The organism is Paenibacillus sonchi (assembly GCF_016772475.1).
GTDB classification, from domain to species: Bacteria; Bacillota; Bacilli; order Paenibacillales; family Paenibacillaceae; genus Paenibacillus_AQ; species Paenibacillus_AQ sonchi.
This window is the reverse complement of record NZ_CP068595.1, coordinates 1497858-1728543: the sequence shown is the minus strand read 5'-3', so window position 1 is coordinate 1728543 and position 230686 is coordinate 1497858. Positions and strand designations below refer to the sequence as shown.

Annotated in this window: 213 protein-coding genes, 13 pseudogenes and 2 riboswitches (2 of these 228 only partly in view); of the genes and pseudogenes, 148 read left to right on the top strand and 78 right to left on the bottom strand. The window is 52.5% G+C overall.

Going from position 1 to position 230686, the window contains the following annotated elements; all coding sequences use genetic code 11:
- A protein-coding gene (locus JI735_RS07965; RefSeq protein WP_039832245.1) for a sugar phosphate isomerase/epimerase family protein crosses the window boundary here: on the top strand, window positions 1–181 show its end. The gene continues 713 nt to the left of window position 1, outside the view; 181 of the gene's 894 nt are visible here — the last part of the coding sequence; the start codon falls outside the window, past its left edge; its stop codon occupies window positions 179–181.
- Between the two features lie 162 nt (window positions 182–343).
- A complete protein-coding gene (locus tag JI735_RS07960; RefSeq protein WP_039832246.1) occupies window positions 344–817 on the top strand; it encodes a MarR family transcriptional regulator in 474 nt (157 codons plus the stop codon).
- Window positions 818–822: 5 nt separating this feature from the next.
- On the opposite strand, the pseudogene JI735_RS07955 reads toward JI735_RS07960, so the two are convergent.
- Window positions 823–915, bottom strand: a pseudogene (locus tag JI735_RS07955) (winged helix-turn-helix transcriptional regulator); the annotation flags it as partial.
- Window positions 916–1090: 175 nt separating this feature from the next.
- Between JI735_RS07955 and JI735_RS07950 the strand changes: the two are divergent.
- From JI735_RS07950 to JI735_RS07880, 15 genes are all read left to right on the top strand, one after another.
- The gene (locus tag JI735_RS07950) at window positions 1091–2320 is read left to right on the top strand and encodes an MFS transporter (protein ID WP_039832247.1); all 1230 of its coding nucleotides are present in this window, start codon (window positions 1091–1093) and stop codon (window positions 2318–2320) included.
- Between the two features lie 126 nt (window positions 2321–2446).
- Window positions 2447–3187, top strand: coding sequence for a GntR family transcriptional regulator (locus JI735_RS07945; protein WP_020434363.1), 741 nt, complete (start codon window positions 2447–2449; stop codon window positions 3185–3187).
- 267 nt (window positions 3188–3454) lie between these two features.
- The gene (locus JI735_RS07940; RefSeq protein WP_202677299.1) at window positions 3455–4096 is read left to right on the top strand and encodes a PfkB family carbohydrate kinase; all 642 of its coding nucleotides are present in this window, start codon (window positions 3455–3457) and stop codon (window positions 4094–4096) included.
- Entirely contained in the window at window positions 3985–4233 is a 249-nt protein-coding gene (locus JI735_RS37725; RefSeq protein ID WP_202677298.1) for a PfkB family carbohydrate kinase, read from the top strand. The genes JI735_RS07940 and JI735_RS37725 overlap by 112 nt, the downstream gene beginning before the upstream one ends.
- Before the next feature lie 31 nt (window positions 4234–4264).
- A complete protein-coding gene (locus JI735_RS07930; protein WP_039832250.1) occupies window positions 4265–5125 on the top strand; it encodes an amidohydrolase family protein in 861 nt (286 codons plus the stop codon).
- On the top strand, window positions 5119–5547 hold the full coding sequence (locus JI735_RS07925; RefSeq protein WP_039832251.1) for a secondary thiamine-phosphate synthase enzyme YjbQ: 429 nt from the start codon (window positions 5119–5121) through the stop codon (window positions 5545–5547). The genes JI735_RS07930 and JI735_RS07925 overlap by 7 nt, the downstream gene beginning before the upstream one ends.
- A gap of 141 nt (window positions 5548–5688) precedes the next feature.
- A complete protein-coding gene (locus JI735_RS07920) occupies window positions 5689–6606 on the top strand; it encodes a transporter substrate-binding domain-containing protein (RefSeq protein ID WP_051051319.1) in 918 nt (305 codons plus the stop codon).
- A gap of 21 nt (window positions 6607–6627) precedes the next feature.
- Complete coding sequence (locus tag JI735_RS07915; protein ID WP_039832252.1) at window positions 6628–7368, top strand: amino acid ABC transporter ATP-binding protein; 741 nt, start codon at window positions 6628–6630, stop codon at window positions 7366–7368.
- Between the two features lie 8 nt (window positions 7369–7376).
- Window positions 7377–8114 carry an amino acid ABC transporter permease gene (locus JI735_RS07910; RefSeq protein WP_209439912.1) on the top strand — a complete coding sequence of 246 codons (738 nt, stop codon included), beginning with the start codon at window positions 7377–7379 and terminating at the stop codon, window positions 8112–8114.
- On the top strand, window positions 8065–8718 hold the full coding sequence (locus JI735_RS07905) for an amino acid ABC transporter permease (protein ID WP_039791507.1): 654 nt from the start codon (window positions 8065–8067) through the stop codon (window positions 8716–8718). The genes JI735_RS07910 and JI735_RS07905 overlap by 50 nt, the downstream gene beginning before the upstream one ends.
- A 52-nt stretch (window positions 8719–8770) precedes the next feature.
- A complete protein-coding gene (locus tag JI735_RS07900; protein WP_202677297.1) occupies window positions 8771–9547 on the top strand; it encodes an MFS transporter in 777 nt (258 codons plus the stop codon).
- Window positions 9481–9972, top strand: a complete 492-nt coding sequence (locus tag JI735_RS36840) for an MFS transporter (RefSeq protein WP_202677625.1) — start codon at window positions 9481–9483, stop codon at window positions 9970–9972. The genes JI735_RS07900 and JI735_RS36840 overlap by 67 nt, the downstream gene beginning before the upstream one ends.
- A complete protein-coding gene (locus JI735_RS07890; protein WP_039832254.1) occupies window positions 9969–11156 on the top strand; it encodes an NAD(P)-dependent malic enzyme in 1188 nt (395 codons plus the stop codon). Before JI735_RS36840 ends, JI735_RS07890 begins: the two co-directional genes overlap by 4 nt.
- Before the next feature lie 22 nt (window positions 11157–11178).
- Window positions 11179–12591: an aspartate ammonia-lyase gene (gene aspA / locus JI735_RS07885; RefSeq protein ID WP_411830069.1), complete on the top strand. Its 1413-nt coding sequence runs from the start codon at window positions 11179–11181 to the stop codon at window positions 12589–12591.
- Window positions 12592–12688: 97 nt separating this feature from the next.
- Window positions 12689–13693 (top strand): SIS domain-containing protein, encoded by a 1005-nt coding sequence (locus tag JI735_RS07880; protein ID WP_039832255.1) that lies wholly within the window; start codon window positions 12689–12691, stop codon window positions 13691–13693.
- A gap of 232 nt (window positions 13694–13925) precedes the next feature.
- Here the strand turns inward: JI735_RS07880 and JI735_RS07875 are convergent, their stop codons facing one another.
- Window positions 13926–16322, bottom strand: coding sequence for a putative bifunctional diguanylate cyclase/phosphodiesterase (locus tag JI735_RS07875; protein ID WP_039832257.1), 2397 nt, complete (start codon window positions 16320–16322; stop codon window positions 13926–13928).
- Window positions 16323–16737: 415 nt separating this feature from the next.
- Between JI735_RS07875 and JI735_RS07870 the strand changes: the two genes are divergently transcribed.
- A complete protein-coding gene (locus JI735_RS07870) occupies window positions 16738–17922 on the top strand; it encodes an ATP-binding protein (RefSeq protein ID WP_267919273.1) in 1185 nt (394 codons plus the stop codon).
- A gap of 87 nt (window positions 17923–18009) precedes the next feature.
- Window positions 18010–18402, top strand: coding sequence for a tetratricopeptide repeat protein (locus JI735_RS07865; protein ID WP_020434378.1), 393 nt, complete (start codon window positions 18010–18012; stop codon window positions 18400–18402).
- A gap of 186 nt (window positions 18403–18588) precedes the next feature.
- Here the strand turns inward: JI735_RS07865 and JI735_RS07860 are convergent, their stop codons facing one another.
- Both JI735_RS07860 and JI735_RS07855 read right to left on the bottom strand, forming a co-directional pair.
- Window positions 18589–19797: an MFS transporter gene (locus tag JI735_RS07860; protein WP_039832259.1), complete on the bottom strand. Its 1209-nt coding sequence runs from the start codon at window positions 19795–19797 to the stop codon at window positions 18589–18591.
- Window positions 19798–19810: 13 nt separating this feature from the next.
- On the bottom strand, window positions 19811–20992 hold the full coding sequence (locus JI735_RS07855; RefSeq protein ID WP_202677624.1) for a serine hydrolase domain-containing protein: 1182 nt from the start codon (window positions 20990–20992) through the stop codon (window positions 19811–19813).
- 178 nt (window positions 20993–21170) lie between these two features.
- Here JI735_RS07855 and JI735_RS07850 point away from each other — a divergent pair, with 178 nt between their 5' ends.
- The 3 genes from JI735_RS07850 (at window position 21171) to JI735_RS07845 (ending at window position 23502) form a co-directional block, all read left to right on the top strand.
- Window positions 21171–21626, top strand: a complete 456-nt coding sequence (locus JI735_RS07850; protein ID WP_039832130.1) for an Lrp/AsnC family transcriptional regulator — start codon at window positions 21171–21173, stop codon at window positions 21624–21626.
- A gap of 158 nt (window positions 21627–21784) precedes the next feature.
- On the top strand, window positions 21785–22294 hold the full coding sequence (locus JI735_RS35445) for a hypothetical protein (RefSeq protein ID WP_233476309.1): 510 nt from the start codon (window positions 21785–21787) through the stop codon (window positions 22292–22294).
- Window positions 22267–23502, top strand: a complete 1236-nt coding sequence (locus tag JI735_RS07845) for an Imm51 family immunity protein (protein ID WP_233476308.1) — start codon at window positions 22267–22269, stop codon at window positions 23500–23502. The genes JI735_RS35445 and JI735_RS07845 overlap by 28 nt, the downstream gene beginning before the upstream one ends.
- Window positions 23503–23568: 66 nt before the next feature.
- On the opposite strand, the gene JI735_RS07840 is transcribed toward JI735_RS07845, so the two are convergent.
- A complete protein-coding gene (locus JI735_RS07840; RefSeq protein ID WP_039832132.1) occupies window positions 23569–24915 on the bottom strand; it encodes a DUF2252 domain-containing protein in 1347 nt (448 codons plus the stop codon).
- Between the two features lie 163 nt (window positions 24916–25078).
- Window positions 25079–25561 (bottom strand): class I SAM-dependent methyltransferase, encoded by a 483-nt coding sequence (locus JI735_RS07835; RefSeq protein ID WP_233476307.1) that lies wholly within the window; start codon window positions 25559–25561, stop codon window positions 25079–25081.
- A 312-nt stretch (window positions 25562–25873) separates the two neighbouring features.
- Here JI735_RS07835 and JI735_RS07830 point away from each other — a divergent pair, with 312 nt between their 5' ends.
- The 3 genes from JI735_RS07830 to JI735_RS07820 all read left to right on the top strand — a co-directional run bounded on the left by JI735_RS07830 (window position 25874) and on the right by JI735_RS07820 (window position 27542).
- The gene (locus JI735_RS07830; RefSeq protein WP_039832147.1) at window positions 25874–26197 is read left to right on the top strand and encodes an ArsR/SmtB family transcription factor; all 324 of its coding nucleotides are present in this window, start codon (window positions 25874–25876) and stop codon (window positions 26195–26197) included.
- Between the two features lie 31 nt (window positions 26198–26228).
- The gene (locus JI735_RS07825) at window positions 26229–26735 is read left to right on the top strand and encodes an SRPBCC domain-containing protein (RefSeq protein WP_039832134.1); all 507 of its coding nucleotides are present in this window, start codon (window positions 26229–26231) and stop codon (window positions 26733–26735) included.
- A gap of 96 nt (window positions 26736–26831) precedes the next feature.
- Window positions 26832–27542 (top strand): DUF421 domain-containing protein, encoded by a 711-nt coding sequence (locus tag JI735_RS07820; RefSeq protein WP_039832135.1) that lies wholly within the window; start codon window positions 26832–26834, stop codon window positions 27540–27542.
- 135 nt (window positions 27543–27677) lie between these two features.
- Here the strand turns inward: JI735_RS07820 and JI735_RS07815 are convergent.
- A pseudogene (locus JI735_RS07815) lies at window positions 27678–28387 on the bottom strand (SDR family NAD(P)-dependent oxidoreductase).
- 90 nt (window positions 28388–28477) lie between these two features.
- Between JI735_RS07815 and JI735_RS07810 the strand changes: the two are divergent.
- Window positions 28478–28846, top strand: coding sequence for a MerR family transcriptional regulator (locus tag JI735_RS07810; protein WP_233185254.1), 369 nt, complete (start codon window positions 28478–28480; stop codon window positions 28844–28846).
- A gap of 248 nt (window positions 28847–29094) precedes the next feature.
- Here JI735_RS07810 and JI735_RS07805 read toward each other — a convergent pair whose 3' ends face one another.
- Entirely contained in the window at window positions 29095–31002 is a 1908-nt protein-coding gene (locus JI735_RS07805; protein WP_039832138.1) for a BglG family transcription antiterminator, read from the bottom strand.
- Between the two features lie 138 nt (window positions 31003–31140).
- On the opposite strand from JI735_RS07805, the gene JI735_RS07800 reads away from it, so the two are divergent.
- From JI735_RS07800 to ptsP, 7 genes and pseudogenes are all read left to right on the top strand, one after another.
- Window positions 31141–31467: a PTS sugar transporter subunit IIB gene (locus JI735_RS07800; RefSeq protein WP_039832139.1), complete on the top strand. Its 327-nt coding sequence runs from the start codon at window positions 31141–31143 to the stop codon at window positions 31465–31467.
- Window positions 31468–31482: 15 nt separating this feature from the next.
- Window positions 31483–32712, top strand: coding sequence for a PTS sugar transporter subunit IIC (locus JI735_RS07795; protein WP_039832140.1), 1230 nt, complete (start codon window positions 31483–31485; stop codon window positions 32710–32712).
- Between the two features lie 20 nt (window positions 32713–32732).
- Entirely contained in the window at window positions 32733–33080 is a 348-nt protein-coding gene (locus JI735_RS07790) for a PTS lactose/cellobiose transporter subunit IIA (protein WP_039832141.1), read from the top strand.
- A gap of 28 nt (window positions 33081–33108) precedes the next feature.
- A pseudogene (locus JI735_RS07785) lies at window positions 33109–34547 on the top strand (glycoside hydrolase family 1 protein).
- Window positions 34544–35185 (top strand): YczE/YyaS/YitT family protein, encoded by a 642-nt coding sequence (locus tag JI735_RS07780; protein ID WP_039832143.1) that lies wholly within the window; start codon window positions 34544–34546, stop codon window positions 35183–35185. Before JI735_RS07785 ends, JI735_RS07780 begins: the two are co-directional and overlap by 4 nt.
- Window positions 35186–35223: 38 nt before the next feature.
- Window positions 35224–35505: a phosphocarrier protein HPr gene (locus JI735_RS07775; protein ID WP_039832144.1), complete on the top strand. Its 282-nt coding sequence runs from the start codon at window positions 35224–35226 to the stop codon at window positions 35503–35505.
- Entirely contained in the window at window positions 35490–37217 is a 1728-nt protein-coding gene (gene ptsP / locus JI735_RS07770) for a phosphoenolpyruvate--protein phosphotransferase (protein WP_202677294.1), read from the top strand. The genes JI735_RS07775 and ptsP overlap by 16 nt, the downstream gene beginning before the upstream one ends.
- 223 nt (window positions 37218–37440) lie before the next feature.
- Here ptsP and JI735_RS07765 read toward each other — a convergent pair whose 3' ends face one another.
- On the bottom strand, window positions 37441–37668 hold the full coding sequence (locus JI735_RS07765) for a hypothetical protein (protein WP_202677292.1): 228 nt from the start codon (window positions 37666–37668) through the stop codon (window positions 37441–37443).
- A 240-nt stretch (window positions 37669–37908) separates the two neighbouring features.
- On the opposite strand from JI735_RS07765, the gene JI735_RS07760 reads away from it, so the two are divergent.
- The 3 genes from JI735_RS07760 (at window position 37909) to JI735_RS07750 (ending at window position 39512) form a co-directional block, all read left to right on the top strand.
- Window positions 37909–38184 (top strand): hypothetical protein, encoded by a 276-nt coding sequence (locus tag JI735_RS07760; RefSeq protein ID WP_157771328.1) that lies wholly within the window; start codon window positions 37909–37911, stop codon window positions 38182–38184.
- A 64-nt stretch (window positions 38185–38248) separates the two neighbouring features.
- Window positions 38249–39139 (top strand): chymotrypsin family serine protease, encoded by an 891-nt coding sequence (locus JI735_RS07755; RefSeq protein ID WP_202677290.1) that lies wholly within the window; start codon window positions 38249–38251, stop codon window positions 39137–39139.
- 25 nt (window positions 39140–39164) lie between these two features.
- Complete coding sequence (locus JI735_RS07750; protein WP_039834610.1) at window positions 39165–39512, top strand: DUF3221 domain-containing protein; 348 nt, start codon at window positions 39165–39167, stop codon at window positions 39510–39512.
- Between the two features lie 84 nt (window positions 39513–39596).
- On the opposite strand, the gene JI735_RS07745 is transcribed toward JI735_RS07750, so the two are convergent.
- Both JI735_RS07745 and JI735_RS07740 read right to left on the bottom strand, forming a co-directional pair.
- Window positions 39597–39950 (bottom strand): helix-turn-helix domain-containing protein, encoded by a 354-nt coding sequence (locus tag JI735_RS07745; protein ID WP_039834609.1) that lies wholly within the window; start codon window positions 39948–39950, stop codon window positions 39597–39599.
- Window positions 39951–40036: 86 nt separating this feature from the next.
- Entirely contained in the window at window positions 40037–40387 is a 351-nt protein-coding gene (locus JI735_RS07740) for a helix-turn-helix domain-containing protein (RefSeq protein WP_202677289.1), read from the bottom strand.
- A gap of 165 nt (window positions 40388–40552) precedes the next feature.
- Between JI735_RS07740 and JI735_RS07735 the strand changes: the two genes are divergently transcribed.
- The gene (locus JI735_RS07735) at window positions 40553–41170 is read left to right on the top strand and encodes a DNA-binding protein (RefSeq protein WP_202677287.1); all 618 of its coding nucleotides are present in this window, start codon (window positions 40553–40555) and stop codon (window positions 41168–41170) included.
- A gap of 154 nt (window positions 41171–41324) precedes the next feature.
- Here the strand turns inward: JI735_RS07735 and JI735_RS07730 are convergent, their stop codons facing one another.
- Both JI735_RS07730 and JI735_RS07725 read right to left on the bottom strand, forming a co-directional pair.
- Complete coding sequence (locus JI735_RS07730) at window positions 41325–41915, bottom strand: chloramphenicol phosphotransferase CPT family protein (protein ID WP_039832958.1); 591 nt, start codon at window positions 41913–41915, stop codon at window positions 41325–41327.
- A 132-nt stretch (window positions 41916–42047) separates the two neighbouring features.
- A complete protein-coding gene (locus JI735_RS07725; protein WP_051051483.1) occupies window positions 42048–42317 on the bottom strand; it encodes a hypothetical protein in 270 nt (89 codons plus the stop codon).
- A gap of 85 nt (window positions 42318–42402) precedes the next feature.
- Here JI735_RS07725 and JI735_RS07720 point away from each other — a divergent pair, with 85 nt between their 5' ends.
- Window positions 42403–42774: a RidA family protein gene (locus JI735_RS07720; protein WP_039832957.1), complete on the top strand. Its 372-nt coding sequence runs from the start codon at window positions 42403–42405 to the stop codon at window positions 42772–42774.
- 120 nt (window positions 42775–42894) lie between these two features.
- Here the strand turns inward: JI735_RS07720 and JI735_RS07715 are convergent, their stop codons facing one another.
- Together JI735_RS07715 and JI735_RS07710 are read right to left on the bottom strand one after the other, a co-directional pair.
- Complete coding sequence (locus tag JI735_RS07715) at window positions 42895–44028, bottom strand: SMP-30/gluconolactonase/LRE family protein (protein ID WP_039832956.1); 1134 nt, start codon at window positions 44026–44028, stop codon at window positions 42895–42897.
- A gap of 12 nt (window positions 44029–44040) precedes the next feature.
- Window positions 44041–44825 (bottom strand): annotated as a pseudogene (locus tag JI735_RS07710) (SDR family NAD(P)-dependent oxidoreductase).
- Between the two features lie 256 nt (window positions 44826–45081).
- On the opposite strand from JI735_RS07710, the gene JI735_RS07705 reads away from it, so the two are divergent.
- Together JI735_RS07705 and JI735_RS07700 are read left to right on the top strand one after the other, a co-directional pair.
- Window positions 45082–45756: a TetR/AcrR family transcriptional regulator gene (locus tag JI735_RS07705; RefSeq protein ID WP_202677286.1), complete on the top strand. Its 675-nt coding sequence runs from the start codon at window positions 45082–45084 to the stop codon at window positions 45754–45756.
- 171 nt (window positions 45757–45927) lie between these two features.
- On the top strand, window positions 45928–46665 hold the full coding sequence (locus JI735_RS07700; RefSeq protein WP_039832954.1) for a nucleotidyltransferase family protein: 738 nt from the start codon (window positions 45928–45930) through the stop codon (window positions 46663–46665).
- Between the two features lie 242 nt (window positions 46666–46907).
- Here JI735_RS07700 and JI735_RS07695 read toward each other — a convergent pair whose 3' ends face one another.
- The 5 genes from JI735_RS07695 to JI735_RS07675 form a co-directional block, all read right to left on the bottom strand.
- Window positions 46908–47555, bottom strand: coding sequence for a Vat family streptogramin A O-acetyltransferase (locus JI735_RS07695; RefSeq protein ID WP_202677284.1), 648 nt, complete (start codon window positions 47553–47555; stop codon window positions 46908–46910).
- A gap of 128 nt (window positions 47556–47683) precedes the next feature.
- Complete coding sequence (gene tlp / locus JI735_RS07690) at window positions 47684–47908, bottom strand: small acid-soluble spore protein Tlp (protein ID WP_039833443.1); 225 nt, start codon at window positions 47906–47908, stop codon at window positions 47684–47686.
- Window positions 47909–48039: 131 nt separating this feature from the next.
- Window positions 48040–51171 carry a sulfite reductase subunit alpha gene (locus JI735_RS07685; protein ID WP_202677282.1) on the bottom strand — a complete coding sequence of 1044 codons (3132 nt, stop codon included), beginning with the start codon at window positions 51169–51171 and terminating at the stop codon, window positions 48040–48042.
- Window positions 51102–52271 (bottom strand): molybdopterin-dependent oxidoreductase, encoded by a 1170-nt coding sequence (locus tag JI735_RS07680; protein ID WP_202677280.1) that lies wholly within the window; start codon window positions 52269–52271, stop codon window positions 51102–51104. The genes JI735_RS07685 and JI735_RS07680 overlap by 70 nt, the downstream gene beginning before the upstream one ends.
- A 40-nt stretch (window positions 52272–52311) precedes the next feature.
- Window positions 52312–53544 carry a nitrate/nitrite transporter gene (locus tag JI735_RS07675; protein WP_020434413.1) on the bottom strand — a complete coding sequence of 411 codons (1233 nt, stop codon included), beginning with the start codon at window positions 53542–53544 and terminating at the stop codon, window positions 52312–52314.
- Between the two features lie 476 nt (window positions 53545–54020).
- Between JI735_RS07675 and JI735_RS07670 the strand changes: the two are divergent.
- Window positions 54021–54766 (top strand): annotated as a pseudogene (locus JI735_RS07670) (ABC transporter ATP-binding protein).
- Entirely contained in the window at window positions 54763–56727 is a 1965-nt protein-coding gene (locus JI735_RS07665) for an ABC transporter permease (RefSeq protein WP_039833449.1), read from the top strand. Before JI735_RS07670 ends, JI735_RS07665 begins: the two are co-directional and overlap by 4 nt.
- A gap of 46 nt (window positions 56728–56773) precedes the next feature.
- Here the strand turns inward: JI735_RS07665 and JI735_RS07660 are convergent, their stop codons facing one another.
- The 4 genes from JI735_RS07660 to JI735_RS07645 form a co-directional block, all read right to left on the bottom strand.
- Entirely contained in the window at window positions 56774–57757 is a 984-nt protein-coding gene (locus JI735_RS07660) for a sensor histidine kinase (RefSeq protein ID WP_039833450.1), read from the bottom strand.
- A complete protein-coding gene (locus JI735_RS07655; RefSeq protein WP_039833451.1) occupies window positions 57754–58425 on the bottom strand; it encodes a response regulator transcription factor in 672 nt (223 codons plus the stop codon). The genes JI735_RS07660 and JI735_RS07655 overlap by 4 nt, the downstream gene beginning before the upstream one ends.
- A 71-nt stretch (window positions 58426–58496) precedes the next feature.
- Complete coding sequence (locus JI735_RS07650; protein ID WP_039833453.1) at window positions 58497–59762, bottom strand: sensor histidine kinase; 1266 nt, start codon at window positions 59760–59762, stop codon at window positions 58497–58499.
- Window positions 59762–60439 carry a response regulator transcription factor gene (locus JI735_RS07645; RefSeq protein WP_039833455.1) on the bottom strand — a complete coding sequence of 226 codons (678 nt, stop codon included), beginning with the start codon at window positions 60437–60439 and terminating at the stop codon, window positions 59762–59764. The genes JI735_RS07650 and JI735_RS07645 overlap by 1 nt, the downstream gene beginning before the upstream one ends.
- 324 nt (window positions 60440–60763) lie before the next feature.
- Between JI735_RS07645 and JI735_RS07640 the strand changes: the two genes are divergently transcribed.
- The 5 genes from JI735_RS07640 (at window position 60764) to JI735_RS07620 (ending at window position 65651) form a co-directional block, all read left to right on the top strand.
- Window positions 60764–61507 carry a polyphosphate polymerase domain-containing protein gene (locus JI735_RS07640; RefSeq protein WP_039833456.1) on the top strand — a complete coding sequence of 248 codons (744 nt, stop codon included), beginning with the start codon at window positions 60764–60766 and terminating at the stop codon, window positions 61505–61507.
- Entirely contained in the window at window positions 61500–62183 is a 684-nt protein-coding gene (locus JI735_RS07635; RefSeq protein WP_039833458.1) for a DUF4956 domain-containing protein, read from the top strand. The genes JI735_RS07640 and JI735_RS07635 overlap by 8 nt, the downstream gene beginning before the upstream one ends.
- Before the next feature lie 20 nt (window positions 62184–62203).
- Window positions 62204–64396 carry a carbohydrate-binding domain-containing protein gene (locus JI735_RS07630; protein ID WP_202677278.1) on the top strand — a complete coding sequence of 731 codons (2193 nt, stop codon included), beginning with the start codon at window positions 62204–62206 and terminating at the stop codon, window positions 64394–64396.
- Between the two features lie 101 nt (window positions 64397–64497).
- Entirely contained in the window at window positions 64498–64812 is a 315-nt protein-coding gene (locus JI735_RS07625) for a helix-turn-helix domain-containing protein (RefSeq protein WP_039832618.1), read from the top strand.
- The gene (locus JI735_RS07620; protein ID WP_233181315.1) at window positions 64734–65651 is read left to right on the top strand and encodes an IS3 family transposase; all 918 of its coding nucleotides are present in this window, start codon (window positions 64734–64736) and stop codon (window positions 65649–65651) included. Before JI735_RS07625 ends, JI735_RS07620 begins: the two co-directional genes overlap by 79 nt.
- A gap of 61 nt (window positions 65652–65712) precedes the next feature.
- Here the strand turns inward: JI735_RS07620 and JI735_RS07615 are convergent, their stop codons facing one another.
- Window positions 65713–66627, bottom strand: a complete 915-nt coding sequence (locus tag JI735_RS07615) for a phosphatidate cytidylyltransferase (protein ID WP_039834734.1) — start codon at window positions 66625–66627, stop codon at window positions 65713–65715.
- A 115-nt stretch (window positions 66628–66742) separates the two neighbouring features.
- Between JI735_RS07615 and JI735_RS07610 the strand changes: the two genes are divergently transcribed.
- Complete coding sequence (locus JI735_RS07610; protein ID WP_039834733.1) at window positions 66743–67285, top strand: hypothetical protein; 543 nt, start codon at window positions 66743–66745, stop codon at window positions 67283–67285.
- A 16-nt stretch (window positions 67286–67301) separates the two neighbouring features.
- Here the strand turns inward: JI735_RS07610 and JI735_RS07605 are convergent, their stop codons facing one another.
- The 5 genes and pseudogenes from JI735_RS07605 to JI735_RS07590 form a co-directional block, all read right to left on the bottom strand.
- Window positions 67302–68105, bottom strand: coding sequence for an AAC(3) family N-acetyltransferase (locus tag JI735_RS07605; protein ID WP_233476306.1), 804 nt, complete (start codon window positions 68103–68105; stop codon window positions 67302–67304).
- A gap of 183 nt (window positions 68106–68288) precedes the next feature.
- Window positions 68289–68591 (bottom strand): diacylglycerol/lipid kinase family protein, encoded by a 303-nt coding sequence (locus tag JI735_RS37215; RefSeq protein ID WP_325175585.1) that lies wholly within the window; start codon window positions 68589–68591, stop codon window positions 68289–68291.
- Window positions 68588–69178, bottom strand: coding sequence for a diacylglycerol/lipid kinase family protein (locus JI735_RS07600; protein WP_325175584.1), 591 nt, complete (start codon window positions 69176–69178; stop codon window positions 68588–68590). The genes JI735_RS37215 and JI735_RS07600 overlap by 4 nt, the downstream gene beginning before the upstream one ends.
- Window positions 69179–69259: 81 nt before the next feature.
- Window positions 69260–70881 (bottom strand): annotated as a pseudogene (locus JI735_RS07595) (histidine kinase N-terminal 7TM domain-containing diguanylate cyclase).
- A gap of 244 nt (window positions 70882–71125) precedes the next feature.
- Complete coding sequence (locus JI735_RS07590; protein WP_202677277.1) at window positions 71126–71983, bottom strand: alpha/beta fold hydrolase; 858 nt, start codon at window positions 71981–71983, stop codon at window positions 71126–71128.
- Between the two features lie 224 nt (window positions 71984–72207).
- Here JI735_RS07590 and JI735_RS07585 point away from each other — a divergent pair, with 224 nt between their 5' ends.
- Together JI735_RS07585 and JI735_RS07580 are read left to right on the top strand one after the other, a co-directional pair.
- Entirely contained in the window at window positions 72208–72966 is a 759-nt protein-coding gene (locus tag JI735_RS07585; RefSeq protein WP_039834727.1) for a TioE family transcriptional regulator, read from the top strand.
- Window positions 72967–73088: 122 nt separating this feature from the next.
- On the top strand, window positions 73089–74303 hold the full coding sequence (locus JI735_RS07580) for a chromate transporter (RefSeq protein WP_039834726.1): 1215 nt from the start codon (window positions 73089–73091) through the stop codon (window positions 74301–74303).
- 7 nt (window positions 74304–74310) lie between these two features.
- Here the strand turns inward: JI735_RS07580 and JI735_RS07575 are convergent, their stop codons facing one another.
- The gene (locus JI735_RS07575; protein WP_039834725.1) at window positions 74311–74529 is read right to left on the bottom strand and encodes a hypothetical protein; all 219 of its coding nucleotides are present in this window, start codon (window positions 74527–74529) and stop codon (window positions 74311–74313) included.
- 159 nt (window positions 74530–74688) lie between these two features.
- On the opposite strand from JI735_RS07575, the gene JI735_RS07570 reads away from it, so the two are divergent.
- Both JI735_RS07570 and JI735_RS07565 read left to right on the top strand, forming a co-directional pair.
- Window positions 74689–75030: a zinc ribbon domain-containing protein YjdM gene (locus JI735_RS07570; protein ID WP_039834724.1), complete on the top strand. Its 342-nt coding sequence runs from the start codon at window positions 74689–74691 to the stop codon at window positions 75028–75030.
- Window positions 75027–75227, top strand: a pseudogene (locus tag JI735_RS07565) (MFS transporter); the annotation flags it as partial. The gene JI735_RS07570 and the pseudogene JI735_RS07565, both read left to right, overlap by 4 nt.
- A gap of 167 nt (window positions 75228–75394) precedes the next feature.
- On the opposite strand, the gene JI735_RS37210 reads toward JI735_RS07565, so the two are convergent.
- Together JI735_RS37210 and JI735_RS07560 are read right to left on the bottom strand one after the other, a co-directional pair.
- Entirely contained in the window at window positions 75395–75523 is a 129-nt protein-coding gene (locus JI735_RS37210; protein WP_325175583.1) for a hypothetical protein, read from the bottom strand.
- Window positions 75523–75825 carry a MarR family winged helix-turn-helix transcriptional regulator gene (locus tag JI735_RS07560; protein WP_325175582.1) on the bottom strand — a complete coding sequence of 101 codons (303 nt, stop codon included), beginning with the start codon at window positions 75823–75825 and terminating at the stop codon, window positions 75523–75525. Before JI735_RS07560 ends, JI735_RS37210 begins: the two co-directional genes overlap by 1 nt.
- A gap of 119 nt (window positions 75826–75944) precedes the next feature.
- On the opposite strand from JI735_RS07560, the gene JI735_RS07555 reads away from it, so the two are divergent.
- The gene (locus tag JI735_RS07555) at window positions 75945–76529 is read left to right on the top strand and encodes an NAD(P)H-dependent oxidoreductase (RefSeq protein ID WP_039834722.1); all 585 of its coding nucleotides are present in this window, start codon (window positions 75945–75947) and stop codon (window positions 76527–76529) included.
- On the opposite strand, the gene nudC is transcribed toward JI735_RS07555, so the two are convergent.
- Window positions 76522–77367 carry an NAD(+) diphosphatase gene (nudC, locus tag JI735_RS07550; protein WP_039834721.1) on the bottom strand — a complete coding sequence of 282 codons (846 nt, stop codon included), beginning with the start codon at window positions 77365–77367 and terminating at the stop codon, window positions 76522–76524. The genes JI735_RS07555 and nudC overlap by 8 nt on opposite strands.
- 268 nt (window positions 77368–77635) lie before the next feature.
- Here nudC and JI735_RS07545 point away from each other — a divergent pair, with 268 nt between their 5' ends.
- Window positions 77636–78493 carry an SDR family oxidoreductase gene (locus JI735_RS07545; RefSeq protein ID WP_202677271.1) on the top strand — a complete coding sequence of 286 codons (858 nt, stop codon included), beginning with the start codon at window positions 77636–77638 and terminating at the stop codon, window positions 78491–78493.
- A 198-nt stretch (window positions 78494–78691) separates the two neighbouring features.
- Window positions 78692–78934, top strand: coding sequence for a hypothetical protein (locus JI735_RS07540; protein WP_202677269.1), 243 nt, complete (start codon window positions 78692–78694; stop codon window positions 78932–78934).
- A 362-nt stretch (window positions 78935–79296) separates the two neighbouring features.
- Here the strand turns inward: JI735_RS07540 and JI735_RS07535 are convergent, their stop codons facing one another.
- On the bottom strand, window positions 79297–80403 hold the full coding sequence (locus JI735_RS07535) for a UvrB/UvrC motif-containing protein (RefSeq protein WP_039834715.1): 1107 nt from the start codon (window positions 80401–80403) through the stop codon (window positions 79297–79299).
- A 157-nt stretch (window positions 80404–80560) separates the two neighbouring features.
- Here JI735_RS07535 and JI735_RS07530 point away from each other — a divergent pair, with 157 nt between their 5' ends.
- The 6 genes and pseudogenes from JI735_RS07530 to JI735_RS07505 all read left to right on the top strand — a co-directional run bounded on the left by JI735_RS07530 (window position 80561) and on the right by JI735_RS07505 (window position 87862).
- On the top strand, window positions 80561–81382 hold the full coding sequence (locus JI735_RS07530) for a MerR family transcriptional regulator (RefSeq protein ID WP_039834714.1): 822 nt from the start codon (window positions 80561–80563) through the stop codon (window positions 81380–81382).
- Between the two features lie 105 nt (window positions 81383–81487).
- Entirely contained in the window at window positions 81488–83479 is a 1992-nt protein-coding gene (locus JI735_RS07525; RefSeq protein WP_039834713.1) for an FAD-binding protein, read from the top strand.
- Window positions 83480–83672: 193 nt separating this feature from the next.
- Complete coding sequence (locus JI735_RS07520) at window positions 83673–84380, top strand: DUF6033 family protein (protein WP_039834712.1); 708 nt, start codon at window positions 83673–83675, stop codon at window positions 84378–84380.
- An 80-nt stretch (window positions 84381–84460) separates the two neighbouring features.
- Window positions 84461–85881, top strand: a pseudogene (locus tag JI735_RS07515) (hypothetical protein).
- Between the two features lie 64 nt (window positions 85882–85945).
- Window positions 85946–86359, top strand: coding sequence for a hypothetical protein (locus tag JI735_RS07510; RefSeq protein ID WP_233476305.1), 414 nt, complete (start codon window positions 85946–85948; stop codon window positions 86357–86359).
- Between the two features lie 666 nt (window positions 86360–87025).
- Window positions 87026–87862 (top strand): EcsC family protein, encoded by an 837-nt coding sequence (locus tag JI735_RS07505; RefSeq protein WP_039834710.1) that lies wholly within the window; start codon window positions 87026–87028, stop codon window positions 87860–87862.
- Window positions 87863–87924: 62 nt separating this feature from the next.
- Here the strand turns inward: JI735_RS07505 and JI735_RS07500 are convergent, their stop codons facing one another.
- A complete protein-coding gene (locus JI735_RS07500) occupies window positions 87925–88248 on the bottom strand; it encodes a putative quinol monooxygenase (protein ID WP_039834709.1) in 324 nt (107 codons plus the stop codon).
- Window positions 88249–88370: 122 nt separating this feature from the next.
- Between JI735_RS07500 and JI735_RS07495 the strand changes: the two genes are divergently transcribed.
- The 10 genes from JI735_RS07495 (at window position 88371) to JI735_RS07450 (ending at window position 99174) form a co-directional block, all read left to right on the top strand.
- Window positions 88371–89111, top strand: a complete 741-nt coding sequence (locus tag JI735_RS07495; protein ID WP_039834708.1) for a Bax inhibitor-1/YccA family protein — start codon at window positions 88371–88373, stop codon at window positions 89109–89111.
- A gap of 257 nt (window positions 89112–89368) precedes the next feature.
- The gene (locus JI735_RS07490) at window positions 89369–89917 is read left to right on the top strand and encodes a TetR/AcrR family transcriptional regulator (RefSeq protein WP_039834707.1); all 549 of its coding nucleotides are present in this window, start codon (window positions 89369–89371) and stop codon (window positions 89915–89917) included.
- 245 nt (window positions 89918–90162) lie between these two features.
- On the top strand, window positions 90163–91146 hold the full coding sequence (locus JI735_RS07485) for an NAD-dependent epimerase/dehydratase family protein (RefSeq protein ID WP_085979270.1): 984 nt from the start codon (window positions 90163–90165) through the stop codon (window positions 91144–91146).
- Window positions 91147–91210: 64 nt separating this feature from the next.
- Window positions 91211–91567 carry a nucleotide excision repair endonuclease gene (locus tag JI735_RS07480; RefSeq protein WP_020425977.1) on the top strand — a complete coding sequence of 119 codons (357 nt, stop codon included), beginning with the start codon at window positions 91211–91213 and terminating at the stop codon, window positions 91565–91567.
- 205 nt (window positions 91568–91772) lie between these two features.
- Window positions 91773–94136, top strand: a complete 2364-nt coding sequence (locus JI735_RS07475) for a PEP/pyruvate-binding domain-containing protein (protein ID WP_233476304.1) — start codon at window positions 91773–91775, stop codon at window positions 94134–94136.
- A gap of 11 nt (window positions 94137–94147) precedes the next feature.
- Window positions 94148–94738: an acyl-CoA-like ligand-binding transcription factor gene (locus JI735_RS07470; RefSeq protein WP_325175614.1), complete on the top strand. Its 591-nt coding sequence runs from the start codon at window positions 94148–94150 to the stop codon at window positions 94736–94738.
- Between the two features lie 239 nt (window positions 94739–94977).
- On the top strand, window positions 94978–95643 hold the full coding sequence (locus tag JI735_RS07465) for a hypothetical protein (protein ID WP_233476303.1): 666 nt from the start codon (window positions 94978–94980) through the stop codon (window positions 95641–95643).
- 5 nt (window positions 95644–95648) lie between these two features.
- Window positions 95649–97031 carry a polysaccharide deacetylase family protein gene (locus tag JI735_RS07460; RefSeq protein ID WP_039834703.1) on the top strand — a complete coding sequence of 461 codons (1383 nt, stop codon included), beginning with the start codon at window positions 95649–95651 and terminating at the stop codon, window positions 97029–97031.
- A gap of 303 nt (window positions 97032–97334) precedes the next feature.
- Window positions 97335–98429: a dual-specificity RNA methyltransferase RlmN gene (rlmN, locus tag JI735_RS07455; RefSeq protein WP_039834702.1), complete on the top strand. Its 1095-nt coding sequence runs from the start codon at window positions 97335–97337 to the stop codon at window positions 98427–98429.
- Window positions 98430–98886: 457 nt separating this feature from the next.
- Window positions 98887–99174 (top strand): DUF6509 family protein, encoded by a 288-nt coding sequence (locus JI735_RS07450; protein ID WP_039834701.1) that lies wholly within the window; start codon window positions 98887–98889, stop codon window positions 99172–99174.
- A gap of 153 nt (window positions 99175–99327) precedes the next feature.
- Here the strand turns inward: JI735_RS07450 and JI735_RS07445 are convergent, their stop codons facing one another.
- From JI735_RS07445 to JI735_RS07435, 3 genes are all read right to left on the bottom strand, one after another.
- Window positions 99328–100077, bottom strand: coding sequence for an esterase family protein (locus tag JI735_RS07445; RefSeq protein WP_039834700.1), 750 nt, complete (start codon window positions 100075–100077; stop codon window positions 99328–99330).
- Between the two features lie 13 nt (window positions 100078–100090).
- A complete protein-coding gene (locus tag JI735_RS07440; protein WP_039834699.1) occupies window positions 100091–101260 on the bottom strand; it encodes an ATP-grasp domain-containing protein in 1170 nt (389 codons plus the stop codon).
- Window positions 101261–101324: 64 nt separating this feature from the next.
- Window positions 101325–101870, bottom strand: a complete 546-nt coding sequence (locus tag JI735_RS07435) for a MarR family winged helix-turn-helix transcriptional regulator (protein ID WP_233476302.1) — start codon at window positions 101868–101870, stop codon at window positions 101325–101327.
- Between the two features lie 162 nt (window positions 101871–102032).
- Between JI735_RS07435 and JI735_RS07430 the strand changes: the two genes are divergently transcribed.
- Window positions 102033–103514, top strand: coding sequence for an MDR family MFS transporter (locus JI735_RS07430; RefSeq protein WP_039834698.1), 1482 nt, complete (start codon window positions 102033–102035; stop codon window positions 103512–103514).
- A gap of 151 nt (window positions 103515–103665) precedes the next feature.
- Here JI735_RS07430 and JI735_RS07425 read toward each other — a convergent pair whose 3' ends face one another.
- Window positions 103666–105096, bottom strand: a complete 1431-nt coding sequence (locus JI735_RS07425) for an FAD-dependent oxidoreductase (protein WP_411830114.1) — start codon at window positions 105094–105096, stop codon at window positions 103666–103668.
- 211 nt (window positions 105097–105307) lie between these two features.
- On the opposite strand from JI735_RS07425, the gene greA reads away from it, so the two are divergent.
- Window positions 105308–105787: a transcription elongation factor GreA gene (gene greA, locus JI735_RS07420; protein ID WP_039834696.1), complete on the top strand. Its 480-nt coding sequence runs from the start codon at window positions 105308–105310 to the stop codon at window positions 105785–105787.
- 114 nt (window positions 105788–105901) lie between these two features.
- Here the strand turns inward: greA and JI735_RS07415 are convergent, their stop codons facing one another.
- Together JI735_RS07415 and JI735_RS07410 are read right to left on the bottom strand one after the other, a co-directional pair.
- Window positions 105902–106621, bottom strand: coding sequence for an SDR family oxidoreductase (locus JI735_RS07415; protein WP_039834695.1), 720 nt, complete (start codon window positions 106619–106621; stop codon window positions 105902–105904).
- Window positions 106622–106777: 156 nt separating this feature from the next.
- Complete coding sequence (locus JI735_RS07410) at window positions 106778–107116, bottom strand: winged helix-turn-helix transcriptional regulator (protein ID WP_039834694.1); 339 nt, start codon at window positions 107114–107116, stop codon at window positions 106778–106780.
- Between the two features lie 176 nt (window positions 107117–107292).
- Here JI735_RS07410 and JI735_RS07405 point away from each other — a divergent pair, with 176 nt between their 5' ends.
- The gene (locus tag JI735_RS07405) at window positions 107293–108222 is read left to right on the top strand and encodes an AEC family transporter (RefSeq protein ID WP_039834693.1); all 930 of its coding nucleotides are present in this window, start codon (window positions 107293–107295) and stop codon (window positions 108220–108222) included.
- Window positions 108223–108640: 418 nt separating this feature from the next.
- On the opposite strand, the gene JI735_RS07400 is transcribed toward JI735_RS07405, so the two are convergent.
- The 3 genes from JI735_RS07400 to JI735_RS07390 form a co-directional block, all read right to left on the bottom strand.
- Window positions 108641–109915 (bottom strand): IS4 family transposase, encoded by a 1275-nt coding sequence (locus tag JI735_RS07400; RefSeq protein ID WP_202677267.1) that lies wholly within the window; start codon window positions 109913–109915, stop codon window positions 108641–108643.
- Window positions 109916–110382: 467 nt separating this feature from the next.
- Window positions 110383–111225 carry an aldo/keto reductase gene (locus tag JI735_RS07395; RefSeq protein WP_039835174.1) on the bottom strand — a complete coding sequence of 281 codons (843 nt, stop codon included), beginning with the start codon at window positions 111223–111225 and terminating at the stop codon, window positions 110383–110385.
- 164 nt (window positions 111226–111389) lie between these two features.
- Complete coding sequence (locus JI735_RS07390; RefSeq protein WP_202677266.1) at window positions 111390–112595, bottom strand: MFS transporter; 1206 nt, start codon at window positions 112593–112595, stop codon at window positions 111390–111392.
- 139 nt (window positions 112596–112734) lie between these two features.
- Between JI735_RS07390 and JI735_RS07385 the strand changes: the two genes are divergently transcribed.
- Complete coding sequence (locus tag JI735_RS07385; RefSeq protein ID WP_039833441.1) at window positions 112735–113094, top strand: winged helix-turn-helix transcriptional regulator; 360 nt, start codon at window positions 112735–112737, stop codon at window positions 113092–113094.
- 85 nt (window positions 113095–113179) lie between these two features.
- Window positions 113180–113863: an S-layer homology domain-containing protein gene (locus JI735_RS07380; RefSeq protein ID WP_039833440.1), complete on the top strand. Its 684-nt coding sequence runs from the start codon at window positions 113180–113182 to the stop codon at window positions 113861–113863.
- A gap of 112 nt (window positions 113864–113975) precedes the next feature.
- Here JI735_RS07380 and JI735_RS07375 read toward each other — a convergent pair whose 3' ends face one another.
- From JI735_RS07375 to JI735_RS07365, 3 genes are all read right to left on the bottom strand, one after another.
- A complete protein-coding gene (locus JI735_RS07375; RefSeq protein ID WP_039833439.1) occupies window positions 113976–115151 on the bottom strand; it encodes an ATP-binding response regulator in 1176 nt (391 codons plus the stop codon).
- A gap of 51 nt (window positions 115152–115202) precedes the next feature.
- Window positions 115203–118523: a response regulator gene (locus JI735_RS07370; RefSeq protein ID WP_202677265.1), complete on the bottom strand. Its 3321-nt coding sequence runs from the start codon at window positions 118521–118523 to the stop codon at window positions 115203–115205.
- A 160-nt stretch (window positions 118524–118683) separates the two neighbouring features.
- A complete protein-coding gene (locus JI735_RS07365; RefSeq protein ID WP_202677263.1) occupies window positions 118684–119238 on the bottom strand; it encodes a hypothetical protein in 555 nt (184 codons plus the stop codon).
- A gap of 225 nt (window positions 119239–119463) precedes the next feature.
- Window positions 119464–119567: riboswitch (purine riboswitch) on the top strand.
- A gap of 595 nt (window positions 119568–120162) precedes the next feature.
- On the opposite strand from JI735_RS07365, the pseudogene JI735_RS07360 reads away from it, so the two are divergent.
- The 21 genes and pseudogenes from JI735_RS07360 (at window position 120163) to JI735_RS07260 (ending at window position 142638) form a co-directional block, all read left to right on the top strand.
- Window positions 120163–120776, top strand: a pseudogene (locus JI735_RS07360) (xanthine phosphoribosyltransferase).
- Entirely contained in the window at window positions 120770–122074 is a 1305-nt protein-coding gene (locus tag JI735_RS07355; RefSeq protein WP_202677260.1) for a nucleobase:cation symporter-2 family protein, read from the top strand. Before JI735_RS07360 ends, JI735_RS07355 begins: the two are co-directional and overlap by 7 nt.
- 133 nt (window positions 122075–122207) lie before the next feature.
- On the top strand, window positions 122208–124178 hold the full coding sequence (locus JI735_RS07350) for a sensor histidine kinase (RefSeq protein ID WP_202677259.1): 1971 nt from the start codon (window positions 122208–122210) through the stop codon (window positions 124176–124178).
- A gap of 71 nt (window positions 124179–124249) precedes the next feature.
- Window positions 124250–125290 (top strand): response regulator, encoded by a 1041-nt coding sequence (locus JI735_RS07345; protein WP_233476301.1) that lies wholly within the window; start codon window positions 124250–124252, stop codon window positions 125288–125290.
- A gap of 23 nt (window positions 125291–125313) precedes the next feature.
- Window positions 125314–126438 (top strand): response regulator, encoded by a 1125-nt coding sequence (locus tag JI735_RS07340; RefSeq protein ID WP_039837398.1) that lies wholly within the window; start codon window positions 125314–125316, stop codon window positions 126436–126438.
- Window positions 126439–126662: 224 nt separating this feature from the next.
- Window positions 126663–126869: a hypothetical protein gene (locus JI735_RS07335; RefSeq protein WP_039786996.1), complete on the top strand. Its 207-nt coding sequence runs from the start codon at window positions 126663–126665 to the stop codon at window positions 126867–126869.
- A gap of 23 nt (window positions 126870–126892) precedes the next feature.
- Window positions 126893–127621, top strand: coding sequence for a hypothetical protein (locus JI735_RS07330; protein ID WP_039837397.1), 729 nt, complete (start codon window positions 126893–126895; stop codon window positions 127619–127621).
- The gene (locus tag JI735_RS07325) at window positions 127618–128841 is read left to right on the top strand and encodes a glutathionylspermidine synthase family protein (protein ID WP_039837396.1); all 1224 of its coding nucleotides are present in this window, start codon (window positions 127618–127620) and stop codon (window positions 128839–128841) included. The genes JI735_RS07330 and JI735_RS07325 overlap by 4 nt, the downstream gene beginning before the upstream one ends.
- A 43-nt stretch (window positions 128842–128884) precedes the next feature.
- Entirely contained in the window at window positions 128885–129484 is a 600-nt protein-coding gene (locus JI735_RS07320) for a signal peptide protein (protein ID WP_408638047.1), read from the top strand.
- The gene (locus JI735_RS07315; protein WP_020427415.1) at window positions 129481–129873 is read left to right on the top strand and encodes a DUF350 domain-containing protein; all 393 of its coding nucleotides are present in this window, start codon (window positions 129481–129483) and stop codon (window positions 129871–129873) included. Before JI735_RS07320 ends, JI735_RS07315 begins: the two co-directional genes overlap by 4 nt.
- A 4-nt stretch (window positions 129874–129877) precedes the next feature.
- Window positions 129878–130891, top strand: coding sequence for a potassium channel family protein (locus tag JI735_RS07310; RefSeq protein WP_039837394.1), 1014 nt, complete (start codon window positions 129878–129880; stop codon window positions 130889–130891).
- Between the two features lie 545 nt (window positions 130892–131436).
- The gene (locus JI735_RS07305) at window positions 131437–132588 is read left to right on the top strand and encodes a hypothetical protein (RefSeq protein ID WP_039837393.1); all 1152 of its coding nucleotides are present in this window, start codon (window positions 131437–131439) and stop codon (window positions 132586–132588) included.
- 25 nt (window positions 132589–132613) lie between these two features.
- Window positions 132614–134150: pseudogene (gene wsfD / locus JI735_RS38115) on the top strand (glycan biosynthesis hexose transferase WsfD).
- Window positions 134147–135712 carry a hypothetical protein gene (locus JI735_RS07295; protein WP_202677255.1) on the top strand — a complete coding sequence of 522 codons (1566 nt, stop codon included), beginning with the start codon at window positions 134147–134149 and terminating at the stop codon, window positions 135710–135712. Before wsfD ends, JI735_RS07295 begins: the two are co-directional and overlap by 4 nt.
- Window positions 135713–135737: 25 nt before the next feature.
- On the top strand, window positions 135738–136988 hold the full coding sequence (locus tag JI735_RS07290; protein WP_039837388.1) for a glycosyltransferase family 2 protein: 1251 nt from the start codon (window positions 135738–135740) through the stop codon (window positions 136986–136988).
- Between the two features lie 43 nt (window positions 136989–137031).
- Window positions 137032–139131: a cellulose biosynthesis cyclic di-GMP-binding regulatory protein BcsB gene (locus JI735_RS07285; protein WP_039837387.1), complete on the top strand. Its 2100-nt coding sequence runs from the start codon at window positions 137032–137034 to the stop codon at window positions 139129–139131.
- Window positions 139121–139975 carry a diguanylate cyclase domain-containing protein gene (locus tag JI735_RS07280; RefSeq protein WP_039837386.1) on the top strand — a complete coding sequence of 285 codons (855 nt, stop codon included), beginning with the start codon at window positions 139121–139123 and terminating at the stop codon, window positions 139973–139975. The genes JI735_RS07285 and JI735_RS07280 overlap by 11 nt, the downstream gene beginning before the upstream one ends.
- A 135-nt stretch (window positions 139976–140110) precedes the next feature.
- Window positions 140111–140434, top strand: a complete 324-nt coding sequence (locus JI735_RS07275; protein ID WP_202677254.1) for a hypothetical protein — start codon at window positions 140111–140113, stop codon at window positions 140432–140434.
- Window positions 140435–140571: 137 nt separating this feature from the next.
- Entirely contained in the window at window positions 140572–141360 is a 789-nt protein-coding gene (locus JI735_RS07270; protein WP_202677253.1) for an SDR family oxidoreductase, read from the top strand.
- Window positions 141360–142256 (top strand): GNAT family N-acetyltransferase, encoded by an 897-nt coding sequence (locus tag JI735_RS07265; RefSeq protein ID WP_202677252.1) that lies wholly within the window; start codon window positions 141360–141362, stop codon window positions 142254–142256. The genes JI735_RS07270 and JI735_RS07265 overlap by 1 nt, the downstream gene beginning before the upstream one ends.
- Before the next feature lie 133 nt (window positions 142257–142389).
- Window positions 142390–142638 (top strand): type B 50S ribosomal protein L31, encoded by a 249-nt coding sequence (locus JI735_RS07260; RefSeq protein WP_020425948.1) that lies wholly within the window; start codon window positions 142390–142392, stop codon window positions 142636–142638.
- A 631-nt stretch (window positions 142639–143269) separates the two neighbouring features.
- Here JI735_RS07260 and JI735_RS07255 read toward each other — a convergent pair.
- Window positions 143270–144106 (bottom strand): copper amine oxidase N-terminal domain-containing protein, encoded by an 837-nt coding sequence (locus JI735_RS07255; protein ID WP_202677251.1) that lies wholly within the window; start codon window positions 144104–144106, stop codon window positions 143270–143272.
- Between the two features lie 145 nt (window positions 144107–144251).
- Here JI735_RS07255 and JI735_RS07250 point away from each other — a divergent pair, with 145 nt between their 5' ends.
- The 7 genes from JI735_RS07250 to JI735_RS07220 all read left to right on the top strand — a co-directional run bounded on the left by JI735_RS07250 (window position 144252) and on the right by JI735_RS07220 (window position 151295).
- Complete coding sequence (locus JI735_RS07250) at window positions 144252–144965, top strand: HAD family hydrolase (protein ID WP_039837375.1); 714 nt, start codon at window positions 144252–144254, stop codon at window positions 144963–144965.
- Window positions 144966–145062: 97 nt separating this feature from the next.
- Window positions 145063–146166, top strand: a complete 1104-nt coding sequence (locus JI735_RS07245; RefSeq protein WP_202677249.1) for an MBL fold metallo-hydrolase — start codon at window positions 145063–145065, stop codon at window positions 146164–146166.
- A gap of 104 nt (window positions 146167–146270) precedes the next feature.
- Window positions 146271–146549, top strand: a complete 279-nt coding sequence (locus tag JI735_RS07240) for a hypothetical protein (protein WP_039837365.1) — start codon at window positions 146271–146273, stop codon at window positions 146547–146549.
- Between the two features lie 257 nt (window positions 146550–146806).
- Window positions 146807–147007: a cold-shock protein gene (locus JI735_RS07235; protein ID WP_039837363.1), complete on the top strand. Its 201-nt coding sequence runs from the start codon at window positions 146807–146809 to the stop codon at window positions 147005–147007.
- A gap of 347 nt (window positions 147008–147354) precedes the next feature.
- Complete coding sequence (locus JI735_RS07230) at window positions 147355–149085, top strand: cache domain-containing sensor histidine kinase (RefSeq protein WP_233476452.1); 1731 nt, start codon at window positions 147355–147357, stop codon at window positions 149083–149085.
- Window positions 149045–149842, top strand: coding sequence for a response regulator transcription factor (locus JI735_RS07225; protein ID WP_039837360.1), 798 nt, complete (start codon window positions 149045–149047; stop codon window positions 149840–149842). The genes JI735_RS07230 and JI735_RS07225 overlap by 41 nt, the downstream gene beginning before the upstream one ends.
- A 115-nt stretch (window positions 149843–149957) precedes the next feature.
- On the top strand, window positions 149958–151295 hold the full coding sequence (locus tag JI735_RS07220; RefSeq protein WP_039837358.1) for an extracellular solute-binding protein: 1338 nt from the start codon (window positions 149958–149960) through the stop codon (window positions 151293–151295).
- 210 nt (window positions 151296–151505) lie between these two features.
- Here JI735_RS07220 and JI735_RS07215 read toward each other — a convergent pair whose 3' ends face one another.
- Window positions 151506–152891, bottom strand: a complete 1386-nt coding sequence (locus tag JI735_RS07215; RefSeq protein WP_039837357.1) for an MATE family efflux transporter — start codon at window positions 152889–152891, stop codon at window positions 151506–151508.
- 271 nt (window positions 152892–153162) lie between these two features.
- Here JI735_RS07215 and hxlA point away from each other — a divergent pair, with 271 nt between their 5' ends.
- Both hxlA and hxlB read left to right on the top strand, forming a co-directional pair.
- Window positions 153163–153795, top strand: a complete 633-nt coding sequence (gene hxlA, locus JI735_RS07210) for a 3-hexulose-6-phosphate synthase (RefSeq protein ID WP_020425935.1) — start codon at window positions 153163–153165, stop codon at window positions 153793–153795.
- Between the two features lie 7 nt (window positions 153796–153802).
- Complete coding sequence (hxlB, locus tag JI735_RS07205) at window positions 153803–154360, top strand: 6-phospho-3-hexuloisomerase (protein ID WP_202677248.1); 558 nt, start codon at window positions 153803–153805, stop codon at window positions 154358–154360.
- 90 nt (window positions 154361–154450) lie between these two features.
- Here hxlB and JI735_RS07200 read toward each other — a convergent pair whose 3' ends face one another.
- Window positions 154451–154771: a cupin domain-containing protein gene (locus tag JI735_RS07200; protein ID WP_039837352.1), complete on the bottom strand. Its 321-nt coding sequence runs from the start codon at window positions 154769–154771 to the stop codon at window positions 154451–154453.
- 201 nt (window positions 154772–154972) lie between these two features.
- On the opposite strand from JI735_RS07200, the gene JI735_RS07195 reads away from it, so the two are divergent.
- The 3 genes from JI735_RS07195 (at window position 154973) to JI735_RS07185 (ending at window position 156191) form a co-directional block, all read left to right on the top strand.
- Window positions 154973–155152, top strand: coding sequence for a hypothetical protein (locus JI735_RS07195; protein WP_083886843.1), 180 nt, complete (start codon window positions 154973–154975; stop codon window positions 155150–155152).
- Window positions 155136–155510: a winged helix-turn-helix transcriptional regulator gene (locus tag JI735_RS07190; RefSeq protein ID WP_039837351.1), complete on the top strand. Its 375-nt coding sequence runs from the start codon at window positions 155136–155138 to the stop codon at window positions 155508–155510. Before JI735_RS07195 ends, JI735_RS07190 begins: the two co-directional genes overlap by 17 nt.
- Window positions 155511–155759: 249 nt before the next feature.
- Window positions 155760–156191 (top strand): winged helix-turn-helix transcriptional regulator, encoded by a 432-nt coding sequence (locus JI735_RS07185; RefSeq protein WP_083886842.1) that lies wholly within the window; start codon window positions 155760–155762, stop codon window positions 156189–156191.
- Between the two features lie 68 nt (window positions 156192–156259).
- Here the strand turns inward: JI735_RS07185 and pepT are convergent, their stop codons facing one another.
- The 4 genes from pepT to JI735_RS07165 all read right to left on the bottom strand — a co-directional run bounded on the left by pepT (window position 156260) and on the right by JI735_RS07165 (window position 161507).
- The gene (gene pepT, locus JI735_RS07180) at window positions 156260–157492 is read right to left on the bottom strand and encodes a peptidase T (RefSeq protein WP_039837350.1); all 1233 of its coding nucleotides are present in this window, start codon (window positions 157490–157492) and stop codon (window positions 156260–156262) included.
- 97 nt (window positions 157493–157589) lie between these two features.
- Window positions 157590–158255: a sortase gene (locus tag JI735_RS07175; protein WP_051052060.1), complete on the bottom strand. Its 666-nt coding sequence runs from the start codon at window positions 158253–158255 to the stop codon at window positions 157590–157592.
- Window positions 158256–158286: 31 nt separating this feature from the next.
- Window positions 158287–159324 carry a hypothetical protein gene (locus tag JI735_RS07170; protein ID WP_202677247.1) on the bottom strand — a complete coding sequence of 346 codons (1038 nt, stop codon included), beginning with the start codon at window positions 159322–159324 and terminating at the stop codon, window positions 158287–158289.
- A 1169-nt stretch (window positions 159325–160493) separates the two neighbouring features.
- Entirely contained in the window at window positions 160494–161507 is a 1014-nt protein-coding gene (locus tag JI735_RS07165) for an LLM class flavin-dependent oxidoreductase (protein ID WP_202677246.1), read from the bottom strand.
- Between the two features lie 462 nt (window positions 161508–161969).
- Between JI735_RS07165 and JI735_RS35425 the strand changes: the two genes are divergently transcribed.
- Both JI735_RS35425 and JI735_RS07160 read left to right on the top strand, forming a co-directional pair.
- On the top strand, window positions 161970–162248 hold the full coding sequence (locus tag JI735_RS35425; RefSeq protein WP_233476297.1) for a LacI family DNA-binding transcriptional regulator: 279 nt from the start codon (window positions 161970–161972) through the stop codon (window positions 162246–162248).
- Complete coding sequence (locus JI735_RS07160) at window positions 162212–162973, top strand: substrate-binding domain-containing protein (protein WP_233476296.1); 762 nt, start codon at window positions 162212–162214, stop codon at window positions 162971–162973. Before JI735_RS35425 ends, JI735_RS07160 begins: the two co-directional genes overlap by 37 nt.
- Here the strand turns inward: JI735_RS07160 and JI735_RS35420 are convergent.
- Complete coding sequence (locus JI735_RS35420) at window positions 162959–163201, bottom strand: hypothetical protein (RefSeq protein WP_233476295.1); 243 nt, start codon at window positions 163199–163201, stop codon at window positions 162959–162961. The two genes, JI735_RS07160 and JI735_RS35420, sit on opposite strands and share 15 nt — an antisense overlap.
- A 45-nt stretch (window positions 163202–163246) precedes the next feature.
- Between JI735_RS35420 and JI735_RS07155 the strand changes: the two genes are divergently transcribed.
- From JI735_RS07155 to pgmB, 5 genes are all read left to right on the top strand, one after another.
- Window positions 163247–164674 (top strand): ABC transporter substrate-binding protein, encoded by a 1428-nt coding sequence (locus tag JI735_RS07155; RefSeq protein ID WP_202677245.1) that lies wholly within the window; start codon window positions 163247–163249, stop codon window positions 164672–164674.
- A gap of 271 nt (window positions 164675–164945) precedes the next feature.
- Entirely contained in the window at window positions 164946–166061 is a 1116-nt protein-coding gene (locus tag JI735_RS07150) for a carbohydrate ABC transporter permease (protein ID WP_233185153.1), read from the top strand.
- On the top strand, window positions 166062–167153 hold the full coding sequence (locus JI735_RS07145) for a carbohydrate ABC transporter permease (protein WP_020425922.1): 1092 nt from the start codon (window positions 166062–166064) through the stop codon (window positions 167151–167153).
- A gap of 120 nt (window positions 167154–167273) precedes the next feature.
- On the top strand, window positions 167274–168254 hold the full coding sequence (locus tag JI735_RS35415) for a glycoside hydrolase family 65 protein (protein WP_233476294.1): 981 nt from the start codon (window positions 167274–167276) through the stop codon (window positions 168252–168254).
- A gap of 80 nt (window positions 168255–168334) precedes the next feature.
- Window positions 168335–170281: a beta-phosphoglucomutase gene (gene pgmB / locus JI735_RS35410; protein WP_233476293.1), complete on the top strand. Its 1947-nt coding sequence runs from the start codon at window positions 168335–168337 to the stop codon at window positions 170279–170281.
- Window positions 170282–170409: 128 nt separating this feature from the next.
- Here pgmB and JI735_RS07135 read toward each other — a convergent pair whose 3' ends face one another.
- A complete protein-coding gene (locus tag JI735_RS07135; RefSeq protein ID WP_039833464.1) occupies window positions 170410–170874 on the bottom strand; it encodes a DinB family protein in 465 nt (154 codons plus the stop codon).
- Window positions 170875–171384: 510 nt separating this feature from the next.
- Window positions 171385–172362 carry a LacI family DNA-binding transcriptional regulator gene (locus tag JI735_RS07130; protein WP_039833465.1) on the bottom strand — a complete coding sequence of 326 codons (978 nt, stop codon included), beginning with the start codon at window positions 172360–172362 and terminating at the stop codon, window positions 171385–171387.
- Window positions 172363–172673: 311 nt separating this feature from the next.
- Here JI735_RS07130 and JI735_RS07125 point away from each other — a divergent pair, with 311 nt between their 5' ends.
- Both JI735_RS07125 and JI735_RS07120 read left to right on the top strand, forming a co-directional pair.
- Entirely contained in the window at window positions 172674–174167 is a 1494-nt protein-coding gene (locus tag JI735_RS07125; protein WP_233476292.1) for an ABC transporter substrate binding protein, read from the top strand.
- Entirely contained in the window at window positions 174164–175612 is a 1449-nt protein-coding gene (locus tag JI735_RS07120; protein WP_233476291.1) for a putative bifunctional diguanylate cyclase/phosphodiesterase, read from the top strand. The genes JI735_RS07125 and JI735_RS07120 overlap by 4 nt, the downstream gene beginning before the upstream one ends.
- A 315-nt stretch (window positions 175613–175927) precedes the next feature.
- On the opposite strand, the gene JI735_RS07110 is transcribed toward JI735_RS07120, so the two are convergent.
- Genes JI735_RS07110 through JI735_RS07100 form a run of 3 tightly spaced genes read right to left on the bottom strand, consistent with a single transcriptional unit; the run spans window position 175928 to window position 178508 of the window.
- Window positions 175928–176311, bottom strand: coding sequence for a RidA family protein (locus JI735_RS07110; protein WP_083886431.1), 384 nt, complete (start codon window positions 176309–176311; stop codon window positions 175928–175930).
- 52 nt (window positions 176312–176363) lie between these two features.
- Window positions 176364–177755 (bottom strand): aldehyde dehydrogenase, encoded by a 1392-nt coding sequence (locus JI735_RS07105; protein ID WP_202677237.1) that lies wholly within the window; start codon window positions 177753–177755, stop codon window positions 176364–176366.
- 45 nt (window positions 177756–177800) lie between these two features.
- Window positions 177801–178508, bottom strand: a complete 708-nt coding sequence (locus tag JI735_RS07100) for a Crp/Fnr family transcriptional regulator (RefSeq protein ID WP_039833472.1) — start codon at window positions 178506–178508, stop codon at window positions 177801–177803.
- A gap of 143 nt (window positions 178509–178651) precedes the next feature.
- Here JI735_RS07100 and hcp point away from each other — a divergent pair, with 143 nt between their 5' ends.
- The 4 genes from hcp (at window position 178652) to JI735_RS07080 (ending at window position 183808) form a co-directional block, all read left to right on the top strand.
- Window positions 178652–180304: a hydroxylamine reductase gene (hcp, locus tag JI735_RS07095; protein WP_083886433.1), complete on the top strand. Its 1653-nt coding sequence runs from the start codon at window positions 178652–178654 to the stop codon at window positions 180302–180304.
- 305 nt (window positions 180305–180609) lie between these two features.
- Window positions 180610–181269 carry a response regulator transcription factor gene (locus tag JI735_RS07090; RefSeq protein ID WP_039833473.1) on the top strand — a complete coding sequence of 220 codons (660 nt, stop codon included), beginning with the start codon at window positions 180610–180612 and terminating at the stop codon, window positions 181267–181269.
- Between the two features lie 3 nt (window positions 181270–181272).
- Window positions 181273–182628 (top strand): sensor histidine kinase, encoded by a 1356-nt coding sequence (locus JI735_RS07085; protein ID WP_039833474.1) that lies wholly within the window; start codon window positions 181273–181275, stop codon window positions 182626–182628.
- 61 nt (window positions 182629–182689) lie between these two features.
- Window positions 182690–183808 (top strand): hypothetical protein, encoded by a 1119-nt coding sequence (locus JI735_RS07080; protein ID WP_039833475.1) that lies wholly within the window; start codon window positions 182690–182692, stop codon window positions 183806–183808.
- Between the two features lie 83 nt (window positions 183809–183891).
- On the opposite strand, the gene JI735_RS07075 is transcribed toward JI735_RS07080, so the two are convergent.
- Both JI735_RS07075 and JI735_RS07070 read right to left on the bottom strand, forming a co-directional pair.
- Entirely contained in the window at window positions 183892–184866 is a 975-nt protein-coding gene (locus JI735_RS07075; protein WP_202677236.1) for an aldo/keto reductase, read from the bottom strand.
- Window positions 184867–184901: 35 nt separating this feature from the next.
- Entirely contained in the window at window positions 184902–185897 is a 996-nt protein-coding gene (locus JI735_RS07070) for a LysR family transcriptional regulator (RefSeq protein WP_325175581.1), read from the bottom strand.
- A gap of 11 nt (window positions 185898–185908) precedes the next feature.
- Between JI735_RS07070 and JI735_RS07065 the strand changes: the two genes are divergently transcribed.
- Complete coding sequence (locus tag JI735_RS07065) at window positions 185909–186793, top strand: DMT family transporter (protein WP_039833481.1); 885 nt, start codon at window positions 185909–185911, stop codon at window positions 186791–186793.
- A 14-nt stretch (window positions 186794–186807) separates the two neighbouring features.
- The gene (locus tag JI735_RS07060) at window positions 186808–187410 is read left to right on the top strand and encodes a flavin reductase family protein (RefSeq protein ID WP_039833482.1); all 603 of its coding nucleotides are present in this window, start codon (window positions 186808–186810) and stop codon (window positions 187408–187410) included.
- 99 nt (window positions 187411–187509) lie between these two features.
- Here JI735_RS07060 and JI735_RS07055 read toward each other — a convergent pair whose 3' ends face one another.
- From JI735_RS07055 to JI735_RS07040, 4 genes are all read right to left on the bottom strand, one after another.
- Window positions 187510–187992: a hypothetical protein gene (locus tag JI735_RS07055; RefSeq protein ID WP_202677235.1), complete on the bottom strand. Its 483-nt coding sequence runs from the start codon at window positions 187990–187992 to the stop codon at window positions 187510–187512.
- A complete protein-coding gene (locus tag JI735_RS37205) occupies window positions 187989–188426 on the bottom strand; it encodes a hypothetical protein (protein ID WP_325175580.1) in 438 nt (145 codons plus the stop codon). Before JI735_RS37205 ends, JI735_RS07055 begins: the two co-directional genes overlap by 4 nt.
- 86 nt (window positions 188427–188512) lie before the next feature.
- The gene (locus tag JI735_RS37200) at window positions 188513–189424 is read right to left on the bottom strand and encodes a flagellar assembly protein A (protein ID WP_202677234.1); all 912 of its coding nucleotides are present in this window, start codon (window positions 189422–189424) and stop codon (window positions 188513–188515) included.
- Between the two features lie 74 nt (window positions 189425–189498).
- Window positions 189499–189589, bottom strand: a riboswitch (cyclic di-GMP riboswitch).
- A 372-nt stretch (window positions 189590–189961) separates the two neighbouring features.
- Window positions 189962–191062 carry an FUSC family protein gene (locus JI735_RS07040; RefSeq protein WP_051051545.1) on the bottom strand — a complete coding sequence of 367 codons (1101 nt, stop codon included), beginning with the start codon at window positions 191060–191062 and terminating at the stop codon, window positions 189962–189964.
- Window positions 191063–191356: 294 nt separating this feature from the next.
- Between JI735_RS07040 and JI735_RS07035 the strand changes: the two genes are divergently transcribed.
- From JI735_RS07035 to JI735_RS35400, 5 genes and pseudogenes are all read left to right on the top strand, one after another.
- Window positions 191357–192481, top strand: a complete 1125-nt coding sequence (locus JI735_RS07035) for an ABC transporter ATP-binding protein (protein WP_020429985.1) — start codon at window positions 191357–191359, stop codon at window positions 192479–192481.
- Complete coding sequence (locus JI735_RS07030; protein ID WP_202677232.1) at window positions 192471–193277, top strand: ABC transporter permease; 807 nt, start codon at window positions 192471–192473, stop codon at window positions 193275–193277. The genes JI735_RS07035 and JI735_RS07030 overlap by 11 nt, the downstream gene beginning before the upstream one ends.
- Window positions 193274–194101: an ABC transporter permease gene (locus tag JI735_RS07025; protein ID WP_020429981.1), complete on the top strand. Its 828-nt coding sequence runs from the start codon at window positions 193274–193276 to the stop codon at window positions 194099–194101. The genes JI735_RS07030 and JI735_RS07025 overlap by 4 nt, the downstream gene beginning before the upstream one ends.
- A pseudogene (locus JI735_RS07020) lies at window positions 194098–195169 on the top strand (ABC transporter substrate-binding protein). Before JI735_RS07025 ends, JI735_RS07020 begins: the two are co-directional and overlap by 4 nt.
- A gap of 623 nt (window positions 195170–195792) precedes the next feature.
- Window positions 195793–195963, top strand: a complete 171-nt coding sequence (locus JI735_RS35400) for a hypothetical protein (protein ID WP_233476290.1) — start codon at window positions 195793–195795, stop codon at window positions 195961–195963.
- A gap of 220 nt (window positions 195964–196183) precedes the next feature.
- Here JI735_RS35400 and JI735_RS07015 read toward each other — a convergent pair whose 3' ends face one another.
- From JI735_RS07015 to JI735_RS07000, 4 genes are all read right to left on the bottom strand, one after another.
- On the bottom strand, window positions 196184–196855 hold the full coding sequence (locus tag JI735_RS07015; protein ID WP_020429977.1) for a MarR family transcriptional regulator: 672 nt from the start codon (window positions 196853–196855) through the stop codon (window positions 196184–196186).
- 213 nt (window positions 196856–197068) lie between these two features.
- Window positions 197069–197893 (bottom strand): class I SAM-dependent methyltransferase, encoded by an 825-nt coding sequence (locus JI735_RS07010; protein WP_039833488.1) that lies wholly within the window; start codon window positions 197891–197893, stop codon window positions 197069–197071.
- A gap of 324 nt (window positions 197894–198217) precedes the next feature.
- The gene (locus JI735_RS07005; protein ID WP_202677620.1) at window positions 198218–199057 is read right to left on the bottom strand and encodes a 1,4-dihydroxy-6-naphtoate synthase; all 840 of its coding nucleotides are present in this window, start codon (window positions 199055–199057) and stop codon (window positions 198218–198220) included.
- Window positions 199058–199069: 12 nt separating this feature from the next.
- Window positions 199070–199771 carry a futalosine hydrolase gene (locus JI735_RS07000; protein WP_233476289.1) on the bottom strand — a complete coding sequence of 234 codons (702 nt, stop codon included), beginning with the start codon at window positions 199769–199771 and terminating at the stop codon, window positions 199070–199072.
- A 618-nt stretch (window positions 199772–200389) separates the two neighbouring features.
- Here JI735_RS07000 and JI735_RS06995 point away from each other — a divergent pair.
- The 7 genes and pseudogenes from JI735_RS06995 to mprF all read left to right on the top strand — a co-directional run bounded on the left by JI735_RS06995 (window position 200390) and on the right by mprF (window position 209398).
- Window positions 200390–200860 carry a MarR family winged helix-turn-helix transcriptional regulator gene (locus JI735_RS06995; protein WP_020433161.1) on the top strand — a complete coding sequence of 157 codons (471 nt, stop codon included), beginning with the start codon at window positions 200390–200392 and terminating at the stop codon, window positions 200858–200860.
- Window positions 200861–201043: 183 nt separating this feature from the next.
- Window positions 201044–201445 (top strand): DoxX family protein, encoded by a 402-nt coding sequence (locus JI735_RS06990; RefSeq protein ID WP_039838759.1) that lies wholly within the window; start codon window positions 201044–201046, stop codon window positions 201443–201445.
- Window positions 201446–201586: 141 nt separating this feature from the next.
- Window positions 201587–202537, top strand: coding sequence for a ring-cleaving dioxygenase (locus tag JI735_RS06985; protein ID WP_020433164.1), 951 nt, complete (start codon window positions 201587–201589; stop codon window positions 202535–202537).
- Window positions 202534–203148 carry an alpha/beta hydrolase gene (locus tag JI735_RS06980; RefSeq protein WP_039838760.1) on the top strand — a complete coding sequence of 205 codons (615 nt, stop codon included), beginning with the start codon at window positions 202534–202536 and terminating at the stop codon, window positions 203146–203148. Before JI735_RS06985 ends, JI735_RS06980 begins: the two co-directional genes overlap by 4 nt.
- Before the next feature lie 219 nt (window positions 203149–203367).
- A complete protein-coding gene (locus JI735_RS06975; protein WP_039838761.1) occupies window positions 203368–204597 on the top strand; it encodes a multidrug effflux MFS transporter in 1230 nt (409 codons plus the stop codon).
- Window positions 204598–204761: 164 nt separating this feature from the next.
- A complete protein-coding gene (locus JI735_RS06970) occupies window positions 204762–205025 on the top strand; it encodes a hypothetical protein (RefSeq protein WP_233476288.1) in 264 nt (87 codons plus the stop codon).
- 1713 nt (window positions 205026–206738) lie between these two features.
- Window positions 206739–209398: pseudogene (gene mprF / locus JI735_RS06965) on the top strand (bifunctional lysylphosphatidylglycerol flippase/synthetase MprF).
- A gap of 70 nt (window positions 209399–209468) precedes the next feature.
- Here mprF and JI735_RS06960 read toward each other — a convergent pair.
- Window positions 209469–211169 (bottom strand): ATP-binding cassette domain-containing protein, encoded by a 1701-nt coding sequence (locus JI735_RS06960; RefSeq protein ID WP_202677230.1) that lies wholly within the window; start codon window positions 211167–211169, stop codon window positions 209469–209471.
- On the bottom strand, window positions 211166–211978 hold the full coding sequence (locus tag JI735_RS06955) for an ATP-binding cassette domain-containing protein (protein WP_039838766.1): 813 nt from the start codon (window positions 211976–211978) through the stop codon (window positions 211166–211168). The genes JI735_RS06960 and JI735_RS06955 overlap by 4 nt, the downstream gene beginning before the upstream one ends.
- 124 nt (window positions 211979–212102) lie before the next feature.
- On the opposite strand from JI735_RS06955, the gene JI735_RS06950 reads away from it, so the two are divergent.
- A complete protein-coding gene (locus tag JI735_RS06950) occupies window positions 212103–212711 on the top strand; it encodes a biotin transporter BioY (protein ID WP_039838767.1) in 609 nt (202 codons plus the stop codon).
- A 144-nt stretch (window positions 212712–212855) separates the two neighbouring features.
- Here the strand turns inward: JI735_RS06950 and JI735_RS06945 are convergent, their stop codons facing one another.
- Window positions 212856–214391, bottom strand: coding sequence for an alpha-amylase (locus JI735_RS06945; RefSeq protein ID WP_202677229.1), 1536 nt, complete (start codon window positions 214389–214391; stop codon window positions 212856–212858).
- 107 nt (window positions 214392–214498) lie between these two features.
- Window positions 214499–215341: a DUF72 domain-containing protein gene (locus tag JI735_RS06940; RefSeq protein WP_039838769.1), complete on the bottom strand. Its 843-nt coding sequence runs from the start codon at window positions 215339–215341 to the stop codon at window positions 214499–214501.
- Window positions 215342–215500: 159 nt separating this feature from the next.
- Between JI735_RS06940 and JI735_RS06935 the strand changes: the two genes are divergently transcribed.
- Window positions 215501–216355, top strand: a complete 855-nt coding sequence (locus tag JI735_RS06935; RefSeq protein WP_083886935.1) for an MBL fold metallo-hydrolase — start codon at window positions 215501–215503, stop codon at window positions 216353–216355.
- On the top strand, window positions 216352–216492 hold the full coding sequence (locus JI735_RS06930) for a hypothetical protein (protein WP_202677228.1): 141 nt from the start codon (window positions 216352–216354) through the stop codon (window positions 216490–216492). Before JI735_RS06935 ends, JI735_RS06930 begins: the two co-directional genes overlap by 4 nt.
- On the opposite strand, the gene JI735_RS06925 is transcribed toward JI735_RS06930, so the two are convergent.
- Window positions 216479–218071, bottom strand: a complete 1593-nt coding sequence (locus JI735_RS06925) for a histidine kinase N-terminal 7TM domain-containing diguanylate cyclase (protein WP_039838770.1) — start codon at window positions 218069–218071, stop codon at window positions 216479–216481. The two genes, JI735_RS06930 and JI735_RS06925, sit on opposite strands and share 14 nt — an antisense overlap.
- Before the next feature lie 400 nt (window positions 218072–218471).
- On the opposite strand from JI735_RS06925, the gene JI735_RS06920 reads away from it, so the two are divergent.
- Genes JI735_RS06920 through JI735_RS06910 form a run of 3 tightly spaced genes read left to right on the top strand, consistent with a single transcriptional unit; the run spans window position 218472 to window position 220911 of the window.
- Window positions 218472–219254: an ABC transporter ATP-binding protein gene (locus JI735_RS06920; RefSeq protein ID WP_202677226.1), complete on the top strand. Its 783-nt coding sequence runs from the start codon at window positions 218472–218474 to the stop codon at window positions 219252–219254.
- A gap of 2 nt (window positions 219255–219256) precedes the next feature.
- On the top strand, window positions 219257–220066 hold the full coding sequence (locus tag JI735_RS06915) for an ABC transporter permease (protein ID WP_039838774.1): 810 nt from the start codon (window positions 219257–219259) through the stop codon (window positions 220064–220066).
- A complete protein-coding gene (locus JI735_RS06910) occupies window positions 220066–220911 on the top strand; it encodes an ABC transporter permease (protein WP_233476287.1) in 846 nt (281 codons plus the stop codon). Before JI735_RS06915 ends, JI735_RS06910 begins: the two co-directional genes overlap by 1 nt.
- Here JI735_RS06910 and JI735_RS36835 read toward each other — a convergent pair.
- Window positions 220904–221035 carry a hypothetical protein gene (locus JI735_RS36835; protein ID WP_267919184.1) on the bottom strand — a complete coding sequence of 44 codons (132 nt, stop codon included), beginning with the start codon at window positions 221033–221035 and terminating at the stop codon, window positions 220904–220906. The two genes, JI735_RS06910 and JI735_RS36835, sit on opposite strands and share 8 nt — an antisense overlap.
- 74 nt (window positions 221036–221109) lie before the next feature.
- On the opposite strand from JI735_RS36835, the gene JI735_RS06905 reads away from it, so the two are divergent.
- The 3 genes from JI735_RS06905 (at window position 221110) to JI735_RS06895 (ending at window position 225169) form a co-directional block, all read left to right on the top strand.
- Window positions 221110–222207 carry an ABC transporter substrate-binding protein gene (locus JI735_RS06905; RefSeq protein WP_202677224.1) on the top strand — a complete coding sequence of 366 codons (1098 nt, stop codon included), beginning with the start codon at window positions 221110–221112 and terminating at the stop codon, window positions 222205–222207.
- A 100-nt stretch (window positions 222208–222307) separates the two neighbouring features.
- On the top strand, window positions 222308–223771 hold the full coding sequence (locus JI735_RS06900) for a CoA-acylating methylmalonate-semialdehyde dehydrogenase (protein WP_039838778.1): 1464 nt from the start codon (window positions 222308–222310) through the stop codon (window positions 223769–223771).
- A gap of 30 nt (window positions 223772–223801) precedes the next feature.
- Window positions 223802–225169: an aspartate aminotransferase family protein gene (locus JI735_RS06895; protein WP_039838779.1), complete on the top strand. Its 1368-nt coding sequence runs from the start codon at window positions 223802–223804 to the stop codon at window positions 225167–225169.
- Here the strand turns inward: JI735_RS06895 and JI735_RS06890 are convergent.
- Window positions 225135–226823: a PucR family transcriptional regulator gene (locus JI735_RS06890; protein ID WP_039838780.1), complete on the bottom strand. Its 1689-nt coding sequence runs from the start codon at window positions 226821–226823 to the stop codon at window positions 225135–225137. The genes JI735_RS06895 and JI735_RS06890 overlap by 35 nt on opposite strands.
- A gap of 330 nt (window positions 226824–227153) precedes the next feature.
- Between JI735_RS06890 and JI735_RS06885 the strand changes: the two genes are divergently transcribed.
- The 3 genes and pseudogenes from JI735_RS06885 to hydA form a co-directional block, all read left to right on the top strand.
- Entirely contained in the window at window positions 227154–228548 is a 1395-nt protein-coding gene (locus JI735_RS06885; RefSeq protein WP_202677222.1) for an NAD(P)-dependent oxidoreductase, read from the top strand.
- Window positions 228549–228670: 122 nt separating this feature from the next.
- Window positions 228671–229960, top strand: a complete 1290-nt coding sequence (gene preA / locus JI735_RS06880; protein WP_202677221.1) for an NAD-dependent dihydropyrimidine dehydrogenase subunit PreA — start codon at window positions 228671–228673, stop codon at window positions 229958–229960.
- A 2-nt stretch (window positions 229961–229962) separates the two neighbouring features.
- A pseudogene (gene hydA, locus JI735_RS06875) lies at window positions 229963–230686 on the top strand (dihydropyrimidinase) (it continues 703 nt past the right edge of the window).

The following is a 230686-nucleotide window of genomic DNA, read 5'->3' as shown; positions in this document are numbered from 1 at the left end:
GACCGGCCAGGCATTCCGCGAGGTTCCGCTGGGGACAGGGAGTGTGGATTGGAACGGCTATCTTCAGGCGCTGAACGATATCGGCTACAAAGGGTACCTGACGATTGAACGCGAAGTCGGCAGCAACCCGGAGGCGGACATCCGGTTAGCCGTTGAATTCCTGAAAGGGTTCCGGGCATAGCGGAGCAATTATAAATTTATTCCAAACGGCTAAGCTGTCGATGAAAGACGGCATAGCCGTTTTGCCCGTTTGGGGGAAGTAACCGTAATATAGCGGTGCATTCCATTTTACAAACAGTTATTATATTATTGTTAATGCACCAACGGGCAGGGAGGACAGGCCATGAACAAAGAAGAACAGGTCAAAATGGAATTCAGGGACTTATTTAACAAGATGGCTTGGCTGAATAAGACGAAGATGGAAGTCAGTCTTAAGGGGTATAAGCCTTCTGAAATACATTGCATCGAATCCATTGGAAGAAATGTAGACTCGAACGTGACAAAACTTGCCGAGTCTTTGTATATGACTAGAGGTGCCATCAGTAAAATCACTAAGAAGCTCGTAGAAAAAGGCTTGATCGAAAGCTACCAGAAGCCGGATAACAAAAAAGAAATCTATTTTAGGCTTACTGGGCAAGGGGAAGTTATTAACAAAATCCATGAGGACCTGCACAAAGAGTTTCAAGAGCGGGATAAAGCCGTATTTGAGCATGTAACCGAGGAGCAATTTGACAGTATGCTTAGCTTCATGGAAAAGTATAGCAGGCATTTGGATGCAGAAATAAAGAAACAGGGTATCGGTATTAAGTCGGAATAAATTTGCGTTAACTCATACTCCACTTTAGGTGGGATCTCATTATAAACCTTTCGTGTAACGATCTCATCCTTTTCCAGGCCTCTGAGCTGAAAGTTCAGTCATCTCTTAATCCTCTATTAAAAAATACATATTAAAACCACAGGCAGCCGGCGTCGATTGAGCGCAGGCTGCATTTTTATTGCCGTTATTTTGTTGACAAGGAAACAAAGTTGTAATACGATAATTTTGTTTCCGAGGAAAATAAAATGATGGCTTTTGTGGGGGAGGATTCAAATGTTCAAATTTAGATCACACAAGGAACAGAGCACGGATCAAACCATAGATAAACATGCTTTAATATTCGGTCTTATCTCTGTGTTTCTTTGCGGTATAGGCTTCAGTATTATTACACCTGTCGTGCCATTCTTAGTGCAGCCTTATATAAGCAATCCGGGAGAACAAGCTATAGTGGTTACGCTGCTGACCTCTGTTTATGCAGTCTGCGTGTTTTTTGCGGCTCCTGTGCTTGGTGCTTTGAGCGACAAATATGGCCGTCGTCCATTGCTCCTGATATGCCTTTTGGGTTCTGCAGCCGGGTACTTCGTTTTTGGCGTAGGCGGAGCCCTGTGGGTACTATTTGCCGGGCGTATAATAGAAGGTGTTACAGGCGGGAGCATAAGCACGATCTTCGCATATTTTGCAGACATCATTCCTGCAGAACAGAGAACCAAGTACTTTGGCTGGGTGAGTGCGGTTGTAGGTGCAGGTACGGTCATTGGCCCGACTCTAGGCGGATTACTTGCCAGGTTTGGTTATGCTGTACCTATGTATTTTGGAGCAATAATCACTTTATTGAATGTTGTTTATGGATTCTTTTTTATGCCTGAGAGCCTTGACAAGAATCATAGACTGAAAGAGATTGCCTTGGTAAGACTGAATCCATTCACACAGCTTGCAAACATACTTTCCATAAAAAGCTTACAAAGGCTGCTTGTCTCTGCGTTCTTACTGTGGATACCGGGCGGATCTTTACAGGCGGTTTTTTCACAATTTACAATGGATACTTTCAACTGGAAGCCTGCACTAATCGGGCTTATGTTTTCAATCATGGGCTTCCAGGACATCCTTTCACAAGGGCTCATAATGCCAAAGCTTTTGAAAAAACTTAGTGATCAACAGATAGCGATGCTTGGGATGGTTTCGGAGATGATTGGCTACAGTCTTATTGCGCTGTCCGCGTTGTTCTCCTTCTACCCCCTTCTTATCGCTGGAATGTTTATATTTGGTTTTGGGGATTCGGTCTTTGGGCCATCATTCAACGGGATGCTCTCCAAGTCTGCCGATTCCAGTGAACAAGGAAGGATTCAAGGAGGCAGCCAGTCTATTCAGGCTTTGGCAAGAATGCTCGGGCCTATTCTTGGAGGCCAAATCTATGTGTCACTTGGCCATGCCGCACCCGCTGTTATGGGGATGATCCTTATAGGAGCGGCTCTACCCGTTTTATACAAGAGAACGCTGCCCTGACATTAGATGTCTGGGCTTTTTTATGATGTATCTCTTTTTTTGACATAATACAACCTATAATATATTATACTTTGAGAGGTCTATGTATTATAACGGAGGGGGAATCCCCTGAATGGGAGTGTAGGAATGAAGTTGAATAATTTGAGTCAAAAACCGCTGTACTTTCAGCTTAAACAGATATTGAAAGAAGACGTAGAACGTGGAGTATATAAGGCAGGCCAGCAGCTGCCGCCGGAAGCGGAATTATGCGAGATGTACGGTGTAAGCCGGATTACCGCCAGAAGAGCGATTACGGACCTGGTAGAAGAAGGGATTCTGCATCGGCAGCAGGGAAAAGGAACATACGTTAAAGAGGCAAAGGTTATGCGTGAGCTGATATCGGTGGGAGGGTTCTCTGAGCTTACCACAGCATCGGGGAAAACACCAAGCTCGCAGATTTTATTCAACAAGGTTATTCAGGCAGACGAGAAGCTGGCCAAAACCTTCAATATTGCACCCCATGATCCCATACTTAATGTCCACCGGCTGCTCTTCATTGATAATGAGCCTTTTATTATCGAGACCTCCTATTACCCCCTTAATCTGCTCCCGGATCTGGAGAAGCATATTGGAGAGAGTGCATCTACCTACAGTATTCTTAAGAAGCGATACAACGTGGAATTGTGCCGGTCCCAAAAAACACTTGAGGTCGTAGCTGCTTCAGAGTACGATGCGGACCTGTTCCGGTGTGACCGGGGAACCCCGCTGTTTGCCATTGAAAAAGCAAGCTTTGATAAGACGGATCGGCTGATTCATTTATCGAATTCCTTATACATGACCAACAAAGTGATTTTTACGATAGATACCAAAAAAAGCGGAACTTTCTAATCGTTCATCGGATGCGGGAGGAAAGGGAATAAATTACTCTTAGAAACATGTATTATGTAAATTTACATTACATAATACATGTTTTTTTGTTTAAATTTTTATCAATTTCCCGTGTTATGTCATGAAACATAACTCATGAAAACGCTATCCAAAAAATATAAGATTGACTTAACACTATTGATAATGGTATATAATATAATATTACAACATATAATAAGTTGCTCATCTTCCTGAACACTGAATGCTATCTCAAGAAGGAGGGGGAAAATGCGGGTTGCGGGTGTTGGCTTCAATTGTATGGACATTTACGACAATTTGCAGAGGTATTATCCGACCGGAAACAGCGTGGACTTCATAATTCACATGAGCCGGTTCGGGATTCAGAGTTCCATGATAAGTGCCGTGGGTACGGACAAGCATGGGGAACTGATGATAGAGGTCCTGCGCAGAGAGAATGTGGATGTCTCCCATCTTCATGTGGAGGAAGGAGATACTGCGATTTTCAAAATGGACCTCAATGGAAATGACAGAGTGCACAAGGAAAAGCTTGCGGGGGTTATGGAGAATTTTGCGCTTACGGATGATGATATCGCCTTTGTGCTTGAACATGGGATGATTCACACCAATTTGTCCGGAAATATTATTGAGTGGCTCCCCCGGTTCCGCGCCAGCGGCGTCCTTGTAGTATTCGACTTTACTACCAAAGTCAACTCTATTCCAGAACCCATTCTGCCGGATGTGGATTATGCCTTCTTCTCCTACGATCAGGACGATACCCGGATTCTGGAATATATGAAATGGGCGCAGGCTCTGGGACCCCGGGTTGTGGTAGTCACTCTGGGGAGAAAGGGAGCATTGCGTATGACGGGCAGTCCTTTTTCCGGGAGGGCATCCTTAAGGTTCCTGTAGTGAACACGGTGGGGGCGGGGGATTCCTTCTGTGCAGGCTTTATGTACGGGGTTATCCAGGGCAGGTCCATCCCGGATTCATTGCGTATAGGAGCTGAAACAGCTGCTGCCGTGGTTGCCAAATTCGAGCCTTATTGAGAAAAAAACTATTGAAAGGCGGTGCCTTAGGATGATTATTGATGTGCATACCCATCCTATTTTTTACAAAGATATTTGTGAAGACCCTGAGCAGTTGAAGTTCCGCAAGGAGCAGTTCGGCATTTACAAGCAGTCTCCCTATTCCATTGAATCGGTCAAGATTGAGATGGACTATATGAATGTTGATAAATCGGTACTGCTGCCCGAGGATCTGACCACACAAAGCGGCGGCTGTATCGTGACTAACGAAGAGATCGCCAAGCTTGTGAGTCTGGAGCCCGACCGGTTCATCGGCTTCGCGAGTGTTGATCCCTACCGCAAGGATGCTGCGGATGTACTCGACTATGCTTTTAAAGAGCTGGGGCTGAAAGGACTCAAGCTTCATCCATCGAAGCAGAGATTCTATCCTTACGACAAGCTGCTGAAGCCCATCTATGAGAAATGTCTGGAGTACGATAAACCCATTATGTTCCATGCCGGAATGACCTGGCAGCCTGATGCTCCAGCCAAGTACTCCCACCCGCTTCATTTTGAGGAGGTTGCCATGGCTTACCCCGGGCTGCGGATGTGTCTGGCACACTTCGGGTGGCCGTGGATTCATGAGACGGTAATGCTGCTGCTGAAATACCCCAATGTCTATACAGATACTTCACTGCTGCACATGGATAACGCAAAGGATTTCTACGAGCAGGTATTTACACGGAATATGGGTCCGCTATGGATTGAACGAAACCTGAAGTATCAGGTAATGTTCGGTACCAACAGTCCAAGGTTCAGGGCCAAACGCCTGCTGCCTGCCCTGAAGGGCCTGAGCTTCCGCCCATCCACACTGGAGAATATTCTGAGCGGCAACGCAATGCGATTTATCGGAGGGAGTGAGCAGAGATGGTGAATACCAAATGTATTGTGCTTCAGACCAGATCAGAATTCCAGATGATTAAAATTACAGAGGAAATCAGGCAATTTGTCGCTGGCTCGGGTATCAAAAATGGCTTGGCCGCTGTGATTACAGCGCATACGACAACCGGCATTATGGTCAATGAAGGCCTTGAATGTGTGGAAACAGACATTGAGGAGACCCTGGAAAGGCTGATTCCCAAGGATGCGCCCTATGCCCATGCCCACTTTCTTCCCAGCTATGGGGCAACCGGCAGCAACTCCCCTTCCCATCTAAAATCTATGCTGTCCGGCAATAGCTGCCTGTTCGTCGTCCAGGATGGAATCATGGTTACCGGGGATGCACAAGATGTATATTTTGTGGAGTTCGATGGCCCCAAGAGCAGAAAAGTCTACATTCAGGTTATGGGCGAGTAAATCCCGGAGTTTCCGCTGGAATACGTTCTGATTCCATGGCTGGGATGCGCTTACATGACAATGCAGCGTCCGGGGATGGACCGTCTGGCATTTATGCGTTGATTGCAGTACACACAATTCTAGTGAAGTGAGGGATTTGAGATGAAAAAAGCGGTAGGCAACAAGGCAGCAATCACATTGTTAATGGTTCTGGTATGTATACTTGCTCTGGCAGGCTGCGGCAATAATGCAGCGTCCAACACGGGGAGTGCGACCAATGCAGCCCCGGGAGCTTCCTCTGAACCTACGGCTTCTTCCACGGCTCCTGCCACATCAGATTCCCTTGCTCTCCCTGAGGCTGTAAAGGAAAGAGGAAAGCTGGTTGTGGGTGTTAAAGTAGACTATCCGCCGCTTGGATACCTTGATGAGAATGGGAATAATGCCGGTTATGAAATTGGCGTTGTGCGTAAAATGGCTGAATATGCCTTCGGTGATCCTAATGCCGTAGAGTTTATCCCGGTCAATGCCACTAACCGCATTCCGTATCTTACCTCCAAGAAAATAGACTTTATTGCAGCTACACTGGGAGTAACTGAAGAGCGGAAAAAGCAGCTTGATTTCACGACCACATTCTTTGACGGCGGCGCCGTTACAGTTGTTCCCCAGAACAGCGGGATTACCTCTATCCCTGATCTCGCCGGAAAGAAGGTCATAGTAATCAAAGGGTCCACAGGCTCCACCTACCTTGAAGAAAATGTGCCGACTGCGGAGCAGATGAAGATTGAGAGCAACGCGGATGCCTTCCGGGCGCTGAAGGATGGACGGGCCGATGCCATGTTCCATGACGCCGTGCTGATGTCTGAGTTCATTAAGACTTCACCGGAATATAAAATCGTGGGTGAACAGGTGGCCTTTGCCCCCATGGCGATGGGTGCACGCAAGAATGAACCGGAAATGCTGAATTTCCTTAATGGCTCCCTCGAAAAGATGAGACAGGAGGATTACTTCAAGGTATTGATTGAAGAGTATTTGCCAAAAGCAGGCGATCTTGATCCAATGGAAATGATCCCGCGTCCATAAGGGAATTTAGGAGGCTATAAGATGGAGACGAACAAACCCAAATTGACGATCCGCAATCTGCACAAACGGTTCGGGGAGCTTCAGATTCTCCGGGGGGTCAATTTTGAAGTATATTCCCAGGAGGTCATAGTTATTATAGGTCCCAGCGGATCAGGAAAAAGCACGCTGCTCCGCTGCATCAACGGCTTGGAAGGAATTAACGACGGGCAGATCTTTATCGATGAGGCTGCGATCGAGTATACCCCTGCTTCCCTTCAAAAGGTCCGCCAACGGATCGGGATGGTCTTTCAGAGCTACAATCTCTTTCCTCATCTTACCGTCATGGAGAATTTGCTGCTCGCTCCATTAAAGGTGCAGAATAAAACCAAAGCGGAAGTGCTGCCCCGCGCCGAGGAACTGCTGAAGCAGGTAGGCATGTCTGATAAAGCGGACAGCTACCCTTCGCAATTATCGGGAGGACAGCAGCAGCGCGTAGCCATTGCCCGCTCCCTGGTGATGAATCCGGAAGTCATCCTCTTTGACGAGGTTACTTCGGCACTGGACCCTGAGAGGGTCCGGGATGTGCTGGATGTAATGAAGGCGTTGGCGCATACCGGAACTACAATGATCATCGTTACACATGAGATGGGCTTTGGCCGCGATGTGGGTGACCGGATTATCTTCATGGATCAGGGTGTAATCGTGGAACAGGGTCCGCCTGAGCAAATATTCGGCAATCCCCAGGAAGAGCGGACCCGGCAATTTCTGCGCAATGTGATGTAAAAGGGAGGGTGAGTAGGTTGAGCTTTGACTTCGGCTATATCATTCAAACGCTGCCCGTGCTTATGGTAGGCCTTAAAATGACGGTGTTTATCAGCGTGCTGGCTATCCTGTTCTCACTCCTGATTGGCCTCAGCGGGGCTGCAGCCAGAACACTCAAGGTGCCGGTAGTATCCCGGATTGTAGCTGTTTATGTAGATATTATCCGGAACACCCCTCTTCTGGTACATGTATTCTTTGTTTATTTTGGCCTCCCCATAATAGGAATTAAGCTGGATGCAGTGACTGTGGGCATTGTGACCCTTTCTCTGTGGGGCGGAGCCTTTGCGGTCGAGAACTTTCGTGGAGGCACAGACGCCGTATCGAAATCCTTGATTGAATCCGGTGAGTCCCTCGGGCTCAGCAGATGGCAGGTGGTGCGGCATATCATCGTCCCTCTGGGGTTCCGGATCAGCTTTCCGGCCTTCTCCAATACAGCGGTTTCCGTGATCAAGAACTCGGCTTATATGACAGGGATTGGTGTCGTCGAGCTGACCTTTGTGGCGGTGGACCGCATGGCCTATGATTTCAAAACCTATGAAATGCTGCTTGCGATTGCAGTCATTTATTTAGCGCTGATCTGGGGAGCCTCCTATCTGTTCAGCAGGATCGAAAGAAGACTGGATTTCAACAAAAAGACGGTGAAGGGAGGAAAGGGCCGTGGAGGTTTTGTTGAAAAACTCGCACTTTCTTTTAGAAGGGGTAATTAACACGCTGCTTCTAAGCATTAGCTGCCTGTGTATTGCGCTGATCATCGGGATTGGTGTGGGCGTGCTCCAAATGGCAAAGAACAGACTCGTCTCGTCGATTGCCAGAGGCTACGCCGAACTCTTTCGGGGATTGCCTATCGTCATAACCTTATTCATTGTCTTCTTTATGCTCCCGGAGGCGGGGATATATGTCAATAGCTATATTTCAGCAATGATCGCACTCAGTGTCTGGAGCAGCTCCAACATATCCGTAGCTGTGCGCGGAGCGATTCAGTCGATTCCTCCTACGCAGTTCGAAGCGGCTCATTCCCTTGGTCTGAGCTCTGTGCAGACGATGCGGTATGTTATCCTGCCGCAGGCATTCCGCCGGATGCTCCCGTCGATTATCGGGCTTTTGTCCAATCTGGTGCAGTCCACTACCCTGTCGGTTTTGATAGGAAATCTGGATTTTCTCAAGTCTGCCCAGCTCGTGATTGAGCGGGTAGAGATCATGCAGGGAGGTTCCATCGCTTTTCAGATCTATGTGCTGGTGCTGTTGGTCTATTTTGTTATCTGTTACCCCTTGTCCATGTGGGCTAAACGTTTGGAGCGTTCGTACCGCTAACGGCTAAACACTAGGCAATTGGAACCTTAACCTGCTGCAGCCGGAGGGGCTTATGAAGATTAGCTACCGGAAATATTCCCTGCATGTCTATAATTATTTTTTCTACATTGCTTACGCTTCTTATCTGCCGTTCATCAGCTACTGGTTTGCGGAGGATGGATTATCGACACAGCAGATCGGACTCATCTTCTCTATTGGTCCTTTGGTCGGATTTTTGGTCCAGCCGCTCTGGGGCATGCTCATTGATTATTACGGCATGGCTAAATGGCTGCTGCTCATCAGCACAGGAATTACCCCTTGGGTCGTTGTAACCTACCGGTTTGCAGGGCATCATTTCTGGCTGCATCTCGTGATATCCGTTGTGCTGGCAGTCTTCTCTTCCGCTACTTTACCGGTGATTGATGCCGTTACTGTGCGCCATGCCAAACATAACTCGCTTAGCTATGGAGCCATTCGTGTGGTGGGTTCGATCAGCTTCGGCCTGGCTGTGGCCGTATTCGGCCAGATGTATGAGCATTTCGGAATATCCACTGTGTTTGCTGCCTATATCCTCACCATGACCTTAGTCTGTCTGCTAACCTTCTCCATCCCGGGAGACAGAAAGGGGCGCCCGAAACCGGAGATGGCGGGAAAAGGGGCGCCGCGAAGCGGGATGACCGCCGGAATGATCACCTTATTAAAGGAACCGAAATTTGTATGGTTTCTCATTCCTGTATTTTTGGCAGCGATCGGGCCGCAAATGAATAATGCCTTTTACTCCGTATATATCAGCCATTTTGGGGAGAGGCTTCGGCGAAAATCGGCCTGCTCTATACTGCTGCATCTCTGACAGAGATTCCGGTCTTTTTATTCTCAGGTTATATCATCAGGAAATTCGGCTATGTCAAAATACTGACGGCTGTTTCACTGGCGGGTGCGCTCCGATGGTATGTGCTTTCGCTGGAGCCGTCATTTGAAATTCTTATGGCTAACCAGATGCTGTCAGGACTTACCTATGCCCTGTTTCTGTCGGCAGGTGTGAACTATGCCTATGACAACAGTTCGGATAGGGCGAAGACAACAGCGCATTCCCTGTTCGTTGTTGTCTATACAAATGTTGCAGGAATTGTAGCCAGCAATATAGGCGGATGGGTCGTTGAACGTGGAGGCTATTCTCTTTTGTTCCAGGGGGCTGCTGTCATGAGCCTGCTTGGAGCAGCGGGCTTCGCCTCGCTCGGAAGAGTGAAGAGACGTGAGGGGAGACTAAAGGTATGATCGACATTACCGACCGGATTTTTTTGGCTCATCAGGGTGGTAAAATACACACCCGGCCCAATCTGCCGATCCTCAACCATGATGATCTGGCCCGAATATATACTCCCGGGGTAGCTCAGGTATGCACCGCGATTCATGAAGACCCGGAACAGGTATATGCACTGACGGTCAAACGGAATATGGTTGCCGTCGTGACGGATGGAACCGCTGTGCTGGGACTTGGCAATATTGGCCCTTATGCTGCTGCTCCGGTCATGGAAGGAAAGGCTGTGCTGTTCAAACAGCTGGCTGGAATCAATGCCTTTCCGATCTGCCTCGATACCACGGATACCGAGGAAATTATACGTACGGTAAAAGCGATTGCGCCTATCTTCGGCGGCATTAATCTGGAGGATATCAGCTCGCCGCGGTGCTTTGAGATTGAACGCCGTCTGGAGGAGGAGCTGGATATTCCGGTGTTCCATGATGACCAGCATGGAACAGCTATTGTAGTCTTGGCAGGTTTGATCAATGCGTTGAAGGTTACCGGCAAACAAATAGATCATGTCCGTATTGTTGTTAATGGCGTTGGAGCGGCAGGGGTATCCATTTGCAGGATGCTGCTTGCAGCGGGTGCCCGGCATCTCGTTCCTGTCGATCAGGAGGGAGCGCTTATAAGAGGCGGGAATTATACTCATCCCAAGTGGCAATGGCTCGCCGGGCAGTCCGGGGTCGAGGATCAGCCCGGTACGCTGCAGGAGGTGATTGCCGGTGCGGATGTTTTTATCGGCGTCTCCCGCGGCGGCATTCTGCAGCCGCAGGATGTGCAGCGCATGGCCCCCTTGCCTATCGTGTTCGCTATGGCAAATCCCGAACCGGAGATATCGCCTGAGCTTGCTCTGCCATACGCCCGGGTATATGCTACCGGGCGGAGTGATTATCCCAATCAGATCAACAACGTGCTGGCTTTTCCGGGCATCTTCAAGGGGGCGCTGGAATGCAGGGCGCAGCGTATCAACGATCAGATGAAGCTGGCAGCCGCCCAGGCGATCGCTGCGGTGGTTAGGGATACCGAACTGAACGCAGCGTATATTATTCCCAGCCTGTTCAACGATCAGGTCGTTATTAAGGTAAGGCAAGCTGTAATTGAGGCAGCGGTATCAAGCGGCATTGCAAAGATTATCCCGCCAGGCTTTGAAATATAAGGGATGAAGGGGGCTCTCCGCTTTGTTGAACAAACTTGTCAGGGTTGAGCATGATTTTCTCGGTGAAATGGAAGTTCCCGCCGATGCTTATTATGGAATTCAAACGCTGAGGGCCATCGAGAATTTTCCGATCACCGGCTACTCTATTCATGAACGCTTAATCACCTCCATGGCCATGGTCAAGAAGGCTGCAGCCCTTGCCAATATGGATATCCATCGCCTGCCCTCACGGATAGGGCATGTTATCGTGCAGGCTGCGGATGAGATAATCGCCGGGGAATGGAGTGAGCAGTTTAAGGTAGATCCCATACAGGGCGGGGCGGGCACATCGATCAACATGAATGCTAATGAGGTGATTGCGAACCGTGCGATTGAGCTGCTCGGAGGAGTGAAGGGCGATTACACCATGATCAGTCCTAATTCACATGTAAATATGTCGCAGTCTACCAACGACAGCTTTCCCACGGCTACTCATATTGCCGTCCTCTATTTGATCGATGAACTGCTGGTGACCATGGCAGGCCTGCACGGCGCCTTTGTCCGGAAGGCTGAAGAGTTTGATGGCATTATCAAGATGGGCCGGACCCATCTTCAGGATGCGGTTCCCATCCGGCTTGGACAGGAGTTTGCCGCCTATGCCAGAATGCTGGGAAGGGATCTGGTACGGATCAGGCAGACCAAGTTCCATTTGTATGAAATCAACATGGGGGCCACTGCCGTAGGTACCGGATTAAATGCTGACCCCCGTTATATAAGCAAGGTTGTAGAGTTGCTGGCTGATATCAGCGGTTATCCGTTAGAGAACGCAGCACATCTGCCCGATGCCACCCAGAATACGGATGCCTATACGGAGGTTTCTGCTGCGCTCAAGATCGCTATGATCAATATGTCCAAAGCAGCCAACGATTTGCGGCTTATGGCTTCGGGGCCACGGGCGGGTCTGGGGGAAATTAAGCTTCCTGCCCGGCAGCCGGGCTCTTCCATCATGCCGGGCAAGGTGAACCCGGTAATGTGTGAGGTTGTGAATCAGGTGGCCTTTCAAGTTATGGGCAATGACCATACGATTTGTATGGCCTCGGAAGCAGGGCAGCTTGAATTAAATGTAATGGAGCCTGTGCTTGTATTTAATTTGCTCCAGTCTCTAAGCATTATGAACCGTGCGTTAGGTGTTTTTCAGCAGCACTGCATCGATGGAATTACAGTGAATAAAGAGAGATGCGAAAGCTATGTCAAGCAAAGCGTAGGGGTGATTACTGCGTTGAATCCTTATTTGGGCTATGAAGAAGCGGCAAGGATTGCGCATGAAGCGATTCAGACAGGAGAGTCTGTCCGTTCACTTTGCCTGCGGTATAACCTGCTGAAAGAGGAAGAGCTGGACCGTATTCTCAACCCCTACCGCATGACAGAGCCCGGCATCGCAGGTTCGGTAACTTAGAATAACCTGCAAAGGCAGGTTGACTTCACTCGATTGTAATGTTATATATTATAACATAACAACATATAACGAATATAATAATGGAGGTAATCATGCAATGAGTACTGTAGACAGATTAACTAAAGCGCAATTCCAAGTGGAAAGGATTCTGGAGGCTTTTAAGCAGAAAAGCATTAATAACGTCTTTTATGTGGCCTGCGGCGGATCGTCTGCCCTAATGTATCCAAGCAAATATTTTATTGACCGTGAATCCAGTAACATTACAGCAGAAATCTATAGCTCCAATGAGTTCATTTACCGCAATCCTAAGTCACTTGGAGCGGACTCGCTGGTCATCCTTTGCTCTCATAAAGGAAAGACGCCGGAGACTACGGACGCTGCACATTTTGCTAAATCCAAGGGAGCTCTTGTAGTTTCACTGATGTATGTAGACACCGCTCCGCTGGCTGATGAATCGGATTTCATTGTTAATTACAGCTGGGCGCCTCCGGGGGAGCTTGATCCACTTCCCGAGATCATGAACTATTCCATTTTGTACCGTCTTACCATGGGGCTTTTATATGTGCAGGAGGGAAATGAACTGTACTTGAAGCTTCTAAGCAGCTTGGAGAACATGGATACGGTGCTGGAAAAAGCCAAGGTACAGTATCTTGCTCCAGCCAAGGCGTTCGCCGCCGAATATAAAGATGAGAAAATAATGTATACCATGGCTAGCGGATCAAACTACGGGATTGCGTATTCCTTTGCAATTTGCATCCTGATGGAAATGCAGTGGATTCACTCACATGCGATTCATGCCGGGGAATTCTTTCATGGCCCGTTTGAAATCCTGGACAAAAATGTTCCATTCATATTATTGATGGGCCTTGATGAAACACGTCCGATGGAAGAGCGGGCCTTGAAGTTCCTGAAGGAACACGGGGAAAAAATGCTGGTGATCGATGCTGAGCAATTTGATTTGACCGGCATAGAGGAAGAAGTGAAGGGTTATATCGCCCCACTGGTGATGAACCTTGTATTGCGTGTATACGCGGTTGAGCTTGCCAAGGCTACCGGGCATCCGCTGGAAGAAAGACGTTATATGTTCAAGGTTCCTTATTAAGTCGGATAGATAACAAACTTCTTTTATGAACATAGGATTTCCGTAAAATCCCCCTCCTGTTCGCGAAGAAAGAGGCTGTCCCATATGCCATGAAATGGCTGCTTGGGACAGCCTCTTATTTAAATGTAACCTAGTGACTCCCCAACCCGATCTTCACAGCTCTCAGCATCTCCCAAAAACAATTCGTTCCTCCAGGCGCTCAGTCTCTTACCCGGAAAGCATGAGAGTAATTCTATAAATATATGCTTGTGATCTCATCCGCGCTTACCGGCTTACTATAATAGAAGCCCTGGGCATTGTAGCACTGAATTTCCTTGAGCAGCGCAACCTGCTCTTCCGTCTCCACGCCTTCGGCGACGATGGTCAGCCCAAGCTGCTTGGCCATCGAGATAATCATCTCGGCAATAGCCCGGCTGTCGGTGTCTGTAGTGATTTTGCGGACAAAGGACCGGTCAATCTTCAGGCAGCCGATAGGAAGACTCTGCAAATAGCTGAGTGAGCTGTAGCCTGTCCCAAAATCGTCCATCGATACGGAAATCCCGGCTCTCCGGAGATCATTCAGGATGCTGATCACATGGTCTTCGTTGTGCATCATTGCACTCTCTGTAATCTCCAGCTCCAGCAGCTGGGTGTCAAAATCCAGCTCATGGATTGTACTCATAATCGATTGAAAAATATCCGGTTTCATCAGATGAATCTGCGAGACATTCACGGCCACGGGAACGACCTGGCGGCCCTCCTGCTCCCAGGTTTTTACCTGGGCACAGGCCGTGCGGAGCACCCACTGCTCCAGCGGAATAATGAATCCCGATTTCTCCGCCAGCGGAATGAACTCCAGGGGAGGAATCATGCCCAGAAGGGGATGCTGCCAGCGCACCAGCGCTTCAAGACCAACGATTTCACCGCTGCGGATATCGATTTTAGGCTGGTAGAACAGCCTGATCTGGTCATTGTCCAGCGACTGCTCCAGATCATTCTCCAGAATAATCCGCTCCAGACTGGTCTGGTCGCGTTCCGCATCGTAGAACTGGTACTGGGAGCTGCCGTTCTCCTTAGCGCTGTACATCGCGGTATCGGCGTGTTTCACCAGCGAGTCGGCATCCAGCCCGTCCTCCGGAAAGCGGGCGATTCCTACCGAAGCAGACAGCTTGACCGAGTGGTTGCCCACTTCAAAGGGATGGGCGAACTCTTCCACGATGCTGGCAGCGAGGGATTCCGTCTCTGCCCCTGAGCGCAAGTGGGGCACCAGCACTGTGAATTCGTCCCCGCCCATCCGTGCGATGCTGCAGGAGGAAGGGAGGCAGCGCTTCAGCTTGCTGGCCGCCTGCTGGATGACCTTGTCGCCGAAGGAATGGCCAAATAGATCATTGATCCGCTTGAAGCGGTCCAGGTCAATGAAGAACAGTGTGAACGGGTAAGCGGGAACGCCGGTATGCTCCGTATGTTCAAGCAGCAGATTGTGGAAGGAGCGGCGGTTTGCAAGCCCGGTCAGCTCATCAGAATAGGCGAGATGGCGGATGGTTTCCTGGTCCTTTTTATTCTTGGTAATATCTTTAATGATGCTGTAGATGCCTACCGGCACAGCTTCAACCACAATCGGCAGCGAGGTGAGCCAGAAGGTCAGCATACCGCCGGCGGGATTTCTCAGCTCCAGCTCGATGGTGCTGGATTGGCCGCGGAGAACATGCCGGTAATGATGCTGGGCCAGCGCATGGTATTCCCCCTCAAAAAGATCCGAGAAATGCCTTCCGACCAGCTCCTGACCGAGCTGCCGGGCAAGCAGCTCGGCCTGGCGGTTCAGCCCGGTGACGATCCCCTGGGCATCGAATGCCAGCACACTGTCCGGGTTGTACTCAAACAGCGACATATAGTGCTGCTCTGTCTCTATGATTCTGCGGTTCTGGCGCTCCTGCCGGGTGTCTCTGTAGGCATCCGGAATGATGTACAGGCCGCTGCAAATAAACAGCGTCAAGATGTAGGGAGTCAGATGCAGATAACTTCCCGGAGCGGGGTTCCCGACCGGAAGCACCGAGAAGGCGCAGAGCAGTGGAATTAACAGCAGGCCTGCTGCACAGAGCACAATGCCGGGAACCGTAGCCTTGGAATGAAGATGATACTCGCGGTTGCGGTTCGAGATCACCAGGACACGAAGGATGGCCAGGCACAGGCTGAGCGCGGAAGCTGCCGTCATAAGGACGGGTGCGGGCTTCCAGACCACATAGTCACGGAACAGAAAAATGATATTCAGGTAATCGAACACCAGAATGATGCCGGCAATGCCCAGGCTGATGCTGAAGCGGCGGCTTGTATAGCTGCGGGGCATACTGGAATACCAGATGCCGAAGTAAGTGGCAGCCCAGCAGCCGGCCATGGTGAACAGGAGATGCAGGATGTAATATTCCCGAGCCAGGGGCAGGTTAATAGATAAAGGGATCAGAATATGGGAAGCGCTGAAGGTGGCGGTTCCCAGCAGTATCATCTTCGTCCGGGTGAAGCAGACCAGCAGGCCTTGGGCATGAGTGCGGAAGGGAACCGTTCCGAAGACAATGAGAGTGCAGGCCGCCAGGCTTGCCAGCAGTGCCAGAGCCAGCTGCAGCCAGTTCATATGCAGGAGTTCTAAGTATAACATCGGTGTACCTCTTTCATTATGTAGATATAATATAAAAGTTAAATTATGTAGGCCTTTTTTCATAGGACATTTATCGTAATTAAACCATAAAGGGAGCAATTAAACTGCTTTTATGACGGAAATACGAAAAAACAATGGCATATGGCCTCCAATTAACGTTAGCGGTGTTTTACAGGCCATGGAGTGTGCATATGCGTACCCAATAAAATCCGGGGCGTCGAAGCCGGAAAGATAAACAGCTTTAAAAAAATTGTCCAACTTTTGGTTTTTTCTGTATATAATCGAAGTGCAGAGCAGAAAAATTCCGATAAAATAGTTATAGGGAGTTGTCTGGCAAGACAAACTGAGAGGAAGTTAGCCATTGTTTGAAACCTTACTTTTAAATTTCCTGTTCTTGTTGTTTCCGGTCTTAATCGTGGTGATTTTCTTTGAGAATAGAGCATATCCGTACAACAACAGGCTTCTGGTCTTCATGTCCGCAATAACGATGGTTTTATGCATTGCCAAGCCGATTAAGCTGGAAATGGGATTTATTTATGATCTCAGATATATTCCGTTTATTCTCGTGGCTCTGTTTGGCGGATACTGGAATGTGCTTCCATTATACTTGATCATGAACATTTACCGGTTCTACCTGGGGGGAGCGGGGACCTTCCCTTCCTTCCTGTTTTCAACGGCGGTGCTGCTGCTGGTCCCATATCTCAGCAAACGCTTCATCAAGCTGTCTTCCAAACGCCGCATCCTGTGGGCAGTGGTCATCGCTGCGTTAACCATGGGACTGTACCTGATTAATCTGGGATTGATCACGGACAAATTGGATCAGCAGTTCTGGATACTTACTGTCTATGCCTTGTTGACGCATGGTGCCGTTATGAGCATTATTATGATTCTCATCGAGCAGATCATTACCAATATTAAAAACCGTGACCGGATTCTGCAGTCTGAACGCCTCAATGTGGTCAGTGAGCTGGCAGCCAGCGTGTCGCATGAAATCAGGAATCCGCTTACGGTAACCAGCGGTTTCCTGCAGCTGCTGAATAAATCGAATACGATTACACCGGAAGAAAAGGGCTATGTCGAATTATCCTTGCTGGAATTGAACCGTGCGGAGAAGATCGTCAGTGACTATCTCTCTTTTGCCAAGCCGCAATCCGATAATATGGTGTGTTCCAATATGAAGGCTGAAGCCGAGTATACCAAGAACATCATCATGCCTTACGCAACCATTCATAAAGTGGATGTCCAGTTCAATTTCAACAACACCCTGAATAAATGTTATGACAAAAACCAGATTCAGCAATGCCTCATCAATCTTTACAAGAACGGGATCGAAGCGATGAGGGAAAAGGACGGGGGCACGCTCTCCATTGATATTTCGGAGAAAAAGCAAAACATCGTCATCAGTATTCAGGATACCGGTATCGGGATGACCAAGGAAGAAATCTCACGTCTCGGCAAGCCGTATTATTCCACCAAAGAAGAAGGGACAGGCCTCGGCATGCTGATGGCGTACAGCGCTATCAATAAGGTCAAAGGGATTATAGAAGTGGAAAGTGAAAAAGGGAAGGGCACAACCTTCCTGATCACCATCCCTACTTAAGCGTTCTGTGGCAGACACCCGTCCAATAATGGTAAAGTATTTCTTAAGCAGAGAATTTTTCAGGAATCCAACCGGGAGGCATAAGCAATGAGAGAAGAACTTATCGCACAATTGAATAAGTGGCATGAGGAGGACAAATATCAGGAAATCGTAGACCGGATCAAAGAAACGCCGACGATATTGATTGATGATGAGCTGGCTACCCATTTGGGGAGAGCACTGAACAATCTCGGGCGGTACAAGTCGGCACTGAAGTGGTTCATGAAGACTGCGGACAAGGGTAAAAAGGACCCGCTGTGGCATTTCCGTGTGGGATACGCCCATTATTATCTGGATGAGCTGCAGGATGCGATCCGGGAATTTGAAATTGCGCACAAGCTGGACCCCGAAGATGAAGATACCATTCAGTTTCTGGAATGGAGCCGCAAGGAGGCTGCTGAAGCCCCGGCAGATAAGGAATCTGACGAGGAAGAGGAATAGGAATAGCGGCGGTACATCCTTAATGAGTTAGGAGAACGAGGTTTTAGACTATACTGTTCGGAGCCCGGGCAGCAGTTTAGAGCCTTTTTACTTTTCCTGGATTAGACCAGTATTTCCTAAGCATGAAACGGGCAGCCCCCATCTGAGGTTCAGATGGGGGCTTTTTGTCCGGAAGAGGTGGAAATGCTACAGCCTTTTTGCAGGGAATCCATGTGCTCTGCTTCGCCAAGCGATTAGAAGTGCAAAACTCAGCAGAATGAACAGCACCCAGGGAAAGGAGTGGACTCCCGTTGTTTCAAGAAGAATACCACCGATCACACCACCGCCACCGATCGCCAGGTTCCATGCCGTCACCAGCATCGACTGAGCCACATCCGAACTCCCGCGGCCGGCTATAGCAATGGCTGTCTGCAGCAGAGTCGCGGCTCCCCCGAAGGTCAGCCCCCAGACTGCAGCCACCAGATAGATCACGCCAGGCTGGTTGCTGACTATGCCAAGCAGGACGGATGCCAAGGCAAACGCAGCCAGGCTGACCAGAACCAGCGGCCGCAGATGGCGGTCGATCCATACACCGATCAACCAAATGCCAAGAAGCGCTGTAATCCCGAAAATAAGCAGCACCAAGTCCACACGCCCGGTAAACCCCGTCTGGGTAAGATAAGGTGCAATATAGGTATACAGGATGTTATGTGCCAGTACCCACGCCAGCACGACTAACAGTACCGGGCGAACTCCCGGGGTAGTGAAGACCTTGTGCAAAGGGAGCCGCTTGTCGGCATCTTCTCCCGGATAGTCCGGCAGCTTCCAAAGCACCCAGACGGCCAGCAGCAGCGCGGACAGCGACAAGATTCCGAAGACACTGCGCCAGCCGGCAAGGTCGCCGAAAAAGGTGCCGGCAGGAACACCGAACGCCAGAGCAAGAGGTGTTCCTACCATTGCAACGGCCATAGCGCGTCCCTTCAGCGGCTCCGGCACCATGCGCCGGGCATAGCCTGCGGACATTCCCCATAGGACACCGGCAGATACGCCCGCGAAGAAGCGCGCTGCCAGCGTCAGCGAATAGTTAGAAGAAAATGTGGTAACGGTGTTGAAGACGAGAAAGCCAAGGATACACAGCAGCAGCAGAGGTTTCCGCCGCCAACCGCGCGTCGCGGCGGTTAATGGGATGGCTGCTGACAGTGAGCCAAGCGCGTATAGGCTAACAAGCTGGCCCGCCATCGCCTCCGTCACTCCAAGCCCATGAGTGAGCTGGAGCAATAAACCGGCGGGGACTGTTTCGGTAAGAATACAGATGAAGCCAGTCATAGCAAGGGCGAGCAAGCTCCCCCAAGGGAGCCGCCCGAAGGCTGGAGTGCCGGGGACTGGCGGGTAGGCGGAAGCTGTGGTGCTGCTCATTTTGTACACCTCTCTAATGATAGTATTTATTGCTCAATCTGCCGTAGACGGCGTTGCAAAGGTCAATGGTAAACGGGCCTGACATCCCCTCCAATGCGGTGTTGGTGAAGGCTGCCACGCTTAGCCGCTGCTCCGGATCGACGAACCACGAATGCCCATAGGTGCCCCCCATGCGCCATGTGCCAGGCGATTCCGCAGTGTCTGCTGCAACAGGGTCTTTCAGCACCGTAATCCCCAGGCCAAAACCTCGTCCTGGCCAGAAGGGCATGTGCAGATCCCCAATCTGATTGGTGGTCATTTCGCGGACCAGAGGTTCCGGCAGCAGAGGCGCTCCTCCCTCGCGCAAGGTTTCCAGCAGCTTCAGAAAGTCTCCGGTACTGCCGACCATACCGGCTCCCCCGGAATGATAGGCGGCAGGGTCGAGCGCCCGTCCAGGGGAAAGCCGGAAGCCTGCTGTACCCTCCATAAATGCAAGGCTGTCCGGATTGTGCAAAGGCCGCAGACCCGGAACGTCATCAGCGTAAGCGGTGGCCAGCCGCTGCGGGTCCACTGCAAGGAAGCCGGTGTCCTTCATGCCGAGTGGACGGGTCACGAGTGCATCTATGGCTTCGCTGAGCGTGGTCCCGGTAACCCTTGCGATCACAGCCCCCAGCACATCTGTTGCGATAGAATATCTCCACTGGGTGCCTGGCGTATAGAGCAGCGGGGCTGAGGCGATCCGCCGCAGGTTCTCATCCAGCGTGATGCCGGTCTGGTCCATGCCATCGGATACCCCGGCCTGCTCATAGGAGCAGCCCTCTTCCTGAAAGAAACGGTAGGTCAGACCAGCGGTATGCGTCATTAAGTGACGGATCGTGATTACTGCGCGCTCGCCGTTCTTCAGACGTGGTTGAAACTCGGGCAGCCAGCGGTCCACCCGGTCATCAAGCTGCAAGCGGCCTTGGGCCACTAGCACCAGAGCAGCTGTAGAGGTAATGGGTTTGGAAACCGATGCGAGCCGGAATAAGGCATCCTCCCGCATGGGCTGGTTCAGTTCGCGGTTGGCAAAGCCGGCGGCCCGGCTATATATGAGCTCCCCATCTACCGCCACCTTGATGACAGCTCCAGCCAGGCGCTTGTCGGTAAGCGTCTGGTCAATTACTTTATCAATGCGTTCCGGGAGGCGGTCTGGGTTAATCGTGTTCGAATACAATATACTCAACAGTGATCATCCTTTCGTTATAGTTAAAGCAGTAATTGCTTTACTATTGTAAGTATATTATATAAAATTAGTTAACAGCCTTACATAAGGTACTAAAGCTATAACTGCCGTTCGGAGGTTAAAAACAAGGCGGTTTGCACAAAGTCCCTTAAAATTAAAGGAGTTGAATGGGATGGACCATACGGATAAGCAGATTCTGTTTCATCTTCAGAGCCAAGCGAGAATATCTATGACGGAACTCGGGAAATGTGTGGGCCTATCACAACCGGCAGTGACGGAAAGGGTTAGACGTATGGAGGAAAACGGGGTGATCAGCGGGTATCGTACCATAATCTCACCTGAAAAGATTGGAAAACATGCGGCTGCCTATATGCTGTTCCACTCCAGAGAATGTACCGCCTTCATGGATTTCTGCCGCTCCTCTCCGGAGGTCGTTGAATGTTACCGGATCAGTGGAGAGCACAACTACCTGTTAAAAGTAATGGCCGATTCCACACAAGCCTTGGAGCAGTTCGGCAATGAATGCGATAAATACGGGAACTATACCATTCTAATTGTGATGTCATCGCCCATTGATCATAAATATCTTATTCCTTCGCTGGAAGGAGCAAGCACAAACCTGCTCTAGTAGAAAACAAAGGGTATGCTTCCGAAGCCAACTTGTACGAAGGGAGTACAGGAAGCAGGCGCTTTACAAAGCAATGGGCGGACCTGACCGAATGGAAATGTTTAACTCCTCCCTTTAAAGGGGAATAAAGAATAAATGCTTAAGGAGGTACATACATAGTGGAAGAAAATTTGCTGGAGCAGTTGGCGCGGTGGCATGAAGAAGATGAATTTGCCAAAATCGTAGAAGCCATTACGGACATTCCCGAACCGGACAGGGATTATGTGCTCATTGGCCATCTCGGCAGGGCGCTGAACAATCTGGACCGCTACAACGAAGCGCTGGAACAGCTGCTGGGCATTGCGGAGCAAGGGAGGCAGGACCCCATCTGGCACTACCGGGTGGGGTATGCCTATTACTATCTGAAGCAATACGATCAGGCCGTCCGCGAATTTGAGCTTGCCGATGAGCTGGAGCCTGGAGATGAGGCGGTTCTTCAGCTGCTTGACTGGAGCCGCCGGGCGGCCGGGCGGGAGGCGCGGGAACAGCAGCGTTTTGCGGCTGCGCAGTCCAGCGGTGGAGGACGTTCCGGCGGTGGGCGCTTTGATCCCGGGAGTTCGTTGACTTCTGGGAGGATAGCGACTATGCGCTGGAGTCGTATGTGTCCGAGCCGCCCACGGACGAGCTGATTGCCTCTGTGGAGCAGGAGCTGGGGTATAAGCTGCCGGCTTTTTATATTGAGATGATGAAGCAGCATAACGGGGGCGTTCCCCGTGACACCTGTTTCCCTACGGAGGAAGGCACCTCTTGGGCCGAAGACCATGTGGCCATTACAGGCATTATGGGTATTGGACGGGAGAAGACCTATTCGCTGTGCGGAGATTTAGGCAGCCGGTTCATGATTGAAGAATGGGGATATCCCGATATTGGCGTGGTGTTCGGGGACTGCCCGTCCGCAGGACATGATGTGATTATGCTGGATTACCGGGCCTGCGGCAGGGAAGGGGAACCGGCAGTGATCCACGTGGATCAGGAAGCCGATTACGAGATCACCTTTCTCGCCAAAGACTTCGAGAGCTTTGTACGCGGGCTGGTGAACGAAGAGGTCTTCGATACGTCCGAGGAGGACAAGGCGGACGATCTGCGAAAGGTAGCTCATGGGGCCTTCTCTCCCCTGCTTGCGGAGCTGTGCGGCAAAGTCACGGAGATAGAGAACATCGAGGGCATAATCCGCAAGATCTGTACGGCTATTGTTGAAGAAAAAGGGCATTTTTCTCTCCATGCTGATGAGCGGTCTACGTTGATGTACGATGTGCAGTTCTGGCTATACACCAAAGCTTACCCGGATACGAACCGTGGAGAATACCTGGAGGCCTATTCCAAAATGATCGCGTTCGGCGGCGAATTCGGAACTGGCGGCTATGCGCCGGCGTTCATTTCCGATTGGCTGGATGACCGCATCCGGTCGGGAATGATCGTAGAACGGGGTGGCGCGCTTGCCTTCACGGACGAGGCCAAAGAGGAACTGCTGCACAAGCTGAAGAACGTTGCCGTGCCCGCTGCCGGAAATGTTGCCCCGTTCATCCTGGTGGAGCAGGAGAATGGCGGAATGTCCGTCATTCTGAATGTGGGCACCTACTTGGCCGATCTGTTCGAGTCCCGGGCAGAAGAAGGCTTCGAAGGCAACGGCTACGACTGGGCCTCCCTGGCGGCCGTATATCTGGAAGAGCAAATGCCGGAGCTGGCAGAGACCGTTCATTTTGACCCGGAAGCCGATATGTTCTGCGCATACTCCGGCAATAGGGAAGCTATCCTTAAATTTGCCGCCGGGTTCAAAAAAGCCTGCGAAGATGAGTCCCTGATCCGGGACCTGTTCTCCCGCGCTGAGCTGGACTGATAATTCCCCTGTGGCCGGGCTTTGGCCGCCTATTATCTGTCTTCTTCGACTGAAACAGTGCCGTCCTTATGCAAGGACGGCACTGCCATTTCTGCTTACCCATTCCGTGAACACAACAAAATCCTTCTCCACCTGATCGGCATACCCATAAGCCCACCGGGAGAGATAACGGGCAAAAGCATCCGGGTCCTGTCCCATGGCCTTGGCGATTTCCTCCTCGCTATGATAAGGAAGAATCCCCTGGTCTACATCTATATCGGCCCGGGCATGCATTTTGGCGGTCAGGCAGCCCATCCCCTCAAGTACCCGGTTCATATCCTCTGGACTGGAGATGTCTTTCAGCTTCAGTCTTTTTTTATAAGGCGAACGTTCTCTCACATAAAAATGTCTTCCCTCCAGCGTAAGAAAACCCAGATATGGATCGGCCTTGTGGTGCATGGCCTGCTGTGTCGCTGTAACACGCTTCCCCTGATGTCCAAAATACTGCCAGAAGGATTCGGAATAGGGCATGAAATAAGCCGGCACCGGCACCCGGACCTCTTTTACCTCAAGAACTGTATCGTCTGTATCCTCTTGCTCCTGTCCACCCTCAATGAGGATGTAATAGCGGTCCAGCCCAATGGAGGCGGTTCCTGAGCCATGCTTGACGGCAATGTCCTTCATCCGGTAGTGATTCTCGTCCTGGCTGCGGGAAGTGATGGTCTGTATATAGAATGCCCAGGCGCTCTCCAGAAGGGACTGTTCGGCCTGCCCCGGGACGGCCAGCTCGGAATTTTCCAGAAACACCCGGCCAGTCTGCATTTGAGCCGTAACCTTCTCCAGAAAATGTGCCTGTCTGCGTTTCTCCAGCTTGCGGAGGAGCTTTTTCACCGGACCTTTGGCCCTTCCCTCATCCATCACATAAGTGGCGGGGTTGTCCTTGCCCTGCGCGAACCGGCGGATCTGTCTGGCATAGGCCTGTACGAAGCGCTCAATACAGCTTAGCTGTTCAGCTTCACCGTAACCGAGCTGTCTGCCCACCAGAGCGATACTGCCCGCCATGCGCAGAAGATCGTAGAGATAAGAACCCACATAGCCCTCATCGAAATCATTGACATCATAGACGATCTCCCCGTCACTGCTGCGGATCGCGCCGAAGTTCTCGAAGTGCAAATCTCCCTGAATCCAGGTAGGCCGGTCCTCTGCGGTGTGGTACGGGAAATACTGGCGGGTTGTATCGAAATAGAATAAGTACGCACTGCCCCGGTAAAAGGAAAAAGCGTTCTGCGACATTTTCAAATATTTCTCCGCCCGTTTCTCCGGGCTGAGCCCCATAATGCTGCCGTCGAATTCATCGAAGATAGAGATCAGCAGATCCTTGCGCAGTTTGGTGCGGGTGCGGATGACGCCTTCGGTAATGGACTTGTCGATCATGTGAAGCCTCCTATGCCGTGATGGAATAAAGATGGGATAAGAATAAAATCATGGCGTTTGTTTTATTTTTAAAATGAATACACATACAACTTGGTTTGCAGCGTATCTCTGCAGGTGACTGTGCGGACCGGCTGCATATCCGGCAGGGCGAAAAAAACACTGATTACCACCGCCCCGGGGGAAGCTCCTGCCTGAACTTAACTGCCAGCCGCTCCATCGCGCGGGGGAACAAATAGCAGATGACCATATCGGCATCGGCGTACGAGCCGCGGTAGATATTGCCCCGGATGAAACGGAGCCGGCCTTGAAGCGGTTCCCCGCTGTTCCTTGTATGTGGGAGCCGCGCTGCAATCAGCGCTAGCAGCTGCGAGCCCCACAAGGGGAGGCTTGAATTCTCAATGCCGGTTAATCTTTTGCCCGGACAATGCCGGATAATATCCAGCCCCAATGTGCCCCAGCCGGACCCCGCTTCGACAATCGTGCCATAGCCGGGCACCCGGTTCACCTCTCCGGCAACCGCCAGCCTTGCAGCCTTCGAGGCGGGCATCGGGGAGATCCCGTTCCTCCAGGTGTCTACGACGATCCACATCACAGACAGGAGTACGGCAAGTGCCAGAAGCCAGGTAATGATTTGGAGGATGAGCATGTAATCCGTTCCTCTCTTTACACTCTATGAACAGAATTTCAATGTTTCTGTTATTATAAATCCCCTGCGGCTGCATCACCAGCATAAGTGTTCTCAGCAAACTCTAACCTTCCTGCAAAGTCTTTCTGTTACATGGAAACCCCGCAGCAGAGTGTTGCCGGCTAGTATAGTGGAATTAGTATACTTAAATGGTGCGACTTTCAACTGGATAAGTAATTTTTAAATATTCCTTGACAGGAATATTCCTATTGGGGTATATTACTGGTGTACCCAAACAATAATCTAATGCTTCACTAAAGGAACATCAGAATGATGGACACAATGACATTTAGCGCGTTAGCCGAACCCACCCGCTTGCGGATGGTGGAAGTGCTGAAGAACGGACCTCTGAGTGTAGGCGAGATTGCCGAACAACTTGGGCTCCGCCAGCCCCAGGCTTCGAAGCATCTGCGCGTCCTGCTGGAGGCCGGACTGGTTGAGGTAGAGGCAGCCGCTAACCGGCGGAATTACAGGCTGCGGACGGAGCCGCTGCAGGCACTGGATGCATGGCTTGAAGCCTACCGGAAAATGTGGAATGAACGTTTCGACAATCTGGATGAGTACCTGCGGTACCTGCAATCCAAAGACACGGAATAACAATGAACGTTACTTACAGGAGGGAATTGAAATGTCCAAAATGATTTCCAGAGTAGAAGGCCTTGAGCTGGTTCTTGAACGTGTATTCGATGCACCCCGCGAGCTTGTATTCAAAGTATTCTCCGAGGCGGAGCATTTGAAGCAGTGGTGGGGCCCGCGCGGCTGGATTGTTCCCGTTTGCACCGTAGATTTTCGTCCGGGCGGCATTTGGCATTACTGTATGAAGTGTGTCGACGAGAAGCAGGGGGACTTCTTCGGAATGGAGTCCTGGGGCAAAGGGGTCTACCATGAAATTGTTGACGGGGAGAAAGTCGTCTACACCGATTACTTCTCGGATGCGGAAGGCAATGAAGCCGAAGGCATGCCGTCCACACTGGTTACGATGCTCTTCGAAGAATATGACGGGAAAACAAAGCTGGTAAGCCGTTCGAAATATGACTCGGCTGAAGCGCTCAAGACGGTACTGGATATGGGTATGGAGCAAGGCATTACCGAAACCTGGGACCGCCTCGAAGAACATTTACAGTCGATTAAATAGGCAAGAGCAACTCGAAATGAATTTCCTCCCGGGGATTCCCCGGCTCCCGTTTCTTTTGAACCCGTTTGGAAATAATGGTGGGGAGGAGGCGGGAAAATGAACTATGCAGAGATTCTCATGAGAACCATTCTATCGGTGGGCCTGCTGTTGCTGATTCCCAGAATACTAGGCAAGCAGACCCTTTCCAATATGACGTCCAACGATTTCGTGATCAGTATTACGCTTGGCTCCCTGGCGGCAAATCTGGCGTTCAATGTCAGTCTGAAATTCACCTATCTTGTCCTGTCCATTGTTGTTATAACGGCTACCTCGTTCCTGCTCTCCTTCATTGCCCTCAAAAGCCGCCGCCTGCGCAGCTGGATTTCCGGTTCTCCCACGGTCCTGATCGAGGAAGGCAAAATCATGGAAGCCAACATGCGGAAGATCCGCTATACCATGGATTCGCTGGACCAGGCGCTGAGGAAGAAGGAGATTTTTAATATTGAAGAGGTTGATTATGCCGTGCTTGAGGATAACGGACAGGTTTCTGTTCTCAAGAAGGAAGCGTACCAGTCCGTCACGAAGCAGGATCTGGGGCTGGTGCTGAAACCGCAGGTTTTTCCCGTGGAGCTGATTATGGACGGCAAGCTGGTGGAGGACAATCTCAAGCAGCACGGCCTGACCCGGGAGTGGCTGGAGAAGGAGCTGGACAAGAAGCAGAAGGGGAAGACGCTGGCAGATGTATTCTATGCGGTAAAAGGCACGCAGCAGCAGCTCGTGTTCGATTTCTACGAGGACGGGCTGCAGCAGCCGCTGGATCGGGAGTAGCCATGGGAGCGTTAAGCGGAAACCGGAATAAGTCTTGCAGCTGGCGCAGCAATACAAACCGGGGAAGCACAGGCTTCCCCGGTTTTTTGGCAGCCCTGTAATGTAGATGCAGGAGCCGGTTGCGGCGGTTCTGTTTTACCACGCGTAAACCCCGTTAATATCCAAAAACTCCCCGTTGTGGCGTTTACCATCCGTAGCGTAGCCCACAATAATCGCTGCCCCGGCTTCTTTGGATTTTCCGCCTTCAGCATTGCCGTTTAAGTCAGTCTTCGTAAACCCCGGAGTTACGGCGAATACCTGAGCTTTGCTGTTTTTTAATTCTATGGCCATGGCTACCGTCATCGCATTGTTTGCCGTTTTGGAGGAATTGTAGTCGAACGCATTCAGCGCGTGTTCCGCATTGTGCATAAAGTGCAGTGACGCCATATCGGTGGAGACGTTCACAATCGTTCCTTCATTTTCTGTAATTAAAGGGAGAAGACGCTGATTCAAGCGGAAGGTTCCGAAGAAGTTCACTTCAAAGGCCTCCCGCAAATGCTCTTCCTGAGTATTGCTGAACGAGCTGGAGAAAGCGCCCGGCATACCTGCATTGTTAATTAAAAGTGTTAACCCGGGGTAGTTGTTCCGGAGGGTACCCGCTGCCTGTTCAATACTCTCCAGACTTGTCATGTCAATCTGCAGGAACTCCACATCCAATCCTTGGCTGGTTAATTCAGCAACTGCTGCTTCCCCCGTTCGATGCTGCGTGCGCCAAGCAATACTTTCCAGCCCGCTTCACCAAGCTGTCTGGCGATTTCGAATCCAATCCCTTTATTCGCACCCGTTACCAAAGCAATTTTTGTCATGGTTATCCTTCTTTCTGCGGAATAGTATCTATCTACAATTCGTAGCTTACTATGCTACACTAAGTGTAGGTCAACACTAAATGTCAGGAAGTGATCATCATTTTTACGATAGGACAAGTCGCCGCAAAAGTAGGGCTCAACATAGGGGCAATCCGTTTTTATGAGAGAAAGGGTCTGCTCGATCCGGTTGTCCGCAACGAACAGAACAATCGGCTGTATACCGATGACGAGATTAATTGGCTGATTTTTCTTAGGTGTCTGCGTGAAACCGGAATGAGTGTTGAGGAGATTAAGAAGTACTACGACATGGTCAAAGCCGGAACATCCACCTTGCCGGAGAGAATCAAGCTCATCCAGGACCAGAAACAAGCCCTGCTGGACGATATAGACAAGAAAAAGGCCCAACTCGTCCACTTGGAGCACAAGCTTGAGCGCTATTATCGCGGGGAGAATTATTAAAAGCTCGGACTGGGCTAAAGCCAGCATTCAATTGCACTTTCTGCAACAGATGATCCTTAAATCAGCGGGAAAATGGAATCTGTTGCACTCTGTACAGCAGAATCGGGCGAAAAAGTCGCTTTTGGCTCCAAATCAAGAAATCTACTGCACGAACTGCAGCAGAATGCGATTCGCCGCAAGAATCTTAGCTTTCTATTGTACAAAGTGCAATCACACAGAAAGTGAATCCAATTCCTATATAGATAGATTTATTCCCAGCAAGCGGTTAATTTATTGATAAAATCATCGAAGCTATGAATAGAAGATAACAGATTAACATTTTTATCATCCGTTAATATGGTCGCAAAAGCATCGAAGACATCGCGGAATATTTTTCGATCCTCTCCGCTTACGGTGAGTAATAATACAATTTTCACGGTAGAAGTATCCCATTGAATTCCATTTGGATTCAAATAAATGAACATACCTGTTTTGCGGGAGTCCATTTTTATCGCATGAGGAATAGCAACGTGTCCGAACGCAGTAGATGACATGGCTTCCCGTTCCATAATTTTGCAAAAGAAATCATCGTCCGTATAACCGTCTTGATTCATAATTTGACATATAAAACGTAAAACGCCTTCTTTATCAGACAGTTTTGTGGAGTTGCAAAAATGTCTTTCGTCTAAGAAAGATTTGATATTGATCTTAAATTGATTTTTCTTTTTCTGTTCTTTTAATTCAAATATTTTGTCCGATACTTTTTCCCGGTCGCTTTCGATAAAAAATGGGGTAATCACGACATAGGGCACTTCCGGAATCTTATGCAATTGGGTGGAAGAAATAATAAAATCACTTGTTGCATGATTCAAATCGCTCTCATCCGTTACAATCGAATGAATCGAAATATCATCGCCAAAATACTGCTGTAATTTATTGATGATCTGCACATTCATATTGTAGTAAAGCGGAAACAGCACTGTGCACGAGATTTTTACGTTCGATTGCCGTTGCAATTCAATGGCATACCCCAGGTGAAAAGCTAAATAAGCAATTTCATCATCGCTAATGATATAACCGGTTCGTTCTTTAATCACATGTGAAGCATGAACAGCGCAATCATAAATGAGCGGGCATTCTCTTTTGATCGTGTTCGTTAATGGATTTTTCGTTGAATGATGATTTTTTAATCTCATTAAAAGGTTTTTTACATGTAGTGTAAAACGAGTAATAAAATCAGAATCGGCGATACTGATATAGTAATACTTATCCAGGTCAACGGCTATTTCACTTACCAAATCAATACAATCTTTACCGGCAATGTTTTCCAGGTCGCTTACTTCAATTTGCGTAAAGTTAACATTAGTTCCGTTACTCGAAATTAAGAGAGCCAAATCCGTTATTTCTTCTTCTGAATATTGGATATGAAAATAGGATTCTAATTTAGAGGCTATTCCTTTAGCTATTAAATATGCGGTGTTGTCTATATTGTAATTCAAGGTTTTATTTAAAAACTGAAAATCATGCTTCATTCTATCTAAGGCAATGGTGATGTGGATAATCACATTGGTTAGATAAAAATCATTGGTAAAAAAGTGATGGGCAGAAAAGGTTTCAACCACGACTTTCCGAATGTAATCGATATCTAGCTCTTTATAAAATCCTTTGATTTTATCAATGTCAATAAAACTTCCGTTGGCCTCTTCGTACAAGATACTGCTCATTAGCTTGCGCTTGTCTTTTTCTTTTCCTTGCAACCCAATATAATCCTTGATCAACTGCAATTCCAAGTTATTTTTGGCAAGTTTTTCTTTGATAAGTTTTAAATCAAGTCTAAGCGTCGAATCGCTGATAAAAAGTGCGTCGCTTAAATCATAGATAAGAATGGGCTCATTAGTGTGTACCAGCTTTTTCAGAATATAAGCGATTCTTTCAGATTGGGTTTGAGGAATTGCTTTTTTTTCGTTTGTTAGAAATGTATTTATTTTATCAGTATCGACTTTATATCCTCTATTGGAAGATATGATTAATCCTTGATGAATATTATTGATCTCACTTATATAAGATTTGACGGTACGTTTAGAAACGCCGTATTTATCTGCTAAATCTTGTGATGAAAGCCATTCATTATGATATGTGCTTAAATATTTAATTAAATCAATATACTGCGTTTTCATGAATTATTCCTCCCTTAAAATGTTGCACCATAGTAGTGTAGTTTTTTATTTGAGACCGTTTTAGGGTTTGTATTATAGTTTGGTTGTAACAAAGATAGCGCTGTCAAATCATTATAAATAAAGGCTAGGAGGATTACCATGGGAAATATAAAAGAAACGTTAAACGTGTTGTTAGTTTGCGGATCCGGAGCAAGTTCCGGTTTTATGGCTGCCAATCTTCGCAAGGCCGCTAAAAAGAGAAACCTGAATATGGAGATCAAGGCCAGAGGGGAAGCGGAAATCGAAAATTACATCGATGATATCGATGCTTTATTGGTCGGCCCCCACTTGGCGTATATTATGGATGACATCGAGGAACTTACCAAAGATACCGATGTCAAAGTGCTCTTAATGAAGCCCTCTTACTATTCCACGTTGGATGGGGAAGCAGCCTTGGATGATTTGCTGAGTGAATTGAACAGCTAAAAGGGGATAAGAACAATGAATAAATTAATGGAATGGCTGAAAAACGACTTTTCTCCGAAGATGAATAAAGTCAATAACAATGTATGGATCATTACGCTCAAGGATTCGGTCATGCAACTATTGCCTTTCATTCTTCTGGGATCGGTATTTTGCCTGCTCACCATCCCCGGCGATGTCTATCAGATCAAAAATTACCCCAATTTTTGGGTTCTGTTTGGATGGACGATGGGAATGCTTTCGCTGTTGATTTCCTTCCTGATTCCGTTTAATTTGATGGAGAAAAAGAAGTTAAGAAAGCAGCGCTTTATCGCTGGATGCACCAGTTTGATTGTATTTCTGATGATCATTACTCCTCAGGTTGTCAAAGACGGTGCAGTCGGTTTTTCGCATAGTTCATTGGGAAGCGGAGGCATGTTCGTTGCCATCATCGCCGCTCTTTTCACCGGATATATTATGAGTCTGTTCGGAAAATTCTCATTTTTCAAAGAGGATTCCGTCATCCCGGACTTTGTCAGAGCCTGGTTTGATTCCATGCTCCCCATCGGAATCACTTTGGTTACAGCCTGGCTGTTGGTCGATATCGTTCATATTGATATATACAACATCATTTTAAATATCTTTATGCCGTTGGCCAATGTGGTGGAGACGCCTTGGGGATTCATGCTGATTATATTTATTTACTGTTTCCTATATTCGATGGGAATATCCAGTTGGGTGTTAACCCCGGTCACCAAACCGATTTTTCTGGCAGCCATCACAGCAAATGCAACCATGGGGGCGCATAATCTCGTAACGTCTGAAACCATTTTTTCCGCATATTTGTTTGTAGGCGGTGTGGGCTGTACGTTGCCCCTGGTTATTATGCATGCGTTCTCTAAAAGCACCAAGCTAAAAGCGCTGGGCCGGGCAAGCTTTATACCCTCCATCTTTAATATCAACGAGCCTTTGGTATTCGGTTCGATCGTATGGAACCCCTTATTGATGCTGCCGATGTGGATTTTAGGGATCATCTTGCCAGCGCTCGTTTGGATAGGGACGAAAGTCATTCCTTTCGGCTCCACCCCGAAAGTGATCTTCGATCTGTGGTATGTTCCTTTTCCGATCTCCACGTGGATTACGACAGGGACTGTCACAGGTATTATTTTGATGCTTATCTGCGTCGCGGTAGCTACACTGATTTGGTATCCATTTTTCAAAACCTATGAAAAACAAGAACTTGAAAAAGAATTGCCGCAAGCTAATTAATCTATTAAGGAGACTTTATTATGACTTCTGAAGAAGTGGCTCAAGATGCGATGCAAATCATTTTGCACGCAGGGGAAGCAAGAAAGCATTGTACGGATGCGCTTAAAGATATTGAAAAAAGCGACTTTGCCGGGGCTAAGGAGAAGATGAAATTAGCCAACGCGGAAATTGTCATCGCTCATCGCGTGCAAACGAATTGCATCCAAAAAGAAACCGAAGGAGCAAAAGGTGAGTACTCCGTTTTATTTGCCCATGCGCAAGACACGTTAATGACAATTTATAGTGAAATTAATATTGCCAAGCGGTTAATTGATATTTTCGAGAGCGTTAATCACAGACTGACCCAACTGGAAATGATCAATAAATAATCAATAAATAATGAAAGGAAGTAATAAAATGAAGACCATTCCAACAGGATTCCCCTCTGATTTTTTATGGGGGGAGCCGTTGCCGCCAATCAACTCGAAGGTGCTTACAATGTGGACGGAAAAGGCTTAAGCGTAGCAGATATTAATGAATATTTGGATGGCATTCCTTTAGATAAGAAGTCGAATTTGGAGCTGACTACGGACTATATTAAAGAAGCCATTAAAAGCGAAGGCCGGATTTTCCCGAAACGTTGGGGAATTGATTTCTATCACACCTATAAAGAAGACTTGAAAATGTTAGGGGAACTGGGACTCAAAACCTTCCGCACCTCGATTAACTGGACAAGAATTTTTCCGAATGGCGACGAAGCTCAGCCTAATGAAGCAGGCTTGAAATTTTATGATGACCTGATCGACGAGATTATAGCGAACGGCATGGAGCCGATGCTCACCCTGTCCCATTATGAAATGCCGCTTCATTTAACAACGGCTTATAAAGGGTGGTACTCCAGAGAGTTGATAGATTTATTTGTCCGCTTCGGCCAAGTGGTTTTTGACCGGTATCATAAAAAAGTGAAATATTGGATTATTGTTAATCAAATCAATTTGATTGATCATGAATCCTTCAACCACCTGGGCATTGCGGAGGATGTGGTGGAGGATTTGGCCTCCGCCAAATACCAAGCCTTGCATCATGAGTTTGTTGCCTGCGGCCTGATCACGAAATATGCCAAAAGTCTGGATCCAAATTTGCAAATCGGGATGATGCTGTGTGGGGGACCGGCTTATCCGGCTACCTGCCGGCCGGAAGACATCTTTGCCACCGTGCGCAGAAATCAAATGGAGTACTTTTTCTCCGATATTCTGCTTCGCGGATATTATCCGGGTTATGCTTTCCGTTATTTCGCCGACAATAACATCACTGTCGAATTTGCAGAGGGCGATGAAGAGGCACTGAAAAATACGGCGGACTTTATGTCCTTCTCCTACTACTATACCCGCATTTACGATGCGGAAAGCATGAAAAACAAAACGGGACCTTACCGCAATACCGAGCTTCCGGCCAACCCTTGGGGATGGACGATTGATCCGATCGGTCTGCGCACTTTTCTCAACCTGTTTTATGACCGGTATCAGTGCCCTATTTATATCACGGAAAACGGGATCGGTTACCATGACACCTTGGAAGAAGACGGTTCCATCCATGATCCCTACCGGGTTGACTATTACCGGGCCCATATTGAGCAAATGAAAGAGGCCATTAAAGACGGGGTGGATTTAAGAGGTTATTATGCTTGGGGCCCAATTGATATTATTAGCTGTTCTTCCTCGGAAATGAGCAAACGCTACGGATTTATTTACGTCGACCAGGATGATCACGGCAACGGTAGTAAAAAGCGTCTCAAAAAAGACAGTTTTTCTTGGATGCAAAAAGTGATCGCTTCCAATGGAGAAAACTTAGATTGAGGTTGCGCAAATTCCCGGCCCTAAGGAAATTTGGCGGACGATTGCTGGTTGTGGTCGTCGCCACGGCGTTAAGCGCTCTAGCCGTTAATTTATTTATCGAGTGCAATATAGGGTCCGATACCTTAACGGTTTTGTTGGATGGATTGCATAAAAGTCTCGGAGTTAGTGTCGGTCTTGCAAGCTTTTGCATAAGCATTGTTTTTCTGGCTGCGGGTCTATTGCTGAATCGAAAATCGATCGGTTTTTCATCCGTCATGTATTCCTTTTTGGTCGGGCCCTTGATTAACTGGATTCATCCGTTTATTGCCAATATGGAGCTGACGGATTTATCGCTATTCACAAAAATAGTCATTGTCATCCTGGCTAACTTTTGTTTCTCCATCACTTATGTATTGTTGATGAATTTTGGCAACGGCATGTATGCCATAGACGCTGTTTTGCGATATATGGAGTCAAAATTCGGATTGAGGTATGCTTTCGGCAGAATCGGCGCAGATGCCGTCTTTTTAAGCAGTGGATTCTTGTTCGGCGGGATCGTGGGGATCGGAACGGTGATCGCCTTTGCGTTAACGGGGCCGGGAACTGTACTGCTCGGAAAAATGCTATTTAAATTTAGAAGAATATATAAGTTGAGTTAAAAAAGTGATGAGTTGTATAGAAAGAGGAGACGGAAACTATGGTGAAAAAAACATTTACTGTAATTGATGAGTTGGGAATACACACGCGTCCGGCGTCAATCTTAGTTCAAGCTGCAAGCAAATATAATACGGAGATGAACATCGAATATAACGGCCGGACCGTTAACCTGAAATCGATTGTGGGCGTGATGTCTTTGGGGGTTCCGCAAGGAGCTCAAATTCAAATTGCTGCGGCTGGTTCCGATGCGGATGAGGCGATCCAAGGGATTGAAGAAGCTTTGAAAAAGGAAGGGCTCGGCGAACCATGCGAAATCATTTGAAAGGAATCGGTGCCTCAGCCGGTATAGCGATCGCCAAAGCATACCGTCTGGAGGAGCCGGAACTTCAAATCGTAAAGAAGAATGTCAATGATAAGGAAGCTGAGAAACAGCGATTAAAGCAAGCAATCATCCAGTCAAAAACAGAACTTGAAAAAATTATAGAACACGTAAACCGTGAGCTGGGTGCTGATAAAGCGGAAATTCTCATTGCTCAGTTATTGGTTTTAAATGACCCGGAACTATTAAATCCGGTTGTCGATAATATTAGTACCGAAGGAGTAAATGCTGAATTTGCATTGAAAGAATCGGCTGATAAGTTTGTTTCAATGTTGGAATCCATGGAAAACGAATATATGAGGGAACGCGCAAAAGACATCCGTGATGTAACGAAACGTGTGACCGCGCATTTACTAGGGGTCCAAATTCCCGATCCCAGCTTGATTTCCGAAGAAGTCGTTATCATCGCCGTGGACTTAACCCCTTCAGATACTGCGCAGCTAAACCGCCGATATGTGAAAGGCTTTACGACAGACATCGGGGGCCGCACTTCCCATTCGGCGATCATGGCCCGCTCCATGGAAATCCCCGCTGTCGTAGGTACAAAACAAGCTGTTTCAATGATTGAAAACGGGATGATGGTCATTGTTGACGGTTTGGAAGGTGAAGTCATCATTGACCCGTCATTAGAAGTCATTGCTCTATATGAAACGAAAAAAGTAAAATACGAAGCGCAGAGAGCACAGTGGGCGAATGTAGTTCATGAGCCGACGGTGACTAAAGATGGCGTGCATGTCGAACTGGCCGCAAACATCGGTACACCGGCTGATGTTAAAGGGGTGCTGGACAATGGCGGAGAAGCGGTAGGGCTGTATCGTACGGAGTTCCTTTACATGGGCAGAGACCGGCTTCCGACAGAGGAAGAGCAATTTAATGCTTATAAAACCGTGCTTGAAAAAATGGACGGAAAGCCGGTTGTTGTCCGTACGCTGGACATCGGTGGAGATAAAGAGCTGCACTACTTAAATCTGCCGAAAGAAATGAACCCGTTTTTAGGCTTTAGAGCGATTCGTTTATGCCTGGAGGAACAGGATATTTTCCGTACACAATTACGTGCATTATTACGTGCTGGCAGCTATGGAAACCTGAAAATCATGTTCCCTATGATTGCAACAGTTTCTGAATTCAGGGAAGCCAAAGCCATTCTTATGGAAGAAAAAGAAAAGCTTGCTGCCAGTGGCGTAAAAGCAGCGGATAACATTGAAATCGGCATGATGGTTGAAATTCCGTCTACAGCTGTAATGGCGGATCAATTTGCCAAAGAGGTTGACTTCTTTAGCATTGGAACCAATGATTTGATCCAATATACCATGGCTGCCGATCGTATGAATGAACGTGTATCCTATTTGTATCAACCCTATAATCCAGCGATTTTACGGCTGGTTTCAATGGTCATTGATGCGGCGCATAAAGAAGGAAAGTGGGTTGGGATGTGTGGAGAAATGGCAGGCGACCCGATTGCCATTCCTCTCCTGGTTAGTTTAGGGCTTGATGAGTTCTCCATGAGTGCAACCTCAATCCTTCCGGCACGTGCACAAATCAAAGAGCTGACAAATGAACATGCAACAAGCGTTAAAGAGGCCGTTCTATCTATGAAAACTTCAGAAGAAGTTATTGAGTATGTAAAAAAGACCTTCTATATCCATCAGGTGTAGCCGGATTCGATAGCCTTTTTCCAACTAGTGCTGGCGAAGAAGCAGTTGAGCAGTGCTAGTTGGAAAAAGGGAACTTATTTCTCCCCAAAATCAACAATTGTGAGATTTAAGTGGAAAAAGGAAACTTAATTGGGTCATATTACCTCATCAGGAGCGAAATGAGCTGAATTAGTGTACCGTTTTCCACTTATCCTTCGGAGAACAGGGCGCTCGAGCAAATTAGTTAACCTTTTTCCACTTGGACAGTTCTTTTTACAATTCCAGACATATCCATAGCAGCAATCACTTCCCGATTGATTTCAGTGATTACTGCTATTTCCTCTGTACTCCTATCACTTATTAAGGTCATATGCTCATCTAACGCCTTACGGCAGTCGGTTTCATCCTCAAAACGAAAAATTTCTACAGCCGGAATTTGGAAGGCGGTTATTATTTTCTCCAGAGTCTTCATATTGTGCCTCGCTCTACCCCAACTATGAATATAACGAAGAGATGCTTCTTGCTTTTCTTAGTCTACCTGCGGTAATAGCACTCAAACTTGTACTCCAATTGAATGAGAAGCCTAAGAAAGTCTCAAAATATTTCAAATTTTTAGATTTTTTGTATTGCGATTACTTTGTAAAAATAGTAAAATTTTAACAAGTAGTCGTACTTTGCCTACAATATATTTTAAATGAGGTGGCTTATGAGATTGAAAAGAAGAGTTATTTTGATGTTGACTGCTACTATGTTATTTTTGTGCTGTGGAAGTGTAAGTGCATCATCTGAATATGAATCTTATGGTTATACGAAAGAAGAATTGTCTTTTAGACAGCAATTCGGATTGAATGCAGATATCAACAAGGTAGATTCAAAAGAACACAATGTAATGGTTGAATCTAAGTTTGGAGTCAGGTTGACAAAATTAGAGGAAGAGCTGCTTATTCAACGGATCAATCATCAGGCTCAAAAACTCCCCCTTAGTTAAAGATTATCTGGATAAAAATATAAGAGATGGGCTTGTTTTTATTGATCAAAAATCTGGAGGGATTGTGAATATCGGCATTAAAAACATTGAAAATAGGGACCAATACGAATCTGAATTAAAAAAAATATATGGTGACTCCAGTTTAATAAATGTTTTTGTTACAAAATATTCTGAAAAAGATTTGAACGATCTTAATGAAAAATTGATTTCTTTGATAAATACTGATTTTAACGGAGTTACAATTACAGATACGTTAGTGGATTTAACAGAACAAAAGGTACAGGTGGGCGTGAAGGATTTTAATGAAACAAAAAGGAAAGCATTAGAAGAGGCCTTTGCTCCCGACATATTGTCTATAAGGAAGTCTGCTGTTGTTTCGGATGATGTTGACAGAAATTCAACTTATAATCCTCTCCAAGCAGGAACTAAGATAGTGAATAATAATCAAGGTAGTTATTGTTCCATCGGATTTTTGACTACATCAAACTTTATTGTCACCGCTGGCCATTGTGGAACTGCCGGGAACAATTTCAGTCAAGGCACTAATAATGTTGGTGCGATGGGTGCGAGAGTCTATCAAGGAAGTGTTGATGCTGCAATGATAGGAACAACAAGTTTGTCCTATTCTAATGATCTCTATACATCTACCAGTAGAGGAGGATATTTTGATACTGTTCAGGCAAACGACTTTACAGGAAATATGGTTTGTATGTCTGGGGCTTCATCAGCCACTAATCCAGTATCGTGTGGTGTAATATTGAGTAGATCTGTATCATATAGTATTGATAATCTAAGGTCGGCTAGCTACACGTCTGCACCAGGAGACAGTGGTGCACCAACTTATTATAGTACTGTACTAATGGGAGTTAATAAAGGTCGCCACAATGGGAACGCTGTATATTCGTATATCCAAAACGTATTGAATGCTTTACCAGTGCAACCAACTTTAAATTAATCCCGTAAAATCAAAGGAGAAATCCATGGTTCATAAAAATAGTACCTTTAAGAGGACTCCTATTTTAATTTTTATTTGTTTGTTCTTATTCACTTCATGTAATAAGGATGTTGAAATAGTTATTGGAACCGTACACACAATAGATGTAGAGAATAAAAGGATACTGGTGATACCTCACTTAAAAGAACAAGACCTGAACAAGAATTACAAAGAAATTCTTAATTCTAGTGAATACTCTCAGGCCATTTGGGTAAATAAAGTTTCACCTTCTAATTATAAACAAGGTGATGAAATTGAAATATCCTATACAGTAAGTGATGATTCATTTCCAGCACAAGTAACCGCCAATAAAATCACTGAAATTAAAAATTGATTCCAAAGAATAAAATCTAGTATGTGGGAGCGTCGTTTCCAAAAGAAGCGGCGCTTTTTGGTGTGAAGTAGATCAGTAGACTTTTTAATGTTTGTTTTCTTCCCATTCCATAACGGTCTTCAAAACATTCAAAGCCATATTTTGATCCTCCACCGAACGTTCAACAAGCAGTTCTACAATTTGTCCAAGAGCGTCTTGTCTCTCCAATGGCCCTATGTATCTGAATAACTCTTCTAACGATATGTCTAACCCTCCAACCACTTTCTCTAATGTCTCAAGGGTAAGGTTCTTTTCTCCGCGTTCAACTTGCCCCACATAATTCGTATGTAAACCTGACCGTTCTGCAAGCTGCTCTTGCGAAAGGTTCATTTCTTTACGTAATCTTCGAATGCGTTCTCCGATTCTTTTTACAAGCTCTGACTTGTGTTCATCTGGCATCTTGGCTCACCTCATGAGAGCAAAAAAGACTAAAACGAAATAATGTTTTGGCTTCTATCTGTTTCTTCTTCGGTGTTAAATTCATTTTATTCAGTATTCTTGTCTCCAGACATATCTATAGCAGCAATCACTTCCCGATTGATTTTAGTGATTGCTGCTATTTCCTCTGTACTCCTATCACTGATTAAAGTCATATGCTCATCTAACGCCCTGCGGCGGTCAGTTTCATCCTCAAAACGAAAAATTTCTACAGCCGGAACTTGGAAGGCGGCAATTATTTTCTCCAGAGTCTCCAAAGAAATGTTACGGTCTCCTCGTTCAACTCCACCTATGTAACTGTAATGAAGCGATGCTGCTTCGGCTAGTTGTTCTTGTGTCCATCCTTTTGCTTTTCTTAGCTCGCGTATCCGATTTCCTACACTTTCTGGTAAATTCATGATATCACCTCCACTTAAGGTTAGAAGAGGTGCGCTAACCATTACAGATCATCAAGTAAAAACTAATTCCTCAATTAATTGTACTTAAAAGTACTATTTATATTGACCAAATATATATTCGGCTATACAATTAACTGAAAATGGATAAAAAAGGAGGCCTCACCCGTGCGCCCTTCCATTCTGAAATCACTCAAGCCGGATATGGCTAGGGACTCCATATACCGCTATGCCGAGCTTGGATGGATGGAGGACTTGGGGGAGGAAGGGGAGGAAATCGCCGAGGAGTTCAGATATTTGGCCCGTGCCAACCTGTATATTGTGGAGATTCTGTCCGGCAAAACGGAACTGCTGGAGCAGTATGCCCTTTTCTTGCAGGATAATCCCGAGGAGCTGTTGCCGGGGCTTGGGACTATATTGCAGGCTGCAGTACAGTATGGTCTTAATGTGGATAATCTGCTGGATACGTTCGCGGAGCAGAGTGCCGGATTTGGGGACTATGAGGATGCAGGCAATCTCTCGCATTATTTCAGCTATTGTTATCACTTTGCGTTATATCATAAGCGGGCAGGCAGATTGCAGGAGGCGCTGGAATGGACGATACAATCTTTAAGACTGGCCCATCAGTCCAGGCATGACGGGAATTTCAAGCGCTGTCTGGCGTTGTTCGAATCGCTGCGTGAAGGAGTGATCGAAGAGCAGGCTCGGCGATATCATGAGGTGCTGACGGGGTGTCTGGGACAGGTTGTTTTGAAGCTCCCGGAACTGCATCATGCGGGTGTATAGGTCAAGTTGTTTTCTTTTTCAGCAAAAGAAAGATAATGCCGCCCCAAATAAAACCACTTATAATGCCCGCCAATACAGATTTGAGAATGCTGAGTGTAATACCCGGGCAATAGCCCCAATACATAAATATGTTGTTATCTGATGGATTCGCCTTCTATGAAACGTTAATCTCTCTTTTACTTAATTTCTTAAATGCAGAGTAATCCTGATCGGACTTAATAAAACTTAATATTTTTTCGGCGCATTCTGTTGGACTCAACTCTCCAGTATTTACTTCAAGGTCATATTCAGTAAAGGAATATATTTTGTCGTACTGGGAATTTGCTAGTCCAATCTCACGGTCTCCTCTGATTTGCTCTCTTCTTGTGAGTTCTTCTTTCGAGCATAATACGCCTACAAACAATGTAGGATGATCAAAAAATAGATCAAGGAAATCATTAAACCGCTTGTCATTGTCGATTACGGTATCGACGATGACATTCAAACCCATTTCTGAAAACAATTTAATTGTTGCATAGTACACTGAGATTATGGGATCAAAAAGTATTTGTCCGACATCTTTCACTTCTCTTGTAGGTTCAATATCCGGGTATTTATTATCAATAAAATCATTGTAATTACCAAAAAAATCATCTATGGATAAATGATGAAAAGGAATCTCTTTCTGATTTTTCAGTTCCATAGAAATACTAGTCTTTCCTGAACTTGAAGTTCCGTTCAACAACACAATAAGTCCTTGCTTCAAACGAATCACCCTCACATATAAGACTTGCGTATCATTCAGACAACGTTATATTCACAAAGTTCATTAAATTATTCAAATGATACAATATTCGACTGCCGTTGAGTTTCCAATTTATTGAACTAGCATTCCTTGTTAACGTAGTGCGGCATGCCTTTTTTTATAATACTCGATAATTGAAGCATGTGGAATTTCGCCTACCTCTCCTACCAAAGTACGAAAAGCCATGCCGTGTCCAGTAATGATCACCTTTTGAAATTCGAGATATTTGTCAATTACCTTCTCCATAAGGTTCTTCAGTAGTTCTTTAGTTTCCCAAAGCTTGTTTATCCCAGGAGGATAGACTCCATGATTAGCATCATAATCGTCCCCCAGTTCTTTAAGCCTCTCGTACAATATTACCATAATTCCCCTCCCGAACCACGACACACAGTTGTCCGATTTCCCCTCTTATAATGAACCTATCTTAAAGGATAAGGGGACGAGAGGTATGGATGGAATCGTTAGACATGATGTGAATGAGGAGTATGCGTATTCCGGATTTGTGGAGGCGGGGGATTTTGTGTTTCTCAGCTTCTGTGTAGGCAATGTGGGGGGAACGGTGGAGGAGCAGGTGGAAGGTGCTCTGGATGATATGAGTAGCCGCTTGCAGCAGGTGGGGCTGGGGCTTGCGGATGTGGTGAAGCTGGATATTTTGCTGCGGGATGTGTGGGATATTCCGGTGATGGAGGCGGTGTTCAAGCGCAGATTCCAGGGCAGGTATCCGGCGCGGAAAACCATTTCCACGGAGTTCGCACATGTCGGCGGGCCGGATGGGCTGAAGGTGCAGATGGATGGAGTGGCGTATCGTCCACGCGCTTAGCGTTTGGAGGTAGGAAAAAATGCACCCAATATGAACAGCAGCTCCTCCTGTACGGAGTGAGCTGCTGTTTGGGATGCCTTAAAGTGGCAGTGGGGTGGAAGAATATAACATTAACACACCTTACGGATTTATAAGCACCCGATGAACGCCTTGGCTTCCTCCCGGTGCGGTTCCAAGATATAAATATCCTCCCTGGCTTACGGCAGTAGTGATGCCATACAATGTTCCTTCAGGATCATGCCAGCTGCTCACAAGTTCCCCTTCGGGTCCATATTCCGCGACCAGTCCATGCTTCACCGGCGCACTGGCTCCATTTAACAAGGATTGTGGGACTTTGGACATTGTAGCCGCTAACCAGGGATGGCTATGCATGTAGTCGGCAAAAGGCAAACGGGTTGTGAATACCCCTACCCAGAAATGTCCCTGCGCATCACGTGTGATGTTGTCCGGGAATCCAGCAATATTGTCTGCAAAAATATCCGAGGTGCCCTGCTTGGCCCCCTTCAGCCAGTATCGGGTCAACTGATAATGATACGATTCGGCCACGAGCACGAAGTCTTCTTCAGCAGACAAGGCTACCCCATTGGCAAAATATAAGTCCCGAAGTAAAACGGTCGTCTGCTTGGTCTGCGGATCATATTTCAGCAATCGTCCATGCGGTTTGTTCTCGGCAATTTCCTTGAACATGACCTTGCCATAGTTAGAGGTATCAGAGAAATAGATCGATCCGTCTTGCGCGATGTCTAGCTCGTTCGCCAGGTAGATGGGCCCTCCCTCTACTTCTGTGGTTAGTACTTGAATATTTCCCTCCGGGTCAATCGACAGCAGCCCTTTTTGAATATCTGTCACAATGAGATTCCCCGCCGCGTCGAATTTCAGTCCGTTAGGTGTTCCATGGGTATCGGCGAACACTTCAGCTGGCTGCGCTTTACCTGCCGTGTCAAAGGCTACTCTGTAAATTTTGCCGTCGGAGTCCCCCGTATACAGTCGTCCTTTGGTATCAAAAGTAATGAATTCCGGGAACTTGGCGCGGTCTGTAACCAGCTCAGCCGAGCTGAGCTTGCTGTTTTCTTTCCAGGGTCCCTCTTTCTCAAAGGAAGGGGCGGCAGGTGCAGACCATAACGCTGGATCTACCGGAGCAGGTATCAGCAGAAAAACAGCGATTCCCAGCACAATTACCCCGAGCAGGGCCAAGCTCCATCTGCCGGCTTTTTGACGTGTTGAACGTTTGCGTTGCTTTGGTTCTGTGGACATTATAAATCCTCCTTATTTTTTGCGGGGGCTTAGCATGCCCTGGGCCAGCCGCAAACTTTGTCTGCGGGTGATGAAACGGGAAATCTGGGCACCCAGATAATTCCGGAGTCCCGGAACAACATACTGTTTCCCTTTTTTCATAGCGCGCAGTGTAACTTCCACTACACGTTCCGGCGTATCCTTCGCACCGACAGAGGCGTCCTCTGTGCCAACAACGTTGAAGAAATTCGTCTCCGTCGACCCTGGGCACAAGGCAAAAAATTGAACGCCACGGTCACGATTCTCCCACCAAAGGGCATCGGTAAAGGACAAGACAAAAGCTTTGGTCGCCCCATAGACGGCCATATAAGGCAGCGGCTGAAAGCCTGCGGTAGACGAAACATTGATAACAGCGCCAGCGCCTCGATGGAGCATCCCGGAAGAAATAAATGAGTCATATCCACTACAGCGGCGACGTTGAGCATCACTTCTTCATGCTGGCGCTCGCCGGAGATTTGCTCGAACAGACCATGGGTGGCAAAACCTGCATTGTTAACCAACAGATCAATGTTCAGGTTGAGCTGCTGGTACTTCTGATACAGCTCTCCGGCAGCGCCTTCGATGGATAGATCCTGGGGAATCACCTGGCACTGAATTCCATAGCTTCGGGTCAATTCTGCTGCAAGCGTATCAAGTTTGCGTTTGGATCTGGCTACAAGCACCAAATGGCTGCCTTCCTTTGCCAATTGTCTTGCGAACTGTTCGCCGATTCCCGAAGAGGCCCCAGTGATTAGCGACCATTTCCCTTTAATATTCATGAATTTCGCCCCTTGTTACGATGTTTTATTTTAGGAACGTTGTTACCAGGTGTCAAAAAAAGATAGTGAAGCTTGTGAACATAAATTCATATCCGGTAACACTGTTTCCTATGTGAATCATAGTAACCAAAAAGGATCACATGTGTCAAATCTTTTTTTTAAAACTTATGGATCAATTGACAACCCTCCTGCAAATGGTTAGAATGCCTGATAGAAGCTCAGTAACCTTGTTTCTTGTCAATAACAAGATAACCGAATGAAGGTGATCCTTATCAGTAACGAAGACAAGCCTTCACCATCCACGGTGCGGGTATTAAAAACATATCAGGAAGCCCGTCTGCAAAATACGGAAAACCTCCGTAAGCTTGTAGTTGATGCGGCCGCAGCCATTCTGCAGGAAGAGGGGCCAGAGGCCGTCACTGTGCGCAGAGTATCGCAAAAGATGGGCTGCTCTACCAAAATCATTTACAGTTTGTTCGTCAATAAAGAAGGTCTGGCCCAGCAGCTGTATCTGGAGGGCTGCAAATTGCTGGCCCAGCGTTTTGAAGAAGTATCGCCGTCCTCTAACCTCTTGCAGCATTTGCTGGATTTGGGCGAAGCCTTCTGGCAGTTCGGGCAGGAATATACCAGCTACTACAAGCTGATGTTTGGAGGGGCTTTTGCCGAGTTCAAGCCGGATGCGGAGAGTATGCAAGGGACGATGACAGCCATGAGCCGCTTGTTGATTCTAATCAGCACCGCCCAGCAGCAGGGACAGATTTCGGACAAGGAAGAGACTCAGACCATCGTGAGCACCATATGGGCTTCGCTGCACGGCGTAATCCACCTGTATATGGGCGGGTTCCTTGGCGATGCCGATGCGGCCCATGCTGTATATAAGCAAACAATGGCTTTGCTGTCCCGATCCTTGTTTGCAGTATCCAAGCCATAGCGGATTGCTCCTGACAGCCCATCCCTTCAAGGGATAGGCTGTTCGAGTCGTTCCGGCACAAGCGCAATCAGCTTATCGCAAAGGCGGTTTTATCAGCAGCAGCAGCAGGCTTGGCTGGCCGTCTCCGGTGGTATATAGTAGAGGGACAATTTGCAGAGGAGCGAACTGGGGATGATTGCCTTAATCTTGGCTGCGGGGTATGCGACCCGTCTCTATCCATTAACGAAAGATACGCCGAAGCCGCTGCTGCCGGTTCAAGGAAGCCGTACCATTCTGGATTTGCTGCTGGACCGTCTGGAGGTGCTGGATGAGATTACGGAGGTTCTCATTGTGACCAATGACCGGTTCTTCCGGGCTTTTGAGCAGTGGAGTCAGAAGTACAGAGGGACAAAGCCGATTCGTATTCTGAACGACGGCACCACTTCACCAGAGGGGCGGTTAGGGGCGATTGGCGATATCCAGTTTGCTATCGGGCGGGAGCAGATACAGGATGATCTGCTGGTTCTGGCGGGCGACAATGTGCTGGGATTTGGCCTTGAGGAATATTTGAGTTATTTTCACAAGGTGGACAAGGATTGTATTCTGGTCCGGACGGTGGACGATATCCGGGAGCTGCGCAGTGTCGGGGTGGCTGAGCTGGATGCCGAGATGCGGGTCCTTTCTTTGGAAGAAAAGCCGCAGGCGCCCCGGACGAATATTGGTGTATTCGCACTCTACATCTATAAACGGTCCACGCTGACGCTATTCTCCCGTTATCTGGCCGAAGGAGGCAACCCGGACGCGCCGAGTTATTTTCCCGAGTGGCTGCATTCCCGCCAAGAGGTCCGGGCCTACTATACGGATGGTGCTATTGATGATGTCGGCACCCCTGAGGCGTATGCGGAGATGCGGGCTAGGCTGGGGGGATAGAGTGATAAAACTAAGAGCGGTTCATCCTGTAGGGGATGGACCGCTTTTTTGAAATATAAGAATTTCTATGCTTCACGCTATAAATTATCCTTCTATTTCTCGCTGAAACGGGTACCGTCCTAATAAGGACGGCGTAGCCGTTTCTACTTGCCTGGGTATGACGTAATGTATGCATAAATTCTAGCGTAGAAAGCGTCGCTAAGAGCCATTGCCAAGGTGCACCGGGAAGCCCCGGCAAGACTTCAGCAGCCACCTGTGAGACCCTTAATCCGCTCCAGATCATTGCTGCACAGCACATCAAGATTGGCCGTGATCTTCTCCTTGCTCCAGTCCCACCATTTCAGCTCCAGCAGCAGGGCGATGAGTTCATCGTCGAAGCGTTTTCTAAGCATGCGTGCCGGATTGCCGCCGGCAATATGATAAGGAGGAACATCCTTGGTTACGGTGGAATTGGCCGCGATGATGGCTCCGTCACCAATGGTTACACCAGGCATAATGGTGGCGTTCTGGCCGATCCACACATCGTTGCCGACGACGGTATCGCCCTTGTAGGGCAGGTCCGCCAGCTCCGGCGTGGCTTTCTCCCAGCCGCCGCCCATAATGTTGAAGGGATAGGTCGTTACTGAGCCCATCCGGTGATTGGCGCCGTTCATGATGAACTCGGTGCCGCGGGCGATGGCGCAGAATTTGCCGATAATTAGCTGATCCCCGATGAATTCATAATGGTGGGTGACACGGCTTTCAAAAGAGACAGATTCGTCTGGATCGTCATAGTAGGAGTAATCTCCGGCGATGATATTGGGGCGGGTGACGGTATTTTTGATGAACCGGACTTGCTTAATATTGGGGTTTGGATGAACTGCGTTTGGATCGGGTCCTGTAGAATGCATAAGCACACACCTTTCCTGGATATCGGATGCGTTAGTCCGCATATGCCTTCATTATAACCCAAGCCAAACGGCGGTTCAGCCCGGAATAACCGGGTGAACCGCCGTTTGGCTGAACTGCCGTTCTTTAACTACTCCTGGGAATGCGCGGCTTCGTCCTTAACTTCCTCGCGGAAGCCTTTAATGCTTTCTTTACGGCGTTCGTTTTTTGCTTCGATTTGTTCACGTTCTTTGCTGCTGATCTCAGAAGAGAATTCGTTTAAATAGTCTTCAGCTTCATGCAGGTTCTGCATGGTGTGCTGAATGCTCTGTTGTAAATGCTCAACGTTATCCGCCCGATTATCCGGTTTTGCCATTTGGGGATCGCCTCCTGTGATTAACGCGCCCGCAAGGACGCTAATCTGTAGGGTGATCGTTGCCGGAAGATTTTATGCATCGATGTGCTTCATCGCTGAACCCTGGCAGATCCATGCCCGCCATTGCTGCTTCAATAGACATCCCGCGCATACCGCTTGGTTAATGACATTTCTTTTACATAATCATTGGCCTCATCCGCAGTCATGCCGCCATGCTGCCGGATCACTGTCTTCAGTGCGGCATCCACTTCTTTGGCCATTTGCCGGGCGTCTCCGCACACATAGAAATGGGCGCCTTCCTGAAGCCAGGCCCAGATTTCTGCCCCATGCTCAAGGATACGGTGCTGTACATAGATTTTCTCCGCCTGATCCCGGGAAAAGGCGGTATTCAGCCGCTGCAGGAAGCCTTCCTCCCGCAACGCCTCAAGCTCCCCGCGGAAATAAAAATCACTGTCCTCCCGCTGTTCGCCGAAGATCAGCCAGTTTTTGCCCTTGGCACCGGATGCTTTGCGCTCCTGCAAGAAGCCGCGGAACGGGGCGATGCCTGTGCCCGGTCCAACCATAATCATCGGGGCATCGGGGTTAGCCGGTGGCCGGAAATGGGCATTCCTTTGAATGAAAATTGGAATCTCTGTATCCTCTGTAGCGAGGTCCGCGAGGAACGTGGAGCATACTCCTTTGCGGGCGTTGCCGTTATTCTCGTAACGTACAGTAGACACTGTAATATGAACCTCGTCCGGATGGGCTTTCGGACTGGACGAAATGGAATACAGGCGGGGCTGCAAAGGCTTGAGCTGTTCCAGAAACTCCTGAGCGCTGAGGGTAACCGGAAATTCCTGCAGAACATCAATGAGCTGGCGCCCCCAGAGCCACTGCTTCAGTTCCGCCTGGTTTTCGCTTTGAAGGAGCTTGATGAGCTGCCTGTTCTGTGTCCGGTCCCGGATGAACCGGAGCATCTCCGGAGTAATGCGGGCAATCTCAAAATGACGGTGCAGCGCTTCGTTGACCGGCAGTTCTCCCCGGTCTGCAACCATTACCGGAGCAGAAGGCTCAATGCCCAAGGTGTGCAGCAGATCATCAACCAAGCCGGGACAATTGACGGGCCATACCCCGAGCGCATCACCTGCTTCGAACTGCACGCCTGCGGACTTCAGGTCGAAGGCGTAGTGGCGGGTTTCTTTTTCAGATCCGGCCTTATTCAGATGCTGTTTGAACAGGAGCCGTGACGGGACCGGGTGATTCCGGTGATATCCGCGTTGCTCCGGGTTCGGGGAAGCCGGGCCGGGTGCAGCAATGGAAGCGGAAGAGATGCCGCTTGCTGCGGCTAGTCCAGAAGGCTCCGGGCTGCCTGCGAACCCGCGAAGCAGTTCCGAGATATCCTTCGTCCATGCATCCGCCTGTGCCTGATAGTCCGTATCGCAATGGGCACAATCCAGCAGCCGCGACGCGCCAAGCTCCTCCAGCCGGGTATCCAGATTCTTTCCAAAGCCGCAAAAGAGATCATAGTTAGAATCCCCGAAAGCGAGCACGGCGTACCGCAGGTCCTTCAGCAGAGAAGGATTCTCTGCCTTGAGCGACTGGTAAAAGCTTTCTCCGTTGTCCGGAGGATCTCCGGCTCCGAAGGTGCTGGCGATGAACAGCGCAAACCGGGTTTTCGCCAGATCGCTTACAGAATATTGATTCATATTTACCAGCCGTATGTCGTAACCGGCCTGTTGCAATTTTTTCGCGCAGTCAATGGCTGCACCTTCGGCATTTCCGGTCTGCGAGGCCCAGAGGATGGTTACGGGAAGCTTGCCTGCTGCCTCAGCATCTTCGGAGGCTGCCCCTGAAGAGACTGGCCCCGGAGGCATTACCTGCCGGGAATGGGGTTCCGCTCCGGGAAGCGGAGTGCGGGAGAACATTCCCGCCAGCAGACCGTCCACAAAGTAGCGGGTGGATGGCTCAAACGGTGCGGTGGCCGGCAGAACCGGAATGCCGGAGGCTGACCGGCCAGCCTCGGTGCGCAGGCTCGTGATGAAACCGGATAGATAAGCCTGTTCCCGGCTATCCAGGGTCATGGCTGTAGGGGCTTCAAGGCCAAACATGCCCGCAAGCGCATCAAGCTGCTTCATGGTTACGGTCTCCTTCAGATGGGCGTTCTCAGCGGCGGCTGGCGGTGCGGGCTGATTCTGGCCCATATCCGGTGCTTGCGGCTCCCCGGACGGCTGGCCCGCAGCCTTGACCAGCGACACGGAACAAAATTTCAGCTCAGGCTGTAAGGACAGGGGATCGACGGCATCATTCGTGACGTCATTGACGGCCAGCTGGGCACCAAAGACATCATTCCAGTGGAAGGGGGCGAAGCAGTTGCCCGGGCGCACGCGGTCGGAAAGGACAGCCGGAAGCACCGCCTGCCCCCGCCGCGAACGAAGCTCTACCGGCTGGCGGTCTTTAATTCCAAGCACCTCAGCATCTTCCGGGTGGATCTCCACAAATGGCCCCGGGTTCAGCTTATTAAGCTTGGGAACCTTGCCGGTCTTGGTCAATGTATGCCATTGATGCTGCAAGCGGCCGGAATTCAGCACGAAGGGATAGTCGCTGTCCGGCATCTCCGCAGGCGGCATATACGGGCGTGCCCAGAATACAGCTTTTCCGCTGTCTGTCGGGAATACGATATCTGGAACGCTGCCATCAACAGGCTCATTAAAGGCAGTGCCGCCCTTACGGTTCAAATAACGAATCGGGTTCCGGTCATTCGGCTGGTCCGGTGCAGAGGGCCACTGCACAGGCGTTTCCCGCAGCCGTGCATACGTGGCTCCGCGAAGGTCGTAGCCGGTCTTCGGATTCCAGGCCTGCTGGATTTCGGCATACACCTCTGCCGAAGATTGGTAGGCGAATGCCTCGGCATAGCCCATTTCAGCGGCTACCCGGGCAATCAGCTGCCAGTCGGGCATGGCCTCTCCGGGCGGCTCGACGGCTTGCTGCATCAGGGTCAGATTGCGCTCGGAGTTGATCATCACGCCTTCGCCTTCGGCCCACAGGGCCCCGGGCAGCAGGATATCCGCATAGCGGTTAGTCTCGGTGTCGAGGAAGCTGTCCTGCGTAATAACCAGTTCAGCCGCCTCAAGGGCAGCGATGACCTTCTTGCGGTTGGGAACCGTAGCCACCGGATTGGTACAGATGATCCAGCAGGCTTTGATCCTGCCTGCAATCATGCTCTCGAACATGGAAATGGTGCCGCCGCTGGCATCCGTCCGAAGGGTGCCTTGGGGATTTCCCACAGCTTCTCTATGAAGCTGCGGTCGGCCTCAGACACCAGGGAGCGCTGCCCGGGCAGGCCCGGCCCCATGTAGCCCATCTCACGCCCGCCCATGGCATTGGGCTGGCCGGTGAGCGAGAAGGGGCCGCTCCCCGGGCGGCAGATCGCGCCTGTGGCGAGATGCAGGTTGCAGATGGCATTCGTGTGCCAGGTGCCGTGAATGCTCTGGTTAAGACCCATGGTCCAGCAGGACATCCACTCCGGCGCCCCGCCAATCCACCCGGCCGCCTGGCGGATATCGGCTTCCGGGATGCCGGTAATTTCGGACACTCTATCCGGCGGATAGTCCTCCAGGAATGCCTCCATACTCTCAAAGCCGGAGGTGAACCGGGCGATAAAGGCCGGGTCTGTGTGTCCGTTCTTAACAAGCAGATGCAGCAGTCCATTCAGCAGGGCAAGATCCGTTCCGGGCCTGATCTGCATGAACAGGTCTGCTTTGTCCGCGGTTGCTGTCCGCCGGGGGTCCACGACAATCAGCTTGGCTCCCGCCTTCACCCGGTCCATCATCCGCAGGAACAGAATCGGATGACAATCGGCCATATTGGCGCCGATAACGAAGAATAAATCCGTCTTATCCATATCCTGATAAGAACCCGGTGGCCCGTCTGCCCCCAGGGAGAGCTTATATCCGTTGCCGGCGCCCGCCATGCATAATCGTGAATTAGACTCAATATTCGGGGTGCGGATGAAGCCCTTGGCCAGCTTGTTGATCAGATACTGGGCCTCCAACGACATTTGACCTGACACATACACGGACAGGGCATCCGGGCCGTGTTCCTCCAGAATGGCCCGCAGCCGCTGCGCGGTATCACGGATAGCTTCATCTATTTTCACTCGTTCAGGCCCGGCTCCGCGATCCTGGCGTTTGTAGGCATATTCCATCCGGCCCGATTCCGTGAGTGCGGCTGCCGCCGTGCTGCCTTTGGTGCACAGCCTGCCGAAATTGGCCGGATGCTCCTTATCTCCGGTGATGCTGACTACGCGGTTACCCGACACTTCGAGTATGATCCCGCAGCCAACGCCGCAATAAGGACAGACGCTTTTCACTTTGCCCGTTGTCATGTGAGTTCACTTCCCTCGAAGGTTCTCTGGATAAGTAATGCTAGAAATTGACCCCGGATTCCGCCTTCGCCCAGGATTTTTTCCACGAACGGGTTACAGCATAGAAAATCAGGGTTGTCAGAAGCACGATAGAGCCGACCACCAGAAATCCGGTAACCTGTGAGCCGGTGGATTGCTTCAGCGGACCGAGAACGTAAGTCGGCAGCAGATATCCGCCAAGACCTCCGGCTGCGCCGACAATGCCGGTAATGACTCCGATTTCGCTGGAGAAGCGCTGGGGGATGATCTGGAAGACCGAACCGTTGCCCATTCCGAGGCAGGCCATCATCACGCTGGTATAGAGCAGCATCACGAGGAAGGAACTAGGCATCGACGCAATGGCGAACGCACATACAGAAACTACAGCATACAAAACAAGCAGGAGACGCATGCCGCCAATCCGGTCCGCAATCCAGCCGCCTAAAGGCCGGAAGAAGCTGCCTGCGATAACTGTGATGGTGACCAGGTAGCCTACCTGGACTTTGGTCAGGCCCCCGGAATGTACGCCGTCGCCGTACACATCATAGAAGAAGATGCTCGCATAGTTGGCGAACCCGACAAACCCGCCGAAGGTAATGGCGTAGAACATCGAGAACCACCAGGTATCGGCATGCTTGAAGACGCTGAGATAGCTTTTAAGCGGCTTGGGTGCCGGGGCATTCGGGGCGTCTTTAGCCAATAGGGCAAAAACAATCATAACGAGGACCAGGGGAATCAGCGCGATCCCGAACACGCTATGCCATCCATAAGCCTGGGCGATCTGCGGCCCGAAAAAGGTCGCCAGCGCAGTTCCGCTGTTCCCGGCTCCGGCAATGCCCATTGCGAGTCCCTGATATTGCGGCGGGTACCAGCGGCTGGCGAGGGAGAGGGAGACGGCAAAGCTCGCCCCTGCAAAACCGAGTAGAAATCCGATCATATGCATCTGCAGCAGGCTGGTTCCGCCCAGCCAGCCCCACAGGAGGGGGATAATGGTGAGGAACATTCCGAGCAGGCCTGCTTTTTTACTGCCAATCCGGTCGGCCAGGATGCCCATCGGGATGCGGAAGATCGAACCGCCGAGGATGGGGATGGCGACCATGGCCGCTTTTTGGGTATCCGATAATCCGAAATCCTTGGTGATATAGAGCGACAGGGCTCCACACAGCACCCAAATCATAAAGCTTACATCAAAATACAAAAAAGCTGACAATAAACTCGGGGCGTGACCCGCCTTGCGAAAACCTTTTGCTTCCATCGCTGACATCCTCCTTTGAATAACCCCAAGTAAATGAACCGGCAAAAAAGGGCCGACTGACAGAACCCGCACATCTGCGGATTAAGTTCATCGGCCCCATTGCCATTGCAGCCACACTATCGTGACTGACTGTATAATTATTGGAAGTAAAACTCCGGTACAGCAGATTATCTGTCCACAGCATTGTGGGAATGATCTGTTGTCACCTTCAGGGACACATTGTTGTGTCGTTGAAATCTTATAATGTCAATATAATTAGCTCGATAGGAAATGTCAACAACTATAACATAAAAATTTAAAATTATTAATTTTAATTCTTTATTTAGGCGTTTTAAGCGTTTTCATGTAATGTAATATTACATTTAACCATATCCGGTCTGCTGAGTGACAAAAACGTCACCCAAATTCATCCTGCTTCTATGGTTGCAAGTCCAAACCGCGGCTAAGATAAGTATCAGGAAGGGGAGGAACCAAAAATGCAAACTGTGATTCAGACTCAAAATTTATCGAAAAGTTATGGGACGACAGCGGTACTTAAGAATATTGACCTGATGATCCAATCGGGAGAATTTACAGCGGTTATGGGACCCTCGGGCTCCGGGAAATCGACGCTGATGAACGTACTGTCTACCATTGACCGGTTTACGGGCGGCGAGGTTTGGCTGGAGGGGAAATCCCTGCTGGAGCTCAAAAAAAATCACTGCGGCAATTTCGGCAGGAGCGCATGGGATTTATTTTTCAGGATTATAATCTCCTGGATACGCTGACGGCCAAAGAGAATATTCTGTTGCCGCTCTCACTTCGCAAAGTGAAGGTGGAAGAAATGGAAGACCTGCTGCTGCCGATTGTGCGGGCGCTGAATATTGAAGAGATTCTTCATAAATATCCAAGCGAGCTGTCAGGGGGACAGAAGCAGCGGGTAGCTTCGGCGCGGGCCATCATTACCAATCCGTCTATTGTTTTTGCCGATGAGCCGACGGGGGCACTGGATTCCCGGTCCGCGACCCAAATGCTGGAGCAGCTTGCAGAGCTGAACGGGACGTTCGGGACAACGATTATGATGGTCACTCATGATCCCTATGCGGCCAGCTATTGTAAAAGGGTTATTTTTCTGCGTGACGGAGGAATTGTTAATGAGATTTACGCAGGAGACCAGACCCAAAAAGCGTTCTACGACCGCATTCTGGAAACCCAAAGCCTGATGGGGGGCAAGCTGCGATGAGTCTGCTGGAGCTTACGGTCCGAAATGTGAAGCGCAACTTCCGCCTATATTCCATCTATCTGTTCTCGATGATTGCCGGCGTCATCATTCAATTTACGTTCACATCCCTGATGTACAACAAAGATATTATGGATGCGCTCCAGAACCGGGCCAATTTCCAGACCGGTGTGGGCATCGCTTCACTTGTTGTGTTCTTATTTATCATTTTCTTTATCCTGTATGCCAATTCGTTCTTCATGAAGCAGCGCAAAAAAGAGTTCGGCATGTACCTGCTTTACGGCCTGAACGAACGGCAAATTACGCGGATGGTATTTTATGAAACCCTGATTATGAGCGCCATTTCTCTATTCACGGGAATATTGATCGGGGGACTGCTGTCCAAGCTGTTTGGGATGCTGCTGATGGATTTAATGCATTACGACCAGGTTATTTCCCTGTCATTCCCTATGCCGTCGATTGCTGCAACGATCGGTGTCTTCTTATTGCTCGCTATGATTATAAGTGTACAGAGTTACATCATGCTGAACCGGGTGCAGCTTACGGAGTTGTTTCATGCGAAGCAAAAGATGGAAAAACCCGTCCGCGTGTCTTCGGCCTGGGCTATGATTGCTGTACTTCTGCTGGGCATGGCCTTTGCTCTGATCAGCAGCGGAAAAGGTTCGGTGTTCTGGCAGGACTACGCGACGGTGAGTATGATTGCCGTGACCGTTGGCATTATTGCGGGCACCTTTCTGTTCTTTCGTCAATTTGCCGGCTGGCTGCTCCAGGCGGTAAGCCGCCGGAAAAAATACTATGAGGGCAATACGATGCTGTGGACCTCTTCCCTGCGGTTTCAGATTAGAGGCAACACGTTGAACTTAACCTTTATTTCATTGTTCAGTGCGGCGATTATGCTGCTGCTGAGCTTCATGACGATTAACTATAAGGTGCAGTTCGAAGCGGTGGGGAGAAACCTGCCTAATGATATAGCGTTTGAATCACTGGCCTCTTCAACCAACAACCGGATCGACAGCCTGATCCGCAGCTCCGGCCACGAGGTCCGGTACCACCTGACGCAAGAGGCGATAGTGGCTGAGCCGGTATCGGATATGGGGCCGGCTTTTGAGAATCCCGAGTACTATACTCCATACCTGCTGCTTGTATCCGAGCAAACCTATAACGGGCTGATGCAGGAACGGGACCCCAAGCAGAGCCTGGATCTGCAAGGTGAGGAAGCGGTGACCCTCGCCCAGGGATCGGACTTCGCGCAATCCTATGCCGCAAACCGCCAGCCGGAATTTAAGGTGAAGACAGATGGGGAAACCGCTTTTCGGATTATTGAGAAGAAGGACTATGCCTATCTTGGCTGGTCTTCAGATCCGGTGAGATCTATGGTCATTAAACCTGCGGTGCTCGTAATCTCCGACGAGGCTTACCGGAGCCTGCGGGAGCATGCGGACAAGAAGTCTTTTGAAATCTACGGTATTGCGGATGCCGGCCGGGCCGAAGAACTCTCGAAGCAGGTCCATGCCATCGTCACGGAGACGCCGGGTGCCTATTACTCCTCGTTTGCAGACGTGTACTCCAAGCAAATTGAAGGCTCGGCGCTTATGCTGTTCTCCAGCGGCTTTTTGGCCCTGATTGCGATCTTTGCGCTTGCCAGTGTAATTTATTTCAAGCAATTGCGTGAGGCTACAGACGAACGGCTGCAATATACCATTCTGCGCAAAATGGGCGTGGATGACCGGCAGATGAAAAGCGTGATCCGCAAGCAGCTGCTGTTTGTCTTTTTGCCGCCGCTGGTGCTTGGGGTGTGCCACAGCTGGTTTATTATCAAGTATTACATCCTGGATTCTGTGCAGGGCTTTACTGGACTTTCGGCAACCGTGTGGGGCATCATGGGGGTGTATTTCCTGATTTACGTACTGTTCTACGCTTCTTCCACGAATGTGTATTATAAAATTGTTAATGAAAACCCGTAACGCTCTATTCAAGCGATTCTCCGGTGATTGGAGGATCGCTATTCCCTTACCGCAGCATTTTCAAATAAGGATCATGGTTTTTCGGAAAGTGGATGGTGAATTCGCTGAAGCTGCCTGCTTCGGATTCGCAGGAAATGTAGTGCCCCAGTTTTTTGGACAGCTCCTGGGCCAAATACAAGCCCATGCCGGTCGATTTGGCATAGGTACGGCCGTTGGTGCCGGTGAATCCGCGGTTGAACACCCGCGGCAGATCCTTGCGGTCAATGCCGATGCCGTTATCACGCACAATAAGCAGTTTCTCATGCGGTGTAACCTGTGTCGTGAACGATATCTCTCCTTGATCCCCGGTATATTTCAGGCTGTTCGTGACCAGCTGGTTGATAATGAAGGACAGCCATTTGGAGTCGCTTTGCACCGTTGTGGCTTGTACATCGAGCCGGATTTTGATTTTTTTGGAGATGAACGTCTTGGAGTGGGCTTTGACGGCCTCTTTGACCAGCAGCTCCAAATTGCAGTTAACGATCTCGTAGTCCTGATTGAAGGTGTCAAGCTTGGAATAATATAAAGCCTGGTCGATGTAGTGCTCGATCCGTGACAGCTCCTCTTCCAGGCTGCTGTGATCGATCTCCGTCTGCTGCATCAGCCGGAGGACGGCGATGGGCGTCTTGACCTCGTGAAACCAGGAAACGATGAAATCATAATGCTCTTTCTGCTGCAGCTGCGCTTCGTTCAAGGCACGGATGTGCTGGATCTGCAGCTGCTCCATAGCTTCCCGGCAGCCCTCGGCCTCCAGGGACAGCGGCTCCGCATCTTCATCCGATAAGTGGTGGAGAGCCTGCACATTCTTCATGTAACGATGGAGCAAAAAGCCTGCCAGACCTAACAACAGCAGTGCCAGCGCATAGAAGAAGGTCCACCAGTGCCATGGAATCTGCGGATCTGCGGCAAATACGCCAACCGTCAGCAGAAAGCCGGCGGCATACAGGCCGATATACGGTTTCTCATATTTCAGGAATCGCCAGAATCTCATTCGATGATATACCCCATTCCCTTGCGGGTGACGATGAAGTCCTCCAGCCCCAGCAGGGCGATTTTACGGCGCAGGCGGTTGACGTTAACCGTTAACGTATTGTCGTCTATGAACTGCTCATCGCTCCACAGCACCTGCATCAAGCTGTCCCGGGATACAATCTTCCCGATATTTCTCATCATGGTTTGCAGGATAATAAATTCATTCCGCGACAGCTCTGCGGTCTGTCCCCCATACTCGACGGAGGAATTGGACAGATGGAATGTAAGCTGGCGGTGGGCCATCTGCAGACTTTCATCCTGGTAGGTGTAGTTGCGCCGCAGCAGCGCGCTCACCTTCGCCACCAGCACGCCAAGATCGAAGGGCTTCTGCACGAAGTCATCCGCCCCCATATTAATCGCCATGATGACATCCATATTCTGATTGCGTGAAGACAGGAAAATAATCGGCACTTTGGAGACAGCACGGATTTGCTGGCACCAGTAGAACCCGTCGTACACCGGCAGATTTACATCGAGCAGCACCAAATGAGGCTGACTGGCGGTGAACTCCTCCATAACCTTGTCAAAAGAAGACACCTGCGTGACCTCGTATTTCCACTTAGACAGCGTGTCGGCTACAATTCTTCTAATTTTCTCATCGTCTTCTACGATCATGATTCGAAACAATGTGATTCCTCCAGCTCTGGACATGTGATGCTGGTATTATATCATTTGTCCACACTCCTTGTGTTAGCCTTTCAGGGCAGCTGCACATAGAACGTAGTTGACTCCCCGACAACACTTTTGGCGTAAATCCTGCCCTTGTGCTGCTCCACAATCGATTTGGCAATGGCAAGACCCAGGCCGTATCCGCCCTGTTTGCGCGCTCTGGAAGTATCCGTGCGGTAGAAGCGGTCGAAGATGCGGGTCAAATGCTCGGCGGCAATGCCTTCCCCGGTGTTCGAGACGGACAGGAGCACATCGTTATTTTGTTTTTTGAGCGTGATGGCTACAGCGCCCTTAGGGTTCGTATATTTCACGGCATTGTCGAGCAGGATCATCACCACCTGCTTAATCTGCTCGCTGTTGCCCTGCACGGTCAGCTCCGGCTGGATGTCATAGTCGAAGGAGATATGCTTTTCAAAGATCACGGCTTCCATCGTCAGAATGATATTCTCTACCGCTTCGCTTATATTGAACCTGCTGTGGATCATGCCCGTCCGGGAATCATCCATCTCCGTCAGATACAGCAGGTCATTGGTCAGCCGGGTCATCCGCTCCGTCTCCGACTTAATATACTGCAGCCACTTCGCCTGGCTGCCGATCGTGTCGCCGCTATTGGACAGGAGCACATCCGCGTTGGTATTGATGATCGTCAGCGGCGTCTTCAGCTCATGGGAGGCATCGGCGATGAACTGCTTCTGCTTATCAAAAGCCTCCCGGACCGGTGCAATCGAGCGGTTAGCAAAGAACCGGCTGGTGAAGTAGAGGATAATCAGCATCAGCAGGCCGACGGCGGTGAAGGTGTAGATCAGGTTGGTGAGGATGTTTTGCTGGGCCGTGATGTCCAGGAAGACGATAATCTTCTCTTCCCCCATATGCTTAACCGTGAAAATCCATCGGCTGTCATCCAGGGTGAACCGGCCGATATCCTTGCCGATGCTGAGGGCCTCCTTCAGTGCAGCCGTATAGAACTCATCGTCCATCATAAATTTGGAGTCCTTGTCTTTCAGATTGCCGCTCGCGTCCGTTGTCACCGTGAAGGAAATGGAACGCTCCGGCGGCGGGTTGCCGCCCTCCATAGGCCTGTTCTCTTTGGGAGGTATCCCGTCAGCGGAGCCCGGATGTCCTGCCTCGCCAGGGCCCTTCTGCTGGTAGTCCGCAATCCGGTGGAGATTCATATTAATGTCGTTCTGCACATTCAGGTACATGATCACATAGATCGAGGCAAAGGCGATCAGCATAATCACGGAGATGGTGGTCAGATTGACGATCAGAAACCGGTTCCTGAGTTTTTTGAACATCAGCGGTTCACCTCTAATACATAGCCGACATTCCGAATTGTGTTAATGCGCACCTCTGAATTCAGGAACACCAGCTTTTTCCGCAAAAAAGAGATGTATACCTCCACATTGTTATGCTCCGCCTCCGAGTCGAAGCCCCACAGCTTCTCGATAATCTGCTCCTTCGAGGTTACCGCCTGCTTCCTTAGGATCAGCAGCTCCAGCAGCTCATTTTCCTTCAGGTTCAGCTTGATTTCTTTGCCCTTCACGGAGAGCCGCAGGTTCGCCGTATTCAGCTCCATATCCCCCAGCTTCAGCGTGTCATCCGGGATGACCTCGCCTTTGCGCCGCAGCGCCGCCCGTATTCTGGCCATGAGTTCCTCTGACGAGAAGGGTTTGGCGATATAATCATCGGCCCCGTAATCCAGCCCCGCCACCATATCCGTTATCTCTCCCTTGGCGGTCAGCATGATCACGGGAGTGGATATACCCCCGCTGCGGAGCTTCTTCAGCACAGTAAAGCCATCCATCTCCGGCATCATGATATCCAGCAGCAGCAGATCATAGATCCCGCTCTGTGCATAGTCCAGCCCCGATCTGCCGTCATGGACCGCATCCACCGAATAATTCTGCTTCTTCAATATTTGAGTCAAGGCTTCCGCCAGATGCACTTCGTCTTCCACTATTAATATTCTCATGGGTATGCCCATCCTCTGCATAGAAGTTTGCTGATTACTTAAGTCATTATAGCAAGATTACCTTTAACCAACCTTAACCCGATTCCAAGCCCAGGAACGCAATATATGAAGGAATTCTGATGAGCACCAGCCTTTTGTTAAGCGGGCGTAAAAAGATCACAGGAGTGTAAAACCATTTAAGATTCATTAAAGGTTCCGGGACTAAGATACATTCATAAGCAAGCGGGGGCATACATGGAACACACACATACAGCACACATACAGCACACATACAGCACTTATAAGCACATCTGAAACACTCCATTATGAAAGGATCTGACCCTTATGGCGATTGAGGTATTCAACCGGTACGAGAACAAATATCTGCTGGACCATACCGCTTACCAGAAACTCTACAATGACCTGCTGGAATATATGGAGCCGGATGATTACAACAAGCAGCATGAATTCTACTCCATTACGAATCTCTATTATGATACCGCCCATGACTCGCTGATCCGCAGCAGTCTGGCGAAGCCGAAATACAAGGAAAAGCTCCGGCTGCGGGCTTACGGTGTTCCGGACCAGGACACCAAGGTGTATCTGGAAATTAAGAAAAAGGTGTTCGGCCTGGTTAACAAAAGAAGAACTTCGCTCAAGCTGCAGGAGGCCTACGATTTTGTCGCTACCGGCGTGGAGCCGGAGTACCGGGAGTACATGAACAAGCAGGTGATTGAAGAGATCAAGTACTTTTTATCCCGGTATGATCTGATGCCCAAGGTGTACCTCTCCTATGAACGCAAAGCGCTTTTCTGCAAAAACAACCGGGATCTGCGCATCACCTTCGACACGAACATCCGCAGCCGCCGCTACGATCTGAAGCTGGAGCATGGCACGCATGGAGAGTACCTGATGCCCCAGGGCCAATGGCTGATGGAAGTGAAGGCCGAGAAGACGATTCCCGTCTGGCTGGCGAAAATGCTCTCCGAGCACAGGATGTACCGCACCAGCTTCTCCAAATACGGCAATGAATATAAAAAGATGCTGAAGGCCAGCAAAATCGAAAGGGAGAGTGCCCTGTATGCTTGACTCTATATTTTCCGCCGCTCTGACGAGTGCTGAATTAACCTTTACGGACGCCATTTTGACGATTTTCATATCGATTGTACTCGGCGGATTGATCAGTTTCACCTACATGAAAACCAACCCGGGGGGATATTCGCAAAGCTTCACACTGACGATGGTCCTGCTGCCGGTGATTGTGGCGATCATCATTCTGCTCATTGGCAGCAATGTAGCCCGTGCCTTCAGCCTTGCCGGGGCCTTCTCGATTATCCGCTTCCGCAGCGCGCCCGGCGACCCGAAGGATATTACATTTGTGCTGTTCACCATGGCTTCGGGACTGGCCTGCGGAGTCGGTTCATTCGGCTACGCCGCACTGTTCACCCTCATTCTCTGCGTGCTGATGTTCATCCTGAACCGCACCGGCTTCGGGGCCAGAAAGTCGCAGCAGAAGACGCTGAAGGTAACTATCCCCGAGAACCTGGGGTATGAGGAGGCTTTTGCCGAAGTGTTCGATACATTCAATGTCCGCTATGAGCTGAAAAAGATTAGAACCACCGAGCTGGGCAGCTTATACGAGCTGGTCTACGAAGTTACGATTGATGAGCATACGAGCCAGAAGGAGCTCCTGGATGCGGTCCGCACCCGGAACGGCAATTTAGATCTGTCACTGACGATGTGTCCAGCCACCACAGACTACTAAATCGAAGGGAACGATGGCATATGAAAAATTTCCTTACAGGGAGCAAGATAGGGATGGTGCTGCTGAGTGCAGCGCTCATGACAGCGTGCAGCACGAATACAGGGGCGAATACCAATGCAGCGGACAGCCCGGCAGCAGGTACAGCCGTTACCGCCAGTGCAACGGGCGGAACTGCCGCCGCAGTAGAACTGGCAAACGTTAAGACAACGGATCTGGTGGAGTACGACGCAGATGATATCACCACAGCCTGGACGGCAGATGCAGCAACCGATATTACCCTTGCAGGAACAACCGCAGAGATTAAAGGCGCTGGCGCTACAGCCAAGAATGGATCGGTCACGATTACGGAAGCGGGAACCTATATCCTCTCCGGTTCACTGAGCGACGGGCAGATTATTGTGGATGAGCAGGCCAAAGGAACCGTTCGGCTGGTGCTGAACGGCGTGAGCCTCAAGGATAGCGACAGCGCTCCAATCTACATCAAGGAAGCGGGCAAGGTTGTAATCACCCTGCAGGAAGGTACAGAGAACAGCGTTGCCGATGGAGCAAACTATGTGTTCGCCGATGCCGCCACGGACGAGCCGAGTGCGGCCATCTTCAGCAAAGCCGATCTGACCGTTAACGGAACCGGCAAGCTGACGGTTACCGGGAGCTACAAGGACGGCATCTCCAGCAAGGATGATCTGAAAATTGCCGGCGGCACAATTGATATTACGGCAGCAGATGACGGCATTGTAGGCAAGGATCTGGTGGCCGTACAGGACGGCAATCTTACCATCAAAGCGGAAGGAGACGGCATCAAATCCACCAATGATGAGGATACGGCCAAAGGCTTCGTGGCTATTGCAGCCGGAACATTCGACATCACGGCAGGCAATGATGGCATTCAAGCTGAAACGGCGGAAGTCATCGATGGCGGAACCTTCAGCCTTGTGACGAACGGCGGCTATGAAAACGCAGAGGTGAAGACGGGGGATCAAGGGCCTGGCGGTAAGGGTATGGGCGGCGGCCGGGGCGGCTTCGGTAACCAGGGGGCAGTGGACGGCACCTCGGCAGCCACAACCGAGGCGGCTCCGGCGGTAAACACGGCAGCAGCTGCGGCGGATACAGCAGCCGTGACTACAACAGCCGTGACTACGGCAGCGGTATCTACAGCGGAGGCAACTGCAACAACGGCTGAAACGGAATCCACAAGCGCCAAAGGGCTGAAGGCCGGAGGAGACCTTACCGTGAATGGCGGCAGCTTCACGATTAACACCGCAGATGATGCGCTGCACAGCAACAGCAATGTCTCTGTGACGGACGGTGAATTCAAGATTACTGCGGGAGACGACGGCATCCATGCGGACAGCCTGACTTCCTTGTCCGGCGGCACCATCGATATCACGAAGAGCTATGAAGGCATTGAAGGCGGCAATATCACTATCTCCGGCGGAGAAATTCACGTAGCCGCATCCGATGACGGCGTGAACGTGTCCGGCGACAATGACGGCAACGCTGGACAGGGAACTGCACAGCAGGATCAATTCACAGGCTCCGGCAGCAGCCAACTCACGATCAGCGGCGGATTGGTAGCAGTTGACTCCACAGGTGACGGGCTGGATTCCAACCAATCGTTCTCCATGACTGGCGGAACCGTGATTGTCAACGGCCCTACCAATGACGGCAACGGTCCGCTGGATTATGACGGCACCTTCGACATGACAGGCGGCTTACTGGTTGCTGCGGGCAGCTCGGGGATGGCCCAGGCTCCGGGCGAGGATTCCAGCCAATACTCAGTCAGCATGAGCTTCACTGAGGCCCAGCAGGCTGGAACGCTGGTTCATCTGGAAGATGGTGACGGCAACAACATCCTGACCTTCGCACCTTCGAAGAACTTCTCGTCCGTCGTTGTCAGCTCTCCGGATTTGAAGAAGGGCGGTTCCTACACCCTCTCCACAGGCGGGACCTCTACAGGCACCGCAGTAGACGGGCTGTATACAGACGGCGACTATACCGGCGGCACGCAGGTCGTAACGTTCGACATCTCCGGCAGCGTTACCTGGCTGAACGAATCAGGCGTCACTACGGCTAACACTGGCCGTGGCCCTGGTGGTGGCAGCTTCGGCGGCGGAGGCAGCGGCACCAGACCTGAACGCGGCGCTGGAGACACTCCGCCCGAAGGCGGAGCAGGCGGTACACCGCCAGATGCTGCAGGTGAAACTGCAAATTAAATAACAAACGGCCCCTCTCCGGTGGATGAAGTGCACCCCTTAGAATAGACATTGGAATAAACCCCTGGTTTATCCGATGAATTCTAGGGGGTGCATTTTTTATGCCAGCGATTAAAGGAAAGAAGTCTAAAACGTATTCTTATGAAACAAAGCTGGAGGCAATACGTCTTCATATGGTCGAAGGTTGGACCTATCGTAAAATTATGGAGAAGTTCGAAATTACAGACAGACATCGGTTGAAAACATGGATGAGGAAATACCGGGAACTGGGAGAGTTCGGACTTGTGGACCAGCGAGGACGGCGAGAACAATATGTCGATCAAGAAAGACAGGTCAAATGGCTCAAACAGGAGAACGAAATGCTAAAAAAGTGCTTGGAAATCTGGATGCAGGAGATGAAACAGAGCGGTATGTAACGATTGAGAGAGCCTCAAGTGAATATCCGGTTCGTCATTTGTGCAAAGTGTTTGGGGTCTCCAGAAGCGGATATTACGCCTTTCTAAAGCGCAAAGCATTCGATCGGGACCGAGAAGATAGAGAACTTGTGAAGAAGGTTTACGAGCACTACAACGGAGTTTACGGATACCGACAGATCCAGTTATTCTTGCTGCAGGATCATGGAGTCTGGATGAATCATAAGAAGGTGCTACGGCTCATGCAGGTACTTGGAATCCGGTCACGAATAAGGCGAAAACATCGCTGTAATTACGCATCTTCGGACGGAGGGCGAGTCGCTAAAAACTTACTGAAGCGAGATTTCAAGGCGGATGCTCCTAACCAAAAATGGGTTACCGATGTGACTCAATACCGGGTGGGAGAATCGTGGCTCTATCTTTCTGCGGTGAAAGATTTGTTTAACAATGAAATTGTAGCCTACCACATGAGTCAGAAAAATGACAATCCACTGGTTCTACAGACCTTTGAGAAAGCCTTTAACAAGACAAAAGACGTGACCGGACTGATCGTTCACAGCGACCAGGGATTCCAATACACGTCTCATGCATACCATGACATGCTGCCAAAGGTTGGCGCCCGAATCAGCATGTCCCGCCGAGGAAATTGTTATGACAATGCCTCCATGGAGAGCTTCTTCTCGCATCTCAAAACGGAAGGGCTCTACCCTTATGATATCCGAAATCTGGACGAGGCACAAAGACGAATTGAAGCCTATATTCAATTTTACAACCAGTATCGACCGCAACGAAGACTAAATAAGCTGCCTCCGGTGGAGTACCGGAAGCAGCTTACAGCCTAGGGTCTTTTTTCAGTGTCTACAAAATAGGGGCTTGACCATGGATGGAGAGGGGCCGTTTTGCTTACATAAAATCAAAAAAATAACGGATCACATGGAAAAACACCGGCGAGGTGTAAGCCAGACTGTCCACGCGGCTGAGGTAGCTTTTCTGCAGGGCCGCGAACTTGTCGTCATCCCCGATGAGCAAATCGCGCTTCAGTACGGACACCGTTAAGCTGCCGAAGAATCCGGCCAGGCTGATCAGCACGCCGGAGAAGAACCCGAATACCGGGGTCAGCGGCGTCAGGTAAGGGTAGATCAGATATGAGACTCCGGCAGTGACCGCAAATGCACAGGCGAAGCCTTCCCAGGTCAGATTCGGGTTGGCGGTCGGCACGACCTTGCGCTTGCCGAAATAGATCGAGGCCAGGTAGTGTACGGCATCATTCAACTGGGTCAACACTACCAGAAACAGCACGAGCCCTGCGCCGTACTCCGGTGTGGCAAACTGGAAGTAAGCCAGATGGCTGAGACCGAAAACCATGAGCATCAGCCCCCACTGGGTGGCGCTTACGCTCCGCAGGAAGCCAAGGGTGCCTTTGTTGATCAGCCGGGGCAGCGGCAGGAGCAGGAAGACGTACACCGGAATGAAGACGATGAACATGCCGTACCATTCGATATAGATCCAGTAGAACTGCAGCGGAATGGACAGGTAGGCCCACAGAAACAGCCTCCGGTCCGCTTTTCGCGTACGGATCATGGAGAAATATTCTTTCAGTGCGAAGAAGGCAAGCACCATCAGGGACAGCAGGGACACGACCGGGTTGAACAACGTGGCCAGGCAGAAGATAAAGACCATGCCCCACCAGGTTTTGATGCGGAAGCCGATCCCCGTGTAGTCCTTGTCTTTCTGCAGTCTGCTCACCAGCATGTAGATCAAATGGACCGCGGATAAAGCTGTAAATATAAGTATTAATGTAACCAACGAGCTGTTCAAGCCATCACCAACTTGCTGCAGGATAGGATTCCAACAAAGGGATCATATGTTAGAATAGAAAAAGGCACAAGCTGCATGTTAAATTTTTACACTGCGATAAGGGGATATTCTGTACATGGAAGCAGATCATTCGGTCTTTATTTTGCTTACGAATACGGGAACGCTATTTACAAAGCTCATTCAAGGTTATACCAAAGCACCATACAATCACGCCTCAATTGCGTTTGACCGGGAGCTTAAGGAACTGTACAGCTTCGGCCGGAAGAATCCGAGCAATCCCTTGAATGGCGGTTTTGTGCATGAAGATCTGCGGACAGGCACCTTCAGCAAGTATCCGGATACCACCTGTGTAATCTATGAGCTGCATGTCTCTGAACGCGAGGTGGAAAAAATGCGGCGGGTCCTGCACGTTTTTATCCGCAGCCGCCAAAAGTACCTCTACAACATGCTGGGGGTCATCGGCATCGCCCTCAAGGAGCCTGTTGAATTCAGCAACTCCTATTTCTGCTCGCAGTTTGTTGCGGAAATTCTGGACCGTTCCGGCATCAAGCTGTGGAACAAGCTGCCCGCACTCGTCACCCCGGATGATTTCCGGCAGAGCGACCGGCTGGAGCTGATCTATCAAGGGAAGCTGAGAGAATATGCGCCTAGGCAATAATTGCCCGTCAACCCTTCTATAACCGGTTCTTCTCCATCCATGCAGTGGCCCAGTCCACCAGAGGACGCTGCTCCATAAACCGGATTTCGGCCTTTCCGGCCTGATGAACCTTGAGGTTCATTTCTTTATCATATTCTTCGCCCAATCGGATAAAATCCTCGTCGTTCACAGCCTGGGTTTCGTAAGTTACCCACTTGCGTCTGCCCCCCACCATGACTGCACTGCTGTCATAGACCCGCTTCTTGGCGGGAAAATCAGCCCGGGCTTCTGCCAGATGCAAGGATGTGTTTTTATCATGGCCGACGCCTGCCAAGAGAACATAACCATTTAAATGATACAGCTTATCCAGCGGTGAGCCAATCCCAAAAATATTGCTGAGGTCATGGTTTTGCGTCAGATATTCCGCATGCCTGCCCACGGCGGCGACGGAGCGTGCGGGATGGTCTGACCTTGCGGCCCCCGGCCATTTGCGGAACATTTCCGCCACCACGCCCATCCCTATTGCCGGAGTAATTTCTTTATCATAGGCAGGCCAATGCTGCCGGATCATTGGCCACCATTCGGCGGGCTCTTCCCAGTGGACGCCAGTTGAGGGATCGAGATTTTTCCAGGTCTGGGACGGCATCATCAAGGTTCCTTCTTCGCCCACAATCTCAAGCAGAGCACGGATGAATGTTTCGGCTCCGCCGATAATAAAACCAAACTTGCTTAAGGATGTATGCACGAGGATGTGCTGTCCTTTGGTTAGCCCGCAGCTGGTAAATTGATTAATCAAATCCTCTTTCGTAAAGATCATTCTGGTTTCATTGCTTCTGGTCAATGTGGACCTCCACCTTTTCATCAGAATAAGACAACCCCGCTGCAAGCAGCGGGGTTGTCTCCAGCGTAGCCAGGGATCAGTGCCCTTGAATTAATTATCCATACTATACCAGCCGGATTCATTTGCAGCAATAGCAGACAAGCCAATTTTGTGCACCGGCCTGAAAACGGATACAGACCGGTATCATAATGAATCCGGCACCACTACGCGAATATGGCGGGGAAGGACGCTCAGCTTAATCGGCAGAGCCGGTCCTTCTTCGCCGTCCACATTGGTTCGTACGGTATCCGATGAGCTTATTGTGACTTCGCTCGCGGTGAAATATTCCACGTCCTTATGATTCTTCAGATTGCCCAGCAGCACAGAAAGGCTGACTGTAAGCGTGTTGAAGAAATGAAGATCCTTAATGATGTAGCAATGAATCAAGCCGTCGTCGACAGCGGCTTCGGGAGCCAGTTTCTCGAAGCCGCCTACCGAGTTGGTCAATGCGGCGAGGAAAAGCGGAGTCTCCCCCGCCCAGGTCTTCCCGTCATGCTGTATGGTGAGGGGTGGGATGCATTGCCTGCAAGCTCTTTGATGCCCTCCTTGAAGTATGCCAGCGCGCCGAGTCTGGATTTGTCATCCGAAGATACGGAGGTGAGCGATTCAGCCAGCTTGCCTGCGGCGACCACGTTGATGAACAGGCGGTTGTTCAGCCTGCCTGCGTCCACTAGCTGTACCCGGGAGGAAGCCAGCGTCCGGACGGCTTCTTCGGGAATCAGCGGGATCTGCAGCGCGCGGGCGAAATCATTCACCGTGCCGAGCGGAATAATCCCCAGCTTCGGCTGATGTGCCTGGCCGGAGAGGCCGTTGATCGTTTCATGAAGCGTGCCGTCCCCGCCGATGGACACGATCATGTCGGCCCCCGCTTCGCATGCAGCGATGCTGTAACCGGTGGCATCGCCTTCTTTTTGCGTCTCCTTGACTGTAACCTCATAGCCTTGACTCTGCAGCAGCTCTTCCACACTCCTGAGATAGTCCAGCGCTTCCTCCTTGCCGGAAGAGGGGTTAACAATGATCGTGGCCTGCGTCATATACAGTTTCCTCCCTGTTTGCAGATGTGTTGTACTTACCATTACCCCAAAGGAAGCCGTTGAACGATAGCAAACGCGGCGTCAGCGCGCAATATGTACAATCCGGTTGCGACCTTTATTTTTGGCCTGATAGAGGGCTTGGTCCACATCTTCAAAAAGATTGCTGTTCAGCGAGAAATCATTGATAGTCAGGAGCCCCATGCTGATTGTAACCGTTACTGGATCAGCAGCATTGGCAATCGTGATCTGGTTCATTTCCACCCTTGCCTTGAGCTGTTCGGCTACATGCAGTGCCTCGGCTTCACGGGTATCCGGCAGATAGATAATGAACTCTTCTCCCCGTACCGTGCTAAAACGTCAGTTTGTCGTAATTCCTGCTTAAGCACCTCCACCGTCTGGCAGATCACTTCATCCCCGGCCAAATGGCCGTAAGTGTCATTCACATTCTTAAAGAAATCGATATCCAGCAAAATAAGCGCAAAAGGAATGTGCTTTTCCCTGTTCAGGATCACTTCGTCTTCAAGCTGCTGCGTCAGATAATGGCGGTTATAGCAGCCGGTCAAGCTGTCGGTGATGGCCATTTGCTGCAGCTGCCGGTTCGTCTCGGACAGCTCTTTTTGCACGGCAATCAATGAATGGTTGCGTTCCTGAAGAATCCTATTCTGTTGGTGGGTTTCATGGATCAGCCTCTGCAGCTCCGTAATATCCTGGAACGTGACGATCCGCCCCGCCCGTAACCCGCCGACCATAATGGGCGTTGCCTGAATTTTAAGATAACGCCGGATAACCGTATGGAGGATTTCAATTTCGATTCTCTCCAGCGGCCGTTCATGGTATCCCGATATAAACGCTTCAATGGCAGGCGAGCTTTCCGGAAAAATAATCCTGATATCGAACCGCTCCCCCCGGTGCAGATGCATATGGGGACCCAGAAAACGGTTAATCTCGACCACGTTGTCATATTCATCAAGTACAAGGACGCCATGTCCGATCGTATCCATCACATCCTGATGGGCTATGGTCGCTATATCAAACACTTTGTCGCGGTTAATGGAAACCACAAAAAAGACAGCAGACAGTAAAATGCCCAGCGAGGTCATCCCCGGAATCACCGGCAGATACGGGTCCAGGACCACATTCAGCACAATATCCAGCAGGATAAACACGGTTACCGCAAGAATCCCTTTCAGCACAAGCATCACTTGCTTTCGCACGCGGGGAGCCAGCTCCTGGACCAGGGCTGCAGAGATGACGTACAGTGAGATAACCGCCTGAATGATGATTACGGCTATGAAGAGCCAGAAGAGAGGACCATAGGTTCTTTGAATATATTCCTCATTTACCGGCTGCACAAACCAGCTGTTGGGGCTGAATAGAATACAGGCTGCCGAAAAAATAGCTGGAGCCGACAGCAGCAGCAGCATTTTCCGCCGCAGAAACCGGGTCTGTCCGGTCAACAGAATGGTGAAAAAGACCCAGCCCGTACTGAGAAGCGCCGAATCTACGAATGCAGCCTTAACATAAAATAATTGATATATGGGATTATCGGCAGTTTTGATGGCAAATTGGCAGAAGGGCCAGATCATCATGGTGAAATGGAAGGCTAAATAGACTTTGTGCAGATTCGTGATGTTAACTGAAACGAAAATATAGACGAAAAGTGCAAACAGAACGAAAAATAAAATCAGATCAATCCATACCACAAAACCCAACAAGTTACACCTTCCTGCTATTATTAGTCAATTATGCATGGTTTTTGGGCCTAAAGTCTTGCATCTTGCTTCTAATATATAATTAGCTTGCCAAGAATACAACCACTTTGCAAGGCACGGCAGGAGGAGCCGGAGGGGGTGAAAGTAAAATAAGCTGCCCCGTTAGACCGGGAACAGCTTATTCTGACAATGAGTGCAAGCGGCGTAGGAGACAGCCGGATTGCCTTGCCGGGGCTTAGTGCAGATTGGCATCCAGCCAGGGCTTCAGAAGGGGCAGGACATGCGCCGGCTGCATCGCCTGGGTATGGTCCAGACCCTCAAGCACCGCCACATCCCAGCCTAGCGCTTCGAGGGCGGACCGCTCTCTGATAAGCGGTCCGGCGATATCGACCCGCACGGCTCCCCAGCGTTCGCCATACTCGATAAGATCGGCGCTGCCGGCGAAGCAGAGGCGGGGACAGGTGATCCGTTCCTGGGCCGTCCGGTCATCGAATGCCTGAAGCGCCTGGTACAACGTGACGAACTGTTTGGTCTGCGCCTCGCTCATCGTGACTTCAGCCTGTGACCAGTCGAATTCATCGGCGTTCCCGTCCCATGCGGCGGGGGAGGGGTCCGGGTTCTTCTGTGCCGAGACAGAGAGATGATAGGCAGCCATCGTGACCTTCAGCATTTCCTTATACGGACCGCAGACAGGCGGGAAGCCGCCCATGACAAGCGCTGACAGCCGGTCTGTGCGCAGGGCCAGCTGCATGCCGGACAGGGCCAGCCAGGAATAGCCGTAATAGGCGAATTGCTGCGCGGACGTCGCATCGGCGATGGCCAGAAAGTCGCTGGACAGGTTATCCGGCGTCAGGGTATCGGGCTTGGCGCAGCTTTGAACATGGCCTTCATAATCGAAGGCGATGACCCGGCAGCTGCCGCTAAGCTGGTCAATCAGGGAGCGCCCGAGCGCCGGATCAACGCCCCACTTCGTCATCTCGTCTGCCTGTGGTCCATCTATGGGCCGGGGGTTCACCGGGAGCAGCAGGCAGGGTCCTTCTCCTTGAATCTCCACCTCGATCCAGCTTGCATCATGCATTTGTACTCTAAGCATCGTTAGCCTCCTAATTCAGCATTTGTTCAGAAATCCTGTATATCTATCAATATATAACATTGATGCAAGTGGGAAGGTTCTGCCGATAAGGGCCTGAGTATGCTTGAGAAAACCAGTTCCAGGTTTATTAAAGCACTTAAAGGTTTTATGTGAAGGTTTGCAGACGGTGCGGGTCTTTGGTAGGTTAGTATCACGCACAGGATGTAGATGAAGGAGGTGAATCAATGCAATATTACAAGCCGGTTGAGCTTGCATCGGTGCTTGGCATCAGTACCAGCGCCTTGCGGCATTATGAATCCTGGGGTGTGGTTCCCGCGCCGGAACGGGCAGCGAATGGCTACCGTATGTATACGGAGCTGCATCTGGCCTACTTTCGCTGTCTTCGCGCCATGATTCCGGGGTTTGGCTACAAGTTAACCTATGATGTGCTGCGCAACATCCAACAGGGGGACATGGATCAGGCCTTGTGGCTTGCAGGGGCAGAGCAGGCCAGATTACAGGAGGAAAAAGCTGCTGCCGATCAGACGCTGGCGCTGCTGCAGGACCCGGAGATTAGCTTCATCAAAGGCAGACCCGTCAGCCACCGGATGTCGATCGGAGAAGCTGCAGCGATTGCGGGAGTTCAGCCCTCGGCCATTCGCCACTGGGAAAAGGAGGGGCTGCTGACTCCGCTAAGAAACCCGGAGAATGGCTACAGAATGTACACTGCGGTGCATTTAAGGCAGATTCTGCTGATCCGCACCTTGAGACGGACGGTATATTTTCTGGAGAGAATGAAGGAGCTTGTGGAAGCTGTGGAGCAGCACAGCCTGGACAAGGCCAAAGAGGTAACCGAGCACGCGCTGGGCCGCATTCATCAGCGCAACCGCCAACAGTACAGCGGCGTGCATCAACTGATGGAGCTTTGCGCTCAGGCGGGACTATTGAGGCCGGAGGATACAGCCTCCCGATCCATGTCGACGTATCAAGGGAAGGAGAGGTGAATGGCGTAACTGCAGATTAACGAAGTTGAATTAGTGAACTTATAGAGCGTTAACAATTCAATGTTACGATGGAAAGACGCGCCTGAATGAGGCGGAGTACCGGGAGAGGGAGGAATTTAGGTATGGAGACGGGAAGTCAGAAGCCGGTGGAAGCTGGCGTGACAAAGGGCAGAGGGGCTGCTCTGCTGGAGGTGCTGGGTGTCTCCCTGAAGCTCGGGCTTACCTCCTTCGGAGGGCCGATTGCCCATCTGGGGTACTTCCATAATGAGTATATCCGCCGCCGGAAATGGATGGATGAACGCAGCTATGCCGATCTGGTGGCGCTCTGCCAGTTTCTCCCCGGGCCAGCGAGCAGCCAGGTGGGGATTGGCATCGGTGTGGTCAGGGCCGGCTTGCTTGGGGGATTCATAGCCTGGCTGGGATTCACTTTGCCTTCAGTGATCGCTCTGGCTGTATTTGCCTTAGTACTGCAGGGCGTTGATATCGCTGGTGCGGGCTGGATTCATGGACTGAAGATCGTAGCGGTGGCGATTGTAGCGCAAGCGGTGCTGGGAATGGGGCAAAAGCTTACACCGGACAGAGGAAGAGTTACCATTGCGGTGATAGCGGCAGTTTTTGCGCTGTCCTGGCATGCTGCCTACGCTCAAGTCCTAATCCTCGCAGCTGCCGGGATGATCGGCCTTTGGCTGTATCGGGGTCAACCGGATCGGGGTCCTGACCTGCCTATCCGGATCAGCCGGACCGTTGCCGTCTGCTGTCTGGCGTTGTTTTTCCTTCTGCTTATAGCGCTTCCTCTTCTTAGAACGTCTGCAGGTGCTGGGGGGGTTGCGCTTTTCGACAGTTTTTACCGTTCCGGTTCACTGGTATTCGGTGGAGGACATGTTGTGCTTCCGCTTCTGGAACATGAGGTTGTACCTGCCGGATGGGTCAGCCGGGAGGACTTTCTGGCCGGCTACGGAGCGGCACAAGCCGTTCCGGGGCCGCTGTTTACCTTTGCCAGCTATCTTGGGATGATGGCCGCAGGGTTCAAAGGCGGCATCATTGCGACGCTGGGCATCTTCCTGCCTGCATTCCTGCTGGTTATCGGTGCGCTTCCTTTCTGGAATGGGCTTAGAAGCAGTCCGAACGTTCAAGGGGCGCTCGCGGGCATCAACGCTGCTGTGGTGGGAATTCTGCTGGCAGCTCTATATGATCCGCTGTGGACCTCCGCCATCCTGAAGCCGCTGGACTTCGCGCTGGCCGCAATCTTGTTTGTGATGCTCTTTTTCTGGAAGCTCCCGCCCTGGGTGATTGTTCTGGCCGGTGCTGCGGGAGGATTTCTGATGCAGTTCATCTAGACTATGTTCACAAGAGCGGTTTTTCGTACACATCCACCTCATTGCCGCGCTGATCTTGGGTCCTTTTGACGAATGACATAGCCGTCTCCTCACGGATTTCCTCCGGGGTGAGATGCTCTTTATGCTGCACCATCAGATTGAACGCGGGCTGGGAGTTAAGAATTGCGGCCTGAAGCTCTACACTTTCTGCGGACATTGGGTCCGGTACGGCTTCTAAAGTGATCAATAGTTGCACCTTCCTTAAGTAAACAGGGATTTGAATAACACTTAATTCAATATATATCTAATTAGATATTAATTTAATTTAAGCGCAAGTTCAAGTGGTATGCTACAATAAGAAGAATTTATGAGACGATGCTGTCGATAAGGAATGGAGAATGTGATCATGAATGAATTGCCAAACTGCCCGCAGTGCAGCTCGGAGTACACGTACGAGGACGGGACGCTGCTGGTTTGCCCGGAATGCGGACATGAGTGGGCGCAGGGTGCGGGAAATGCAAGCATTGAGGAGAGCAAGGTAGTACGGGATGCCAATGGCAATATTTTGAATGATGGGGATTCGGTTACTGTCATCAAGGACCTGAAGGTCAAAGGCAGCTCCTCCGTGCTGAAGATCGGTACCAAAGTGAAGAACATCAGGCTGGTCGAGGGCGATCATGATATTGACTGCAAAATCGACGGCTTTGGAGCCATGAAGCTCAAATCCGAATTTGTCAGAAAAGCATAATTGCGTTATCCATGACGCTGTCGTCTCTTGGGTTTGGCGGCGTATTGTATGGATTCAGCGTTTCGGGCAGCAAAGGGTGGGGGAGCACGGAAGTTCTGATTTCTTTGGGTATCGGGTTCATTGCACTTGGCCTGTTCGTATGGCGGCAATTGACCATGGAGAATCCCCTGCTGGAATTAAGAGTATTCACAAGCCCCGCTTGATGTTCACAGCTTAATACACGGGATGAATGTGGCTTCAATGGTAACCGCCGGGAGTGCCGTTATTGCGCTGATCCTGGCCTTCTTTATCAAACGCAAGGAAGCTCCGATTGAGAGTCCGGCGAACAGTATTCCGGTAAAATGATTGTTAATTCCATGTTGGTTTACCTCAAGTAAAATACCTTTTCCTGCAGCAGATCGAGCGCCCGCTCGATCTCTTTGCGCTGCTCTCCGGTTAAATCGCCGATCCGTTCGGTGAACCGGATGGCGATATGCTGAAACGCTTCGTTCATCATGGCCTCTCCGGCGGGGAGAGGGTAATCCCCTGCTTGCGGCGGTCGGCGGGATCGGTGATTTTATCGCATAGCTGCTTCTCGCTGAGCTTCTTCAGCTCACGGCTGGTGTTCGGCATCGACATATGCATGCAATCGCTGATCTCGCTGAGGGTGACGGGCTGGCTGACGGCGATATATTCGAGAATTTTATATTGAAGGGGGGTCAGTGCTTCGGATTTGATATCTTTGCTGATATCACTTGTAATTTGATGGACGGCAGTCGTAAAAGCTACAAATTTCTGAAATAATTCGTTGTCCATAAAGTTCACCTCAAAAGAAACCTTAACAAAAACATTATCAAATAACAATTATCATTTGACAACTAAAATAAAACCGTGATACCCTTTCGTTATCAAATGATAATTAAAGGAGTGGCGGCATGAATACATTGATTATCTATACCCATCCGAATCATCAGAGTCTAAGCTATGCCTTTTTGCAGGAGGTGCTTCGGGGGAGCCGGGAAAATGCGAAGGTGGCAGAGATTCAGGTGCTTGATTTGTATGAGGAGGGATTTAATCCGGTGCTTGTATTTAATGAGCACAAGCGGAGAAGGGACATGCACAGTGATCCCGCACTGGCTAAATACAGGGAGCAGCTGCTGTGGGCGGATAAGGTCGTACTGGTCTACCCCATCTGGTGGGGGCGGCCGCCAGCTATGCTTATGGGGTATATAGACCAGATGTTTGCCTCGGGGTTCGCATACCGGGATAAGGGCGGACTGCTGCCGGAAGGGCTGCTGAAGGGGAAGTCGGTAGTGTGCATTTCCACCATGCAGGGTCCAACCCACTATCCGCTGCTGATGCTGCATAATGCGCACAAGGTGTTAATGCGCAAGGCGCTGTTCAACTTCGTGGGCATCCGCAAAGTTAAGTTCTTTGAGTTCGGCAGCATGGAGAGCAAGCGGGGCAAGCACGCCCAGAAGCTGGAGCGGATCTATCAGTATTTCAAGACAGTCAGTTAGTATGGTTTTCGACTACCCAGTCGATCAGTTTGCGGGCAATGCTGACAGGGGACGGAATGACAGGCAGGCGGTCCAGTTCGAACCAGTCGGCATGGTCAAGCTCCTCCCCATCCACGGTAATTTCTCCGCTCTCATATTCGGCCAGAAAGCCTACCATCAGAGAGTGGGGAAAAGGCCACTGCTGGCTGGCGAAATAGCGGATATTCTTGACCTTGATGCCGACTTCCTCCATAGTCTCACGCTGTACACAGTCCTCCAGCGTTTCGCCCGGCTCCACGAATCCGGCAATCAGCCCGTACATATTGTTCACAAAATGCGGGGAGTGTGCGAGCAGAATCCGGTTGTCCTTAAGAATCGCGGTAATGACCGCCGGGGCAATCCGGGGATAGCTGACCAGTCCGCAGGCCGGACAACTGCGTGAGTGCTCGGCCTGCGCCAGCTCGGTGGCGGTCCCGCATCTGCCGCAGAACTGGTGGGTTTCATCCCAGGCCAGCATCTGAATGCCCTTGCCTGCGAGATGGAACAGATCTTCATCCAGAGATTCGTACAAGGAGCGCAGCGGGCGGAAGGCCATCCCTTCCGGCTCAGGCGTTTCTGCCGGGACTTGTGCGGCGAAGCTGGCGATCCCTTCAAAGGTCCCCAGATACAGGGTTCTTAAGGGAGCCATGGATAGCTGCTCAAGCGCAGGTACGAATGGAATGCCGGTGATCCCGGCGTTTTCGGTAACCAGCAGCTTGCCGGAATGAAAAATCAGCCAATAGGCGGAGCCGCTGAACTCTAGCGGTGGAGTGACGGCAGGGATATATCGGTTGTAAATGCTTGCTCTTGGTTTAGACATGGCGCAGAACCTTTCTGATTGCAGATCATTTCTTTTTTTCAATTAAGAATAACAAAAACCGGCAATCCTAACAAATATCATGACGGGTTCAGTTCTACAGGCCATACGGTGACATGAAAAATAGAAGCGCGCTCTTCAATGAGCCGTTTTTTTATTTGACATTTCATTAACTTGTAACTATATTAGTTACAGGGAGAAAATCTGCAGCCGCCGCCCCCGGCCTCCGCAGGAACGACTATAAATGATATTTACTTTAGGAGGAAAAGAAATGAAGATTGCATTAACAGGAGCCACCGGACACTTTGGTTCCATCGTGGCCGAAACTTTACTGAAGTCAGTAGCGGCAGAAAACCTGGTAGTCAGCGTCAGAAACCCGGAAAAAGCGGACAATCTCCGCACACGCGGAGTAGACGTCCGTCATGGTGATTTCGACCAGCCGGAGACACTTGATACAGCATTTGCCGGTGTGGACCGGCTGCTGATCGTGTCAGCTGACGGGGACAACGACACACGGATCCGCCAGCACAAGGCTGCGGTTGATGCCGCAGTGCGCGCGAAAGTCGGCTTCATCGTCTATACCAGTGTCGGTCATGCCGACAGCAGCTCACTGTTCCTGGCACTGGTTCACCGTGCGACCGAGGAGTTCATCCGTGAATCCGGGATTCCGTACTCCTTCCTGCGCAATAACTGGTATCTGGAGAATGAGGTTGGCTCCATTCAGGCAGTTCAAGCCGGAGCCCCATGGGTGACCTCGGCTGGCGACGGCAAGGTGGGCTGGGCAACCCGCCGTGATTATGCAGAAGCGGCAGCAGCTGTATTGGCGGGCGAAGGCCATGAGAATACCGTATACGAATTGTCAGGCACACCGGCAACACAGGCTGAGCTGGCAGCAGTTGTCGGCAAGCTGCTGGGCAAGGAGGTTCTGGTTCAGCAGGTGGATGATGCCGCGTATGCCGATATTATGGCAAAAGCAGGCGTACCGGAAGCTGCACTCCCGATTGTAGTCGCTATTCAACAAGCGATCCGCGAAGGCGCGCTGGACATCGCCAGCAGCGATTTCACGAAGCTGCTGCAACGCCCGCTTACACGGCTTAGTGAAGGTGTAAAGGATTTGCTGGGGAATTAAGGCCTAAGACACGTCCGGCCTTACCCCGCCGGAAGGCGGGCCGGATAAGCATAGATAGCTTATCCTATTATAATGAAGAGGCTTCCCGCAGACGGTCAATGGACCGGCGGGAAGCCTTTTTCTATTTAGGAAATTCCGATTTCCTTCTAGTGTGGATAATGTGGGTAAGATGTGTATAAGGTTGGGGATAAGTGCTTTTTGATTGAATGCCGTTACTGGAGCGGCGAAGGCCAGCTGGCCCGGAAACAACGGCAGAAATACCGTTGTTGGGGCGTCGAAGGCAGCTGGCCCGGAAACAACGGCAGAAATACCGTTGTTGGGGCGTCGAAGGCCAGCTGGCCCGGAAACAACGGCAGAAATACCGTTGTTGGAGCGCTGAATGCCAGCTGGCCCGGAAACAACGGCAGAAATACCGTTGTTGGAGTAGCGAAGGGTGGTTAGCCCAGAAACAACGGAAGAAATACCGTTACTGGGACGGGGAAGGCCGGGTTCTGAGGGGGTAGCCGGTCTAAATATCCTAATTCCAACTAGCAATTTACTTACCGGTTCTTCGCAGGTGCTAGTTGGAAAAAGGGAACTTATTTTTCCGGAAATTAAGAAATCCTGAGATTGAAGTGGAAAAAGTAAACCTAACTGGGCTATATTTCTTGTCCAATGGCGAAATGAGCTGAATTAGTGTCCCTTTTTCCACTTAAAGAGTTGCCGTAGGATTCATGGGGAATCGTTCTCCAGGTAACGCTAGAACCAAGACGGCTGCGCTGTCCCGTGGAGGACGGCACAGCCGTTTTTGTTCTGGGATTTTTTTACCGCTGCTTAGCTGGCGCGGCTTCGAAATAGCCTCCCAGCAGAGCCCGGACCGCTTCAGCAACTGCCGCGCCGTCCCCGGCCTCCAGCCATTCCTGAGGAATCACAGAATAGCTTCCGGAGCTGCCTGTCAGATAGCTGTATATGATCTGGGCTTCATCCAGCTTATGGCGGCTGATTTCACCCGGCTCTCCGTGCGGAGGCTTGCTGAAGCTGTCCTGGACGGCGGACTGTATGATCCCGCACAGCTGCTCTGCGTTCATCTGCCCGGCGTCCAGCCTGGCGCGGTCTAGAATCTCGCTGCCCCGGATCAGGATCAGCTTGAGCACCTGCTCCTGCATTGGCTCCAGCACCACGATGTTTTTGTTCTGCTCGGTGAAGCCGATCACCTTCTCCTTCTGCAGCAGGGAGCGGACGGCTGTGCAATAATCGCGGTATTTGGCGGCGGTTTCGAACTCGAAATTCTCTGCGGCCAGATCCATCCGCTGCTGAAGCTCCTCCAGAATACGGGGATCATTCCCGTTGAGCAGCCCGGCCACACTGTCAATAATCCCTTCGTACCGCTCCAGCGCCTCCCCGCCCCCGCACATACCGAGGCATAGACCCAGCGAGTGATTAAGACAAAGCGCGTTCCTGGCATGGGGTGTGCTGCAAAGGATTCTCTGGCTTTCTTTAATTCCCTGCACCGCCCGCTCAACCGTGCTTCTGCTGGTATAAGGGCCGAAATACAGGCTGTCCCCATACTCAGCCGGGTCATAGGTCACCGCCAGCTGCCGGTAGGCAGTATCCGTGCGAATCACGATATAGCTGTAGGCGAGCGGGTTTTTCATTTTTTTATTATACATCGGCTTGATTTCTTTGATCAGCTGGCACTCCAGCATGAAGGCTTCAAACTCCGTATCGGTCAGCTTGTAATCGAGGTCCCGGATGTTTCTGACCAGCTGCTTTACTTTAGGGGAATGGCCCTTGGCGTTATAAAAGTAGGACTGGACCCGCTTCTTCAGCTGTTTGGCTTTGCCGACATAGATAATATGGCCCAGACTGTCCTTCATCAGGTAGACCCCGGGAGATAAAGGAAGGGCCGCCACCTTCTCCGCCAAATTCATGAGGTTCACTTCCCAATCGTAGGTTCTTGTATTTTTTAGTATAAACGATCAACGATAGATTCGTCCTCTCCATGTGACATAATCCACAAAACCCCCTGCGGAAACCCTCTATCATAAAACACAGGATAAGATAGAGCTGCAAAGCTGGGGGGCTTTTATGAAATATTCTATCGGAGAATTTGCCTCGATTCTGGGTGTGACGGCGGATACCTTGCGGCTCTATGAGAAGCATGATATTGTGCGCCCGATGAAGGATCAACACAATAACTACCGTTATTTCAGTGATTTGGATGCGAGAAATTTATTGTCGAGCCGGTGGTACCGGAGTATGCAGATTCCGCTGCAGGATGTAGCCGGGCTGATCAACGATGCCCCTGCGGAGCAGGTCATCCAGTCTATTGCCGGCGCACGGCAGCAGCTGGAAGAGGAGATTAGGCGCAGTGTCATGCTGCTGGACAAAATCAATGAGATCCACGCGGAGCTTGGGCGGATCGGGGAAGCCCTTTATACCTGCCGGATCAGAGAGGTGCCGGGCATGTACCGTATTCAGCAGACCGACAAAAATCAGCTGCTGCAGAAGGAGTGTCTGAAACGGACGGTTCAGGCTTGGATGGAGCTGCTTCCCTTCACATTCTATTCTTTCAGAATCGAAAACCCGGAGAGCGTCCTGGGAACGGCGGAGCTGGAATACAGCTGGGGGCTGGCCCTGCTGGAGACGGATCAGCAGAAGCTGGAGGTCGGCGTGAATGAGAGTATGGAGTATATCGAGCCGTCCACCTGCATATCCGCAGTCATTGCCAGCTCGTATGAGAAGGAGCTTGGCCGGGAGTCCTTTCAATTCATGCTGGATTATGCCCGGGCAAAAGGCCTCGCCATCACCGGTGATATCCGCGGCAAGATTCTGTTCACCGAACGAATGAGCAGGGGCAATCAAACCTATCTGGAGATCGACATCCCTCTTGAGAATAATTTCACATAACATTCATTGACCTTGGTGCCGCACCAAGGTTTACACTCTGTGCGTAGTCCGGCGGTCCTTCCAGAGAGAAAGGGGCTGCATACCAACCATACAGGGGGAGAACCAATGCGCAAGCAAGCACAGAGCAAAATATTCACATTATCCGTGTGCCTCATCATGATGCTGTCGCTGATCAGCGGCTGCAGCGGCAATAATACTGCTGAACCGGCAGCTTCCGAGCAGCCGTCGGCGTCGCCTGAGGCGACTCAGCAGGCGGGGGATGACAACGGGGTGCCGGCTTCTTTTAAAGCAGGAACCTATAAGGCGGAGGCCGATGGAAAAGACGGAAAAATTCAGGTGGAGGTTACCCTGGATGCCCAATCCACAATCACCGACATCAAGGTGCTCAACCAGAAAGAGACGGCCGGAATCGGTGTCGAAGCGATCAACAAGATCAAGGATGAGATCATCTCAGGCCAGACGCTTGCGATTGATGCGGTCAGCGGGGCTTCCGAATCCAGCGCGGCCATTCTGACTGCTGTTGAGGATGCACTGAAGCAGGCAGGCGGCAACGTAGAAGCATTCAAGTCCCGGAAGGTAGCCAAAGCCGGTGAAGGCAAAACCGAGCAGCTGTCGGCGGATGTTGTTGTTGTAGGCGCAGGGGCATCCGGTGTTTCAGCAGCCGTATCAGCGGCGGACAAAGGGGCCAAGGTTATTATTATTGAGAAAACAGCCACCATTGGCGGAGCAAGCAACCTGTCCTGGGCGGGCAAGTTCTACAATTCCTCGGCTGCGGTCAGCAGCGGGCTTAAAGTGAGTGTGGAAAAGGAAATCTCCGACTGGATTGTGAATAACCACTGGAGAGTCGATGCGGCGGCGATCCGCCAGTATGTAACGAAGTCGGGGGAAACCTATGACTGGCTGAACAAAAAAGGCTACAAAACCACCTTCATCAACTTTGCCGGGGAACAGCTGCATATGCTTCCGGCCTACGAAACACGCCAGCCCACACTGCGGGCGATGCTGGCAGCTTCGGTGGAAAAGGGCGGCGGACAAGTAATCACCGAAACGACTGCCAAAAAGCTGATGACAGGAGCAAACGGTGAGGTGACCGGTGTAGTTGCCGAGAAAGCAGACGGCACGACGCTTGAAATTACCGGAAAAAGCATTATTATGGCAACCGGAGGCTATGCAGGCAACAAAGAAATGGTCAAAGAGGCCTTCGGTTTTGAAGGTGTTAACGGAGGACTCGGCCAGAATACCGGCGAAGGCCTGAAAATGGCCTGGGATGCCGGAGCCAAGGTTCCTGATAACTTCGGCGGGCAGATGCTGCATCAGACCCTGGCCAGAGCCACGGAGAAGCTGAAGGCTCAATACACTCCGTTCGAAGCCAGCTATCCGCTGATGCTGTCCTACCTGCCTACCCTGATGAATGTCGGTCCTTCAGGAGCAAGATTCAGAGACGAGGCGGCGACGCTCACCTCCGTAGCAGCTGCCAATACCAGTGCTTTTAACGGAGCTTACCATCTGGTCATTATTTCGCAGGCGCAGATCGATGCTTTGAAGGCGAAAGGAATGAACGGTGTAAAAGCGCCTTCCCTGCCGGGAATGCCGCCGGAATTCTACGCCACTTTTGCCGATCAGTTCAAGCTGGATACGCCGTGGAAGGATGCGGACAAGGTATTCGAATCCATGGTTGCCAACGGCGATGGCTACAAAGGCAGCACTATTGAAGAGCTGGCCCAGAATGCCGGTCTGGATGCAGAGGTGTTTGCACATGATTTCAACCAATACCAGGAAGCAACGAAGACCGGGGTAGATATCGAGTTCGGCAAAGCAAAGGAATACCTGATTCCTATGGGACAGAGCGGTCCATACTACGCGATCATCGCCGAAGTCAACAATCTGGGTTCGGTCGGCGGGTTGCTGGTCAATACCCAGTTCCAGGTGCTGAATGACAAACGTGTGCCGGTCAAGGGGCTGTATGCGGTTGGCCTCGAGTCCGAAGGCGTATTGTTCAATGATACCTATGTCGGCAACGGTGTAGGCCTGGGTTATTCCTTCACCTCCGGCCGTCTGGGCGGAGAAGATGCTGCAGCAGGGGCTTTGGCAAAATAAGCTTTAACCGTCCGTCTTTTAAGGGGAGCCTCCGGCTTCCCTTTTTTGCTGAAACGGGAACGTCCATATATAAAGACCACACGGCATAGGGCCCTGCTCATGCCAACCTCCATCACCGAAGCTTAAGTAATCGTTCTGTCCCGGCCGATATTAAGGATAACTTGCACTTTAGTGAAGAGAGGAGGAATGCTGTGTGTATATTCCTATTACAGGGATCAGCGGGGTTTCTTTGACCCGGCCGCCGCAGCAGCCAGAGAACCATTCGTCCACCCCGGCCTCTGCGCTCAGTTTTAACGAAACCTTGGCGGCGGTCAACGCGGCGACACTGGATCAGGCCGAGCGGCTAAAGCGGAAATATGGGGTTAAAGTGCGGATTCAGACCGTGTCCAAGGGCGGAAAAGAATTGGAGCATTCCGGGATGAGCGGCGGCGAACGGGAAATAATCATTGCGCCCAACATTCTGCAGCAGATGGCCAAGGACCCAGTCATGCGCAATAAAGTGTATGGAACCCTTGATCCATACGTTACTCAAGAACAGACAAGCCAGAATCCATTGCAGCCGCTGAATGGCGGGAAGGGCTTAAGCCACAGCCTGATTGTACATAAGGATGGTTCAGTTGCCCTATGGTCTGCTGCAGCCTCTCCGAGGGAAGCAGAGACAGGCAAGCATTCGGATGTGGAGAACCGGAATGAACAAGCAGAGGAAAGCAGGACGGCTGCCGAGAGACGGCATGCCTGGGAGGCGGCCCTCCCGATTTTATCTAAAAATCTGCTTTCGGCTGCAGAAGCCTCTCTGCAAGGACAAGAGCCTGCTGCCAACCCGGTAGACGGAGTAGCTGCCCATGACTGGCTGCACCAGCTTCAACTGGTGCGGGCCAGAAGGTCTAACAAATTGCTGTAAATTCACAGATGAACAACCGCCTATTCTCCCGCATACCCTATAGGACCAACCTGCAGGGTGAAGAGAGGGCGTGTTCAATAATGGGCATTCAGCTTACTGCGATACATTGGGTTTACCTGACCTTTATTGTGTTCATTATGGTGCTTATGATCCGGCGGCGCGATACGACGATGATGTGTGTGGCCGGGATCTTTGCCTTGGGGTTGCTTGCTGCTGAGACGCTCAGCGGCTCGGTATCAGGGATTTTCAACTCTTTTGTCTATGCGACCAAGGAACTGCTGGGAACGATCATGATCATATCGATTATTGTGGCCATGAGCCGGATTCTGATGATTACCGGTATTAACGAGACGATGGTTGCCCCGCTTACCCGGTTCATACGCACACCGGCCATGGCATACTGGGGCATTGGACTGATTATGATGGTCACCTCCTTTTTCTTCTGGCCTTCGCCTGCTGTTGCACTGGTGGGTGCGGTTCTGCTGCCGGTAGCTCTCCGGGTAGGGCTGCCTGCACTTGGGGCAGCGGTGGCGATGAACCTGTTCGGCCATGGAATCGCCTTGTCGGGAGATTATATTATCCAGGGGGCTCCGAAGATCACGGCAGATGCTGCAGGTCTTCCGGTGGCCAGCGTGATGGAGGCGAGCATCCCGCTGGTTATTGTAATGGGGCTTGTGACTACAATCGCTGCATTCTGGATGATGCGCCGCGACCGGCAGAACGGCACATGGAGAGACGGGCTGGTTTCCGTCCAAGGCAGCACAGGCAGGCTGAGGGGACCGGAGGCCGCTGGGGAGAAGAAGCGCCTGTTCTGTTGGCTGCCCGTCTCCGCCAAGGGCTCGCTGTTGTCATACCTCTGCTCTTTCTGCTTGATGTGGCGGCGATGTTCGCGCTGAATCTGCAAGGCGGAGACGCGACGGCGCTGGTTGGCGGCACCGCCGTGCTCATTCTGATCTCGGTGACGCTGCTTGCCCACCGCAATCAGGGGCTGGAAAAGGTCACCTCCTACCTAATCGAGGGTTTTGTCTTCGGCTTCAAGGTCTTTGGACCGGTGATCCCCATCGCCGCCTTCTTCTACCTCGGCGACTCGGCGTTTACCGAGCTCTTCGGCAAGGTGCTGCCGGCCGGCTCGCACGGCATCGTGAACGACCTGGGCGTGGCCCTGGCGGATCACGTGCCGCTTAACGGGGCCGTGGGAGCCGTGACGATGACGGCGATCGGCGCGATCACCGGCCTCGACGGCTCCGGCTTCTCCGGCATCTCGCTGGCCGGCTCGATTGCCCAGCTGTTCGCCGCCGCCATTCACTCCGGCGCGGCGACATTGACCGCCCTGGGACAGGTGGCCGCCATCTGGGTCGGCGGCGGCACCCTGATTCCGTGGGCGCTCATTCCTGCGGCTGCCATCTGCGGCGTCAGCCCGTTTGAGCTGGCCCGGCGGAACCTGAAGCCGGTCCTGCTGGGGCTTGTAGCGACTACGATCGTCGCCATGTTCCTGGTGTAGGCGGCGTAGAGGCCGCCGCCCGGCCTGGCCGGAGGGGCTTACAGCAACGGCCGAATGCTGTTGAATGGGCCGCCCTGCCCTGACCCGCCTGATTGGCCCGCTCTGCCTCGCCCAAGCCCGGCTCTGCATAAGATATGCTCCCTCTATCCATCCTAAAGAGGATTGGACAGTAACCCTGAAGGGAGCGGTTGACAAGATGAAGCATTATGAATCCAGTCTGCGGACCAACAGTACTGTGGATCAGGCCCAGGACGCGGTGACCCGGCTGCACAACTCCGTATCTCAGGCGCTTAGCCACCCGAACGATCAGACTCTTTCCCAGGCGGAGAACAGTCTGCAGCACGCGGAGGAGGCAGTCAGCCATGCTCCAGAGGGCTCGGTTGGAGGCCATGGGGTGGATCTCACCGAAGACAGACTGGCCGAGGAGAAACAGCGGCTGGCCACCGCAGAAGCGGCGAACAGCGAGAACAAGCAATAGACACTCCTGCCGCTCTTTCGCGGCACCATCAGGTGATGAAAATTCAGAGAAGAGCCCTGGAGCTGGGCTCCGCCGATTCGGGGCTTCCTCCAAGATAGATACACTGAACGCTCTGGCATTTCCGGCTTTATCCGGAAGTGCTTTTTTATTATTCAGGAAATCACGATTACTTTCCAATTTTTTGTCTTTTAGTTCAAATCCCCTAAAGGACGATGGACTGAAACAACGGCAGAAATGCTGTTGTTAAAGAAACTGGAGGGTGGTTTTGTCCCCGGAGGACAGTTGCAGGAGGAACACGGAACCTGGGAAGGCAAAGGCGCGGCTCCAGAGAAGGGAAGTGGAATAAGTACACTTAAATGGACGAAAAATCCTCTTGGAAGCAGGAATAGTGGGAAAAAGTAGACTTATTTTAAGTGAATTCAGCTAGTAGGGTGGGAAACGGCCGGATTAGTTATCCTTTTTCCCACTAGGGTTTGCCGGGAGGCGCGATGCAGGGGAAATAAGTTCACTTTTTCCACTTAAGCTTGTTGCCGTTGTCTAAGCAAGAAGGTCTAGAGATCTCTCCAATCATTCAAACTCCCCCAAACGGGTTATAAAATTAACAGAACCGATGGCCTGCATAAACGTACTATTTAAACAAACAAGTATCTTTAAGGGGGCTTAGATATGACGGAAACTGCTGGGGTTTATCCCCGTCTGGAGACTGCGGAGGAGCTGAATGCTGCGCTTGCTGAAATAACGAAGTGGGAAAAAGAACAGAACAAGCTGATGATCTGGGACCATCTCACCCGTCTGCCATTCAAGGTGCTCGACAAGCTTACACCCAAATTTATTCATGAGAAGCTGGGTAAGCTGCTGGACGAGCTGGGGAGCTATATCCAAAATGGAGGCAACTATCTGGTGGCTGGACGCAAGGTTGGGTCGCTCATGCAGGCCGCAAGCCGCGCGGCTGGAGGAAACGGAGAAGGCCCTTTTCCCCTGGCTGTTATGGATAAGGCTGCAGAGCAGCTGACACAAAGCAGCAGGAATGTTGCCACCGCGCAGGGAGCGACAACGGGGTTCGGCGGAGTGTTCACGCTGGCGGCGGATATCCCCGCGGTACTGGGCTTGTCTCTGAAAGTCATTCAGGAGATTGGCCTCTGCTATGGCTATAATCCTGCGGATAAGGCGGAGCGGATCTTTACCGTCAAGGTGATGCAGTTTGCTTCTTCGGATATTGTCGGCAAGCGGACTATTCTGAAGGAGCTCAACCTGCAGGCCGGGGGAACCGGTGATATTGTGCCGGGAACAAATGAGGCTGTCTCCAAGATCCAGGGCTGGAAGGAGGTCATCACGGTGTACCGCGACAATTGGGGCTGGAAAAAAATGCTGCAGGCCATCCCGGTAGCAGGGATGTTCTTCGGTGCCTATACCAACCGCAAGGCGCTGGAGGATGTAGCTGAAGCTGCCCGGATGCTCTACCGCAAAAGACGAATTATCGCCAGATTGGCGGAAATGGAATGAAGAAAAAAGGCAATAATACACTCTGTAAGGAGCTGTATTATTGCCTTTTTCAAAATATAAGCTTAAGCGTCCATAGCTCCGAACGCCAGCCCCTTGCCTCCCAACGGAACAAGCGGGACGGGTTCGACACCTGCAATCAGCGGTTTGGCCCGCTGGATGGTGGCTCGGGTCGCCTCGTCTTTCAGTGAAGCCGCGTGTGCTTCAGCATTGCTCCATACCTCAGTGACCCAGAGGACATCCGGCTCACTCTCCGAGAGATTGACGATGTACAGCTCGCATTCGTTCACCGTCTCAGCTGCAGCGGCAGCTTCGAGCAGAATCGCCGCCAACGCCTCGCGGTCTCCCGATTTAGACGTGAATTTGGCATACATTCCGAATTTGCTCAATTTAGAACCCTCCTCAGATTTTTTAGCTAGGTTGGTTATATCAGCATTTGCGGATCACTGCAATGTTTTCATGCCGCAATATGCTATTATAGACACAAAATAAGATGAAATGAGATGATCCTTTGATCGGACGCAGCGGGAATCCCACGTTAAATGAAAAAACGTTTGAACGCGAAGAACGGTACTCCGGACAGGAGCGTATGAGCATTAACGGAACGGTCAACAAAACCTTTATTACCCTGACCATTCTGCTGGCAGGTGCCTTCAGCGCCTGGTCGATGTATTTTAACGGACAGGATGTATCTGCTTACGCGATCGGCGGGGCGCTGACCGGATTCGTGTTAGCGTTGATTATCAGCTTCAAGCCGACGGCTGCCCCTTATCTGGTACCGGTCTATGCGCTGGCGGAAGGGCTGTTTCTCGGAGCAATCTCAGCGTCATACGAAGGTTTGTATTATGGCATCACTTTGCAGGCTGCGTTATTGACCTTGAGCATCTTTGTCGCTTTACTGCTTGCCTACAAGACAAGAATAATTAGAGCAACGGAAAAATTCAAGCTCGGCGTATTTGCCGCCACGGCCGGAATCGCCATCGTATATCTGCTGAGCTTTGTGCTGGGGTTGTTCGGTGTAACCGTGCCCTATTTGCATAGCAACAGTCTGATCGGAATCGGCATTTCGGTCATTATTGTTATCGTTGCCGCGCTCAATCTGGTGCTTGATTTTGATTTTATTGAGCACGGGGCGCAGCAAGGAGCTCCGAAGTACATGGAATGGTACGGGGCCTTTGGTCTCATGGTCACGCTGGTGTGGCTCTATGTGGAGATCCTCAGACTGCTGTCCAAGCTGCGGAGCCGAAATTAAAGATCATAAGCCGGGGAGCGGCAATCTGGACGGATTTCCCAAAAAACAGCTGACGGCGTCCTGAAGCAAGGACGGCGTCAGCTGTTTCGCGCGAAACGATACCGTCCTTTTAAAGGACGGTATCGTTTCTGCTTGTAATTTTTAAGTAAGCCTTGTATTCCGGAAACAGTCCGTGTATACTTCAAAGTGTGGTAGTGATTGACCAATAACCAGACGGTTTTATAAGACCCAACACCGGATTACAACAGGAGGCAGACATGACAAAGCGATCGGGAGACGTACGGACGAAGGAAGAAGCTGCCTCAGTGAACCGCCGGGAACAGATTCTGGAGGCGGCAGTAGTTGTATTTGCCGAGCACGGCTATTTCAAGGCGACAACCGCACAGGTGGCAGAGAAGGTTGGGATCTCCCAGCCGTACATTTTCAAGCTGTTCAAGAACAAGGAGGAATTGTTTGTGGCGGCGCTGGACCGGGCGTTTGAACGGACGATCCGCACATTCTCAGCTGTTGAGGCATCCGGAGATACACTGCTGGAGGAATCGATCCGGGTGTATGAGCAAATGATGGAGACTCATCCAAGTGAAATTATTCTGCAGGTGCAGGCCTTGGGCATTCGCGATGAAGCGATCCGCAGGTCCATGCAGACCGGAATGAACAAGGTGACACAGTTAATGGAAAGTAAATTTACCGCTGCCGGGATCGCTCACCCCGAGGTGGAGGTCAGTACATTTATGGCCAACGGCATGCTCTGCCATATTGCAATGGCGCTGGAGATGCCGGAGCTGAAGCCGAAGCATCTGAAGTGAGCCGGATCGTTAAATAACCAGCCGCTCACTCTAAGGGTTCCCCCTTAGCTGCCTCACAGCCTTAAGTTAGTGATTGATCAATCACAGGGAATAGCAAGCGTATGAATCGCAGCGCATGAATAACAAACGTATGAATAGTAGCGTATATGAAATGTTCATGTAAACACAGCGGAAGTTTATTATTTTTTTGAAATTAAGTTATTGATTAATCACTAATATCTCAAACCCAAGGAGGAATTCTAATGATGCACAATCATGTAAAGAAGGCTGTCGTATTAGGAGCAACCGGAGGAACCGGCACGGTTATTATTGCCGAACTGTTGAAAAGAGGCATCAGCACGGTGGCATTTGGAAGAGCTTTGCCTAAGCTGGAGCAGTTTGCTGCGAAACTGGGCAATCCGGCTGGACTTAGCCTGAAGACAGGGGATGTGTTCAAGGCGGAGGATGTTTTCATGGCTTCGCAGGGCGCGGATGTTATTTTTCACTGTGCATCGGTGCCTTACCACGAAATGAGCAGCAAGCTGCTGCCAATGGGCGAGGCGGTGATGGAGGCGGCGAACAGACTCGGTACCCGTATAATTGCGATAGACGGAATTTATCCCTATGGACGAAGAAAGGATGAGCAGCCAATCAGCGAGGACTTCCCCAAGAACCCGCATACGAAAAAAGGCAAAGTCAAGCTGGAGTTCGAGCGGATGTTCTTCAGCCCGCGTTGGAGCCGGACGGAGCGGATGATTGTCCGTCTGCCCGATTATTATGGCGCTGCCGCCAACGAAGCCTCATACCTGGGTTCTACGCTTGAAGCCATTGCTGCCGGGAAACCGGGGATGTTCGTCGGGAATATGACGGTGCCGCGTGAATATGTGTATCTGCCGGACGCAGCGGTGATGATCGTCGAGCTTGCCCTCCGGGAAGAGGCCTACGGGCAGAACTGGAACATTCCCGGAGCAGGCACGATCTCGGGCAAGGAGATCGTCCGCCTTGCCCGGGCAGCAAGCGGGAGATCCAAACCGGTCATCCCGGTGGGAGCCTTCGGTTTATCGCTGCTGGGCCTGTTTGTACCGGTCATGAAAGAGATTGTGGAAATGCTCTATCTAACGAAGGAACCGCTGCGCTTAAGCGGCCGGAAGTATGAGCGTTTGGTAGGCCCCATCCCGGCGACTTCATTTGAGGATGGCATCAGGGAGACGATTCAGGCTATCCAGAGCCGGCAGGCCAAGGCTAAGTGAGCTTCAATTCCATAGCGAACTATGATACTATTTATGTCTATATACAAGAGGGAAGTGAGCTACAATGATCAGCATTACGATTCCAGCACCGGATGTTACCATTATGAAGCAGGAGAATCCTGTACTTAGCCATATCTACGGATTCACGGATTTTCACCTGATCACCCGCGAAAAAGGCGGCATCTTCATGTTCTACAATGACAAGGATGAGCTGCTGTTTGTGGGCAAGGCCAGAAAGCTGAGACCGCGAATCAAAAAGCATTTTGAAGATAATGTTTCGGTGATGAAGCCGCACCGTGACGAGGTGGCCAAGATTGAAGTTTGCATCATTGATGATGCCGTCGACAGGGAAATCTATGAAACATACATTGTGAACAAGCTTAGAGCCAAATACAATGTGGAGAAAGTCTTGTACAAATAAGCCAAACGTATTGCTGGAGCGCGGTCCCGGGGGGATGGCGCTTTTTTTGTGCCTGAAAATATTGACATTAAATATCAAGTGGTATATAAGTTTAATATGATACTGAGTTTCATATTTTGGATGGAGGTCTTTGTATGTCAAGCAAGGTTGCAGGTTTCCGGGAAATCACGCCGCAGCTCCGGGAACACGCAGGGGAAAAGGGGCTATGCTGAGCCTGTTGTATCAACAAGGCTATCCCGTACCTGAAGGTTTTGTAGTGTTTCCGGAAGCGCTGCAGGGCGGGGTTATGGAGGAAGCAGTCCGGGAGGAGATTTTGGCACAACTATCGGCTATACGCAGCAAGCACCCCGGTGCGGCATTCGCCGTACGGTCCTCGGGGCTCGGTGAGGATGCGGCGGGCGCTTCTTTTGCCGGGGAGTTTGAGTCTGTACTTGGCGTAGAAACGGATGATCAGCTGTGGGCTGCTCTGGATACCGTCTATCAGTCCCAATTTGCGGAAAGAGTTCAGGTCTACAACAGCAGTATTCAAGGGGATCATGAGGTCCGTTCCATGGCCGTTGTCATTCAGCGGATGATCCCATCCGAGCTGTCTGGAGTGTTGTTTACAGCAGATCCCATTACGGGCAGCCGGCTGGAGATGCAGGGGAACTATGTGCACGGTTTAGGGGAACAGCTGGTTTCCGGTGAGGCCAATGCAAATGTGTTCACCGTGTCGCGGCCTAAAGGCCGATATAAAGGCCCTCTGGAATGTAAAAAGATCGCAAGCCGGCTGTACCGTTACGCCCGCAGGATTGAACGTCAGACGGGCTGCCCCCAGGACATTGAATGGGCGGCTGTCCAAGGAAAGGTGTACTTGCTGCAGGCGCGTCCAATTACCACCCTGAGCGCAGGCAACCTCGACCATTTTGAATGCAACGATTCCATGACTGGAGATTTTCTCTGGACCAACACCAATGTAGGCGAATCGATTGCGGACGTGTTCACCCCGCTGAGCTGGTCGTTTCTCCGCGCCCTTGATGAAGAGCATAATGTCATTCCGGGCCACTATTTGTTATCCGGCAATATATGTGGACGGGTGTATTCCAACATCAGCTTGCCTGTTTCCGTCTTTTCTGCTTTTGGCTTGAAGGTGCAGCCGATCCTGCGCCAAATGAGTGACTTGTTCGGCCCAATCCCGGAGGGAGCCTCCCTGCCAAAGTACCCTTTTAATAAGCTGGAATTAATCAGGACCCTGCTGCCGCGAATCGTATACAGTACCCGGCGCACCCGGGAAGCTGTGCGGAATTTGCCCCGGTTTGTAAAGGAAACACCGGAATGGTGCAAGCAGATCCGCACGCGGCTGGAAGACACCGGGAGCAGGGAGGAGCTGCTTACCCTGTGGGAGCGTGAGCTGTGGCCAAGGAATGTAGCGGCATTATGGGCTGCGTTGGAAGGGGCCAGTGCCCCCATGCAGAAATTCGTGAAATTCAAGAAGAAGCTCATTAAGCAATTGGGTAGCGAGGATGCGGAAATTCTGCTGTCGAGCATTAGCGGAGGTACAGAACTGGAGAGCTTGGGTCCGGTCCTGGGCATTTCCAGAATTCTTAAGAATGAGATGAGCCATGAAGAATATCTGCAGAAATACGGGCACCGCGGACCCCATGAATTCGAACTCTCCATTGCGGAACCTGCCGAAGATGAGTTCTGGCTAACGAGGCAGCTGGAACAATATGGGGATTTGCCGATACAAGTAGAGGACCTTGTCAACCATCAGCAGCAGCTCTATGATGCTGCCTGGAAGCGGATGGAAGAGAAGATATCCATGAAGCCGGAACAGCTCCGCCGCCGGATACAGTCTGTTGCGGAAGGGCCGAAGGTGCGCGAGGCCGTCCGCTCGGAATGGACCAGGGTATTCCGGTTGAACCGGGCATTTGCGCTTAAGGCGGGTAAGCTTGCAGGTATTGGGGAAGAGGTGTTTTTTCTGTACCTTGATGAAATTCTGAAATGGCTGGCTGAAGGCGATCTGCCGATGCTGCAGCATGTAGCCGCGCGAAAAGAAACCTATGCGAGATATCAGGCTTTGCCGCCCCTGCCATCCGTGATTAGGGGAAGATTCGATCCGTTCCTCTGGTCGAAGGACCCTGACCGCAGAGTGGATGCTTATGATTCCGAGGCTCCCGTTCAGGCGCTTCGCAGTATGGATGCGGATGTCCTTAGAGGATTTCCCGGTGCGGCCGGGCGGGTTGAGGGCATAGTACGAGTGCTTGCCACACCGGCTGAGGGAGAACAACTGCTGCCGGGAGAAATTCTGGTGGCAGCGAAGACCAATGTGGGCTGGACGCTTTGTTTTCCCAAGGCGGCGGCAATCATAACCGATATTGGCGCACCTCTGTCCCATGCAGCTATTGTGGCGAGGGAGCTTGGCATCCCGGCAGTTGTAGGATGCGGGGATGCCTCTGTACGGTTAAAGACGGGCGACAGGGTCATTGTTGATGGTGCGGGAGGCAGCATACAGATTATTTCAGGTTCGGGCGGAGATCGTGCTAAACTGGAGGAGGACAAGAATCCGGGTATAATGATCGGGGAGTGAGCGGTTTGTCTGTGAAACCTACGCAAGCAGGATTGCGTGAACGCAAAAAGGCAAAAACGATGGCAAGCATTCAGCTGCATGCGCTGCGGCTTTTTCGGCAGTATGGCTATAAAGCAACAACGGTAGAGCAAATCGCAGAAGCGGCGGAAATTTCCTACAGCACTTTTTTTCGTTATTTTTCCACCAAGGAAGATGTGCTGCTCATCGATAATTATGATCCGCTGCTGGTTGCCTCCTTTGAGAGCCAGCCGGCTCACCTGACCCCGCTGACGGCGCTGCGCAATGCGATGCTGTCGGGGGCAAAGGAGATGACGCCACAGGAATTGTCGACAATGCGTGAACGCAACGAGCTGGTGATGTCAGTACCGGAGCTGCGGGCTGCGATGATTAATAATATGGTCAACATGATGGACCTGATCATCGAATTGACTTGCAGGCGTACGGGCAGAGAGCGGGAGGATTTGGCGGTGCGTGCTTTTGCGGGGGCGGTCATCGGTGTCAACATATCGGTGATGCAGTATTATGCAGAGCATCCCGAGGCGGACTTTCTGGCCCTGCTGGAAGAAGCGCTGAACAAGCTGGAGGCCGGATTGCCGCTATAAATAGGAGCATTTCGTTAGGGGACGAAGACATCCAGGAGGGTGTCTTTTTTTTGAAAATAGGCCTTTGGATACATTTAGGAAACTTAGATATAAAGGCTCACTTACAGACAGGCTAAATCAACTATAATAAATGCGTATAGGCTCGACATTTTTTGACAATATAATGAGGTGATAGCATAGATGGCGACCCCTTTTTCAAGAAAAAGGACGCGGCGGCGGATAAGCAGCCCAGGCCCGGCGTGGTTCAAAAGATTCAATTGGCGGAAGAGCCGCCTGAAGAAAAGGTGAATAATGAAACGGGCGAGAGCCTGTCCAGCCTCATTTCCACCGGCAAAGCGCAGTTGGATAAGAAATCGCTGGATCTTATTTTTGCTGTGGAGCAGATGATCCAGGCCAGAACCCATGCAGAGACGACCAATCATGAGCTTCAGGACCGTTTGACCCATACCAGCGGACATGTGGAGCGGCTGAACAAGGATCTGAAGAACCTGAACAAGGTTATTGAAGAGCGGGAGAAGAGTATTTTGGAGCTCGAACATAAGCTGGTGGAGCGCAATCTGAAGGTCGATCAGGTTATGGAGGACCACCGTGAAATGTACGGCACCCTGTCTTCGGAAATGGATGAGCTTAAGAGCACCATTGAGCTGGAGCGGCAAAAGTATGCCAATCTGGTCCAGAAGCATAATGATGCCATTTCGGAAAAGCTGAAGAAAATGAACGAGCTGGAAGAAAAGATCGGACGTCTCGAAACCGAGAATGCCCATGTGAAACAGAAATACGAAACAATCCGGCAGGAGAAAGCCTACCTCTCCAGCATGATTAACGATTTCGCCACACGGATGACAGTGCCTTTTGGGGGGAACACCCCAAGCGGAGATATCACAGACGGAAACGGGAATACATAACATCCATGCCTCTTCTTGAACAACAAGCCGCGCTGATCGTAGAATTGCTGTCGCTTGAACATAAGCAGGACGGCTATCAGCTGGAGGTAGGTCTAACCGGCAGCGGCGGATTCACCCGAAAAGTTCTCCTCATCGATGAATTTACATACCTGCAAATGAATATGCTGGCCTCTTCTCAAGGACATAGAGTACGGTTGTCGCTTTACCCGAAGTGGGACCCCTTTCGCCGTACATATTTCAGCTCTCTTATCAAAATGAACAGTACCTACTCCGAGACACTCTATTTTGCCTGTTCGGAAGCTTACGTCTCGCAGCTGCTTCAATTAAAACAGCTAACCTTTCCGCCGCCTGAAGCAGACGCGGTTCCAACGGAGCTGCCTTCACCCGAGCCGCAGCAGACGGGGCCGCTCACACGCAGTGCCGGAACCTTCCGCTTGGCCCGGCCGATTGTCCTGAGGTGTATTTTATTCAGCTTGCTGTTCGTACTGTTCTTCCTGCGGATGGATGGCACCGTGTTCAACAGTGCTGAAGCCCATGAAGACTTCAATGAACAGGAGCTCTCTGCCCGCAGCAGTGTTCCGGTGACCAATGTCCCTGTGATTCATCAGGCGGCATATCAAAGTACTGAGGCCGATACTGAGGCTGTACCTGTGCCGGAAACCGGACAAGTGCTGGAGCCGGAAGGGGAGGCAGGATCAGAGCTAGCTGCAGAATTAGAACCAGGACCAGAGGCGGAAGCAGGACCAGGACCAGGACCAGAGGCAGAATCAGAGCTACAAGAGGCACAGAGTCCGCTGGTTGAAACCCTGGAGCTGGACGGAAGCAGCTATGAATATAGTCTGGCCAAAGGGTATGTGGCTCTATCCTTTGACGACGGCCCGTCGAAATATACTCAGGAAATTGTCGATATTCTGCTGGCGCATGGAGTGGCAGCGAACTTTTTGTTCATCGGCCAGAACGCCCAGCATTACCCGCAGGCGGTCCGCTATGCCGATGAACATGGGATGCCGGTGGGCAGTCACTCCTGGGATCACAGTGACCTGACGAAAAACAGCAGCGGAGAGAATCACAATAACCTGCTGCGGTCAGTCCAGGTGCTGGAGCAGAATACCGGAAGACCGGTAACCGTGTTTCGTCCGCCTTATGGAGCTATCAACGGCTCCCTGGCTGCAGAAGCCGGGAAGCAGAAGCTGAAGGTGCTGCTCTGGAACCGTGATCCTGAAGACTGGAAGGCGGATACTGCGGAGCAGATCACCCGATATTTTCACAATACCGATCCCTCCGGGGGCATCTATCTTCTGCATGAAAAAGCAGTAACGGTCAAAGCACTGCCTGCAATTATAGAATATCTTAAAAGCAAACAGCTGAAATTCGCCATTTTCAGATAAGGGGGCAGCGGCTGTTCACGTTACAAAAAGCGTATCCGAAGTGGCGGGTACGCTTTTTATATGGATCAATGCTGCTCGGTTAATGGCTGGCTGCGGCGGATGTTGTACGGAATATTTTCTCATTGCAGGAACAGTGCATTTCTTGAGGCTTACAGCGTGTTGCAATTTGTGGTTAAAGCGGGAACAGCAGGGGATTCTTCTTGTTTTAATAAAAAAAATTTGAGACAATAAGTGCATGTTGTTAGACGGGGCTCTGCAAGGTAGAATGAATTGAACTTTAATGTTTTGAAAAGAGGATAAATCATGAATAAACCATCCATTTATGGATTAACTTTGGAGCAACTGGCGTCCTGGCTCGTAGAGCACGGCCATAAAAAATCCCGCGCGTCCCGGATATGGGAATCCCTGTACCGCCAGCGGGTGAAGGATTTTGCGGAAATGACCGAGGTGAACGGCGAGACGGTGCAGCTGTTGTCCGAGCATTTTGTTTTTCAAACGATGGATGAGCATGTGAAGCAGGAGTCGGCTGACGGCACCATCAAGTTCCTGTTCCGCCTGAAGGACGGCAATTTGATCGAAACGGTGCTGATGCGGCAGAAATACGGTTTGTCCGTCTGCGTGACGACACAGGTGGGCTGCAACATCGGCTGCAGCTTTTGCGCAAGCGGGCTGCTGGCGAAGAGCCGTGACCTCTCCAGCGGAGAGATTGTTGAGCAGATTATGAAGGTCCAGCATCATCTGGACGGGCTGGGGCTTGGTCAGAGGGTCAGCCATGTGGTGGTAATGGGGATCGGCGAACCATTCGATAACTTTACGAATCTGCTGAATTTCCTGACGATCATTAAGGATCACAAGGGACTGGCGATTGCCGGCAAGGGCATCACGGTATCCACAAGCGGTCTGGCTGACAAAATCAGAGAATTCGCCGATGCCAATATGCAGGTTAACCTGGCGATTTCTTTACATGCGCCAAATAATGAGCTGCGGACACGGATCATGAAGATCAACCGCGCCATTCCTATAGAGAAATTAATGCCCGCAATCGATTACTATCTGGAAAAGACGAACCGGAGAATTACCCTGGAGTATATTCTGCTCAAGGATGTCAATGACCGCCAGGAGCATGCCCTGGAGCTGTCCGAGCTGATCGGGGACCGCCGGCAGATGGCCAACGTGAACCTGATCCCGTACAATCCGGTGGATGAGCACAGCCAATACCAGCGGAGCGAGCGCGAGTCCGTGCGGGCCTTTTTCGATACGCTCAAAAAGCAGGGCGTCAGCGTAAGCACCCGCCTGGAGCACGGCGTCGATATCGATGCCGCCTGCGGCCAGCTGCGCAGCAAGCAGATCCAAAAGGCTAAAGGCGGCGCTAGCCCGAGCGGCGTGGCTGCCGGGTAGCCCGCGCCGCGCGCGGATCGCCGAAATCAAAGGTAGAAATACCTTTGAATGAGCCGCCCCTTCAATTACAAAAGAGCGGTGCCAGGCGGCCTTCCACCTGGCACCGCTTTTGTATTTACCGGCAGGCAGTTCCCAGTGGGCGTCACTGCGGTTTTTGCGCAAATATACACTGCGCAGCGGTTCCTCCCTTTGCCAGTATAAACCGCCTTCTGTATATGGATCGGGTATAAAAGAGTAGGCTATGCCCGAAGCTTATGAGGATGCCGGCACAATTGATGCGGAAAGAGGACAGGAGCGGACTGATGGAACTGCATGGCTGTAGTATATTGGAATCATCCTGATTACAACGTAATCTCCATTGCCCAGAGTGATTTGTTCAGCTGCGGTAATTGTGGAAGCTTCTGCCGTGGATTGTATGATACAATAGCCAGATGATTGAAGAAAAGAGGAATGCGAAATGTTGACATTTACAAGCTACACCGTGGAGAACGTAAGAGATCCATTTGGGATTTTAAGCGGCAAGCGATATGAGTTCGTCATTAATCTGGATGTGCCGGAGGAGGATGAGCTGTATGAAGAAAATGGTGTATCTGCACGGGTGATCGTGAAGGTGGAGGATGAGGAAGCAAGCATTATCAACTACGATCTGCTTGAGACCACAACCGGCCGGATTCTGGATTTTGATATGGAAGAGGATGAAGAGGCCGCGTTGGTCCTGTTTTGTAAGGAGCACCTGCCGGCTTAAGCAGGCACATGTCTCGGCGGTTCCGCAAGGGTTCCACCAATGGATACCGAACAGATAGACCGCATACCTTGGGAGGGAGCGGTCTATTTGCGTTTATTGGACAGCCGCATGGCGGCATGGATGTCTATTGACTAAATTAGCAGCAGGGTCTGCCTACAAGCACCCGCCTACATAATAATGAATCTGCTTGTTCCACCAGGGCCAGTCATGATCCACATCGTGGCCCCAGTAATCAATCTGCGCCGGAATGTGCTTGCGCCGGAGCAGGTCCTGGAGCAAGCGGGTCTCATGGAGCATTTCGTCTTCATAGGCGCCCTGGCCGACGCAGAGAATAATCCGGCTGCTGCGGTAGGCGTTCAGGTAATCGTCATCGGCCAGGTTCGGCAGGTAATGCAGGGGGGAGTTCAGGTAGACCGTTTCGCTCATATAATCACCGAAGAAGTAATAGGTGGAATAGACACCGCTAAGCGCAATTAGGGTATCGAAAACATGCGGATGGCGGAAAAAGAAGCTGGCACTGTAGTATGCGCCCATGGAGCAGCCCGAAATGAGAATCTTTTGGCCGCTGCCGCCGTTGCTCTCTTTGCTGGAGTGGAGGATGCCTGGAATCAGCTCCTGCATGATGTATTTGTCGTACTGCTCATGCCGCTGCACCTTATCCTCATGGTTCCAGTGTCCGGAGAAGAAGGTCTCCTCATCAAGGGTGTCGCAGGCCCAGATCTGCAGCTTGCCTGCATCGATGAATTCCGAGAGCGTCTGAATCATACCGGAATCCTCGTACTGGTAGAAGCGTCCCAATGAAGTTGGAAAGACCAGCATCGGCTTGCCGGCATGGCCGTACACTTTGTATTCCATATCTCTGTGAAGGTGGTGGCTGTATTCTTTATGGTAGCTTATCCTCATCCGTCAACACATCCTATCCCTCTTCTTGTTGAATATAGTTCACGATGTCCCTGACGTCCGCCAGATCGGCAGAACGGAATTGATAGGCGCTGTTCCCCATGGCCCGGCTGAACACTTCTTCAATCCCGGCATAATTGACGATCTTGTCCCCATACGTCCGGTAAATGTCCTCGTGGCTGTGGGAGTAATGCTTGTGCTGCTTGCGGCTGGCATAGCCGGTATAATATTTGCCTTCAAAAGGGCCGAGGGCCTCATTGTGCACAACCATACGCGCCCACTCCCTGTATACGTCCACATCATAGGAAAAGTTGATCGCATCGGTCATCCAAGCGCCGGGTGGACGCATGTTCACTTCAAGGGCAATGATCCGGCCATCCTTATTTGACTTGAACAATTCGATATGGAAGAAGCGCTCTTTAATACCAAAAGCCTTCAGAATGTTCCTCCCGGCCAGCTCAACCTCAGGACTGACATCCTTAAGACAGAAATAGTACAGGTGGTTGTCCGTATTGACAACATCCATCACGCTGTTTTCGAACAGGTGGCTGACCGCAAACCGGACGTTGCCTTCAATATCGACCAGCCCGTCATAGGTCAGAATGACGCCGTCAATGAACTCCTCAATAATAAAAGCCACATCATCCGGCTTGGTGTCAAAAAACTGCTGCAGCTCAGCTTCACTATTGATCTTGTAGGTCATGCTGGCCCCGGAGCCGAGGTCGGGCTTCACCACTAGCGGAAAGCCGGTGCTGCGGATAAAGTCCTGGACGCTGTCCCGGGTAGTGCCTGTGGAGAACTGGACCGTGCTAACCCCGCTTTTGCGAAAAAACTCTTTCATCTTGGATTTCTGCTTCAGGTTGTAGACAAAATCCGTCTTGGTGCCGTAAATGTTAAAATCCGTGCGGATCGCAGCGTCCTGCTCCAGCCAATATTCATTCAGGGATTCGAAGCGGTCAATTTTGCCGTATTGATGGGTAAAGTAGCCTACAGCCCGCAGGATCTCGTCGTAATTTTCCAAGCTGCTTACCTTGTAATACTCCGTTAATGCCGACTTCAGCTTGTCCTCCAGCTGATCATATTCGGCATCGCCGATCCCGAGTACCGTAGCACCCTGCTGATGCAGCTGACTGCAGAAGTCCGCGCTGTTCCTGGGGAAATGAGGAGAAAAGAAGATAAAGTTCACGCTGCCCAGCTCCTTTGGCAAAATTTAATATGTCCGCATTGTAATTCCGACTTATATTGTATGATTAATTCAATCTACCAGCTTCAGCCTCTTCCGTCAATCCTTTCGCCTCGGCGCTGCGCTGCGCCAGTTTACGGTTCAGTCTGGCCAGCAGCCCGCTGAAGGTGTGGCAGTCTTCCGGGGACCAGTCCGCAAAGATCTCTCCATACCGCTCCAGACGGATGTTCCGTGCCTCTTCGAGTTTGCGTGTGCCAAGCAGGGTGATCTCAAAATAGCTTGATCTTCCGTCCATCGGATCAGGTACCCGGACGGCATAACCTTTGGCTTCGAGCACACTGGTCTGTCTGCTGATCGTAGAAGTGTCGAGGCCGAACTCTTCGGCCAGTGCCTTCACCCCAACCTTCTCATGATGAGCCAAATGGTAGAGCAGCGTATATGTCGAGCGGTCCAGCCCGCCGTGCTTCTTGTCCAGAGAGGACCGGCGGATGAGTGTCATCAGCTCATTGTTAAGAGACTCCAGGTTTTTGTCATCCTTTTTATCATCCATGGCATAGTTTCCTTCCTTTACTGAATACTCTTCTCCATTATTATAGTGAACATACCGGACCACAAGCAAAAACCGCAGCCAATTATGAAACGGTATGAAACAAGTCATATTGACTTTCATGAATGTAGTTGTATAATACACATATAACATTATTGTTGTATTATACACCTAAATTGCAGAGGAAGCTGGTCTGATTTCCTTGGTTTTAACGGAGGAGAGAACGAATTGAATAATCACACGGCTCGCAATTCATCGTTTTGGCTGATCATTTTAGCTGTTTTTTTCGGGAATTTCATGGCGATCCTGAGTACGACGACCATTAACGTGGCGTTTCCGGTGTTTATGAAGGATTTTCATGCGGAGATCGGGACCGTGCAGTGGATGATTACCGGCTACCTGCTCGCTACAGGCGTGATCGCGCCGGTGGTGGGCTATTTTGGTGACAAATGGAGCTATAAATACCTCTATGTGTTCGCGTTATCAGGTTTTACGCTGTTCTCAGGGCTGTGCATGATCGCCTGGAGCATCCACTCGCTGGTGATCTTCCGTATTCTGCAGGGGGTATTCGGCGGACTGATCATTCCCACCACAATGACCATGATTTATCAATTTATTGAAAAGGAAAAGCAGGCATTCGCAATGAGTCTCTGGAGCTTATCCTCCATGCTGGCACCCGCTCTTGGACCGACACTCGGGGGATGGCTGACCGGATATTTTGGCTGGGAATCGCTGTTCATGATTAATCTCCCGATTGGGATCATAGCGATTGCTGTCGCGCTGAAGTGCCTGCCGTTCCAGCGTAATGCCGGAGAGACCAAAAGCTTTGATCTGCCGGGTTTTGTAACGGTTATTCTCAGCAGTGCATTCATTATCCTGGCCTTTAATAAAGGGAATAGCTGGGGCTGGGCATCCTGGAAAGTACTGGCGTTGTTGATCATCGGAGCCATTGCACTGATGTACTTCATCCGCAGGGAGCTCTCCTTGAAGGAGCCGCTCCTGAATCTGAAGGTATTCCGGCAAAACCGCTTCACTTACAGTCTGATTATCAACTGCATCATCACGGTTGCCCTTTATTCGGGAACATTCCTGATTCCGGTCTTTCTGCAGGATATCCGGCAGTCCACTCCGCTCACAACAGCGCTGGTTCTGCTGCCGGGCTCCATCGCCATGGCCGTCATGTCCCCGGTTGTCGGCAAGCTCTACAGCAAGGTTGGGCCGTTCTGGCTCATTCTTGGCGGGATTCTGCTGCTGGCTGCCTCCACCTGGGAGCTGAGTCATCTCACACTTGCCACTACCCATGTCCAGCTCGCTTGGCTGATGGCGGTCCGCAACATCGGGATTGCCCTGGCCTTTATGCCGGTTACGAATGCAGGAATGTCTTCCGTGCCGAAGCAGATCACCGGCCATGCTTCCTCCGTCACCAACTGGGTACGTCAAGCGACCGGAGCGCTGTCGATTGCTATCTTCAGCTCTCTGCTGGCATCGAGAGCCTTGACACATCAGAAGGAGCTTAGCGGCGGAGCATCTGCGGCAGGGGCGCTGCTTAAGGCGCAGGGCATGACAATGGGGGTTCAGGATGTGTTCCTGACCGCCACAGTGATCGGGATTCTGGCGATTCCTTTGACCTTCCTGCTCAGAACCGGAACAGCCAAGCCCCAAGCGGCAGTACTGAACGTAGCGGCCGTCAAGCGGGAAGCAAACAGTTAATACGTCGTCGGCAAGCAGGGGACGAACAGCCGGGCCGTCCTGGTCAAGCAACCGTCTCCGCTTCAGCCGGATTGCTTGTAAATCCGCAAACAGCCCCTGCTGGTTCCTAACGGACCTGCAGGGGCTGTTTCTTGTATAATCGGTGATCAGCCTACTGCAGGCTGATCTGATAATCCTTTTTCAGGTAGGCACGGATTCTCTTGAAATCTTCCACATTCAGATCGTCCAGCCGTTTGCTCCGCTCCCGCCCCAGAATGATGCCGATGGTCTGAGCTGCTAAGGCGGTGGTAGGCATGATTCTTGCACTGCCATAGGCTTTGATGCTGGCGCCCACATTTTTTCCGGTTACGAGCACATTGTCATAGGATTTCAGCTCAAAGGAACGCAGCGGCAGCCCGTAACGGTCCGGCTTGCCAAAGCCGATTCCGGTAGGAATCGCCCGGGTTCCCTGCAGATCAATGGAATACCCGCCAATGCTCACGTTGTCCCAGAACATCCGGCTGGACATTAAGTCCGTGTACTCCAGAACGTATTTGGTCTCATAGCGGTTATAGTCACGGATATAGAGGTACTCGGGGAATCCGTTCAGTTCGGCTTTGGCGAACCCGGGGATATTCTTGCGCAAAAAGCTCAGAATGTAAGGGGCCTCAGCCTTCCCTTTTCGTACCGCAGACTCCACAGACTTAGGGTCTGCAGGATTGACATCATAAATCAGCAGGCCGTTGATGATCACCTGGCCATTTTTTTGGTAGGAAGCGTTTAATCCGCGCAGCCGGAGCTGCCTATCCTTGGTGGCGTATCTATTGGTAATGTTGCTGAACCCTGTTGCAAAGTGCCAGTCCACATAGGTGTTGGGGCCATATTTCTTGCGGACATTGGTGAGCGGATAATCCTCCAGAATGCGCTGATGCAGCAGGTTCCAGTCCACATTCTTGAAATTAAGCATATAGGTTGCCGCCATATAATCGGGCACTGTACTGTTATAGATCGTTTCCATTCCGGGAATCCGGGCTTCCTTCAATTTCCCGCTTAGGGCATTGTAATCGGTGTTCTCCACCCAATACCGGGACTGAATCGTAACCTTGACGCCGTCTTTGCCGTGATAGGTGAGAGCACTCAGCATCTTCCCGCTGCTTGTCCCCTTTGTGTCCACCCGGTCCAGAACAATCCCGCTCTTCAGCGGAATGCCTTGCATCACCTTGTTATAATACTTTTGGAAATCGGCAGCATTGCGGATGGTTCCGGCTTTGTAGCCATTGAAGAGGTTTTTGATCTCGCCCTGTACGAGGCTTCTCTTCTGGTTGTCATTCACATCATCGAGAAAGAACATCTGCCCTTGAATCAATTCGCCGCCCGGTTTGCTGCGGGGATCAAGCATCAGCACTTTCAGTCCGGCCTTGACGGCTTCCTTGGCGAGCAGTGCGCCTTGAATTTCGCTTCCGATGACAACGACATCATAGCCCGCGGGCGCAGTAGAGGTGGCTGCAGGCTTCGCCGCAGCGGTGGCAGGCAGGACTGCTGCCGACAGGAGAACCAGTGCCGCCAGACAGCTTTTAATACGGTGGAATTTTCGGGATTGCATGAACATGGACTTCTTGTACTCCTGACTATTGTGGATTGGGTACCATACTTGTACTTAAGCATTAAAAAGCACCTGTTAATATTCTAAACGATTTTGGGTGGTTTTACCTGTGCTGGATTTGTGGCAATTTGCGGCGGCGCTTTCTCTTCGCATGTTACCCGATTATGGGGTAGAATATATAATAAAGCGAGCGAAAGTAGGAGTTGTATACATGTCGAATGAAGAAGTGTTTCTGACAAAAGAGGGTCTGGCCAAATTAGAGGAAGAGCTGAGGGAGCTGAAGACCGTGAAGCGCAAGGAGCTTGCGGCCCGGCTTAAGCTGGCGATCAGCTACGGGGACCTTAAGGAGAACAGCGAGTACCATTCGGCGAAGGAAGATCAGTCGTTTATGGAGACGCGCATCATGATTCTGGAGAAAATGCTGACCAAAGCACAGATTGTGGATGAGAGCAGTATGGATCTGAGCAAAGTCAGTGTCGGCTCCCTTGTCACCCTGAATGATGTGGAGTACTCTGAGAAGATTGAATATAGAGTCGTCGGACCGGCTGAGGCTGATGTGCTGAACAACAAGATTTCGTATGAAAGTCCGCTGGGCAAAGAGCTGCTCGGCAAAAAGGTCGGGGACATCATCAGCGTAAATGCACCCATGGGGATTATCCAATATGAGCTGCTGGAGATCAAGTTGCTGTAAGAAGCAGCCCCTCAAAACCAAACCCTGCAAAACCAAACCCTGCCTCCTGTATCGTTAAGGGGGCAGGTTTTTTTGAGGAAATAGCCCAGGCTAAGCTCTCTCCGAGCAGCCCGGTTAAATCAGGGTGTGCCCGCCCTCTACATGATGCACAGTGCCTGTTACGAAGCCGTTACGGATCAGATAGAGCACGCCTTCGGCCACGTCCGAAGCTGTGCCTACGCGCTGTACGGGCAGCTTAGCCGCTACGCTGCTGTAAAAAGCACTGCGGGCCTCTTCGGCCATTCCCGCGCGGGAGGGGGTGTCGATGATACCCGGCGATACGGTGTTCACCCGCAGCGGGGCCAGTTCCAGAGCCAGGGTCTGGCCCAGGTTGGCTACGGCTGCATTTACTGCGCCCAGTACAGACGATCCCGTCATGGCTTTGAAGGCTACAACCCCCGAGAACAGGGTGATGGAGCCGTGGGGGTTCAGGTGCGGCGCGGCGTATTTGGCCGCATAATACTGGCCCCAGAACTTATTGTCCATCAGTTGCCGGGCGGCACCGGTGGCTGTGGTGAGAAAGGGGCCACCGCTGGTCTCGGCTGCGGTGATCACCAGATGGTCGAAGGCTCCCAGCTCTGCGAATAAGGACTGCACTTGAGCCTCGGACGTAATATCCAGCGTATAGGTTGCCACGCTTGCATCAGGTCCCAATGCCGCTGCGGCCTGCTCCAGCTTCTGTGCTGAACGGCTGGCGAGGACCACTTCGGCCCCTTCCGCAGCGGCGAGTTTCGCGGTTGCCAGACCGATGCCCGAGCTGCCGCCGATAATTACTATTTTCTGTCCTGTTAACATGTCGATTCCTCCTCAAAGTGAACTGCCTTGTGAGGAGAGTATAATCCTAATACTTCCTTTGGGGAAGTAGTTACATTCTGCACATACAGTTACCCAAGAGGAAGTTTTGTGCGGGGGCTGAGCTGTCGGGTATGAACTTTTTTATGCTGTTTCTATTTAGAGCGCAAGCCCGTATCTCTTGAGTTCAATAAAAATGCCCTCCAGCTGTTCCCCCTTCTTCGTCAGCGTGTATTCCACGCGCGGCGGCACCTCGGGATATACAGTGCGCATAAGAATCCCGTGGCTCTCAAGCTCACGCAGCCGCAAGGCGAGTGTCTTCGGACTGATGCCTTCCAGAGAGCGCAGCAGATCACTGAAGCGCATGGTGCCTTCGATCAGCAGATCGCGGATAATCAGGAACGTCCATTTGGTTCCGATGACATCCAGCGTTTTGGCAATGGGACAGGCCTCGCCGGGGATTCCTTTGGTCAGAATGACGGGCTCCGTGTTATCCATTTCAGTCAACCTCCTGTGATCATCACGATTTGTGCTAATCATACCACAATACTATCTTTTGGGAAGTAGCATCGTTCATAGGCGTATGCTATTAAGCATATTGCTTCCGTATCTTAGACGGGCCCGGCCGTGGGGATTATAGTAAAAGTAATATTAGAATAGAGGAGTCCTCGCTATTGATTGACAAGGTATTGTCCACTCTGGTCGAGGTGATTGTGCCGTTGTCCATTCCGGTCATATCGGGTGCGCTGCTGGGACGGTACAAGAACCTGGACACCAAACCGCTGTTAACACTGTACCTATATTTCCTGAGTCCGGCGATTATTCTGGATACGCTCGCGACGGCGGAGATTTCCTTCGATGACGTGTACAAAACATTAGTCTTCTCCCTGCTGAACCTGCTGGTGCTGTGGGCGCTGGCTAAGCTGCTTGGCAGAGTGCTGAAGCTGGCCCCGGCCGAGGCAGCAGGCCTGACCCTGATCTCCACGTTCACGAACAGTGTCAATTACGGTCTGCCGCTGGTGCTGCTTGCTTTCGGGCAGCTGGGGCTGGATAAGGCCTCGGTCTATGTCATCGCCCAGATGGTCATTGTCAACACCATCGGGGTGTATTTTGCGGCAAGATCCCAGTTCTCTGCCGGCAGCGCCGTCCGCTCGGTATTCTCACTGCCCGCGATCTACGCAGCGATTCTGGCGCTGCTTCTGCGGGCGCTCGGCCTGCATATGCCGCAGGAGATTGCCTCGGGAGTGTCAATGGTGGCCGGAGCGTATTCCCCGGTGGTGTTGGCCATACTGGGGGTGCAGATGGTCAGGGTGCAGACCGCACAGGTTGCACGCAATGTGCAGCTGGCCTTCTGGACGGGCATGTCTGTCCGCCTGCTGCTGGCACCCTTAAGCGCCGCGCTGCTGCTGTTCCTGCTGAACATTTCGGGTACGCTGTTCGCTGTCCTGCTTATCCTGGCTTCCATGCCGGTCGCGGTCAATTCCGTGGTGCTGGCTGAGCGCTTCGGCAGCTCCCCCGCACTTGTGTCACGGTGCATTCTGTGGACAACACTCGCATCCTTCCTGGTGCTGCCGATCTTGATCTCTATTGTAGGCAGCGTGTGATCGTATAGCGGTTCGTGCTGAACCTGTGGATTTTTCTGTACAGGAGGGACCGGGAAAGGGCATTTCACGTCGCCTGAGCCGATTACAGGGTCTTCAGGCAAGCTAACCCTTATAACTAAACCGGCTGCACCATCCAGGGAGGGATGGTGCAGCCGGTTTGTTCTTGTGTAGGAAATTATGCAATGCAAAAAGATTTGGATATCTTGGAAGCGTCAGAGGATATAAGCGGTGCAGGAGGATTGGGCTTCATCCGCGGGCTGAAGCGGACTCAGGAGCACTAGCGTTGCATAAACACTGACATTAACCGCAATGACAATTGAATTTAGTGATTATTTTCACAATATATTCAGTCAAGAAGAAAATGAACGACCTTTCTTAAGCGTAGGTCATTGTCATCCATATTATTCCATAACACTCTTTATTTGTTGTTCTTGTTCTGCTCGATACCCGCTTTTTTCTGCTTCCGATCCACGATCCGTTTTTCGTTGACTGCTTTGGTGTAGGCTACTGGATGGTCGAGTGTCGGTGTTCTGCGCTTCGCCCCGGTCTTTCTTCGTCCTTTGGACGTTCGGGTCGGCCTTCGATTGAGCTCCTGGATGAATTCTTCCCACGTGTGCTCTTTGGCCGCATGAATTCGCAATCGTTTGAGGACTTCCCATTCTGTTTTCTCCGGCGCTTGCGTGTAACGAATGTACAGTGTCAGCGCATGGGCAATCAGAGAGAGGTACAAATGATTCCAGATTCCCTGCGGCTGGGTACTTTGCAAGCGAACCAACCGCAGATGCTGCTTCAGCCACTTAAAAAAGAGTTCGATCAGCCACCGGTGCTCGTATATCTCTGCGATATCTTCGGCGGAGGCCTCCCATTGCGTGGTCACAATTCGGTACAATCGTCCCTTTTCATCCGTAAATTCGACGAGACGAACGCGTTGCTCCATCGCCGTATATCCGCTCCCCATTTGGACGGTGGCGTCCCGCAGGATGCGGCTTCCTTCCGGAACGGGGTGCTCGTGGAGCACATTGGCTTGATGGTGGTCGGCGATGCGCATCACAAAATTCAGCCCACCTTCAATCCAGCGGTCCATCCGCTCGTAGCATACGTACCCGCGATCCAGGACATAGGTGACCTCTTCCTCGTGCAGCAACAGATCCGATCCTTCGTAGTCACTCACATTCCCCGTGGAAGGCACCATGTGCTGAACGAAGGTATGTTCCGGGGAAGTCACCGCGTACGAGACATGAATTTTAACGCCGCAGCGGTCCCGCGTCACCCGGGCCCAGTCAGACAAAAAGGCAGGAAGTTTCAAGCAACTGGCATCCACAAGAAGTAACCGCCCGACTCGCTGAAGCAGCCCGCTCGAGGCAGGACGGGACAGGTTTTTGATAAGATGGGTTAGGGCATAAAACAGATGTTCCAGCAAGGCCGTAGGCAACTGATTCATCCGCCGGCTGACCTGTGAAGCACTAATGCTTGGAAGCCCTAGGAGTTCCTGCAGATCAGGGGAAGCGTCGAGCTGCCACGCATACTCGCGGTAGGATTCCCAGCGCAAAAGATGAGCGGTTACCGAAAGCTGCAATAGTGCGAGGGTACGCAGCTTTTTTACCCCATAGTCCAAAGGGACGCAAGTGGGGGACAAGGTAGGCAATAAAGAAAGGCATTGACGAATGACGGTCATTTTAGGTATGTTATCCATGGTGAGTCTCCTTTTGTAAAGTTGGGGTTGGATAACGACCTACATCTTTACAATAGGGGATTTTTCAGTTTATGCCCATGAAAATAAAATAAAATTTCACATATATAGTTAATTTATCTAAATCAAATGTTGTGGGAGCTTTTATGCAACGCTAGTGACTCAGGAGCCGTTATATCGTTCGATGGAGCCTGGAATAAAGGGGAAAGAGACAAATAAAGGCATCTCAGTCCGTGGTCCTGCGGAAAAGACGAATCTTCATTCAATAACGGCTCTCCTGTCCGTAACTATTGGGGATCGAGCGTGAAGGGAGCTCATCATGTCCGCAGAATGACCCACACCATAATCATACGGGTTGTTAGAGGGCCGCAGGCGGGTTTGCCCGGAAACAACGGCAAAAATGCCGTTGTTGAAGCGCCGGAGGCCGGTTTACTCAGTTATAAGGCTTCAAGCGCTGAATCAGAGCGGGCTTAGAAATCAAAATGGTCCGGATCGGGGCCGGTCCGCTTGTTCTGGTTGAGCCCGTCAATCCGCTCCATATCCCCGGCACTCAGCTCGAAATCGAACACGGAGGCGTTCTCGATGATCCGGTGTTCCTTGGTTGATTTGGGTATGGTAACTATTCCGTGCTGCAGATCCCAGCGCAGGATTACTTGAGCTACCGATTTGCCGTGTGCGGCGGCAATCTCCTTAAGCACAGGCTGGTCAAGCAGCTGTCCCTGCATGAGGGGCGACCAGGCTTCAATCTGGATGCCCTGCTCTTTGCAGAAGCGGCGCAGTTCGCGCTGGGACAAGTAAGGATGCAGCTCCACCTGATTGACCATCGGTGTGATCTCCGCATCCCGGATCACATCCTCCAGATGATGAATCTGGAAGTTGCTGACTCCGACGGCTTTGACCCGTCCGGACGTATACAAGGTTTCGAGCGCTCTCCAGGCATCCTTGTATTTGCCCTGTACCGGCCAATGAATCAGGTATAAATCCAGATAGTCCAGCCCCAGCTTCTCCAGACTGGCATCATAGGCGGCAAGGGTCGCCTCATATCCGAGATCGGCGTTCCATACCTTGGAGGTGATGAACAGATCTTCGCGGGCCAGCTGGTTCTCGGCCAGAGCTTCCGCTACAGCCCGGCCCACACCGCGCTCATTCTGATAGATGGCAGCGGTATCTATGCTGCGGTAGCCGTGGGCAATAGCGGATTTTACCGCTTGTATCAATTCTGCGCCTTCTTCCACTTGAAAAACCCCCAGCCCGAACCAGGGCATATTCACACTGCTGTGCAAGCGGGTCGTATCCTGTAAATGTAATGCCATAATGAAAAAACCTCCTGAATGGGTATAGTATGAGAATGCATGAAGCTGAGATGAGCAGAAATAGATCCCTCAGAGAGAATCCTTATCCGCAACAGAGTGTCCTTATCCGCAACAGAGTGTCCTTATCCGCAACAGAGTGTCCTTATCCGCTACTTTGTTAAGGATCAGGCGGCCTTGCTTTGAAGCTTGCGCCCGTCCCTATTTTCGAGCGCCCGGCTCCAGGCGGTAAGAACCACTGCCCCCAATACCATGATAGAGCCAATCCATGGAGTATGGATTAGTCCCAAATGATCGGTCACCAGTCCTCCAAGATAGGCGCCGATGGCGATGCCTGCATTAAAGGCAGCTATATTCACCGCCGAAGCGACATCTCTTGCACTGGGTGCGAACCGGTCGGCCAGCATTACTACGTAGACCTGCAGACCGGGTACATTCATGAAGGCGAGCAGGCCCATGAAGAAAATGGTAATCAGGGCAGCGGCCTTAAAGGGGGCGGTAAAGGTAAGCACCAGCAGGACCGCTGCCTGGAAGGCAAACATATAGAACAAAGCGTTTACCGGCTTGCGGTTGGCTGCTTTCCCTCCGATGACATTGCCGATGGCAATGGCTATGCCGTAGACCAGGAGAATCACAGCTACCGTCTGTTCCTGAAAACCGCTGATCTCATGAAGCAGAGGGGAGAGGTACGTGAACACGACAAAGGTCCCCCCGTAGCCCAGAGCGGTAATCGCAAAAGCGAGCAGCAGGCGTCCGTTCGTCACCAGCTTGACCTGCTCACGCAGCGGGGTCCGTGTACCTTTGCGCAGGGCGGCAGGAACGAGCAGCAGGTTGGCGATCAGCGCGATAAGACCGACAGCGGCAATGGCGATAAAAGCGGCCCGCCAGCCGAGCTGCTGCCCGAGAAAGGTGCCCAGCGGCACCCCGGTCACCGTGGCTACCGTAAGCCCGGTGAACATCATGGAGATGGCGCTTGCCCGCCGGTCCTCGGTTACCAGATCGGCGGCGATGGTGGAAGCGATGGACATGAACAGGCCATGAGAGAGCGCGGAAAGGATGCGGGCTGCAAGCAGCATGGAAATCCCGCCCGCAGCGGCAGCCAGGCTGTTGCCGGCGATGAAGAGCAGCATTAAGGCCAGCAGCAGGGTCTTGCGCGAGATGGCCGTGGTCAGCGAGGTCAGCACCGGTGCGCCGAAGGTGACGCCAAGCGCATACAGCGTTACAGTTAATCCGGCGGTCGTCACGGATATATGCAGGTCATCAGAGATCAGCGGCAGCAGCCCGACACTGATAAACTCGGTTGTTCCAATCGCGAAGGCGCTAATGGCTAGAGCCAGCAGCGCCAGTGTACTTCTTTTGCGGTCCAAAGACATATTTCCTCACTCCTACACTATGGTAATCACCGGCCGGTAAGTGCTATTATGAATTATTGCAGCGGCGAAGGATAGTACGCACTTTTTAGTGCTATAGGTTCTAAAAAGTAACTATAACCAATCAACAGGAGGGCTGAGTATGGCCAAAAAATATAATATATCGGTTGAAGCTACGCTTGAAGTGATCGGAGGAAAGTGGAAGTGTGTGATTCTCTGCCATCTGACGCATGGTAAAATGCGGACCAGCGATTTGAAGCGCCATATGCCGAACATTACACAGAAAATGCTGACCCAGCAGCTGCGAGAACTGGAGCAGGACGGGATTGTGAACCGGATCAGCTACAATCAGGTGCCGCCGAAGGTGGAATATGAGCTTAGCGATTACGGGCGGACGCTGCAGTCGATTCTCGATTCCTTATGTGCCTGGGGAGAGCAGCATATCATCAAGCAGTATGGGGATAAATTCGCTGTATTGGAGGACAATGTGCTGAACCATTAGGGCTGCAACCTTTTAGCAATTTATCCGTCTGGAAGGAAGAAGAGGCTAATCCTTTACTTCTAAATTCTGCTGAGAGGTGACCCCCATGAAGACGAAGGCATTGAAGAAAATGACATCAACTGCAGCAGCAGTACTGCTGACTTTGGCTTTTGCCGGACAGAGCTTTGCCGCAGCCGCAATGTTTCAGGATCTCTCCGGCACACCGGCCAAGGATAAAATCGCCCAACTGCAGCAGCGCGGCATTATTCACGGAGTTAGCGATACTCAATTCATGCCGGATGCGGCGGTTACAGCAGCCCAAGCTATTCAGATGTTCGTTAATGCCTTTAATCTCAATATTGATCTGCTCCGCTTCGTCAAGGCACCGCAGGCTACCGACTATTTTGCCAATGCCAATAACGATGCCTGGTATGCAAATGCTCTAATAATAGCAGCTAACAACGACATTGGTTTATCCCCCGATCTCGATCCTGCGAAGAATTGGACCCGTGAGGAGTTCACCCATCAGCTCATGCTGACCATCGAAAAGCACAGCAATCTTCCGTTGATCAAAATCATACCGGTGGACATTGCAGACAGCGCGGACTTCACCAACGGCTACGACGGCTCCATCCAGCGGGCGCTGGTGCTCCATATCGCCAGTCTGGACAGTGACGGCAAATTCCATCCGGCTGCCGGTATTACCCGCGCCGAAGCGGCGGAAATGATCTATAACGCGCTGGAGTACATCGCCGCACATCCGGCTCCTGCCGGTGGCCTGCAAGAGTAAGCCTGCTTCAGCATCTCAGGCCGGCATATGCCGGCACAGCAAAAACCGCAAGCCCCATCCAAGGGAGCTTGCGGTTTTTGCTGCCGATCAGATATTCTCATCCGGTACCGTTTCAGTCCGGCTGTCCTTCGCTAACCTGAATCGTAAAGACAAATACGGCGCCTTGCCCGACATCAGGTTTGGCGTAGATTTCGCCTCCCATCAGCTCCACCAGCATTTTGCAGATCGACAGGCCAAGTCCGGTACCGCCGAATTTGCGGTTGATGGTGCTGCTGATCTGGGTGAAGGGCTGAAATAAATAACTCATTTTATCTTGCGGAATACCAATGCCCGTATCCTCGACAGTGAATTCCAGCGTGAGCATGCGGTCAATGGCTGTTTGGAGCTGAACCCTGATTTTTACGCCTCCGGTTGTGGTGAACTTGATCGCATTGCCGATCAGGTTGTTCAGAACCTGGCGCAGCCGGTTGGGATCACCCACAAGCAGCACCGGCACCGCAGGATCAATATATGATTCCAGAGTCAGATTTCGTTCCATGGCCAGCGCACGGAAGAGATCGATGGTCTCTTTGAGGCAGGAGTTGAGGTTGAACAGCTCATAGTCCAGCTCCATTTTGCCGGATTCGATTTTGGTGAAGTCCAGAATGTGATTAATGACAGAGACCAGAGCATGTCCGCTGGTATGGATAATCTCGGCCATTTCCTGGTCATCCTTGCTGAGGTCCGAGGTTCGCAGCAGATCGGACATGGCAATGATGCCATTCAGCGGTGTGCGGATTTCGTGGCTCATCATCGCCAGAAAGCCGCTTTTGATGCGCAGAGCCACCTCGGCGGTATCCTTCAGCTCAGTCAGAACCCTGTTGGCTGCCTCCAGCTCCTGTGACTTGAACTGCAGCTCCTTATTAGTCTGGTAGAGACGGACAAACCCGTCGATCTTACTCTTGAGTATAAGCGGGTGATACGGTTTGGTCAGATAGTCAATCGCTCCAGCCGAATAGGCCATCATGTGGTTCTCCAGCTCGGAGGTGAGCGCCGTTAAGAAAATAATCGGGATATCCCGTGACTTCCGGCGCATTTTGATTCGTTTGGCCGTTTCAAAGCCGTCCATTTCGGGCATAAGCACATCCATAATAATTAGCGCGTACTCATTCTCCAACAGGTATTTCAGAGCTTCCATGCCTGAACTCGCGTGGATTAGCTTATAAGATGAGCCGGCCAGAAGTGCCTGTATGGACAGGAACTCATCCGGGCGGTCATCCACAATTAAAATATGAACAGGGTATTCCATAATTCCTCCCACGGCGAGTAAAGTAACCTGATGATAGCATCGTTGCTGTTATTATTTAATTAACCATATCTTGAGTACTGTGACCAGCTGTGTGGTATTAATCGGTTTGGAAATATAGTCTGAAGCGCCCGCCCGGAGGCATTTAGCCCGGTCTTCCTCCAGGGCGCGTGCCGTCAGGGCAATGATGACAACCTGATCATACTGCGGTATGGCGCGAATCCGTTCCATCGTCTCGTACCCGTCCATTTCCGGCATCATAATATCCATAAACACAAGCTCGACATCAGGATGACTTTCTAAATGCTCCAAGGCTTCCCGGCCGTTCTGGGCAAAGCTGATATCCATATTATAGCCTTCCAGAACACTCGATAATGCAAAAATATTACGCATATCATCATCCACTAGCAAAATGCTTTTTCCGGCAAAGGCTGCCTCCGGATTATGCAGTTTCTCAATCAGCTGCTGCTTATCCGGCGGCAGATCGGCATGCTTGCGGTGCAGGTACAGCGCTGTCTCGTCGTACAGGCGTTCCATTGAGCGCACATTCTTGATCACAATGCTCTGCGCGTAATGCTTCAGCCGCTGCTCGTCATTTTTACTGAGATCCTTGCCCGTGTAAATGATGACCGGCAGAGTCTGCAGCTTACGGTTGGTTTTGATCTGCTCCAGCAGGCCGAAGCCGGAGATATCCGACAAGCCAAGATCCAGCACCATGCAGTCAAAATGATGGCTGGACAGCTGCTCCAAGGCCTCCCTGCCAGTCTCTACGGCCACAATGTGCACATCCGGATGCGCAATGAACTCTACGAGGCTGCTTCGCAGGGTCTGGTCGTCCTCGACGATCAGCAGGCTTTTGACCGGACGCCGGATATAGCTCTCAATCTGCAGGAATGCGGCCTCCAGTTCAGCCTGGTCGCCCGGCTTCTTCCAGAATGCGAGCGCCCCTATGGCAAGGCTCTGCTGGTTCTGGCCGGTAGCGGAGATGACATGCACCGGAATATGCCGCAGCTCCGGGCGGCTTTTCAAGCGGCTGATGATCGCCCAGCCGTCGAGGACAGGCAGATGCAGATCCAGCAGGATGGCATCCGGCTTGTATGCATGAGCCAAGGCCAGACCCTGGTCACCCTTGAAGGCGACAATGGCTTTGAAGCCTCTGCTTGAGGCCAGCCGCAGCAGAATTCCAGCGAACTCGGCATCCTCTTCAATAATGAGCAGCAGGGTATCTCCATTCTGCAGATTATCGCGGTCATCCTCCATTTCTGCGTATTGCAGCAGCTTGGGATTGGAGATGGAAATGTCGGGAACAAAGGATTCACGGAAGGCAGAACCCTGTACCACAGCGGCCCCTGTATTGCCGGATGCGGCGGCTTCTCCGCCTGCCGCCGCCTCAAAGGATGCGGCTGGCAGGGCGCGGTCATCTTCTCCCGGCTCCACCACCGGCAGAATCAGGGAGAAGGTGCTGCCTTTGCCTTCGGTGGAATCCACCTCGATCCGGCCATTCAGCAAGGACGCCAGCTCGCGGCAGATGGTCAGGCCGAGGCCGGTCCCCCCATATTTGCGGCTGGTTGTGCCGTCGGCCTGCTGGAAAGCTTCGAATATGCTCTCCAGCTTGGCCGCCGGAATGCCGATTCCGGTATCGCTGACAGCCAGGATAACATCTTCTCCCTTGGTGCGGATCGAGAGGGAGACCGAGCCGTGCTCCGCTGTGAATTTGACCGCATTGGACAACAGATTATTCATAATCTGCTGGAGCCTGTGGCCATCGGTCAGGAGCTGTTCCGGCAGTCTGCTGTCGCAGTGGACATCGAAGCGGATCTCTTTCTTTTTGGCCTGCTGCTCGAAATGGCGGTACAGATGGCTGCTGAGGTCAGCCAATGACACCAGTTCGATCACCGGTGTCATTTTACCGACCTCCAGCTTGGCCAAATCCAGAATCTCATCGATCAGCTGCAGCAGGTCCTTGCCTGCCGAGAAGATGGTATGCACATATTCGAGCTGCTTCGTGCCCAGATTGCCTTCTTTGTTCTCCGCGAGAATCTGTGACAGAATCAGCAGGCTGTTCAGCGGTGTGCGCAGCTCATGGGACACATTGGCGAGAAATTCAGATTTGTATTGGGCAGCCCTGAAGATCTCTTCCGCCTGGGCTTTGATCTCTATCTTCTGTTGCTCAGTCAGCTGCATCTGCAGCTGGAGCCGCTCGTTGGAGGCGGACAGCTCTTCAGTCTGTGCCAGAAGCTCTTCCTTCTGCTGCTGAAGCTCGTTCGTCTGGGCGAGCAGTTCATCCGCCTGAGCCTCTATCTCTGCTTTCTGCTGCTCCGTGAGCTCCATTTGCTGTTGAAGCTGTTCATTTGAGCTCAGCAGGCTGTCTGCCTGCATATGCAGCTCTTCGCGCTGCTCCTGCAGTTTCCCGGTATGCAAACGCAGCTCTTCGGTTTGTGCTTCGAGCTCTTGGGTCTGTGCCAGCAGCTCCTCGGTCTGAGCCTCCAGCTCTTCCTTCTGCTGTTGGGTTTCACCCAGAAGCTCTGCAATTCTGGCCACATCGGCCAGGGTATTAATCAAGATGCCCATGTTCTGGCCGCTCCGTTCAATCAACTGGCGCTCTTTGGCCGAAAATTCACCCATCGCCGCCAGCTCGACTACCGCGACAACGTCATTCTCATAGAGAATAGGCACCACAATCAGCGTGGAGGGCGGGGAGTCGCCTAACCCGGAGTGTACTTTGACGTAATTCCGAGGCAGATCCTGCAGCAGAATGACTTTCTGATCGAGCGCGCATTGACCAATGAGCCCGCTGCCGAGGGTAAAAGATTCACGCTGGCTTGCGGCCTCATCGAAGGCGTAACCGGCAGTAAAGACCAGCTTGTCCTGACGTTTCAAATAAAAGGCGCCATAGCTGCCGCGGACCGCTTCCGCCAGCCTGCTGATGAAGATGCGTGCCGCAGCCTGCAGCTGCACAGACCCTTGAAGCAGCAGGGTCATTGCGGAAACCTGGTCATTGATCCAGGCCTGCTCTTCAGCCATCAGTCTCAGGCGGCGCTCTTCTGCAGTTTTGTGGTGCAGATCCACTGCTACGGCGTGGAAGGAAGCGGCCAGCTGCCCAAATTCATCCTGCGCTGTATCCGTCTGCACCGAAGTATCCACGTTGCCCCTGGAGATATCACGGGAAATCTGCAGAATCCGGGCCATGCCGCGTCTAATATTCCCGAGTACGCTGATGATCAGGACAATAGACAGTCCCATTCCAGCCAAGCCGAGCCCCAACGCAACCACCTGCGGGATTCCTCCCAAATACATAATGGATATAGTAATCATGCCGCCAAACAGCAGTATCGAAAGCAATGCCGCTAACCAAACCTGGTGTTTTATTTTCATGTCTACCGCCTTTGTTCAGTTATTGTCAATAGAGATTAAGTATACTTTTAATAGAGGGGCGATGAAAGCATAACACTGAAAAAACACCGAAAAGCTGCTGATTTACAGCGGCTTTCCGGTGCAGTCTATGAAAATTCGTGAGTTTGTGTCCAGCAAGCGGCTAACGGAGGCGGCTGCTGCTCCGCCGCCGCTTGGCGGCAGCCTTGTTCAAGGCATGACCGCCCGTTCCGCCGCCGACTGCCTGCTGCTGTCTTGTTGCAGGGCTGTCGATGGCTGCGTTGGTTCCCCCTGCACTGTACGTTCCTCCCCCGCTGCCGACTTGAGTCGCTGAGGAGGTCCTGCTGCCTTTGGGAAGCTTGACGGTCTGGTTATTAATGACAACGACTACCTCTTTGCCGTGCAAGCAGGGGAGCGGGAAATACGGTTTGCTGCCGCGCTGTCCTCTGCTTCCCAGATTTGTTGCATCCCCTCCGGCCCCGACACTCTGCTGCTGGCGGGTAAAGGGTGATGCAATGGCTGCGTTGCTCCCGCTGGCGCTGCTTCTTCCGGCTCCGCTGGCAATCTGTGTGGTATTCGCCGCATTGGTATACTGGTTGTTGATGACGAACACCAGCCGGTCTACTCCCGCCAGCGGGGTGCGGGTAATGATCTTCCGTGATCCTTTTTGGATAATGACGATGATCCGGTCCTGCCGTTTCTGTGTCGGTCTAGCCATCCGCCTCATTCCTCCCGTAAATATAGGTTCCCTTACCATTAATGCGTTCAGCCGGGAAGGGTGAGCAATCCGGGTGCCGCAGGAAGATAAACCAGCAGAAGCCCAGCGGCCCTGATTTTTGAACAAAAATGAAACTCCTATGAAAGGAAGGGAAAACTCCTGAAAATATTTAAAATTTTGCTTGTATGGATCGTACCGAGCGTGTAAGATATACGAAGGTTTTTAATAAAAGACTATCATATAACTCATATAATCTTGGGAATAAGGCCCATAAGTTTCTACCGGATAACCATTGCAATTATCCGACTATGAGTGAAATAGCGCATCTAGGGTTCCGTTTTTTTATGCCATGGCATAAGAGAGGCTGGTCCAAGCGATGCGGACACAGGTATGTGTTACACCGCTAAGGGACAAAAACCCAGAAGGACAGATTCACTTGAGAGAAGCCTCAAGGAGATCTGTCTTTTTTGCCGTTTAGGAAATGATGATTTCCCTTTCTTGTTGATTAGATATTTGTAAAGTTGGGGATAAGCAGACGCGAATTCAGCGGATTCACCCAAAAGGATGAAAATTAGCCAATTCGATAGCCGTTTTCCAACTAGCACTTGTAAGACGCAGGTGAGCAATGCTAAGTGGAAAAAGGGAACTTATTCCTCCTAAAAATCAACAATTGAGAGATTTAAGTGGAAAAAGGGAACTTAATGAGGTCATATTCCTTCGTCAGGAGCGAAATGAGCTGAATTAGTTAACCTTTTTCCACTTAACCTGCGGAGAACAGGGTGCTGGGGCAAATTAGTTAACCTTTTTCCACTTAGAGTCGGCGAAGGATTGATAAAGGGTTATCCAGGCATAGCTAAACTAAAAATTTATTCAGTCAAGGATGGCGTAGCCGTTCAGTTCTTGAAAAGGGAGGGGATTTACAGCGTGAAAGTTTTAGAGGAACGCATAAGGGAAGAGGGGCTCATTCTGTCGGATACAGTGCTTAAGGTGGACTCCTTTTTGAATCATCAGGTGGATACGCAGCTTGCACTGCAAATTGGGGAGGAGTTCGGGCGCATCTTCGGGCATCTGCCAGTCACCAAGGTGCTGACCGTTGAGGCCAGCGGCATCCAGTTCGCCATGGCAGCCGGAATTGCGCTGGGAGTGCCGTTCATTTATGCCAAGAAAAAGAAAGCTGTTACCCAGTCCGAAGGCGTCTATTCGGCACCGGTGCATTCCTTCACCCGGCAGGAGGATTACCGGATCAGCATCTCGCGGAAGTACCTGGGTCCGGGGGATAAAGTGCTGATTGTCGATGACTTTCTGGCTACGGGGGCAGCGCTGGTGGGACTGGCGGATATTGTGAACGAATCGGGGGCAGAGCTGCTGGGCGTGGGCTGTGTAATCGAGAAAAGCTTTCAGGAAGGCCGGAGCCTGCTTGAAGACAGGGGTATTGCTGTCCATGCACTGGCCAGAATCTCGTCGATGTCGCCGGGGAAATCCATTTCATCGGAAATCCGGATACAGCAGAAATGATCAAGGAGAGTGTGGAATGTTAAGCAAACAGAAAATATTGGCCCTCGGGCTGCAGCATGTGCTGGCGATGTATGCCGGGGCGGTCATTGTGCCGCTTGTTGTCGGAGGGGCGCTGAATCTAAGCGGAACACAAATGGCCTACCTGATCGCGGCGGATCTGTTCACCTGCGGCCTGGCTACCCTGCTGCAGATTATCAGCAGCAAGCATTTCGGCAGCGGGCTTCCGGTGGTGCTGGGCTGCACATTTACTGCGGTCAGCCCGATCATCGCCATCGCTTCAGGCTCTAATCTGGCGACGGCCTACGGCGCGATTATTATCTCCGGCTTGTTCGTCGTTCTGGCAGCCCCGGTCTACGGAAAGCTGCTGAAGTTCTTTCCTACAGTAGTTACCGGCTCTGTAGTCACGATCATCGGCTTGTCATTGATTCCGGTAGCCATGAACAATGTGGCGGGAGGCCAGGGCAGCGCCGATTTCGGAGCGCCCCGCAATCTGCTGCTGGGCCTCATCACGCTGCTTGTGATTCTGGCCGTGAACCGGTTCACGACAGGCTTCATGCGCTCGGTATCGGTCCTGGTCGGGCTCGTGGCCGGAACCGTGATCGGTTATGCGATGGGTATCGTTCATTTCTCTACCGTGGGCAGCGCCTCGTGGGTCAGCATTGCCCAGCCATTCTATTTCGGGTGGCCTGAATTCAGCATTGCCGCCATCTTCACGATGATTATCGTCAACATCGTCTCTATGGTAGAATCAACGGGTGTGTATTTCGCCGTGGGCAAGGCTACGGACCAGCAGGTTGAGCAGAAACAAGTCGTGAACGGCCTGCGCTCCGAAGGGCTTGCGATCATGCTGGGCGGTCTGTTCAACGCCTTCCCGTATACAGCGTTCTCCCAGAATGTCGGCCTGCTGTCGCTGACTCGCGTCAAGACGCGCAATGTTATTTTTGCGGCGGGCGGAATTATGGTCGTGCTCGGACTGCTGCCCAAGCTGGCGGCGCTGACGACCGTGGTGCCGAATGCCGTACTTGGCGGCGCGATGATTGTCATGTTCGGTTCGGTGGCGGCGTCCGGGATGTCGATCCTCTCTGAGGTCGACCTGCGCAAGGACGGCAACCTGCTGATTGCGGCTTGTAGTATCGCTGTGGGGCTGGGGTCAGCAGTGCTGCCCTCCATGTTCGACCAGCTGCCGGAATTCGCCAGAATGCTGCTTCAGAACGGAATTGTCTCCGGCTCGCTGACGGCCATTATCCTGAATATCTTCCTCTCCAGAACTCAGGAGAATGCAGCCCCGGCTGCCACTGTACCCGAGGTCCATGTGAAGTAAAATATTGCAAGTCCTGAACGCTAAAAAGTCCATCGGCCGATTCCGAAATATAATTGGAATCGGCTTTTTTTGCTTTATCTATTAAAGTGTTCCACGGTATAATTTGCTAATCGCGGATGGGAGGGGAGAGAGGATGAAGAAATATTGGCTGAGTATTGCAGGCAGCCTGCTGCTGGTTCTCATTCTTCCGCTGTTCTCAACCGTTCAACTGATAACGGATGCACAGAATAAGCCGGTTTTGCGGCATGGACTTATGGATCTGCGCGATTGGGACTTTGGATCGGATGGTCTGGTCAGGCTTAACGGGGAGTGGGAGTTCTACCGCAATATGCTGCTTGATCCCGAAGATTTCCAGCCGGGGGACGGGCCGCCGCCTGCTGCCTCCACAATGATCAATGTCCCGGATAAATGGAATGATTATATTTCCGCGAGCGGCAAAAGGACGGCTAAAGGCTACGCCACATACCGGATGCAGGCCTTGATCACGCCAGGAGAAACCGCCGTATACGGCCTGAGGACGAGCAATATCCGTACGGCAAGCAAAGTGTTTATGAACGGTCAGGAAATTGGAAGCAGCGGTATTCCGTCCAGTTCTGTCTCCGCCGGCAAGCAGAATAACATTCCTTATATGGGCTTTGCTTCTGTCGCCGGGGACAGGCTGGAGATCATTGTGCAAGTGTCCAATTACAGCTACTCTTCGGGCGGGATTGTCCAGCCGGTCATCATTGGAGACCAGACCGCCATTCTGAAGCACCGGGAATTTGCGCTGATTGCGGATGGCGCGGCGATGTGCGGTTTTTTCATTCTATCCATATTTCTGCTGATGTTCTCCAGAGTCAGGGAAGGCCGGGGAATCACGCTGCATCTGGGCCTGTTCTGCATGTCGGCGTTCGTGTATATTCTGACCCACGGAGAAAAGCTGATTGCCAGCGGCCTGCCCGGCCTGCCTTATGAAATCGTACTAAAGCTGCAGCTAATCTCTTCCACGCTGGTCTACTATTATCTGCTCCGGTACGTGGCCAACTCCATTAATTATCCGATGCCCCAGGCTGTGATGAAGGCTTCCAAGTTCATTACTTCCCTGCTGCTGGTTATCGCGGTATGCGTACCTGCCTATTATTTCAGCTTCCTGGAGACTCTGCTGCTCACCTGGGGTTCTGTCAGCCTCAGCTTTGTGCTCTATGTCATGGTCAAGGGCACCAAGCAGCAACCCAAAAATATGTTTCTCATGATGGTCAGCATTGAGAGCCTGAGTGTAGTGATTCTGTATTATCTGATCAGCATATCCCGTGTGCACCTCAGCTATAATGTGGTTTCTTACGAGATCGTCCTGTTCGGGTTCGTTCAAGCCATAGTAATGACCCGCAAATACAAGTCCTCGTTTCTTGAGGTAGAGCAGCTGTCCCGCCGTTTGGTAACCCTGGATGGCCTGAAGGACGATTTCATGGCGGATACCTCATATGAACTGCGCAAGCCTTTGCAGGGCATTGTGAATATGGCCCAGACACTGGGTGAAGGCGCTTCAGGATCACTAAGTCCGCAGCAAAAGGAACAGCTGTCCATGATTGTCTCGACGGGCAAACGCCTGGGCTCGTTAATCAACGACATGGCGGATTTCGCCAAGCTGAACCACGGGGATTTGTTTCTGAAGCGGCAGGCAGTGGATTTGCGTATGGTTGCTTCCTCTGTCATGGAGGTTACCAGCCACATATCCGCAAGGAGGGGCCTGGAGTTCAGGCTGGAGCTGCCGGAGCCGCTGCCGCTGCTGGAGACGGACGAGGAACGCCTGTCCCAGATACTGTTCAATTTGCTGGCAAACGCTGTGAACCATACCCATAAAGGTGTGATAACACTCTCTGCCAGGGTTATAGAAGAGTATGTGGCCGTCATCGTGGCGGATACCGGACAGGGGATTGCGCCTGAACGTCTGGGAACGATTTTTGATGCCTATGATCCAGATGCTGCGGACGCCAAAAAAACCTATCATGAGCTCGGTTTGGGCCTCAGCATTACCCAGAAGCTGGTGGAGCTGAACGGCGGAAGGATTGAAGTGCAATCTACCCCGGGGAAGGCTCGGAATTTACCTTTACACTGCCGATATTAAAGGAGAAAACAGCCTTTACGGATCAGGAGATTCTGGAGCCTACAGGATGGGAGTCTGCAGCCGCTATGGAAATGGAAGACGGGCTGCCCCATCTCCTTGGCGGAGAAGAATGCTGCTTCATTCTGATCGTGGATAATGATCCCGTCAACCGCCAGGTGCTGGCCAATGCGCTGCGTCTGGAGAATCATACGGTCATCACAGCGGAGAGCGGTCCCGAGGCGCTTTTGCAAATGCGGGATTTTCCTGAACTGGATCTGATTATTACCGATTGGGTCATGCCCGGGATGTCCGGCTTTGTTTTATGCAAGGCGATCCGCGAACGGTTTGTCCTTTCAGAGCTGCCTATTCTGGTGCTTACAGCCAGCAACCGGCCGGAGGACATCCAGGCTGCCTTTGAGGCGGGTGCCAATGATTACCTGAGTACACCGGTAGATCTTCGCGAATTCAAGGCGCGTGTGCGTACGCTGCTGGATATGCGCAAATCCATCCGCACCTCGGTACAGACGGAAATCGCCTTTTTGCAGGCCCAGATCAAACCGCATTTTCTGTACAATGCGCTGAATGCCATTATTTCGGTCTGCCCCGATGATCCTGATATGGCAACGGAGCTGCTCTTGGATCTAAGCCAGTATCTGCGCAGCAGCTTCGACTTCCAGAACCGCGGACAGACCGTGCCAATCGAGAAAGAGCTTGAGCTGGTAAGATCGTACCTTGCCCTGGAAAAAGCACGCTTTGATGACCGTCTCAACATTGTTTTTGATCTGCCGCAGGATACGATGGCGCTGGTGCCGCCGCTCTCCATTCAACCGATTGTTGAGAATGCCGTGAACCACGGGCTGATGCAGAAGGAATCCGGCGGTACTGTAACCTTGTCCATCAGACAGCTTCCCGGTCATCTGGTTGTTGCCGTAACGGATGATGGCATCGGCATGACGCTGGAGCGGATCGCTGATATTCTGTCGGAAGAGCGGTCCGAAGGAGGCATCGGCCTCCGCAACATTCAGCGCCGGCTGCTCAAAATGTACGGGGCAGGCCTGTCTGTCATAAGCATGCCGGACCAGGGGACGACGATTTCTTATACCATACCGAGAACGGGAACAGCCCGAGAATAGGAAACAAGAGGTGAATCTGGCCCATGAAGGCAATATTGATCGACGATGAGAAACCTGCGCTGCAGCACCTTGAACGCCTCCTGGCCAAGGATGGACGGCTGGAGATCAGCGGAAAGTATACCTCGGCACGGCTGGGCCTCCAGCACTTGCAGCAGGAGCGGGCCGATATTGTCTTTCTCGATATTGGCATGCCGGAGATGAACGGGCTTGAGGCAGCGGAGCATATCGCGGTCCTGGACCGCAGCATCCGTATCGTCTACATTACAGCCTACAGCGAGTATGCCATTGAGGCTTTTGAGCTGAACGCGATTGATTATCTGCTGAAGCCGGTAACCTCGCAGCGGTTAGGCAAAACGCTGGAACGGCTGGAGAGCCGTGAGAAGCAGTCGGCGAAGGAGGCGGAGTCCGCTGCAGAAGCGCGGGCCCTCTCCATTCTCGGCTTCAGGCGGCTGGAATTTCTGGACACCAGCGAACCTGGAAGGAAGCTGCAGTGGCGGACCAGCAAAGCGCAGGAGGTATTTGCCCTGCTGCTCCATAACCGCGGGCAATGGATACTTAAGGATACCATTGTGGATCTGGTCTGGCCGGACTTCAAGCCGGAGAAAGCGGTTACTAATCTGCATACAACGGTCTACCACATCCGCAAGCTGCTGAAGATCTGGGGGATGAATGTGCTTGTCGAGTTCTCGCAGGAGCGGTACCGTCTAACCTATGAGGACGTGTCCTTTGATGTGGAGGACTTCGTACGGGGCTGGCGCGGAACTCCTGTGGAGACGGATCAGGAGTGGGCCAGCCGGGATAAAGTGCTGTCCTTGTACCGGGGAGATTATCTGGATGAGCATCACTATGACTGGGCCGAGCCGAAGCGCAAGGAGCTGCAGACCGCCTATGTGCAGATGGCTCTCCGGTCTGCCGAATATGAACTGGGTTCGGCACGGCCGCGTGAGGCTTTGGCCCGGCTGTTGTCCCTGCAGGAGGCCGACCCGTATTCGGAAGAGATTTGCCGGCTGGCGCTCCGGAGCTATGCCGACCTGGGTGATTTTGTCGGATTCAGGAAACACTACGAGAAATTCAAAGCGCTTCTGCATAATGAACTGGGCATCCATCCCGGCAGCCTCATGGACAGCTGGGTTCAGAGAGTTCTATGAAGATATTGCCAATTATATTGTAAGGGCATAGAATTTAGTGGGACCTACCAGCGTTGACGGTTATCAATGCCGGGAGTCTGCTCGCGGCTAACCGGATTTCCCCGCTTGTGCTCTAGTTCGGGTACCTGTGCTTCCTGCAGGATAGAAATGAAACGAAATGGCGCTAAGAGCGTATCAGAAGCATAATAGTGATCAGGAAGGATGAGGAAAAAGTGGATAATGGCATGAATGTCATCCTGTTTGAAAAGATGCCGGAAGGCGAATTGCGTGTGATTGAGGAGCGCACCTGGAGCATGAACATGGTTGCGGCTCTGGAGCATGTCAATTATATTGTGGTCGGCAGCCGGGAGTACGAAGCTGTGGAAGGACGGCTGAATGTGGATGCGGGAAAGCTTGAGCTCCTGCTCGTTCCCATGCGGACAGAAGAATAATGTCAGAAGAGGAGGATCTCAAATTGGCGCAAGATGAACTAGCAAAGGAACCAGCCAAAGCACCAGTGAAGGAATCGGCGGCATCCAGACTATTCACCCCGGACGGCAAACCGATCCGGGTATTGTCTACGTCGCTGGGCATTGCCCTGCTGGCCAATGCCTTATTTATTCCGGGGGGAACCGCCGCGGCAAGCGGCAGCTCTGAGGAACCGACACTGGTGTCCTGGTCCACGGAGGAAGTCAAAGCTTATTTTGACAAAAATGTAGACTGGAACATCCCTTACCCGGAAGAAAACGCCGGAGAGGTGCTGCAGGAAGGACAAGGAGTAGTCACCTCAGGCGGAACAACGGTTATTAACAATTACGGCGGCTATAATTCCGGCTTCGGCTGGGATGATCTGCTGCTGTACCACATGCTGTTCAACAGCGGCTCATTTTATTCGTCAAGAAGCTGGTACAACGACCGTCCAACTTATTATGGCGGCACACGGACTAAGTACAAGGCTCCAAGCTATAACAGCGGCAGCTTCCAGAACAAGCCTGTAGCCGGTTCAGTGGTTAAGCCCCGTACCTCCACCTCGTCCACCGGCTCGATCACCAGAAGGAACACTTCGAGCAAGGCAGGCGGAGTCGGCGGCAAATCCAGCGGTCTGGGCTCGTCCAAGAGCGGCAGTTCCAGCAGCAAATCAGGCTCTACCTCAAGATCAAGTGCCGGCAAGAGCAGCTCCGGCAAAAGCGGTTTTGGCGGATGAGTCCTGCAGACAGCGTCTTTGAATACCTTGACCAGTCGGGGCTGGAACGGGCACCCCGTGTTGAACAGCTGCATAAGCTCGGATTTACCTGGGCTGACCTGGAAGATGAGGAGTACTGGCTTGACGCGGTTGCCGTGATGCGCGTTGAGACCTATAAGGAGCTGGAGGAGGCTTCCGTTAAGCTTTGGAGCATCCTCGACAAGGCCGTCCGCTATGTGCACCGGCGGCATGATTTGTATGAATTGCTGGGCATTCCTCCGGTACTGTGGCAGATGCTGGATGACACTCCGCTGCCGGAGCCGGGGCTGATCAGCCGGTACGCCAGATTCGATTTCGCCGTAGCCGGCGACGGCACGATCAAGCTGCTGGAGCTGAATGCGGATACACCCACCGGCTATGTGGAAGCATCGGTTGCTACGCCGTGGATCTGCGGGCAAGCCGGTATTTCAAGCCGGAACAACGGCATGAAGGAACGGTTGGCCGCTGCCTGGAGCATCGAACAGCCGGATACGGCGGCTTGTGTCGCTTACGGAACCCATCAGGAGGATTCCGGAACGATTGAAGCGCTGGTGGCGCACAGCGGTCTGGACATCCGCTGCGTCGACTGTCTGGATCTGTGGATCGACGAAGGCACGGTCAGGGATGCGGAGAACCGGATCATCAGGCGGATGTTCGCCCTCTATCCGAAGGAATGGATGGCGGTGGACGACGGCGGAGAGGCGCTTGCCTATGCCATTGAGAGCGGACAGCTTCAGCTGTTCAACGGTCCGCACAGCATCCTGCTGCAGTCCAAGGGGCTGATCGCCGCCGTATGGGGGATGTATGAGCTGGGGCTGCTCTTCAGCGAGGACGAACGCCGGGCGATAGCCAGCTACATTCTTCCAACCTACAACAAGCCGGTATTCTCCGGCAGCTTTGTATCCAAATCCGTCTTCGGCCGTGAAGGCGGTTCGGTGCGGATCTTCGATGACAGCGGGGCGCTGGAGCTTGCCGATGAGGACGGCTTCGACAGCAGCGTGCTGTTCCCGACGGTATATCAGAAGCGGGCGGAGCTGGCCCGTATCCAGACCCCGGAAGGGGAGCTTCACCTGCTGACCGGCATGTTCGTGATCAACGGCGTGCCTTGCGGGCTTTTGGGCCGCGCAGGCGGACCGATTACAGGCAACGCCAGCCATTTTATCGCGCTAGGAGTGAGGGAGCTTGAAGATGAAGAGGGATAGAAACCGCTGGAGCGGGACGTACAGCAAAGTTCGTGCTGGAGCAATGCTTGGCATGCTGTTGATGGCAGTGCTGCTGCTTGGCGCATGTTCCGGCAACCCGGACAGTGTATTTCATACGGATACGGAATCGACCGACAGCGTATCGCGCGTGCCGTGGGACTACCGGGTGGTGGAAGGCACGGTGGGCGACCTAATCGGCAGCGACATGACGGTACTTCCGGATAATGAGATGCTTCCGAACGACGGCAATTATGCCACCGGCGACAAGATATGGACCCTGCAGTTTATGGATGCCGAACTGGTAACGGACGCGGATCAGAAGAACGATATCCGCCTGTCTTCCTGGACCACGATCAAATCGTATGCTGACCAGAAGACGGCTGCCGAAGATTTGACCCGTCTGAAGGTGTCCATTACGACAGATGTGGATCTTGTCGGCGTGTACAAGACAGAGTACAAGAACAAAACCAGAAATTTTGCCGTGGTTGAGCTGCCTTCCGGCAACCGGATCAAGCAGCCGATCGACGATAAGCGGTATAAAGCGCTGGAGAAACAAAAGAAAGCCTCCGTGGTGCTGGAGGAAGTGCATGATTTCGCCGATTATGATTCGGCCTACGCAAAATTTCGGGGGTGGGCAAAATGACGATTGTTATTAATCTGGTAGTGAGTGTGTTGACGATTATTCTGCTGCAGGTACTCGGGATGGTTGTATTCACCCTGATGACTCCGTTCAAGGACATGGACGAGTTGAAGAAAGGCAATGTGGCTGTAGCCCTGGCCCTAGGGGGCAAGTTTCTGGCTACGGCGATTATCCTTGGTGTGGCGGCATATACAAATACCTCGATCTGGTTCATGATGCTCTGGTTCGCGGTAGGCTATGTCTGCCTGATTGCCGCCTACTGGATCTTCGAGCTGTTCACGCCGGGCTTCAAGATCTCGGATCATCTGAAGCAGGGGAATGTTGCCGTAGGCGTGATGCTCTGCCTGGTGTTCGTCGGTACGGCCTTTGCCGTCAGCAGTCTGATCATTTAAGCTGATGCATTTTCTGCTGCGTTTGTCCGGCAAGCTGATGCGTCTGAAGAAGAAGTCCATTGGGTTGATAATCCTGGCTTTTGTATTAATTAGCGCAACTATTGCCTTTTTATTGGAGCCGGGAACCTTTAGTAACTGGTTTAATGCTTTTTATTGGGTCATGACAACGATGTCCACCGTGGGCTACGGCGACTTTTTTGCCGCCACGGTGGCGGGTAAGCTGTTTACCATGTTTCTGTATGTTTTTGGCATAGGGCTGCTCAGTTTGGTTATCGGGAAGATTATTGATGCCATGGGGGAACTGCAAAGAAGGAGAGGAGCCGGGACGTTGAGCTTTCACGGGAAAGACCATGTGGTACTGATCAATTGGAACCGCAAAACGCAAGCCGCTGTTGACGAGATTCTCTGCTATACGCCGGACTGCCGGATTGTCATTATTGACGAGAGCGGCCAGCATCCGCTGCAGCAGATGGAGCATGTCCACTTCATCAGCGGCGACCCTTCCAGCGACGATATCCTGCTGAAGGCTGGTATTCAAGGAGCCAAGGCTGCCATTGTATTCGGGGATACGCGGATCGACGAGGCTTCCCTGACGGACGGCAAAACCCTGCTGATCGCCTCCAGTATTGAGCGGATTGCCCCGCAGGTACATACCACTGTTGAGATTATGCAGGAGAAGAACATCCAAAACTTCCGCCATGTCCATGTCAATGAATTCGTGCTGTCGCACGATGCTATTTCAAGACTGGCTGTCCGCTCCGCGCTGCAGGAAGGGAACTCCGAGGTCATCACCCAACTGCTCAGCCGGGAGCATGGGGATGACATCTATGAGATTCCGCGGGATGCCGCCTGGCATACCTATGGCGATGCTTTTCAGGCCCTGCTGCGCCGGGGGGCGACGCTGCTGTCAGACCGGGGAGATATGGGCATCAACCGCAAGCTGGATCAGCCGATCCCGCAGGACGCCAGGCTCTATATCGTCTCGGATGAGGAGACTTACCGGCAGATCAAGGGTTAGGAGACAGGCCTCAAATCTTATTATAACTAGAGAGCTGTACGGGTCAGGCTGGCCCGGGCAGCTCTTTCTTGTTATCTGGGAAACAATGCCGATTTCAGCCGTGACGGTGGTATAAACATGAAAATTGCAGATGGGCAGTGACCGGAGTTCCAAGCGTTTTCTGTTGATAGTTGGAAAAAGGGAGCTTATTTTTGTGAAAAATCAACAGTTGTGAGAGTTAAGTGGAAAAAGGGAGCTTAATTGTGCTGCTTTTCTCCGTCTGGGGCGAAATGAGCTGAATTAGTGTACCTTTTTCCACTTCATCACCGGAGAATAGGTGCGCTGGGGCGAATTAGTTAACCTTTTTCCAGCTAGCGTTTGCGGGGGAGCGGGAAGGGGAAAACGGCTACACCGTCCAGTGAAGCACGGCGCAGCCGTTTGTTCCAGAAAAAATTGCATCTTTCATTGAATTTGACACATAATGATCAATTGTATGCTTAATTCTGTGACTTATATTACCGTTATATTATATAGAAAACATATGGTTTTCTTAAGGATGTGATGGATTGACAAGCAAACGCAGCGCAGCAACCTTACTTGTACTCTCTCTCCTGCTGGCTTCCTGCAGCGGCAAAGAAGCTGCTACCGGACCCGCCGCCACAGCGGGGGAGACGCTAACCGCATCGCCATCGCCATCGGCCGTTACCAGCCGGAGTATGGATCACCGGAAAGAGCGGCAGGAGCTGAGCACATTTATTGCGAAACAGCTTACCGGTCCCTACGGCGTGTATACGAACCTGCTGGAGACAGACCAATCCGGGGAAGCGGCCACCGGTCATGAGGTGCTGAGCGAGTCTGCCTCACTCCTGATGAGCGCAGCTGCGCTTGCCGGTGATAAGCAGCAGTTTGCCGGCCAGTGGGCTTTGGCGCAGCAAACCTTTGACATGGAAGGCGGCTTCAGCTACCGCTACAGCCCCAGGCAGCAGAAGCGGTATCCTGTGAATGCTGCGGTGGATGACCTGCGGCTGATTGGCGCCCTGTATGAGGCGGGGGCAGTTTTTGATGAGCCGGCTTATACGGAGCAGGCAGATAAATACGGCCAGCGATTCTATGACAATAATGTAAAAGAAGGATATATGTATGATTTTTACGACAATGTTTACAAAACTACGAACAACTTCGTAACTTTGTGTTATATTGATTTGGGCATATTGCGAAAACTATCGATATCCAGCGAATTACGCGGTATATTAATGCATAACATGGATGGAATTCTGGAGGAAGGCTACCTCTCGGATGCTTTCCCTTTCTATGAGACAAGATTCGATTATCATACGGGAGCTTACAGCTCTGATAATATCAATACGGTGGAATCCCTGCTGAGCATTCTGCATTTGACCGAGACAGGCCAGCAGAAGCCTGCGAGTATCCGCTATATCAAGGAACAGGTCGCGGCCGGAACCCTGTACGGGCAATACTCCCGTGACGGGAAGCCGCTGAACGATATCCGCTCCACCGCGATTTACGCTCTGGCGGCCATGATCGGCGCTGAGGCCGGAGACGACTCACTCTATCAAGCAGCGATTGCGAGAATGAATGAATTCCAGATTCGGGATGCGGACAGTCCGCTGTCCGGGGGATTCGGCAATACGGACACCGGACAGGCCTATTCTTTTGACAATCTTATGGCTTTATTGGCCTATTCTTATTCACTCTAAACCACAGTAACGAAGGTGAGCCCGCATGATTGAAGACAACCTTGTAAAAACAACGCTGCGGCAGCAGATCATGCCCGCCGGACTGCGGGTCTCGCCCGCTTTTGCAGCAGCCTTCGGTGTACTGCTGGTTACGGTTATTGCTTTGTTTACAGCTCCTTACATAGGAATGGCCGACAACGGCGACTTTTTCCGCAACATTTACAGCAATGGCCTCTATTTCAACCTGCCTGACTATGACAGCAAGTATTTTGGCTATTTCGTGAAGCATTTTGGAATCTATCAGTACTATAACGAGAATGGCGCGACCCTGGATTCCTCCCAGTCTTTGTTCATCAAGCTGTCTATGGGTCTGAATAAGCTGGTCTTCAGCAGCACCGTGTTCGACATCCGTTTTCAGGCAGCCATTTACACGGTTCTTTATGTTGCTGCCATCTATCTTTTAATCGAGGCGGTCACCTGCAAAATGTCGCGCAAGCAAGGCATGATTATTGCCGTTATCGCCGTTTTGGTGTTCGGAGATACGGGATACACCGCCTATTTCAACTCTTTTTACAGTGAAAGTGTCGTCATGATCATGATGATCTTCGTGTTCGCCTCCTGGCTGCTGCTCTACCGCAAAAGATACAACGACTATGCTCTTCTCGGCCTGTTCGTCCTCAGCAGCATCATTTTGACGACCTCGAAGCAGCAGAATGCCCCGGTGGGGATGATTATTGCTGTGCTCGGAATATCGCTCGTCTGGATCCGGCGGGACCGTCTGTTCCGCAGCCTGACGCTTGTCTCCATGGCGCTGCTGATGTTGGCCGGAATAGCTACCTACCTGAACATCTCCAAAGAATTTGTGAATATCAACCAATATCATGCCATGACCCGGGGGTGCTGAAGGAATCCTCCAATCCGGAAACAACGCTGAAATCATTCGGAATCGATGAGCAGTACGCCATTCTGAAGGGCAGCATCTATTACGAGCAATATGGGACGGTGGATGTGAATTCGCCAATGCTTGAAAAGGATTTCTACAGCCGCTACGGTTTTGGCTCTATCCTCAAATACTATGCAACGAATCCCGACCAGCTTGGTTCCATTCTGAATGTGGCGGCCCGCAGCGCTTTTTCGATCAAGCCTGCGGCGATGGGCAATTATGAAGAGTCGGAAGGCAAGGCTTTCCGGGCCCAGAGCCATTTTTTACGGCCTACAGCCTGCTTAAGCAAAAGCTTGCACCCAAAACCTTCGGCTTCATCCTGCTCTGGATGGCGCTGGTTATTGGCCTCTATATGCCTTCCTTCGTGAAGGCCGTCAAAGCCCGGAATATGCGGGCCTTACAGCGGATGGTGCTGATTCTGGCCAGCATGGGGGTCGGCCTGTCGGGGATTTTCGTCTCGATTATCGGAGCGGGGGACGCCGACATTTCGAAGCATGAATTCCTGTTCACTTTATGCTTCGATTTGGTCACCTTCATGCTGGCGGCTGATGTGATTGGCCGCAAGGTGTCGGCCGGCCGCCATCCTGCGGCCAGCAAGGCAGGGCAATATCCTGAGGTGCAGAAGGGTGTGAGCGCTTGAACCAACGGAGGATTGCCCGTCTGCTGCTGCCGCTGATCGTTACTGTTCTTGTACTGCTGTCTGCCGCTCCGCCGGTACAGGCCCGGGCTGCGCAGGACGCCTCCGCTCCGCAGAGGGTGCTGCTTCTATACGACAGCCTGGGCAAAGGCACTGTTCGGGAAGGCAATGTAAGTGAGCTGCAGCGGCTGCTGTCCGCCATGGGCTGCCAGGTGACACTTCTCAGCCTCGATCATTACGAGCCGGGGACTATGGATTCTTTTACCCGGGTCATCACGGTAATGAATGCTGCGGATCTTGCTCCTGCGGACCGGAGTTATCTTGAGGATGCGGAGCGCTATACGGGGCAGGCACTGCATGTAGGCTATCATCCTCCCGCCAGGCTGTTGAAGGACATGCAGCTGACTGCAGGAACCGCAGATGAAGACCTTGCCGATCTCACGGTTGGGGAGTTCACTGCTTCTGATCTTCAGGTAAGGGGGATGGCTTATATCGCGGCCGTGAAGGCGGAACGCACCTATGGCAGCTTTACCCTGAAGAGCAGCGGCCGGAAGCTGCCTTTTGCGGCCTCGGCCGGAAGCTATACGTATGTCCCTTATCTGGAGCGGGACAATGCCAGTGTCGTGGGCATGGCCTCTGTGCTTAGGGAATGGCTGGGGAACAAGACTGTACCGCAGACCTTTCTTGTCTTGAGAGAGATCTATCCGTTCTCCGACCTTGACCTGCTGGAGGCGGCGGCAGACCGTCTATACAAGTCGGGGATTCCGTTTATCGCCAGTATCCGCCCGGTGTTCAGTAACACCGATTTTCCGGCGATGCAGCGCTACCTGGACGCCCTGAAGGTGGTTCAGTCGCGGAATGGCAGCATTCTGGTGAATGCGCCGGAGGTAATGCCCTCCATTAACAGCAGTGATCATACGCTCGGGCGGAAGATGAGCGGATTTGTGAATCTGCTGGTGAAGAACGGCATTGCGCCGCTTGGCATCGGTGCGAACCTATATTGGGCGTATGACAGGGAGTATGCGGAAGCGGGCATGGGCTTTTTCGACTCCGCTGTGCTGTTCCCGGACGAGACTGTCCTGCATATGGAACAGACGAATGTCTCCAAGGCATTCGCTTCCTCTCTCTACAGTCTGACACCGGAGTACCTGCAGCGGCTGGAGCACCACGGCCATGCCATGCCGCAGCTGCCGCTGAATACAGCAGTAACCGCAGAGCTTCCTGAAGATGAAGCCGGCCTGGATGCGCTGCTGCAGACACTGGAACGGCAGTGGATCTCTTTTGCCGATTATAAGCAGGGAGGGCACCAAACCGTTACGGATGAGAATACGGTGGTCTCGGAGGATGGGGTGGTTCTGGTGAACGGCACCCCTCTGAATGTCGGTTATGCCCCGGAGGCCATAAGCAGTGATTATCAATACAAGGAAGAGCAGGTCCGCAGCTTCACGAAGCTGTTCAGTGTGCAGAGCAAATTTTTTATCATAGTGATTATTGTGACCCTGCTGCTGTTCGGAGGCCTGCTCTCTATCGGGTACAGGCTGTACCGGAAGAAATATTTGAAATAATGAAAATTGGATGTAGGAGAACAAAATGACGATCTCGGATGTGCTGATGGTGATTGCGGTGATCTGCATCTGGTCCCTGCTGCTGGTCAACGTGGCTCTGATTATAGCGGGCTATCTGTACTATATTAAAACCGAAAATGAGAATGTCCCGGAGATTAAGGGCGAGTATCCGTTTGTTACGATTATGGTGCCTGCACACAACGAGGGCGTTGTGATCAGCAAAACCGTCGAATCCCTGCTGGCGCTGGATTACCCGCATGACCGGTACGAGATTATTGTGATCAATGACAACTCCTCCGACAACAGCGCTGAGCTGCTGGGCCGCATTCAGAGCCGCCAGCCGGAGCGCAATCTGATTATCATCAACACGGATGCGGTCACGGGGGGCAAAGGAAAGTCCAATGCGCTGAACATCGGCTTCACCCGCAGCCGGGGAGAATTGATTGCAATCTATGATGCGGACAATACGCCGGAGCGGACCGCGCTGAGGTATCTGGTCGCCGAGATCATGAATGATGCCACGCTCGGTGCGGTGATCGGCAAATTCCGGACCCGCAACCGTGATGCGAGCCTGCTCACCCGGTTTATTAATATTGAGACGCTGTCGTTTCAATGGATGGCCCAGGCCGGGCGCTGGAAGCTGTTCAAGCTGTGCACGATCCCCGGCACCAACTTCATTATGCGCAGGTCGATTGTGGAGAGCATCGGCGGCTGGGATGTCAAAGCAATCGCTGAAGACACGGAGATCAGTTTCCGCATTTACATGATGGGCTACCGGATCAAATTCCAGCCGAAATCCGTCACCTGGGAGCAGGAGCCGCAGACCGTGAAAGTCTGGTTCAAACAGCGAACGCGCTGGGCCAAGGGAAATATCTATGTCATTGTCAAAAACATTCCGCTGCTGTTCGACCGCTCGGCGGCCAAAATCCGTTTCGATATCCTGTACTATCTGTCCATCTACTTCCTGCTGCTGATTTCGCTGGTCACCTCGGACCTGCTGCTTGTGCTGCATGCGATGGGCTATGTGCATACGACCATTGCCGGACTCAGCAGCTTCTTGTGGCTGCTTGCGATCATCCTGTTTGTAGTGGGCATCTTCGTCACGCTGACGACAGAGAAGGGCGAGATGAGCCTGTCCAATCTCTGGATCATTCTGCTGATGTATGTATCCTACTGCCAGCTGTGGATGGTCGTTGCCGCTTACGGGCTATACAACTATCTCAAAGATGTCATCTTCAAACGGGAAGCCAAATGGTACAAGACGGAACGCTACTAGGCCTCTGCAGGCCAAGAAATCAGTGAAACAGGAGATACGGACTATGAACAAAAAACAGATCATGATGTGGGCGCTCTGCCTCTCCCTTTTCCTGATCCCGCTCCAGGCGGCTTCCGCAGCAGCGGCGGTCCCGGGCGACGGAAGGCTGACGTACGAGACAACGTTTACCGGCAGCGACAGTTCACTTACGGGAACAAGCTCGCAGCAGCAGCAGTATTTCACAGTAATGGATTACTGGAATGTGCAGGACCTTAAGGTCAATCTGCATTTTCAGGTTTCACAAATCACCGAAGACCAGATTTCCAGTGTCACACTGTCCCTGAACGGCAGTCCTTTCTACTCCTTCAGGCCTTCTTTGCAAAACAACGGGGAGCAGAGTGTGACCATTCCGGCACCAAAGAGCTTTTTGAAGCAAGGAGTGAATACGCTAAGCATTCAGGGCTACCTGCGGACAGCCGCAGAGAATAACCAGGTCTGCTACGTGGACAACACACCGGATAATTGGCTGCATCTGTTCAACACCTCCAGTGTTGCGGTAGCCTATATGCCCAAAGCCCTGGATGGGGGAATCAGCGATTTCAGCGAGCGGTTCTCCGGTATGGATTACGTGAAAAGAGGCCAAAGCCTCCTGAGTGTGCCGGGCCATGCCAGCGGTTCTGAACTGGAGGCGGCCACCTATGCCTTATCAGGCTTCGCCAAGGCCAATACCTTAGCTGACAAAACGCTTCCGCTGCTGCCTTACACTGAAGAAGCCGTCAGAGACAGGGGGCTTGTGGTGCTGCTGGCCCTGGCGGACCATATACCGGGTGGGCTGAAGCATCAGCTTGATGCTTCCGTAGACCTGGAAGAGCATGCCCTTATCCAATTGCTGGACAAGGATAGCCGGCCTACGCTGGTCGTCACTTCCAAAGATGAGAGCCTGCTGATCAAGGCCGGGCGGCTGCTCGCCAACCGTCAGCTGGTCAGCCAGATCAGCAGCGACAAGAAGGTCATTGATGATGCCACCGATGTGTCATCACCGGCTTTGGCTATCAGCTCCAATGTGACCTTTACCGAAACCGGAGATAAGCTGACCGGTCCGAACCATCAGGAACAGACCTACTTCGTCACGCTGCCTTCGAACCGTTCGATTGCCGATTCCGGCAAAATCAGCCTTGATTTCCGCTATGCGGAGAATCTGGACTTCGGCCGCTCGCTGGTGACGGTAAGCATCAACGATACACCGATCGGCAGCAAGCGGCTGACCAAGGAGCTGGCAAACGGCGATATACTGAATCTGGCGATCCCGCAGAGCCTGAATATCTCCGGCAATTTCTCGGTGACCGTGGCATTTGATCTGGAAATGAACAATGCCATCTGTACCCCGAATACGGGGGAAATGCCCTGGGCCTACATCAGCAAGGAAACTGCGATGCAATTGAACACCAAGGACCGCACGGATTTGCTGTTCAACAATTATCCGTATCCGTTCCTGCGGGATGAGATCTACAACCATGTGGCGGTGGTGCTTCCGCAGAAAATGGACAACTACACGTACCGGAGCCTGGCGAATATTTTCAATCTGTTGGGTCAATATGCAGGCGGCAATACAGGGGATGTCCACTTTTACACGGATGCTGTCAGTGCAGAGAATCTGAAGAACAACAATATAATCGCCATCGGCTCCTATAAAGATAACAAGGTGATCCGTGACAACAATGACAAGCTGTATTTCCGGTACAGCAAGGATGGGTCCACGATTCTCTCCAATGAGAAGATCAGCATCGATGAACAGTATGGGGCGGAGATCGGCACGCTGCAGCTGCTGGAATCCCCGTATGAGAACGGGCGGGGCTTCATGGCAGTAACCGGAGTCAGCACGGAGGATATGTATCTGGTCTCTAAGCTGATCGCGAGCGATAAGGACAAATGGAAGGTATATGGCGACGGGGTGACCGCTGACAAGGACGGCAACGTCAGCGCATACCGCTTCAAAACGATTACAGGAGCCGGCAAGGACTCTGTGATTTCGCAAATCACGGAACGCAGCGAGGTGCTGGGCTTCGTGGTGGCGGTTGTGCTTGCGGTCACGCTGGTGCTTGTCTCGCTGCTTCTGCTGTTCCGCAAACATATGAAGAAACGGGGGGATAAGCGTGAGACGTAACCGCAGCAGCCTTTTTTCCGATCTCGCTTTTCTGGTGTTCCTGGTGCTGAACTTCATATGTATCGTCTTTATCGCAGGTTCGCCCGATCAATACATCCAGAACATTATTATTTTGAATATTGCTTTTCTGCTGGCGCTGGTTACCTATTTCACTACCGTGACTGCGGGGCTGGTGCTGAATCTGGCGTTTATTTTCGGTTACGGCTTCTTCGTCCTCTACCAGACGGTGTCGGAGGGCGGGACTATTGGCGTCAATACGTATTTCTGGCTGATTATGACCCCGCTGCTTACAGTAGTAATCTGGGTTTTTGCATCCAGAACCCGGGAGCTTCAGGCCGAGAATGAGCGGCTGGAGATAAGAACGGCCAATCTTGCCGCCGTCGACGAGAACACCGATCTGCGGAACATTATTTCTTTTCAAAAGGATGCCAGCTTGTTCACGGGAATCTCCACCCGCTACAGCATTCCGCTGACACTGCTGGTGGTCAAGGTAAAGTATTGGAGTGAAATTCGCCGCCTGATCCCGGAGGAGCAATTGTCCGAGGCGATCTACGATGTGTCCCAGCTCAGCCAGTCCAGTATCCGCACCAATGATGCGCTGTATCTGCTGGACAAGGAGGACGCCACTTGGGGGCTGCTGCTGTTCACGGACCGCGAGGGGGCCAAGATTGTCATTGAGCGGATCAAATTCAAGCTTCAGGAATTGAATGATACAGAGTTCTCGGCCAAATACAAGGTGAATCTGGGGCTGAAAATCGGGGCTGTGCAATATGAGGCAGAAACGGTTGAGAACCCGTTCGATTTCATATTGCAGGCCAAGAAACAGCTGGAGTATGATGTGTAGCCGTTAAATAGTCTGTATCTGTATAGATAGCGGTGAGCGCGCTGGCGGGCTCACCGCTATTTGGTTTGTTTGCCCTTAAGGAGGCGGCTTGGAAACAACGGCAGAAATGCCGTTGTTGGAGGTGCGGCGGTCAGTTTGCTTGGAAACAACGGCAGAGATGCCGTTGTTGGAGGTGCGGCGGTCAGTTTGCTTGGAAACAACGGCAGAAATGCCGTTGTTGGAGGTGCGGCGGTCAGTTTGCTTGGAAACAACGGCAGAAATGCCGTTGTTGGAGGTGCGGCGGCCAGTTTGCTTGGAAATAACGGTAGAAATGCCGTTGTTGGAGGTGCGGCGGCCAGTTTGCTTGGAAATAACGGTAGAAATGCCGTTGTTGAAGAATTAGTGGCCGGTTTGCTTTTGCCCATGCTCAAGCTGAAGGGCGGGAGTCTGGACCCGGGGTCCGGGCTATACTACAATTAGTTTATCGGCTGCCGATTACTGGCAGCACGGAAACTAGCATTACCGGAACTACCGGTACGGAAACCTGGGCCTCGGCTGTGCTGGCCGGTTACTCAGGCAACCGGCCCCCGGGGTATCGGAACAAGGAGGCGGAGAGAATGGATTTGGGTCTTACAGGGAAATCGGTATTTGTCGCTGCAGCCAGCAAGGGGCTGGGACTAGCTACTGCGCTGGAATTCGCACGCGAAGGTGCGAAGGTGACCATCGCCAGCCGGAACCTGGAGCAGCTTGAAGCGGCCCGGCGGGCCATTGCTGAGGCAACCGGTCGTGAGGTGGCCGTGGTGCGGATGGATGTGAACCGCCCGGAGGAGATCGGACGGGCGATTGAAGCCGCCGCCGAATACGGAGGCGGGCTGGATGTGCTGGTTACCAATGCCGGAGGTCCTCCGGGCGGCGGCTTTGAGGAGATGACCGACGCGGACTGGAGCGGCGGCTATGAGCTTACGCTGATGGGCACGGTGCGCATGATCCGCGAGGCGCTGACTTACTTGCGTTCAAGCGGCGGGGGCCGCATTGTGGGCGTCAGCTCGGTTTCGGTCAAGCAGCCGATTGGCGGCCTGATCCTCTCGAATGTTTTCCGGGCGGGTGTGAGCGCGCTGTTCAAGACGCTTGCGACGGAGCTTGCCCCGGAGGGCATCCTGATTAATTCGCTTGCTCCCGGGCGCATCGGCACTGACCGGATTCTGCAGCTGGACGGCAAGCGGGCGGATGCCCGCGGCATCTCCCGTGAGCAGGTTGAGCAGGAGGCGCTGGCCCAAATTCCGGCCGGACGAAGCGGAACGCCGGAGGAGTTCGGCAAGGCAGCCGTGTTCCTGGGGTCTTTTGCCAATACCTATATTACCGGCCAGTCTCTGCTGATCGACGGCGGGATGGTGAAGTCACTGTAATGGTTACGTTCAGAACATTCAGCGAAATTCCGCTGCAGGACACACTCGCTGCCTGGAATGCAGGGTTTCAGGATTACTATGCGAATTTGCAGATGGACTGCCGGACGTTTCTGGGCAGGTTCCACCGCGAGGATCTGCTGCCGGAAGAATCCATCATGCTCTATGCAGACGGGCAGGCGGTGGGCTTCACACTGAACGGGCTGCGTACGGTGAACGGGGAAACCATGGCCTGGAACGGAGGGACTGCCGTCCTTCCGGCCTACAGGGGCCAGGGCATGGGCGGACGTCTGCTGGAAGAGAACATCCGCAGATACAAGCTCGCCGGAGCGCAGACAGCCAGGCTGGAAGCCTTTGTACAGAACGAGCCTGCGATTGCCCTATATGAAAAGCACGGCTACCGTGGGCAAGGAACTACGCTGTTCTACGCATTGGACGGAGAGCCTTCGTTCCCGGCGGCGCCGGAACAAGCCTGGGGGAGCGGTGAAGAAGCCGGTCTGCAGATTCGTGAGTGTGCGGCTGCAGAAGCGGCGGTGCTGCCGTTCTATGACTATTCCGGTCCCTGGCAGACTCACTGGCCCAGCCTCAAGGACGGACGCTGTCTGATTGCCGAGCAGAACGGAGCCGCACTGGGGTATGTCCAGTTCCGGCGGGGATATGCGGGGACGGGGCAGCTCAGCGGGATTCAGCTGTATCCCGGCAAGCTGCGCGATGACCTCCCTGAGAGGGGGAAGCTTATCCATCTGCTGCTTAGCCGTATCTTCAGCTATAGCGGAAGCGGGGTCAGCCTGAGCACGGTGCATACCCCGGCTGCCGACTCTGGAACGCGGGGCTGGCTGGAAGCCGCCGGATTCAGCGTACGGAGTGAGCTTGTACACATGGAGCGGGTGTTGGATTAATTTAGGTGATTGACTCAGCGCCCCGGATAGCGTATGATAGTATGGCGTGTAAATCTGTGGATTTAGTTATCTCCCAAGAGATCGCTTCATTTTGCCATAGAGATTGTATATGTACGGGAAGGAGGTTACTACAATGAAAGAAGGCATACACCCTAAATTCAACCAGGTGATTTTTCTGGATGCCAGCGTAGGTTTCAAATTCCTGAGCTCGTCCACCAAATCGTCCAATGAAACTATGGAATGGGAAGACGGCAACACTTATCCGGTGATCCGTGTGGACTCCAGCTCCGCATCCCACCCGTTCTACACTGGTAAACAAAGAGATACCGAAACTGGCGGCCGTGTGGACAAGTTCAAACAACGGTTGGCGCAGAAGAAATAATAGTTTTACCGCACAGAGGATATTCCGCAGCCATGCAGATGGTATACGGGAAGTCCTCTTTTTTGTACAGGCTGCTTATCGCGCACGGATAACGGGTATTAATAAGTAGGTGGGAAGTGGAAGGTGTCAATTATAGCGATTGGAACGGCATGTAATGTGTATTCCGAAAGGTAGTTGATTTCACCCATGTACTATCTGAAAGGCAAAAACAAATCGAGATGGCGTCGATTGTTTACCGGAAAAGTACCCTAGCCTGTGGAACCTGGCATAACTAAATATTCACTTCTCACCTTTTGAAGACTCTGCGGGCTGCCTGCAGGGTCTTCGCTGTGTTGGCGCCAGGATGGAGCCAGGCCAAGTGCGGTTCACACAGTACAACAGCCGCGACCCTCTATCTGCAGGGGCGCGGCTGTTGTATAAGTCGGAAGCCTTTCTTACAGCTTGTCCGCCTTCAAAACTACCTTCAAAGCTGTGCCTGATGGAGGCAGGCTGCGGGTCAGCAAAGGGCTATAGAAGCTGATCACTTCGGCTCCCTGGATCACATCGGCCGGCGACGCAGTCTCACCGTTCTCATTAATGACTATCGTGTCCTTTGCCAGGCGAAGGACAACCTCGTTTTGCGATTTCTCGCTCAGTGCACTGCCACGGATGCGAAAGCTGACCGTGCCATCCTCTCCTGAAGTGACTTGCTGGACCGTACCTGCCGTGCCAAGCAGGTTATCCTGTGTCTCCCCGTCCAGTACAGTGATTTGGTAGGCCGGTGTTTGGGGGGCAGGCTGCGGGTGGAGATCAGGGAGTGCTGCGCTTCCACGGTCATGCCGATATGAAGCTCGCTGAAGGCCAGCTCAGAGCCGTCTTGGCGGTTAAGCCTGGTATCCTTCCCCACATTCAGAATCATTCCTTCGGTGCCGATGCCCCGGATACGTACCGACTGGTAGCTGTCCGCATCGGTAATGGCTGTGATAACACCGGTCTCGCTGATATGCTCTGCTGCCGGGTTGATCACGATCCGCTGTCCCTCCGCGCTAAGCGATTGACGCAGCACTTTGCTTACAAAGGAGGCGGGGACATACAGCTTGTTCTGCTTCGTTTGCGGAGCTGTTCCGAGCTGGATATACATCTTATTGACGGCATAGCGGTCCTTGCCGTTTTTTACAGAGGTGAAGATGCTGCCTTTATTCAGGTCTACGGCCTTCGTCTGCGCATTCCAGGCCACAGTGAAGCCGAGTGCACCGGCAACGGCGCGCAGAGGAAGCAGAGGCTCTTTGCTGCCGGGGGACTGGAAGCCGGGCTCGGAAAGAGCAGAACCGTTAATGGATATGGAGAATACTGCAGCCCCGGCAGAGGGGGCGTGTATAGTGCTGTGATTGGGGGTGGACGCAGCGCTGGGGGCTGCCGAGACCCCTCCGGTTGTGAGAGCGAGTGATAAGGTTAGCAGGATTGCACTTGTTTTCAGGGCAGCGTTCATGGATATGCTCCTTTGATTTAGTTTTCCGGTTGCCTATTCTATTAAACTTCTAAACGTTATGGCCTGCGAATATGTTGCATAAACTCCGGATCGGTTTAAAATGAAAATATTAACAATCGCTTCAGAAATGGTCAGGAGGGGAAAGATGTATCAGACTTACATTTTTGATCTGTATGGCACGCTGATTGATATTGAGACAGATGAGGAGCGGCCTGAACTCTGGGAGCGGCTGTCGCTCCATTTCAGTTATCATGGGCTGAATATTTCCGGAGTGGAGCTGCAGCAGTGTTTTTTGCGGGAGCGGGACGGGCAGCTGGCTGCCGCTGGGCAGCACTGTGCATATCCGGACTTCGTGATGGAGGAGGTGTTCCGCGCGGTGGCCCGCGATTTGGGCGGAAATCCGGGGCAGGCCTGGCTGCATGAAACCGTAAGATGGCTGCGCACCTTGTCGATGATTAAGATCTCCTTATACAGCGGGGTGGAGGAAATTCTCCGGGCCTTAAGATCACGCGGCAAAAAAGTATTTCTGCTCTCCAACGGGCAGAAAACCTTCATTGAAGCCGAGCTCACCATGCTGGGCATCCTGCATTTATTCGACGGTGTGGCGATTTCGTCAGAGGCAGGGATCAGCAAGCCGGACCCGCTGTTCTACCGCTACCTGACGGAGAAATACGGGGCGGATCTAAGCTCGGCGATCATGATCGGCAACGATCCGCGTACCGATATGGCCGGTGCGGCGGCGGTGGGAATAGATTCCTGTTATATCCGCACCGCCTCTTCACCGGCTGATGTGCCGGTACAGAGCACCGTCCAGATCTGGGATGGCGATTTGCGCAAAATTCCCGGCTGGAATTTGTAGCTTTCACAGTGGGTTCCCGCGCGACATTTGCCCCGCTGGCCTGGACCGCCTTATAATATGTCCATAGAATGACTATGCTGGAGAGAAGGGCTGGACCATGACCTTAATAATCATCGCTGTATCCCTTGTGGTGCTGGCTGCAGTGGCTTACATTGTAATGACCTTTTATCCCGCTTTTGGACGACGGGCCTCCAGGAAGGAGAAGCAAATCATAAGCCGCTCCCTGAACTATAAGGACGGCAAGTTTGTCTATCCGGCTGCAACCGTGATGATGGAGAACAGCGCGGGAAGCAGCCTTTCCATTCTCAAGGACTTCATCAAAGGCAACCCCCGCTCGCGGCCTCCGCAGCCCCTGATTCCTGAGAAGCTGCTGCCCGGTTCGATTCAGGAGAGCGGGGATACCCGCGTGACCTGGTTCGGGCATTCCGCTGTGCTGCTGGAGATGGATGGAGTGACGTTGTTCCTGGACCCTATGCTGGGCCGCTCCCCTTCCCCGTTTCCGTTCGTTGGCGGCCGGCGTTACAGCAAGCAGCTGCCGATGGAGATTTCGGAGCTTCCCCGCATAGATGCTGTGCTGCTCTCCCATGACCATTATGACCACCTCGATTACGGCTCGATCAAGCAGTTAAAGGACAAGGTAGGCATGTTCATTGTGCCGCTGGGCGTCGGCGCTCATCTGCTGCGCTGGGGAGTGAGCCGGGAGAAGATCCGTGAACAGGACTGGTGGGATGAGTTCCAGTATGCGGGGCTTACGCTGACCAGTGCTCCGGCACGGCACTTCTCCGGACGCAGCCTGCTGGACCGCAACTCCACGCTCTGGTGCTCCTGGATTATCCGGGGAGCAGAGACGAAGATCTTTTTCAGCGGCGACAGCGGGTATGGCCCCCATTTTGCTGAAATTGGCGAGAAATATGGCCCTTTTGATCTGACGCTGATGGAATGCGGCCAATACGATCCCCGCTGGGCGGATATTCATATGCTCCCGGAGCAGTCGGTTCAGGCGCATCTGGATGTCCGCGGGGCACTGATGATTCCCATTCATTGGGCGGCGTTTACCCTGTCGATGCATGACTGGACCGATCCGGTGGAGCGTGTCTTCGCAGCGGCTAAGGCGCACGGCGTCCGGCTGGCTACCCCGCGCATCGGCGAGCCGGTCTATGCCGGTTCGGCAGAGGTACCCTCACTTGCATGGTGGAAATGAGGGGCGCGGCTGAGCGGGGAGTTAGGGTACAATAATGCCGTAAGAATCGGAGACCGTTATTTCAGGTTAGCTGAGCATAAATGCCGAGGAGCTGAAGAAATAGTATGAGTGATCAAGTAAACGAGCAGGAATTAGTGGATGTATTGGCCGCGCAGACGAAGGTGGACCCGAAGCTGATCCGGCTGGTGCTGAAGCATGAGCAGACCTTTATTAATAAGGCCAAGGCAAATGCCAAAGGCGAGGTGGACATCGACAATGATGATCTGGTGGACTACGTCGTCGCCCAGCGTGATGTGAAGCTGGATGAACTGGCCGTGGAGAGCATTCTCGATGCGGAAATGGATTATTTAATGGATAAAGGGCTGGCTGGTTATATCGACTGAACCTTGCGGCTGCCCGGTTAGGGCCTTTACGGAGGTGCACGGACCGGGCAGAATATTTTTATTTTTAGTTATTCCTTTGCTTTCGCATAAGGAGTGTGCTACAATAAATTTCAACATAAAGTAAACCTTAATTCACATATTGTAAAGGGTTATCATTTGTGCGTATGAATCCTTTTACAATGTGTGAATTTTTATTTGTTCGTACAATACGTAGAAATAAAAGGACATGTGTTAAATAAAATATTGGAGGTACTATCATGCAAACAGGTACAGTTAAATGGTTCAATGCAGACAAAGGTTTCGGTTTTATCGAGGTTGAAGGCGGAAGCGACGTATTCGTACATTTCTCCGCAATCACCGGCGAAGGCTTCAAGACTTTGGACGAAGGCCAACGCGTTGAGTTCAACGTAACTGAAGGCGCTCGTGGACCACAAGCCGAAAATGTTGTAAAACTGTAATTTGAAAAAAGGCTGTCCTTAACACAAGTTAAGGGCGGCTTTTTTTGTTTTTCAGAAAGGATATATTAGGGTCCCGGCAAATTGCCTGGATCAGCTTCCATGCAAGGCCCCGCTTCATGTTCATCTGATCCAAGCGATGGCCCTTAACGTAACCCATACAAGGGGGACGGCTCAGGGTCTTTTTACCGTGCCGGGCTAAGGGGAATGATTCGTCTTGACAATCGGCGGAACTTTTGGAGAATAAGATTGGAAACGCTGCCACGGGAAAGGGAGTATCCGAAGTGTATGGGAAAATCAAAGAATTGAATACGCTGCGCAATCAAATATTCATTGGCTTCCTGCTGGTCATGCTGATTATTATTGCTGTGTCCGGTGCATTCGTGTACAACAGGGTCTCCTATTTGCTGAAAAACAATGCGGAACGGCATATCCAGCAGACTGCGGTGCAAGCGAACGGGAGGCTCGATGCATTGATCGGCCAGATCGACAGCCTGATGGAGCAGGTGGCGAATCATCCGACCATTCAACAACTGCTGACGGAAGAGCTTGACGGCAAATCCGTTACGTTCAACCAGCGGCAGTCTCTGCTGCAGATTATCTCCAGCTATCAGGCATACATGCCAAGCGTGGGTTCTCTGGAGCTGTACACAGCGGATTACCGGCTGCTGTTCCCTATCAAGGACGGCAGCCTGGAGACAAGGATCAATAGTGCCTATATCACCTCAGCCAATACCAAAAAGGGCAGACTGGTGTGGATCGGTGTCGATCCCAACGACGAAGAGAGCCTGCTGGCCATCCGCCAGGTCAGTCTGATGGACCGCTGGTTCTCACGGGGCGGCTATTTGATGGCCCGGATCCAGCGCAGCTATTTCCAGCTCGATGATCCGCTGTCCGGCAGCGACGGGGGCGAGTCTGTGCTGCTGGTGAATGACGAAGGCGAGCTGCTCGGCAGCAGTGAGGAACCGCAGGCGGAGCTGTTGCCGCTGCTTGCCAGCAAGGACCAGACGGTCAGCTTCCGGGGCAAGGAATATGTGCAGGTGAAGCTGCGCTCAGACAAGACAAACTGGACGCTGCTGGTGCTAACTCCGGTAAGCTATGTTACCAGAGGTCTCTCTGTGTTGAGAACGGTGCTGCTCGTCTCTGGCGGGTTCGGAACCCTGCTCTTTTTGATTATGTCTTTTGTGCTGTCCACGATGATCACGAGGCCGATTATCCAGCTGATCCGGGCGATGCGCAAGTCCAGGCTTGGGGTGCTCACGCCTAACCCGGAGTCGGTATCCACGATTGAGCTTAGAGAGCTGAATAATACCTATAACGGCATGATTGCCAATATGAATGATCTGATCCGGGTCGTGTATGAAAAAGAAGTGCTCCAGAGCCGGACGGAGCTTAAGGCGCTGCAGGCGCAGATCAATCCCCATTTCCTGTTCAATACGCTGGAGGCCTTCAACTGGTCGCTTGAGGAGAAGGGCGAAGAGGAGCTAGCCGGGCTTGTTGTTGTCATGTCGAGGCTGTTCCGGTACATTATCGGAAATCCGAACAAGGATGAGTGGGTTACGCTAGGGGAGGAAATGGAGCAGGTACAGCGGTATCTGAAAATTATGGAGATGCGGATGGGGGACCGCTTATCCTGGACTATTCAGCTTGGTCCGGAGGAGGCTGCTGTACCGGTGCCTAAGCTGCTTATTCAGCCCATCGTCGAGAACGCCATTCTCCATGGGGTGGAGAGCCGGGTGGGCAGCGGAACGGTCAGTGTAATTGTTGCTCCGGCCCAGCGTAAAGGCTGGACGCAAATCACCGTACAGGACAACGGGCCAGGAATGGATGCCAATACCCTGCATTCACTGTACAGTGCGCTTGAAGGCGGTCCATCCATCTCCGCCAAGGGAACGGGAATAGGGCTTGTGAATGTGCAGCGACGGATCAGGCTGTACTACGAAGCGGAAGGAACAGGAGTGAAAGGGTTGAATATTGAGAGCAAGCTGTCCGAGGGGACCGTAATTACTTTTGAAATTCCGAACAATGGAGGGCATACCTATGAATCTGGGCAACAGAACGATTCTGGTCGTGGACGATGAGCCGAGAACGCGGCAGGGCATCAGGCAGACACTGGAGGTGTGGGCGGCTGGCCGGTATATCGTAGAAACGGCGGAGAATGGAATTGATGCGCGTGAGCGGCTGCTGCATGGGCGGGTACATCTGCTGATTACGGATGTCCGCATGCCTGAGGTCAGTGGACTGGATCTGATCCGCTCGCTGGAGGGGCAAGTGCGGAAGCCGGTCATTATTGTTATTTCCGGCTATGCTGAATTTGATTATGTGCAGCAGGCGCTTAGGCTGGGGGCGGTCAATTATCTGCTGAAGCCGCTGGACAAAGAGGAACTGGTGCAGGTAGTCGAAGCTGCTCTGAAGCAGGAAGAAGAGCAGCAGCGCCGCGAGAAGCTGGAAAAGCTGGTTGACCATAAGCTGCTGGAGATCGATCCCGATACAGCGGGGATGGGTGAGCCGGTAAAAGAAGCCCTGGCCTATGTGGAGCAGCATCTGCATGAGCAGCTGACCATGGCTGAGGTGGCCGGAAGGATTCACTTGAATGCGAGCTACTTCAGCGTGCTTTTCAAGGAGCAGACCGGAGTGCCGTTCAGCGAATATTTATCACGCCTGAGAATTCAGCGGGCCAAGGAGCTGCTGCTGCAGACCAGCTTGCCGATTGTAGAGATCGGTGAACGGGTGGGCTACCGTACGGATAAATATTTTATCAAGGTATTCAAGTCCCTGGAAGACATGAGTCCCAGCCGCTACCGCCATCAAATGAAGGAGGGTCGCAGCGAAATCTAATAAAAGTGGAATTATAACCAATAATCGTGATCTTATAGTCCTCCGGCCGCGATGCTAAAATGTAAATGATGGCGTTTACATTAACCGTATAACAAAAATTATGGAGGTTGTAGGAATGCCAAGGAACAAGATAATCAAAAACCTGGTATTAATGTATATGCTGGGACTCGTTCTGTCAGGCTGCAGCGGGGCCGGGATCAGTACAGGCTCCCCGGCCAATGCCTTGGCATCCACTGGTACACAGGCACAGAAAGTTACCATTACAATGATGCATTTATGGCCGGCGGGAATCTCGGCCCAGCAGAATAAACTGGTTGGACAGATAATAGATGAATACCAAAAGGATTATCCGAACGTCACGATCAAGCAGGAAGTATTAGAAAACGAGCAGTACAAGAGCAAGCTGAAGGTGCTGTCGGCCTCCAACGAGCTGCCGGATGTAGGTATCACCTGGGCGGCGGGCTTCATGGAGCCTTATGTAAAAGGCGGATTGTTCGCCCCGCTGGATGATGTCCTGGGCGGTGAACAGCTTAAAGAAAAATTCGTTCCCGGTACTACCGAAGCTTTTGTGGTGGATGGCAAGACCTACGCCCTGCCCATCGAGCTGAATATCTCGCCGGTTTATTATAACAAAGACATTTTTGCTAAATACAATCTGCAAGTTCCGGCAACCTATAATGAATTCAAGCATGTTGTGAAAAAACTCTCCGATAACGGTGTAGCCCCGATCGCCTTGGGCAACAAAGACCGCTGGACCGGCTCGCTGTGGTACATGTATCTGGCTGACCGGATCGCGGGAAGCGATACCTTGAAGAGAGCGACGAATGGGACAGGCTCATTTGATGATCCGGGGCTGATCCGGGCGGCGGTTGAGGTGCAGACGCTGGTGGATATGAACGCCTTCAATAAGGGCTTTAACGGCTTGTCCAACGATGAAGGCAAGTCGGAGTTCGTGAATGAACAAGCGGCCATGTATTTGACAGGAACATGGGAGCTGCCTAACTTTACCACCAACCCGGATATCCGGCAGGAGTTCAAGGACAAGGTTAAATTCTTCAAGTTCCCTACTGTAGACGGCGGCAAAGGGGACATCAACAGTTGGGTGGGCGGACCCGGTGTGGGCCTGTTCGTAGCAGAATCCTCCAAGGTCAAGGAAGAAGCCAAAGCATTTGTCGAGTACTTTGTAACCAAGTGGGGACAGGATTCTGTAACCACCGCAGGCGTTATTCCGGCAACGAAAGTCGATACTTCAAATTCCGAGCTGCCGCACCTCTACGTGGATCTGCTTAACGAACTCAATCATGCCAGCAGCCTCACCCTGTTTGCGGATGTGCAGATGAAGCCAGGCGCCGCACAGGTCCACCTGGATATGATTCAGGCGCTGTTCGGCAAAGCGGTGACACCGGAGCAGTTCGCCGCCAAGCATAAAGAAGCGATAGACAAACAAAACTGAGGGGTTCAGGCGATTGGCGATATGGAAGCCTCCTGCAAGTGAGCGCTGCACCGGAGAAGGAGCCTAGCCCTTGCTGCGGCAGGTGAAGCAGAAGAATTCCTCATCGGCAAAGGAAATCTGGTCAAAATCATATTTTTCAGCCAGAAGAGTAAAAGAGCGGCTCACCGGATCTGGAGAGATCAGGTTGAACCGCTTTTTCGTTTCCGTAGATCAATGCGCCGGTGTGGCGGTTGGGGCAGCAGGCTCTGCCGTCTCGTGTTCAATCAGGCGATGCTTCACCCAAGCCCGGCTCTTCCAGCGGAAATACATGATCACCGCCCGGAGCCATTCGTCAACAGCGGTAGCCAGCCAGACTCCGGCCAGGCCCAGATGAAGCTGGAACACCAGCACATAGCCGAGCGGCAGACTGATGCAGACCATCGAAATGAGTCCCATATAGACAGGGAATTTGGCATCGCCCGAAGCGCGCAGCGAGTTGATAATGACCAGGTTGCAGGTACGGCCCGTCTCCAGAAAAATACTGAGCAGAATCACCTGTGCGCCCAAAGCGATAATCTCCAGATTATCCGTGAACAGCCCCATCAGCGGCACGCGGAAGAAAATGACGGCAGCATCAATGATGACCGTGACAAGCAGCGCCCACTTCACACTGTTGAACACCCGCTTGTAGGCCTCCTCCGGCCGTCTTGCCCCGACGAGATGCCCCACGATAATCGAGGTGCCCATAGATACCGCTACGCTGAAAAGATAAATATAGTTAGAAATATTAAGTGCATACTGGCGGGTGGCCATAGCCTCTGCGCCCAGATACGTAATATATAAGGTGAAAATCAGCTGGCAGGATTGATAAATCACCGATTCAAAAGCCGACGGGATGCCGATCTTGAGAATTTGCAGCACATATTTTTTGGAAAGATGAATGTAATAAGCCAGTTTCACCCGCACCTCCATAATTCTATAGAGCAGCAGGAAAAAAATAACGAGGCAGATCAAACGGCTGGCTACTGTAGAAATCGCCGCTCCCTGTACACCCAGCGCAGGCAAACCGAAATGACCGAAGATCAGCAGATAGTTGCCGGCTACATGAATAAGATTCATCAGCAGGGAGACCAGCATCGTCTGTTTGGTGAATCCGTAGGTGCGTATGGTCGTAGCCAGGGCATTGATCAGCGCCTGCAGGAAAATTCCGCCTCCGACAATATGAATATAAACCTTGGCATGGATGAGAATATCCCCTGTCACGTTCAGCGCTCTCAGCAGCGCTTCCCCGAAGACCAGCATGGCTGTACTAAGAATAATGCCTACGGCCAGATTGAGTGTAACGGCATTGCCCGTGACCTCCGCCGCCTCTTTGGGCTTCCTAGATCCGAGATATTGCGAAACGACAATGGCCGCCCCGTTGCCGATCACGCTGAGCACGAGTATAGCCATAGTTATAATCTGATTGGCTGCGCCCACGCCGGACACCGCATCATCAGACACGGAGCTGATCATGAACGTATCCACACTTCCCATCAGCATGAAGAGAAACAGCTCCAGAAAAATAGGCCAGGTCAGCTTAACCAAATTAAACTCCTGGTGTTTCGTTTGGTTCATTACACACCTCTTTTAGTGATTTCAGGTTGCTCCAATCTGTAAACAAGGTGTATGTTAGCACAGCTTTAATGAAAATGCAGTGTTTTTACGAAAATTCTGAAAAAAATGTACATGATTTTCTGAATGCCTTCCCCTTAGGCAGTCCCGTACCCGCACAATAGTATCCTTCAGGTAACTACAATACGGCAAAGTGCCTACTTCCCTTGCTAAAGTTATGAACCTACAATAGGTGAAGCACTTACTTAAAACTATTGAAAAGGGGCTTGAATAGATGAAGCTGCAATTAGCGCTGGACCTTGTAAATATTGATGGAGCCAAGGAAATTGTCTCGGAAGTCGCCGGATTTATTGATATCGTGGAGATCGGCACACCGATTGTCATTAATGAAGGCCTGCATGCTGTGAAGGCAATTAAGGAAGCCTTTCCGGCCCTGACCGTGCTGGCTGACCTGAAAATTATGGATGCCGGCGGGTACGAGGTGATGAAGGCGGCTGAAGCAGGCGCAGACATCGTAACCGTACTCGGCGTGTCTGACGACTCGACGATTAAAGGGGCCGTTGAGGAAGCGAAGAAAAGCGGCCGGGAAATTCTGGTGGACCTGATCAACGTCAAGGACATTGCGGCCAGAGCTGCCGAAGTAGACGCGCTCGGTGTGGATTATGTCTGCGTGCATTCCGGTTATGACCATCAGGCGGAGGGGAAAAACTCTTTTGCTGATTTGCAGGCCATCAAAAGTGTAGTGAAACAGGCCAAAACAGCGATTGCCGGCGGCATCAAGCTGAACACATTGCCTGAAGTGATTGCAGCCGGTCCTGATCTGGTCATCGTTGGCGGCGGGATTACCGGCGAAAGCGATCAGAAGGCAGCGGCGGCGGAAATGAAGCGCCTGGTCAGCCAAGCCTGAGCCGCTTATGAATACATTCAGCTATGCACAGGAAATTGTGAATGAGCTGCAGCGGTCGGTCGCGCAGCTCGGGGCAGGGGAGGCTGAGCAGATGGCGGAGCTGCTGCTGCGCTCCGGCCGGGTTTTTGTCGCAGGCGCCGGCCGCTCCGGGCTCATGGGCCGGGCCTTCGCCATGCGGCTGATGCATGCCGGAAAGGATGCCTATGTAGTCGGCGAAACGGTAACGCCGGGGATTGGACCGGGCGATGTGCTGGTGCTGGGCACCGGGTCCGGCGAGACGGCAAGCCTGCTGTCCATGGCAGTGAAGGCCCGGGCTGTGGGAGCCGCCGTTGTGGCGGTGACCCTCTCCCCGGAGTCGTCCATCGGACTGCTGGCCGATCATGTCGTCAAGCTGCCGGGTGCGCCCAAGGAGCAGGCGGACGGAGGCCGGATTACTATCCAGCCAATGGCCTCGCTGTTTGAGCAGACTCTGCTGCTCTTCTATGATGCCGTGATTCTGCGGATAATGGAAGAGACCGGCCAGACCTCCACCCGGATGTTCGGCAACCATGCGAATCTGGAATAACCAAGCACCGCCTGCCCGGGAGACCGGACAGGCGGTGCTTGGTTGTTCAGCGGTTGGCGGGATTCGGCATAAATCCTGAGATAAGCGGTTCTAGCGCTCTAGCAAATCTTCACGGATAGGCGTGAAGGCATCGAGCAGTGCTGAGTCTGCTTCCAGTGCGGTTACGCCATGTTTGGCATTTGGCGGTATGGCAATACTCTGGCCTGCGCGTACCTTATGCTTCTTGCCGTCAATGCGGAATTCGAAACTTCCGCGCAGACAGTAGCTCATCTGCTCATGGGGATGGCTGTGCTCATACCCCTCGGCTCCCTCTTCGAAATGAACCTCCATCATCATCAGACTGCCTGCCGCATTCAGGATACAGCGTTTGACTCCCGGTTCTGCGGGTTCCCATACTCCCAATTTGCTCATATTCTAATCTGCCTCCATCTATATAGTGTGTTGTAATACCCGGGACTTGATCAGCCGTTCGGACCTCCTTGTAAAGTTGTCATGTTTCGCCGGGATACCTTTCATTTAATAGTATAACCTTGCTTCCACGAAGGGTGGGATAGATAAACCAAGGGTAGAAAGGGGACAAATCAACTGAAAAGCTGAACTTCTCCCCCAACGGTGGCAGAGAGGGTGGAAGATGCCAAGAAAAGTACAGCAGCGGGTAAAAACACCCGTGCTTACGGCTTCGCCGGAAATTTCAAAAGTCCTTCGGCTCCGCCTGCCATGTGCGTTTCACCGGTGTTCTGTAGTATGATTAAGGAGGGAAGGGGGCCGATTCAGATTGGCAACGGAGATTAAGGACCGCATTAACCTGAAGGAAATCAACTGTGAGAAGGAACTTACGCTTGCTGTCATCGGCGGGAAGTGGAAGCTGATTATTCTGTGGCATCTGGGCCTGGAAGGGACGAAACGCTTCAGTGAGCTGAAAAAGCTGATTCCCCATATCACCCAAAAAATGCTGACCAACCAGCTCCGCGAACTGGAGGAAGACCAGCTTGTATTCAGGCAAGTGTATGCGGAGGTTCCCCCGAGAGTAGAATACTCATTGACAGAATATGGCCAAAGTCTGCTGCCAGTGCTGCGCATGATGTATGACTGGGGCAAAAACTATGGCGAGAATGTAATCTGGAAGGACATCCCTCCCGGTGAACGGTAGCACCCTGCTGAATACTACTTTTTAATAAAACAATAAATAATCGGAGATGAGGCTGGAACGGTATCCGACGCCGGACTGGCTTCCGGTGAAGTCTTAACCCGGACACTGGCCTGAAATACCTGTCTGTTCATAACCTCCCGCTGCCGCCTATTCCAGCAGTGAGAGGTTATTTGCTTAGTTTCCAAGGGATATGTGATACAATCGTGTTAATAGCGATATACATAATTTGGGCGAAGGAGACCACAGCTTATGAACATACAGCGGAGCCGCGGAGCAGCCAACTCAAAGGACAGCCAGGAGTCCCTTCAGAGCACACTTGATCTGATCGGCGGCAAGTGGAAGGGGGTCCTGCTCTATCATCTAATCAGCGGCACGAAGCGGTTCAATGAAATCCGCAGGCTGTGCCCGGAGATCACCCAACGGATGCTGTCGCTTCAGCTCAGAGATCTGGAACGGGGCGGCCTGGTTCACCGCAAGGTGTATCCGCAGGCTCCCCGGAAGGTGGAGTACTCGTTGACAGAGTGGGGCAGAGGTCTGGAAGCAGCCATTCTGAGCATCAAAAGCTGGGGCGAGGCCTACCGCGAGGAATTCGGCAAGGCGCCTCCTCAGCTTCCCGGGTACCAGTCTCCTTCTCCAGCCGCAGACCCGGCGACTAAAACGGACACAAATATCCCCGGCTAGGGCTACTGCTCCTAGCCGGGGATATTTGTTGTCTTCTGCGGGCCTGTGCAACACGGAATCCGCAGCAGTTAGGCCTTCTGTTCAGTCAGCTTGGCAATCTCGACTATAACCTGAACGGCCTTCAGCATGACATCTACCGAGGCGTACTCGAATTTGCCGTGGAAGTTCTCGCCGCCAGTGAAAATATTCGGCGTAGGCAGCCCCATATACGACAGCTGCGAACCGTCTGTACCGCCGCGGATCGGGCGGATCACCGGTGTAATGCCGAGGTTTTCCATGGCTTCCTGGGCGATGTCGACGATGTGGCGCACCGGCTCGATTTTTTCGCGCATATTATAGTATTGATCCTTCATTTCCAGCACGATATTCTCCGCCCCATAGGTGGACTGGAATTCCTCAACAATTGCAGCGATATACGCCTTGCGGTTCTCAAAGGCCTCGCGGTCAAAATCGCGGATGATATACTGCAGCTTGCTCTGCTCCGCTGTACCCTGCATGGAGATCAGATGGTAAAAGCCCTCATAGCCCTCAGTGAATTCCGGGGCTTCACCGGACGGCAGTCTGAGATGGAACGCCATGGCGATTTTGGCGGAGTGGATCATTTTACCCTTGGCGGTTCCGGGATGCACATTCACCCCTTTGAAGCTGATTTTGACTCCGGCAGCGTTGAAGCTTTCGTACTCCAGTTCCCCGAGCGGTCCGCCGTCCACGGTGTAGGCATGGGAAGCACCGAAGCGTGCGACATCGAATTTATGCGGTCCGCGCCCAATTTCCTCATCGGGGGTAAAAGCCACCCGGATTTTGCCGTGTTTGATTTCCGGATGCTCCAGCAGATAGGCCATGGCGGTCATAATCTCAGCGATTCCCGCTTTGTTGTCCGCGCCCAGGAGGGTTGTCCCGTCCGTGGTAATCAGGGTGTGGCCTTTATATCCGGCCAGCTCGGGGAAGCTTTCCGTGGAGAGTACAATGTCCAGCTCTTTATTGAGGACAATATCCTTGCCGTCATAGTTCTCGACAAGCTGCGGCTTCACCCCCGCACCGGTGAGATCTGTCGCGGTATCCAGATGCGCGAGAAAGCCAATGACAGGAACCTCCTTGTCGGTATTGGCAGGCAAGGTGGCCATGACATAAGCATGCTCGTCTACGGTAACCTCCACCAGCCCCAGCTCTTGCAGCTCAGCTTCCAGCTTGCGGGCCAGGTCCATCTGTCCGGGTGTGGAAGGGCAGGCTTCATTGTCATCATTCGATTGGGTGTCCATTTGGGCATATGAAATAAACCGCTCTATCAGCTTTTCCTTCATTAAACAGGTCATCTCCTCTGTGTCATCATATGTCTATAGTATCACTTTCTATACAATGTCTCATCCCTTAGCGGGAGAACCGGGCAAGCCAGCGGCTCTAGGGCTGCCGGGATAGAGAAGCAGGCTCTTTGCGGAGAAGAACAGCTGAGAGCAGATAGCGGTCCGGTGCGGAGCCGACATAGGTAAACGGATAGCAGGTAATGAGCGTGAGTACTGCCTCATCGCTCTGCTTGATAACCCCTCTGGCGTCCCCGTCTACAATTGTGCTGCCTGTAACGCTATAGATGAATCTGCCTTCGGCAGTCTCCACCTCGATCAGATCATCTTTCTGCAAAGCACCGAGTCCCCGGAACACCGTGTCACGGTGGCCGGCCAGCACACTGTTGCCGGCTGCGCCGATTAGGGCACTGCCCGGATCATGTCCGGCTCCCTTTTTCAGCTGCGGGCGTTCTGTGCCCTCCACAATGGCAATCCGCTTATCCAGCCTGGGCAGATAAATTTCACCAATAATGTCGCCTATGGTGTAGGCGGGCTTGGACGGAGCGGTTCCCTCCAATGGAGTGGCCATTCCGTCAGGCAGTGGTGCTTCTTCCTCTGCATGGTATAAATTGGGAGCTTCCTCCCTCTTTTTCTCCCATTCCTGCAAGGCTTGGCGTGCTTCTATCGGTGCTTTGAGGATTTGGAAGGCTGAATAGAGCAGGACACACAAAGAGAGTACGAAGACCAGCTTCACGGCAATGACCAGCCCGGAACGCTTCTTCATACTCTCTCCTCCAACCTGTGATGGAATAGTCCTATTTCTTCGAGTTCAGTCTGCGTAGGATAATTACACTCACAACCGCTACGGCCAAACTGAGCAGAACCAGGTTATACCACGGCTCCGCTGTGTCCGGCAGCTTATCGCCGCCATCCGGTCCTCCAAGCGGAAGCTCATTGTCATTCAGCGGTGTTTCATGGTCTGGCGACGGGGCAGCTTCAGTGCCGGTTCCGGTGCTGCCGGGACCCGGTGAAGCTGAAGGTGCATTGCCCCCGCTGCTGTTGTGGCCTCCGAGCGGAACCGGCGGATCGGTTACAGTAGCCTCTTCAGGACCCGGTGATGCGGCTGCCGAAGGTGAAGCGGACGGTGTGGCGATTGTACCCGGCACCGAGCTGCCTGCTGGTGAGGCCGTTGGACCACTCGGCGGATTCGGTGCATCGCTCGGGTCAGCCGACGGGTTCGGCGTAACGGAAGCCGAAGGAGTAGCGCTCGGATCAGCCGACGGGTTCGGTGTAGTGGAAGCCGAAGGCGTGGCACTAGGCTCAGCCGACGGATTCGGTGTAGTAGAAGCCGAAGGAGTAGCGCTAGGTTCAGCCGATGGTCCGGGCTCACCGGAAGCGGAGAACACAAAGGCTACACTGGCCGTTGTCGCCTGATATTCATTGCCCGCCTCATACGGAAAAGTTACATCCATCTGAATGGCTTCCTGGCCTCCCCCGGCCAGTCTTCCCACAGCCACTCGCCCCTCTGCCTCGCTCATCACTCCGGAATAAAGGATGACTCCCTCTTTTTGCAGGGTCATTTGCAGAATATTGTACAATTCGCGGTCTCCGGACATGAATTTGAAATCTACATAGTAGTTGAACGGTTCATTGCCCTCATTAATCACTGTATAGCCGGAAGTGGTCACATCTCCCGGCTGCATGTTGGCCATCTTAGCCATACTGGTTGTGTGCGAATTCACCGTAAGCTTTATCGTGTCCTCTGCACTTACTCCCCCGGCATGCCAGACTACCCCGGCCAGAACAATCAGAATATACAAGCCTAGTATTGCCTTATGGTATTTTTTCTTCACTTGCCCGCTCCTTTCTCATGGGAAATCAATTCTGACACCGGGGAAATCCGGTACCAGCTCTGCTTTATTCAGTGATTTGCTCAAACCTTGTCGAAAAGAGTGGTTTTTTGAAGGACTACTAAATATAAAATAGAGCGGTTAATAATGAGTTAAGTGAGGACGGGTTATGTATGTTCGTTATAACGAATAACATCAGTATAATCAAATTTCAAGATAAACAAAAACGCTGAAAATCGACTTTAGGGATTATATAGGATCAAATAGTTAACTTAATATGCCTTTATTTATGGATAGCTTCCTATAATTGATTATTTCTCGATATTATAAAGGAAGAATGTATTTTATAAAGAACAAACATAGCATTATTCCGGCGCCGGTTTCACTTCATCTGGAGTATACCCGTTAGCTTTTCAACGATATAGATTGAACTTAAATAATTGACGAAGAGAGCAGTCTCTATTAGCGGGAAAAAGGTTCACTAATCGAACTCATTCGTCTTATGGAGTATCCTATGTTGGAAAAAGTACCACTTAACGAACCCATACGGCTTATGGAGTAACCTATGTTGGAAAAGGGTACCACTAATCGAACCCATTCGGCGTATGGAGTAACCTATGTTGGAAAAAGTACCACAAAACGAACTCATTTGGCGTATGGAGTAACCTATGTTGGAAAAAGTACCACTAATCGAACCCATTCAGCGTATGGAGTATCTTATGTTGGAAAAAGTACCACTAATTCGGCCAAAAGCAGCCGTGTGGGGCCAATTGGCATGAATTAGGTGGACAAAATCCAACTAAAACCGCCAGAAGCCCGGATTTCAGCGAATTAGTTTTACTTTTTCCACTTAGCTTCAGTTTTTGATGAGCTTCATTGCGGCAGCGGGAGAATATTTTGGATTCTTTGAGCTGCCGTGGAGGTGTATGGCTAAAAAACATACCCGGTGATGATCCCACCCTGGTTTTATGCGGGTTAAAGCGTGGTAGGAGAGAGGAAGTTGAATATACAGCCGGACCTGTTTTATTCCACAAAGTGTTTCATTAACTAAACTGTGGCTGTCTGCCCGTTGGGTAATGATGCAAAAAAAGAGATTGCGCAGTCGGCCTGAATGCTTCCCTGACCGGCGCAATCCCTTTCCCTTGTTCCATTCTTACTTTGAATAGATTAGATTAGCTTCCCTTAACCAACTCGGCAACAAGCTCATAGGAATGCAGGCGTGCAGAATGGTCGTAAATCTGCGAGGCGACAATGAATTCGTCAGCCTGTGTTTCTTCCACGATCTGCAAAAGCCTTTCTTTAATGGCCGCTTGATCTCCGGCGATGGAGTACAGCTGCTTGCTGAGCAGCATGGCTTTTTCCTGAGGGGACCACAGTCCCTCCATGCTGTCTACCGGCGGCTGCAGCTTGCCGGTCCGGCCGCGGATAATATTCAGAAACTGCTGCTGCTGCGAGGTGGCCAGCCAGCGGGCCTGCTCAGTTGTTTCGGCAGCCGTGATGCCAAGTCCCACCATGACATGCGGTTTATCGAGCACTGCCGACGGCTTGAAGCTGGTGCGGTACAGGTGTAGGGCAGGCAGCAGATAATCGGGTGCGAAATGGCTGGCAAAAGCGAAGGGCAAACCCAGCTGCCCCGCCAATTGGGCACTGAAGCCACTGGAGCCGAGCAGCCAGATGGGCACATTCAGCCCTTCGCCGGGTACCGCGCGCACGCCGAGCGGACGTGATCCGGCACCGTCCGGATCGAAGTAAGCTCTTAGCTCGCTGAGCTGCTCAGGGAATTCGCTGCCGTCCTGGCCCAGGCCGCGGCGCATGGCCCGGGCCGCTGCCTGGTCAGAGCCGGGAGCCCGGCCCAGCCCGAGGTCGATACGGCCGGGATAAAGAGATTCGAGCGTGCCGAATTGCTCGGCAATCATCAGCGGCGCATGGTTGGAGAGCATGATGCCTCCTGACCCTACGCGGATGCTCTTGGTGCCTGCAGCCACGTGGCTAATCACTAGCGAAGTGGCGGAGCTGGCTATGCCCGGCATATTATGATGCTCCGCGAGCCAGTAGCGGTGATAGCCCCAAGCCTCGGCATGGCGGGCCAGATCCAGCGTGTTATGAAAAGAGTCCGCTGCCGTTCCCCCCTCCACAATGGGGGCCAGATCCAGTACGGAAAACGGAATATCCTGCAGTTTTTTCACCAACAATCCCTCCTGAATGAATATTTCTATGAATAACCAGTATTTGCAGTGCGGAAGTAATCTACCCGGCCATTATAACATGAAATATTATTATTTACACACTTTAAGTAAGCAGATATCTTGGAGAAGGCAGTTTCCTTTAGGTATTATAGGTTGTATGAGAAGAGGGATTCCGATTCCGCAAATCCATAAATCCTCAAGTTCATAAATCCTCAAGTCCATAAATCCGCAAGTCGATGAAGAATGGGTGCCGGTAAGGTTTTCAAAAATGGACAATGCTAACTGCCGGGTTCACTTTCCGGTGGAATCATATAACATCTGGATAGTATAAGCTGGTACAGGATGGGTGTATCTTGACCGTGATTTTCCAATGTAAGCGTTTAAAAAAATCTCTTGTCAAAGTTGTGAACCCTTGTTATAATCGCTGTGAAAAGCTTTTCTAAAACAAAGGAAGTCACCCAAATGAAGCCAACAATCAGAGATGTCGCCAAAATGGCAGAGGTGTCGATCAGCACCGTGTCGCGTGTGATGAATGCACCCCAGACTGTAGTAGAGAGCAAGCGCAGCCGTGTAATCGAAGCCATTGAGAAGCTGAAGTATCAGCCGAATGCTTTTGCCAGGGGGTTGATTTACAAGAAATCCAATACACTGGGACTGCTTATACCTGATATTGAGAACCTTTACTTTGCCGGAGTGATCCGGGGATGCAGGATGCCTGCATTAAGCTGGGCTACAGTCTGATGATCTGCAATACGGACCGCGACAAGGAACGGATGCTAAGCTACATTGACACGTTTCATGAGAAGCAGGTGGATGGGATTGTATATGCCAGTGATGTTCTGTATCCGGAATGTTATGAGAAGCTGACGGGCTGCAGAATCCCTTTTGTACTGGTGTCTTCCCATTCGGAAGAATTCGATGTGCCTTCAGTGGAGGTTGATGATGAGAGAGCGGCATATGACGCCGTGAAGTTCCTGATTGAGCTGGGACATACCGAGATCGGGATGATCGGGTTCAATCATGACAACTCCGTGTCCGGCCCGCCGCGTTATGAAGGATTTGTCAGAGCGCTGAATGAAGCCGGGCTTGAACACAGTATAGAGCAGGTCAAATACGCCAATCACCGCTTTGAGCATGCCTATCAGGCAGCGCATGAGCTGTTTACAGATTATCCGCAAGTGACAGCCCTGTTCTGTGTAGCCGATGAGTTCGCAATGGGAGCCATTTCGTATCTGAAGGACCGCAATATTCTGGTACCGGGTCAGGTATCCGTCATCGGGTTCGACAATCTGCGGATGTCAGGCATGTTCATTCCGAAGCTGACGACTATTGCACAACCCATTTATCAACTGGGTTATCGGGCAGCGGAGAAACTGCATGAACTGCTGACCACCGGGAAGGTTGAAGTTCCCACGGAAAAAATGGAGCATAAGCTGATTGTAAGAGAATCCTCACGGGAAAGATGAGCGCTGCTCATTTTCTAACATTCTGAAAAGCTTTTCAAAGCACTGTGCAACACGCTGGAAAGCTTCATTTAAACAATTCAGCAGCATAAATAACCTCCGGCAGACATCGCCATTAGAATGTTGAAAACGCATACAAGCAATGCCGGATTCTAATTCCCATTCTTTATGAAAAGCTTTACAAGGAGGTGATCCCGCAGGCAAGCGGAGGCAATACCCGGAAGAAGACATAAGGAATGCAGTCTCTAAAACCATATTAAAGGGGATGTATGACGAATGAAAAAGGCTACGGGACGGAAACTGTCACTCGCCATGGTGCTGTGCTTATCCTTCACCATGATGCTTAGCGGATGCGGCGGAAATAATAACACAAACAATGCGGCCAAGACCGATCCGCCAGCGGCTACAGAAGCACCGGCTGCATCTAACAGCCAGGCTTCACCGGAAGCTTCGGAAGCCGCTGCTGCGGGCTCGCCGCTGGATTTGGCCATGAAAGGTGAATATAAAGGCACCAAGGTAACCATGTTCGGACCGTTCGTGGATGCTGACCAGGTGAAGTTTGAGAGCAGCATTAAGGAGTTTGAGGCAAAAACCGGAATCGATATCCAATATGAAGGGTCGAAGGAATTCGAAGCGACGATCAACATCCGCGTTGACGGCGGCAATGCGCCGGACATCGCCGACTTCCCGCAGCCGGGCCTGTTGGCCTCCATTGCCAAAACCGGCAAGGTGGTCGATCTGACCGGGGTACTGGACCAGGAGAAACTCAAAGCGAACTACAACAAAAGCTGGCTGGATATGTCCACCATGGACGGGAAAGACGGCAAGATCATGGCCGGAATCTGGAACCGCAGCAATGTGAAAAGTCTGGTCTGGTATCCAAAGAAGCAATTTGATGATGCCGGCTATACCGTTCCTGAAACCTGGGATGACATGATGGCGTTGACCGAACAAATCGCCAAGGACGGCGACCCGGCCTGGACCATCGGAATTGAGAGCGGTGCGGCAACGGGCTGGGCGGCAACCGACTGGATAGAGAACATTATGCTGCGTACTACTACGCCTGAAAACTATGATAAATGGGTCAAAGGCGAGCTGCCGTTCACCTCGCCTGAAGTAAAGAATGCCGTAGAAGTGATGTCCAAGATCTGGCTCAATAAGGATTACGTCTATGGCGGAACCAAATCGATCGTAACCACAGCTTTCGGGGATGCGCCAAAACCGATGTTCGAGAACCCGCCAAAAGCCTGGTTCAATCTGATGGGGAACTTCATTACCAGCTTCTTCCCGGAAACAGCTAAGGTGGATCAGGATTACGACTGGTTCTATCTGCCGCCGATTGATCCGCAATACGGCAAGCCGGTGCTGGTAGCGGGCGATATCTACGCCATGTTCAATGACCGTCCTGAAGTGCGTGCAGTCATGGAGTTCTTCACCACAGGTGAATCGATCAAAACCTGGGTACAGTCCGGCGGCGTGATTGCCCCAATGAATGATGCTTCCCTGGATTGGTATACCTCCGAATCCGACCGCCGGATGGCGAAGCTGGTGCAGGATGCTTCCACATTGCGCTTCGACGGCTCTGACCTGATGCCGGGCAAAGTGGGTGCGGGCACGTTCTGGAAAGGCATGACCGACTATGTAAGCGGAACGGCCACACTGGATCAGGCGCTGGAGCAGATTCAGTCAGGCTGGAACAATTAAGCCTGGACTTTCTTAAGTCATAGATTTATCTGAAAAGCGGGGCAGTGAGCAGCGAGAATAGCCTGTCCCGCTTTTTGCCTGTCAAAGGCGCGCTGACTGCCCGAATGGACAGTTTGCAAGGCTTACGAAGGGTTTTGCTGCGCAAAACCTAAGCGTATGCGTACGAAAAAAGGTTTTGCGCACAAAACTTAAGCCTATGCTTCCGAAGCCAGTTTTGTACGAAGCGGTTCGGAGGATGCTTAAGCTCACAAAGCTTTTAGGAGGAGTCAATATGGATGCACAAATGAAGCCGAAATCCAGTGACCCCGGTGCACAAGTGAAACAGTCCATCAGCATCAAGGCGGTGCTCCTGTCCCTTGGGGTTCTGCTTGCCAATATCGTAATCAATGGCCTGATTTTTGTGTTTTTCCGGGATTCTACGCTGAACCCGCTGCTGACTGCGGTTCTTGCCGTATTGTGGGGCGTCCTTGGCGTGTATCTGATTTACTATACGCTGACCTGGGCGGCGGAGCGGTATCCTGACCATATCCGCAGGAAGGTGCTGCCGTATATTTTTATCGGGCCGGCGGTAATCATTCTGGGCTGGCTGCTGGTGCTGCCTGCGCTGCGGACGCTGTACCTGAGCTTTTTTAATGCTTCCTCGGAGAAGTTTGTCGGACTCAGCAACTATGCTGCGATCTTCAGCGACCACCTCATGGCGACCGCACTGCGCAACAATCTGCTGTGGGTATTCATCGGAACGCTGGCCTGTGTCTGCTTCGGGCTGCTTATCGCCATTCTGGCCGACCGCAGCAGCTACGAAAAAATCGCCAAGTCGATCATTTTCATGCCTATGGCCATCTCTTTTGTAGCCGCAGGGGTAATTTGGAAATTTGTCTATTATTATCAGCCAGGCGACGAGCAAATCGGACTGCTGAATGCGATTGTGACCTATTTTGGCGGCGAACCGCAGGCTTGGACGAGTATGCTGCAGCCCTGGAATAACTTTTTTCTCATTGTGATTCTGATCTGGATGCAGACAGGGTTTGCAATGGTGATCTTCTCCGCAGCTATCAAAGGGGTTCCCGACGATATTCTGGAGGCCGCGCGTGTGGATGGTGCAGGTGAGGTGAAAATTTTCTTCGGCATTATGATTCCGTTCATTTCCGCAACGATTCTGACGGTTACAACCACTATTATTGTCTTTACATTGAAAATATTTGACGTTGTCATGGTAATGACAGGAGGTCAATACGATACAGAAGTGGTAGCGACACAGTTTTACCGGCAGTTCTTTATGTACCGCAATTTCGGGTACGGTTCAACGCTGGCTATTGTACTCCTGATTGCCGTCTTGCCTGTAATTCTTATTAATCTGCGGCAGTTCCGCAAGCAGGGGGGATTCTAAATGGCCGGCAAAAAGAAAAGAAAAGGCAGCAAAACCATCGTCAATCTCGTGCTGGGCGTCATTTGCTTCATTTGGCTGCTCCCGACGCTGGGCCTCTTTATTTCCTCGTTCCGTCCCGCAGCGGATATTCTGCAGACCGGCTGGTGGAAGGTATTCCCCCATCAGGAGTGGACGCAGGGCGAGACGCTGCAGCTGTCCAAGGATACCGATCTGCGCCAGCCGATTGAGGTGAACGGCCAGACCTACACGGACGACCAGCTGAAGGCGGGCGTGAAGGTGGACGACAGCCGTCTGATGTGGGAGAACCGCAGAGCGCGCACGATTAATGTCCAGGAGCAGGGCTGGAAGACCATTCCTGATTTCACTATGGATAATTACAATAATGTGTTGTCCGGCAAAGAATACAAACTCACGGAAGCTGACGGCAGTGAAACGGTGCAAAAGGGTACGGGGCTGTCGCAGGCCTTCTGGAATACGCTGACGATTGCGGTCCCGGCTACGGTCATTCCGGTGCTGATCGCCTCTTTTGCCGCGTATGCCTTCGCCTGGCTGCGGTTCCCGGGCCGCAAAACCCTGTTCGTTATCATTATCGCTATGCTCGTGATTCCGATTCAAGTCGCATTGATCCCTGTGCTTAAGGACTATACTTCGCTTGGTCTGAACGGAAGCTATCTGGGGATCTGGCTGGCGCATACCGCCTTCGGTTTGCCGCTGGTCACCTACTTCATGTACAACTTTATCAGCCAGCTGCCCAAGGATTTGTTCGAATCCGCTTTTATTGACGGAGCCAGCCATTTTACGATCTTCAGCAGGCTGATTCTGCCGCTGTCTGTGCCCGCCCTGGCCTCCATCGGGATCTTCCAGTTCCTCTGGGTGTGGAATGATTATCTGGTATCGCTGATTTTTATCGGCAACCAGCCTTCGGTGCAGGTCATGTCGATGAAGATCGCCGACCTGGTCGGTTCACGCGGCAACGACTGGCATCTGCTGACCTCCGCAGCTTTTATTTCGATGCTGATGCCGCTGGCGATTTTTTTCCTGCTGCAAAAGTATTTCGTCAGAGGGCTTATGGGCGGTTCGGTGAAGGGCTGACGGTTGGCCGGACCGGTGCGCACGCAATGCCGGTTCCGGTGGCAAATCTATAAAGCGGAGGTCTGGACCGCCCATGCGGGCCGGTCCGGAAGAAGTCCGCGATGAGAAGGAGACTTAGCGATGAAGATGAAGCCCTATGAGCACCCGGCGGCGCTGTATCCCTACCGGGAATGGAGTCTTGACGAAGACTACTATCAGGATGAATATAACCAGAGGAGCGAGAGCGTGTTCGCGCTGGGCAATGGATATATCGGCATGCGCGGCAATTTCGAGGAAGGCTATCACGGCCTTGCGGGAACTGCGGTTGCCGGGAATTATCTGAATGGCTTCTTTGATTCGGAGCCGATTGTATATCCCGAAGGGGCGTACGGGTATCCCGGCCGCAATCAGGCGATGTTGAATGTGACCGATGCCCGGATCATTAAGCTGAGTGTTGAAGGCCATGCCTTCCATCTGAACAGTGGTACGGTACACCGCTACGCGCGCAGGCTGGATATGAAAAGCGGTATTCTCCACCGTGAGGTGGAGTGGGAATCGCCTGCGGGCCACCGGGTGCTCCTGAAGATCCGGCGGATGGTTGCTCTGCAGCATAAGCATCTTGCCGCCATTGAATACCGGGTAACGGCGCTGAATTTTGACGGGACGTTGAAGCTGGATTCCGCCATGGACGGGGAGATCGCCCGGCCGGAGGCCAGCGGTGATCCCCGGTTGGGGGCGGGCCGTACGGAGTCCAGCCTGCTGCTGGAGGACACTGGGGATGAGGGGGCCGGCGGCTTTTTGTGGATGAAGCAGCGGACGCGGCATACAGGGTTCGCGCTGGTGACAGCGATGGGTCATGAGCTGCAGGCGGAGTCCGGGCGTGAGATGAGCCGCGAACGGACAGGGAAACGCGTTTCGGTGTGTTATGCCGCTGCCGTCCGCAGCGGGGAGAGCGTCACGCTGAGCAAATATATTACGTACCATACCTCCAAGGATTATGACGAAGCGGAGCTCCTTAGCCGGAGCGCCTCTGTGCTGGACATGGCGGGAAATGCGGTTTTGCCGGGCTGGCCGCTGAACAGCAGGCCTACCTGGATATTTTCTGGAGCCATACGGATGTAGAGATTGCCGGTGATCCGGCGCTGCAGCAGGGAATCCGCTTCAATGCTTTCCAGCTGCTGCAGTCTGCCGGCCGTGACGGCGTGACGAATATCGGCGCCAAAGGCCTGACCGGCGAAGGGTATGAGGGCCATTATTTCTGGGATACGGAAATGTATATGCTGCCGTTTTTTACCTACACCCAGCCTGCAGTCAGCCGGGCGCTGCTGGAGTTCCGCTATGCCACGCTCGGCAAAGCGCGGGAGCGGGCGGCGGTCATGTCGCAGAAGGGGGCGCTGTACCCCTGGCGCACGATCGACGGCGCGGAGAACTCGGCCTATTTCCCGGCAGGCACAGCCCAGGCGCATATCAATGCCGATATTGCCTATGGCATCAAGCAGTATGTACAGGCGACCGGGGACGTGGAGTTTCTCGCCGCCAAGGGTGCGGAAATGCTGTTCGAAACGTCGCGCTTCTGGGCAGACCTTGGCCATTACAATCCGGCACGTGGCGGAGCCTTCTGTATTGACGCTGTAACCGGGCCCGATGAATATACGGCCATTGTGAACAATAACGCCTATACGAACCTTATGGTGCGGGAGCAGCTTCTGTATGCCTATGAGGCGGCGGACTGGCTCCGCCGCGAATATCCCGGTGATTATGCACGGCTCCAGCATGAGATGGGGCTAAGTGCGGAGGAGGCAGATGGCTGGCTGGAAGCTGCGGAGAAGATGTTTATTCCTTTTGACAAGGCTTTGGGCATTTACGCGCAGGATGATACGTTCCTGAGCAAGCAGAAATGGGATTTCGGGCGGACCCCGGCAGATAAATATCCGCTGCTGCTGCACTATCACCCGCTGGTCATCTACCGCCACCAGGTGTTGAAGCAGGCCGATCTGGTCATGGCCTTGTTCCTGCTCGGCGATCAATTCAGCCTGGCCGATAAAATCCGCAATTATCAGTATTATGAGCCGCTGACGACTCACGATTCTTCCCTGTCGCCGTGCATTCACAGTATTGTCTCCGCCGAAATCGGTGATTTGGCCGGAGCCTACGCCTACTTCGACCGGACGGTACGGATGGATCTGGATGATATCAACCGCAATGCCAAAGACGGGCTGCACATGGCCGCGATGGCAGGCTCCTGGATGTCGATTGTGAACGGCTTCGGCGGCATGCGCCAATATAACGGACAACTGTGCTTTAGCCCGGCGCTGCCGGAGCAGTGGGAGAGCTACCGGTTCAAAATTACGTTCAGCGGACAGCTGCTGGACATCTATGTCGGCCGGGAGGCAGCGGTGTATACGCTGCTTGAAGGGGAGGGGCTAGAGATCCGGCACAAGGAGCAGACGCTGCGCCTGTCTCCGCAGGAGCCGGTGCGGGTTCCGCTGGCGAAGCGGCTGGAAGCGGTGATCTTCGATCTGGACGGCGTGATCACCGACACGGCCGAATATCACTATCTGGCCTGGCAGGCGCTGGCCGATGAGCTGGGCGTGCCCTTCAGCCGGGAGAAGAATGAACGGCTGAAGGGCGTCAGCCGCATGGAGTCGCTGGACATCGTGCTGGAGGACAGCGGCCTGAGCCTCCCGGAAGCCGCGAAGCTGCGGCTGGCGGAGCAGAAGAACGATCATTACAGGGAAATGATCGGACGCATCACCCCGGCGGACCTGCTGCCGGGGGTCCCGGAGCTGCTGGATTCCCTGCGGGAGCGGGGAATCCTGGTGGGGCTGGCCTCGGCGAGCCTGAACGCTCCAGTCATTCTGGAGCGTCTCGGCGCAGCCCATTGGTTCCAGGCGATCGCCGACCCGGCCGGTCTCCGGAAGGGCAAGCCCGATCCGGAGATTTTCCTGCAGGCGGCGGAGCTGCTTGGGGTCACGCCGGGCAACTGCATCGGCGTGGAGGACGCGGCGGCGGGCATCGCCGCGATCAAGGCCGCGGGCATGAAGGCCGTAGGCATCGGAAGCCCGGCGCAGCTGGGCGATGCCGATCTGCTGCTGCCCCGGGCCGCGGAGCTGAGCGCAGAGAAGCTGCTGGAGCTGATCAAGCCATAAACGAAAAACACCCCGCCTACTCTCCATTGCTGGAGAAGAGGCGGGGTGTTTGCATTTAGAACCACGGCATGCGATATCTATTGCAGTTTCTGCAGCAGATATCCCATAAATCGGTCGAAAAGCTCAATCTATATCGTCCGGGAAGCGTCCGGGAAGATCTGCCCCAAATGATGTTTCATGTGCTCCAGATAATCCCCGATCAGCCATTGCAGAGTCACGGTTTCGCCGCTCTCTTGCAGGAAGACAAGCCGGAGCTGCTCTGAAGTGAGGCCGGAAATGACCCGCAGGATAGCCTGGTTAAGGCTGATCCAGAGAGCTAACACTTCCTCTTGGGTGGCGCTGCCGTGGTGCTGGGCGGTCATCCACTCGTTCTGGTCATAAAGGGCAAGACGCAGCGGCTGCGGTTCGTATTGCACTTTGATGAAGCGCGACAGATTGTTCACAGCGGAGTCGCACAGATGTCCAAGCAGCTGGAGCTTGGACCATTTGCCTCCCGGACGCGGAGCTGCCGCTTCTTCAGGAGAAATAGAGATGAACGCCGCAGGAACCTCCTTCAAGAGTGATTGCAGGCCCGAAATTGTGGTCTGTACCATTCGCCTTCACTGCCTTTCGATTTATTTAGAAATGCCGGAACGCCTGGACGCCCGAACGCCCGAACGCCCGAACGCCCGAACGCCCGAACGCCCGGAAAAGGGGGGCGATTTTACATAATGACAGTTGCGCCAGGGGGGAGTTGTATTTCGTACAACTACAATGCAGGGTTTCTTCTTAGTTACTAGTTTAATTGTATTCTGTACAGTTATTTTCTTTGAAAAAACCGATTTGGAGGGAAAAGCTGATCTTTAATTGTACGAAATACACTTATTGCTCATTTTGGAGCTCGTTTGTTCCGAATAATTGTAGAAAGTGCAATTAGCGCAGAGATGTCTCTCCAATTGGGCTGGGTAACTGCAAGGAAAGGAAAAGGAATAAGCGGAGTGGAGGAGCCGCCTGTCTGCGTTGCCGCGCACAGAGCCGCCCGCCTCTGCCGCGACTTCGTGCTGCCGCCATACGCGCAGCACCACGCATTGACCGTACCGCCGGTCGCCCCCGGTCTCCGCGAGTTAAGTCGTAGAGCCTTCCTGCAGCTTCACTGGCAAAATATTCGCAGAGGGGACGCTCGTGCCTTCCACCTGCTTGAGAATCAGCTCTACCGCCAGCCGGCCCATCTCTTCCATCGGCTGCCGGATGGTGGTGATGGACGGATGATTCAGGCTGCACAGTGCGGTGCCGTCATAGCCGACAATCCGCACATCCGCCGGCACGCGCCGCCCGCTCTCGCGGCAGGCCTTCAGCGCATAGGCGGCGATCAGATCACTGCCGGCGAAGATGCCGTCGATCCCGGGATGTTCCCGGAACAGCTGCTCCAGCAGCCGTTCATACGCCAGAACATCAAAGCTGTTATTGTCCGTATGCAGAGAGGTGTGCCATATACCCGCCTGCCGTGCGGTCTCCACAAAAGCCTCATACCTGAGGTTGGATAAGAGATTCAGCTCCGGGTGACCGCCGATATGGGCGAGCTTCCGGCAGCCTTTTTCAATTAATAATGTGGTAGCCAGTTGTCCGCCGGTATAGTTGTCCGAACAGACATAAGGAATAGCCGGGGAGATTTGCCGGTCAAAGGTGACCAGGGGCAGATTCATTTGCCGGTAGGCTTCGACCTCCAGCGTGTGACTGCCCATAATGATGCCGTCGACCCGGCTGGAACGCAGCATATCGATATATTCCAGCTCTTTGATTTTGTCCTGCTGGGAGTTGCAGAGCAGCAGCTTGTACCCGTTCAGGTAGGCATGCTCCTCTATATAGCTGGTTAATTCACTGAAAAAAGGAAGCGAGACAAGGGGGATGATCAGTCCAATAATATTGGATCTGGAACGGCTTAGTGAGCGGGCCAGCTCATTGGGCCTGTAGTTCAGCTCCTCCATCGCGGAATAGACCCTTTGCTTCAGCGCTTCGCTTAAATAACCCCTGTTGTTCAGCACTCTGGATACCGTGGTAGCCGAAACACCGGCTTTGAGTGCTACGTCTTTTATGGTAGGCATAATAAAGCTCTCCTGTCTAAGCGGTTCCTGCAAATTTATTCTATCCCGTCTGACCTGAACTGTCCACAAAGCCGGTTATGGTTATACCTGCTGATAGATGGTCCGGTTAAAGTTGTTCTCCTTATAATTCAGTGAAAATAGCGCCATAAAGAGGGAAGCGGAAGACGGTCAACGAATTAATATATTGTCGAAACTTCCCGTATATTTTATGGCTCATGAGTACAAGGTTTTCACTATTGAGAGTGATGGGGCAGACTTTGAGATAGATGCATGGGGGTATGCTAATGGTTGCAGGGAGATTTTATCTCAAAGTGTTACAAAGCTGGCGGATGCCTCTTCTTCTGGTTGCTATGCTGAGCGCATTCCTGTTTCCGGCGTTGACGGCCAAGGCCGAGGGTCAGCCTCCGCAGAATGTGCTGGTGCTGCATTCCTACCAGAAGGGTTTTGTGTGGACGGATGAGCAAAGCGGCGGCATTGAAGAACGTCTCAAAGGCGCGGAGAATGCCCCGGTGATTTATACGGAGTATATGGACTGGAAACGTTATCCCAGCCAGGAGAATCTCCGGCAATTGTATCAGACGATTAAGCTCAAATATCACAACATCCATGTTGATGCCATTATTACCACGGATGATGCCGCACTCAGCTTCGCTCTGAAATACCGGCAGGAAATCCTGGACGACGCGCCTATTATATTCAGCGGAGTAAATGAACTGGGTGTGGAGAACATCCCGGACAAGCGCAATATAACCGGTGTGATCGAAAAGATCGACCCCACCCGCACCATACAAATGGCACTGCAAATTAATCCTTCCATCCGCAAAGTGTATGTTGTATTTGACAACTCTGAAAGCGGACTCTCTACGGGTAAGCTGGCCATGGACCAGATTGCCTCGCTGAATCAGGGGCTTGAGCTCATTCCCCTAAACCGTCTCTCCAGTGAACAGATTGTTCACACCGTCTCGGGCCTCTCATCAGACAGCATTGTGCTCATGACTACATACTACAGTGATTCTACCGGAAGAATTATCGAATTTGAACGGTTCGCAAGCGAGCTGGGTAAAAGCAGCCGTGTACCGGTCTATCATCTCTATGATTTTGCCCTCAACCACGGGGCCTTCGGCGGAAGCCTGATCAGCGGCAAAATCCAGGGCCAGACCTCAGCGGAACTGGCACTGCGTATTCTGCAGGGGGAACGCGCCGATGAGCTGCCGGTCGTTACGGACAGCACAATGCGGATTGTGTATGACTATAACGAGCTTCGGCATTTTGGGATTCCCCTTAACAAGCTGCCGGAGGGCAGCGAGATAATCAACAAGCCCTTTTCCTTCTACGAAACCTATAGGACGCTGGTGCTGGGCATTAGTGCAGCTTTTGCTGTTCTGGTGGTCTTCATCCTCCTTTTGTTGTTCTATGTGCAGCTGGTGAAACGGATGCGAAGCCGCCTGGAAAAGAGCAATGAGCGTTTCAGTCTGGCAGCCTTTGGCTCGGATGCGGTGATCTGGGATGTGGATATGTCTACGATGATCTACTATTTCTCGGACAGCTGGTACGAGCTGCTGGGCTACGAACGGGGTGAGGTGAATGAAAGCCATGGCGGGTGGAGGGAGATTGTCCATCCGGAGGATGCCGAGCAGGAGGACAGGCTGCGCACACAGCATCTGGAGGGGCGGTCTTCATATTATTATGCCGAGTACCGGATGCGCAGCAAATCGGGGAATACTTATGGTTTCAGGCCCGGGGCAAGGTACTGCGCAGTGCAGGCGGAGGGTATATCCGTTTTGCGGGATCGATGGTGGACGTGACGGACCGCAAGGGTTACGAGAGCAAACTGCAGATCAGCTACCAGGAACTGGAGTCCACCTATGAGGAGCTGACTGCTCTGCAGGATGAGCTTATGGAGCAGTATAACAAGGTTGTGGAGAACCAGGCGCTGCTGCAGGCCAGTGAAGAAAAATACCGGCTGCTGGCCTATAACGACGTTCTTAGCGGTCTGCCGAACCGGTTGTCGCTGTCCGAGGAGCTGACGGATTTTATTGATAAGCATCCGGGCGGGCAGGCCGCACTCTTTTTCCTGGATATCGATAACTTCAAATACATTAATGACACGATGGGCCATACCTTTGGCGATGAACTGCTGGTGAAGGCTGGTGAACGGCTGCTGGAGCTGTCAGACGGGCGGTGCAGGCATTTCCGTTTTGGAGGGGATGAATTTGTCATTCTGATTAAGGAGGTGGACGGATATGCTGAGGTAATTTACTATGCGGAGTCTCTGGTGCAGGGCTTCAGTGCGCCTTTTGAGCTTGATGCCAGCAGTGTACATATCTCGATTAGTATCGGAATCGCCAGTTATCCGGAGAACGGGACTGATGCCGGGGAATTGCTGAAAAATGCTGATATTGCGATGTATAAGGCGAAGGAGGCGGGGAAAGGCACCTATGTCATCTATGGAGAAGAGATGCAGCAGCATTTTGATGAACGGATGATTGTTGAACATCATTTACGGAATGCGATTGCAAACAATGAGTTATCGCTGCAATATCAGCCGCTGGTGGATACCGGCACAGGCCGGATTTGGGGCTTTGAGGCCCTGATCCGCTGGAACAGCCCGGTGCTTGGCGTTGTGTCTCCGCTGTCGTTCATCACCATCGCCGAGGATTGCCGCCTGATTGTTCCGATTGGGGAATGGGTGCTGCGCAAGGCCTGCCGTTTCATGAGGGAGTTGCAGGCACAGGGATACGAAGGCTATCACATTTCGGTGAATATATCAGTGGTCCAATTGATGCTTGATGACTTCACGGATATGGTGCTGGCTGTACTGGAGGATACCGGACTTGCGCCGGAGTATCTGGAGCTGGAGATTACTGAGTCGATTTTTATGGAATCCTTCGAGGCGATCAGCTCTAAGCTGGAACCCCTCAAACAGAGAGGAATCGGTATTGCGCTTGACGATTTCGGGACAGGCTACTCTTCGCTAAGCTATCTGAAGCAGCTGCCAATTACCACGCTGAAGATCGATAAATCCTTTATCGACAGCATTGACACCCCGAACAACATGTCGCTGGCCAGCTCCATTGTCACCATTGGCCATGACATGGGGCTGAACGTAACCGCCGAAGGTGTAGAGACGCGGGAACAACTGGAATTTCTGGAGCGGACAAGCTGTGACAAGATCCAAGGCTACTTCATTAGCCGACCGATCCCGGAAAAAGAAGTGGCCGGCTGGATTTCCGGCAGACCAGCGGGCTGAGCTGGAGTTTAGTTTGGGGCTGGGGCGAAATGAGAGGTAACAATACCTCTGACCCAGCGCAAATTGAGCGTTGGCAAAACAACGGCAAAAATGCCGTTGTTAAAGCATCGCGGGCCGGCGTGCACCAAAACAACGGCAGAAAATACCGTTGTTGGAGCATTGTAGGCCGGCTTGCCCCGAAACAACGGCAAAAATACCGTTGTTGAAGCACCGCAGGCCGGTTTGCCCCGAAACAACGGCAAAAATACCGTTGTTAGAGCGCCGCAGGCCCGATGGCTCTGTGATTGTAGCGTGCGGAATGGTACAGAAGCAATTTTACGGTGCAGCAGCCTCCACTTCGATTTCAATGAGCAGATCGGGGTCGATCAGCGCTTTTACCTCAACCATGGTCGCAACCGGCTGGATCTCCTTGAAAAACTCCCCATGGGCTTTTCCGAATTCCTCCCATTTGGAGATGTCCGTAACGAACATTCTGGTTCTGACAACATTGTCCAGGCCGGCGCCCAGTTCCCCAAGTGCCTTTTCGATCATTTGCAGAATAAACCGGGTTTGCTCATAAGGGCTTCCCTTGCCGAAAACTTTCCCGTCCTTCATCGCTGTTGTTCCGGCCACTTCAATCCGGTCTCCGATGCGGATGGCCCGGCAGTATCCCACGGTTGACTCCCAAGGGGAGCCTGTAAACACCTGTTTCCGCTCCACACAAATCCTCTCCATTCTAAGCAAGTTTATGCAGTTGAATCGTAACCGGCTGCTATTTCAGCAGCCTCCGCGCCAGCTTGACTTTATTGCCGTATGGCGGGTAGACAATCCCGAAGTCAATTCGGGTGCTCCGCTTCACGATGCTTTTCCGATGGGAAAAAACATCAAAGCTGTGCCTGCCGTGATACCCGCCAATCCCGGAGCCGCCGACGCCGCCGAATGGCAGATGGGTGCTGGCGACATGGGTGATGGTATCATTGACACAGCCGCCGCCGAACGAAACACGGCCCAGCACCTCTTGCTCCACCTGCTTATCCTCTGTGAACAAGTAGAGGGCCAGCGGTTTGGGGTGCGCATTCACCGATTGAATGGCCTCTTCCAGGCGGCTGTATTCCATAATGGGCAGGACAGGTCCAAAGATCTCATCCGCCATGGAAGCGTCGCTCCAGGCAGCCGGGTGAATCAGGGTTGGCTCAATGTACAGATCCTCCGCCAGAACGCTGCCGCCCAGAATAATCTTGGCCTGATCCTTCTCTAACATTCCGCGAATCCGCTGCAGCTGCCGTTCATTGACGATCCGGCCGTAATCCGGGCTGCGCTGACTATCGCTGCCGTAAAAAACAGTAACATAATGTTTGATCCGGCGGATCAGTTCTGCCGCAACTGAGCTGTGGACCAGCAAATAATCCGGGGCAATGCAGGTCTGCCCGGCGTTGATCAGTTTGCCCCAGACGATCCGCTTGGCCGCAGCCTCCAGATCGGCCGTCTTGTCGACGATTACCGGGCTTTTGCCGCCGAGCTCCAGCGTGACCGGCACCAGATTTTTGGCGGCGGCTTCCATCACAATTTTGCCGACAGGGACACTTCCCGTAAAGAAAATGTAGTCGAACTTGGCATGGATCAGCAGAGTGGTCATCTCTTTCTCGCCTTGAACCACACGGATATACGATGGTTCGAAGGTCTCCCTAATCATGTCTTCTATGACTCCCGAAACGGCCGGTGTACTCTCGGAAGGCTTCAGAACGGCACAATTGCCGGCAGCTATGGCACCGATCAGCGGTTCAATCAGCAGTTGGAACGGATAATTGAAGGGCCCGATAACCAGTACAGTTCCGTAGGGCTCGCTGAGAATCAGGCTTTTGGCCGGAAACATATGCAGCGGTGACTTCACCTTGACAGGCTTCGCCCAGCGCTTCAGATGCTTCATCATGTACCCGATGCTATCGAGTGTGAAGCCGATTTCTGTAGCATAGGCTTCGAACTCGCTTTTGCGCAGGTCCTTTTTCAGAGCGGTAATCAACTGTGTTTCGCAGCGTTTGATGGCATTCTTCAGCTTCTGCAGCTGCTCCAGCCGGAAGGCAACAGCCCTTGTAGCTCCGGTGTGGAAAAATTCACGGGTTTCCTCTAGCATTTGTTCTACGTTCTGTGATGTTGCTTCGAGCATTCTCTACCCTTCCTCCATAATCTGTCATCTGTTGGTGCACAAACTTCAGCTCTTGCCCCCGGAATCCGCTTCGTCACTGTGAATGAAATCCCTCATCTGATCCACTTCCAGCAGGGTGATTTCCCTCCCCTTGAAAAGAATCCAGCCCTGGTCGCGCAGATTCCCCATTTCACGGGAAAGCGAGGGCCGTGCCGTATTTAAATGCTCTGCCCATTCCTTTCTGCTGAAAGGAAGCCGGACAAGAGCGGAGGACTGCAGCTCCGACTGCTCCAGCAGAAAATCGACAATCCGCCGCCGCAGCGGTCCGGCTGAGAGGATTTCAATCTTCCGGTTGACCAGCACCAGCCGCTCGGACAGATTCTCAATAAAACGGGTCAGCAGCTCTGTATCTGCCGAAAACATCCGCAGCAGCTCCTGCTTGCCGATGAACATAACGGTGCAGGGATCAGAGGCGGTAACCGTGGCGGGCACACTGTTGTTTCTGCGGAACAGCACGGCTTCGCCAATGGTCTGGCCTTGATTCAGATGGGCAATGGTTACACCGCTGCCCGTGGGGTGGTTCTTCTGTACTTCCACCCGTCCCGAGAGCACGATACCGAGGCGGTCCGCCTTGTCGCCTTCCGCGAGGATTACTGTTTTTCTCGGATACTCGCTGACGGTGTAGATCATCTTTTGCAGCAGAGATTCAATCTCTTCCACAGACCGTCCCCGGAACAGCAGACAGGCCTGCAGCACGGCAGGGTCAGGTTTCATAGATTTCCTCCAGAATCGTGAGTATTCGGTAACATCCGTTACCGATTGTTCGACGAAAGTCTACTACAATTACTGGTAACTGTAAAGGCGGGACGAAGAGCGGCCCGTCCAGTATCCAAAAACCTAAAAGGAGTGAACGGGAAATGAGTGAAATGTTCTGTTTTCAATGTCAGGAGGCGGCGAAGGGATCAGGCTGCACCATCCAGGGAGTCTGCGGCAAAACCAGCGAGGTGGCGAATCTCCAGGATCTGCTGCTGTATACGCTAAAAGGCATTTCAATCTTTGCACAGCGGGGCCGCGGGCTTGGCATCACTGATCCGGCCACGGAGAAATTTATCACCGGGAGCATGTTCGCGACCATCACCAATGCAAACTTCACCCCGGAGCATTTCACAGCACGCATCAGGGAAGGACTTGCACTTCGTGACCAGTGGAGAAACCGGCTGGACTCAGCAGGGGCAGAGGCGGCTCTTTCCGGTCATGATGCAGCCCTATGGACGGCCGGTACGGACGAAGACCTGCTGCTGAAAGCACAAGAGGTAGGTGTTCTTGCCACAGAACATGAGGATATCCGTTCGCTGCGCGAGCTGCTGACCTATGGGCTCAAAGGGATGGCAGCTTACATGGAGCATGCGGCGGTGCTGGGTTATGTTGAGCCTGATGCTCAGGCTTTTATGGAAAAAGGCTTGGCGTCAGTGCTGGATGACACGCTTAGCGGCGATGAGCTGACTGCACTGGTGCTGGAATGCGGGAAAATGGGCGTAGCGGTCATGGCGCTGCTGGACCGGGCGAATACATCGACTTACGGCAACCCGGAAATCACCAAAGTGAACATCGGTGTGGGAACCCGTCCGGGGATTCTAATCAGCGGGCATGACCTGAAGGATATGGAGTCGCTGCTCAAGCAGACGGAAGGGACCGGAGTGGATGTGTACACACACAGCGAGATGCTGCCGGCCCACTATTATCCTGCATTCAAAAAGTACAGCCATTTCGTAGGCAATTACGGCAACGCCTGGTGGAAGCAAAATGAGGAATTCGCGAGCTTTAACGGTCCGATTCTGATGACTACGAACTGCATTGTACCACCTAAAGACAGCTATATTAACCGTCTGTACACCACCGGCCATACAGGTTTCCCTGGGGTTCAGCATATTGCAGCCGGTGAGAACGAGGAGAAGGATTTCACCGCGATCATCGAGCAGGCCAAGAACTGTGAACCGCCAACCGAACTGGAGACTGGAGAAATTGTCGGCGGCTTCGCCCATGCTGCGGTAATGAGTGTGGCCGATCAGGTGGTAGAGGCTGTGCAGAGCGGCGCGATCAAGCAGTTCTTTGTGATGGCAGGCTGCGACGGCCGGATGAAGAGCCGGAATTACTATACAGATTTCGCTGCCGAGCTGCCGGGAGATACCGTCATTCTGACGGCGGGCTGTGCAAAATATAAATACAACAAGCTGGCGCTTGGTGAGATCGGCGGGATTCCCCGCGTACTGGATGCCGGACAATGCAACGATTCCTATTCCCTGGTAGTAATCGCAATGAAGCTGAAAGAAGTATTCGGGCTGGCTGACATCAACGATCTGCCGATTGCCTACAATATTGCCTGGTACGAGCAGAAGGCGGTCATTGTACTGCTGGCGCTCCTGCATCTGGGCGTCAAGAATATCCATCTCGGCCCGACGCTTCCGGCCTTCCTCTCCCCGAATGTAGCCAAAGTGCTGGTAGACACCTTCGGAATTAGCGGCATTACAACTGTAAAAGAGGACATGGAGCATTTCATCGCTGCGGTATAACAAGATAGGTTAAAATGAAGCCGGACGCTGCCCCCTAAAGGGCTGTGTTCGGCTTATTGGCGTCTAAGATTGATAGGCTCCACACTCAAAGAATTGAGGCCTAAAAATAGTCCCTGCTGCAAGCCCCGCACCATTGCGTCTAGCCTGCTCAACCAAGGGGATTTCTCGGTTTGATTCCGGCCAGTGATTGAGCCGAGACCGGTAAAGGGTTTGTAAAATAGAGGGAATTGGGTTACAATGTCGAACCACAACGACTATTGCGCTGTACAGGCGCAGCTGGCTAAGCAACGGGTGGAGGTTTGGGGATGGCAACGATATTGGTAGTGGAGGATGAGAAGCCGATCAGCGATCTGATTACGATGAATCTAAAGCTGGTTGGCCATCGGTTTTTTAAAGCTTTTGACGGGGAGCAGATGCAGCAGATTCTGGAGCAGGAGAAAATCGATCTTATTTTGCTGGATGTGATGCTGCCGGTTATGGATGGGTTTGAATGGATGAGGCGGCGCCGTCATCCGGGTGTTCCGGTTATTTTTATTACCGCCAAAGATTCTTTAGCTGATCGCATCACCGGCTTTGAGCTGGGCGCAGACGATTATATTATTAAGCCGTTTGAAATTTTGGAGCTGCTGGCCCGGATTAATGTCGTTTTGCGCCGCAGCGTCAAGGAAGAAGAAGGGTTTCTGGCCGGGGATGTTGAGGTGCATCTGCAGGCGCGGAAGATCTATAAGAGCGGGCAGCTTGTCGAACTGACGGCGAGAGAATTTGAGTTGCTGGAGGTTCTGATTCAGAACCGGAATATTGCCTTGTCCCGGGAAAAACTGCTGGAACTGGCCTGGGGTTATGAATTTGAAGGAGATACCCGGACAGTGGATGTGCATATCCGGCAGCTTCGCAAAAAACTGGGCTGGGAAGAACGGATCAACACGGTGTACAAGCTGGGTTACCGTCTGGAAGCGGAGAGGTGAGCGATGAGATTCTGGCAGAAAACGCTGGTGCTGATGCTCGTCTTGTTCGTTGTGGTGCTGGATGTGAGCGTCATTATGATTATGAACAAAAGCTGGCGGCTGAATATGGGAAGGGAACAGCAGCGGGCGGCAAGTGATCAGGCCCTGATTGCCAACAATATCTATGAAAATCTAAATTCCATAAAATCACGGGGGATGCGGATTAACGATACGATTCTGCTGGATGTTGCCCGTTCCTATGGGGAGTATTACCGGGAGCGGGGCATTTCACTGGAATTGTCGAATCAGGGTACTCCCATCTATGCCGGGCCATCGGAGCCGTCCGCCCGCTATATCAGCGTAACGAATGAGCTGCCGGCGCCTTATGGGCATTTGCAGCTAACCTACCGGCGGGATATTGAAGCGCTGTATGCCGGCCAGGATGAGTTGAACCGGTATTTTGTCTATATCAACTGCATCTCTATTCCTGTTCTTGCTGCGCTCATGTATGTACTGATCCGCAAGCTGACGAAACCTCTGCAATCATTGGCGGACAGCACCAAAAATATTGCCGAAGGAAATTACGGCAAACGGGTGCAGCTTAAGAACAGGGATGAATTCGGGGAGCTGGCGCGGCATTTCAACCGCATGGCAGATGCTGTGGAAAAGCAGGTTACGGACCTCTCCGCCATGGCTGAGGAGAAGCAGCGGATGGTGGACAACCTGGCTCATGAACTGAGAACGCCGCTGACCAGCTTGCAGGGATTCGCCCAGTATTTGAATGCGGCCCATATCGACGAAGAAGAGCGGATAACAGCGAGCGGTTATCTCTGGAGCGAGACGCTGCGTCTGAAGAATCTGGTCTTCAAGCTGCTGGATTTATCCGTTCTCAGCCATCAGCCGGTGGAACGGAACCGGATACCGGTTATGGAGCTGTTCGAATCCGTGCGCCGGATGGAACAGGCCAATCTGGATGCAGCGGGGATTGAGCTAATTCTGGAAGCGGATATTCCTGCGGTATGGGGTGACCGGGAGCTGCTCGAATCGTTCCTGGTGAATTGCCTGGAGAACTCGATCCATGCCTCAACTCCAGGTTCGGAGATCAGGCTGGCTGCGTATGAACAGGATGCTGCGGCTGTTCTGGAAGTATCAGATTCCGGCAGAGGCATGAGTGCCGGACATCTGGAGCGGGTATTCGAGCCGTTCTACCGGGTGGATCATGCCCGGTCAAGAGAACATGGCGGGGCAGGACTCGGTTTGGCCCTGTGCCGCCAGATTGCAGAGGCGCATCAGGCACAGCTGTCTCTAAGTTCAGAGGAGCAGAAGGGGACGACTATAAAGCTTATTTTACAACTCCATAACAACGGGCTTCTTACTTGATAACATCTTTATCTTACAGTAAGGCTAAGACAAGCCCACTTACACATTGGAGGTAGTAAAGATGAACAGGAATGACGTTAAATCGGCCCTTGGGGTAATTGCCATATCGGGAGGACTGCTGGGTCTCAGTGCTTTTGCGGTGCCGCATATTGTTGCTCATACAGAAATGAACCGTCAGGTGCCGGAAGCGCATGTATCTTACGAACAGCAGCATACCAGGAAGCCTGCGGTTCAACTGGCGAGCAGCCAGATTCCGGTGCTGAAGATCGAGGCGGAAGCTCCGGTCTCGACGATACAGACGTATTTGGAGCGCACGGTCACTGAAGAGGAAATCAAGGAGTCCAATGCGTACGCCGAAAAGCTTAGATATATGGATCATGAAATATTCACGCGGGAGATGACCGAGCAAGAAAGCAAGCGGCAACTTATCCTGGACGATCAATACCGATTCGATGGCCTGCGTCCCAAGCAGAAGCTGCCCATGAAGGCCGGGAACTACGAGTTTTATCTAGATCGGAGCAAGGCTACTTATGTACTCCCCAAGCGTGCCCTTACGGATGAGGAACTGCTGCAGTTTATCGATTGGACTTATCGCTTCAACTATGTGTTGGGCCTGAGCTATGTGAAACCGCAACCCGATCAGAAGGACATCGGTGAGGCTGAAGCCCTCAGCAAAGCAAAAGAGAGTGTGGCCCGTCTGTTCGATGTGGATCTGTCTAAGATGGAAGGCAAGGCGTCCTATAACAAATCGGGTCCTGAGCAAAAGGGGGTATGGTTCGTACATTTCCAGCCTTACCGTGTAGGCGCACTCCAGACTCAAGGAAAACCTTATTTCATGTATAATGTGTTCATTGACTCCCTGAGCGGAACCGTCATCGATTCCACTATTGTGGAATTGGCTTATAAGAGAACGCCGATCACAGCAGAGATGAACGGGCGGATCCGACAGGATTCCAGCTGGCTCCAAGCCGCGCGCACCATTGTTGCGGACAAACAGGGCGATACCCGTGAGATTGCCGGCACATCTATTATTAAGGACAGCATATATGACAAACGCGGGGTTGTAGCAGTTTTGGTTAAACTGAAAGACGGAAGCTCCTATACCGCAGAACTGCGGTATCCCGAGAAGAAACTGCGCTGCTTGATTTATACTCCGGCTTCCCCGGCCTCCAAGTCATAAAGCAGCTATTGGCTTCGTCATAAGCGCTACGTTACAGCAATCAATCAGCCGCTGCCCTTCACCAAAGGCAGCGGCTGTGCTGTCTACGGCAGCCGGTAGCAGGCGAACGGCTCGCCGTGCCGGAAGGCCCGGCTGGCTTCGTCCAGCCGGTGCAGGCTGCCGGCATCCAGAGCGAGCGCAGCGCTCTGGATGCTTTCTTGCAGCTGCGCGGTCTTCGTAGCGCCGACAATGACGGTGGAGACGGCTTGCTGGTGCATCAGCCAGGCCAGCGACAGCGCGGTGGGGGAGGCCGCCAGCTCAGCGGCGATGCCTCCCACCGCATCGCCAAGGGCGATCCGGTCCTTGCTCAGGAAGCGGCTGAAGTTCGGGTCCGTCTGCGCTCTGGAGCCGGCGGGCGGGGCATCGCTGCCGCCGTATTTGCCTGTGAGGATGCCTCCGGCCAGCGGGAAATAGGGAATGATGCCGATTCCCTGATCCAGGCAGAGCGGGAGCAGCTGGGTCTCGGGTGTCCGGTCAGCCAGGGAATAGCTGCACTGGATGGAGACATACTTGACCAGATTGCGCAATTCGCTGATTCCCAGCGCCTTCATCAGCTCCCAGGCTGCATAATTGGAAGCGCCGATATAGCGGACTTTGCCTGCGGATACCATATCATCCAATGTGCGCAGGGTTTCTTCCAGCGGTGTGTAGGGATCAAAAGTATGGATCTGATAAAGATCCACATAATCTGTCTTCAGGCGGCGCAGGCTCCCTTCCAGCTCCTGCAGCAGATGATGGCGGGATGAACCGCTGCCTCCGGGCCCTCCGTGCACCGGCAGGCCTGCCTTGGTAGCCAGAACGGCTTCCTGCCGCCTGTCTTCAAGTGCCAGCCCGATAATCCGCTCGGACTCGGAGCCGGCGTAGATATTGGCAGTATCTATGAAGTTGATTCCCTGGCCGAGCGCGGCATGGACAATATCAATCGAGGTCTGCTGATCGGCCCTCTTTCCGAACGCGTTGGTTCCCAGGCCCAGCGCAGACACCTGCAGCCCGCTGCTGCCCAAACGATTATATTTCACATCAATTCCCTCCTTATATCGTTCAATCTCCCCAGCTACATTTGCCCGGCTTGAATTACGGGCGGTACAGCGGTATCCGGACCGGCGGTCAGCCGCAGGGCAGTCTCGATGAACAGCCTGACGGCAATCGATGCCTCGGCAAGCGAGTTCACCGCCAGATGAATATCACGGTAGGCATCAGGAGCCAGCTCCCGGATGATCACGCCGGGAGGAAGCGACAGCAGCGAGAGCTGGGACATTACGCCCACAGCCAGCCCTTCCTTGACCATATTGAGGGCGGTCAGATAGCTGCTGACCTCATATTTCACATTCAGCTTGCTGCCGCCTCTCTGGAATAAATCGACTACCGGCGGTTCATAGCCGGATCTGCAGATCAGCATCGGCTCATCTTCCAGGTCCTTCACGCAAATGACAGCCTTGTGCCGGAGCGGATGGTCGTCCTGCAGCACGGCATACAGCTTTTCCCGGAAGAGCGGAACAAAGTCGAAGTCTCCATCCGGAGGAATGATCAGCCCTACGTCAATGATCCGCGCCTCCAGCCATTCTTTCACCTCGGCGACAGTCCCTTCGTACAGCCTGATCTCAATCTCTGGGTAGCTTGAAGCGATGGAGCGGATAATCTTGGGGACCAGATGCGCCGAAGCTACCGGAAACGCCCCGATGCGGATCAGTCCCTTCTCCAGCCCCTTTTCGGCGGAAATTTCCTGCTCTACTTTGTCATACCCGATCAGGATCTCCCGGAAAATAACAAGGATACGCTTGCCGATATCAGTGAGCATCAGCCCGCTGCGCCGGTCGCGCAGCAGCAGCTTCACCGCAAGCTCCGCCTCCAGCGCGGAGATGGCCCGGCTGACCGCAGGCTGGGTCATATTCATGTCCAGTCCGGCTTTCGTGAAGCTGCCGCTCTCGGCAATGCTGACAAACAAACGGATCTGAGTGTTGTTCATAACAGTTTTGGTATGCCCCTTATAATAATAATTCATTTCAATTATAACTGGTTTTACTGTATCATTGGTATGAAAATAGAACAAGAGGTGAATAAATGCAGCAGCAGAGAAAAACCATAGCCTTGCTTATCTTTCTGGTCATCGTCTGGGGCATTAATTGGCCTCTTTCCAAAATCGCTTTACATTACGCTCCGCCGCTGTTGTTTGCCGGGATACGCACCGTGATCGCCGGTGTAATTCTGATCGCAGCAGCCCTGCCGAAACTGAAGGAGCTTCAGTTCAAGCGGCTGTGGCCGGTGTATCTGGTGTCGGCTTTCCTTAGTATCGTCTTCTATTATGGCTTCCAGACCATTGGCCTGCAGTATGTGCCTTCCGGCCTGTTCTCCGCCATTGTCTTTCTGCAGCCGGTGCTGCTTGGTATTTTCGCCTGGCTCTGGCTGGGTGAGAGCATGTATGGGCTGAAGCTGGCCGGTCTCGTGCTCGGATTCCTCGGTGTAGCCTCACTCAGCATCGGCGGCTTTACCGGGAGCATTTCTGTTCAGGGCATTGTGCTTGCTCTGGCCAGTGCGCTCAGCTGGGCTTTTGCCACCGTCTATACGAAACGCAATGCGGCGCGGGTGGATATGCTGTGGATGACCGCCATGCAGATCATGATCGGGGGCCTTGTTCTGCTGGCAGCCGGTTCGGCGGCCGAGAGCTGGACGGATATAACCTGGAACACGGCTTTTATCGTGAACACGCTGTTTATTTCTGTGTTTGTGATTGCCCTGGGCTGGATGGTGTATTTCAGTCTCATCAAGGAAGGGGAGGCCGGCAAGGTTGGTTCCTTCACCTTTCTGATTCCGCTGATCTCCATCGGTTCAAGTGTGGTGCTGCTGCATGAGCGGATCACGCTTAATCTGGTGGTCGGCCTGCTGCTTATTGTGGGCAGCATCGTTTTGGTTAACTTCAAGAAAGCCGTTAGGCGTCCTACACATTAGAAGGAGGTGTTTTTATGTATATCGCTGCTTCAGCACAATCGGCGCATGACAATTACAAGCTTTTGATCGGAAGCATTATCCCCCGGCCGATTGCTTTTGTAACCTCAATCAATGAACAAGGCGTGGTGAATGCCGCACCGTTCAGTTTTTTTAATATTGTGAATGATGAACCGCCGATGATTATGTTCTCCTGTGTGCGTAAGGCAACCGGAGAGATGAAGCACACTGCAAGCAACATTTTGGGCAATGGGGAGTTTGTGGTGCATATTGTGGACGAGGATAATGTGGCTGCGATTAACCACACCTCGATCAACGCCCCGGAAGGCGTCAGCGAGCTGGAATTGGCCGGACTGACGCCGGTGCCCGGGCAAATGGTCCGGGTTCCGCGTATAGAGGAATGTAAGGTTGCCATGGAGTGCCGGCTTACGCGGCATGTGGAGCTGGGACACTGCGATATGATCATCGGAGAAGTGCTGTGTTTCTATGTAGAGGATGAGCTGATCCATAACGGACGTATTGATGCGGCCAAGCTGAAGCCGGTAAGCCGTCTCGCGGGAGCTTCGTATGCGGCGGTTGGCCGGACGTTCGATATGGAGAGACCGCAATACGAGTCTTAAAAGCACGGGAAAGACCCTGCCGGATGCCGCCACGCGGCCCGGCAGGGTCTTTCTGTATGTGTACCTTTTCCGGTAAGGCTATATGTAGGATTCCGCTGATTACTCGCTTGAAGAGGATGCCGCTCTCCCGTATTTCTGTTGCAGGCTTTTGGCCGTAAATGCGATATTTTCAATCGGGTCAGTAATCTCCAGGGAATATCCGCCTATTGTCACAGAAGCATTACTGATGGTATGTGCAATGATTTGCCGGCCTGCAACGAGCAGCGATTTGCCAATGGATTCCCCGCCGACGCTGCGTGCATGAATCGTTCCGGCTGCTTCCATGGTAGAATCAGTAGACATGGAGCTATTCTTCGCAAAATAAATATCGCCAGCCGAATGCAGTTGGCTCCGGGAAACTCCATCTCCATGAATATGGACATCCCCGCCGGATTTGATAATACTGTCATGTGACCCGGCGATATCGATCCGGACCCGTTCCTCCTGCATCTGGCAGATGCTCTGGGCCAGGTTCTTCAGCAGGCTCAGAAAAGAGCCTATACCCGCATCGGTAATCTGGTCGGTAAACTGTCCGGGATTCAAAAAAACTCCATCAGATGCTTCAGGATTTTGGTATCCTGAGGATAATCAGTACTCATGCCTGATAACAGCTCCTGCATGTCACGGATCATACGGGGAAGATGAGCATATTTACTCTCCAGCAGCAGCATGATGACCAGCCCGTATTTCACTGTCTGCACCGTTGACTCGACCGTCTCGGCAAGGTGTCTGGCGGCTTCCCTCAGTCCCGCTACTTCCTTCGCCACCAGTTCGGTGAAGCTGCACAGGCGGTTATGTGTGGCCCCATATCCCCCGGCGTACAGCTCACTGTCTACAACCTTGCCGCTGATAAATATGCTGCCTGTAGCAGCGATCCGGGAATTGCGCACATCACCAAAAATATAAACATTGCCCAAAGCCTCAATAACCGTGTTCCTGCTTAAATCATGAGCAGCGATAACATCCCCAGGAAACATCAGGGTACCTCCGGCTTCACTGTCACTATGCGGAACGGGGAACGTTTGGGGGAAATCTATTGTTTTTACAAAGGTTCCGCTTCCGGTTATGCGTGGTCTGCCTTTGCGGCAGGCCTTGATCTCCCCGCCCGGAAGCATCGCTGCGCAGGGGGAGGAGAACAGGGTGAGGTCCTGCGGCGGCGGCGGCGGAAGTACACCGCCATATACATCAAAGCCGGGAAGGCCTTCTGTGGGGGCAGTTTCTTCGCAAACACTTCGCCTTCCTGCACCATGAAGAATTCCGGGCAGCCTGTTTCCTGGGCGGAATCGTCCATCGACTTGAATTGATTCTCTATTTTCTGCTGAAACAGCAGTTCCAGACTCGCATTTGTCCCTGGCACAGGAGCCTTGCCTTCAGCAATACACACGGGAAGGTAGGTAGGATTATTCAGCTCCTCGTATAGCGCAGGGATATTGAGACTGCTGACTATAGGGCTCTTCTCAAATCCGGCTATAATCCGTTCTATGGAGAGGGTGGATAACAGCATTTCCCGGTTCATCTCCGCGCGGACAGTAACAAAGGCTGAGGCCGGATTGTTGACGAGATTCCAGGCATACCTTTCAGCGCGGTAAAGGGTAAAGTATACTTTGAGCTTATCATCGGACACTGTAATCTGGTATTGCGGTTTCTCGCAAATCTCCCAGGTGAGGTCATCTGCAGAGGTAATTGGAGTCGGGCCCGTGATGACTTGACCGTTAATCTTCAACACAACAGGATGGATCGCGGAGATTACAGCCGGTTTGCCGCCGGACAGAGGCGGAGTGATGAAGATTTCATTATTCTGGATAATGATGACACCATTCTTAGCTTCGTCTGTTCCGCCAAACGTCTGAGGATCCACAGAGTAAAGATTCAAGAGATCGGTCTTCCCAAGAAGCATGGAAGCAATGAACTCGTACCGTGAACGTTCGATGGTATGCTGCGGCATTCTCGTAACCTCACTTTTTCGTATAATCAATGGTATCTGTACAGAAAAGAACATCATGGAGCCGTGATGCGATATCCCGGGATATCCGACCAAATGGCGTCTCTATTGGCAGCCTGGCGACCATAAATGCAGCAATTGCGCTCTTAGGCCCATGGCTTTGCGTCCTGCCCTTTCGGACAGTTTCCTTTAGGAATAGATCAATGATATATACTCAGTAAGAGACAAATTAAATCGACTGTAATCGACAAAAAAGTGGTCAATACTGGTACGATGTCCAAAAATAACTTCTGCAAACAACCTTAATTCTAGTACTTAAGTAGCGAATTTTCAACTGGAATAATTGATTTTGACTATAAATATTGAATAATGTAGGTAATTGTTGATTTTTTGTAAATAAAATGAATTTATAATTAAATTACGCATATTGAATTTCAGATTTACAGGAGAATATAGGAGGCTGGGACGGCAGTATGTAGGGCTTGAAGCAGGGTAAAGGGGCATGAAACAGAGGGCAAACTGATAGTGTGAGAGATGAGAGCGATAAATTAAAAAAGGACGCTCCCAAGCTTAAAGCTTGTGGGAGAGTCCCTTTTGAATGAAGCGTACAGCGTGTGCGGCTCCGGCTTTAGCCTTTTGCGGCGCGGCTGACATCACTACATAGTCGGCTTGCTCGATTTCTTCCAGCACCCGGTTCAGGTGGGAGAACACCGCGCCGAGATCGCGGATGGAGGTGAGGGAGCATTGCCCCTGCAGCTCGGAGAACCAGGCGAGTTGAAGATCGCGCGCCCGGCGCAGCGATTCGGGAAGCGAACGCTGGCATTCGGCATCCGACAGTGTCTTCGTCCCGTAAAGGGCGATACAGTCTGCGGTGGCTGTGACCACCTCCGCCATCCAGTCGGCTGCGGCATAATGTGCGGGCAGCAGTGCGATTTCCGCACGAATCTCTTTTACATACGAGTGGATTTTTTTAAGATGGGCCGTTGTCTGTGTCAGTCCGCGCAGCTCATTGCGGCAATGGTAATGGGTTAAGGTATAATGCAGCTCCTTCTGCTGCAGCTCGCTCTTCGCCAGCAGTGAAGCGGAGCGTGTCAGGGCGTCTCCCGCCTGGATGGCTTCCCGTCCGCCGCCGGTCTGGCCGCTTAGGGCATCCGCCAGCAGCAGGCCGCCTTCCAGAGCCAAGCCCTTAACCTTGACGAACCCCTTGGGCGGGACGATAATCATATTGATGATTAGAGCAATGACTACACCGATAAGCGTTTCAGCGACCCGCCACTCGATATAATGATCATTATAGAAGGTGAGTGCCAGTACAGAGGTTACACCGACCTGGGAGATGGCCTGGATATTGATCCGGCAGGCTGTTGCGACTCCGATGCCGATCAGAAGCATCAGCAGAATGGAAAGGGCTCCTACATCGAAGAACCGCCCCACAACCAGGCTGACAATGCCGCCGAGCACAATGCCGGTCATGCGGTAAACCCCTTTTTCCAGAGAGGCCTTGACGCTCCCCTGTGTAATCAGAATCGCCGCCAGCGGGGCGAAGTATAAATAGCTGTCCCCATACAGCGTATGTACTGCCAGCCAGGAGAGTGAAGCTGCCAGAGTAACACGTATCATATATAAAGACAGTCCGAATTTCTCCAGACGGTCCTGCAATCCTTCGTTCATTGGAGGTCATCTTCTTTCAGGTTGGTTAAAATGAAATGAATTTCAGCCGTTTTCATTATAGCACCGCAAAACAGTCCGGGAGGTTCTTAAATTTTACGAACTTGTTAAGATTCCAGACTGCTTTTAACAGTGTATGCTATCGCATATATAGGACTAATCCGTTATGCTATATATTATGGAAGGTTGTCGAAGAATGGGAGGAATTGTCGCTTGCACACACGCTGAGCCGGCCCGCTTCGATTGTCCCCCGCAAGAAGCGGGTAAAATAGATTGTATTACATAAGGTAAGGGAGGTTGTCAGCTATAGCTACCCCGGAAGGCACTATTATTTCCTTTGACCAGGTGATCAAACAATACGACGACGAAGAGCCTGTATTAAAAGGCGTCAGCTTCGAGATCGAACGCGGTAAATTCTATACCTTGCTGGGCCCTTCGGGCTGCGGCAAGACGACTATTCTGCGGCTGATTGCCGGTTTCGCCGAGCCGACGAAAGGCTCTATTTATCTCAACGGCCAAATCATCAACCACATTCCCGCCAACGAGCGGCAGGTCAATACGGTATTTCAGGACTATGCGCTGTTTCCGCACCTGAACGTATTTGAGAATGTGGCTTTCGGACTGCGCATCAAGAAGCTTAAGAAAGATGTGATCACGCACAAGGTGCAGGAAGCGCTGCGCTTCGTGAACCTGGTAGGTTACGAGCAGCGTGCTATCAATGAAATGTCCGGCGGACAAAGACAGCGTGTGGCGATTGCCCGCGCCATCGTGAATGAGCCGCAGGTGCTGCTGCTGGATGAGCCGCTGTCGGCGCTGGACTTGAAGCTGCGTACAGAGATGCAGTATATTCTGCGGGAAATGCAGCAGCGTCTGGGCATTACCTTTATTTTTGTGACCCATGACCAGGAAGAAGCGCTGGCGATGTCGGACTGGATCTTTGTCATGAACGGCGGACGGATCGAGCAGAGCGGGACGCCCAATGATATTTATGATGAGCCGATCAACCGCTTCGTGGCCGATTTCATCGGGGAGTCGAATATTGTGCCGGGCGTCATGATCGAAGACTACCTGGTGGAGTTCAACGGCCACCGGTTCGAATGTGTCGATGCAGGGCTAAGACGCAATGAAGCGGTGGAGATCGTTATCCGTCCCGAGGACCTGGAGATTGCCGCGCTGGAACAGGGCAAGCTGCGCGTGCGCGTGGATTCCCAGCTGTTCCGGGGTGTGCACTACGAGATCAGCTGCTACGACGAATCCGGCCATGAGTGGCTGGTTCATTCCACGCGCAAAGCGGAGGTCGGCAGCGAAATCGGCCTTTATTTTGATCCGGAAGCGATTCATGTCATGCGGTTCGGTGAAACGGAGGAAGAATTCGACAAACGTCTGGAAGCTTACGGCGAGGTGGAGAGCCATGAAGAATAAGGGCAAAGCGTATTTTCTCATCCCTTACTACTTGTGGATCGCGTTGTTTGTCATAGCTCCGGTGCTGCTGGTGGTCTATTATTCCCTGTTTGATCTGGACGGACATCTCACTCTGGACAATTATGTGAATTTCTTTACGCCGGTATATATGAAAATGATGCTTAACTCCTTCTGGTATGCGTTCCTGATCACGCTGTTTTCGCTTCTGGTAGCCTATCCCGCAGCCTATCTGCTGACCCGGACGAAGCATAAGCAGCTGTGGCTGCTGCTGATCATTCTGCCGACATGGATCAATCTGCTGCTGAAGACATATGCATTCATCGGTATCTTTGGAACTTTTGGGCCAGTCAATCATTTTTTTGGCCTGCTTGGCCTCGGGGAACAGCAAATTCTATTTACAGGCTTTAGTTTTGTGTTTGTGTCAGTGTATATTTTTATCCCGTTTATGATTCTGCCGATCTTCAGCGCCCTGGAGGAACTGAATTTGTCGCTGGTGGATGCCGCGCGTGATCTGGGCGCTTCCGGGTGGACGACGTTCAGGCGGGTAATCTTTCCGCTGACAATCTCCGGGGTGCGCTCCGGCTGCATGGCGGTGTTCATCCCGGCCTTGTCGCTGTTCATGATTACACGCCTCATCGCAGGCAACCGGGTTATTACACTGGGCACTGCGATTGAGCAGCATTTTCTGGTTACGCAGGACTGGGGAATGGGCTCTACGGTTGCCGTCTTCCTGATCGTCATTATGGCGCTGTTCATGCTGGTGACGGGCGGCTCGCGGAGAGGGGTGCGCCAGTGAGGAACAAAAACGGATTTGCCAACCTGTATCTGGTGCTGGTCTTCGCCGTGCTGTATGCGCCGATTCTGTATCTGATGTACTACTCGTTCAACAGCGGGGGCACGATGCACAAGTTCGAAAGCTTCACGCTGGATTATTACCGCGAGGTGCTTGGGGATACAAGACTGATGATTATTGTCATCAATACGCTGGTGATTGCGCTGCTGTCTTCAGCGATTGCCACGCTGATTGCAATCATCGGCGCGCTGGCGATTCAGCGTGTCCGCAGCCGCCGGGCCAAAAACACGCTGCTCTCGCTGAACAACGTGCTGATCGTCAGCCCGGATGTGATCATCGGGGCCTCGTTCCTCATCCTGTTCACGATTGTTGGCATTAAGCTGGGCTTCACCTCTGTGCTGCTCTCGCATGTGGCGTTCAGCGTGCCGATTGCCGTGCTGATGATCCTGCCGCATCTGCAGGAGATGAGCCCAACGCTGACCGATGCCGCCCGCGATCTGGGAGCCAGCCGCCGTGATGTGCTGACGAAGGTTGTTTTGCCGATTATTAAACCGGGGATTTTCAGCGGTTTTTTCATGGCTCTGACCTATTCGCTGGATGACTTTGCGGTAACCTTCTTCGTTACGGGCAACGGATATTCCACGCTGTCGGTGGAAATCTACTCCCGGGCACGGCAAGGCGTGTCGCTGTCGATCAACGCGCTGTCGACGCTGATCTTCCTCTTCACCATCCTGCTGGTCATCGGATATTACTTCCTGAACCGGCGCAAGAACCGTCCGGCGGGTCCGCTTTCCGAGCCTGCCGCCGAAATGGGGGTGCCTAGATGAAGCAGCTGGTTAATGCATTTCTGGCCATTCTTATTGTGGCCTTCGGGCTGATGTTCCTCGCGTCCCGGCTGAACTCAGCCGAGGGATACTCCGGGGGAATACGCTGACCATCTATAACTGGGGCGATTATATTGAGCCTGAACTGCTGAAGCAGTTCGAGAAAGAGACGGGAATTACGGTCATCTACCAGACCTTTGATTCCAATGAGGCCATGCTGACGAAGGTCGAACAGGGCGGAACGACCTTTGATGTTGTGGTCCCGTCCGACTACGCCATTGCCAAGATGCGGGAGGAGAATCTGCTGCTGCCGCTGGATAAAAGCAAAATCCCGAATCTGGCCAATATCGATTCACGGTTTATGGATCTGTCGTTCGACCCGGGCAACGTCTACTCTGTGCCTTATTTCTGGGGGACAGTCGGCATTATTTTCAACCCGGACATGACCAAGGGCATGGATTTCAGCAGCTGGGATTCGCTATGGGACAACAGGCTGAAGAATAATATTTTTCTGGTGGATGGAGCCCGTGAAGTCATGGGCATGGCGCTGAACAGCTTGCATTATTCTGTCAATGACCAGAATGAGGAGCATCTGCAGGAAGCGCTGGCCAAGCTGAACCGGCTCTCGCCCAATGTGAAGGCGATTGTCGGCGACGAGATCAAGATGCTGCTGGCGAATGAGGAAGCGGCAGTCGGGATTGTATGGTCCGGCGATGCCTCGGAGATCATGGACGAGAACGACAAGCTGGACTATGTGGTGCCGAAGGAAGGCTCGAACAAATGGTTCGACAACATGGTCATTCCGCGCACGGCGGTGAATGTGGAAGGGGCGCACAAGTTCATCGACTTCATGCTCCGGCCAGACGTTGCAGCCAAAAATGCGGAGTACGTCGGCTATTCCACCCCTAATGTTCCGGCGCTGAAGCTGCTTCCCGAAGAGATCTCCGGGGACACCCGCTTCTACCCGCCCCCGAAATTACCGACCGGCTGGAGGTCTACGACAATCTCGGCAAGCGGATGCTCGCCCACTATAACGAGCTGTTCCTGAGATTTAAAATGAATAAGAAATGAGTGCGGAGCACCGGGGAGGAATAGAACAGCCCCCAATGCCGCTGTTGTTTGCGGAGCGCCGGACGGGGTCTTGACCCGGAGTGCTCAGACTTACTCTGAAGAAAGCGCCTGATGCGGAATTCCGCATCAGGCTTTTCGCTGTGGAGCCGGAAGTGGAAACGTGCCGTATGAGGCACGAAGGCGAATGAGGCACGGAGGGGAATGAGGCAAAAGGCTGGTGGTGTGAGCTTTGTGCATACGTGACCCGGTAACCCGGTAGCCCGGTAGCCCGGTAATCCGTAACCCGGTAACCCGGTAACCCCGTAACCCCGTAACCCCGTAACCCCGTAACCCCGTAACCCCGTAACCCCGTAACCCCGTAACCCCGCCTCATTGCAGGCATATGGGTTTGAATTTAGAACACACTTGCTTTGTTTACTCCAATTTAGTGGGAATTTCTCCACTTAAATTTTTTGAGCTATCACTTTAGAGGGCGATAGGTGGAAAAAGTACACTTAAAACAAGCCTAAACACAGAAAATGAGTGAATTCGAGAAAAATAAGTATACTTTTTCCACCTAAATGTCCTGAAAACGGCGAAAATGAACAAATTAGGTTCCCTTTTTCCACCTAATTCTGATTTGAGTGTTAGCCAAAGAACGAACGCGACCCGCAAGTAACTACTGGCTGAACGATCCGGCGAACGCGGCCCGCAAGCAGCTTTGGGTTGAGCGATCCAGCGAACATGACACGCAAGCAGCTATTGGCTCAATTATTGCGGCGATCGCGGGTGTAAACCGAAAATTGGTGAATTAACTAACAAGACAACGTGGGTAGTAATAGGCAACTGCTGAATAATAGAGCAACATGGCGAATGTAACCGGAATTGGGCGGAAAATAACCGGATTGACGGGAAGCTGCCTGGATAATCGCCTAGAAGTTACTCGAAACATAGAATAACTGCGATCCGCAAACCCCAGCGCCATCCGCCGACGATAGGTCCACTGTCAAACAAACTTGTTTTTAAAACCAACTATTAGAAGTACTCCAAAACCCCGCGCGCCAGCTCGTAGCGTACAATTCTTTGCTCTTTGGTGTCGGCGGATGGCAGCAGCCAGCCCTTTTCGGTCAGACTGCGAAGTATTCGAATCGCTGTTTTGTAGGTGATATTGAAATGCTCTTTCACATCCTGAGGGCGGATGGGACGAGCCAGTTGAACGGCCAGCCGGATAATCTCCTGCTCCATGAGCAGCACGCGTGACACAGGCGCGTCAGACGGTTGAAACCTGCCCAGTACCATGCGCAGCAAGGTCATGCAGAGCTCGGGACGCTGCTCCACATCATCGTAGGCAAAAGAAATCACATGATATCCCATAGCGTACAGAAACGTTTCGCGGTTCAGCTCGTTGCAGTACTTTTGCCGGTCCATATCACGGACATGTGAGGCATAACCCTTAATTTCGATGAGCAGCTTCACATACCCGGGCAGCCAGGCGAAATCAGCAAAATAGGACCTCCCCCGCCAGTCGGTCACCTCATATTCGGGATGAAGTCCGGTAAAATGTCCCCGGAGCGGCCACCAGACATTGCGGAGGAATAAGGTTTCAGCGTGCTGATGGCCTCTTTCCAGCCGTCCCCGCCGCTCTCCCGCCGGTCTGTCCGCCAAATGACCGTTTAAAAATTGCAAATGTGCTTCTTCAAATATCAATCGGTTCACTCTCCCCGGAAAAATAGAAAACGCCCCGGCTTCCCCTAGGAGGGCAACCGGGACGTTCTTCGTCTCGCTTCAATAAGTATAGGCCAAACATGAACTATGGTCAAACACGAAGTAAGTCAAACGCAAAGTAAGTCAAACAGGAAGAAATATAGTCAAACAGGAAGTCAAATATGGCAATATAACTTGGGCTGCCGGCCGTAGAAATTATTTCACGCCGACCCGCATCCGGTAGCTAATCAGCACAGGCAGGGTCCGGTCTTGAAAAAACTGCTCCACATCTGCCGTGAACCCGGCAATATCCTGTGTCAGAACAGCTGGGTCAAGCTTAAGGACGGTTTGAATTCCGCCTTGACTGAGCATGAGCCCGACATAACGCTGTGCATCACAGTTTTCCGTATTATGAAAAACAATTTCCCGCGCATAGGTGAAAACGCCACTGGCCTTCATCCGGGATAAATGCCCTTCTTTGTCCCATTTGCGGGCCTGCTCGGCAGCGGGCTGAAGCTCTGCAAGCCAGGCGTCGGAAGCGGCGATCAGATGGCTGTAGCGGGCCTCGATATCCGGCTGCAGGACCAGCGGCCAGTCACAATCGTAGGCGGCAAATATTCCGCCCGGACGGAGACAACGGGAGACCTCATGGAGCGTGCTGTCCGGGTCCATCCAGTGGAACGATTGCGAGCAGGTGATGATATCCACGCTGCCGGGTGAGAAGGGAAGCTGGTTGGAAAAGCCCTGAATAAAGGACAGAGAGGGTGCCGAAGCCTCCAAAAGACTCAATTTTTCCAGCGCTTTGCCCAGCATATCAGGATTAGGCTCCACTCCGGTTACTGTATCCGCTGCATCCTTCCAGAGAAAGGTGGACAGCCCGGTTCCGCAGCCCACATCGGCTACCAGTGAAGGTCTGCGGCCCAGATATTGGGTAAGCAGTTCAATGACAATCGGCGGAGCTTCGGGCCGGTAGCGGTCGTACTCATCCTGGAAGCCCAGGAAACGTTCAATATTTGGCTTGCTGTTGCCGGCAGGGATCACATCAAATCCTCCTCGTTGTTCTTAATCTATCCTTCTATTTTGTAATAACGATGTCCGAATCGCGAACATTGTTATTGGGCCTTCAGATTGGGCGAAGCCTTAAGACTGTTGCGCCGTGGGCGGTTGGTAAGCTCAAGGTTCTTCTTCAAAATATCATCGCTTGTCCGCAAATGCGCGGAAGGGCTGTCGTTCTACTGCCAGCGTAGTCTAAGGCGCAATATTAATCAAGGAGGGCGGGATGCTGAGGCATAAGGGAAGAAAAAGCCGGCTCCCGGAGCGTTAGCATGTGGATCGGGAACCGGCGGAATGTCGTCTGTCTGTGTGCTACCGCAGCAGCACCGGATCAACTGCCGGAACCAGCCCTTCAGCGGCGGCGCGGTTCAGGAGGGCCGCAATGGCGGCATAGCCGTCATCGCCCAGGCTCATGGTGAACTCATTGACATACAGGTCAATATGCGATTTGGCAACCTCCGGAGACAGCTCCTGGGCATGGTCCAACACATAATCTCTGGAATCGGTCGGGTGGTCCCACGCATATTGCAGGGAGCTGCGAATCCAGCCGATGATGGCCCCGTGGTCCAGATCGCGGCGGGCGATGATCGCACCGAGCGGGATCGGCAGCCCGGTGTCGCTTTCCCACCAGCTGCCGAGATCAGTCAGCAGGTTAAGGCCGTAGGACGGATAAGTGAAGCGGGCTTCATGAATGACAAGCCCTGCATCGATCTGCCCGTCACGCACCGCAGGCATAATCTCGTCGAAGGGCAGGACGACGATCTCTGCCGGGCCGCCCGGCACCTGCTGTGCCGCCCATAGCCGGAACAGCAGATAGGCGGTCGAGCGCTCGCTCGGCACGGCGATTCTCCGGCCCGACAGCCCGCGCGGGTGCCTGATAGCGCCTGCGCCCTTGCGGGTGAGCACCAATGGGCCGCAGCCCCGGCCAAGCGCACCGCCGCATGGCAGCAGCTTGTATTTTTCAAGCACCCAGGGAAGGGCGGCGTAGGAGATTTCGAGCACCTCCGGTCCGGTGCCGTCTGCAGCCAGGCCGTTGGTGATATCGATATCGGCAAACGTCACATTCAGCTTGGGCGCGCCCGGAACCAGGCCGTGGGCCCAGGCATGGAACACGAAAGTATCATTAGGGCAAGGGGAAAAGGCGATATTCAGCTCTGTTGTCATTTACAGTACCTCCAATAGAATAGCCGCAGCCGCTGTGAGGGCGTCTAAGGCTTCATTGATCTTCCACGCGGCCCGGTCGCGCGGGCCGACCGGGTTCGAGATCGCGCGCAGCTCCAGCGCCGCGATCTGGAAGCGCTGGGCGGCCACGGCAACCCCGTGGCCTTCCATCGCCTCCGCCGCCGCCTCCGGGTGGCGGGCGGCCAGCGCGGCGGCCGTTCCGGCGGTGCCGGTCGCCGTAGACACGGTAAGCACGGGTCCCGTGCTTACCGCAAGCCCGGCCGCTGCCAGCGCGGCCGCAAGGGCCTGCACCGTGCCGTGCTCCGCCGGCACGGTCACGCTGCCGAAGCCGAGCTCGGCAGCGCTGCGGAAGCCCTCCGGCGTCTCTGCGCCGAGGCCCGCGTCAGTCATCTCGCTGGCGACGACCAGCGAGCCTACGGGCGCACGGCCCGGGAAGCCGCCGCCGATCCCGGCGCAGATGACGCAGCCGTAGCTCCCGGCTGCCAGAGCGGCGGCGGTTCCCGCCGCTGCCGCGGCGGTGCCGGCGCCCGCCGCAATCACATCGAATCTGACGCTGCCGTTCAGGCCGCGCAGGACTGCGTCCCGCTCCGCAGCGACCGCTGTCACGATGAGAACGCGGGAGCGTTCCGCGCCGCCGGAGGCTGTATCATCCGCAGCAGCGGCTTGTCTATCCAATACATCCATGAGGTAGCCTCCTTCTATATAAATACATATCAAAATGAAGTTTAGCTGCCAAAGAAACCACCCCTCAGCTTTCGATGAAAAGAAATGCGTGACCTCTCTTCTATATAAGGAACACTGTTATTTCCATCGGTTACTGTAAACTGCTGAACACATGGAAGAATGGAGATCTGTTGCAGAAGCTGCAGCAGAATGGGCGGTGCAGCCTTTAAGATAAGCAATCAACTGCATGTTGTGCAGCAGATTTAATGAAACGAAGCTCCAAAAGGGACTTTTGCAGGATTCAATTGTACAAAGTACAGCAGACTCGCTGTTTAGCCCTGTCTGTAGCGTATTCTGCTGCACCAAATGCAGCAGAGCTAGTCTCGTCTCCAGGGCTACTCCGGTTACGCTTCCGGCCACAATTTCCGTGCGGCGTGTGCGGCGTGCAGCCGGCCGCCAGAAAAAGGAATGTACTCCCTTTTCCAAGGAAAAGGATACGCCGTTTTCAGAGGCAGGTCAAACCGCTGTGATTATTTTAACTGCAGGTGTTGACAATAGATAAAGAATGGATTATAGTTATCTTAACTTAAAGATAATTAATTTAAAGATAAACGAAAAAACGATTGGAGGTGAACAAGGATGAGTGATATCAAGGAAGCCGCAAGCACAGCCGCCGGCACACAGGATGAGGAGCAGGCAGCATCGCTGAAATTATTCGTTGTCCTGTCCAAGGCATATAAGAGCCTTATGGATCATGCAGTGAAGGATATGAAAAGCCACGGACTTGCTTCGGCGGAGTTTATGGTGCTGGAGGTCCTGTATCACAGAACCCGGATTCCGTTGCAGCAGATCGGTGAGAAGATCCTTGTTACCAGCGGCAGCATTACCTACAACATCGACAAGCTGGAGAAGAGGGGCTTGCTGAAGCGTGTTCCATGCAGTGAGGACCGCCGCGTGACTTACGCTGAGATAACGGATGCTGGGCGTGAGCTGTTCGATGATATTTTCCCCAAGCATGTAAGTTCCATCCACAGCTTGATGGGGGGCCTGAACCAGGAAGAAAAGAGTCAGGCGATCCAGCTGCTAAAGAAGCTTGGCAAAGGCGTGTAGAACAGACTGTTCCACTTGCAAAGATGCGCCAGTCAGATGCGTCTTGCCAGGTTTTAGAAGCGTAGCCGCATTCAGTTGCAGGAAACAAAAGTGGAGATCAGAAACAAGTGTAAGGCCTAAAAATTTTTATCTAATATCTTAACGTTAAGATAATTAAATCCAAGAGAATGGGGAGTATGTAAAATGGTTAGTGTAGGTTTATTGTTGATGAGACTGGTGATCGGGATTGCGTTTATCGGGCATGGCTCACAGAAGCTGTTTGGCTGGTTTGGCGGCTACGGTCCAAAAGGGACCGGAGGCTGGATGGAGTCGATTGGCATTAAGCCCGGCGTGCTGATGGCGGTAATGGCAGGGCTGATGGAGCTTGTCGGAGGTTTGCTGTTCGCAGCCGGACTGCTGACGCCGGTGGCCGCCGTACTCATTGCTGCAGCGATGCTCGGCGCAATTGTTAAGGTTCATGCCCCTAACGGCTTCTGGTCTACGGCCAATGGGATTGAGTTTCCGCTGACGCTGCTGGCGGTTGCGGTAGGCGTGGCACTGGCCGGGCCGGGATCGATCTCGCTCGACGCACTGTTGTTCAACTGATCCGCTCATGCAGAACCGCAGCCGCAGCTTCAGAGCCCCAAAATGACTTTTGCCGGAAAAAAAGTTCTGTGCCCGCTTGGGGTTAAGCAGAACCTGACATATAGGAATTGACCCATATAAAAACTTCAGGAGGTAATTATAATGACTATGCAAACTCAAGGAATTCACCATATCACTGCTTTTGTTGGAGACGTACAGCGCAATGCTGATTTCTATGCCGGAATTCTCGGACTGCGCCTTGTGAAAAAAACGATCAATTTCGATGCCCCAGAGGTATACCACCTCTATTTCGGGAATGAACAGGGTTCCCCCGGTACGATCATTACATTCTTTCCCTGGTCCCAGGGACGCAAAGGCCGCATTGGCGGCGGACAGGTGGGCGTAACCACTTATGCGGTGCCTGTGGGCTCGATGGACTTCTGGAAGCAGCGTCTGGCTGCCTATCAGATTCCGGTAACCGAGGTGAGCCGGATTGGCGAATCCTATCTCGCCTTTGCCGACTTCGACGGGCTGCGGATTGAACTGGTAGAACGTGAAGAAGGCGCGCTGAGCACCTGGTCCTTTGGCGGTGTGACCCCGGAACATGCGATCAAGGGCTTCGGCGGAGCCGTTCTGTACAGCACCAATCCGGAAAAAACAGCAGATACGCTGTCCCGTACGCTGGGCCTCGAACGTATTGCTGAAGGCGACGGCTATATCCGCTACAGATCGACCGGCGACCTGGGCAACATCATCGATCTGAAGGCAGCGCCGGTTCCGCATGGAGCCGGAGGTTCAGGGACTGTCCATCACATCGCATGGCGGGCCAAAGATGATGCTGAGCAGCTGGAATGGGGCCGGCGCGTGCAAAGTCATGGCTATCAGCCTACCCCCGTGCAGGACCGCCAGTACTTCAACGCCATTTACTTCCGTGAAGAAGGCGGCATCCTTTTCGAGATCGCAACCGATCCTCCAGGTTTTGCCCGTGATGAAGCGCCGGATGCACTGGGCCAGAAGCTGATGCTTCCTGCCTGGTTCGAGCCGCACCGCGCAGTGATTGAAGAGAACCTTACCCCTTTTGAAATCCGTGAAATCGAGGTGAACCAGGGATGATTCATATCTTCCGCAAGGGCAGCGATGAAAGTCTGCCGACGTTAGTACTGTTCCATGGCACTGGGGGCAATGAGCATGATCTGCTGCCCCTGGCCGGGCTGCTGGCCCCAGGCGCCTCTGTATTGGGGATCCGGGGAAATGTGCTGGAGAATGGCATGCCCCGTTACTTCCGGCGTTTGGCCGAAGGCATCTTCGATGAAGAGGATCTTATCTTCCGCACCCATGAGCTTAAGCAGTTTCTGGATAAGGCAGCAGCGGAATACGGATTTGACTCTGGCAATCTGGTGGCTGTAGGCTACTCCAACGGTGCGAATATCGCCGGCAGCCTGCTCTTTCATTACGGCGGCATTTTCCGCTCGGCTGTGCTGCTGCATCCGATGGTTCCGCTGCGCGGGCTGAACCTGCCGTCCCTGAAGGATGTTGCCGTGTTCATCGGAGCAGGCACCAACGATCCGATCATCCGCAGAGAGGAAACCGAGGAACTGGAATCGCTGCTGCGGGAGGCCGGTGCAGAGGTAACAATGCTTTGGGGCAATCAGGGCCACCGCCTCAGCTCGGCCGAAGCTGAAGCCGCCCGGGATTGGCTGAAGCAGCAAAGCAATTTCCGTTAAGTCTGACACGTATAACTGCCTGCGGGGCCGCTGCCAAGTGACTGTTTCAGCCGCTTGAAAGCCCCTGCGGGCAGTTTTTTGCTGTGGCAAGGGCAGGTAATCCGGTCCTGCCGATCTGGAAGGTTTCACGGCACAGGCGATTAAAAAGCATTGAATATTCCGTCTGCAATCAGGTAGTATGAAGGTTACATTGCTGCGGAAAGGTTGAAGTTATGAATCATGATCACAAAAATCGATAGTAAGGTGCTGGGAGCGGAAGGACCGTCGAGGAAGCAGCGGCTGCAGATTGCCGTTATTCTGGGAGCGATATCCGCGATCGGACCGTTGTCCATTGACATGTATTTGCCCGCGCTTCCGGCGCTGGGTGCGGATTTTGGAGCGGGCGCTGCGCTGGTGCAGCTTAGCTTGACCTTTTTTTTGCTGGGGCTGGCCTCAGGTCAACTGGTAGCAGGGCCCTTAAGCGACGTGTACGGCCGCCGCACACCACTGCTTATTGGCATGCTGGTGTACGCAGTCTCCTCCTTGCTGTGCGCGTTCACTCCTTCCATCGGGCTGCTGGTGATGCTGCGTTTTATCCAGGGGCTGGCCGGGTCCGTAGGAGTTGTAATCTCGCGCGCGGCGGTACGCGATCTGTATAGCGGCTCAGAATTAACCAAATTCTTTTCCTTGCTGATGATCGTCAACGGATTGGGGCCGATCCTGGCCCCGGTCATCGGGGGACAGCTGCTGCGGGTTACAACGTGGCAGGGGGTGTTCATGGTGCTGTTTGCCGCCGGGCTGATCTTTTTTGTCACGATTCTGCTGCGGCTTCCGGAGACCCTGCCCAAGGAACGGCGCTTGAAAAGCGGAATTCGCGGCACGCTGCGTACGTTCGCTGTCCTGCTGGGTAATGGAAGATTTATGGGCTATGCACTCTCCCAGGGGTTTGTCTCCGCCGCCATGTTCGCTTATATTTCCGGCTCCTCCTTTGTTCTGCAAAATATTTTTGGGGTCTCCCCGCAAATGTACAGTGTGATCTTTGCCGTAAATGGACTGGGCATTATCTTGTCCGGCCAGATCGCCGGCAGACTGGCCGGAAGGGTCGGTGAGCAGAAGTTTCTGGTCAGCGGCCTGCTGCTGTGCACGCTGGGCGGTGTGCTGCTGCTGCTGACGGTTCTGGCCGGAGGCGGCCTGTTGCCCATCCTTCTCTGTCTGTTCGCCGTTGTTTCCAGTGTGGGCGTAGTTGGGACCACCAGCTTCTCGCTGGCCATGCAGGATCAAGGGGATTCTGCAGGCAGCGCCTCAGCGCTGCTCGGCCTGCTGCCCTTGCTGCTCGGCAGCTGTGTAGCTCCGCTTGTCGGGCTTGGCGGCAGTGAGACTGCTCTGCCCATGGCGATGGTCATCGCAGGTGCCGGTGTGTGCTCCATTCTGTCCTTTCTGCTGCTCTGCAGACAGGGTAGCGCCAAATAAGCCGTAAAAATTTCGGCGGGTGCTGCTGCATGTATGCTTGTGCCTAGTGCGCTTCGTACTGCTCATGGGCATGGCCCGAATGCTTTTTCAGCCAACTTTCAGCGCGTTTTAACGTTCCTCCCAGGTAAACCTCCTATACTTGAGAGGTGAAAGGAGGGACAAGCATGACTATATCATCTGTATCCTCGGCCTCTTCTGCTGCGTACACTTCCTCTAGCGCAACTGATACCGCTGCACTGGAGAAGCAAAAAGCCAAGCTGGAAGCCGACCTGGACAAGGTTAAGTCCAGCAAGGATGATGAGAAGACCAAAGAAACGAAGTCCAAAACAGTTAGAGCAGCAGATCAAACAGATCGAGGCCCAAATTGCCCGGAAGTCGCAGAGCAGCAGTTCCTCTCCGGCAAGCGGCAATCTTGCTCCGCCGGATAAACCTGCAGGCGGCAATACGCTTGTGGCGGCAAGCACACAAGAGATTGCTACTGCCACTACAGACAGCGCGGGAAGATTTGATATCCGGGTGTAAGCCAGCAACACAGTAAACAGCGAATCGTAAACAGTGAGTCATAAACAGTGAGTCATAAACAGCGAATCGTAAACAGCATTCTGGAAAAGGAGGACTCCTCTGCCGTGAGGGGGTCCTTTTTTTGTAAGAATTTATATGTTTTGAGGGAAGCGACTTACCCCTTATTTCATTGTATAGGAAATTATAAAGTGTAAAAAAGTGGATTTCCGGGAAGCCTCAGAGGATATAAACGATGCAGAAGGATTGGGCTCCATCCGCGGACTGATGCGGACCGAGGAGCCCTTATTTTGCCCAAAATCTTACTTTTTCAGCAGTTACGGACTCAGGAGCCGTTATATCGTTCGATCGAGCCTGGAATAAAGGGGAAAGGGACAAATAAAGTCATCTCAGTCCGTTAACCTGCGGAATAGACGAATCTTCTCTCAATAAGGGCTTTCCTGTCCGTAACGGCTGGAGATAGATCGCGAAGGAATAGGGCGACCCGTCTTCAGCATGCCCCCGTTGATTTAAGATGGTTGGGAATCCCTCCGGTTATAAGCCCCGTGTTGCTATTCACCCGCCAGATGTGATTTTGTTCAAATATAAGCATTTATATGCTTAACGCTATAAACTATCCTTCTATTTTTCGCTGGAACGGGTACCGTCCTAATAAGGACGGCGTAGCCGTTTCTACTTCCTATTTAGGAAATTATGATTACTTTCCATTGTGGATAAGATGTGTATAAAGTTGGGGATAAGCATCTTTAGTTCAGCTCGGCTGAAGGACGAATGTGGACCGAAACAACGGCAGAAATGCTGTTGTTGAAGAGCAGGAGGGGGCGCGGAAACAACGGCAGAAATGCCGTTGTTAAGGAGCCGAAGGGTAGTTTGTATACTCTATGAGAAATGGCGGATGATGCGAACCGGATGATAAGTAAACAAGGAGACTCTGTGCAGGTTGAAATGAGAGGAAAAGTGCCTTTGAATTCTTCGCACCGGACTAAATAGTGAATTGAGAGGTGGTATAACAATCTAAGTCCGTTATGCCTAGCCTTTAGTGAGCAGCTTATCTTATCACCCGTGCGGCAATTTTTTCTGCTTTTGCAGCAGTATGCGGGCTGCCGGAGCACCTGAAGCAACATTTAGGAGAGATCTTCCCGGACGATATAGGTTGAACTTGAAATCTGATGTTTCCATTATGAATCAGTCGGCTTTTGGCATGACTGCACTTTATGCAACAGAAAAGCTTGTTGTTCTGCGCCAAATTGCATTCTGCTGTATTTTGTGCAACTGATTTCCGGTTTTGGAGTCAAAAACAGCTTCTCCGTCGAATTCTAGTGTACAGAGTGCAATTAAATGAGTTTTTCGACCGATATATGAGAAGTCTACTGCAGAAAGTGCAGCAGAATGCTGGTTCTGGCCTAATTTGCAAGAGAGCCGTATCGCAGGGGCACCTGGATGGGCGTGCTTGCCTCCATGTTAAGTTACGCGTGATGCAGTGAAGAGGGCCTTGCGGGAGGTCTAACCTTTGGGAGCTGTAAAAAGAAGCCTTCCATCCCCGGAGTTGGTATAATGAAGAAATGGATAAGGGTGAACAGCTCAATTAAGCTCACCATCCGGCAGTAAAGGCAGGAGAAATTATGCATTCTATGAAGCAAACCTTGGAGCGATTCAAAATTGTAAGGCTGATTGTATCCATTTACCGGCTCAAAGCGGTCAGGGCGCTTGTTCCGCTTGCGGCTATAGCTCTTGTGTATCTGGAGGGGCAGCATGAGCTGAAGCGGGTCCATTTGGGCCTGATTCTCCGTGAGCTGAGGCATGTCCCCGCAGGGGCCATCCTGGAAATGATGGGGGTGGCACTGTTTTCTGTGGCGGTCATGAGCGGCTACGATTATCTGATCCGGCGGCATTTCCGGCTGGACCTTGGGCGCTGGAGCACCTTCCGCTACTCGTGGATTGCCAACACGTTCAACAATCTGATCGGCTTTGCCGGTTTGGCGGGAGTGGGCTTGCGCACGCTTCTGTACAAAAAAGCGGAGTACCCGCCTCCGTTCTTACGCCTGCTATTGTATTTCTCTCACCGCTGATGATTACCGGGCTGTCTCTGCTTTCCTGGGGCAATATTCTTGGCCTGCTTCCGGCCGCCGCGCTTCTGCACGAGCACCGCTGGCTGGTGTTCGCGGTCTGGGGGATGGCATTGTATCTGCCGTTTTTTATTATCGTTCAGCGTTCAGCGCTATTCGCGAAATGGATCAACCGGGGACAGAACAGAACGCCCTGGCTTACTGTAGGGGCCTCCATCGGCGCTTCGTTGCTGGAATGGCTGTTTGCCGGGATTACCTTCTGGATCATCGGGGGCCATCTGCTCGGCCGCATTGATTTCGTTACCGTATTCAGTATCTATGTGATCGCCGCTATTGCGGGCATTCTCAGCATGGCACCCGGCGGCATCGGCGCTTTCGATCTGATTGCTCTGCTGGGCCTTACACAGCTGGGATACCGGAGCGACCAGGCGATGGCAGTGCTGGTCATTTACAGATTATTTTATTATCTGATTCCTTGGCTGATCGGCCTGGTGCTGGCTGCACTGGAAATCGGGCTTCAAGGCAAAAAAAGCGCTGACCGGAATAGCGCCGGTATCGAGCCTTCGCTTAATGTATGGCAGAAAATCTGGGGCTGGCCGGGCCAATATACCTTCCTGAGCGATCTCGGCGTATGGGCGCTCGGCAAGCTGGTGTTTGCCAGCGGGATTATTCTGCTGCTGTCGGCGGCGACGCCCGAGCTGCTGTACCGGCTGCGGATCACCGAGGATCTGCTTTCGCTGCCGGTGATGCGGATTTCGCATCATCTTTCCGTGCTGATCGGATTCATGCTGATTCTGCTGTCGCGCGGAATTTCGCTGCGGGTCCGTAGAGCCTTTATCTGGACAAGCGCGCTGCTGTTTGCCGGTGCAGTGTTTACCTTTACCAAGGGCTTTGATTATGAGGAAGCTGTGTTCCTGCTGGTAGTAGCGTTTATTCTCTGGATCTCCAGAGCGCGTTTCTACCGGATCAGCGTCCCGGTAAGCCGGCAGAATACGGCCTGGTGGCTGGCGCTGACCTCTTTTATAGCGCTGGTATACTACCTGCTGGGCAATTACGTGCATCATGGCTTCCTGAAGCATCTTCCCCACGGAGTCGAGCCGGGGTGGCTGCACCGTCACAGCAACGTGGCGGCTACTGCGGCTGGCGGGCTGGTGTTCTCCTGGCTGCTGCTTACGATGATGATTACCCTCAGGCCGCACCGCAACGGGGATGAGCTGTTCGCGGACAGGGATATGGAAAGATTGCGCCGCTTTCTCGGGGAGCATACCGGAAATTCCTTGACCCATATGCTCTTCCTGGGTGACAAAAGCTTCTACTGGGCCCAAGACGGCAAGGTGCTGTTTGCTTTTGCCAGAGCGCGGGACAAGCTGATCGTGCTGGGTGACCCGCTGGGCCCCCGGAGTCTGGTCAACGACGGAATCAGTGAATTCCGGCAGGCCGCCGATCTGTACGGGCTTGCGGTGGTATTCTATCAGGTCACCCCGGACTTTCTGCCGATATATCATGAACAGGGCTACCACTTCTTCAAGCTTGGCGAAGAGGCGCTGGTGCCGCTCGCCGACTTTACCCTCAGCGGCAAAAAAAATGCAGACCTGCGGAATGTGAAAAGCCGTTTTGAACGCGAGGGGTATGTGTTTGAGGTGGCGGAGGCGCCGCATCCCGAGAAACTGCTCGACGAGCTGCGCCGGATCTCTGAGGAGTGGTTGAATGGCCGCAGCGAAAAGGGGTATTCCCTCGGCTGGTTCAAGCCGGCCTATCTGCAGCTTGCCCAGATCGCGCTGCTGCGGAGCAAGGAGGGGGATGTGCTGGCTTTTGCCTCTATGGCCCCGGGATATGACAGGGGAGAGACGGCCTCGATCGACCTTATGCGCCACCGGAGGAATACACCGAACGGCACCATGGACTATCTGTTCATCCGCTTGCTGGAATGGGCCAAGGAGCAGGGCAGCCTCAAATTCAATCTGGGCAATGCCCCGCTGTCCAGCGTAGGCCATAATTCGGGAGCGCTGCGGGAAGAGAAGCTGGCCCATCTGGTCTTTGTGCGGGGCGGACACTGGTACGGATTCGCCGGCCTGCGCCGGTATAAGGAGAAGTTCAGCCCGCTGTGGGAACCCAGGTATCTGGCATATCCCGCAACGCTCACGCTGTCGATCCTGACGCTTGATCTGGTAAGACTCGTCTCCCGTCACCCGGAGGCGAAAGAGGATCAGGCATAAGCCAAGAAGATGCGGGATAGATTCTATGTTCCGGGGTCGCAGCCTGCGGAATACATGCTGAGCTGTAGTCTCAGCTGAACCGCGAGACGGTCCACAGCAGGGCGGCGGCCAGCAGGATAAAGAGCAGGGCGAGCGTATCGCGGTTCTGCCAGGACAGCCGGTAGGAGGGCGTCCGCTCCTTGGCGGGGTCGTAGCCGCGGGATTCAACGGCAGTAGCCAGCTCATCGCCCATCCCGATGACCAGGATCAGCAAGGGGACAATCAGCAGTGCAGCTTGCCTGGGCGAGTACCGGGCCAGGCCGCGGGCTTTTCTGCCGCGCGAGTCCAGCGCCAGCTGCAGCTGGGCCAGCTTGCCTAGAATCCAGGGCACAAACTGCAGCGTGACCGAGACTGCCAGCGACCAGTTGCGGGTGCGGACCCCCAGCTTTCTCAGCGGAGCGATGCCCCATTCCAGCCCTTCCCGCAGGGGGGCGCCAGTGGTCGTCTCTGTGAACAGGAATCCAAGTGCGATCAGCAGCAGAAACCGGAGCACATTCAAGCCGCCCCGTGCCATGCCTGCCGCGCTTACGCCGACTGGCCCCAGCGTATAATCTGGGGAACTCCAGCTGAGCGAGGACAGCAGCCAGAGGAACAGGAACATCAGCAGGAACGGGCGGAAGAACCGGACGGTCCTCCGCCAGGGAATGCGGGCGGACAGCATTAGCCCGGCAATCAGGCCGGCTGCCAGCAGCAGCGGCAGCAGGGCATCCATTCCCAGCACGACCAGTGTTCCCAGCACCATCCCCAGCCATTTCACACGGGGGTCCAGCCTCTGCCACAGCTTCTGGGCGGGGGCTGTTTCCGTATCTACGGGGCCGGAAGAGTGGCTGACCGCATCCCCTTCAGCGGGCTGGAGTCGGTTTGATCGGCCCGGGCTTCGGCCCGGGCTCTGCTCCACGGGTGCCGCTGGAAGCAGCTCTGCCGCCGGAGCAGCAACCGGCTGCTTCTCAAGCTCTGCCAGCAGGCTGTCCAGGCTGTCCGGCAGCTCTGCCAGCAGGCCGCACTCCCGCAGGCTGTGGCCCAGCCGTATATAGGCGGGAGGCGCAAGACCTGCACCCGTGAGCAGAAGCGGATCGGCGGACAGGGCAAGAGCCGGCCCGTCATAATAGACGGCACCCTGGGACATTACAATCACCTTGTCGGCCATGGGCAGGAAGCTGTCGAGCTCATGAGTGCCCACCACCAGAGTCAAGCCGCTGCGGCGCAGCCCGCGCAGCATCTCCAGCAGAGCTTCAGCCGCCTGCGGGTCCAGCCCGGCTGTGGGCTCGTCCAGGACAAGCAGGCCGGGGGCGGAAGCGATAGCCGCGGCTATGCAGAGCCGCCGCTTCTCGCCGCCGCTCAGCAGGAAGGGCGAGCGCCTGCCGAATTCGTCGTAGGGCAAGCCTACTCTGGCAAGCGCGCTGCGGATCAGCTCCAGCCGCTGCGGTCCCGGGACGCCGCGCTCGGCCAGGCCGTATTCCAGCTCCTTATGTACGCTGCCTGCGAACAGCTGCGTCTCAGGCTGCTGGAATACCATGGAGACCTTTCCGGCAGGAGGCTGGCCGCCGTCAAAGGCAATCGTGCCGGAAGCCGGCTGCGCAAGGCCCGACAAAAGGCGCAGCAGTGTAGACTTCCCGCTGCCCGTGACTCCGCACAGAACAGTCAGCGTGCCTTCACGTATGTCCAGGCTGATGTCCGTGAGGACAGGGAGCTTGTCGTAACGGAAGAATACTTGGTCCGCCTGAATCCTCACAGGGCGGCCTCCAGCGCCCGCTCGGTCAAGGGCAGGCTGTCCAAGGGCCAGCCCTTGGCCTGCAGCAGCTGTCCGATGCGGATGACGGGCGCAGCCGGCCAGTTCAGAGCGTCCGGCAGTCCGCTTGCATAGAAGAGCGTCCGCGGATCTCCGTCATACAGCATCTTGCCTTGTCCCATAACGGCGACACGCGGACTCTCCGCCAGCTCCTCCATCCGCTGGGTGACCCAGAGCACTGTCGTCCCCTGTGCCCACAGCTGGCGGGCCAGCTCCAGGATATCCCTCCGTCCGGCCGGGTCGAGCATGGAGGTCACCTCATCAAAAATAATCATTTCCGTATCCAGCGCCAGACAGCAGGCGACCGCCAGGCGTTGGCGTTCTCCACCGGACAGGGTGGAGACATCGGCCCTGGCTTTATGGGCCAGCCCTACCTGGCCCAGGACGTCCTCGATCTTTGCAAGCATTACGCTCCGGCTGAGACCGCGGTTCTCCAGCCCGAAGGCAACGTCTTCAAACGGTGTGGAGCCGACGGTCTGCGCTTCAGGATTCTGAAACACCAACTGGATATGGCGCTTGACGGCTGCGCGGTTGGCCGGTGACCGCAGATCCAGGCCGGCTGCGGACAGACTGCCCCCGGTTGGAATATTCAGGCCGTTGAAGGTGCGGATGAGTGAGGATTTGCCGCAGCCATTGGCTCCGGTAAGAGCCACCCATTCACCCCGTTTGATATGTATGGAAATCCCCTGCAACACGGGCAGCCTGCGCTGGCCGTCCCGGAAGGACAGGGTCAAATGCTCAGCTCTGATCATGTCGTGCCTGCTTCCTTAACTGCTGTAGTCAATAATCGTTACCCATTATAGCAAATATTTTAGGATTGATGTATCGGATGAGGGATGATATAGTGTTCCTAAAAAAATGGGGGTAATCCTGCTTATGAAAAAATGGACGACTCGCGGCCTGATCTTCAGTGCACTTTTCGCCGGAGTTATGATCGCACTCAGCTATCTGAGAATTTCACTGCCCTTCTCTACTGTGCCCATTACCATGCAGACGCTTGCGGTGATGCTGGCCGGTTCCATGCTGGGTGCGCGCTACGGCAGCCTTGCAGTGCTGATCGTCATCGGGCTGGCGGCTGCCGGATTCCCGGTGATGGGCGGAAGCGGCGGCTTGTCGGTACTCACCGGACCTACCGCAGGCTATATTTTTTCCTGGCCGGTGGTGGCCTTTCTGATCGGTCTGTTCGCACAGCGCATAGAGCAGAATAAATACACCTTTGTGAAGCTGCTGGCCGTGAACTTTTTGTTCGGCGTACTGCTTGTGTATCCCGGCGGCGTATGGTGGCTGGCCCACTCCACAGGTATGACCTCTCTCTCCAAAGCATTGACGGCAGGAATGTGGCCGTTCATCCCGGGCGACCTTATCAAAGCGGTGCTAAGCGCTGCCGTTGTAACCGCCGTATGGAGGGTCTACCCGATTGAACGCATCCTGAACACGGAACCGGACACTTGGGCCGAAGGAGAGAATTCAACGGTCAGCCATTAAAGGACTATTCCAAGTAAAATAAGGAATACAGCAAAGAGGTGAACTCTGCCCATTACGGCAGGATTTCACCTCTTTTTTGATGTTGTAAACCTGAATTTGCTGAAATGCCTTCAGCGGCGGCACCGCCGGCCCACTCAATATTCCTCAGCGCGTCCTTTTACCGGAGTTGTTCTTCGTACTCTCCTCTATATCATCCATATCCTGTGCAGCAGGCTTCTCCTCTGCTCCATCCGGCAGCGCCCACACAGAGACGCTTCCGCCGTTCACGGGGAATACCGCCCAACCGTCCTTGCCGATGGTTACGGACTCCCTGCGGTTATGGGTGAAATCCACCCAGACCTCTCCCGCCCGCTCCTCACCGAGGAACATCCGCTTCTCGCCGTTGTCTCCGTTCGAGATCACCACGGCGCAGCCGGAGTCTTCGACTTCTTCTATACCGCGGCGGACCCAGCCGATGGTATTCGGATGATCGAAATAATCATCCTGCTCCCCATAGGCCTTGTGGCAGCGGGCGTACAGCAAGGGATCAATCGCTTCTTTTTTGCCTTCGACGGGAGCGGGCCCGCCAATGCCGTAATAATCACCGTAGAAGACCACCGGATATCCGTCACGGCGCAGCAGGATCAGGGCGTAGGCGCTCTGCTTGAACCAGTCCCCGACCCAGGACTCCAACGCTTCGTGCGGCTGGGAATCGTGGTTGTCCACGAAGGTCACGGCATTGCCGGGATGGGTCTGCACCAGTGTGTCGTCAAAAATATGCGTCAGGTCAAAATCTCTGCCGCCCAGCGCAGCCGCATACAGCTTGTAATGCAGCGATACATCGAACAGATCTATCTGATAGTCGACTGTATTGAGGAATTCCCGGCACGCTTCGAGATTGGAATTCCAAAACTCCCCGACGATGTAGAAGTCTTCGCCCCGCTTTTTGGTCATTTCCGCCGCGAATTCTTTGATAAACTCATGATTGATATGTTTGATGGCGTCAAGCCGGTAACCGCTGCACTGCAGCGTATCTACCAGCCACTTGCCCCATTCCAGCATCTCGCTCCGGACTTCCTGCTGGCTGTAGTCAATGTTCGCGAACATGAGATAATCATAGTTGCCGAACTCGTCATCCACATTCTGGTTCCAGTTTTTGTTCTCTCCGTTAATCCGGAAGACTCCGTTTCGCCCTCCTTTGGCATCGAAATCGGTGCCGTTGAAATGCGTATGGTTCCATTTGAAGCTGGAGTACGTGTCTCCCCGTCCGGGGAACGTGAATTTGGTCCAGCCTTCGATCTCGAACGGTGCGGAAATCTCCTTGTTGCGGTTGTTCGGGTCTACCTCAATCACCTCGAAGACCTCGGTCTCGTCTGCGCCCGCTTTATGATTCATGACGAGATCCACATACACGGCAATGCCGTTCCTGAGGCATTCGGCAATAGCGTCGATCAATTCCTGCTTGGTGCCGTATTTCGTTCGTATGGTCCCTTTTTGATCGAATTCTCCCAGGTCATAAAGATCATACACGCCATAGCCTGTATCCTCGGGAGAGATGGCCTTCGTTACCGGAGGCACCCATACGGAATCAATACCGGCGGCTTTCAGTTCGGGAGCCATTTGGGCCAGACGCTTCCAGTGCTGCCCGTCTGCCGCGACATGCCATTCGAAAAATTGCATCATAGTATGGTTTCTCTTCATTTCCTGTGGCCTCCTTCAGCGGATATGAAACGGATGGATAGGTTATATGATTTAGTCTTCAACAAGAGGTAGAAGAGAGTATGTAGACCTGCAGGCTGGACCCGGATTCAGAAGAAATCCAGCTGCCGCGGAGCGAGTCCGCCATCAATTCCGAGCAGTGACTGCAGCTCTTTCGCATTATCAGTGGCGTCTCCGCCAGAATTATTATTAAACACAACATACAGCGCGCGGCATGTTTTTTCAAGTTCCAGCAGCCGGTCCCGCCATTCCGTCAGCTCTTCGGTACTGTAGCGGTACAGGTAGCGCAGCTTGCGCCAATCCGGGTGGCTGCTCTGGTTCCAGCCGCTGATGTTGCGTCCGTGCAGCCGGACATAAGTTGCATCAGTGCCGGTGGATACAGGAACGATGGGGATCGATCCGGAACCGGCCTGCGGCTCATCCGCCACCGTGTGAATCCAGCCCTCCTGCTCCAGAAAATGCAGCGTTTTGCCGCGCATTTCCGGGCTGTACCAGGATTCATTGCGGAATTCTACCGCGGAAGGAACATCCTGCATCCTTTCTTTGGCCTCGCGCAGAAACTCCACATTGTCCTTGGTGCAGTCAAACCAGGGCGGGAATTGAAAAAGCACCATCGCCAGCTTTCCCGCTGAGCGTACAGGTTCGATAGAGGCATGGAAGGCCTGATACATCTCTTCCGGTGTGTCGAAGTAATTCTTTTTGCTGCGCAGATGTCCGGTCATGCCCTGATACGCCTTGACGATGAACTGAAAGCCTTCAGGGGTCTGTTCCGCCCATTTGGCGTAATTCCTGACCGGCTGTACCGCATAAAAAGAACTGTCGATCTCTACAATGGGAAAATGAGCGCTGTAGACAGGCAGGCGTTCGGCAGGTTTGATTTTGCCGTAAAGCTCCTCGTGGTCTCCAAAGCCGGTCAACCCGATTTTGATCATGGAATCTCCTCCTCTAGAGCTGAAAGTGAGCTTGAATCAATCGGCTAACTCTTATTAAACTGAAAACCGGTGTTCACAAACAACGGCCGGTTGATTAATGGCTGAAATTCATGCAACATGTACGATATACAGAACTTTTTATTTACCGGGGGAATACTTATGGAACATCAATTTCAGCAACTGAGTCCGCACATCCTGATCATGCACGCGGAGCATGATACGGACCGGCCTGTGCTGGCGGCTATCACCGGGGAACGCCGGACACTGCTGATGGATGCGGGGAATTCGCCCGGGCATGCTGGGCTATTCCGCCAGGAACTCGCCAAGCGCGGCATCAAGCCGCCGGAGCTGCTGGTGTTGACGCATTGGCATTGGGATCACTCTTTTGGGCTGTCCGCCTGGCAGGCGCCGGTTATTGCCCATGAAGGAACGGCAGCAGCGCTTGCCGGACTTGACGGACGAAGCTGGTCGGATGAGGATCTTGCTGAGCTTGTTCTCACCGGGGTCCTGAGCGAAGAGAGTGCACAGCATATACGGCTGGAGTACGGGGACGCCAGAGAGATAACGGTAATGAAGCCGGACATCGTATTTTCGGGCAATATGGCTATTGATCTGGGCGGCGTTACCTGTGAATTGAGCCATGTTGGCGGGGACCATTCAGCAGATTCATGTTTTCTTTACATAAGGGAGGATAATGTGCTTTTTCTGGGTGATGCCCTGGGGCCCTCTGTATATGGCGGTCCGCGCCGGTACAGCAGTACAAGCTTTTTGAAGCTGCTGGGGCTTGCCTATGGCTATAACGCGCAGTGGTATGTGGAATCGCATGGATTACCGATGAGCCTGGCGGAATTCCGTGCCGATCTGGCACCGTGGGAGCGGCTGGCCCGGATTGTGGATGTATTCGGCCACAACCGCGAACGTGTGGTGCAGGAGCTGAAGGATTATCTGGCGCTTGAGGAGCTGCCCGCCGGTTTGCTGCAGGGTGTGGAGTATTTTATGGCCGGAAGCAAATGAATGAAGGAAGCAAGCATTCCACAACGGCTGCACTGTCCAATGAAGGACGGGTAGCCGTTGTGTTGTTATCAAGGGACGATGATTACCTATGGCAAGACCCTGCCAGGAGCGAAGCGGGCTTGCTCACACCGGTGTGAAGGGCGTGATGGAGGAGCCGCTTGATACATGAACGGCATTACGCCCATTGCGTTTGGAAGTATACAGAGCATGGTCTGCTTCGGAGAGCAGATCTTCCAGAGAAAGATTCTTGCCCCGGGCCTCCACGACGCCGAAGCTTGCAGTGACATGGATGGGTCCCGAAATGGCAGATATAGAGCTGCGCTCAATGTCTTTACGGATCGATTCAGATAACAGGGCAGCCTGCTTCAAGGATGTTTCCGGCAGACAGAGAACGAATTCCTCGCCTCCGTAACGCCCGAAAATATCACCCTCGCGCAAATGGCTGCTGCAGACAGTTACAATATGCTGCAGCGCCATATCCCCATAGTGGTGGCCGTAACGGTCATTGATGCTTTTGAAGAAGTCAATATCCAGCAAAATAATCGAGACCGGCGCCAGGCTGAGGGCTGCCTCATTCAGCAATCCCCGGCTCAGCTCCATGAAATGCATCCGGTTGTAGATGCCGGTGAGGCTGTCGACGGTGGCGAGCTGGAGCAGCTTTTCCTGAAGCAGCGTCCGCTCCGTGACATCGATCAGCATGATCATCCGTCCCACCTGATGCCCGCCATACTTCTGCACTGGAGAGGATCTAATCTGGTAATACCGGGTCTCGCCGTTCATATTCCAGCCCAGCTCGCGTTCTTCGCTGATCAGCGGATCGGAATTCATCACATAATCGACTGCATCCTGGCCTGCCGGAAGAAAGAGCTGGGCCAGAGGCTTGCCGATAGCCGAAGCATCCAGATCCTGCAGCATGTCCGCGGCAGCCCGGTTGTAATCGACCAGCGTATCGGAGAGGTCCGTAACCAGCACACCGTCGCGCATGCTCTCGAAGAGATTCTCCCGGGCGATTGGAGCGGCGGTAAGCATGCCTCTGGACAGGATAGCCCATATATAGAGGGTCGAAGTTATACTCATAATCACCGGAACGGGGTCCATCCCATAGGGAGTTACATCCATTAAATAGAGGAAGGCGCCCAAAGCCGGGAGAAACTGCCCGATAAAGATGGTGAACAGCTGCCTGCGGTAGACACGCTTCATCCGGTTCCACTGCCAGAGAATCAGGCACATGCCGGCAAGCATGCAGCCGAAGGTCAGACTGCCCTGGACAATATACCAGGGACCCATAACCACATCGATCAGCGGTGTCGGCGCTCCTTCCCGGAAATACATCGACTGATAGAACAAATGATGATAATCGTTAGTCCATACAAGCAGCACGGAGATGAAGGGAATGGCATACAGCGCGGTGATCAGCCCTTTTCGGATCAGCCGCTCTAGCCCTACAAAATACATAATCATCAGCAGGCTTGAGGGGGCAATAAAAGGCATCCCAAGATACTCGACCTTAATCCAGAAGCTGATTTCCGGCATCGTGCTGCCCGACAGCTCCAAGGCGAAGCCGAAGGTATAGATGGCTGATGTGAGGGAACTGAGGATAAAGGCCCGTGTTCCAGCAAAATCGGTTTTTTTATAGTAGGCAAAAAGCGCCAGCAAAGCGTTCAGCACACCGGAGATTGAAACAATAACTATATAATTCGAAATCATGGACCCCATTGTTCAAGCCTCCGTCTGCGGATATATGCTGTGGGCATAGGCAGATTGTCTCCTGTTTGTTAAAAATCTAGTGAGATAGTAGCAAATATACATAGTGAAATCCCGTTTGTCAGCGTATACAGCATGAAGATATATACCTACTTTATCGGTAAAAGTCGCAATTTTTAAAAATTTAGAAAGCATATATTTCACAGTATCCTTTAATACCTAGACAAAGTGACGTAATTTCTCAGAGTCCATTTTACTTTTTGTCTAGTGAGAGCAACCGGAGCAAAGTGTATTATGTTAGTTAATCGAACATGAAAGAAGAAAAAACATCGTCTTATATAGAAAAAGTGTTATGTTAATTAACATACAAAAGAAAACTAAATCCGATCCGGGAATAAAGGGGGAGCTGGGAATGTCATTAGCAGCGGCAAGAATTCCTGAAATACAGCTGCAGAACGTCGAGATGCGTTATCAGACGGACACGGCCGATGTGCTTGCGCTGCATCAGGTAAGCCTGGATATCGCCAAAGGGGAGTTCGTTTCCCTGCTCGGACCGTCCGGCTGCGGCAAAACTACACTGCTCAGACTGATGGCAGATCTGCTGACGCCAACTGGCGGAGATGTTACGGTAGCCGGCAAGAGTGCGCGTGAAGCCCGGCTGGCCCAAAAGTACGGTATCGTGTTCCAGAGTCCGGTCCTTTATGACTGGCGGAAGGTGAGGCATAATATAACGCTGCCCCTGGAGCTGATGGGCGTGAAAAAATCCATCCGTGAGGATAAAGCGCTGGAGCTGCTCGATCTCGTAGGCCTGCAGGGCTTCGCGGACAAGTATCCGTGGCAGCTCAGTGGAGGGATGCAGCAGCGGGTAGCCATCGCCAGAGCGCTGTCCATGGAGCCGGAAATCCTGCTGATGGATGAACCCTTCTCCGCGCTGGACGAATTCACCCGCGAACGTCTGAATGAGGAGCTGCTGGGTGTTTGGGGCAAAGTGCAGAGTACTATTGTCTTCGTAACCCACAGTATTCCAGAGTCGATTTTTCTCTCGGACCGTGTGTTCGTGCTGTCTCCGCATCCGGGCAGGCTGTCCGCCATTGTGGACATTCCGCTGCCGCGTCCGCGTACGGCTGAAATGAGGAACAGCCCGGAATTTTTTGAACTGGTCGCCCGAATCCGCGAGAGCTTCGAAGGGGTGTAGGGATGAAGAACCGTACGTTTATGCGGGAACGCGTGCTGCCGCTGTTCGTCTGGATATTCGGCCTGCTGGCAGTCTGGGAGGCAGTCTCCTGGTGGCTGCTGCATATAGCGAAAACACCGCTGGCCCAGTCTAAGCTGCCTTATGTCCATGAAGTAGCGGCAACCTTATGGAAATACAGCAGTACGCTGCTCAAGGAGGGCGGGGCGACCTTCGGCAATGCCGGCGTCGGATTTCTGATCGGCGCAGCGGCCGGAGCGCTTCTGGCCGTGCTGATGAGCCTGTCGAAGACGGTTGAACAGCTCGCCTTCCCGTATGCGGTGGCCTCGCAGATGATTCCGATTCTGGGGCTGGCGCCGATTATCTACGGCATTGTCCGGGATGAGCAGGCGTCGAGGATTATCATTTCCGGGTACATTACCTTTTTCCCGGTCGCTCTGAATATGCTTCGCGGGCTGCGCAGTGTAGATCTCCCGGCAGTGGAGCTGATGCGCTCTCTTGCAGCGAAGCCTTGGGCTGTATATTGGAAGCTGCGCTTTCCGGCAGCGCTGCCGGGCCTCTTCAGCGGACTCAAGATCGCGGCACCGCTCGCGGTGACCGGTGCAATCCTCGTAGAGCTTATGGGCGCACGGCATGGCATCGGCGTCATTATGCTGCGCAATCTCTATTACGGTCCATCCCATACGTATATGTTCTGGTCAACCGTGCTTGCCGGCGCTTTGCTCGGAATAGCCAGCTATTGGCTGATGAGCCTGGTGGAACGCCTGGCAGCGCCATGGCAGCCGGAATTCCGTCCGAAAGGGGGCAGCCGCTGATGGAGAGCAACACTACTGTGCGGGATACACCCTTCATGGCCTCTACGGGCAAAGAAGTCACATCTACATCTTTTGCGTCGACTAACAACGGAAAATCATCGGTTACTGGCGGGAAGGAAAACCCCCGGCGGCCGTTCAGGCGGCTGAACCCCGGTGTAATTCTGCCCCTGCTCGCCGGTGTACTGTTTCTCTTCCTATGGGAGCTTCAGGCTTTTCACAAGCTTTTGGAGCTCAAAAAGTACCAGCTTCCGCTGCCTTCGGCCATCGCGGAGGCGATGCGGGATAACTTCAGCCTGCTGCTGTCTTATACCGGTTATACGCTGGCCGAGGCGGTCGTGGGGATGCTGATTGGTTCAGCCTGCGGCTTCCTGATCGCCCTGGCGGCAACCGCCTGGCCCCGATGGGGCGGAGGCAGCCTTACCCTCGTGGCTGCGCTGAATGCCGTGCCGATTGTGGCGCTCGCCCCCATTATGAATCTGTGGTTCGGGGACGGCATCGGGTCCCGCGCCGCCATAGTGACAGCGGCCACAATGGCCGCGATGGCGATTAATGCCTACAAGGGCATGACGGCGGTTGATCCGCTGGCTCTGGATCTGATGCATTCGTACGCAGCCGGCAAGCCGGCCGTATTTCGTTACCTGCGCATTCAGAACAGTCTGCCATACGTGTTCACTGCGCTCAAGATCAATGCCACGGCGAGTATGATCGGAGCCATAGTGGGGGAGTTCTTTTCTCCTCACGGGGGCTCGGCTACCTGCTATCCAACTCGATCAAGGTGGCCAAAATGCCGCTCGGCTGGTCCTGCATCGTACTCGCGGCCATCGCCGGGGTCATCTTTTACCTGATGGTGGAGCGGCTGGAGAAGGTGTTCATCAAATGGCATTCCTCCCGGCGGGCCTGACCCCCTGCATCCATTACATCCGGTCCTGCGCCGAAGGGAAAAGAGAACCCTCCCCGGGCCGTATGCATAGAGCCTCATGTTTGGTTGCCATGCTGTGTTTTTTTCGAAATGAAAACTCATTCGGGTAGGGGGAATTGTATTGATGAACGGGAGAAAAGGCAAGTTTCGCGGCGGGCTGCTGGCGGCTGCGCTAATCATGATGTTTTCTTCGCTGGCAGGCTGCGGGGGCAACAATAATAATGCAGCTCCAGCGGCTGAGGGGGCGGCTGGGGCAGAGGCTTCCGCTTCTCCGGCAGCGGCGGAACCGGCTGCAGATCCGGTAACCGTCAAGCTGCAGCTCAAATGGGTGCCGCAGGCCCAGTTCGCCGGATACTTCCTGGCACAGGATAAAGGCTATTATACCGAAGAAGGGCTGAAGGTGGAGATTCTGCCCGGCGGTCCGGATATTGTGCCGGAGCAGCAGGTTGCGGGCGGGTCGGCGGATATCGGCGTGGACTGGGTAGCAAGTCTTTTGACCAGCCAGGAGCAGGAGATGCCGCTGGTGCAGATCGCGCAAATCTTCCAGAAGAGCGGACTGGTGCTGGTCTCCAGGAAGGATGCGGGGATTGCCGGGCCTGCCGGCCTGAAGGGCAAGAAGGTCGGCAACTGGATGGGCGGCAACGAGTTTGAAATTCTGGCACTCTTCGATAAATACAAACTGGATTCGAACAAGGATCTGAACTTCACCAAGCAGGGCTTCACAATGGACCAGTTCCTTGGCGGCGAGATCGATGCGGCATCGGCTATGACCTATAACGAATACCAGGTCATCCTGGAATCCGGCGTCAAGGCGGAGGAGCTGAACGTAATCGATATGAACGATGAAGGGGTGGCGATGCTGGAAGACAACCTGTTCGCCAACAAGGAATGGCTTGAAGCCAATAAGGAAACGGCGGCCAAGTTCGTCCGCGCTTCCCTGAAGGGCTGGAAGGACGCGATTGCCGATCCGGAGGCGGCGGTGGACAGCGTGATGAAGCTGGCAGAAGAAGGCAGCACCACCCGTGAACATCAGCTGACGATGATGACTGAGGTTGCCAAGCTGATCCAGCCGGAGGGCTTCGATGCATCCAGGTTGGGCTATACCGACGCGGCGGCGTTCCAGCAGACCGCAGACATTGCGCTGAAGTTCGGCGTCATCAAGACGGCATCCAAGACGGATGAAGCCTACACGAACGAAATTGTGGAGATGGCCGCCAAGTAACGATGGGTCAACCGATGATTCATATTCCTTATAGATGACCGCCGGAATGGGCGGTCATCTATTATAATCAACAGCCCGAGACGGAAAAGAGGTGCAGATGATGTCCCTGCTTGTGAAGCAAACAGAGAAAGTGAAGAACTACGTGAATGGCGTGTGGGTGGACTCCTCCTCGGGACAGCAGGAGGAAGTGTTCAATCCGGCAACCGGAGAGGTCATTGCTTATGTGCCCATTTCCAGCCGGAATGAGCTGGACGATGCGGTAAAAGCGGCAGCTGAGGCGTACCGTTCCTGGAAAAAGGTTCCCGTTCCGCGCCGCGCCCGCTATTTCTTCCAGTACCAGCAGCTGCTGGTGCAGCATAGGAGCGAGCTGGCCGGACTGATTACGCTGGAGAACGGCAAAAGCCTGGAGGAAGCGCTCGGCGAAGTGCAGCGCGGCATTGAATGTGTGGAATTTGCCGCCGGCATTCCCACGCTGATGATGGGCAGCCAGCTGCCGGACATTGCTAGCGGTGTCGAGTCCGGCATGTACCGGTACCCGCTTGGGGTGGTGGGCGGCATTGCGCCGTTCAACTTTCCGATGATGGTGCCCTGCTGGATGTTCCCCCTGGCGGTTGCCTGCGGCAACACCTTTGTCATGAAGCCCTCCGAGCGCACGCCGCTGCTGATGAACAGGCTGGCGGAGCTGTTCGCGGAAGCGGGATTTCCGCCGGGGGTGCTGAATGTGGTGCACGGGGCACATGAGGTGGTGAACGGGCTGCTTGAGCATGAAGAGGTCAAGGCTGTTTCCTTCGTAGGCTCCCAGCCGGTGGCGGAATATGTCTATAAGCGCGGAACATCGTCCGGCAAGCGGGTCCAGGCCCTGGCCGGAGCCAAAAACCATTCGATTGTGCTGCCCGATGCCGATCTCGGCAGCGCGGTCAAAAACATCATTTCCGCCGCCTTCGGCTCTGCGGGCGAGCGCTGCATGGCCTGCTCTGTGGTGGTTGCCCATGAGGCTGTAGCCGATGAATTAGTCCGCCGCCTGGTTGACGCGGCGGACAGCCTGAAGATCGGCGACGGCAAGGACGAGGGGGTGTTCCTCGGCCCGGTGATCCGCCAGTCGAACAAGGAGCGTACGGCCGCTTATATCGAAACGGGAATTCAGGAGCAGGCGGAGCTGGTGCGGGACGGCAGATTGGACAGTGCAGCAGGCGGAGCGGGCTATTTTCTCGGCCCGACGCTTTTCGACCATGTGCAGCCGGGTATGACCATCTGGCGGGATGAAATTTTTGCGCCGCTGCTGGCGGTGGTGCGGGTCAAGGATCTGGCCGAGGCGATTGCCGTGACGAATCAGTCTCCTTTTGCCAACGGGGCCTGCATCTATACGGACAGCGCCAAGGCGATCCGGGAATTCCGGGAAGAGATTGATGCGGGGATGCTGGGGATCAACCTGGGTGTGCCTGCGCCGATGGCGTTTTTCCCTTTTTCGGGCTACAAGAAATCCTTTTATGGGGATCTGCATGCGAACGGCAGGGACGGCGTCGAGTTCTATACCCGCAAGAAGATGGTTACCGCGCGTTATTAACTATTTAAGATATTGAGAGGAGAGAGTGCCATGCAGAGCCTGGGGAACGAAAGCGGGCTGGCCGTCCAGAAGGATCAGCAGTATTTATGGCATAACATTACACCCTACAGTGAGAAAAATCCGCCGATGATCGCCGCAGCGGCAAGCGGGTCATGGGTGACGGATATTGACGGGAACAAGTTTCTGGACGGCATGTCCGGCCTGTGGTGTGTGAATGTCGGCTATGGACGCAAGGAGCTGGCGGAGGCGGCTTATCATCAGCTCCTTAGCCTGCCGTATTTCCCGCTTACACAGAGCCATATGCCGGCGATCGCCCTGGCTGAGAAGCTGAACACATGGCTGGAAGGGGAATATGTCATTTTCTTCTCCAACAGCGGTTCAGAAGCCAACGAAGCCGCCTTCAAAATAGCCCGCCAGTACCAGCAGCAGACCGGCCAACATTATCGTCATAAATTCATCGCCCGTTACCGGGGATATCATGGCAGCTCGCTTGGCGCACTCTCGGCTACCGGTCAGGCCCAGCGCAAATATAAATATGAGCCGCTCGGCGGCGGGTTTCTGCATGTGGCCCCGCCGGACAGCTATCGCCGTCCAGCCGGCATGACCGTGGAGGAATTCAACCTTCAGAGTGCGCAGGCGATAGAGGATACGATGATCTGGGAAGGCGTGGAGACGGTGGCGGCGGTCATTATGGAGCCGGTGATTACCGGCGGCGGTGTCATTGTGCCGCATCAGGTCTATCTGGACCGGGTGCAGGAGATTTGCCGCAAGCATGGGGTGCTGCTGATTATTGATGAGGTCATCTGCGGGTTCGGGCGGTCCGGCTGCAAATTCGGCCATCAGAATTATAGCGTGAAGCCGGATATCATCACCATGGCCAAAGGATTGACCAGCGCCTACCTGCCGCTGTCGGCAACGGCAGTCCGTAAGGATATCTACGATGCCTTCAAGGATAACAGCGACGATTACGGGCATTTCCGCCATGTGAATACTTTTGGCGGTAATCCGGCAGCCTGTGCGCTTGCCCTGCGGAATCTGGAAATCCTGGAGCAGGAGAATTTGGTGGAGCGCGCCGGTATCCTCGGCAAAAGGCTGGCTGCGGAGTGGGCCGGACTGCTGGACCATAAGCGGGTGGGGGATATCCGCAGCTTCGGGCTGATCATTGGCATTGAGCTGGTAGCGGATAAGGCCACCAAGCAGCCTGCCGATCTGGCTGTCGTTAAAGGCATTATCGCGGAGTGCAAAGCCAAAGGGCTGATCATCGGCAAAAACGGGGACACGGTAGCAGGCTTCAATAATGTGCTCACCATCGCTCCGCCGCTGTCCTCGACCGATGAGGATATCCGGTTTATCATCGATACGGTCAAAACTGTGCTGAACGGGAGCTGGGCAGGGTGAACTTCTCAGGATACAGGAGCTGGTAGGCGCGCAGGGCGACCTGGATGGAGATGCGGTTCTCCGGCAGCATGAAGTCTTCGCCCAGCAGCTCGGTGATTTTGTCCAGCCGGTAGTAGAGCGACTGTCTGACAATGAACAGATTCCGGGCGGCAATCTGCTTCGAACCGTCATGGTCGAGATAGACGCGCAGGGTCAGCAGCAGCTCGCTTCCTTTGGCGCTATCATGGTCAATTAAGGGACCGAGATAGCTGCGGATGAAGTTCTCCAGCGTCTTGCCGTCATTCAGGCTCAGCAGCAGCTGGAAGACGCCCAGCTCTTCATAGAACAGAATGGACTTCTGATAACAAGAATACAGAGACAGCGCTTGTACGGCTTCCTGGTATCCGGCATAGGCGTGCTTCAGGCCCCGGTGGGACTTGCTGACGCCGATCACGAGCTGCAGGTCCTTCAGCTTCTCGTCGGAGCGGATGTGCTGCAGGGCATCGAGCGCCTGCTGCAGCCGGAGCTTGCCGGGCAGCTTGGAGCGGATGTCGAGGGCGATGACGGTGAGGCGGTTGTTCTTCAGCGTAATCAGCGGGCGCAGCGAGTACTTCTCGAAGATCGAGCGGAGGATGAGCGACAAATGAAAGGTGATCGATTCCCAATCATTCTCCGAGCTGTTCCATTTCACATCGCGGGGGTTTTCGATTTCGACCAGGCACACACGGTAGGGAAGCTCATTAACCACATTGAAATCAGGCCCGACCAATCCTTTGAGCCGGTTGTCATCCTGGGTCCGGCCGCCGATCAGCTCATCCACCCACAGATTCTCCGAGAACAGCTTGCGCTCCTCCATATACCGCGTGCGCAGCAGCTCCTGGGCAATGGACAGCGACGCAGAATCGAGCAGCAGACAGTCAAACTCCTGCGGCTTATGATTGCAGACCATCAGAATATAAGCCCAGGTCTGGTCGAGCGCACCCACCGGCTTCAGGGCAATCGTCTTGTGGCCATAGTCGCGGATATAAGGGGCGGCATCCGGCTGTACACCCTCCATTTCTTCGCCGAACGCTTCGAAGAAGCTTAGGAGAGGGGCCTGATCTTCAGGTGAAAGTGCCGGGAAGAACAGGGGTTTTCCTTGCGGCTGCATATACACAATTTGTGTGCGGGTGCTTTTGCATAATAATTGCAGCACCTTGATCGTACCTTGAGAGGTCAGTGTCAGTCGGTGGAACTCACGGGAGATGCTCTCCAGCTCCTGGAGCATGCGGTGATGGCGGTTGATAATGAGGGAATGCAGATCAAGTGTGATATCTACGAAGCGTACAGTGCGGGTAAAAATGATCAGCGGGAAGTCATGCCGGTTGGCCAGATCAATCATTTCCTGGGGAATGCTGCTGAAATAGTCCCCCAGCTCGATGCATAAGCAGGCTGCGTTCTTGTCAATCAGATTCTGCATAAAAGATAAGGAAGAGGGCAGGCCGGCGCTTGCGCCCATGCCGGTGGTCAGAATCATTTCCTCCCCGTGGATCAGGCTTTCAAAGCCCGCGCTCTCCAGCACATGCACCCAGCGGATGGCACGGTTCAGGCCGGTTCTGCCGCCGATGACTTCCGATTCTGCAAACAGCGGTCTTTTGAGTGCATCACGAATGGTGAAAACAAGCTCCCAATCCATAAACATCCCCCTCGCTTGACATATGATCTTTTCCCGCCTGGTTCGGGCAGTTCTCAGGCTATTCTCACAGGTAAAAAATACACTTTTGAAATTAGACACTCTGTCTAATGTAACGAAAAATGGAATTTACTATAGTTTCAATATAACGTGTAAGGAAAGTTGACCTAAGTGGATGAGAAGTGGAATGAGGAATAAGGTTTATTGTTCATTTTACTACATTAATTCTGAGAAGTAAGCAAAATATTAAGGCGATTCTCGTAACTGTGTTATATTATATAACATAAATATGACGCTAAAGCGGAAGTCATTCATACAGAAGGAGGGATACGGATGGAGCTCACTTCTCCGTTAAACACATTCACGCCCGACATGTTCAGGCGCAATTTTGCCGAGGCCGAGCCTGGCCTTACCCGCAAAGGTGCAATCGAAGAGTCCAACCGCTGCCTGTATTGTTATGATGCGCCCTGCATCAAAGCCTGCCCGACCAGCATTAATATTCCTTCTTTTATCAAGCGAATTGCGACCGGCAATCTGAAGGGTTCGTCACAGACGATCATGGATTCCAATCCGGTGGGCGCCAGCTGCGCGCGGGTCTGTCCAACGGAGGAACTGTGCGAAGGGGCTTGTGTGCTGAATGATGCTTCTGCACCGGTCCAGATCGGGCTGCTGCAGCGTTATGCTACCGATTGGGCAATCAGCAGCGGAGCCCGGTTATTTAAGCCGGGTCTTGCTAACGGCAGGAGAGTCGCCGTAATCGGCAGCGGTCCCGCCGGTCTGTCAGCAGCCAGGGAGCTGGCGCGTGAGGGTTGTGGTGTGGTGATCTATGAAGCGAAGGAGCTTGCGGGCGGACTGGACACACATGGGATCGTCTCGTTCCGGCTGCCGCAGTCCATCCCGCTGTGGGAAGTGGAGCAGGTCCAGAAGCTGGGGGTAGAGATCCGTACCGGAATGAAGGTGGGCGTGGATGTCTCTGTAGAGGAGCTGAAGGCCGGATATGATGCTATTGTGCTGGCTGCGGGAATGGGGTATGTTCCGCCTCTCGGCATTGAAGGGGAGAAGCTCTCCGGCGTGTATGATGCCATCGAGCTTGTGGAAACCACAAAGACCGGCATTCCGGCATTGGAGCTGATGGGCCGGCGGGTCGCCGTCATCGGGGCAGGCAACACGGCGGTTGATGCGGCCACCTGCTCGGTGCGGCTGGGAGCGGCGAATGTGAAGATGGTCTACCGCCGGACGCCCGCGGAGATGACCGCGTATGATTTTGAATATGAATTCGCCAAGCAGGAGGGTGTGGAATTCAGCTGGCTGACCCTGCCGAAGCGGATCGTCGGGGATGAACTGGGCAATGTGACTGCTCTGGAGTGTGTGCAGATGAAGCTGACCGGGGAGACCGGCAAGGACGGCCGCCTGATACCGGTGCCGGTGGAGGGTTCTGAATTCCTGATGCCGGTAGATGCGGTGGTGGTAGCCATCGGACAGAAACGGCGGGTTGACCTGATTGAAGCGCTGGGGCTTGAGCATGAACGGGGCGTGGTCAAGATTGATGAGAAAACCGGCCGGACCTCCGATCCGCAGATTTATGCAGCCGGGGATATCGTCTTCGGCTCGGGCAAAGGTGAAGCGACGGTAGTCTCCGCTGCCCGGCAGGGCAAGGATGCCGCTTATGCCATTATGCAGCAGTTGTCGGGTCTGCAGGATAGTGTGCTTGGCTCTATCCTTCGCTGAATTTTCTTCGTCAGAAGTGCCGCGAAGGAGCGGCATGTATGTCTGCTGTATAAATTGGAGCTGCTGTGCGAATCCAAGGCCGGCTGCTCTTACCGGTTTTACATGACAGGGAGGTAATATTAATGGCAGATTTGAGTATCGATCTTGCAGGGATCAAGTCACCCAATCCATTCTGGCTGGCCTCGGCGCCGCCTACCAATACCGGCTACCAGGTGCAGCGCGCCTTTGAGGCAGGCTGGGGAGGTGCGGTGTGGAAGACGCTGGGCGATCCGATTATCAATACCTCTTCCCGGTTTGCGGCTGTGCATTTCAACGGGCAGCGTGTAGCCGGCTTCAATAATATCGAGCTGATCACCGACCGCCCGCTGGAAGTCAACCTCAAGGAAATCTATGAAACGAAAAAAAGGTTTCCTAACCATGCCGTGGTCGCCTCTCTGATGGTAGAGCCGAAGCAGGAGAAATGGCATGAAATCGTCAAGCGGGCCGAAGCTGTCGGCGTAGACGGTCTTGAGCTTAACTTCGGCTGTCCGCACGGCATGGCTGAGCGCGGGATGGGCGCGGCCTCCGGGCAGCAGCCCGACCTGGTGGAAGCCCAGACCTACTGGGTCAAGGAAGTGGCGGCTACGCCCGTCATTGTGAAGCTGACGCCGAATATTACGGACATTACGGTTGTAGCCCGCCACGCCGTTAAGGGCGGAGCGGATGCGATCAGCCTGATCAATACGATTAACAGTCTGGCAGGTGTTGACATCCATAGCTGGAACACGATCCCGAATGTGGGCGGCCAAGGGGCGCACGGCGGCTACTGTGGTCCTGCTGTGAAGCCGATTGCCCTCAGCATGGTCGCTGAATGTGCGCGCGACCGCGGGGTGGGCGTGCCGATCTCCGGGATCGGCGGGATCTCCACCTGGCAGGATGTGGTGGAGTTCATGCTGATGGGCTCTACCGGCATTCAGGTCTGCACGGCGGTCATGCACCACGGGTTCAGGATTGTCGGGGAGATGATCGACGGCTTGAACAACTATCTGGATGACAAAGGATTGGCTTCAGTCACAGAGCTGATCGGCAAATCGGTGCCCAAATACTCCAACTGGGGCGATCTGGATCTGAATTACAAAGTGGTGGCACGAATCAACGAGGAGAACTGCATCAACTGCAACAAATGCCATATTGCCTGCGAAGACGCTTCGCATCAATGCATCGATATGCTTACAAATGCCGGCGGCAAGGCCATTCTGCACGTGCGCGAGGAGGATTGTGTAGGCTGCAACCTGTGTTCCATTGTCTGCCCGGCGGACGGGGCGATTGATATGGTGGCTCTGGACAGCGGAGCGGCTCCAATGACCTGGAATCAGCGGCAAAAGGTCATCAGCAGCCTGAACGGCTCATATTCGGAAGCGGAGGTGGTGTAAGGATGAAGAAGATGATCAAGAATGGCATTATCGTTACCGCAGCGGATACGTATGCAGGAGATGTTCTGATCGAGGACGGGATCATTGCCGGTATCGGCCTGAATCTGGAAGCGCCGGGTGCGGAGATCATCGACGCTTCCGGCTGCTATGTATTCCCGGGCGGCATTGATCCCCATACGCATCTGGATATGCCTTTTGGCGGCACGGTGACCGCCGACGACTTCGAGACTGGAACGATTGCCGCCGCATATGGCGGGACAACGACAGTCATCGATTTCTGCCTGACCGCCAAAGGCCAGCCGCTGCAGCAGGCCGTGGATACCTGGCATCACAAATCACAGGATAAGGCGGTGATTGATTACAGCTTCCACCTGATGGTCTCGGAGCTGAATGACAAGGTGCTTGGCGAGCTGCCGCAGATTATTGAGAACGAAGGCATCACCTCGCTGAAGGTGTTCATGGCCTACAAGAACACCTTCCAGGCTGACGACGGCGTGCTGTACAAGACGCTGCAGGCCGCCAAGCGGGAGGGCGCTCTGGTGATGGTCCATGCCGAGAACGGCGATGTGATTGAATATCTGGTCGAGCAGGCCTTGGCTGCCGGGAACACCGATCCGATCTACCATGCCTTGACCCGTCCGCCGGAGCTGGAAGGCGAGGCCACCGGCCGGGCTGCTTATCTGACGGAGCTGACCGGTTCCCAGCTGTATGTGGTGCATGTGACCT

Bases quoted from the DNA above. Each gene is read 5' to 3' on its own strand.
- JI735_RS06995 (WP_020433161.1), top strand. From the start codon at position 200,390: ATGAGTGATATCAAGGAAGCCGCAAGCACAGCCGCCGGCACACAGGAT.
- JI735_RS07795 (WP_039832140.1), top strand. From the start codon at position 31,483: ATGAATAAATTAATGGAATGGCTGAAAAACGACTTTTCTCCGAAGATG.
- JI735_RS07800 (WP_039832139.1), top strand. From the start codon at position 31,141: ATGGGAAATATAAAAGAAACGTTAAACGTGTTGTTAGTTTGCGGATCC.
- JI735_RS07700 (WP_039832954.1), top strand. From the start codon at position 45,928: ATGATTGCCTTAATCTTGGCTGCGGGGTATGCGACCCGTCTCTATCCA.
- JI735_RS06985 (WP_020433164.1), top strand. From the start codon at position 201,587: ATGACTATGCAAACTCAAGGAATTCACCATATCACTGCTTTTGTTGGA.
- JI735_RS07620 (WP_233181315.1), top strand. From the start codon at position 64,734: ATGGCTCAAACAGGAGAACGAAATGCTAAAAAAGTGCTTGGAAATCTG.
- JI735_RS07650 (WP_039833453.1), bottom strand. From the start codon at position 59,762: ATGTTCAAAAAACTCAGGAACCGGTTTCTGATCGTCAATCTGACCACC.
- JI735_RS06990 (WP_039838759.1), top strand. From the start codon at position 201,044: ATGGTTAGTGTAGGTTTATTGTTGATGAGACTGGTGATCGGGATTGCG.
- JI735_RS07865 (WP_020434378.1), top strand. From the start codon at position 18,010: ATGAGAGAAGAACTTATCGCACAATTGAATAAGTGGCATGAGGAGGAC.
- JI735_RS06895 (WP_039838779.1), top strand. From the start codon at position 223,802: ATGCAGAGCCTGGGGAACGAAAGCGGGCTGGCCGTCCAGAAGGATCAG.
- JI735_RS07235 (WP_039837363.1), top strand. From the start codon at position 146,807: ATGCAAACAGGTACAGTTAAATGGTTCAATGCAGACAAAGGTTTCGGT.
- JI735_RS07100 (WP_039833472.1), bottom strand. From the start codon at position 178,508: ATGAAACCTGACCCTGCCGTGCTGCAGGCCTGTCTGCTGTTCCGGGGA.
- JI735_RS07270 (WP_202677253.1), top strand. From the start codon at position 140,572: ATGGATTTGGGTCTTACAGGGAAATCGGTATTTGTCGCTGCAGCCAGC.
- tlp (WP_039833443.1), bottom strand. From the start codon at position 47,908: ATGGCAAAACCGGATAATCGGGCGGATAACGTTGAGCATTTACAACAG.
- JI735_RS07720 (WP_039832957.1), top strand. From the start codon at position 42,403: ATGGATGGAATCGTTAGACATGATGTGAATGAGGAGTATGCGTATTCC.
- JI735_RS07890 (WP_039832254.1), top strand. From the start codon at position 9,969: ATGATCGACATTACCGACCGGATTTTTTTGGCTCATCAGGGTGGTAAA.
- JI735_RS07355 (WP_202677260.1), top strand. From the start codon at position 120,770: ATGTTAAGCAAACAGAAAATATTGGCCCTCGGGCTGCAGCATGTGCTG.
- JI735_RS07340 (WP_039837398.1), top strand. From the start codon at position 125,314: ATGAAGGCAATATTGATCGACGATGAGAAACCTGCGCTGCAGCACCTT.
- JI735_RS07825 (WP_039832134.1), top strand. From the start codon at position 26,229: ATGTCCAAAATGATTTCCAGAGTAGAAGGCCTTGAGCTGGTTCTTGAA.
- JI735_RS07375 (WP_039833439.1), bottom strand. From the start codon at position 115,151: ATGGAATACCCTGTTCATATTTTAATTGTGGATGACCGCCCGGATGAG.
- JI735_RS07150 (WP_233185153.1), top strand. From the start codon at position 164,946: ATGGATGCACAAATGAAGCCGAAATCCAGTGACCCCGGTGCACAAGTG.
- JI735_RS07725 (WP_051051483.1), bottom strand. From the start codon at position 42,317: ATGGTAATATTGTACGAGAGGCTTAAAGAACTGGGGGACGATTATGAT.
- JI735_RS07175 (WP_051052060.1), bottom strand. From the start codon at position 158,255: ATGAAGAAGCGTTCCGGGCTGGTCATTGCCGTGAAGCTGGTCTTCGTA.
- JI735_RS07915 (WP_039832252.1), top strand. From the start codon at position 6,628: ATGGAGACGAACAAACCCAAATTGACGATCCGCAATCTGCACAAACGG.
- preA (WP_202677221.1), top strand. From the start codon at position 228,671: ATGGCAGATTTGAGTATCGATCTTGCAGGGATCAAGTCACCCAATCCA.
- JI735_RS07065 (WP_039833481.1), top strand. From the start codon at position 185,909: ATGCAGCAGCAGAGAAAAACCATAGCCTTGCTTATCTTTCTGGTCATC.
- JI735_RS07290 (WP_039837388.1), top strand. From the start codon at position 135,738: ATGACGATCTCGGATGTGCTGATGGTGATTGCGGTGATCTGCATCTGG.
- JI735_RS35425 (WP_233476297.1), top strand. From the start codon at position 161,970: ATGAAGCCAACAATCAGAGATGTCGCCAAAATGGCAGAGGTGTCGATC.
- JI735_RS07040 (WP_051051545.1), bottom strand. From the start codon at position 191,062: ATGAACGAAGGATTGCAGGACCGTCTGGAGAAATTCGGACTGTCTTTA.
- JI735_RS07820 (WP_039832135.1), top strand. From the start codon at position 26,832: ATGAACTATGCAGAGATTCTCATGAGAACCATTCTATCGGTGGGCCTG.
- JI735_RS07245 (WP_202677249.1), top strand. From the start codon at position 145,063: ATGACCTTAATAATCATCGCTGTATCCCTTGTGGTGCTGGCTGCAGTG.
- JI735_RS07410 (WP_039834694.1), bottom strand. From the start codon at position 107,116: ATGGATAACACGGAGCCCGTCATTCTGACCAAAGGAATCCCCGGCGAG.
- JI735_RS06975 (WP_039838761.1), top strand. From the start codon at position 203,368: ATGATCACAAAAATCGATAGTAAGGTGCTGGGAGCGGAAGGACCGTCG.
- JI735_RS07090 (WP_039833473.1), top strand. From the start codon at position 180,610: ATGGCAACGATATTGGTAGTGGAGGATGAGAAGCCGATCAGCGATCTG.
- JI735_RS07135 (WP_039833464.1), bottom strand. From the start codon at position 170,874: ATGGTACAGACCACAATTTCGGGCCTGCAATCACTCTTGAAGGAGGTT.
- JI735_RS06925 (WP_039838770.1), bottom strand. From the start codon at position 218,071: ATGGGGTCCATGATTTCGAATTATATAGTTATTGTTTCAATCTCCGGT.
- JI735_RS07395 (WP_039835174.1), bottom strand. From the start codon at position 111,225: ATGGCATTACATTTACAGGATACGACCCGCTTGCACAGCAGTGTGAAT.
- JI735_RS07060 (WP_039833482.1), top strand. From the start codon at position 186,808: ATGTATATCGCTGCTTCAGCACAATCGGCGCATGACAATTACAAGCTT.
- JI735_RS07130 (WP_039833465.1), bottom strand. From the start codon at position 172,362: ATGCCTACCATAAAAGACGTAGCACTCAAAGCCGGTGTTTCGGCTACC.
- JI735_RS07930 (WP_039832250.1), top strand. From the start codon at position 4,265: ATGATTATTGATGTGCATACCCATCCTATTTTTTACAAAGATATTTGT.
- JI735_RS07920 (WP_051051319.1), top strand. From the start codon at position 5,689: ATGAAAAAAGCGGTAGGCAACAAGGCAGCAATCACATTGTTAATGGTT.
- JI735_RS07610 (WP_039834733.1), top strand. From the start codon at position 66,743: ATGGAAGCAGATCATTCGGTCTTTATTTTGCTTACGAATACGGGAACG.
- JI735_RS07740 (WP_202677289.1), bottom strand. From the start codon at position 40,387: ATGAATTTACCAGAAAGTGTAGGAAATCGGATACGCGAGCTAAGAAAA.
- JI735_RS06920 (WP_202677226.1), top strand. From the start codon at position 218,472: ATGTCATTAGCAGCGGCAAGAATTCCTGAAATACAGCTGCAGAACGTC.
- JI735_RS07875 (WP_039832257.1), bottom strand. From the start codon at position 16,322: ATGTTATACTTAGAACTCCTGCATATGAACTGGCTGCAGCTGGCTCTG.
- JI735_RS06910 (WP_233476287.1), top strand. From the start codon at position 220,066: ATGGAGAGCAACACTACTGTGCGGGATACACCCTTCATGGCCTCTACG.
- JI735_RS06955 (WP_039838766.1), bottom strand. From the start codon at position 211,978: ATGATCAGAGCTGAGCATTTGACCCTGTCCTTCCGGGACGGCCAGCGC.
- JI735_RS07145 (WP_020425922.1), top strand. From the start codon at position 166,062: ATGGCCGGCAAAAAGAAAAGAAAAGGCAGCAAAACCATCGTCAATCTC.
- JI735_RS07585 (WP_039834727.1), top strand. From the start codon at position 72,208: ATGCAATATTACAAGCCGGTTGAGCTTGCATCGGTGCTTGGCATCAGT.
- hxlB (WP_202677248.1), top strand. From the start codon at position 153,803: ATGAATACATTCAGCTATGCACAGGAAATTGTGAATGAGCTGCAGCGG.
- hcp (WP_083886433.1), top strand. From the start codon at position 178,652: ATGAGTGAAATGTTCTGTTTTCAATGTCAGGAGGCGGCGAAGGGATCA.
- JI735_RS07345 (WP_233476301.1), top strand. From the start codon at position 124,250: ATGGAAGACGGGCTGCCCCATCTCCTTGGCGGAGAAGAATGCTGCTTC.
- JI735_RS07080 (WP_039833475.1), top strand. From the start codon at position 182,690: ATGAACAGGAATGACGTTAAATCGGCCCTTGGGGTAATTGCCATATCG.
- JI735_RS07400 (WP_202677267.1), bottom strand. From the start codon at position 109,915: ATGGATAACATACCTAAAATGACCGTCATTCGTCAATGCCTTTCTTTA.
- JI735_RS07350 (WP_202677259.1), top strand. From the start codon at position 122,208: ATGAAGAAATATTGGCTGAGTATTGCAGGCAGCCTGCTGCTGGTTCTC.
- rlmN (WP_039834702.1), top strand. From the start codon at position 97,335: ATGAATAAACCATCCATTTATGGATTAACTTTGGAGCAACTGGCGTCC.
- JI735_RS07085 (WP_039833474.1), top strand. From the start codon at position 181,273: ATGAGATTCTGGCAGAAAACGCTGGTGCTGATGCTCGTCTTGTTCGTT.
- JI735_RS07310 (WP_039837394.1), top strand. From the start codon at position 129,878: ATGCATTTTCTGCTGCGTTTGTCCGGCAAGCTGATGCGTCTGAAGAAG.
- JI735_RS07185 (WP_083886842.1), top strand. From the start codon at position 155,760: ATGAACATACAGCGGAGCCGCGGAGCAGCCAACTCAAAGGACAGCCAG.
- JI735_RS07000 (WP_233476289.1), bottom strand. From the start codon at position 199,771: ATGGATGTATTGGATAGACAAGCCGCTGCTGCGGATGATACAGCCTCC.
- JI735_RS07485 (WP_085979270.1), top strand. From the start codon at position 90,163: ATGCACAATCATGTAAAGAAGGCTGTCGTATTAGGAGCAACCGGAGGA.
- JI735_RS07200 (WP_039837352.1), bottom strand. From the start codon at position 154,771: ATGAGCAAATTGGGAGTATGGGAACCCGCAGAACCGGGAGTCAAACGC.
- JI735_RS07415 (WP_039834695.1), bottom strand. From the start codon at position 106,621: ATGTTAACAGGACAGAAAATAGTAATTATCGGCGGCAGCTCGGGCATC.
- JI735_RS36835 (WP_267919184.1), bottom strand. From the start codon at position 221,035: ATGCATACGGCCCGGGGAGGGTTCTCTTTTCCCTTCGGCGCAGGACCG.
- JI735_RS07510 (WP_233476305.1), top strand. From the start codon at position 85,946: ATGGGCCGCCCTGCCCTGACCCGCCTGATTGGCCCGCTCTGCCTCGCC.
- JI735_RS07790 (WP_039832141.1), top strand. From the start codon at position 32,733: ATGACTTCTGAAGAAGTGGCTCAAGATGCGATGCAAATCATTTTGCAC.
- JI735_RS07860 (WP_039832259.1), bottom strand. From the start codon at position 19,797: ATGAGCAGCACCACAGCTTCCGCCTACCCGCCAGTCCCCGGCACTCCA.
- JI735_RS07960 (WP_039832246.1), top strand. From the start codon at position 344: ATGAACAAAGAAGAACAGGTCAAAATGGAATTCAGGGACTTATTTAAC.
- JI735_RS35420 (WP_233476295.1), bottom strand. From the start codon at position 163,201: ATGTCTTCTTCCGGGTATTGCCTCCGCTTGCCTGCGGGATCACCTCCT.
- JI735_RS07950 (WP_039832247.1), top strand. From the start codon at position 1,091: ATGTTCAAATTTAGATCACACAAGGAACAGAGCACGGATCAAACCATA.
- nudC (WP_039834721.1), bottom strand. From the start codon at position 77,367: ATGTCTAAACCAAGAGCAAGCATTTACAACCGATATATCCCTGCCGTC.
- JI735_RS07625 (WP_039832618.1), top strand. From the start codon at position 64,498: ATGCCAGCGATTAAAGGAAAGAAGTCTAAAACGTATTCTTATGAAACA.
- JI735_RS35415 (WP_233476294.1), top strand. From the start codon at position 167,274: ATGAAGATGAAGCCCTATGAGCACCCGGCGGCGCTGTATCCCTACCGG.
- JI735_RS07445 (WP_039834700.1), bottom strand. From the start codon at position 100,077: ATGAGGATAAGCTACCATAAAGAATACAGCCACCACCTTCACAGAGAT.
- JI735_RS07385 (WP_039833441.1), top strand. From the start codon at position 112,735: ATGGCCAAAAAATATAATATATCGGTTGAAGCTACGCTTGAAGTGATC.
- JI735_RS07370 (WP_202677265.1), bottom strand. From the start codon at position 118,523: ATGAAAATAAAACACCAGGTTTGGTTAGCGGCATTGCTTTCGATACTG.
- JI735_RS07530 (WP_039834714.1), top strand. From the start codon at position 80,561: ATGAAATATTCTATCGGAGAATTTGCCTCGATTCTGGGTGTGACGGCG.
- JI735_RS07805 (WP_039832138.1), bottom strand. From the start codon at position 31,002: ATGAAAACGCAGTATATTGATTTAATTAAATATTTAAGCACATATCAT.
- JI735_RS07850 (WP_039832130.1), top strand. From the start codon at position 21,171: ATGGACCATACGGATAAGCAGATTCTGTTTCATCTTCAGAGCCAAGCG.
- JI735_RS07945 (WP_020434363.1), top strand. From the start codon at position 2,447: ATGAAGTTGAATAATTTGAGTCAAAAACCGCTGTACTTTCAGCTTAAA.
- JI735_RS06905 (WP_202677224.1), top strand. From the start codon at position 221,110: ATGAACGGGAGAAAAGGCAAGTTTCGCGGCGGGCTGCTGGCGGCTGCG.
- JI735_RS07590 (WP_202677277.1), bottom strand. From the start codon at position 71,983: ATGCTTAGAGTACAAATGCATGATGCAAGCTGGATCGAGGTGGAGATT.
- JI735_RS07250 (WP_039837375.1), top strand. From the start codon at position 144,252: ATGTATCAGACTTACATTTTTGATCTGTATGGCACGCTGATTGATATT.
- JI735_RS07630 (WP_202677278.1), top strand. From the start codon at position 62,204: ATGAAAAATTTCCTTACAGGGAGCAAGATAGGGATGGTGCTGCTGAGT.
- JI735_RS07475 (WP_233476304.1), top strand. From the start codon at position 91,773: ATGCTGAGCCTGTTGTATCAACAAGGCTATCCCGTACCTGAAGGTTTT.
- JI735_RS07750 (WP_039834610.1), top strand. From the start codon at position 39,165: ATGGTTCATAAAAATAGTACCTTTAAGAGGACTCCTATTTTAATTTTT.
- JI735_RS07215 (WP_039837357.1), bottom strand. From the start codon at position 152,891: ATGAACCAAACGAAACACCAGGAGTTTAATTTGGTTAAGCTGACCTGG.
- JI735_RS07030 (WP_202677232.1), top strand. From the start codon at position 192,471: ATGAAGAATAAGGGCAAAGCGTATTTTCTCATCCCTTACTACTTGTGG.
- JI735_RS07555 (WP_039834722.1), top strand. From the start codon at position 75,945: ATGAATACATTGATTATCTATACCCATCCGAATCATCAGAGTCTAAGC.
- JI735_RS07315 (WP_020427415.1), top strand. From the start codon at position 129,481: ATGACGATTGTTATTAATCTGGTAGTGAGTGTGTTGACGATTATTCTG.
- JI735_RS07285 (WP_039837387.1), top strand. From the start codon at position 137,032: ATGAACAAAAAACAGATCATGATGTGGGCGCTCTGCCTCTCCCTTTTC.
- JI735_RS37725 (WP_202677298.1), top strand. From the start codon at position 3,985: ATGGGCGCAGGCTCTGGGACCCCGGGTTGTGGTAGTCACTCTGGGGAG.
- JI735_RS07560 (WP_325175582.1), bottom strand. From the start codon at position 75,825: ATGGACAACGAATTATTTCAGAAATTTGTAGCTTTTACGACTGCCGTC.
- JI735_RS07525 (WP_039834713.1), top strand. From the start codon at position 81,488: ATGCGCAAGCAAGCACAGAGCAAAATATTCACATTATCCGTGTGCCTC.
- JI735_RS07480 (WP_020425977.1), top strand. From the start codon at position 91,211: ATGATCAGCATTACGATTCCAGCACCGGATGTTACCATTATGAAGCAG.
- JI735_RS07695 (WP_202677284.1), bottom strand. From the start codon at position 47,555: ATGCATTCTACAGGACCCGATCCAAACGCAGTTCATCCAAACCCCAAT.
- JI735_RS07830 (WP_039832147.1), top strand. From the start codon at position 25,874: ATGGACACAATGACATTTAGCGCGTTAGCCGAACCCACCCGCTTGCGG.
- JI735_RS07460 (WP_039834703.1), top strand. From the start codon at position 95,649: ATGCCTCTTCTTGAACAACAAGCCGCGCTGATCGTAGAATTGCTGTCG.
- JI735_RS07705 (WP_202677286.1), top strand. From the start codon at position 45,082: ATGAAGGTGATCCTTATCAGTAACGAAGACAAGCCTTCACCATCCACG.
- JI735_RS07105 (WP_202677237.1), bottom strand. From the start codon at position 177,755: ATGCTCGAAGCAACATCACAGAACGTAGAACAAATGCTAGAGGAAACC.
- JI735_RS07570 (WP_039834724.1), top strand. From the start codon at position 74,689: ATGAATGAATTGCCAAACTGCCCGCAGTGCAGCTCGGAGTACACGTAC.
- JI735_RS07155 (WP_202677245.1), top strand. From the start codon at position 163,247: ATGAAAAAGGCTACGGGACGGAAACTGTCACTCGCCATGGTGCTGTGC.
- JI735_RS07675 (WP_020434413.1), bottom strand. From the start codon at position 53,544: ATGGAAGCAAAAGGTTTTCGCAAGGCGGGTCACGCCCCGAGTTTATTG.
- JI735_RS07765 (WP_202677292.1), bottom strand. From the start codon at position 37,668: ATGAAGACTCTGGAGAAAATAATAACCGCCTTCCAAATTCCGGCTGTA.
- JI735_RS07335 (WP_039786996.1), top strand. From the start codon at position 126,663: ATGAATGTCATCCTGTTTGAAAAGATGCCGGAAGGCGAATTGCGTGTG.
- JI735_RS06935 (WP_083886935.1), top strand. From the start codon at position 215,501: ATGGAACATCAATTTCAGCAACTGAGTCCGCACATCCTGATCATGCAC.
- JI735_RS06970 (WP_233476288.1), top strand. From the start codon at position 204,762: ATGACTATATCATCTGTATCCTCGGCCTCTTCTGCTGCGTACACTTCC.
- JI735_RS06950 (WP_039838767.1), top strand. From the start codon at position 212,103: ATGAAAAAATGGACGACTCGCGGCCTGATCTTCAGTGCACTTTTCGCC.
- JI735_RS07880 (WP_039832255.1), top strand. From the start codon at position 12,689: ATGAGTACTGTAGACAGATTAACTAAAGCGCAATTCCAAGTGGAAAGG.
- JI735_RS07645 (WP_039833455.1), bottom strand. From the start codon at position 60,439: ATGAGAATATTAATAGTGGAAGACGAAGTGCATCTGGCGGAAGCCTTG.
- JI735_RS07505 (WP_039834710.1), top strand. From the start codon at position 87,026: ATGACGGAAACTGCTGGGGTTTATCCCCGTCTGGAGACTGCGGAGGAG.
- JI735_RS07320 (WP_408638047.1), top strand. From the start codon at position 128,885: ATGCTTGGCATGCTGTTGATGGCAGTGCTGCTGCTTGGCGCATGTTCC.
- JI735_RS06930 (WP_202677228.1), top strand. From the start codon at position 216,352: ATGAATGAAGGAAGCAAGCATTCCACAACGGCTGCACTGTCCAATGAA.
- JI735_RS07640 (WP_039833456.1), top strand. From the start codon at position 60,764: ATGGCGATTGAGGTATTCAACCGGTACGAGAACAAATATCTGCTGGAC.
- JI735_RS06900 (WP_039838778.1), top strand. From the start codon at position 222,308: ATGTCCCTGCTTGTGAAGCAAACAGAGAAAGTGAAGAACTACGTGAAT.
- JI735_RS07535 (WP_039834715.1), bottom strand. From the start codon at position 80,403: ATGAATTTGGCGGAGAAGGTGGCGGCCCTTCCTTTATCTCCCGGGGTC.
- JI735_RS07940 (WP_202677299.1), top strand. From the start codon at position 3,455: ATGCGGGTTGCGGGTGTTGGCTTCAATTGTATGGACATTTACGACAAT.
- JI735_RS06945 (WP_202677229.1), bottom strand. From the start codon at position 214,391: ATGAAGAGAAACCATACTATGATGCAATTTTTCGAATGGCATGTCGCG.
- JI735_RS07220 (WP_039837358.1), top strand. From the start codon at position 149,958: ATGCCAAGGAACAAGATAATCAAAAACCTGGTATTAATGTATATGCTG.
- JI735_RS06940 (WP_039838769.1), bottom strand. From the start codon at position 215,341: ATGATCAAAATCGGGTTGACCGGCTTTGGAGACCACGAGGAGCTTTAC.
- JI735_RS07715 (WP_039832956.1), bottom strand. From the start codon at position 44,028: ATGTCCACAGAACCAAAGCAACGCAAACGTTCAACACGTCAAAAAGCC.
- hxlA (WP_020425935.1), top strand. From the start codon at position 153,163: ATGAAGCTGCAATTAGCGCTGGACCTTGTAAATATTGATGGAGCCAAG.
- JI735_RS07265 (WP_202677252.1), top strand. From the start codon at position 141,360: ATGGTTACGTTCAGAACATTCAGCGAAATTCCGCTGCAGGACACACTC.
- JI735_RS07745 (WP_039834609.1), bottom strand. From the start codon at position 39,950: ATGCCAGATGAACACAAGTCAGAGCTTGTAAAAAGAATCGGAGAACGC.
- ptsP (WP_202677294.1), top strand. From the start codon at position 35,490: ATGCGAAATCATTTGAAAGGAATCGGTGCCTCAGCCGGTATAGCGATC.
- JI735_RS07680 (WP_202677280.1), bottom strand. From the start codon at position 52,271: ATGACAACGGGCAAAGTGAAAAGCGTCTGTCCTTATTGCGGCGTTGGC.
- JI735_RS37205 (WP_325175580.1), bottom strand. From the start codon at position 188,426: ATGTTTCCTGGGGATGTTATCGCTGCTCATGATTTAAGCAGGAACACG.
- JI735_RS07365 (WP_202677263.1), bottom strand. From the start codon at position 119,238: ATGGCTAGACCGACACAGAAACGGCAGGACCGGATCATCGTCATTATC.
- JI735_RS07260 (WP_020425948.1), top strand. From the start codon at position 142,390: ATGAAAGAAGGCATACACCCTAAATTCAACCAGGTGATTTTTCTGGAT.
- JI735_RS07835 (WP_233476307.1), bottom strand. From the start codon at position 25,561: ATGCTCATCCTCCAAATCATTACCTGGCTTCTGGCACTTGCCGTACTC.
- JI735_RS07160 (WP_233476296.1), top strand. From the start codon at position 162,212: ATGCAGGATGCCTGCATTAAGCTGGGCTACAGTCTGATGATCTGCAAT.
- JI735_RS07660 (WP_039833450.1), bottom strand. From the start codon at position 57,757: ATGAGATTCTGGCGATTCCTGAAATATGAGAAACCGTATATCGGCCTG.
- JI735_RS07635 (WP_039833458.1), top strand. From the start codon at position 61,500: ATGCTTGACTCTATATTTTCCGCCGCTCTGACGAGTGCTGAATTAACC.
- JI735_RS07490 (WP_039834707.1), top strand. From the start codon at position 89,369: ATGACAAAGCGATCGGGAGACGTACGGACGAAGGAAGAAGCTGCCTCA.
- JI735_RS06915 (WP_039838774.1), top strand. From the start codon at position 219,257: ATGAAGAACCGTACGTTTATGCGGGAACGCGTGCTGCCGCTGTTCGTC.
- JI735_RS07325 (WP_039837396.1), top strand. From the start codon at position 127,618: ATGAGTCCTGCAGACAGCGTCTTTGAATACCTTGACCAGTCGGGGCTG.
- JI735_RS07230 (WP_233476452.1), top strand. From the start codon at position 147,355: ATGCTGATTATTATTGCTGTGTCCGGTGCATTCGTGTACAACAGGGTC.
- JI735_RS07390 (WP_202677266.1), bottom strand. From the start codon at position 112,595: ATGTCTTTGGACCGCAAAAGAAGTACACTGGCGCTGCTGGCTCTAGCC.
- JI735_RS07840 (WP_039832132.1), bottom strand. From the start codon at position 24,915: ATGATCGACAAGTCCATTACCGAAGGCGTCATCCGCACCCGCACCAAA.
- JI735_RS07450 (WP_039834701.1), top strand. From the start codon at position 98,887: ATGTTGACATTTACAAGCTACACCGTGGAGAACGTAAGAGATCCATTT.
- pepT (WP_039837350.1), bottom strand. From the start codon at position 157,492: ATGAAGGAAAAGCTGATAGAGCGGTTTATTTCATATGCCCAAATGGAC.
- JI735_RS06980 (WP_039838760.1), top strand. From the start codon at position 202,534: ATGATTCATATCTTCCGCAAGGGCAGCGATGAAAGTCTGCCGACGTTA.
- JI735_RS06890 (WP_039838780.1), bottom strand. From the start codon at position 226,823: ATGGATTGGGAGCTTGTTTTCACCATTCGTGATGCACTCAAAAGACCG.
- JI735_RS07925 (WP_039832251.1), top strand. From the start codon at position 5,119: ATGGTGAATACCAAATGTATTGTGCTTCAGACCAGATCAGAATTCCAG.
- JI735_RS07665 (WP_039833449.1), top strand. From the start codon at position 54,763: ATGAGTCTGCTGGAGCTTACGGTCCGAAATGTGAAGCGCAACTTCCGC.
- JI735_RS07255 (WP_202677251.1), bottom strand. From the start codon at position 144,106: ATGAACGCTGCCCTGAAAACAAGTGCAATCCTGCTAACCTTATCACTC.
- JI735_RS07600 (WP_325175584.1), bottom strand. From the start codon at position 69,178: ATGACGCAGGCCACGATCATTGTTAACCCCTCTTCCGGCAAGGAGGAA.
- JI735_RS07545 (WP_202677271.1), top strand. From the start codon at position 77,636: ATGAAGATTGCATTAACAGGAGCCACCGGACACTTTGGTTCCATCGTG.
- JI735_RS07240 (WP_039837365.1), top strand. From the start codon at position 146,271: ATGAGTGATCAAGTAAACGAGCAGGAATTAGTGGATGTATTGGCCGCG.
- JI735_RS07775 (WP_039832144.1), top strand. From the start codon at position 35,224: ATGGTGAAAAAAACATTTACTGTAATTGATGAGTTGGGAATACACACG.
- JI735_RS07225 (WP_039837360.1), top strand. From the start codon at position 149,045: ATGAATCTGGGCAACAGAACGATTCTGGTCGTGGACGATGAGCCGAGA.
- JI735_RS07900 (WP_202677297.1), top strand. From the start codon at position 8,771: ATGAAGATTAGCTACCGGAAATATTCCCTGCATGTCTATAATTATTTT.
- greA (WP_039834696.1), top strand. From the start codon at position 105,308: ATGTCGAATGAAGAAGTGTTTCTGACAAAAGAGGGTCTGGCCAAATTA.
- JI735_RS07580 (WP_039834726.1), top strand. From the start codon at position 73,089: ATGGAGACGGGAAGTCAGAAGCCGGTGGAAGCTGGCGTGACAAAGGGC.
- JI735_RS07425 (WP_411830114.1), bottom strand. From the start codon at position 105,096: ATGCAATCCCGAAAATTCCACCGTATTAAAAGCTGTCTGGCGGCACTG.
- JI735_RS37210 (WP_325175583.1), bottom strand. From the start codon at position 75,523: ATGAACGAAGCGTTTCAGCATATCGCCATCCGGTTCACCGAACGGATC.
- JI735_RS06885 (WP_202677222.1), top strand. From the start codon at position 227,154: ATGGAGCTCACTTCTCCGTTAAACACATTCACGCCCGACATGTTCAGG.
- JI735_RS07380 (WP_039833440.1), top strand. From the start codon at position 113,180: ATGAAGACGAAGGCATTGAAGAAAATGACATCAACTGCAGCAGCAGTA.